Source organism: Frankia sp. CcI156 (assembly GCF_001983015.1).
GTDB lineage: Bacteria > Actinomycetota > Actinomycetes > Frankiales > Frankiaceae > Frankia > Frankia casuarinae.
The window spans coordinates 1-217,936 of the sequence record NZ_MOMD01000011.1 but is presented as its reverse complement, the minus strand read 5'-3'; the positions used below and the strand labels follow the sequence as shown (position 1 = coordinate 217,936).

Below are 217,936 nucleotides of genomic sequence, written 5' to 3'. Positions count from 1 at the left end.
GGGCGATCAAGAAACAGCTGGGCTCCAGCCCGCGGCGCGTGGCGCGGAGGCRTTTCTCCTGTTCTTCCACGCTGGCCAGGTCCCGCTCACCGGGGTACAGGATCGACCACTTGTCCAGCGTGTTGTCCTCGATGCACACCGCGCTCGCGCCGGCCTGGGAGATTGTCCGCGCCGCCAGGTCTACCTTGCGCGGGCCTCCGTACCCGGATTCCATGTCCACAACCACCGGATGACGCGTCGTCCTCGCCACGGTCCGTACCACACTGGCCATCTCGGAGGAATCTATTAGCCCGAGATCGGGAAGGCCCCCCAGCGCGGCGGACACACAGAAACTGCTCACCCAGACGAAGTCGGGGTTGTGCTTGTCGGCCAGCCGTGCGGACGGGCCGTCATACACGCCAACTCCGAGACGTACAGGAGTATCGGWCGAGAACCAGCTGGGTGTCACGTGATTACCTTCCCGGTTTGTGATGTCGAAGAGTTCGACTTTTAACCATTGGAGTGGTATGCGTAGCGCTCCATCGAGCCGCACAGATGAAATCTTCGTTGGGAGCTAGCGGCTGTCCGGTGACCATCACGGCGCCCGCGGCTGCGGGCCCGGCACCCTGCTCGTGACCGACGGTGACATACCGGAGGGTGGCGCCGTCGATCAGCGTTCGGGGCGGGGAAGGGATCGGACCCCTGGGGGTGCCAAAGATGATCTTTTCATTCGTCGACCCCAACGAACCGACCACCGACCGCGCTCCGGTCATCTTCTTGATCCTTTTTCTCCGGTCGGTGAGATCATGAAGATCCGAAGTGAGCTCCCGAGGCATATCGTCAACCATCATGTTTACGTACGCTACTCCCGGATTGGTGTCGATGCGCGTCGCGCGTCGCCTGGGGGCGTGTGACGTAAATCTCCCTAACTGGGTKCCAAGCCCTTTTATCGATCTTGATCTCAGCTAGCTTGCTGGGAATTTTGGGGCATTTGAAGCTTTTGCGTAGCAATCATGTACGGTTCGCAATCGTKATGTCATCCTTGGTTAGGTTGCATGGGCTCTGGTCCGTGAGGAGGCGGAGTCCCAGGATTCCCGATCCTTATGATCTTAACAATCGATCGGTTGAAGATTGTGCTGTCGCTGGACGAGCACTGTGTCCCGCTCCGTCCACGCTGGTACATGCGTGGCTCACCGCTCGCGACCGTGCGGTGTGCCGGGCAGTTCTCGCCTGCTCGTGGTTACGGGTCCACGTGTAGAGCCGGGCACGGGCCCGGCGGCCGACCGCACGCCCCAGCCGATGGCCGTCGTCACCTCGGTGTCCCGCGCGACGGACAGGGCGCGTACCCAACGCCCGGCTGGTGTCGCCRCCCTCACCGGCCACCTTCAGTCCTTCGGGGCACGCCCGGCCGGGTTGGTCCGGACCGTGAACCCGGATCGGGAGAGGATTGGCACGGGACCGAACGGGATGGCCCGGATGGAAACGGGATGGCCCAGATGGGGATGGTGTCGTGCACAGGTTCGAGGACCGCTGGGTGGTTTCCGCCAGTGATCTTGTCGACGTCGTCGAGTGTGGGCATCGCGTCGGGCTTGCGCACGCGCTCGCCGCCGGGCTGGTGACCGGGGAGACGTCGGAGAACGGGCCGCGCCGGATCGACCGGGTGCGCCTGACCCCCGCGGACACCACTGCCGTGCGGCACGGCGAGGCGCACGAACGACGCTGKCTGGAGCATCTGCGCCGGTGTTTTGGCGCGGACGGGGTCGTGGCGATCGAGCGGCCCGCCCCCACGCTCGCCGCCCTGGCCCAGGCCCACGAGCGGACCCGCCAGGCGTTGGCCGCCGGGGTTCCCGTCGTCTACCAGGGGGCGCTGTTCGACGGCGCGTTCCAGGGGCGCCCCGACTTCCTCATCGCGGCGCATCTCGACCCGGTCGCCGGCGCATCGACCGGGCCCGCGGTCGCGGGCCGTTACGAGCCCTACGACGCCAAGCTCGCCCGGCACGCCAGTCCGGGAGCCGTGCTGCAGCTCGCCGCCTACGCGGCGGCCTTACCGTCGGTGGGCGTACCCGTTCCGCGGTTCATGCATCTGCTGCATCCCGCGCAGCGGGCCACCGCTCCAGAGCCAGAGCCAGAGCCAGAGCCCGCGCTCGGGGTCGGGGTCGGGGTCGGGGTCGTGCGCACGTTCCGGGTCGACGATGTCGTGCCGATGGTCGGGCACGCGCGCAGCCGTCTCGCCGATCGGCTGGCGGCTGCCCCCGCGGTTCCCGAACCGTCCTGGGCCGAGCCCCGGTCGGCCTGCGCCACCTGCGCGTTCAGCGCGCACTGCGCGCGCGGCCGGGCGGAGGCCCGCGACCTGTCGCTGGTCGCCGGGCTGCGCGGCGACCAGCGACAGGTGCTGCGCGCGGCCGGCATCACCGCGGTGGAGGAGCTCGCCGCGGCCCGCGACGACCAGCGGCCCGCGACGATGTCCCCGGCGACGTTCGCGGGACTGCGTCTTCAGGCGGAACTGCAGGCCGGGCAGGATGCGACGCGTACCGCGGACGACCCGGTCGGGACGGTGACCGTCCGGATGACCGGCCCGGAGGGTCTCGCGGCCCTTCCGGTGCCCGATCCCGGTGACATCTACTTCGATATGGAGGGCGATCCGTACGCGCTGGACGCCGCCGGTCTGGAGTACCTGTTCGGCGCGGTCACCCTCGCGGACGGCGAGCTCTTCCGGGCGTTCTGGGCACACGATCGGGCGGGGGAGCGGCAGGCGTTCGAGCGTTTCGTCGACTGGGCGACGGAGCGGTTGCGCGCGCACCCCGGCGCGCACATCTACCATTACGCGCCCTACGAGCCGAACGCGTTGCGCCGGCTGGCCGCGCGACACGGCACGCGGGAACGGCAGGTAGACGATCTGCTCGCCGGGCACCGGCTGGTGGATCTCTACGCCGTGGTCCGGCGCAGCCTGCGGATCTCCCAGCCGTCCTACTCGATCAAATACCTCGAACCGCTGTTCCTGCCCGGTGCCCGACAGGCCGAGGTGAAGAACGCCACCGACAGCATCGTGGCGTACGAGAGCTTCCTGGCACACCGCGCCGCCGGGGAGCTCGCCGCGGCCGACCGCGTCCTCGCTCAGATCGCCGACTACAACCGGATCGACTGCGTGTCGACCCACCGACTGCACCGCTGGCTACTGGGCCTGCGGGGGGCCGACGGCGGCACGCCGCGGATCGACACCGCTGCCGCCGTTGACACCGCTGCCGCCGTTGACACCGCTGCCGACGCCGCCGACGACGCGCTCGTCGACGCCGCCGACGACGCGCTCGTCGACACCCTCGTCGCGGGCCTTCCCGACGATCCGGCCGACTGGACGGGAGACGAGCGGGCGCGCGCCCTGCTCGCCGCGGCCGTCGGATACCACCGGCGTGAGAACAAGCCCGCCTGGTGGTCGTACTTCGCGGCGCTGACCGCCGATCGCGCCACGCTGGAATCGGCCGACGACTGCGCGGTCCCGGTGAGCTGGACCGTTGTCGAGGACTGGGTCGAACCGGCCGGGCGACGGCGGCGGAGTCGTCGACTGCTGCAGGCCCGCGTCGATCCGGACCGTCCGCATCCCTTCGACCGCGGCGAGGCGGTGCGGCTGCTCTACCCGGGACCGCCCGGGGCCGAGGGCGCCACCACCGACGCGGTCGTCGAGCGAGCCGAGCCGCACACGCTGCTGCTGCGGGAGAGCGTCGCCCCCGACGGCGTGGCCCGCAGGCCGCCCCTCGCCGTGCTGCCCGGATCGCCGGTGCGTCCGGAACCCAAGCCGGCGGCGATCCGCGGCCTCGCCCGCCGGACCGCCGACGCCCTGCCGGACCTGCCCGCGGACCCCGCGTTGGACCTGCTGCGACGTCGCCCCCCGCGGCTGGTCGGCCGGGACGACCTGCCGGCGCCCGGCGAGCACGACGGAGACCAGATCGCCGCCGTGCTCGCCGCGGTGAGCATGCTCGACGGCTCCTACCTGGCCGTGCAGGGGCCGCCGGGGGCGGGCAAGACCTACCTCGCCGGCAGGCTCATCCGCCATCTCGTCGAGCAGGGGCGCACGGTCGGGGTCTGCTCGACCAGTCACAAGGCGATCGAGAACGCGATGCTCGCCGCGACCGGCCAGCCGCCGGCGGACCCGAAGCCCGCGGATACCCGGGCCGCGGACGCCCGGGCCGCGGACGCCCGGGCCGCGGACGCCGTGCCCGCCTGGCGCCCCGCGGTGCCCGCCGCGAAGAAACAGCGGTCCGGGGCGAGGCCGGCTTCGGCGGCTTCGGGCATGTTCCCGCCCTGGGATGGTCCGCGGGATCTGCGGGCACTCGCGGCGTGGCGCCGGGAGCACCCCGAGGGCCACCTGGTCGGGGACACCGCCTGGGCGTTCGCGAACCCGGTGCTGCGTGGTGACCCCTTCGACGTTCTGATCATCGACGAGGCGGGGCAGTTCGCGCTCGCRGACACCCTCGCGGTGGCTGGCGCGGCCCGCAACCTCGTGCTCCTCGGCGATCCGCAGCAACTGCCGCAGGTGGTGGCCGGCATCCATCCGGACGGCGCGGACGCATCGGCGCTGTCGCATCTGCTCGGCGACGCCGAGGTGATCCCGCCCGAGTTCGGCTACTTCCTCGACCGGACCCGCCGGCTGCACCCGGCCGTGTGCGCGCCGGTGTCGGCGCTGGCGTACCGGGGGCTGCTGCACGCGCATCCGGTGGCCGGGACGCGCGCCGTGGCGGGTGTGCCGGCCGGGCTGTACCTGCACGACGTCGAGCATCACGACAACGGCACCCGGTCGGACGAGGAGGTGGCCGTGATCCGTGACATCGTTCGCCACCTGCTCGGTCGTACCCTCGTCGACGGCGGGCCCCCGCGCCCGCTCCTCGGCAGTGACCTGCTCGTCGTCGCCCCCTACAACCGGCAGGTGCGGGCGGTCGAGCACGCGCTGGGCAAGGCGGGCCTGCCCGGGGTGCGGGTCGGGACGGTGGACCGTTTCCAGGGCCAGGAGGCAGCCGTCGTCATCACCTCGCTCACCACGTCCAGCTCGGCCCAGGCGCCGCGGGGGCTGGACTTCCTGCTCTCCCGCAACCGGCTCAACGTCGCGATCTCCMGGGCCCAGGTGGCGGCGGCGCTGGTCATGTCACCGGCGCTGCTCGACAGCTCTCCCCGTTCGGTCGCCGAACTTCAGCTCCTCGCCGGGTTAGCCCGGCTGCGTGTCATGGCCCGAACGGACCTGCTCGCCGTGCGCTCCCCGATACATTCCTGACACTTTCCTGGTACGTTGCCGGAACCTGGTGGGTGGTGGCGATGAAGCCACGGAGTCCACTACGCGCCCGCGGCCCCCGACTCTCATGCAGATATGTAAAGTCCGTTTCGTCGGTATTTGTTTGTGCTTATTGTAAAGCCGGTGCTAGGATTCGCGACGTCTGGGCAGGTTGGGGAAGGGGATGCTCATGACTCTTACACTGGCTATTCCTAGCCGTATGCAAACTGTTCTGCCTCGGGCGCTCGTGCGCCTGCGGGCCTCATCGGGTGCACACATTACTTTCGGGGGAATGGTCGCACTCCATTCCCGCACCCTGACCATCACCAACGTGGACGGGCCGGGGCCGGCCGGGCTGATCGGTGTCGAGATCCCGTCCGGGATGGGCATCGGTGGTCAGGTCGTCAAGCATTGCCGGCCGGTCGTCATCAACGATCGAGCTGCCGCGCGAAGAGCGCTGCGATCCACCGCCGCGGAGATCGACGACACCGGTCTCGGTGCGATCATGGCGGTGCCGGTGTGCGAGGACGGCGCGGTGGCCGCGGTACTGTACGCCGCTGTCGAACCGGATCTGTCATTCGATGAGTCGGCTATTCACGCGGCCATGGCGGTGGCCCGGTTGATGGAGCGCGAACTCGGTCTCGTCAGTGGGGGGCCGCGGTCGAGAGTGCCGTCGGTACCGGTCCAGGGGCGGGTACCGGTCCAGGGGCGGGTGCCGGTCGAGGGGCGGGTGCCGGTCGAGGGGCGGGTGCCCGTTCAGGGCGGGGTGCCGGTCGAGGGGCGGGTGCCCGTTCAGGGSGGGGTGCCGGTCCAGGGGCGGGTGCCGGTCCAGGGGCGGGTGCCCGTTCAGGGCGGGGTGCCGGTCGAGGGGCGGGTGCAGGTGCCGATCCAGGGCGGGGTGCCGGGGGCCGTCCCGTTTCCGCGGATGCCGGGTCTGCCCCGGGAGAGCCTGCGGCTGGCCTATCGGGAGCTTCAGGAGGTCACCGAGCATGTCGCCGATCCGTTTCTGCGTGGTCGCATCGGCGGGGTGTCCGAGCTGCTGCGCGGGCTGCTCGCCGAGGAAACGAAGACGGTCGGACGGCTGACGCTGACCCCGCGCGAGTTGGAGGTGCTTGCCCAGGTCTCGTTGGGATTGTCCAACGTCGAGACGGCCCGCCGGCTGACGGTCTCGCCCGAGACGGTGAAGGCGTACCTGCGCAGCATCATGCGCAAGCTCGGTGTCCGTAACCGGACGGCCGCGGTACACGCCGCGCGCCAGATGGGAATGCTGCCCTGATCTCAGGGGTCCGCACCGGACCCCTGCCGGGGGTGTGGCCGTGGCTGCCGGTCTGGCAGTCACGGCCATTCGACCCCGCCGTATATTCCCGGCGCCGGTGTACGAGGATCTCGACCGCGGGTCGATGTGGCCTGCCATCGGTGCCATAGCGGCGTTTTCACGTTGTGCGGGCAGGCGTGGCGGGGCCGCCCGGCCGGCGAGCCGAGGCTCAGGCTGGACCTGAGGCATTGCCCTACTACCTTTGGGATTGTTCCCGGCATTCCCGCCCACTCCTCCTACGCCGCGGCGGCAGCCTATCCTCGAAGATTCTTCCAGTTGCCCTGCTTTCGGCGGCCGAATATCGATCGTGGCCGGGTTCCCGCTACACTTCTGCCTCCGGGCGAGGGTAGTTCGGAACCGGGACCCCAGGCGGGTCTACTTTCGAGGCGGAAGCTCGGGACTTCCTCGCAGTGCTCCATGCGGTGCTCCATGCCCGGACGTGTGGTCGCTGGCGGCCACCGTCCGGCCGTTACGAGATCCATCGGCACGGGAGATCCTCGAAGGAGCGTCATGCCGTCGTTCGCTGATCCGGCGCAGCAGCGCGAATCCCGACCCGATCGGGTGACGTATGCCGCGTTGTCGCACGGACGGGACGAGGGGTCGCACGGACGGGACGAGGGGTCGCACGGACGGGACGAGGGGTCGCACGGACGGGACGAGGGCTGGGCCGACCGCGGCCCCGCGTCGGCGGGCTCCACCGGCGCACCACCCCGTTCGCTGTTCACGATGGTGGCTGACGCGGCCGTCGTGTACCGGGGAAGGGTACTCGCCGCCGCCTGCCTGCTGGTGGTCGTGCTGCTGCCGTGGAATGCCGGAATCTACGACCAGCTCGCCACCGGTGGTTTCTACGCACCGGGCGATCCGTCGACGCGGGCTGAGCGGCTGCTCGACGAGGAGTTCCCGGACGCGCCCCCCGACGTCGCCATCATGCTGACGTCGGCCCCGGGTATCGACGGGCCGATCGCCGCCCGCCTGGGCCGGGAGCTCACCGGGCGGATCGCCGCGGAGCCGGGGGTGACCTCGGTGCTGTCGTACTGGCCGGGCGGGCCCAACGAGGCGAGCCCGCTGCTGCGTGCGAAGGACGGCCGGTCGGCCCTGATCGTGTTCCGGCTCACCGGTTCCGAGGACCGCATCCAGCACCGCCTGAACGCCCTGCACGACCGGTACGCCCACGATGGTCCGGGGGTCCAGGTCCGGTTCGGCGGGGCGCCCGCGGTCATGCGTGATGTGACCGAGCGCAGCCGTGTCGACCTGGCGCACGGTGAGCAGATCTCCGCTCCGCTGGTGTTCCTCGTGCTGCTCTACGCCTTCGGCACGGTCCTGGCCGCCCTGCTTCCGGTCCTGGTCGGCGTGGTGTCGGTGGTGTCGAGTCTCGCGCTGCTGCGGCTGGCGGCCACGCTCACCGACGTGTCGGTCTTCTCGGTGAACCTGACGACTGCCCTCGGATTCGGTCTCGCAGTCGATTACAKCCTGTTCATCTTGCGACGTTTTCGGGACGAACGGGACCGCGGGCTGCTCCCGGCGGCGGCGCTGCGCCGGACGCTGGAGACCGCCGGGCGCACGGTGTTCTTCTCCGGGGTGACGGTGGCGCTGTCCCTGACGGCCGCGCTGGTCTTCCCGATCTATTACCTGCGTTCGTTCGCCTTCGCCGGCATCATCGTCGTCGTCGCATCGGAGGTGGCCGCACTGCTCGTGCTGCCCGCGGCGCTGATGGTGCTCGGTGACCGCATCGAGCGCGGCAACGTCCGGCTGGCGTTGTCGCGCCTGAGACGCTCGGGGTCACGCCCCTCGGGTCGCCGGCGGTCCGGTGGCCACCGCGTGGGGGCCTCGGCGGCTGGCCGCGGCTGGTCGGCGCTGGCGCGGCGGGTCATGCGCCACCCGGTGTTCTTCGGTGGGGTCGCGATCTTCGTGTTGGTGCTGTGTGCCGCCCCGCTGCGCCACCTCGACCTCGCGCTGGCCGACGACACGGTCCTGCCGGCGACCGCGGAGGCTCACGTCGTCAACGACGCGATGCGGGAGGACTTCGTCGTCTGCCTGTCCTGCCAGATTCCGATCGTGGTGCCCGGAGTGGACGCGCGGGACCCGGGGAGCGCCGAGAAGCTGACCGACTACGCGACCCGCCTGTCCGCGCTGCCGGGCGTTGCCCGCATCGACACCGTCACCGGCAGCTTCCTGCGGGGCGAGCGGGTCGGTGTGGTGCCGAAGACTGCGATGAGGTACGTCGGAACGCACCGCGGCGCCTGGCTGTCGGTGTGGCAGACCGACAGGTCTCCGCTGTCCGAGTCGGCGAAGGACCTGGTGCGGAGGCTGCGGGCGGCACCGGCGCCGTTCGGCGTCCTCATCGGCGGACTCGCGCCGCACTTCCTCGACACCTCGCATTCCATCAAGCGGAGTCTGCCGCCGGCCTTCGCCGTCGTGATGACGGCGACCTTCATCCTGCTGTTCCTGTTCACCGGCAGCGTGCTCCTTCCGCTGAAGGCGATGTTCCTCAACACGCTGAACCTCGCTGCCACCGTCGGGCTGCTGGCGTTCGTCTTTCAGGACGGACACCTGACCGGTCTGGTCGGCGACTTCCAGGTGTCGGGCACGCTGGAGATGACCAGCCCGGTCCTGATGTTCTTCATCGCGTTCGGGCTCAGCATGGACTACGAGATCTTCCTGCTCGCCCGCATCCGCGAGGAGTACCTGCGGACGGGAGACAACCGCGATTCCGTCGCCCGTGGGCTGKGGACGACCGGTCCACTGATCACGAGTGTGGCGCTCGCTCTCATCGTGGTCATGGTTGCGCTGTCCGCGTCGGACATCAGCATGATCAAATTGGTGGGTATCGGGCTGACCGTGTCGATCGTGCTCGAYGTGACCCTCGTTCGAGCGATMCTCGTCCCGGCGTTCATGGCCCTGGCGGGCGACTACAACTGGTGGGCTCCCGAGCCGCTGCGCCGTCTGCACGCGCGGTTCAGCCTGCGGGAGGGCGGCGACGAAGCGGCCTCGCACGCGGGGGACCCGGGGCCCGGGGGACCCCCCGACCCCGGGGGACACTCCGACCCCGGCAACCGCATGACGACGAAGATCATTTATCGGCGGGGGCGGGGAGAACCTACCCGAGGGGCCCGGCCGCCGGTCGGGCCGGCCCCGACCTGGCACTACTACCTGCGCCCGCGGCGGCGCGCGGACGGTGGGCCCTTACCGGCCATGATGGGTATCCGGGGTTTCGCACTCGACGACATCCGCGTCGAAAGCGCATAGGTAGTACGCATTAGGTAGTAAACGCCAATCTCGGCCTTGGCCGGTAGCCTCGGGAGCTGACGACTCCTACCCGCCGCCGCGGGCTTGCGCGGTCCGCCTGCGGTTGGCCTTCTTGATCGCATCGACGAGATCGTCCCTCGACATCGTCGAGCGGCCGGGGATGTCGAGCTCACGGGCGAGCGCGCGCAGGTGTGTCAGCGAGGCGTTCGCGTCCACGCCCTCGGCGGTCGGCCCGCTGTGCCGGGAGGCGGGCGTCGGCTTGGCGGCCTGATCGTCGGAGGGACCGGGCCGACTCTTCGGCCGCCAACGGTCCCCCACCTTCTCGTGGGTGTGCTTGAGCGCGGCAAAGGCCGCACGGTGGGCACGCGCACCCTCACCGTAGGTTTCCACCGCCGAGTCGTGGGTCTTCTTCCAGGTGCGGATGGCCTGATCGTCGGAGCGGGTGATGGTGGACGGAACGTCGTCCCGCATCTCGTCGGCCTGCGCCTTCTTGTCGGTCTTGTCGGTCCGCGGCTTCTTCCCGACCATGGCACTCCTCCTCCCGAACGGATGCTCAGGTCCTCCCGAGCGGATGCTTATGGACCTTCCCTCGATGCCGGGACGTATTCCCGTCCCCGTTGCCGCCGGGTAGCTCGTGGCCCGTGGTGGATCTCTTGGCGCCTTGATGCAAAGAGTGAGGCATCGGCTACCGTAGCGTGCCAATGTCTCGACCATGACGACCCGAAGGACGCCTCATGTCCCATGCCGCTGACCCGTTTCGTCGGCGTCGCCGTGAGCCCGGTCTGTCCCGGCGCGGAATTCTCGGTCTCGCCGGTGCCGGTCTGGGTGGAGGGGCGGAGGCGCTGCTCGCCGCCGCGCCGAGCAGCGCGTCCGCTGGCCCGGCCGGGCCAGCGGACGCGGGGGCCCGACCCGGTGCGGAAGCGCGGGCCCTCTCGGCGCCGGGGACGCGTGTCGTGCTCGTGCCCCGGACCCTGGCCGCCGTGACGAGGGGAGCGGGGCCCGCGACGTCGGATTTCGACATCGGTTACGTGGCGGTCCGATGGACACGTGACGGGAACGATCGCGCGGCGGATGGCAGGGCCGGTTCCGGGGGTGCCGGCACGGGGACCGCCGGGACCGCCGATGCCGGCGGTGCCGTTTCTCGGGGCGCCGAGATCCGGCTGCGCCAGCCGGGGGGTGGGTTCGACGCATGGCGGCCGCTGGCGGTCGGCTGTCCGGCKGAGCGGGACGATTCGCCGGCCGGGGGGAGGAGCGCCGCCGTGCTGGTCGCCGCGCACCGCGCGACCGGCTACGAACTGTGGTTGCCACCCGGCGCGACGTCCGTGACGTCCACCGCCCTGAACACGACGTCGGGGCCGTTGCAGCGGTTGACGGCCCCCATTGTGTCCGCCTATGCCGCCCTTTCCGCGATCTCGGCTTCCCGCGCCGCCCTTTCCGCGCCTTCGGCTTCCCGCGCCGCCTGGTCGCCGGGGCTCTTCGCCGCGCCCAGGTCGTCGCCGCCGCCCCGGGTCGCGACCGCGTCCGGGGTGTCGGCGGTCCCCGCCGCGCCGGTCGCCCCCGTCCGGCTGCCGGCGACGCTTGACCTGCGCTACCTGCCCCGGGCCGCGTGGGGCGCGGACGAGTCGCTACGGCTGTCCCCCTCGTCCGGCAGCGGTTGGAAACCGACGTACCACCCGGGCCAGGTGGTCACGGTTCATCACACGGTGACGCCCAACGACGATCCGAACCCCGCCGCCACCGTGCGGGCGATCTACCACTTCCACACGGTCGAGCGGGGATGGTCGGACATCGGGTACCACCTCCTCATCGACGAGGCGGGCACGCTCTACGAGGGCCGGTGGTCGGGAACGGACAGCGTTCCCGGCCACCGGGAGGACGGCTACGTGGTGACGGGCGCGCATGTGGCGGACTTCAACGCCGGCAACGTCGGCGTCGCGCTGCTCGGTGACCTGCGGACGCGCATCCCCACCGCCGCCGCCCGWCGCACGCTCGTCCTGGTGCTGCTCGCGTTGACCGGAGCGCATCATCTCGACCCGCTCGGCACCGTCCACTACGTCAATCCGGTGAGTGGCAGGCGTCGTACCGTCCCGGCCGTCAGCGGGCACCGCGACTGGATGGCCACCGAATGTCCGGGCGGCACGGCCTACACCGCCCTGGCAGGTGTGCGGACGGACGTCGCCCGGCAGCTGATGTGAGGCTCACCGGCTGGTGCCCCGCCGGGCGACGGGGTGGGCCGTGGACGGATTCAGGGGCGCCAGCCGGCATAGACCGCGAACCTGCCGTGCTTGACGACGCAGTCGACCGGCGCGAATCCGGCGTCGGCCAGCCAGTCGAGCTGGTCGGCGAGCGGCGCGCACCGATCGAAGGACATCCGCCGCAACGCGGCCTCCCACTCGGCGTCGTCCGAACCCGCCGCCCGGGCCTGCCGTTCGTGCATGTCCTCGTACTGCCGGGTCAGGGCGGCGGTTGGGCCGTTGACCTGCTCGAGGTTGACGAACAGCCCACCCGGCCGCAGGACGTCGCGCACCCGGCGGAACAGGTCGCGCTTGCCGGGGTCGTCGAGGTGGTGGATGGCCAGCGCCGAGACGACCGCGTTGAACGGGCCGGGAGGCAGGGCGGATGCGAGGTCCGCGACGGTGACGGCCTCGACCGGGCCGCCGGAYAGCCGCGCCTGGGCCTTGGCCAGCATCGGCGCGGCGCGGTCGAACAGGTGCAACCGGACGTCGGGGACGGCCGCGACGACCGCGGCGGCCAGCAGACCGGTGCCCGCGCCGAGGTCGAGCACCGCCGGTCGGGYGCCACCCTGGCGTGCCACCAGGTCGCCGACCGATCCGTACAGCAGGTCGAAGGAGGGGACGAGCCGGCGGCGCTCCCCGTCGTAGGTCCCGGGATCCCAGCTGGGTGTCTCATAATATGAGATAGGCATCTCATTCATTGAACAATCATACGATCGGGCCCGGCCGCGCAGCACCGCTTCCGGCGGGTCCGCACATCGTGCGTCACCCCGCAGGTCCGCCCCGTACTCCGCCCCTTGGGCCTCGTGGCGCCCTGTACGCCGGCGTTCGCTCCCGCTCGTCCCGCTGTCGGCGTCGMTCTCGCCGACGGTGTTGCCTTCGGTACCTGAAACTCACAGGTACCTGAAAGTATGATGTTGTTCGCGTCATGTCTCGGGAGGCGTCACGTTCGGGWGGAGGGACGCTCGGGAGGAGGGACGCATGAAACGGGTGGCCGCGGTGAGCACAGCGACGGCGGTCGCCCATGTCCTGCGGGAGGAGATTCTCAGCCGGCAGGACGGCGACCTGTACCTTGGCCAGGAGAACGAGCTGCTGGCCCGGCTCGGCGTCAGCCGGCCGTCGCTGCGTCAGGCGGTGCGGCTGTTGCAGGCCGAGGGGATCCTCACCGTCCGCCGGGGTCATCACGGCGGTCTGTACGGACAGCGGCCGGACGCGGCCGGGGTCGCCCACATGGCGTCGGTCTTCCTGCGCACCCGTCGGGCCTCGTTCGCCGACCTCAGCGCGACCCACGCCCTCATCACCACAGAGTGCGCCCGGCTCGCCGCGCTCAATCCGGATCCGGCCGAGCGGGGTCGGCTGCTGACCTTCGTTGACGCCGACGCCGGTGGGGACGCCCGCGACCACGCCCGGGCCCGGGCGCAGTGGGGCGTGCTGCTCGCCGAGATCGCCCGCAGCCCCACCCTTCAGCTCTTCGAGGACGTGCTCGGTTCGCTGTCGCGGTATCCGACCTCGCGGCCGTTCCTGCTCGACCCCGACAGCGTCGCCCTGGCCTGGGAGCAGTGTCGGTGGATCGCGGAGGCGGTGCGGGACGGCGATGCCGACACCGCCGCCATGCTGTGCCGCGAGCACGAGGACGCGATGGCCCGCTACCTCCGCGACCAGCCGGATGATCTCCTCGGCTGGTGAGCCGTCCGGCCGGGTCCATGCCGCCACCCTCGCGCATCGTCTGCCCGGCGATAGTGGCCGGCTGGCCGGGCGCGCGGGGTGGGGCCCCGTGCCTCAGACCGTGAACGTCCTGGTGATGGCCTGCTCGGTCTGCTGGAACGAGCCGTTGGAGTCGTGCACCGCCGTCTTGAGCGCCAGGATGTCCTCGGTCAGCTCGCCGGCCGCCGTCGACCACGTGGTCCGCAGCGGGGCGTACGCCTGCTGCTCCGTGCTGCGCCAGCTCAACGCCGCCGACCTGACGGCGGCGTTGGGGTGTCCGTAGGCGGATGAGCCGCGGGCCCCGGCGCCGCCGGGGTCCACGGGCCGCCTCGGTCCACGGGTCGGGTTCAGTCCAGCAGGCCGCTCTGCCGGGCGGCGTGCACGGCTGCCGTACGGTTACGGACCCCCATCTTGCGCATGATGCTGCGCATGTAGGTCTTCACGGTCTCGGCGCGGATCGTGAGGTGCTCCGCCGCCTCGACGTTGGAGCAGCCGGTGGCCACGAGGGTCAGCACCTCCATCTCCCGCAGGGTGAGGCGGAAGGGCGGCGGCTTCGGCGGGCCGGGCGTGACGACCGGTTCGTTGCGCAGCAGGGAGTAGATGTGCAGGATCTGCCGCCGGAGATGGGGGGCCGTCATCTGGGCGCTCAGCTCCAGTAGCTCGATCTGGGCCAAACGGACCCGCTCCCGCTGCGTGCGAGAGTCGGGCGGCTGTCCATCGGCGACGAATGGTCCCGGTGCGTGGTCAAAGCCGGCGGGGGTCATCGTCCGGTGCAGGCGCACCTRCATCGGGATCGAATCCGATGCCACTGGGCCCATTATGCTCCTCTCCCTATCCACGTCGATAACCCGGCTACCTCCGGCTGGGCGCCCCYGGCCAATCAGGCGCGTACCGGTGTATTCATGAAGGGGTGGTCGGTCCCGGGATCAGCCGTACACCACCTTTGTGCGATGCCTTCCATGATCCGATCGCGGGTGAAGTGGACACACCGCCACGTCGGCTCCGCTCCAGGCTGGCCGTCCGTCTTCGTCGGATGGCCGCTGCCGGCTACATCGAAAAGGTTATCTCCTTGCCCCGGCCGGTCGTCAATGGTGTCGCTCCCATGGGTGAGAACATACTGCTCCCCCCAGTCGGAAGGTTCGAGGGTAGTCTTGAATGCTACCCCGAAAGGGGCTCCTTCGGGTGCGTCATGTCACGTCGCCGCACCAAGGTCCCCCTCGGTTTGAGGGGGTGCGAAGGAGATTCCTGGAGGTCGGCGGAAACCCGCACGTCAGCGGGTTGATGGTGGGCAGCGGAAACGGCCTCGGGAGTTATCCGATGAGCCGGCTGGGTTAATAGATGGGACGGCGGCGGATGATGTGCGCGGATGCACGGGAATCTGCGCGGGTGGACGGTAGGAATAGGCCAGGCTGGCCATGGCGGCCGCGGTCACACCCGGTCGGAGCCACCCGGTCGGAACCACCCGGTCGGAGTTACCCGATCGGAGCCACATCCGGCTGGAGCCACCCGGTCGGAGCTACCCGACCCGACCCGACCCGAGCCCGCCGGCCCGCGTCGGCCCGCCGCCCCCTCGATCATGCGCGCAGCCGTGTACCGAGATCGCGAGGACGTCAAGGTCGAGGAGGTCCCCGAACCGGGGTGCCGGCCGGGGCACGTCAAACTTCGCGTCGCCCACAACGGGATCTGTGGCAGCGACCTGCACGAGCACTACGCCGGCCCCATCCTCTTCCACGCCGAGCCGCATCCGCTGACCGGCCTGTCGATCCCCCTCGTCCTGGGACACGAGCTAGGCGGCACCGTGGTCGACGTGGGCGATGGTGTCGGCTCGGTCGCCGTGGGCGACCGGGCGGCKCGCGGTGACGCTACCAGGCAGTCGGTGGTGATCGACGATGGTCTCGTGATGCGCTGAAACGCGGGTTTCCGCTCGAGCCGGCKGGTCAGGAGTGGATGACGGCCCGGCCGGTCATCGACTCGGGCAGGATCCGTACCCAGTGCGGATGCTCGATGCGGTCCGCCCAGGGCTTGAGTCCCGTCTGCTCAAGCCTGGCCAGCGTGCCCGGGTCGGTGACGGRCACGGCCTTCYCATTGATCARGACGCTCCAGCCGCTGCGGGACGCCGGATCGCGCCCGTCGACCTCGAAACCAACCGCGTCCTCCTCGATCGCGGCGGTCAGCTTCGAGCCCACGGCCGTCCGGAAGGCCACCGCCTCCCCGTCCATCACGTAGTTCACCGGCAGCACGAGGACCTCCCCATCCGCCCGGAACGCCACCCGGCCGAGCTGCTCGTTCCCGAGCAGCCACAGGCAGGTTGCGGGGGACAGCACCCCGCCACCGGCATGGTCGAAGGCGAACGCCACCCTGATGCTGGTCCCGCTGGTCTGGGTCGGTGTCTGCGTCGTGGGCATGGCCAGCTCGGTCCGATCGGTCGGTGAAGCCACGGTGACGAGCGCCGGCGCGCCCGCGTTCGGCGGGGTCATCGCGTCATCCCCCTCGTTCTGGGTAGTCGACGTACCTCCACTTCTGGACGGTAGTCGGACGGGGCGACCGCGGGCAGGGCCGGTCGTCGCGCCGGCGCGGGTCGTCCGACCGGGGGATGGCCTGCCGGTGGTCCGCACCGGTCCGCGGGGAAGGCGTTCGCCGGCCGGCCGGGACGGTGGTTACGCGGCCGGGCGGTGRTCACGCGGCCGGCTCGATGTCCGGTATCCGCGCGGCGCGGAACGTCACCTCACGCCGCAGCCGGAACCCGAGCGACTCGTAGAGCCGGATCGCGTTCGTGTTGGTCGCCGCGGCGTGCAGGAACGGTGTCTCCCCGCGGGCCCGGATGCCCGCGGCGACCGCGCGGACGAGCCGGGTCGCGAGGCCCTGGCCCCGGTGGTCCGCGTCCGTGCAGACGGCGCTRATCTCGGTCCAGCCGGGCGGGTGCAGCCGTTCCCCGGCCATCGCCACCAGCGTGCCGTCCCGCCGGATGCCGAGGTACGTGCCGAGCTCGATCGTGCGAGGCAGGAACGGCCCGGGTTTGGTGCGTTCGGCCAGCGCGAGCATCTCCGGCACGTCCGCGGTCCCCAGCCGCACGGCCTCCTCGTCCGGGAGCGCGTCGACCCCCTCGTCTACGAGCTGCGCGCCGTCGAAGATCGCATCCCCCCAGCCGGGCGGCGGGGAAGCGTCGATGCCGGTGAACGGCGCGATCGCGCCCGGGCCGAGCAGCGCCGCGACGTTGCGCCAGGTGCTCTCGTCGGGCACGTCCGGCAGGGCGACGAACGGTGACACGCCGACCGGGTAGCGCAGCACGTCACCGACCCGCTCGGCGAAATGCGCGTGCGGACCCAGGAGGGAGGAACGGACGGGGTTGTTCAGCACATGCTGGCCGGTCGCGTGCCGCCCGGGCTCCGGCCGGTCGGGTCCCGGCCGCCCGGGGGCGTGCCGCCCGGGGGCGTGCCGCCCGGGGGCGTGCCGCCCGGGGGCGTGCTGTCGGGGAACGGCAAGCTCGGTCACGCGGCGACCTTGATCACGATCTTGCCGCGGGCGTGGCCGTTCTCCACCGCGCGCAGCGCCGCCGGGGCCTGGTCCAGCGGGAAGGTCGCGGTCACGAGCGGGTCCAGCGCGTCGTCCACGACCAGCTGGGCGACCGCGTCGAGCACGCGGCTGTCCCGGGCCCGCTGGACCGTCGTCCCGCCGTACCGGTCGCTCGCCCCAGACAAGGCCGTGACGAGCTTCGACCGGTCCGCGAGGACCTCGACGACGTCGTCCAGCGTCTCGCCCCCGACGAGATCGTAGATTCCGTCGACCCCCCGGGACGCGGCGGCCCGCACCCGGTCCGCGACATCGGGGCCCGGCTCGACGTGCGCCACGCCGAGGGCCTCGACGAAGTCCTTCTTGCCGGCGCTCGCGGTGCCGACGACCGTCAGGCCCGCATGCCGGGCGATCTGCGCGGCGGCCACTCCCACGCCGCCACCCACACCGATGATCAGCAGGGTGGCGCCGGGCGGCAGGGCCAGCTGGTGCACGCCGTCGTAGGCGGTCGCCGCCGCGACCGGAAGCGTCGCCGCGGCCACGAAGGACACCGCGGCCGGCTTGCGCGCGCTCTCCCTGGCGGTCAGCACCGTGTACTCGGCGTAGCCACCGCCCGGCGCGCTGCCGAACACCTCGTCGCCGACGGCGAATCCGTTGACGTCCGGGCCCACCTGCGTCACCACGCCGGAGGCCTCCACTCCGAGCACGACCGGAAACACGGCCGGCGGGGCGGCCGGCAGCCGCAGGCCGCCCCGCAGCTTCCAGTCCACGGGGTTGACCCCGGCGGCGCGTACCGCGATCGTGAGCTGACCCGGCCCGGCCACCGGGATCGGGAGGTCAGCGAACGCCTCCACCTCCGGACCGCCGTGGTCGTTGTAGACGTAAGCCTTCGGCACCACAACCACCGTTCCCTTCGCCGTTTCCCTGGCCGTCCCGCCGCGGCTGTCCCACCGCGTCGAGACCTCCGCGATGTCCGCGATGTCCGCGGCAGGCGTCAACGCCGACCGCGATCACCTACAACACCGGGGCGGGCCGTCACCTTCCGGCGGTGGCCGGCACCGGGACGGCGGCGGCCACCGCCGAGGTCAGGCCGATAGTCGAATTCTGGTTCTGTTCGACGTCGAAGAAGGGCCGAAGAAGATCGAAGAAGGCTGGGGGAGGCCGGGGGAGGCCGGGAAAGGCCGGGGTGACCTGGGAGGCCGAGAAAGGCCTGGACAGGTGCGAACCCGGCCGACTCACGTCCGGCGCAGCCACTGCTCGGTGAGTAACTCGTAGGACCGCACCTGCTCGGCGGGGGTGACCTGGCGGGGCCGGTTCTGCGCTCACGGCMACGACCCCGCCGGTGGCTACCGGCACCGAGCCTGCCCTACAGCCGACCCGGTGACTCCCATAAGCCTGCTAACTCCCTCCAGGTAGGGCCAGCGGAGTTAGCCGGCGAGGAGCTGGCGGGCCATGACGATGCGCTGGATCTGGTTGGTACCTTCGTAGATCTGGGTGATCTTGGCGTCCCGCATGAGCCGTTCGGCGGGGAAGTCCTGGGTGTAGCCGTAGCCGCCGAGTAGCTGTACGGCGTCGGTGGTCACCTGCATGGCGGTGTCCGACGCCAGACACTTGGCGGCGGCGCCGAAGAACGTGAGGTCGGCGTCCCCCCGCTCGGACTTGGCGGCGGCGACATACACCATCTGGCGCGCGGCCTCCAGCGCCATGGCCATGTCGGCAAGCATGAACTGGATCCCCTGGAAGTCCGCGATGCGCTTGCCGAACTGCTTGCGCTCCTTGACGTAGTTCAGGGCGAGGTCGAGTGCGCCCTGGGCGATGCCGATGGCTTGTGCACCGATGGTCACCCGAGTGTGGTCGAGAGTACGCAGCGCCAGCCRGAGGCCGTGACCGAGCTCGCCGATGAGACGATCCTCGGGAATTCGGCAGTCGTCGAAGAGCAGCTCGCGGGTCGGAGAGCCCTTGATGCCCAGCTTCTTCTCCGGGCTGCCGACGGAGAAGCCCGGGTCGGAGCTCTCCACGATGAAAGCGCTGATGTTGGCGCCGCGTCGGCCGTCGGGGTCGGTGACGGCGAGCACGGTGTAGTACTCGGAGATCCCCGCGTTGGTGATCCAGGACTTCTGCCCGGAGAGCACCCAGTGGTCGCCGTCGCGGACGGCGCGGGTCTTCATCGCAGCGGTGTCGGAGCCGGCCTCACGTTCGGAGAGGCCGTAGGAGAAGGCGGCCTCGCCGCGGGCCAGCGGTGGGAGGTATCGCTGTTTCAGGTCGTCGGTGCCGCCGAGGATGAGCGGGAGGCTGCCGAGCTTGTTCACGGCGGGGATCAGCGAGGAGGACGCGCAGACGCGGGCGACCTCCTCGATGACGATGCAGGTGGCGAGCGCGTCGGCGCCGACGCCGTCGTATTCGACAGGGACGTGGGGCGCGTGGAAGTCGGAGGCCACCAGCGCGTCGTAGGCCTCCTGCGGGAACCGGCTGTGGGCGTCGACGTCGGCGGCGTACGGCGCGATCTTGTCGTAGGCCAGGGTGCGCACGGCGTCGCGCAACTCGAGGTGCTCGTCGCTGAGTCGGTACAGGTCGAAGTCGGTGGCGGTCATGGGTTCCTCGCTCACTAGGTCGCTTGCCAGGGCGCTCAGTAKGTGCAGAAGAGTTACTAAGGCGCTCAGTAGGTGTAGGGCGCTCAGTAGGTGTAGAAGCCGCGGCCGGTCTTGCGACCCAGCAGGCCGGCGTCGACCATGCGGGCCAGCAGCGGCGGCGGCGCATAGAGGGGTTCCTTGAACTCCTCGTACAGCGACTCGGYCACTGCCTTGGTGGTGTCCAGCCCGATCAGGTCAGCCAGCGCCAGCGGTCCTTGCGGGTKGGCGGCACCACGGACCAGTCCCTGGTCGATGTCCTCGGCCGTGGCGAACCCGGACTCCAGCATCCGGATCGCCGAGAGCACGAACGGGATCAGCAGGGCGTTGACCACGAAGCCCGCCCGGTCCTGGCAGTCGATGGSGTGCTTGCCCAGATCGTCCTGCACGAACGCCCGCGCCCGCTCGGTCGTCTCCGGGTCGGTCAGCAGGCTCGGYACCAGTTCGACCAGGGACAGCACCGGGACCGGGTTGAAGAAGTGGATACCCAGGACATGGGTGGGCCGTTCGGTGGCCACGGCGAGCTTCATGATCGGAATGGAGGAGGTGTTGGAGGCCAGCACCGCGTCCGGGTCCTTGACGACCTCGTCGAGTCGCTTGAACAGCGTGGACTTGGCGGTCTCGTCCTCGACGATCGCCTCCACCACGAGGCCGCGGTCGGCCAGGGCCTCGATGTCCTCGACGACCTGGATGCGTTCGAGTACTTCCGCGGCGCTGGCCACCTTGCCGCGGCTCTCCGCGCGGGACAGTGATGTCTCCAGGCGCTGCCGTCCCGCGGTCACGGCGGGCGTGGTCATCTCCACGACGACCACGTCCTTGCCGGCACGGGCGCAGACCTCGGCGATCCCGGCACCCATCAGGCCACAGCCGACGATACCGACCTTGTTGATGGCGTTCACCTGGCTCCTCCTCCACGGTGTTGGTACGCAGTATCATAGTTGTGGAACTACGTACCACCAAGTAATTTCGGTGCCGTGGAGCAGCAGCCGGCCCGCTTGGCCAAGGACAGGCTCGTCGCGGCGGCGTTCGAGCTCTTCGAGGAGCRTGGCTTCGAGGGCACGACGGTCGACGACATCGCGCAACGCGCGGGCGTCGGTCGGACGACGTTCTTCCGGATCTACCGGTCCAAGGAGGACGTGATCTTTCCCGAGCACGACGTGCTGCTCGGCCACATCGAAGCCCGGCTTGCGACCGCCGCTCCAGAGACCCGCGGGCTCGCTCTCGCGGAGGCCGCCCGCATAGTGCTGCAGCACTACCTCGCCGAGGGCGAGCTCGCCCGCGCCCGCTACCGCCTGACCAGCACCGTCCCTACACTGCGCGCCCGCGAGGTGGCCGGCATCCGGCAGTATCAGCGCCTGTTCGCCAGGTTCCTGCGCGACTGGATGGGCAACGCGCCCGACGGCGCCCTGCGTGCCGAGTTGGTGTCCGCGGCCATCGTCACCGCCCACAACCATGTGCTCCGACGCTGGCTCCGAGGCGAGACCACCTCCCCCGGCGAGGAGTTCAACCGTGCGATGGAGGTGGCGCTCGAGCATCTCGAAACRCCTGCTGAAGCCGGGACAGCCGTTGTCATATTCCGCACCTCCGCCGGCGTGGACGCCGTGGTCACCCGGCTGCGTCGGGCACTTGAAGAGGAACAGCGGCGCCCCTTGAGCTAGCGAGGGTGTCTGAAAGGGATGCCGGCGGACCTACTTCGCGGTACTGGTCACGGAAGGGGACGCCCCGGACCGCGCCGGGGAACGGTGGCGATCGACCGAAGGGCAGGATGGGCACACGGTCCGGGGCGGACACCGCCCGCCCGGCTGCTCTGCTCGTTGCCCCGCTCGGTCCGTTACCCTGCTACCCCATCCGAAGCTGGAGATCGTCTTGTCCCACCCCGAGGAAGCGGTGATTCTCATCGTCCCGGCGTCCCGGCGGCTACCATGATCGGACGCGAACCCTTCCGCGGCGCGGTCCTCGATGCGGTGCTGGAACGGATCACCTATGCCAACGAGGAGACCGGCTACACGGTCGCGCGGGTTGACACCGGGCGCGGCGGTGACCTGGTGACCGTCGTCGGGGCGTTGCTCGGCGCGCAGCCGGGGGAGTCGCTACGGATGCGGGGGCGATGGGGTTCGCACCCGCAGTACGGCCGCCAGTTCCAGGTCGAGGATTACACGACCGTGCTGCCGGCGACCGTCCAGGGCGTGCAGCGCTATCTCGGCTCGGGCCTTATCAAGGGCATCGGTCCGCGCCTGGCCGAACGCATCGTCGAGCATTTCGGGGTCGCGGCGCTGGACGTCATCGAAAAGGAGCCGGAACGACTCATCGAGGTGCCGAAGCTCGGCCCGAAGCGTACCAGGGSGATCGCCGAGGCGTGGGAGGAACAGAAGGCCATCAAGGAGGTGATGGTCTTTCTTCAGGGGGTGGGTGTGTCCACCTCGCTGGCGGTGCGGATCTACAAACAGTACGGGGACGCGTCGATCGGTGTGGTGCGCAATGAGCCCTACCGGCTGGCCACGGACGTCTGGGGCATCGGGTTCCGCACCGCGGACACCATCGCGAAGGCGGTGGGGATTCCGCATGACAGTCCGCAGCGGATCAAGGCTGGCCTGCTGTTCACGCTGTCCGAGGCCACCGACGGCGGTGGCCACTGCTTTCTGCCCGAGCCCCGGCTCATCAGCGACGCCGTGCAGATTCTCCAGGTCGACACCGGTGACGTCATCGAGTGCCTGGGGGAGCTGGTCGCCGAGGACGGGGTCGTCCGGGAGGAGGTTCCAAGCGAGGATCCGGCGACGCCGACGGCCGCGATCTACCTGGTGCCGTTCCACCGGGCCGAGATATCCGTTGCCGGCCAGTTGCGCCGCCTGCTGAATACCGGCGCGGACCGGTTGGCCGCCTTCGCCTCGGTGGACTGGGACCGGGCGTTGGGCTGGCTGCGGGAGCGGACCGGGGTCGAGCTCGCGCCGGCCCAGCGCGATGCGGTGCAGCTTGCCCTGACGTCCAGGGTCGCCGTGYTGACGGGCGGACCGGGCTGCGGCAAGAGTTTCACCGTCCGCTCCATCGTGACGCTCGCACTGGCCCGGCAGGCGAAGGTGATCCTCGCCGCGCCGACCGGCCGGGCCGCGAAGCGGCTGACCGAGCTGACCGGGCACGAGGCATCGACGGTGCACCGGCTGCTGGAGCTGCGGCCGGGCGGTGACGCCGCCTTCGACCGGGACCGCCCGCTCGACGCCGACCTGATCGTCGTTGACGAGGCGTCGATGGTCGACCTGCTACTGGCGAACAAGCTTGCCAAGGCGGTTCCGCCCGGCGCGCATCTGCTGCTGGTCGGCGACGTCGACCAGCTGCCGTCGGTCGGTGCCGGCCAGGTGCTACGCGACCTGCTCGCCGAGGGGACGCCGATCCCGCATGTCCGGCTCACCCAGGTCTYCCGAGCGGCGACCGAGTCCGGGGTGGTGACCAACGCGCACCGCATCAACCGTGGTGACTATCCGCTGGTCCGGGGACTGCCCGACTTCTTCTTGTTCGCCGCCGAGGAGGCGGAGGAGGYGGCGAAAATCACCGCGGAGGTGGTCGCCCGGCGGATTCCGGCGAAGTTCGGGCTTGATCCGCGCCGGGACGTGCAGGTACTGACCCCGATGCACCGCGGCCCGGCGGGGGCCGGCGCGCTGAACACCCTGCTGCAGGAGGCCCTGACGCCGTCCCGCCCGAACGTGGCCGAGCGGCGCTTTGGCAGCCGGACGTTCCGGGTCGGCGACAAGGTTACGCAGGTGCGCAACAACTACGACAAGGGCGCGAGCGGGGTCTTCAACGGCACTCTCGGCGTGGTCACCGCGCTGGATGTGGAGAACCAGACGCTCACCATCCGGACCGACGAGGACGAGGACATCGACTACGACTTCGGGGAGCTCGACGAGCTGACCCACGCCTACGCGGTGACGATCCACCGCTCCCAGGGCAGTGAGTACCCCGCGGTCGTCATCCCGCTCACCACCAGMGCCTGGATGATGCTGCAACGCAATCTGCTCTACACGGCCGTCACCCGGGCGAAGAAGCTGGTCGTGCTGGTGGGATCCCGCCGGGCGATCGGCCAGGCGGTGYGGGCCGCCGGTCACGGCCAGCGGCACACCGCGCTCGACCACCGGCTGCGTAGCGGGTGACTGGTGAACACCACCTACCATCGGCTCGTAACGGTAACGGCGACACGGTCAGCTCGACGCCGCCACGCCCAGGCTCACGCTGGTTGCCGCGGCTATGACCACTGCCTCCGCTTCCGCGATGACCTTCTTGACGATCGGGGCGACCGGCGTCAGGTCGGTCGCCGTCCGGATCCGCTCCTTCGCGTGCCCGCGGGACGCGCGCTCGGGTGCCACCACCTCGAGTAGACGGGCCGGGCCCGCGAGCGCGAGCAGKAGAAGTTCCTCGGCGAGCAGCATCGTCGTCTCCTCATTCGTCGGCGTTCGTGCCCCGGACCCTTACCTGGTCCGGGGACGGGGGCGCCCGGTCGGCCGGCTGGCAATCCCCGGTCGCGAAGCCGACGCCCACAACGGCGTATATCGGCCTCCGGCCGCTATGAACCATGTCACATCTACCGCTGACGTTAGATAGAGGCGCTACCTTCGTGCGGTGACGACTTCCGACACCGCCGCCGGCACCCTGTCGCTTGAGGCCGACGAGGTCCTGGCCCGGCCCGGTCCGGACAACTACAAGTGGATCGCGCTGTCGAACGCGACCATTGGCATCCTGATGGTGACGATCAACAGTTCGATTCTTCTCATCGCCCTTCCGGATATCTTCCGGGGAATCGAGATAGACCCGCTCGCACCGGAGAACACCTCGTACTTCCTCTGGATCCTGATGGGATTCCTGCTGGTCACCTCGGTGCTCGTGGTGAGTCTGGGGCGGGTCGGCGACATGTTCGGCCGGGTGCGGATGTACAACCTCGGCTTCGCGATCTTCACGCTGTTCTCGATCCTGCTCGCCGTCACCTGGATGCATGGCACGGCAGCCGCCTGGTGGATCATCATCATGCGGGTGCTGCAGGGCGTGGGCGGTGCCTTCCTCTTCGCCAACTCCAGCGCGATCATCACTGACGCCTTCCCGGAGGACGAACGCGGGCTCGCCCTGGGGGTCAACGGCGTCGCGGCGATCGTCGGATCATTTCTGGGGCTGTTGATCGGCGGTCTGCTGGCGCCGGTCGAATGGCATCTGGTCTTTCTTGTCTCGGTGCCGTTCGRCATCTTCGGGACGGTCTGGGCCTACCTGAAGCTGCKCGACAACGGGGCGCGCACCCAGGCCCGGATCGACTGGGCCGGCAACATCACGTTCGCGGTCGGCCTCATCGCGATCCTGACCGGCATCGTCTACGGGCTGCAGCCCTATGGCGGTCACACGATGGGCTGGACCAAGCCGTTCGTGCTGAGCTGCCTGTTCGGTGGTCTCGCGGTGCTGRTCGGCTTCGTCGTCATCGAGCTGCGCTCCGCCGACCCGATGTTCCGCCTGGACCTGTTCCGGAGCCGGACCTTCACCATGGGCAGCATCGCGGCTCTGCTCGGCGCGCTCGCCCGTGGTGGTCTGCAGTTCATGTTGATTATCTGGTTGCAGGGGATCTGGTTGCCGCTGCATGGCTACAGCTTCGAGAAGACCCCGCTGTGGGCCGGCATCTACCTRATTCCGGTGACCGTCGGATTCCTGGTGGCGGGGCCGCTGGCCGGCCGGTTCGCGGACCGCTACGGTGCGCGTCCGTTCGCCACCCTGGGACTGGTGATCACGGCGGTGGCGTTCCTGCTGTTCGACGCCATTCCCATCGACTTCGACTATCCGTGGTTCGCGCTGATCCTGTTGCTGATGGGCCTGTCCATGGGCCTGTTCGCGGGGCCGAACACCAGCAGCGTGATGAACACCCTGCCGCCCAACCAGCGCGGTGCCGGTGCCGGCATGCTCAACACGTTCCAGAACTCGGCCAGCGTGCTGTCCATCGGTGTTTTCTTCACCATCATCGCGCTCGGGCTGGCCGCCAGCCTTCCGGACGCCATGTACTCCGGGCTTGTCGGGCAGGGCGTCTCCCCGGCGAAGGCGCACGAGCTGGCGAACCTGCCGCCGATCGGCAGCCTGTTYGCCGCGTTCCTCGGGTACAACCCCACCGAGCGACTGCTCGGCCCGGACACCCTGTCGCAGCTCGACCCGGCGAAGGCCGACTTCCTCACCGGGCACACCTTCTTCCCGAACCTCATCTCCGGGCCGTTCGGTGACGGTCTGCGCCTCGCCTTCGCCTTCGCCGCCGTCGCCTGCCTGGTCGCCGCGGGCTTCTCCTGGCTGCGCGGGAAGCAGCGGCCGCACGTGCGCCGTCCGCTGCTCGAAGAGACGGCCGAGGGGCTGGCCGGCGCGGGCGACATCGCGGCGATGGAGGACGGTGCCGGGAGCGCTCTTTCGAGCAGCCCCCTGGCCGCCGAGCGATAGGCCGCGGGCTAGGCCGAGCGTGAGAAAGGCCCTGACGTCGATGATCAGAGCCGCCGATGGCGCCGTGCGGRCCGATGGCGCCGTGCGGGCCGATGGCGCCGTGCGGAACAATTGCCTGGTGCGGGACGGCGACGCGGCCAAGAGCCCGGTCAAGAGCGCGGCCAAGAGCGCGGTCAAGGATGCGGCTCGTGACCTGCGCGGGATCGGTCAGGCCGCGCAGGAACTGGGCGTCTCGGTGCGGGCCCTGCGGTATTACCAGGAGGTGGGGCTGCTCACCCCGTCCGGGCGCACCCTGGGCGGGAACCGGCTGTACGCGGATTCCGACCTCGCCCGGGTGCGGCGCATCCGCGAGCTGCAGACGCTGCTCGGCTTCAACCTGGACGAGATCCGCACGATCCTCGCCTACGAGGATCGTCTCGCCCAGGTCCGGCAGGAGTACCACGCGGCGTCCGACGACGCGGACCGCATCCGGCTGCTGACCGAGGGCACGTCGGCCTACCGGAGGCTCCGCGTCGAGATTGACGAGAAAATCAGCCGGCTGGTGGCCTTCCGTGACGAGATCGACGAACGGATCGAGCGGGCGGACCGGCTGRCCAAGGGGGTCGCCGACAGCTCTCAGTGATCATCCGATCGTCGGGTTGGGCCGGCGTGCCGGGTCGGTCCGGGAACCTCGACCGCCAGGAGCGCCACATCGTCGTTCAGCGTCGATCGCGTCCAGTCCCGGACCCGGTCGGCGAGATCGGTCAGCGCCTCGTCGAGTGACGTGTGGGCGAACGCGGCCTCGGCCGCGGGCAGCAGGGGGAAGAAGGCGCCGGTCGTGGGGGCGCGTGCCTCGGTGATGCCGTCGGTATAGAACAGCAGGCGATCCCCCGCCCGCAGCACGGTGTCCGTCACGTTGCTCCCGTCCGTGATCAGCCCGAGCGGTGGCAGCCTGGACGAGACAGTGAGCAGATCCGCCTGCCCGGCACGAACGAGAACGGGATCGGGATGTCCCGCGTTCGCCAGCGTCAGACGGCTGCCGTCGACCTGCCCGACGACCGCGGTGACGAAGTCGTCCAGGCAGCTGGCATCGGCGACCTCCGCGTCGAGGTTCGCCAGCAGATCGCGCAGRCCGCCCGTGCGTCGACTCATCAGCCGGAAGCAGCTGAGCACCCGGCTCGCGATCCGCACGGCGTCGAGCCCCTTGCCCCGTACGTCACCAATGAGCAGGCGGGTTCCCCACGGGCTGTCGACGACCTCGTACAGATCCCCACCGATCATGGCCTCCACGGTGGCACTCTCGTAGCGGACGGCGAACCGCAGCCCGCCGGACGACGACGGGACGGGACTGAGGATCGTCTGCTGCGCCACCTCGGCCACCCGAGTGACGTTCTGCAGCTTCGTCTCGCGTCGGATGTTGTATCGGCTGACCAGGACGGCCATCACTCCGCCGGCCGTGACCCCGACCAGCCGGACCACCTGGGCCGTCGGGCCACCGCCGCTCCGGCCGAACAGGTCATCGTGCAGACCCAGCAGGATGCCCGCCAGGACCGCCGCCACCCCGTAGCCTGCGGTCAGCCGGGGTCCGGCGAACGTGGCCGCGAGCATGGGGCTCAGAATCGCGAGTCCGATCACGTTCCATTTCTGGTTGCTCAGTTGCAGTCCGACCACCAGGGCGAGTATGAGCATCGGGGTGATCGGGGCGATCGGGGCGAACCAGCGCAGCACCCTCAGCACCTCAGTACCGSAGCACCCTCAGCACCCCGGGAGATCCGCCCGGGGATCTCGCCTTGGCCAGGCCGCATGGGTGTCTGTCTACCCGCGAGCGGTCCGGACCGAACCCGCCGGAGCCTGCTTCCAGGGGGCCTCACCAGCCAGCATGGACGCGCTGACCCGGCGGCGGRCCCGGCCCGCCGAGACCTCGATCGCGCGCCTCGCCGAGCAGCTCGCGGCGCTGTGAACCCGTTCAGCGGGGTGCCATCCGGATGGCACCGTCGAGGCGGATGGTCTCGCCGTTGAGCATGGGGTTCGCGATGATCTGGGTCGCGAGCAGGCCGTACTCGTCGGGGGAGCCCAGGCGCGAGGGGTGCGGGACCTGCTGGCCGAGAGAGACGCGAGCCGGCTCCGGCAGCGAGGCGAGCAGCGGGGTGTCGAACAGGCCGGGGGCGATGGTCACCACGCGGATCTTCAGACTGGCGAGGTCGCGGGCGATCGGCAGCGTCATGCCGACGATGCCGCCCTTGGACGCCGAGTAGGYGGCCTGCCCGATCTGGCCCTCGAACGCCGCCACGGACGCGGTGTTGATGATGACGCCACGCTCGCCGTCGATCTCCTCGGTCCTGCTGATCCGCTCGGCCGCGAGTCGGATGACGTTGAACGAGCCGATCAGGTTGACCTTGACGACCCGCTCGAAGATGGCCAGTGGGAACGGCCCTTCCTTGCTCAGCGTCTTGGCGGCGTTGCTGATGCCGGCGCAGTTGACGGCGATGCGCAGCGGGCCCAGCTCGGCAGCCACGTCCAGGGCTGCCGTCACGTCCTGCTCGGAGGTGACGTCGCCGGGGCTGAATCGCACCGAACTGCCGAACTTCTCCGCGACCGCCGCGCCGTTCGAGGAYGGGAGGTCGAGGAGGACCACGCTGGCACCAGCGTCGATGAGCCGGGTGGCGGTGGCAAGGCCGAGGCCGGAAGCCCCGCCGGTCACCACGGCGACTGAATCCGTGATCTGCACGTGAGTTCCTCTCCGGGAGGGACATCGGCCGGAGGCGCGGCCTTGGCTGTGCGGGGTGGAGCTGGGGGAACGAGCCGGCCGTCCCCCGACCGGCGACCAGGGGAGGCGGCCATCCGTGCACACCCCGGAAGACGTGCACACCCCGGAAGAGTAGTGCAAGCCGCGCGGGCGGACAGCGCTCCCGTGGGCCGCCAGCTCCGCGCTGCCCACCGGTTGGCGCGGATTGGGACCGGGCCGGTGGGACCAGGAGGATCAGTAGGTGCAGGTGGGCGGGCCCGGCGAGGGCGCTCCCGGCGGCGCCGGTCCGGCGGCGGGTCCGGCCGCCGCCGGTGCGGGCGCAGGCGCGGTCCCACCGGCCGTCACACTCGGCGTCACCACCGCGGTGAAGCCGGAGCCCAGGACGAGCTGGACACCGGTGATGCTCGCATCGGCGAGCAGGACCGAGCCGGGCACCGCCGCGGCGACGGTGTTCGCCTCGGCCTCCTGCCCGGGGGCGTAGAGCACCCGGGAGGTCTCGTGGGTGAGGACCGAGGCGTTGCCGGCGTTGCGGGCGTGGAAGCCCTTGGCAGTCAGCTGCTCGGTGACCTTGGAGGCGAGTCCGGCCCGCGACGAGCCGTTGTAGACGGCGACCCGGACCTGGGAGGGCGCGGCGGCGGCGCCGGGAGCGAGCGCCGGACCGGTCCCCCCGCTCCCGGCGTCGGTGGTAGAACTCGYGCCCTCGGCCTTGCCACCCATCGGCGCGACGATGCGCTGCAGGTCGTCCGGCCGGTAGAGCTGCACGGAGGCCGGGACTCCGTGCAGGCGGATGTTGCCGTTGTCGTCGATCGCCCCCTCGGCACGGGTCGGCGCGTGGACGGGCACGGTCTGCATCTGGAGGCCCCCGGTGGCCAGCCCGCGGACTCGGGTGCCGAGGCTGCGCAGGTCGGCGATGCTGGTGTGGTTGTCGAGGGTGAGCGCGCTCGCTGCCGCCGATACCAGCTTCTGGGCCTTGATCGGGTTCGTCAGGGTGTCGTCTGCCATGATCTTGTGGAACATCGAGCCGATGAACTGCTGCTGCCGGCGGATGCGGTCGAAGTCGCCGTCCGGCAGGCCGTGGCGTTGGCGAACGAAGGCCAGGGCCTGGTCGCCGCCGAGCTGGATCGTCCCGGGCCCACCGACGAATCCGCTCATCGGGTCGTTGGTGTTCGTGCTCATCCGCCACCGCCCGCGGTCGTCCTGGTAGCGGCTCGGTTTCGCGTCCGACGGCTTGATGCAGACCTGGACACCGCCGATGGCATCGGTGATCTCCTTGAAACCCTCCAGGTCCATCGAGATGTAGTGGTCGACCTGCAGGCCGGTCAGGCTCTGCACCGTCTGCACCAACAGCGACGGGCCGCCTACGGAGATCGCGGCGTTGAACTTGTCGTGCCAGGCCTTGTGACGTTTRCCGGCCCCGTCGGTGTACTCGGGGATCAGCACATACATGTCGCGGGGRAAGGAGACCATGGTGGTGGTCCCATCCTTCGTCAGGTGCGCGAGGATCGTCGTGTCGGAGCGCTGGCCCGGCGCGTCTCCGTACTTACCGTTGGTACCGGCGCGGCTGTCGGTCCCGACCAGCAGGTAGTTCGCGGTCCCCACCCCGCCGGAGTCGCCGCCCGAACCGAGGCCGAGGTCGACCCGGTTGACCTTGCCGTCGACATAGAAGTACGCGGCCCAGCCCCCCACCGTGGCCACGAACACGAGGCAGGACACGCAGGCCAGGAAGACCCGCAACCCGCGACGCCTAGCCGACCGTCCGCCGCGTGCCGACCCGGATCCCGACCGGCCGGACCCCGATCCCCGCGGGTCGAGCCGGGGTGGAAGCACCCGCGCGTGGTCGGCGGCGTCGTTCTGCGGGTGCGGTGCGGTCACTTCCCGCCTCTCCTCGAGCGGTCCGGCGAGCAGGGTCCGGCATGGCACGGAAAGTAACACGAATGGTTTCATGCTCCCTGATGAGGGGTTCAGCCGAGTTTGGCCATATCCGGGTGAGCGGCGGCGGCTTCACCGGCTTCACCGGCGGCGGACGACGATCACATAGTCCGGTCGGGTCCCGCCATCGCCGCCTGGATGTTTTCGGCGGCCGCGTCGAACAGGCGGTGTGCCAGCTCCGACAACGCGCGCGCGGCGGCCACCTCGTCCCCGATCTCGGGAACGTCGGACTCCCCGGGGTGCAGCCGGGCCTGCCCCGTCCCATGTAGATCGTCGCGGGCGCTGCCGTGCAGGGCCGCATCCGCCTGGGTACGGCCGTGCTGCTCCGTCAGGGAGATCTGCACGGTCCAGGTTCTCGTGGTGGTCATCTCGGCCTCCGTCCGACGAGTTCTCCTCGGATGAGTTCTTCCTGGTTGTCACGTGCCCGCGTGGTCCCCGGTGACACGGGGGGGTGACACGGGGGGGGGTGACACGGTGCCCGGCCCGGGCACCGGCCGGGCCGGGCACCCACAGGTGGCGTATGGCCCGTTCATCGGCGCGCTTAATGTTGGGCATCCTCCGCCTTCCGGTATTGCCGGGATTCACCGTCCCGGCAACGGGAAGGCGTGGGGCGCCGCGCCGGTTGGTCCAGGAGGAACCGGTCCCTGGGAGGGACTGGTCCGAACGCGAGAACGGGAGGCGAGTGGATGACGGCCGAGGCACGAGGGCGGATTCGGCTCGAACAGGGCCGCGGGCGGGTGCGGACGTATCTGGGCGGCCAGCTGGTCGCGGATCCGTCGGYCGGCGGGATCCGCGGACGGGTCAGCTAGTCGGCACCGACCAGCGCAGCTGGGTGCCGCCGTCGGGGCCCGGGCCGAGTTCGAAGGTCCCGCCGAGATCCCGCGCCCGGGCCCGCATGTTCGCCAGCCCGCTGCGGCGGGTGGTAGGGCCGATGCCGACCCCGTCGTCCACCACGTCGACGGTGACGGCGCCGCTCGCGGCGGTCACGGTCACCTCGACACTGCTCGCCTTGGCATGCCGGGCGGCGTTGGACAGCGCCTCGCGCACGACCGCGATCAGATGGTCGCCGACKGTAGAGCCGATCATCGTGTCCACCGGYCCGTCCAGCCGGACCCGCGGGGTGAAGCCGAACGCGCCGGTCATGTCGTCGATGACGCCCAGGATCTGCGCCCGCAGGCCGCTGCCCGTCGCCGGTGCCGCCCGGCCCCGCAGCTCGAAGATGGTGTGGCGGATCTCCCGTACCGTCTCGTCGAGATCCTCCACGTAGGTGTTCATCCGTTCCGCCCGGGTGGGCCGCTCCTCGCTGGCCGCGAGGCCCTGCAGGCCCATCGCCACCGCGAACAGGCGTTGCATCACGTGGTCGTGCAGGTCGCGGGCGATCCGGTCGCGGTCCTCCAGCAGGGACAGCCGGCCGCGTGCGGCCCGGGAGCGGGCGAGTTCCAGCGCGAGCGCGACGTGCGCGGCGAACGCGGCCGCCAGCTCCAGGTCCGCGTCTGTGAACAGGTCACCGCCCCGGCGCCGGGCGAGGATCAGCGCCCCGGACGTGACATGTGACGTGATCAGYGGAACGATCATCGTTGGCCCGATGTCGAGGTCGTGGACCTCGGATTCGGCCAGTTCACGGACGTCGGCGACGACCAGCGGCGCATGGTCGCATAMCGCGCGGCCGGCCAGCGAGCTCTCTATCGGTACCCGTCGGCCCCGCAGCAGGTCCGCGTCCTGCCCGGCGGCGACGTCGAAGGACAGCTCGGTCGCCGTCTCCGACCCGAGGGCCAGCGCCGTCGTGTCCGCGCGGGCGACGTYGCGGGCCCGCTGGACGATCAGCTCCAGCGGGTCGTCGCCGTCTGCGAGCAGATGCCGGGTGATGTCGGCGGATGCCTGCGACCACTGCTGGCGATGCTGGGCCTCCCCGAACAGCCGGGCGTTGTCGATCGCCACACCGGCGTTCGCGGCCAGCGCGAGCGCCAGCTCCTCGTCCTCCGCGGTGAACACCCGACCGCCGCGTTTCTCAGTGAGGTAGAGATTGCCGAAGACCTCGTTGCGGACCCGGATCGGCACCCCGAGGAAGGCCCGCATCGGTGGATGGCCCGGGGGGAAACCGACCGCCTGGAGGTGGTCGGCGATGTCGTCGAGGCGCACCGGCCGCGGTTCCGCGATGAGCAGGCCCAGCACGCCGTCTCCCCGGGGCAGCCGCCCTATCGTCTCGACGAGTCCCGGGTCCATCCCGACGTGCACGAACTGTTCGAGCCGACCGTCGCGGGAGATTACCCCGAGCGCGCCGTAGCGGGCGTCAACCAGCTCGCACGCGGACTCGACGATGCGCCGTAGCACCACGTCGAGACTGAGGTCGGCGGTGACCATCCGGTTGGCCCGCAGCAGGCCGTGCAGCCGGCTTTGAGTGGCCAGAACGTCCTGGGCCCKGTCCACCAGCTGGGCGAGAAGCTCGTCGAGCTCGAGCCGAGCGACCGCGGGAAAGATCAGCTCTCCCGGCGGTCCCGGAGACGGCGCGGTGCCGGCCAGATCGGAGGTCCCTTCGTCCGCGGAGGCGAGGTCCCGTTCGGACTCCATGTTCTCAAGACGATAACCGACCGGGCCTGGGCCGKCATGATCCGCGGGATGAGGCGATGACCATTCTTCGCTGGCCGCGCACCGGTACGCCACCATGCGGGTATGGATATCGTCAGCGAGGCGGAGTTCGGTCGCCGCATCGAGACCCATCTCGCCGCGGGTTCCGGTGTGGGCGGTGGAGCCGGTCCTCGTGGAGCCGGAGCCGGTACGGGGGTAGCCGGTCCTGGCCGATGGCGGTCGGCCACGCCGCGGGTCGTGGCGGCGGGGAACTTCGCCACCCCGCTCGTCGCGTTGCGTGTGATCGACGCGGTGGTGAGTGAATACCGCCTCTTTATGATCAACGCTCAGGGTGGCGTGCCGGAACGCGGCGGCGTGACGCCGGAGACCGCGTTCGTCGGCCCGGCGATGCGCAACGTGCCCGGCCTCGACTACCTGCCCAACCGGCTCAGCCTCGTGCCTCGCCTGCTCGCGACCACCCACCGGCCCGACGTCGTCGTGTTGCACGCCAGCGTGCCCGACGGGGGGAAGGTCTCGCTCGGCACCGAAGTCAACATCCTGCCGGCCGCGGTCGAGGCGGCCCGCGCGCACGGGGGACTGGTGGTCGCCCAGCTCAACCCGGCGATGCCCTACACCTTCGGCGACGGTGAACTGAGCATCGATGACGTCGACCTCGCCGTGGAGGTGGAGCAGCCGCTCGCCAGCCCCGCGGTCACGCCCGTCGACGACGTCCGCGGGCAGATCGGCGAGCGGGTCGCCGCGCTCGTCGAGGACGGGGCGACCCTGCAGCTCGGCATCGGCGGTGTCCCGAACGCCACGCTGTMGGCYCTCGTCGACCGGCGGGATCTGCGCGTGTGGACCGAGACCTTCTCCGATGGCATGCTCGCGCTCGAAGCCTCCGGCGCGCTGGCCGCCGGGACACCGCTGCGGACCTCGTTCCTGTTCGGGTCGGCCGAGCTCTACTCGTGGGCGCACCGCAATCCGCGGCTGCTGCTGGTGCGCACCGAAATCGTGAACGACCCGGGGGTCATCGCCCGGCAGCCGCGGATGACCTCGATCAACACCGCGCTGCAGGTGGATCTGTATGCGCAGGCGAACGCGTCCTGGATCCGCAACCGCATCTACTCCGGCTTCGGTGGGCAGTCCGACTTCGTCGTCGGCGCGCTGCACGCGGCCGACGGCAAGGCGATCATCGCCCTGCCGAGCCGGCATGCCCGGTCGGGGGATTCCTGTGTGCTGCCGCGGCTCACCAGCCCGGTCACCAGTTTCCAGCACAGCTACGTCGTGTCCGAGAACGGGACCGCGGCCGTGTGGGGGCGCGGCCAGCACGAACAGACCGCCCGACTCATCGACCACGTCGCCCACCCCGACGCCCGAGCCGGCCTGACGGAGGCGGCCGGGTCGCTGGGACTGCTCGCCGGCCGCGCATCGTCAACCGTCTGATCCGGGACCGTCTGATCCGATGATCGTCTGATTCGGTAAGCTGACCAGAAAGCCGAGGAACGCACGACAAGTCACCGGGTGGTCCGCCGCCAGGAGCGGCTTTGCGTCAAAAAGCGCGAGAGTKCCCCGGGCGTTAAAGACGCGAACACGGCATCCATGGCGGCCATGGCTGCCGCCGTCAAACAGCATGGCTGGAATAAGCCGCCCCCAACGGTCAGTTCTGTCGTTCCTGCGTCGAGAATCGGCCGAGCCCGGTCCCAAGACGCGACACGCAAGTTTTTCAATCGCCGGTGACGCCCAGGCCGACCGCTAGCCTCGCCATGACGGAAAGGAAAGGATAGGTCCACCGTCCGCGGGCAACGGGGTCGTTCATCTTCGGGAGAAAAATGTGGGACAGACACGCGACGGGACTATCTCGTTGGCTACGGGCGCGAATACTCTCACGTCGGCGCCTGACACCGACTCGACCGAATCTCCCGACATCGGCGACGCAGGACGGGTTCTGATCGTAGTTCAGAACCTGCCGATTCTGATCGACCATCGGACGTGGCAGGAATGCCAGGCGCTTCGCAACCAGGGCTACCAGGTTGCCGTAATATGCCCACGGGGCCCGGGGCAGCGGCGTCACCAGATCGTTGACGGTGTCAGCATCTGGACGTATCGTGGCGCACCCCGGACCCAGGGTGTGCTCAGTTACGTCTTCGAGTTCGGCTACTGCTGGGTGCGAACCGCTGTCCTGTCCGTCGCCGTGGCCCGCCGGCACGGATTCGACGTGATCCAGGCATGTAACCCGCCGGACACGTACTGGGCGCTCGCGCTGTTCTACAAGCCATTCGGCAAGAAGTTCGTCTTCGACCATCATGATCTCTGTCCGGAACTCTATCGCTCACGGTTCGGTAAGGACGGGGGGCTGTTGCTCCGCGCGTTGCTGCTGCTTGAACGGATGAATCAGCGGGTCGCTGACCACGTGATCGTGACCAACGAATCTTACCGGCGGCTGGCCCTGACCAGGGGGCGGCTGCCGTCGGAACGGGTGACCGTCGTCCGAAACGGACYGGACCCCGAACTGATGAAGCCCGCCGCGGAGCGGCCCGAATTGCGGCGCGGCCGGCAGCACCTTGCCTGTTATCTGGGAATAATGGGCCCGCAGGACGGTGTCGACCGACTCCTCGATGCCATACATCACTATGTCCACGTTCTCGGGCGCACCGACTGCGCCTTCGCCCTGCTGGGATTTGGTGACTGTCTGGACGATCTGCGGAAACAGTCGAGCCGGCTCGGTCTCGACGACTGGGTCGAGTTCACCGGGCGGGCCGACGACCAGATGATCCGGGACTACCTGTCCACCGCCACGGTCGGATTGTCGCCGGACCCGCGGAGCCCGCTGAACGAGGTGTCCACCATGTCCAAGACGCTCGAATACATGGCCTATGCGCTGCCGGTGGTGGCCTATGACCTGACCGAGACCCGGGTGAGCGCCGAGGACGCCGCCGTCTATGTACCCTCCGACACGGTGGCGGACTTCGCCCGGACCCTCGCCGAACTGCTGACGGACCCGGACCGACGCCGGACCCTTGGCGCCCGGGGTCGGGAGCGCATTGTGAACGAACTGTCCTGGCGGTATTCGGAGCCCCGCTACGTCGGGGTCCACGACCGGCTACGTGGTCGYCAGGCCGGCCACCCCAGTATCCCGGTCCCTCGTCAGGGCGGCTTGACCCGCGTGAGCGGCTCGGCAGCGCCGGTTCACGCGACCGGCTCCCGGGAACGAGCGGAACGATGAAGGTCGGTATTCTTGCCGGCGGTCTGGGCAGCCGGTTGGCGGAGGAGACGGTCATCAAACCCAAACCGATGATCGAGATCGGCAACCGGCCGATCATCTGGCACATCATGAAGTACTACGCTCACTTCCAGTTCACCGATTTTACGATCGCCCTGGGGTATAAAGGCGAATATATCAAACGCTGGCTGGTGGACTACGCGGCGCTGACCAGCGATCTCACGGTGTCGCTTCGGCAGAGCGCTGTGGAGCGGCACGGGGGTACCTCGGAGGATTGGCGGGTAAATCTGGTCGACACCGGTCAGAATACCGCCACCGGCGGTCGTATCAGGCGACTCGCGCCCTGGCTCGGTGACGCGGGGACGTTCATGTTRACCTGGGGGGACGGCGTAGCGGACATCGATCTCAACGCGTTGCGCGACTTCCACCGCTCGCATGGCAGGATCGCCACGCTGACCGCCGTGCGGCCACCCGCCCGGTTCGGTCACCTCGAGCTGGCCGGGGACCAGATTGTGGAGTTCTCGGAGAAACCACAGGCCGGTGAGGGCTGGATCAACGGTGYCTTCTTCGTCCTGGAACCGCAGGTCTTCGACTACATTGCCGGCGACGACACCCAGTTCGAGAAGGAGCCCCTTGAGAGGCTCGCCAAGGACGGTCAGCTCATGGCGTATCGGCATGGCGGCTTCTGGCAGTGCATGGACACGGTACGCGACCGCAAACTCCTGCAGTCACTGTGGGATGGTGGCTGTGCGCCCTGGAAGGTATGGGACTGAGCTCGATGCGTATTCTGGTCACCGGACACGACGGATATATAGGAACCCGTCTCATCCCGCTCTTCCGGGCTGCCGGACACGATGTGGTGGGTCTGGACAGCGGACTGTTCTCCGGGTGTACCCTCGGACCCGATCCGGACTTCGTGCCGGCGTTGAAACTTGATATTCGGGACGTCCGGCCGTCCCAGCTGGAGGGTTACGACGCGGTGGTCCATCTGGCGGGCATATCCAATGATCCGCTGGGTGATCTGAACCCAGCCKTGACCTATGACATCAACRCCCGGGGGACGTTGCTGGTTGGGCGTGCCGCCAAGGCCGCGGGCGTACCGCGTTTCGTCTTCTCGTCCTCGTGCAGCCTCTATGGTGCGCACGGAGACGCGCCCATCGACGAGTCGGCCGAGTTTCATCCGGTGACTCCCTACGGCGAGTCAAAAGTGATCGCCGAACGAGAGCTCGCCGAGCTTGCCGATGACGATTTCAGCSCGGTCTTCCTGCGTAACGCCACGGCGTACGGCGTCTCACCCCGACTGCGTGGTGATCTTGTGGTGAACAATCTCACCGGCTACGCGGTGACGACCGGCGAGGTTTACCTCAAGAGCGACGGGACGCCGTGGCGGCCGCTGGTACACATCGAGGACATCGCCCGGGCGATGCTCGCCGTGTGCGAGGCGCCCCGCGAGAAGATCCACCTCAAGGCCTACAATGTCGGCCGGTCGGCGGAGAACTATCGGATACGCGACGTGGCCGCGATCGTCGAGGAGGTCGTGCCGGGCGGCCGGGTGGTCTTCGCGGACACGGCCGGGCCGGACAAGCGGAACTACCGGGTGGACTGCGACCGTATCGCCGAGGAGATACCGGGATTCCGGCCGGTGTGGACCGTCCGCAAGGGGGTCGAGGAGCTCTACCTGGCCTACGTCGCCGCCGGGCTGACCAAGGAGGAGCTGATCGGCTCCCGCTTCCAGCGGATCCAGCGCATCCAGCAACTCATGGCGGACGGTCTGCTCGACGTCACCCTGCGGTCGGCCGCACCGATGCGGGTGCCATGAGCGTGCTCGGCCGCCGCTGCCGCGGCTCGACATACCTGCGGCGACGTACCCGCGGCGGGGCTGCCGGTTCATCCTTCCCGTTCCGACACCGAGGGTCGTTCCATGACTGACCAGTCCACCGCCTGCCCCGCCTGCGGCGGTTCCCGTCTCACCTCCGTCTATACAAAGGACGACGTCCCGTCGCACAGTTGTCTGCTGCTGGCCGACGAGGACGAGGCCCGGGCGTTCCCGAAGGGTGATCTGCGGATCGCCTTCTGCGAGCGCTGCGGCTTCATCATGAACACGGCCTTCGATCCGACCAAGAATCAGTACTCCGCCCGGTACGAGGAGACGCAGGCATTCTCCACCCGATTTCAGGAGTTCGCGCGGGACCTCGCCAAGCGCTGGACCRACAAGTACGATCTGTACGGGAAGACGGTCCTGGAGATCGGGTGCGGCAAGGGTGAGTTTCTCGTCCACCTGGTGGAGCAGGGTGCCGGCGCCGGCATCGGGATCGACCCGGGTGTCCGGCCCGAGCGCATCACCAGCCCGGTTGCCGGCCGGCTGACCTGGATCACGGACCTCTACTCCGAGCGGTATGCGCACCTGACCGCCGATGCCGTCGTGTGCCGGCACACCCTGGAGCACATCGCGCCGGTCGGCGACTTCATGCGGATGATCCGGGCCGCGCTCGGTGACCGGACCGATATCCCGGTCCTCTTTGAGCTGCCGGACGTCCTGCGGGTGCTGCAGGAGGCGGCGTTCTGGGATGTGTACTACGAGCACTGCTCCTATTTCAGCGCCGGTTCGCTGGCGAGGTTGTTCCGAGCTACCGGGTTCGAGGTGCTCGACGTCTCCCTCGACTATGACGATCAGTACCTGCTGATCGAGGCGCGGCCGTCCACCGTTCCGGCGGCCGGTGACCCGCTGCCGATCGAGGACGACCTGGCCACCCTGCGCGTCGGGGTACGGCACTTCCAGCGTGAGGTGGCCACGACGCTGAACCGGTGGAGCGAGATGCTGTGGCGCGGGCACCAGCGCGGCGAAAAGGCGGCGATCTGGGGTTCGGGCTCCAAAGGTGTGTCGTTTCTGGCGACCCTCGGCCCGGCCGCCGACCTGGTCCGCTACGCCGTCGACATCAACCCGCACAAACACGGCATGTTCATGGCGGGCARCGGCCACCGTATCGTCCCGTCCGAGTGGCTGCGGGAAGATAGGCCGGATCTTCTGATCATCATGAATCCGATCTATCGTGACGAGATCGCGGGGGAGTTGACCCGGCTGGGCGTCGACACCGAGCTGAGGGCCGTCTGAGTGAGCAATGTCTGTCTGGTGAGCAACGTCTGTCCGGTGACCAATGTCTGTCCGGCATGCCAGGGCACCGCGCTCGAAGACCTGGTACGTGTTGAGYGTTCGCCGGTGATGACCGGCGTGCTGTGGCCGTCGCGGGAAGCCGCCATGACCGCGCAGCGCCGTGCTCTGGAGCTGTCGCTGTGTGCCGAGTGCGGCACCGTGGTCAATGTCGCGTTCGAGGCCGGCCTCGTCGAGTACGGCGGCGAGTATGACAACTCGCTGCACTTCTCGCCCGCCTTCCGGGCGTACGCCGAGGCGTTGGCGGACCGTCTGATCGTCCGGCATAACCTGGTGGGGCGGGAGGTTGTCGAGATCGGGTCGGGCAAGGGGGACTTCCTGCGCCTGTTGTGTGCCCGGGGACTGTGTGCCGGAACCGGGTACGACCCGACCTACATCGGCCCCGAACGTGCCGACGACGCCGCGGTGACCTTTGTGGTCGACCTGTACGGTTCGCGCTATTCCCATCTCCCGGCGGATCTTGTCGTCTGCCGGCACGTCCTCGAGCACGTGTCCGATCCACTGGGCTTTCTGACCGATATCCGCAATGCGCTGGGCGGCCGGGACGCGTCGCTGTATCTCGAGGTGCCCAACGGCGGCTTCGTCCTCGGCGAGGCGGGGGTGTGGGACTTCATCTACCCGCACGTGTCGTACTTCTCGCCGGCTGGACTTCGGCGGGTGGTGAGCGCGGCCGGGTTCACCATCACCGACGCCGGAACATCCTACGGTGACCAGTTCCTCTGGATCGAGGCCAAGACGGCGCCGACGACCCGTCCGTCCGGTCGGATCGGACCGGCCGCCGGCGAGGACGTGGTGGCGACGGACCGCTTCGTGGTCCAGGCCAGAAAGTTCGGTGACGTCTACCGGGAGGTTGTCGGGCGCTGGTCCGCGCATCTCGCCGACCTGGCGAYGGACGCCGATTCCGCCTGGGACGCGCCGCGTGCGCTGGTCTGGGGCGCGGGGTCCAAGGGGGTGGCATTCCTCAACGTGTTGGACGTCGGTTCCGCCGTGCGGGGAGTCGTCGACCTCAACCCGCGGAAGAGGGGCCTGTTCGTGCCCGGCACCGGGCATCCGGTGTTGRCACCCGAGGACCTGTCGGTGGAGCGGGTGGGGCGCGTTTTTCTTCCGAATCCGCTGTATCTGGACGAGGTGCGCGGCCGGTTGGCGGAACTGGGTGTGCCCGCGGAGGTCGTGCCACTTAGCAGCTGACAATCTCGTCAGCAGAGGTTCGGCTCCGGTCGGACGGAGGGACGATGGAGAATGGCCATACCTATCGACAGCGGCACCCAGGACGAGGCCCGACCCAAGGGACCTGATCGCCAGGCGGGGCGTGGTGTCGTGGGGCGTGATGTTGTGGGGTGTGATGTTGTGGACCGTGGTGTTGTGGGGCCCGGTGTCCCGTCACCCCACCCGGACGCCCGGCCGCTCGTGACGGTGGGACTACCCGTCTTCAACGGGGAGAACTTCCTGGCTCGGGCGCTGGAGTCGATCGTCGTGCAGGACTACCCGAATCTTCAGATCGTCGTCGCCGACAACGGCAGCACCGACCGAACCGAGCAGATCTGCCGGGAATTCGTCCGCCGGGATCCGCGGATCGAGTACCACCGGAGTMCGGTGAACCGCGGCGCGGCCTGGAACTACAACCGGATCGTCCACCTCGCCGCGGGAACCTACTTCAAGTGGGCCGCCCATGACGACCTCTGCGCCCCCGCGTTCGTCAGCCGGTGCGTCGAGGCCCTGACTGCCGCGTCGTCCGCCGCCGTCCTGGCCTACCCCAAAACGGCGCTCATCGACCTGAACGATACGGTGACCGGTGGCTTCGAGGATGGGATGAACCTGTGTGAGCCGACGCCGCACGAGCGTCTGCGACACTTCCTGTCGACCCGTACGGAATACCATCCGGTATTCGGCGTCATACGGGCAGAAGCGCTCCTGAAGACGGATCTCATCGGAAAGTACGTCGGTTCAGACGTGGTTCTCCTGGCGCAGCTCGCCCTGGGCGGCCAGTTTGTCGAGGTGCCCGAACGCCTGTTTCTCAGGCGTTTCCACGAGAATACTTCTATGAATGCCAACCCAGATGCCGCGGAACGCGCTCTGTGGTTTGACCCGCACCGGCGGGCGCCGTCGCTGCCGATGGTGGAGAAGACCATCAGGATGGTTCACGTGATCCTGTCCCACGACCGGCTCGACCGGGCCGAGCGGGCTCGCTGCCTGGCGGTTCTGGGGCGGCAGTGGGCATTGCCCCATGCTCGGCACATGGGTGGCGAGGTACGCGCGGCATTCGGGACCCGAATCGGGACCCGAATCGGGACACGAATCGCCGCGAAGTTCCCCTCCCAGCGGTCCAGGTAGCGCGGCGACACGCGGGTCGGCCTGCATATCGGCGCGGCGCAGGGCGACTACATTGAATCGGTCCAGGCTGATGATGGGATCGGTTCAGGTGCATGAATCCTTGGAGCCCCGAATGACAGAACCTTCCGGTCATGGTGCGGACCAGGCCTCGCCGTCGGCGTCGTCGGCTTACCGGGGGAGTCCGACATGGACATCGTGACGGTCTCCAGAACGGCGTTCCGCCGATGGTATGTCATGCTTCCGATCCTGCTCGCCACGGCGGCCGCAATCGGGATCACGATGTCTGTCGCCAAGCCCGTCTACCAGACGAAGGCCATGGTCCTCGTGGTCGGCCCGTCGGTGGAGCAGAAGCTCGCCGCATCCTCCTCCGGTTCCGGGTTTATCCTGCAGCCCGTCAACCCGCTTTCCTACTTCGGCGATTCGCTCAAGTCGCTGGCTCTCACGGAGTCGAAGATCATGGACTCTCGCCAGGTACGGGAGGAGATCCGTTCGGCTGGATTCCATGGTGACTACGAGATCTCGGTGCAACCGGAGACGGTATTCCTCGACATAACGGCCACGGCCGCCGATCCCACCGAGGCCACTCGCACCCTGGATCAGGTGGTAYGTGTGATCACCGCGAAGTCGAACGGCCTGCAGTCTGCTGTGCCGCCGGACCAGCGTTACCGGATAGCGCCGCTGTCCGAGCCGCCGCTGATGAGCGTGCGGCCCGCCCGCAGCCTCAAGCTGCTTGGCACCGTCGCGTTCCTCGGCGTAGCGGCGGCGCTGGGGCTGGCGCTTGCCGTCGACGCCGAGGTCGGGCGCCGGGCCCGGTCACGGTCACGGGCGGAGCATTACGGTGCCGCCCGGGCAGGCGCCAGCCGCGGCCGGGGTCGGCGCGGACGGCACGCACTGCCCGAAGATTCCATGGCGGGCACTCGACGGGTCGCCTGGCGGTTCGAGGCGAATCGGTGAGAGGCGAACCGGTGATCAGCGGGCTGGTGGCCGGATGACCGCCGGCTCTCTCGTCGGCCGGGCGGCGCCGGGGGTCGGGCCGTTCGGTACCGGCCAGGCACCCGGCGTCGCCGGGCCGGTGCTCGCCGCGGTCGCGTTCGGATCCGCCACCGTAGCGGCGGCGATGGTGCTCGGGCCGGTCGGGCCGGCCGTGGTGCTGGCCGTCCCGGCCGTGGCGGTACCCCTGCTGGCGAGTCGGCGGGACGCGGTGACGCTGCTGACATCGATGGTCTTCGTTCTCTTTGCCGTGCCGGCGACCTACCGGCTCCCCCCGCTGGGGAAGCTGACCGTGCCCGTCGGCCTCTGCTGTCTTGCCGGCTGGCTGGTTCACCAGGCCGCACGACGTGCCCGCTTCGACCCGGTGTTCCAGCCGGTGCGGGCCGCGACGCTGGTACTCGTATGGGTTCTCACGCTCAGTTTCGCGATGATGTTCACCCGCGTGGTGGAGGCGACAGAGGTCAGCTCCGCTCATCGCAGTCTCGTGACGGTGGTGGCACAGGCCGGGGTGACGCTGTTGGCCGCCGATGCGATCCGGTGCCGGACCCGGCTGGACAGCCTGCTGCGCCGGGTGGTGCTGGGCGCCACCTTCATGGCCGCCATCGGCGGGATCGAGTTTCTGACCGGTCGTAACTACAGCGCCGTCCTGGTCCCCCCGGGACTGTCGCTCAGTCCGGACGTCGATCGCATTGACGTCCGGTCCGGCTTCGAGCGGGTCGCCGCGACGGCCGTGCATCCGATCGAGTTCGGGGTTGTCCTGGCCGTGGTGTTGCCGTTGGCCCTGCACTACGCCATTGCCGCCCGCGGGTGGGCGCGGGTCGGTGCCTGGGCCCAGGTCGCCGTCATCGGGGCCGTCCTGCCGATGAGCGTCTCGCGAAGCACCGCCGTGAGCCTCGCCGTGGCGATCCTGACCCTGACGGCGATCTGGCCGGTTCGCCGCCGCCTCAACGGCCTGCTGGCGCTGGCCGGGTCCGTCCTCGTCCTGCACACGGTKTTTCCCGGTCTGATCGAGGCGACCGTCTCGCTGTTCCTGCGGGCCGACGCGGACCCCAGCGTGACCGGCCGCACCGAGGACTATGCCCCGGTCTGGAAGTTGTTCACGCAAAGGCCGCTCCTCGGCCGTGGGCTGGGCACGTTCACCCCCCACCAGTACTTCTACCTTGACAATCAGCTACTCGGCTCGGTGCTGGAGACCGGAGTCGTCGGGACAACCGTGCTGCTGGTCTGGGTCGCCGTCGGTCTCTCGGTGGCCCGTGGGGCGCGGCGGTGGGCCCGGGAACAGCGTGACCGGGAGCTCGGCCAGGCGTTGACGGCCTCGATCCTCGCCGGGGTCGCCAGTTTCCTCACCTTCGACGCCCTGAGCTTCGCGTTGCTCGCCGGCCTGCTGTTCCTGCTCATCGGCTGCGCCGGAGCACTCTGGCGGATGACCGCCGCACCGGCGGTCCTGGCCCCCGGGGGGCAGCGGTGACCCAGCCGGCCGTGACCCAGCCGGCCGTGACCCGGTCGGCCGCCCCGTCGGGGGCGAGGGAGACCGTGGCGGAACCGTCGCCGCCCCGTCGGGCGCCGCGCGGTTCGATGGCCAGCGGCGCCCGGTGGATGTCGGTGAACCAGGTTGTCGTGCAGGTCACCCGCCTGCTGGTCCAGGTCGTCCTGGCGCACCTGCTCGAACCGCGGGCGTTCGGTCTCATGACGATGGCGCTGGTCATCGTGATGTTCCTCGAAATTCTGCGGGGTTTCGGGACCGGCATGGCGGTCGTCCAACGAGACAAGATCAGCGAGCGGCTGCTCAGCAGCGTCTTTTTCCTCAATATCGGGCTTGGTCTGGTCATCTCGGGCCTGCTGGCGTTGCTGGCGCCCGGCCTGGCCAGCCTGTACGGCGACTCGGCGCTGACGCCCGTGCTCCAGGTCCTGGGCCTCGGCCTGCTGCTCGCCAGCCTCGGTGACCTGCAACAGTGGCTGCTCCGCCGGGAGATGAAGTTCGGTGCCGTCGCCGCGGCGAACATCATCGGGACGGCGGCCAACGCGGCCTGCTCGATCGTGCTCGCTCTGCTGGGCTACCAGGTGTGGTCACTGGTCATCGGCTATCTGGTCGGATTCGGGGTCACCACCCTCGTCGCGTGGCTGCAGTCGCCGTGGCGTCCCAGGGCCTCGTTCAGCCCCGCCGAGGTCAGGTCCGTGCTGCGTTTCAGCGCCAACCTGAGCGGGTTCAGCGTCTTCAACTTCTTTCWGCTGCACGGCGACAAGGTGATTGTCGGGCATTTCCTCGGAGCCCAGCAGTTGGGCTACTATGGCCTGGCGCAGCGGGTGCTCATGTATCCGGTGAGCACTGTTTCCACGGCGTTTCAGGAAGTCATGTTCGCCGGTCTTTCCCGGCTCCAGAACGATCACTCCGCGATCCGCCGGGTCTATTTCCGGTCATGYGCGGTCGCCGCTCTGGTCTGTTTTCCGGTCATGGCTGGACTCACTGTCGTCGCGCGCGACGTCGTCCTGGTCGTGCTCGGCGCGCGCTGGGAACGGCTGGTGCCGCTCATCTGGCTGCTCGCCCCGATCGGCGGCATCCAGTCGGTGAGTTTCAGCGTCGGAGTCCTCTACAACGTGAAGGGAAGAACCGACCTGCTGCTGCGCTGGGGAATCTTCTCCGGCCTGCTGATGCTCGGCAGCTACTTCGCCGGCCTGCCGTGGGGAATCAACGGGGTCGCGGCGGCGTACGCCATCGTGATCGTCCTCCTGCTGCCGCCCGGCTTCGCGATTCCCTTCAGCCTGGTGGACGCGAAGCCGCGCGAGCTGGTCACCGCGGTCTGGCCGCACGTCGTGGCGACCGCGGGGACCGTCGCCGTGATGGCCGCCGTCCAGTGRCTCACCCACGGGTTCCGGCTCGCCCGCCCGGTGTGCCTGTTGGCGAGCGTGCTGGCTGGTGCCGCGACCTACGTCGTGATCACGTGGAGGCAACGTCCACCCGCGTTGGCGGACCTACTGCAGTGCGTCCGGCGCGCGAGCGCCGRCTCGGGGCAGCCTGCTTCGGCGTCGTCGCGCAGAGACGGCGCGCTGGGCCCGACGGCTCACGGGTGAACCCGATGGCTCAACGGTGAAGGAGTTCACTCTTATGAAAGACGCCCCCACGGCGGATCAGCGGGACGTGGTGCTGGCCCTGCCGATCGAGACGCTCCAGGACATGGCGATCAGGGCGTACATGCGTCCTCCCGATCGTCTCCTGCTAACCCTGCTGCGATCGCCCCGGGTCCGGCGCGTGGTGGTGGCCGAGCCGTTCCGGAGCCATCTCGGTACGGTGCTGCGGGGCGGCCGGAGCACCGTCCTGCCACCGTCCGGTGGCGTTGAGGGGCATCTGGTGTCGCCGCAGCGGTGGCGCCGCAAGGACCCGGTGACGCTGCCGTCGCTGCGGGCGGCCTATCGGCGGTATGACAGGAGGCTCGGCCGGGCCGCGGCCCGAGCCGGCTGTAAACGACCCGTCGTGATCACCATGTATCCGCCGCTGGCGGGCTTTGCCGACATGTCCTGGGCCGGCTCGGTCATGTACTACGCCCGGGACGACTGGGCGACCTACCCACCGCTACGGCGGTGGCATCCGGCCTTCCGGCATGCCTACGAGGAGATCCGGCGCCGGCGGCTGCCGGTCATCGCGGTGTCCAGGCCGCTGCTGGAACGCCTCCATCCCACCGGTGCCGGGCTGGTCGTGCACAACGGTGTCGATCCGGCCGAGTGGCTGCGCCCGCCGTCCCCGCCGGACTGGCTCCGGCGCCTCCCGCGGCCGTGGTGCGTGTATGCGGGCACCGTCGACACTCGCCTCGATCTGGACATGATTCGCCGCCTGGCGTCGGCCGGCACCGTGATTCTGGCCGGCCCCATCCCGGACGAGGCCTCCGTCCGGTCGCTGCGGTTGCTGCGGTCGGTGCGGTTGCCTGGGCATCTGCCCCGGYCGGCCGTGACCGGTCTGATCGCCGCGGCCGACGTGTGCCTGCTCACCCACCGGAGCACTCCGTTGACCGAGGCCATGGACCCCATCAAGATCTACGAATATCTGGCGGCCGGGCGTCCCGTCCTCGCCACGGACCTCGCCCCGGTTCGGGGCATCGGGCGGCGGGTCCGGCTGCTGCGCCCGGGGGACGATCCGGTGGCGGCGATGAACGAGGTCCTGATCTGGCCGGCCGTCACGGAGGCTGACCGGCTGGATTTCGTCGCGGACAACAGCTGGTCCGCTCGGCACGTCGCCTTCCTGGACTTCGTCCTTGGCCCGGCCGCGCCGGCCGAATCCCGTCTTCTGGCGGTGCAGGCGTAGACCGGCTGGCGGTCCTCGCTCGGGTCTGCGGACCCGCGAAAAGAGCCGGTATGGCGCGGCCTCCGGCTCAGTGGGATATCCCTGGAAGGATTCGATGGCTCGCGCTGAGTTGACCAATCGACGCCGGTATGTCCTGATTGGATCCGTGGCGATGCTTGCGGTGCTGGTGGCGGGCGGTGGGCTGCTGGTCGCCCTTCGCTCGAGAGGCGGGCCCGCGCGGACGGCGGGCGCACCGGCCCCCGCCACTGTCCCGGCCGGGGTTTCACCGGATGGCGCTGCCGCGACCCGYGGCCTACCAGGGGACGACCAGGCCGCGGCCCGAGGATGCGACCGCAAGCCGGACGCCTCGAACACCGGCCCCGCGCCCGGATCCYGGTTCCAGCCGATGCCCGCCGGGAAACTGGCCACTCCCGGACAGGTACTGGAGAACAAGGAGTTCTCCGGACTCATCGACATCTACGCCGACAACGTGACGATAAGAAACTCGATCGTCCACGATGGCATCCGCGTGCGCGGAAGCCACGTGCTGATCGATCACGTGGCGACAAGTGGGATTGCGATCAGCGGTGGCACCGGTCACGTCATCCAGTACAGCAATCTTTCCGGTGGCGACGACGGCTTCCACATCTCGTCCACGCTCGAACCGGTTTCCGGCGTCATCATCCGCCATAACTACGTCCACGACCGAAGGCCGCCGAAAGGGGCCCACACCGACGGCATCCAGGTCCGCGGCGTCCGGAAACTGAGTGTGGTGTGCAACAACATCGACCTCTCCCCGTACGACAAGACCCAGACAGCCGTCGTCTTTCTGGAGTGGGCGAACGGAGGCAACCGTGACGTGGTCGTCGACCACAATTGGTTGAACGCCGGCGGAACGACGCTCGTGGTCGCCGCCAAGAATCTCCGCGTGACGGACAACCGTTTCGGCCGCGGCTTCCGCTGGAATGTCTGCCGGCTGGGCAACGACGATGCCGGTAGGAGCACTTTCTTCAGTGCCGGGAATGTCTGGGCGGACAACGGCCGGCCGGTGGTCCTGTGTGGCCAGACCCGATGACCTGTGTGGCCGGACCCGATGTGTGGCCGGACCCGAAGTAAGGTCAGGGACACGACGTCGACGTTGACGGTGCCGGGCTGCCTCCGCGGCTGCTGCCGTCACGCTCCCACGTGCCGAGGTCCCCGCGACGCACCTTCCGGCGGGCGAGCACCTTCGCCACGGTGGAGACCGCGAGGTACGCCGGCGCCGCGCCGAGCAGGCGGGGCTCGGCGCGGACCACCCTGAGCCAGTCCACGGACCCGCCGACGATGCCACGACCATCCTTCGTGGAACCGCCCGCGGGCGCCAGCCCGAGGGCGCGCAGTTGGGCGTTGCCGGCGAAAACCCGGCTCTTTTGTCGAACGAGGTCGCGTGCGGTCCGGGCCGGATGTACGACGAAACAGGTGCCGTCGACCGTGGATCGCTCATCCGGTGCGAACCGGTGATAGAGGAAGAAGTCATCCGCGATTGCGTCCGGGAAACGATCGAAACAGGCCCGGCCCTGCTCGCTCACTCCGATGACCCCACCGATTCGGCCGTTGCGCACATAGGGCAGCCGCAGCCAGATGCGGTAGTAGTCGCGTACTACACGGCTCGTGCCGGCAAGACGGATTGTCAGGTGCGGTGATGCGGCCAGTGCCGGGCCGGTCCGCAGCACGTCGGCCACCTGTAGCAGGTCGGCGCCGGACACCTCCAGGTCGGCGTCCACATAGAATCGCGGGAAGGTGGTGACCTCGGCGTCGCCAAGGTTCAGCGCGGCCGCCTTGCCGGCCTTCGCGGTCTCCACGCAGCGGACACCTCGGTCGCGGACCCGACGGGCGGTCTCGTCGGAGCAGCCGTTGGCGACCACGACGATCTCCAGGTCCTCGGGGGCGGCGCCGTCGGCGAGCCGGTCAAGGCAGCGGCCGATCACGGCCGCCTCGTTATAGGCCGGAATGACGACGCTTGCGCGCGCATGCTTATAGTGCGCCGGGGTGGCGGGGGTTTTTCCGCTCACCCGGTCGGCGCGATCTGACTGTTGCATGACAAAATCCACGGTCTGATCACCCCAGGCCGGCGCCGGCCCGCGCGACGCAGTCGTATTCAGGTAGGCGGGCGGCACACACGGTAGACCATCGTGACCGGACCGGGCGCGTGCGTGGGGACCCGACGACACTTCCCGTGGTGACGCCCGGCGCTGGCGATGAGAACTCTCGTGAACTACCAGAACTTAGGTGGACTAATGGTCGAATGTAATCTTGCGCTTCACTACAGCGGCGGCCTTGACGCGAACAAGTGGCGCGAGCGTCACGGTCGCGGCGAGGTTCCGGACGCTCTTCCGTATGGGTTCGATCGGTTGGCGCGCTATTCAGTGAAAGTCTCTCCGGTTAGCTTGCGGGTATCCCGGGACGCGTTCTTCGTTCGTGGTCCGCGTATTTTCGGCGGCTATGAGTGGGTGGAGACCGCGGCCTCCCGCCGAACGGTCGGTGGCTCGGACGTCGTCTTGTGCTGGGACGAGCGGGTCGGGGTCCCGGCGGCGCTGATGGCGGGAACGCGAAACCATCCCCCCGTCGTGACCGGCGTGATCTGGCTGGCCGATGTCGCCGGTCGACGGCCCGGCTCGCTGAAGATCGCCCGTTGTGCCCTGCGAAGGTCCAGCCGGATATTTACGCTTTCCACCRCCCAGATTCCGCCGCTCCGAACGCAGCTGGGCATTCCTGAAGGACGTTTCTCGCACGTCCTGTTCGGGGTCGACTCCACATTTTTCCGGACCTCTGTCAACCCTCCGAAGAAAGGGCTCGTGGTGAGTGTCGGAAATGATCGGCACCGCGACTTCGAAACGTTGATCCGCGGCCTGTCCCAGGGGTGGAGCAGGCTGGCGGAGCTGAGGCTGGCGGAGCTGAGACTCGAGCTGGTGACAGCCCGAAACGTGGCCGTGCCACCGTGGCTCGGCCGGCGTCGGAACCGTCTTACTCTTCCCGAGGTGAGCGATCTGTACAGGGCCGCGTCGATGGTGGTCGTCTGCCTCCGGCCCAATCTTCACGTGAGCGGCGTAACCGTCGTGCTGGAGGCGATGGCCAGTGGTCGTCCCGTCGTGGTGACCGATACCCCCGGCATCCGGGACTACGTCGATCACGGCCGTACCGGGATTCTCGTTCCGCCCTACGACACCGATGCGCTCGCTGAAGCGGTCGTGCATCTGGTGCTCGACCCGGACCGGGCGGCCGCGCTCGGTGCGGCCGCCCGCCTGGACGTCGAGCATCGCCTGAACACGGAAGCTCAGGCCCGCCGGTTCGCGACTTTGTTGAGAGAGCTCTAGCCCAGCCCGGAAAACGGAGAATCCGTGGTCAGGAGAAATACCGACAGATGGGCGTTCGGGACCGGCCGGGGTCCTCGGGCACCGACGGTTTCCTCGGTCGTGGTCGGACACCGGCATGTTTGAATGACGGTGTGGTTTCCGCTGCGTCGTCACCGCCGGCCGGTGAGCGGGGGTCATCCGGTCCCCCGCCGGGGGCGGGCCGGGCTGCGCGCCACCGGCGGGGACGAGCGGGGCGACGCCGGCTCATCGTGATGCTGTTCGCGGTGTTCCTGGCAGGTTTCACCGCGCTTACCCTTCGGCTGTTCGTATTCCCCGCCGCCGACGTGCCCGTCCAGGCGGACGCCATCGTCATGTTGGCGGGTCCGGGGGACAGAACCGGCAAGGCGATCGAGTTGGCCCGTACCGGTTACGCTCCCGTCCTCGTGATGTCCACCCCAGGGACGCGGGGGTGCTCGGCCCACGAGGCACCGAAGGCGGAGGTGATCTGCTTTTCTCCGCACCCGGTGACTACGCGGGGCGAGGCGCGGGCAGCCGCTGAGCTCGCCGCCCGACATGGCTGGACCAGGATCCTCTTCGTCACCGGCCGCGCGCAGGACACCCGCGCCCGCATCCGCATCAGCCGCTGCTTCCACGGTGATCTGCGGGTCACTGTGGTCGGTCCGCGTCGCCTCCGGGAATGGCCTTATGCGATCGCCTACGAGTGGGGCGCCCTCGCCAAGGCGCTGATCTGGCAGCGAAGCTGCTGACCCCGAGGAGCAGACCAGGAGACCGGGTGGGAATACTGGCCCACGTTGCGAGGATCCGGAATACGCCAGAAACGCCCGCCGGCCTGYGGTCGGATAACCAACCGAACGACAACCCGTCGTCTAGGGTGAGGCAGGAACTGGCGGCCGGGGCCAGCCGGCACGATTCGCGTTACGGCCGATGGCCGGACCACCACTGCCGACACAGATTACCTGGGTCACAGATTACCTGGGTCTGGAGAGGGAAATGGGCGTCGACGTCTCGATCCTGATCGTCTCGTACAACACCGGCGCGATGACGGCGGCATGCCTGGAGTCCTGTGCGGCCACGTCCGACGGCCTCGCGACCGAGATGATCGTCCTGGATAACGCCTCCACGGACGACTCCGTCTCGATCATCCGTGATCGGTTTCCCAGCGTGAACCTGATCGAGCAGAGGACGAACCTCGGCTTCGGTCGGGCGGTCAACCTCGCGGCTTCCCAGGCGAAGGGGGAGTACCTGCTCCTCCTCAACCCCGACACGGTGGTGCTCCCCGGCGCGGTCGCGAACCTGCTGGACTTTGCGCGGGCCAACCCTAGGCACGGCATCTACGGCGGTCGCACCCTCGGTCCAGACCACACCGTCGACCCCAGGTCGTGCTGGGCTGTTCCGACCGTCTGGAGCCATGTGTGCTTCGGCCTCGGACTGTCCACCGCCTTCCGGCGTTCGGCCCTGTTCGATCCCKAATCGATGGGACCGTGGCCTCGCGACACGGTTCGGACCGTGGGGGTGGTGACGGGCTGCCTGCTGCTCATCCCACGCGCGCTGTTCGAGCAGCTCGGTGGCTTCGACTCCCGTTTCTTCATGTACGGCGAGGACGTCGACCTGTCGATCCGGGCCCGCCGGGCCGGYCTGGATCCCGTGATCACACCCGCCGCGGTCGTGGTTCACCATGGCGGTGCGTCCTCCGCCGGATGGGCGGACAAGCACGTGCTGGTGATGACGGGCAAGGTGACATTGGCGCGGACCCATTGGACCGGGTGGCGCCGGACGGTGTGTCTGGCGATGCTGGTCCTCGGGGTGGCGCTGCGGGCGGCCCTCGCCACGGTAATCGGCCGGCCGGCCGGCACCGGGAGCGGCGGCTGGCGCGTCGTATGGACCCGGCGGGCCGACTGGCGGGCCGGCTATCCGCCCCTTCCGCCAGCCTAGAATGCGCCGGACCGCCGCAGCACGGCGCTAACAGTCCGGGCGATGATGGCGAGGTCGAGCATGATCGACCAATTCTCTACGTAGTAGAGGTCGAGTCGCACCCCGTCCCGCCAGGGCAGTTCTGAACGCCCATTCACCTGCCACAGTCCGGTCAGGCCGGGCTTGACCTTGAATCGACGGTGGACGGAGTCGTGATATTGAGCGACCTCTGCCGGCAGCGGCGGCCGCGGCCCCACCAGCGACATCTCGCCGCGGAGGACGTTGACGAGTTGCGGCAGCTCGTCGATCGACAGGTGCCGTAGCGTTCGTCCGACCCGAGTGACGCGGGGGTCGTCGCGAATTTTGAAAAGTGGTCCGTCGGCCTCGTTGCGCTCCTCCAGCGCTGCCCGGCGCCGTTCGGCATCCACGTACATCGTCCGGAACTTGAGGATCTGGAACTCGCGGCCGTCCTTACCCACCCGGGTCTGGCGAAACCATGCCGGTCCGGTGCTGTCAACCTGGATGGTCAACGCGACGAGAAGCAGCAGCGGGGACAGGGTAACGAGGGCCACGGCGGCAAGGACCCGGTCGAAGATGTCTTTGGCCACCTTTCGCCAACCGGTATAGACCGGGCTCTCCACGTGTAGCAGGGGGAGACCGGCGATCGGCCGCAGGGATACCCGCGGCCCGGCGATTCCGGCCATGCTCGACGCGATGACAAGATCGACACCGGTCCCCTCGAGGTCCCAGGCGATCCGCTTGGCGGCTTCGATGTTGACCGCCACAGACGAGGCGACCACCACCGTGTCGGCCATGGCGCGGGCGACGGTGGACCGCAGCGCCGGCAGGGCGCCGAGGACGGGAAAGGGAGAATAATCGGCCGAGTAGTCGTCCTGCCGGGGTAGACATGCGCCGACGATCTCGAATCCGGCTGCGGGTTCATATCGGAGCTCGCTGACGAGTTCGGCCACCGTGCTACGGTCGCCGACGACGACGACCCGGTGGCGGGCACGGCCGGCCCGCCGAGCCGCCACCAGCCGTCGGCGGGCGAGCATCCGACCGGTAATCAGCAGCAGTAGCCCCAGCGGCAGGACCACCAGACAGAACCCGCGAGCGACTTCTGCGCGCAGGACGTAGGAGAGGATCGCCGTCGTGCCCCACAGTCGGAATGTCGCGACGCTGATCCGCCGGTATTCCTCGGTTCCGATGCCCAGATATTTCGTCTGATAGGTGTCGGCGGCGCCGAGCATGGCGATCCAGCCCAGTCCGATACCTATCGCGACGGAAAGATATGACGCCCCGTGGACGGTTGGGTTCGCATTCATGCCGAACCGGAGGAGATAGGAACAGGTAAGCGCGACCGTGATTGCCGTGGCATCGATGATGAAGATTCTGGCGGTCAGCCTGACCTTCCACTCCGGCGGCCCGGCTGCCGGCGGCTCTGGTTGCCGTTGTCGCGGAATAGCCGGGACGGTCGYGTCCCGGGGCGTGGCYRCCACCGACGAGAGCACCGCGGGGTCCTCGTCCCGCCCCCCGGTCGAGTCAGACACCTCGGGCCTTCGTCGTGCGGTGTCCCCGGCCTTGGCCATATTGGTTGTTCTCCGCTCCATCGGATGGCAGTGGGTGTTCATAGTTGCTGCTGGATTGGACCTGGAACGATCCTTCTTCCGTAGCCAGCGAAGGTGAGCCAGTCGGTGAGCAGCCCCAGCGACCCGCCGGTCGTGGCGAACGTACGCACCTCAGTGGTCGCGCGTCCAGAACCCCGTCTGGACACCTCGTCTGAACGTGTATCGCTGCCGCGACCGTGTCCCGGTGAACGCATCCGCTGGCCATGCCCCGACCGRCCGGGGAAACGGTTGAGCCGCCGGTTGCGTGCCATCCGCCGCCGGCGATGAGGAAATATCCCGACCCCCGTCGGCGACACGCCAGCATCCCGGGTTTCCAGAGCTATCAACATCCATTATCTAGAGTCACGGCGCGTGACGAGCGCGTGGTCGGAAGCTCGGCAGGACGAAATTCCACCGTGGTCCACCGACTATCCAGGTCTGTCCAGGGGGGCGTCCTTGTCTGGTTCGGGTGATTCGCCATCGGTAAGTGTGGTGATTCCGGCGCTCAACGAGGCGCGGAATCTGCGGGAAGTATTCGGCCGACTTCCGGTGGACGCCGAAATAATCCTGGTGGACGGGAACTCCACCGATGACACCGTCCGACTGGCCCGCGAGCTACGCCCCGACGTGGTCGTCGTCCGCCAGACCCGATACGGCAAGGGCAACGCCATGGCCTGCGGCTTTGCCGTGGCATCGGGGGACATCGTGGTCACGCTCGACGCCGACGGCTCGGCCGACCCGGCCGAGATACCCTCCTTCGTCGCGGCCCTCGTCCAGGGCGCCGACTTCGTCAAGGGAACCCGATTCGCCCACCGTGGCGGCAGCAACGACATTACCCTGCTGCGTACTCTTGGAAATCTCTTCTTCTGTCATCTGGTCAACCTGCTCTTCCACCGCCGGTTCACCGACCTGTGCTACGGCTACAACGCATTCCGGCGAGATTGTCTGCCGATGCTCGGGCTGATGCCGGGAGAAACCGACGGCATTCGGCGGCATGGCGACGGCTTCGAGATCGAAACCTTGATCACCCTCCGTGCGACCAAGGCCTGCCTGCGGGTCACCGAGGTCGGCAGCTTTGAGCACAAGCGCCTTCACGGCGCGAGCAACCTGAATGCGGGCCGGGATGGTATGCGCGTCCTGCGGACCATCCTCKTCGAATGGTCGGAAAACCTTACCGCCCGGTCACGAAACCGCGCCAGGTGGGACGGCATGCTGCTCAGCAGTCCCGGTCAACCGGTATCGACCATCGTCAGCCAGCGACGTCCGGGCGACCTTCCCCATGGCCGGCGCAGGACAACCGGCGCGACGGAATACGCGTGATGACCCCCCCGGCCGGCCCGCGGCTCTCGGTGGTCATCTGTGCCTATACCGAACGGCGCCGGCACGATCTGCAGCGCGCGGTGACCAGCATCGCCGAACAGACCAGGAAGGCCGACCAGCTGATCCTCGTCATCGACCACAATGACCGGTTGCGCCGGTGGGCCGAGGCTGCGTACCCCGGTGCCACCGTGATCCCCAACACCGGCCGCCGTGGCCTGTCCGGTGCCCGCAACTGCGGCGTCGGGGCCGCCACCGGCGACGTGGTCGCCTTCCTGGACGACGACGCCCACGCCGAGCCGGACTGGCTGGCCCAGTTGGCCGCCCACTACACCGACCCCCGGGTCGCCGGGGTCGGCGGTGCCGCCATGCCGGTGTGGCCGCACCGCCGACCCCGCTGGTTCCCCCCCGAGTTCGACTGGGTGGTCGGATGCAGCTACGTCGGGCTGCCGACCGACACGGCTGCGGTCCGTAACCCGATCGGAGCGGGGATGTCGTTCCGGCGGGCCGTGTTCGATCGCGTCGGCGGGTTCACCGAGGGGCTTGGGCGGGTCGGCACCACACCGCTGGGCTGCGAGGAAACCGAGTTCGGTATCCGCCTTCAGGCGATCCTCCCGGACGCTGTCGTCCGCTACGAGCCACGGGCACGGGTCTGGCACCAGGTAACCGGCGACCGGGCCTCCCTGCGGTACTTCCTGGCACGCTGCCATGCCGAAGGCCTGTCCAAGGCCGCGGTAGCCGACCGGGCCGGGGCGGACGCGGCGCTCGCCACCGAACGGCAGTACCTGAGGCGGACGCTGCCCCGAGCACTGGCTCGTGACCGCCACAGCCTGGGCACCTGGCCGCGAGCCGGGGCCGTGCTGGTCGGCACCGGGTCCACGGCCATCGGCTACGCACGCGGCCGGCTACGCCTCGCCGCCGGCCGGCGTGACACGCCACGTCAGCCGATCCCGTCGGAGGTAGCTGTGATCCCGATTCTGCTGTACCACTCGGTGACCGATTATCCGGTGGCGAGCTATCGACGTTGGACGGTCGATACCGCAACCTTTGTCCGCCATCTCACCCTCATTGCCGGTTCCGGCCGGGTACCGCTGACGGTGTCCGAGTATGTCGAACGGAGGCGGCACCAGACCCTGCCTCCGCGACCGGTCCTCATCACCTTCGACGACGGATTCGCCGACAACCTGGCCGCCGCTCGTGAGGTCGTCGCGCACGGGCTCACCGCGACCTGCTACGTCGTCACCGACTGGATCGGCCAGGTCGGCATGCTGCGCGGCGCCGACCTGCGGACCCTGGCCGGCCTCGGGGTCGAGATCGGTGGTCACAGCCACACCCATCCCCGGCTCGACGAGCTTCGCCCCGACGAGGCGCGCCGGGAGATCAGCGACTGCAACGCCCGGTTGACCGCTGCGATCGGCGCACCGGTGGGCTCCTTCGCCTACCCCCACGGCAATTACGACCATGCCGTTCGGCGGCTCGTCGGGCAGGCCGGCTTCACGTCCGCCTGCGGGGTGCGCAACATGATGTCGCACGGCGCCGACGACCCGTTCGCCCTTGCCCGACTGACCGTGACGGTCGACACCCCGGACCGGCAGATCAGGGCGTGGCTGGACGGGGCCGGCCGCGCGGCCCCCGCTCGGGAGTTGCTGCGTACGCGGGGCAGCCGGCTCTCCCGTCGAACGAGGGCTCGGCTCCTCGGCCCGCGTCTACCCTACCGACCAATCGTCACCGATCTGCCCGTACCAGCCGATCTGCCCGTACCAGCCGTCCCGGCGGCGTTCGGGGAGGTGCGGCCGTGACCACCACGCCGCCGGCCATGATGCTGCCGGGCGACGGTCCGATCGCGCTGCACGAGGTAGAACTGTCCGCGCCGCTTCCGGTGCTCACCGGTGACGGGCCGGCACAGGTGCTGGTCCGGCTGCACGGCCGTCCCCTGGGGGTGGTCGCTGCGACGCTGTCCCCGGCCGGCCTGCGCCCGGACCAGCTCGCCGGCCGGGTCATGGACAGACTCGGGCCGGACGTGGCCGCCCACCTGACCGCGGACGGGCTCGCGGTTCCCGAAACGGTCCCGATCGACGGAGTTGTGACGTCAGACGTCTGCCGGCCGGTGCTCCCCGCCGAGCTCGCCGGGACCGTCGTCGTGACAAGCTGCGTCGCCTCCCCCTCGCTGGCGGCCACGCTCGCGGGAATCCTGGCGCAGTCCGTGCCAGCGCAGGAAATCATCGTGGTCGACAACCGGCCGCGCACGAGCGGCATCCGCGAACAGCTCAGTCGGATGGCCGGCGAGGTGCGCTACGTCGCCGAGCCAGAGAGGGGGCTTTCCCGGGCCCGCAACGCCGGACTGGCCGCCGCGACCACACCGGTGGTCGTCTTCACCGACGACGACGTCGAGGTCGACCCGCGCTGGTTGGAGTTCCTCCTGTCCGGGTTCGCCGCCGGCTCGGGTGTCGTCGACGAGACGGTGGGGTGCGTCACCGGGCTGATCCGGCCACTGGAGCTCTCAACCCCGGCGCAGGTGTGGTTCGAGCAGTTCGGCGGCTTCGGCAAGGGCTTCGTCGGACGCCGGTTCGACCGCACCGAAAATCGATCAGGCGACCTGCTCTATCCCTATACCGCGGGCGTGTTCGGCAGCGGCGCGAACAGCGCTTTCCGGACTGATACGCTGCGTCAGCTTGGTGGTTTCGACGAATTTCTCGGCACGGGCACCGCGGCCCGCGGTGGCGAGGATCTCGACATCTTCCTGTCCGTGGTGCGCAGTGGCCACGTCCTGGTCTACGAGCCGGCCGCGCTGATCCGCCACCTGCACAAGCGGACCACTGTCGAACTGCGGCGCCAGATGTACGACTACGGGGCCGGCCTCGGGGCGATGGTCACCAAACGCATCGCGACTCAACCCGCCGAACGCCTCCAGATCGCCCGTCTCGTCCCCGGCGGCCTGCATCATCTTCTCCACCCACGCAGCAGCAAGAACGCCGGCAAATCCCGTGACTATCCCCGGTCCCTGACCTTGATCGAGTTGGTCGGTGTGGCCCGAGGGCCGGTCGRCTATGCCGCCAGCCGGGCCCTCGCCCGGCGCCGGCAGCGCGATCTTCCTCATGACCACGCACCGACTCCCGGTGCTCCCCCCGCCCCCTTTCCCAGGGCGCCCATCCCCGAACCGCGGATCTCCACCGTGACCACTGGAGCGCAACCATGAGCAGCGTGTACGCCCGCCGAACAACGCAGGCGGCGCTCGTGGCGGTAACCGTGATGCTCGCCTTTCTTGTGGTCTGCCGAACAGATTCTCCGGTACGGGTCCTGCTCGCCGTCCCCGCCGCCTTCCTCCTTCCCGGGGCCGCCGTGCTGGCCAGGCTCCCGGTCGACGGGACGGCGGCATGGATCGGGCTTGCCGTCGCCATCAGCCTTRCCGTCGACGTCCTGACCAGCATGCTCATGGTCTGGTCGGGATGGTGGCACCCAGCCGTGATGCAGTCCGTCGTGGGACTTGCCTGCTGCGCGGTCCTCATCCACAGCCTGCGCGCGGAGCTGCGCGCCCAGCCGCGCGCCCGGCCGCGCGCTGACGGGAAGGTGCGAGGGCGTTGACCGGCAGACCGCTGCTTCCGCCGGAGATACCGGATCCCCGGCTCGGCCAGAACGCGGCTTCCCAGCCCCACGCCGCGGCTGCCCGGGCCCGCCTGCGCTCGGTCCGTCAAAGACGGCCCGAGGACCCCGGAATCCGGCGGCCGGCGCGGTTGTCAGGCCCCTTCGCGACGGGCCTTCGCTGGCTGTTTCCGCTGGCGGTCGGCATCACCCTCTGGGGGCTGTCACTGCGGTGGATCCACGTCGAGAACCTCACCGACTACGGTCTCCCGCCGGCACTGCCCATCGCCTGGTACGTCGGCCTGGGCGTGCTCCTGCTCGGCGCTGTCGGCGCCGTCGGGCGGGCCCGCTTCCAGCCGTTCATCGCGGCGGCCTACCTGCTTGCCTGCATTCTCGTGCTCTACGGCACCCTTCCGCTCATCCTGGACGTTCCGCACTACCCCTGGGTGTACAAGCACATCGGCGTGGTCCGCTATATCGAGCAGCATGGCGGCGTCGACATCGACATCGATATCTACCACCGATGGCCCGGCTTCTTCGCCGGTACCGCGGTCTTCGGCTCGCTTGCCGGCCGACCCAACCCGATCGCCTTCGCCGCCTGGACCGAGGTCTTCTTMACCGGCATCGACGCCCTTCTCGTCTGGGCGGCCACCAGGACGCTGCTTCGCGAGCCACGGATCGCTGCGGGCGCGGCACTGGTCTTCGTCGTGACGAACTGGGTCGGGCAGGACTATTTCGCCCCCCAGGCCCTCAGCCGGACGCTGGCCCTCGCCCTGTACCTGGTGCTCCTGCGGCAACTCCRCACCGGCGCGCCGAGGGCCATCCTGCGGCGGACCGTGCGGTCCGCCGGAGTCCACAGCAGAAGGCCGCCGCTGCGCTTCGCCGCCCCGCCAGGCCCAACCTGGCCGCTGCCGGTGGCGGTCGGCGTCGTGCTGCTCCTGGACGGGGCGGTGGTGGTCAGCCACCAGTTGACCCCGTACCTGCTCCTCCTCGGAGTCGGTGCGCTGACCGCGGCCGGGCTTGTGCGGCCGCGGTGGGTGGTGGTCGCCATGGCCGGTCTGACGATCGCCTATCTGATCCCGCACTTCGCCTATGTTCAGGATCATTTCGGGGTCTTCAGCAGTCCCGACCCGTTCGCGAACGCCCGGTCAGAGGAGCCGCCGCTTCCTTCGTCGGGGAAGCTGGCCAAAACCACCGGACTGATCCTGACCGGCACGGTCTGGGCGCTGGCCGGAGTCGGCGGGCTGCGCCGGCTGCACCGCGGTGACGGCCGGGTGCTCCCGCTCATCCTGCTGAGCATCGCACCGGGCGTCATCCTGTTCGGGCAGAGCTACGGCGGTGAAAGCATCCTGCGGGCGATTCTGTTCTCCCTGCCCTGGTGCGCGCCGTTGGTGTGCTGCGCCGTCGCGCCGATGACCGGGCGGTGGCGACGGCGGCACGTCCTGGCGGGCTGCGGCGGGATTCTCCTCCTCGCCACGCTCTTCATGCCCGCCTTCTTCGGGAAGACGGAACTGAATCTCATGAACGCCGACGAGGTCCAGGCCGGTGATTATCTGTACGCGCACGCCCGGCCCGGGTCGGTGGCCGTGCTGACCGGGGCCACCTTCCCGAGCCGCTACGGGGCTCGATATCCCGAGGTGGACGATGTCCTGATCACCGACACCTTCGGCGAGYGCGCAATCAGGCCATCGACGGTGAATGCCGTGGCCGACTTCATCGGAACGTACCCGGGACGGGGTTACCTCGTTTTCTCGACGGCACAGGAGGTGTATGACCGTGTATACCGGACGGCGACCGCCGGTGCGCTGCGGGCGGTGGAGACGGCCGTCCGCTCCTCGCCGCGGTTCCGCCTCTGGTACGCGACCCGGAACACCCGTATCTACGAACTCGCCGGATAGCACCTGGACCCTGCCGCGGCCCCGTTCGCCGCGGACTCTGCCGCTATCGGCGAACGGGGCCGCCGGCCAGAGCGGTGCCCAGAGCGGTGCGCTGTACCGCAACGGCATGGCGTTGGCGATGAGCGGCGGCCTCTCGTCGTTGGTGGGCAGCCTCTACTGGGTGCTGGCCGCCCGGCAGGCCGACCGGCCGTCGGTCGGCGAGGCCACCGCCCTCATTTCGGCCCTCACCGGTCTGTCCTACCTGTGCCAGCTGGGCCTGGGGGGCGCATTGACCGCCTTCCTGCCGCAGGCGGGGGGCCAGGCGCGCCGCCTGGTCGTCGGCGCCTACGCCGGCGCGGCCGGCCTCAGCCTGCTGGTCGGTTTGAGTTTTGCCTTGCTGGCCGCCCRGATGAGCCCGGCTCTCGCAGTTCTCCAGTCACCCCGGATCGCCCTCTTCTTCGCCATCTCGGTGGCGATCTGGTCGCTGTTCGCACTGCAGGACAACGTCTTCACTGGCCTGCGGAAGGCGGTCGTCGTACCGATCGAGAACACCGCTTACAGCGTCGTCAAGCTCATTCTGCTCGTCACCTTCGGTGGCGGGGTGAGCGGACTGGCATTGTTCACCTCCTGGGTGATGCCCGCGGCGGTAGCCGTCATACCGGCGTCGGTCATGCTGCTGGTGTGGCTGCGACCCGCCGGACGTGCGCCAAGCCCACCCGGGCTGGCCGCGGACTTCCGAAAATACCTGGCCGGCGACTCGCTGGCGGAGCTGGTGTCCCAGCTCAGCACGACGCTCCTGCCGATGATTGTCATCGCCCGGATCGGGGCGACGGAAGGGGCCGCGTTCGGAATCAGTTGGTTGATCATATGCACGGTCGACGAAATCCCCTGGAGCCTCGGGACCTCGCTCACGGTCGAAGGCGCGCAGCCCGGCGCCGACTCTCGCCGCCTCCAACGGGCGATGCTGCGCCGCATTCTCCCGATTGTTATCGGAATCGTCCTCGMCCTCATCGTCGCCGCGCCGCTTGTACTGGCTCTCTTCGGCCCCTCCTACCGGGCCGACGCGACCACTGTGCTTCGACTGCTGCTGTTGGGCTCGGTCGCCCGCACAGTCGTCATCCTGGAGCTGTGCACGGCCCGCGCGCAGCGGAGGGCCGGGTGGCTCGTGTGTATCGAGGCGCTGCTGGCGGTGCTGGTGCTGCCCAGTCTCTGGCTGCTGGGTGGGAGCCTGGGACTGGCGGGGGTCGGCCTGGCCTGGTTCGGATCACAGACCGCGACCGCGTGTGTGGTGCTCGCCGCGGGTCGAACCGGCGATGACCAGGTCGACTCGCCACCCTACCGCGGCTTCTCCGCCCGCCCACAGGTCAGCACCGGAAAGCGCGCGTCCTGAACATCGAGATCCTTGCGACTGACGTCGCCGACTGCCAGACCCAACAACGCCGAGACACCGGCCAGGACGTTTCCGAAACCCTCCACCGTGGCCTCGATCCCGACTCGGGCGAGTTCGGCGCGAAGACCCGGCGGCGTCCAGCGCCACTTGTCGTCGGCCCCGTCGTCCACGTCAATACGTCCCAGTGCCGGAACCGAGATCAACAGGACGCCGTTCGGTCGAAGCGACCGCCACAGATTCTCCAGACAGCAGCCCGGAGAGGTGTACTGAAGGACCTGAGTGAGAATCACACAGTCGAACTCGGCGGCGGGCAGACTGTCCGCGACATCGAGGTCGACATGAAGATCGGCATGATGGTTCGTCTTATCCCGGTCGATGATCGTAATCCGACCCGGAGTTCCGAACCGCGAGCTGTATTCCGCGTTTTTGACCTCCAGTACATGCCCCCGGATATCGTTGGCATGCCGACTGATCCACTGTTCGATATAGTGCCGGTCGACCGGCAGCCCGCGGTCCCATCCGTAACGGTCGCTGAACGGTCTGACCCGTTTCATGTTCCCCCACGACACCCGGAGCCCAGGCGCGTTCCGCAGCGTCCAGTACGCCATCTGCCGCACCACTTGCGGCRATCGCCGGTAGTAGCCGAGAGCCCACTCCGGCGGGAATCTCTCCCGCTCGACCGCCGGGTTCCCCGCCCTGGGCCTGTCACGTTGCATCACGTCACGCGTCACAGCCTTTCCGGTCGTCGTCACCGCCAGGCGGCCGTTTGCCGCTCCCGGGCGTAGAGCAACGGTCCGGCGGCGTAGYCGGCGAACTCCCGCAGCAGGGCACCCTTCGGGGCCTGGACCCGCCCGTCGAGCCGCTGGCTCGTCGCATGGCCGATGCGGGCCATCCCACGCAGGCCTCGTGGGATGCGACGTACCACCTCACCCCGGGTCGACCGCTGGAGAAGCAGCTTGGCCAGGAAGGCCGTGAAACCGGAGCCGTAGCCGAACATCTGAGCGAGCAGCGCCGCGTCGTCGGCGCGGTGGTGATGCCAGACGAAGGCGGCTGGTTCGTACGCGATCGCTCGRCCCGCCCGCAACATGCGCACGAAGAGATCGAGGTCCTCGCCGCCCCGGCTCCTGGTGCCCGCTCCCAACGCCTCGTCGAAGCCACCCAGGTCCCGCAGGAACGCGACGTCGAACCCGACATTCGCGCCGGTGCCGACGAAACCTATATAGGGGTACAGCGGACCGTGCCGCTCGTTGTCGGCGAGGTCGAAAAGCACCGGCTCGCAGCGGGTGGACCAGTACGACGCCCGGGCGTCGAAGTAGACTTCGGCCGCGCTCACGATGCTCGCCGTGCAGACGAGTCCCGTGACGCACGCAACGTCCGGCCGGCGCCGGAAACCCCGAACCAGCCCGTCGATCCAGCCGGGGTCAACCGAGACGTCGTCGTCGGTATAGGCGACGTACACCCCCCGCGCCAGCGCGAGCCCGCGGTTGCGGGCGCGGGAGAGACCCGGGCGTGGTTCGGGGACATAGCGGAATCGTTCGTCGGTGGCCGAAAACGAGTCGACGACCCGCTTCGTGGCGTCGCTCGACGGGGCATTGTCCACGATGAGGAACTCGACGGCCGGATAGGTGACCTCCGTGAGTCGACGCAGGCAGTTGGCCAGGATCTCACTGCGGTCTCTGGTGGCGACGACGACGGAGACGAGATCCGTGGAATCGAGATCGGTGGATTGAACCTTGTTCGGGCAGGCCTCGGTGGCCGCGGCAGGCCTGGTGCGGGCGTCGAGGCGCTCGAGCGGGCGGAGACCCTCGCCGACCAGGTGATCGTTGATGCGCCCGCCGAACTCCGACCAGACCCTGCCGAGCAGCTCATCGACGTCGATGCCGGTGGCCGTCCTGGCGGCCGCCGCGTAGCCGAGCGGCTCACCGTGCAGCAGGGCGAGGACCCGCGCACGTCGCTGACGGTCGCGTGGCGGCACGACCGAGCGCACGACGCCCCCGGCCGACACCTCGAGCTCACAGCACCAGATACCCTCGTCGGCCGCGGCTGGGCCGGCCGGGGACTCCCGATTCCCGTGCAGGTTCATCCGACGCTCCTCGCCTCGTGATCTTCGGCCTCGTGATCTTTGGTGTGTCCGCGGATCGTCCGTTGGACCGGGAGAACTCGACGCAATGCCCCACCCAGTTCCCGCTCGATGTCGGGACGGATGTCGGGACGTCGGTAAACCTGCGATCTGCGCACCGTCTCGACGAGCGCATCAACGCGGGTATGGCGCTCCACCTCGATCCTGGGCAGGGCATAGCGGTCCTGAGCCGTGGGGAAGGCGCGCCGAGTTTGCAGCGCGAACGCCGCGTCGTATCCCGCCTTCTTCACCATCATGCGCACGCGCGCGTCATGTTCCCCGTAGGGATAGGCGAACAGGCGTGGCACGGGCAGCCCGATGGCCGCGAGGTCGCCGCGCGCCGCGGAAAGATCGTCCCACAGGCCGGCCCCACTCATCCTCGTCAACTGCCCGTGAGTGCGGGAGTGCGCCGCCACTTCCCAGCCTTCCTGGTGAAGGGCACGCAGCCGGCTCGCGTCGAGGAGCGRCAGCCTGGCGGCGCCGTTCACCGCATCCCACCTGTTCCAACCGCCGATCTCTTTCGTGACCACGAAAACCGTCGCGGGAATACCAAGTTCCCGAAGGACGGGCACGGCGTGTTCGAACAGACTCGAATAGGCGTCGTCGAAGGTGAGGACCAGCGACTGATGCCGGGCGGGCCGGCCGTCGAGATGATGCAGGAGTTCATCGACCCCGACGAAGGTGAAGCCGGCGCCCAGCAGGGCTGTCAGCTGGGCCCGGAACTGTGGCGGGGGAACCGCATACCTACTCAGCAGGGGATCCGACACGTCCTCTATCGCATGATAGGCAAGGATCCGCAGGCCAACGTCCGGTGCGTGCAGGAGACCGCCGCGCTGGTGGGTTCCCCGCCAGTAGGAGCAGTCGCGTAGTCCCAGGAACATCCATCTGGTGGGCCGGTCCACCTTCCCGGCGCTGACTCTTCCGAGCACGAGACCCGCCGGGACGCGGGACGCCCAGGGCGGTGCCGCCGCCGCGGCCCTGGTGAGGCTTCCTCTGATCGTCTTCCCGCCATGCTGGGCAAAGAGCAGGTCACCGAGACCCGGATGTTTTCGGGAAAGCGCGGCATCGGCCTGCCCGGCCTGCGTCCACTGCCTCAGGTGCGCCTCGGGCGAAACGACGTAACGCTGGTAGGAGACGGCGTCGGCGGCGAATCGAACCCGCGCACCGCTCTGCAGCAGCCGGTAGAGGAAGTCGGTGTCCTCACCGCCGAAGCTGCCGCCGGCGGTAAAACCCGTGTCGAAACCGCCGAGCCTGGCGAAGGTCGACGCCCGCATCGACACCTGCCCGGAGAGCAGGTCCGCGACGGTCAGCCGCCCGTCCGACCGCAGCAGCCTCCGGCGGCGTGCCCGGGCCCACCGGTCGACTCCGTAGGTGAGCACCGTAGGAGGCGAGGCGGGGTGCATCGGGATGTGGCCGACCACGGCGTCGGCGCCGGCGGCGAGAAGCCGCTCATGCTCGACGAGGAGCCGCCGGTCCGCCGCCATGTCGTCGTCGAGAAAGAGGATGAACTCGCCGAGCGCGCCCGCGGCGCCACGGTTTCTCGCTGCGGCCGCGCCCGCGTTCTCCTGCCACAGGATTCGCTTGGAGAACGGCAGAGAGACAGCCTGGAGAGCCTTCTCAGTGCCATCCGTGGAACCGTCGACGACGACGATCAATTCGCAGGGCCACGGCATATCGAGATACCTGAGTTCCGCAATACTCTGCAATACCACGTCTCGGCGGTTGTATGTCGGCATCACAATGCTGAACCGGACCGAACGCCCATTACGGGCGGGCTGCCCCGCCGAATGGTCCGGGATGTCCACGCTCGGTTTCTCACGGTAGCTCATCGCGAATTCCACCGAGCCAACCCGGATGACGCTCGCCCCATGGGCCTGACTCTAGTTCGAGCCGGTCGGTGCGGCGGGACGCGACCCGCGGTCGTGTCGTCCAGGCAGATCAACCTCACGATCGCGTTCCACGAGCGCGGATAACGCTACGCGGCACGCAGCGGCAGAGCCCGGTCCCGGTCACCGGCAACGTACCCGGTCGCTTCCTTCGTTTTCTTCACACCGTTGATGCGAAGTAATCCCATGGCGGGTAGTACCAGGGTTAGTAATCCCAGGGCAAGGTTCCTGGGGATGGTCATGGTGTGTGGGCGATTGCGAACTCCCTCGACCGAGGCGTCGCCTGACCGGGGCGCCGCTACTGGGCACCCAGTAGCGGCGCCGCTACCGCGCATCCGGCCGGCGGGGCTGGTCGCGCAGGCGTTCCAGCGCCCGCCGGTCGCGCTTCGTCGGCCGCCCGGCGCCCCGATCGCGCACGGCCACCACCGGCGGCACCTCGCGCGCGACCGGCGGGCTGCGGTCGACGAAGGACTCCGCGGCAACGGGCGCGCCGACCCGCCTGTGCGGGATCCGGGTGACGACGACGACCCGCTCGTGCCCGGGCTGGCGCACCCGGATCTCGTCGCCGGCCCGCACCGGATGGGCCGGCTTGACCCGCTCGCCGTTGAGGCGGACATGGCCGGCGCGGCAGGCGGCGGTCGCCTGCGATCGCGTCTTGACCAGGCGCACGCACCAGATCCAGGTGTCGATCCGGGCGGTTCCCGCCGGCGACGTCATAGGCGTGGGCGACGTCATAAGTCTGACTGTACGAATCGACCGGCCGACCTGTCGTCGTTCGGGGACGGTCAGGCGGTGACGATCGACCTGCGTGGCGGTAGCAGGGCGCTCGTGACCGCCGCGACCGTGCCGGCGCCGGGACCGGCGTCGGTGAGAGCCGCGACGGAGTCAATGGGGTGGGAAGGCCGTGACGGGCCCGGTGATCGACAGCCGCACGCGGGTGCCGGGTTCGGGAAGCTGGCGCCCCGGCACCCGCGCCGTCACGGTGCGGCCGGACCGGTCGAGCCGGAGCTGGACGGTGGCGTCGTGGCCGAAGTACCGCACCTCGGTGACCCGGCCGACCACCACGTTCCGCTCCTTGTTCCGCTCCTTGTTCCGCTCTTCGTTCCGCTCTTCGTTCTCGTTTCGGTCCTGGCTCTCGTGCTGGTTCTGGTTCTCGTTCTGGTTCTCGTTCTGGTTCTTGTCGCCGTCCGCCGCGGCGAGGAGCCTGATCTGTTCCGGCCGGACGAGCAGGCGCGCCTCGCCCTGGGGAGACCCGGGCCGGACGGCGAGTTCGCCAAGGTCGCAGGAGGCGGTGAGCCCGGTGACGACGGCGGGCATGAACACGGCGGCGCCGACGAAGGCCGCGACGGTCGGGTTGCCGGGTGAGGCGTAGACGCCCTGGGGCGTGCCGGTCTGGGCGATGCGACCGGCGGCYATGACGGCGACCTGGTCGGCCAGTGACAGCGCCTCGTTCTGGTCGTGCGTGACGAGCAGCGCAGTGGTCCGGTTGGCACGCAGCGCTTCGACGACGGCGCGGGCGGTGTTCAGGCGGAGCCCCGCGTCCAGGGAGGAGAACGGCTCGTCGAGCAGCACCAGGGACGGCCGCGGGGCCAGGGCCCGCGCCAGCGCCACGCGCTGCTGCTGGCCGCCGGAGAGCTGATGAGGGAACCGGCGGGCCAGGCTCGCGTCCAGCCCGACGAGGTCGAGCAGCTCGGCGGCCCGCCCGGCGGATCGGCGTTCGGCGCGGGGCAGGCCGAACCCGATGTTGGCCGCGACGTCCACGTGCGGGAACAGGGCACCTTCCTGCGGGACGTACCCGACCCGCCGCCGCTGGGCGGGAACGCTGCGACCGGGGCCGAACACCCGTTCGGCGCCGAAGTCGATCGTCCCGCCGTCCGGGTCGCCGAATCCCGCCACCAGCCGTAGCAGGGTGGTCTTGCCGCAGCCCGACGGCCCGAGCACGGCCGTCACACTGCCGTCGGGCACTCGCAGATCGATCCCGGCGAGGGCTGTCGTGGCGCCGAACCGTTTGGTGACCTGGCTGACACTCAGCGCTGTCACGTGCTTCTCCTAGCAGAACGGGTGAGCAGGAAGGTCGCCGGGGTCGACAGCAGCACCATCAACCCCGCGTAGGGGGCGGCCGCGCCGTAATCGACGTCGCGGACGTTGCTCCAGAACTCGGTCGCCAGGGTGTCGGTGCCGGTGGGTGACAGCARCAGGGTCGCGGTGAGTTCGGTGACCACAGCGAGGAACACCAGGATGGCGCCGGCGCCGACGCCGGGGGCGATCAGCGGCAGGGTGACCCGCAGCCAGGCCCGCGTCGGGCGCAGGCCCAGGGCGTGTGCGACGTCGTCCAGGACGGGTGGCGCCTGCGCGATCGCGCCCCGTACCGCCACCGTGGCCCGCGGCAGGAACATGATCGCGTAGGCGGCGATCAGGAGGGTGGTGGTCTGGTACACGGCCGGCAGGATGTGCAGCGATACCGTGACGAGAGCGAGCGCCACCACGATGCCCGGCAGCGCGTTGGCCGTGTAGGTGCTGCGTTCAAGCAGCGTCCCGATCCGGCCCGGGTGGCGTACCGCGAGCCACGCCACCGGAAGCGCCAACAGGACGGTGCACAGCGCGCCGGCGAGGCCGAGTCCGGCCGCGGTCGCGGCGGCGGTGGCCAGTTCGACGGCGGGGAAGGCGGCGGAGGCACCCACCAGCAGCCAGCGGACGAGGCTCACCAGCGGCACGCCGAGCGCCAGGCCCACGACCGCGCCGAGCCCGCCGACGGCGGGGGCGGTGAGCCGGCCGAGCCGGGCGGGTTGCGCGGTGCGGCTGGCTCCGGGCCCGAGCCGGGCGTAGCGGTGCCGACCGCGCAGGCTCAGCTCGGTGCCGACCAGGACCGCGCAGTACAGCACCAGGACGCCGGCGAGCATGTTCGCCGCCGGGCCGTTGAACGACGAGCGGTACTGGTCGTAGATGGCCGTGGTGAAGGTGGGGAACCGCAGCATCTGCAGGGCGCCGAACTCGGCGAGCAGGTGCAGGCCGACCAGCAGCGACCCGCCGAGGACGGCCGGGCGCAACTGCGGGAGCACGACCCTGGTGAACGTCCGCCACGGGCCGAGCCCGAGTGACCTGGCGGATTCCTCCAGCGCCGGGTCCAGCCCCCGCAGGGTCGCGCCGACGGGGAGGTAGACCAGCGGGTAGTAGGCGAGTGTCACGATCAGCAGGGCGCCCGGGTATCCCTCGACGTCCGCGGTCAGCGAAACCCAACCGTAGCTGACGACAAACGCGGGCAGTGCCAGCGGAGCGGCGAGCAGCACGTGCCAGACCCGTCGTCCCGGCAGGGCCGTCCGTTCCACCAGCCAGGCGGCGGCCGTGCCCAGGACGGCGCTGGCCGCCATCCCGCCGGTCACGAGCTTGGTGGTGTTGACCAGCAGCTCGCCGACCCTGGGCCGGATCAGCAGCCGCCAGGCCTCCGACCAGCCCACACTGACCGTGTATCCGACGACGAAGAACAGTGGGACGGCCGCGAGCAGCGCGACGAGCACGCAGGCCAGCAGCAGCGGGCGCGGGTACGCCGGGCCGGTGCGTACCCACCATCCCGCCGTCGTGGGCTGGCCGTTCAGAGCAGGCCCGCCCGCTGCATCAGTTCGACGACCTTTGGTCCGTTCAGGGTCGAGATGTCGATGTCGGGCGGATCGAGGGTCGACAGCGGCTTCAGCGCAGGGTTCGTGGGGACCGCGTCGGACACGGCGTACTCCAGGGCACCGCTGTCGACCAGCGCCTTCTGCCCGGCGTCGCTGGTGAGGAAGGCGACCAGCCGCTGCGCCTCGGCCTGCTGGTCGCTGGCCGCGAGGACGCCGGCGCCGGAGACGCTGACGAACGCGCCCGGGTCCCGGTGGCCGAAGAAGTGCAGGTCGACGTTCCTGCTGTCCTTGCCCGACTCCGCCTGGTCCTGGTACCAGTAGTAATGGTAGATCACAGCGGCGGGGACCTCGCCCGCGTTCACGGCGCGCAGCGCGGCGATGTTGTTGTCGTAGATCTTCGCATTGCGTTTCAGCCCGGCGAGCCACTCGGCGGTGGCCCCCTCGCCCTTCACCGCGAGTACGGCGCTGACGATGGCCTGGAAGTCCGCTCCGGCCGCCGCGACACCGACCTTCCCCTTCCACGCCGGTCCCGCCAGGTCCATGATCGACGTGGGCAGCTCGTTCTTGGCGACCTGCCCACGGTTGTAGATGAACACCGTCGACCGGGCCGCGAAACCGACCCAGTTGCCGGTGCTCGGGACGTACTGGTCAGGCACCTGGCCCAAGGTGGCCCGGTCCAGTTTGCTGAAGCGGCCGGCGCGGTCGACCAGCGTCATGGCCGGCGAGTTCTCGGTGACGAAGACGTCCGCCGGCGAGCTGTCGCCTTCCTGGACGATCTGGTTCGCCAGCTCGGGGTCGCCGCCGCGACGCAACTCGACCTTGATGCCGGTCTGCTTGGTGAACGCGTCCACCATCACCCGCATCAGGTCCTGGTGCTGCGCGTTGTAGAGCGTGATCGTCTTCCCGTCGTCCCCCGAGCCGCACGCTGACAGGCCGGCCAGGCAGGTGGCCGTCACCAGCACGACCAAGGTTCTTCCTAACGAACCCATCGGGCTCCTCCAGCTGAACACTCCACCTGAACCCTCCACCTGGACAGACACGTCCGACCGACCTCGAACCCCTAATCGGTGTAGAAGTTAACTCATGCTTACCTTAGCGCCGTAGAATGTGACGAGTGGCACAAGTCGGGAGCGCTGGCGGGCGAACCGCGGAGCGGACGCCTGGCGCCGAGTGGGATCGGCACGCCCGCCGTGAGCCGGCTGAGAAGGCCCATGGCATGGAACGAGACCTTCCACGCGGCGACGCCGACGGTGAGCGAGGCCAGCAGCGCCAGGACCGGATGGTCGTCCTGCAGAAGGGGGAACACCTGCCAGTGGGTCAGGTAGATGTAGAGCGAGCTGCCGGCCAGCGGGCCCGCCAGCCGGCGCAGCGGGCGTGGGCAGCGGACGCTCGTGGTCCAGGCCAGCAGGAGCACGCCGCCGAGCACCACGTGCTCCCGGCGTGCGTCAGCGAAGAACCCGGGGATGGTGAGCGCCGCCGCCGCGGTGAGGGCCAGCCGCTGCCGTACCGTGGTCGCGGCGGCGGTGGCCCATCCCAGCGCGAACAGCCAGAGCACCGCCACCGACGTCTGGGTGTGGCGTGGTCCCGGCGGTAGGGCCACGACGTCGAAGCGGGTGAGCAGACCGGCGGCGAGGACACCGGCGGCGACGGCCCACGGGCGGCGCCGCTGCCAGCGGTCGAACGCCGGCACGCCGAGCAGGGCCGCGAGGACCAGCAGGATCTGGACCAGGGCTTCGACGAACCAGAACTCCCAGGGTGGGCCCGCGCGGTCCGGCCCGAACACGCTGTTGAGCAGCACGATGTTGGCGGGTTCGTGTTCGTCCATGACGAGCACGAGTACGGTGATGAAGACGATGCTCGGCATCGCGAGGTACGCGATGCTGCGGAGCAGCCCGCGGACCCGGTCGCGCCGCGGCGCCGCGGTCAGGTGGAAACGGGCGAAGTTGTAGCCGGCGACGGCGATGAGGAGATGGGCGCCCCCGAGGATGCCGCCGACGGCGTCGAAGGTGTTGGCGTGCGTCCCGACGATCAGCACGATCGCAACCGCCCGGAGCAGCACGCTGGTCTCGATCGAGCTGCCAGAGCCGCCAGCCCGGCGCTTCGGTCGCGTGGCCGGCTTCAGGTCCCGCACGGCCATGGTGTGCCAGCCGGCGGGCAGGTGTCCGAGGGCGTCCTCCAGCCGCAGTGACAGTTCCACGTAGGACAGCGAGTCGCCGCCCAGGCTCACGAAGGTGCTGTCGTCGGTGACATCGTCGCGGTGGAGCAGCTCGGCGAACAGCCGGCGTACGTCGGCTGTTCCGTCCGACGGTCCGTCCCGTCCGGTGGGCGCGGTCGTGCGCGCCGGTCGCGCGTCGCGGGCGATCTCCTGCAGCGCGACCAGATCCGGTTTGCCGGTGGCCAGGCGGGGCAGGGCGGCCAGGCGGTGGACGCGGACGGCGTTCTCCGGCAGCCGGCAGGCCCGCGCGACCAGCCGGCGGACCGAAGGCGTGTCCCGGTCACCCTCGATCATCACGTCAACGGCGTCGTCGCCGGTCACGCAGCAGGCGCTGAGCCCCTGGCCGGCGAGGGTGTCTTCCACGTGTTGCAGGTCGATCCGGATCCCGAAGACCTTGGCGAATCTGGTCTGCCGTCCCACGATCTCGTACAGGCCGTCATCGGTGCGGCGCGCGACGTCCCCGGTGCGCAGCTCGTCGAGCGTCGGACCGAGCGCGAGGTCCGAGGCCGTCCGCGCGTAACCCATCATGACGTTGGGCCCGGAATAGACGAGCTGCCCCAGATCCCCGGTGCTGTCGGTGCTCCCGGTGCGGTCGGCCAGCGGCTCGAGCCGGAACGACCCGCCCGGGACCGGGACTCCGATGGTGTGGGGGTGGGTCGGCGCGAGGTGCGGCGGCAGGCAGGACATCCGCGCCGTGGCCTCGGTCTGGCCGTACATCACGACGAAGTCCCAGCCGTTGYGTCGTCCGAGCTCGGCGTAGCGGGCCACCCGGTCCGGCGCCAGTCGACCGCCGGCCTGCGTGATGTAGCGCAKATGCGGCAGCGACATCGCGTCGAAACCGATCCTGTCGAGCAGGTCGAACGTGTAGGGGACRCCAGCCAGCGAGGTTCCCTGCCCGTCCCGGAAGAGGTTCCAGAAGCAGGCGTCCACGACGGACAGGGACGTCAGGATCAGACCGGCCCCGCACAGGAGGTGACTGTGCACGACCGACAGCCCGTAGCAGTAGTACAGGGGCAGGGTCGTCGCGGCGCGGTCGCCGGGGCGAAGGCCGAGGCACTCGACGATCGACTCGGCATTGGCCTGCAGGTTCGTGTACGACAGCCGGACCAGTTTCGGTGAGCCCGTCGAGCCCGACGYGCTCAGCAGCAGCGCGAGGTCCGGATGAAGGTCGTGCTTCGAGCCCTCCCGCCGCTGCTCGACGCGGGTCCGCGTGCCGGCCGGGCGGATCACCACGTCGGGGTCATAGGACGTGATCAGGGCGTCGGTCGACGCGGCGTTGTCACCCGGCACCAGCAGGACCGCGTGCCCGGCGGACAGCGCCGCCAGGTACAGGACGAGGACGTCGATCGTGTTGACCGCCGCGAGGAGCACCAGCCGCCGCCCGGCGCCGAGCCGACCGGCGGCGGCGTCGACGCGTGCCGCCAGTTCGCGGTAGGACAGCCGGCCCTCAGCCGTGACAACGGCCGTGCGGTCACCGTGCCGTTCAAGGTGGCGGGCGAGGAACACAGTCGAGCTTGCGAGGGACGGGCCTGCCTTGGTCACCCAGCCAATGTACAAGTAAGGAAAGCCTACCCTAAGTCATACCTCTCACTGCGCCTACGTCATCGACCTGTGACGTTCGGTGCCGCAGCCGCCCATGGATGATCTTGCTGTGTGGCGGTGGCAGTGGCGGCGGCAGCGGTGGTGATGGTGGCCCCCMGCCCCAGGGCGGCACCCACCTGCTGGGAGGAGTTGAGTAACGCCRCGGGCGATATGGCGTCGTCGTCGGTTCGGAATGATGTCCAGCGGATAAGCGTGGTTCGCCGGGTGGCGGGCATCAGCTTGTTGACCTGTGATGTCGAGCGCCAGCTGACGGCAAGGTCCTTGTATCGGTGACCGACGAGGGGAGAATAGGATCGTGAGCGACATAACTGCCTCAGATCGTCGTACACATGAAAGATCCACAAATGTGCCCTGGTTTGGTTTTCTCGCCGTTGGAGCAGCTTTTGCCCTGTTCGCGCTGGCCATTCCGCAGTTCGATCTGACCACGGTATGGTCGATCGCCGTGCTTCTCGGGATCGTCCTGCTCCTCGGTGCGGTGAGTGAGTTGCTGGCGGCGGCGGCGACGGCCCGGGACTGGCGCTGGTCCCATGCGCTGCTCGCGGTGCTGTTCGTGGCCGGCGGGGTGGTGGCGCTGGTCTGGCCGGATCCCACGGTCAAGGCAGTGGGCCGGATCGCGGCCTGGTTCTTTTTGATCAAGGGTCTCTACGACGTCGTCAACTCGTTCGTCGCCCGACGGACTGAGCAGCAGGCCGCGGCCGGGCAGTACGCCACCGCGGCGGAGGGCCGCCCCACCCCGGCCCAGTGGTGGATGCCGCTGATCGTCGGTGCGTTGGAGATCGGGGCGGCGTTCTGGGTGGTGGGTTCCCAGCGGGTCTCGTTGCCGCTGCTGGCCCTGTGGGTGGGCCTCACGGCCCTGGCGATCGGGCTGACCAAGATTGCCATGGGGTTCCGGCTGCGGGGCGTTTCCCGACCGCCCGCCTCGCTGGAGGGCCTGGCGATTCCCGGCTTCGGCGCCGGCGCGGTGGAAGGCAGGCGGCTGGAGGAGGGGCGCGTCCAACGACCCGTGTCCGGGAACCGTTGACGATCCCGGGTGGTCCCCGGATCCCGGCCCCGGTTTCTTCCCGGCCCATCGGCTTCCGCCACCGCGGTCGGTCTGACCCTGACGCCCCACCGCCCCGACTCGCGTCAGGGCGGTGGGGCGTCAGGGTTGTGCCCCGCGGGAGGCCCCTCGCCGCCTCGGCGCGCGTCGGCATAGCCTCGGCGGCGTGATCCGTGAGTCGCTGCCCGTCCCGTCGTGGGTGATCCGCTTGCATGCGCGTGCGCTCGCGCGGTTGACCGGCGCGCCCGAGGCGCGGCGCAGCGTCCGGTTCTTCGCCGACCAGGGCCGGGTCGTCGCGGTCCTCGTCGGGCTGTCCGTTCTCGGTTCGGCCGCCGTCGCCGTCGGGCCGTTCGTCCTGCGCCATCTCATCGACACGTCGTTGCCCACCGGCCAGGTGCGTGACCTCGTCGTCCCCGTTCTGCTGCTGTGCGCGGTGCTGGTGTTCGAGTCGAGCGTGCTTTCGGTGCGCATGGCGCTCATCGCTCGGCTCGGCGGCGTTGTCTCCGTGCGGATCCGTCAGACGGTGAACGCTCACCTGCAGCGCCTGCCCTTCGCCTTCTTTCCCCGCAGCCAGCAGGGGGAGGTGATGACGGTGATGTCCACCGACGTCCTGAACGCCCAGAACGCGATTTCCGCCACCGTGCAGGCGGTGGTCTGCCGGATCGCGGACATCGTCGTCGGCTCGATCGTCGTCTTCGTGCTGGACTGGCGTCTGAGCCTGGCGGTGATGGTCTTCGCGCCGGCCACGCTGCTGATCGTCCGCTCGGGCCGGCGGCGGCTCGCCGCGCTGTCCATCCGCCAGCGGGAGCTCGACGGTCTGCTCATGGTCCAGGTCGCCGACACCTCGTCGGTCTCCGGGGCGCTGCACGTGCGGCTGTTCGACCGGGTCGACTACGAGCAGACCCGCTTCGACGCGGCGGGCGCCGAGCTGCTCGCCGCCGCCGAGGATCAGGCCCGGCTGATGTCGCGGGTCCGGTTCCTGGTCAACCTCGGGATTATCGCGACGATGACGGCGGTGCTGGCGCTGGGGGCCTGGCTGGTCTCCAGCGGTCGCATCACGCTCGGGACGGTCGCAGCCCTGGGCGGCGCGTTGCTGGTGGCCTTCGGACCACTGTCGTCCGCTGTCAACCTGCGTGCGGAGCTCGCGGGTGCGGGCGCGTCCTTCCGGCGGATCTTCTCCCTGCTTGACGTCCCGCAGGACGAGGTACGCCTGAGGTTCGAAGGGGCCCGGGCCCCCGCGCTGACCGTCCCCCGCGCACCGCGGTCCGGGACGGAACCGGTGCCGGCCGCCGCTCGCTGGGGAGTCGATGCCGGCCGGGGACTCGATCTGACGTTCGACGACGTATGGTTCTCTTACGATCTTGCCACGGCCGAGGACCGGCCGGACGGCGACTGGCCGGACGACGACCCGACGTGGAACCTGCGCGGGGTGACCCTGAAAGTCGCCGCGGGGACGACGACGGCGATCGTCGGGGCCAGCGGGGCCGGCAAGACGACCATCACCTATCTGGCCAGCGGCATGCACCGGCCGCGGCGCGGCGGCATCCGTCTCGGCGGGGTTCCCCTCGACGACATCCCGCCGGATAGTCTGCACACGATGATCGGCGTCGTCCCTCAGGACCCGCATCTGTTCCATGACACGATCGCGGCGAACCTTCGTTACGGCCGGTTGGACGCAACCGACGACGAGCTGCGTGCCGCCCTGGCGGCCGCCAGCCTCTCCGCCCTGCTCGACCGGCTGCCCGAGGGCCTGGCGACCCGGGTCGGCGCCCGGGGCTACCGGTTGTCCGGTGGTGAGCGGCAGCGGTTGGCCATCGCCCGGGTCCTGCTGCAGTCACCACGGGTGCTGGTGCTGGACGAGGCGACCTCGGCGCTGGACACCGTCTCCGAGGCCGCCGTGCGCACCGCCCTGGACCGGCTCGCGGTGGGGCGGACGTGCCTGGTGATCGCGCACCGGCTGTCCACGGTGATTGACGCCGACCGCATCTACGTGATGGACCACGGCCAGATCGTCGAGGACGGCACGCACAGCGAGCTGCTCGCCGACGGCGGCGCCTACGCCCGCCTCTACCGGCCCACCGTCGTCTGATCGGGTGGGGGCTGTCGGTGGTGGTGCCGTCGCGAGCTGGCCGGCGGGAGGCCGTTACCCGCGTCGGCARCCTTCCCGGTGCGCCCGGACCGCCCGTAGCACGCCCCGGGCGAGCAGGAACAGCACGAACAGCATCCCGCCGGCCGGCAGCGCGACCAGCAGCGCGGAGACGACCTCCGCGAATGCGGTGACCAGCTTCCCGTCACGGGTCGCCCGGCCCGCCAGCCCGAGATAGTCCCACATGGCCCGGGTCGTCCGGGTAAGCACGAACGGAACCGAGACCATGAGCACGACCAGGTTCACCAGGATCAGCGGCGCCGCGAGCAGCGCCCAGGCGGTCACCACGATCCGGGCCGGCCGGGTCAGCCCGTCCGGTCGGCTTCGGATGTCCGGCGGGGTCAGCCCGTCCGGTCGKCTCCGTCCTGCTGATCGGGCAGGCCGCCCGCGCGGGACGCGGTTGCGCCGCCGTGGCAGCGTCGCGCGTAGCGCCGGCCCCATCCGGTTGAACAGGTCCGGTACCCCGGCCAGGTCGCTGACGATGTAGTAGCCGTCGAGCCGGACGAAGGGCGCAAGCTGGCGCATGGCATCCAGGTGGACAAGGACGACGGCGGTCACCAGCACACCGGCGTGGGTGAGCGCGAGAGCCCCGGCGAGCAGCAGAACGAACAGTCCGTTGAAATAGATGCCGCCGAGGTCGGTGCGCAGCCGGCCGAGCCGGCTCAGCCGGTAGGAGTCGGTGACGTCGGTGAAGAAGGCCGGCCACACCAGGTACATGCCGAAACCGATGACTCCCGGGCGGGCACCGCCGTAGTGGCAGGCCGCGGCGTGCCCGCATTCGTGGAACAGTGCGCCGGCGAGGGCCAGGCCGACCACCACCAGGATCAGCGCCGGGGTCGCGAGCACCTCCGCCGCGCTGTCTCGGACGCTGTGCCGGCCGAACGTCCACACGTCGGTGACCACCAGCAGGGCCAGCAGCAGGGCCACGGCCGCTGGCCGGAACAGCATCGCGAACACCCGGCTGACCCGGTGCACGGCCGGCGCGGGTAGCAGGGTGTGCCGGGCTGCGAGTGTGAACAGCGCCTTCGCCCGTGGTGCCGGGGTGACGCCGTTCTCGCTGGCGATCAGGCCGAGTGGCATGAGCCGATCCGCTACGAGGTACGCGACGTCGGCGCCACTCATCCGGCGGGCGCAGACCACCGTGACCCGGTCGGCAATCGCGGCGACGTCGCGGGCGCCGTCCGCCGCTTCGAGGATGTGCGCGAGCAGTTCGGTGAGTGCGACGACCTGACCGTCGGCGCGGCGGGCCAGGAAGACGGGTCGGGCCAGGCCCGACCCGGTGAACTCGCCGAGTAGCGCCAGGCCGTCGGCCCGGCTCGGTCTGGCGGGTACCTCGGTCGGCCCGGGAACGCCCGTCGGATCGGTGACGCCGGTGACGCCGGTGATATCGGTGACGCCGGTGATATCGGTGAGGTCGGGCGTCCGGTCCGGTTTGGAAGGCACCGGCGGCATCGTTGTCGGCCGGGTGGACGACCGGGTGGACTCGGTCATCTGCGTCCCATCCTCATTGTCATGAACTGGCGGGAAGCCGGCCGCCGGTCCGTCGACCGGCGGCCGGCCGGGTGACCACCCCGGAGGAATCCGGCGGTGTATCTGTCGGTCGTAGCGGTAAAGCGGTAAAGCGGTAAAGCGGTCGGTGTTATTTCTGTATGATGATGTTGATGCTCGGTACCAGTGTGATGAGAATGGGCAGGAATCCACCGGCGACCTGCGGCTCCGCATGAGCGTCGATCTGTGCCATTTTCGACCAGGGGGAGCCGACCGGAAAGAAGGTTGGGTCAAACTCCTTCCGACCGATCTCGACCGCGGYGAGAGTCGTCCGTTCGGGTAGTAGTTCCGCCCATTCCAAGAACAGTTCTCCATTCAGCTCGCCGGCGCAGTTGCCCGTGATATCGTTCATCCTTGTTTCCCACCGATCTGAGTTGCCTCGGATATTCGGGCGGTGGGAACGCTAGCCACCGCTCAACCTGGTGGCCAGCACCTGCACAAGGTGTGTCACGGTCGTGCCAGCGTCGGTCGAAACTTCGGCTGGCCTTCTCGGATCGGCCTGACCGAGGCGAGGGCATGCCTTCCGGCCGGCCGAAGGATAGTCGGCCGGCCGGTGGCCGCGGGTGCACGGTGCCCTTGGCGACCTCGGGAGAACGTGGTCGGGTGCGGTTACCCGGCCGGGGAGACCGGCGTGAGGAGCAGAATCGTTCCGGAGTTCACCACTGCTCGATGCGGTTCCAGCTGTTGGCGATGGTCTTGACGAACGCTCCGTCGCTGTAGGCGGTCTGCGGCTCCGGATGATTATCGATTTGGGCATTGTTGCTGCCCGGCGAGCCGACCGGGTAGAAGGTGKGGTCGAACTCGGTGCGGTTTATCTCGATCGCCGCCAGGGTCATGCGCTCGGGCAGCAGCTCCGCGTGTTCTTGCGCCAGCTCGACRACGTCTGTCTCCCTGCGGTCCCTCATCTTCTGGCTCCCCTGTGTGTCGCTCGGTACCCGTCATGACGCAGGATGTGGGCACCGGCCGGTGGCGAGGAATCGGCCGGCGCGGGGCGGGGTCAGAACTCACCGGAGGGCGCGGATTCCGCGGCATCCGGTGGTACTACCGAACTGTAGGAGCCGCGGTTACCCTCCGCAACACGGATCTTGTCCTCGGTCGATCTGACCGGTCCAGGCCCACTCGKCGGGTGGTCGGATCATCATCCGCGCCCGGGCGCGAGCCTGGCGTGGGGAAGGCCGATTCTCTACGGATGATTCACCATGGCATTTTTCCCGATGGCGATAGATGGGAAATCAAAAATGGTAGACAATATTGAACTATGGTGAATTTTGTCAAAAAATATAAAATAATACTGACGTGTCGAACAATGCCGATCCACTTGTTGATGGATGTTCTCTTCCTTGGGGCTATCTTCGGCGGTGGATATCCGGATGCGGTCCGTTCAAACGACAGCAATTTTTCGCGTGGATGGTAGCGTCGTCGGTGTCCGAGGTCCCGCGTGAACGACGAAGGGTGGACAGGCGATGGCCGCGGCACCGATAGTTCCGCTGCATATACGGCGAGCGCAGTTCGATCCGATCGAGGAACTCGTCCGGATCCGGGACACCGACGGCGTCTGCCGCGTTGTCACCGTGTTCGGGATACCCGCGTATCTGGTCAGCCGGTACGAGGACGTCCGCGAGATACTCGCGGATCCGGGCAGGTTCAGCAACGTCAATCAGTGGGTCGTAGGTCCTGGCGGTCCCGTCCTGAGTGATGAGGAAATCGCCGAACTGCGGGCGGGGCAGATGCTCGCGTTCGATCCGCCAGATCACACCCGGCTGCGCCGGATGCTCACCCCGGAGTTCACCGTGCGCCGGATGCGCGGGTTGGAGCCGCGGATCCGGGACATCGTCGACGCGGCGCTCGACGAGGTGGAACGGGCCGGCCGGCCTGCCGATCTGGTCGCGACCTTCGCGCTTCCGGTGCCGTCGCTGGTGATCTGCGAGTTGCTGGGGGTGCCGTATTCCGACCGCGCGGAGTTCCAGCAGCGCACCCGCCGGCAGATCGACGCCTCGTTGCCGATCGAGCAGCGGCTGGCCCTGCAGCGCGAGGCCCGTGCGTACATGGCCGGGCTGGTCACGCGGGCGCAGGCGGCCCCGGGCGAGGACCTGCTGGGCATGCTGGTGCGCGAGCACGGCGACGAACTGAGCACCGCCGAGCTGGTCGGCATCGCCTCGCTGCTGCTGGTCGCCGGGCACGAGACGACGTCGAACATGCTTGCTCTCGGCACCCTGGCGCTGCTGCGCCATCCCGACCAGCTCGCCATGGTCCGCGACGATCCGGCCCAGGTCGAGCCCGCCGTCGAGGAACTGCTGCGGTGGCTGTCCATCGTGCCCTCCGGTGTGCCCCGCACGACGACGACCGAGGTGGAGATCGCCGGTCACCGCATCCCGGCGGGCGAACAACTGCTCCTGGCGCTACCCGCGGCCAACCGAGACCCGGCTCTCGTCGGGGATCCGGACCGGCTCGACATCACCCGTGGCGCTCCCGGCCACGTCGCTTTCGGCCACGGCGTGCACCACTGCCTGGGAGCGCCGCTGGCCCGGATGGAGATGCGCATCGCGTTCCCCGCGCTGCTGCGACGCTTCCCCGATCTCGCGCTGGCCGTGCCCTACGAACAGGTCGCGTTCCGTGCCCATCATGTCGTACACGGGCTGCACGCACTCCCGGTCACCTGGTGAGACCCGGTCCCTGGTGGAAGAGGGCGGAACAGGAGGGTGTCGCATGAAGATTGTCGCTGATCGCGCCGTCTGTGTCGGCGCTGGGATGTGCGTGATGACCGCGCCGGAGGTCTTCGATCAGGGTGACGACGGCCTCGTCGTCACCCTGATCGAAGAGGTCGCCGCCGGTCGGCTGGACGCTGTGCGCCGATCGGTCGCGCTGTGTCCGTCGAAGGCGCTGCGCGTGCTGGACGACTGACGAACGGGTCGGCCGCCCGGCGGGCGTCACGCGGTGCAGTTGCTGGTGAAGCCATCCGTGGGCGGCGTGGATCCCGGGGGYGTGGACATGGCACCTCCGATGCGTCGCGACCGGGGTCATCGGGCGCACGTCCGGATGGCGGGCGAGATCCGGTCTCCGCTGATCATAATAGGTTGATGAGCTGACGGATCGCGGCGCATCAAGACCCTGATGCGTGGTTCCGTGCCGCTCCGGGGTGCCGTGTTCCGGGGTGCCGTGTTCCGGACCGCCGTGTTCCGGACCGCCGTGTTCCAGGGGTACCGTGCTTCCGGTTTTGGGGGCTTTCCCGACCGAGAATTTCCGTAGGCCCGCTCGGCCGAAGGTGGTCCATGAGCCAACGGGCGCGTCCGCACGTCCACCGAGACGGCGGCGTATATCTTGGGGTCGCGTCATATCAGTCCCGCGTCCGGAGTAACGTCTCCTTAGCGGTGCCACGCTGATATGCCGGCTGAACCCGACAAAACCCTCGGAGGAGACAGACTGTGTCGGATTCGCAAGGTCTTGTGTTCGCGTCAGCGGAGTGGCTGCCCAACGGAACCGAACATTGGGCCAACTTCAAGGTGACCATCTCCAACTACTCCACCGAGGACGTGGTGGATCCGGAGATATCCTGTACGTTCGCCGCGCCCCGGCTCATCCGGAATGTTTACGGACTGGTGTTCAACCCAGTTGATCGGCCGACTGACGTCGTCACTGGCCGCCTGGTGTCCGAACGGAAGATCATCCAGGCGAGGGGATCGCAGGAGTTCACCCTCGCGATGCAGAACGGTGGTACGGGCGCCGGCTCGGATCCCGCCCTGCTGCCGAACGGCTTCACGGTCAACGGGGAGAACGCCAACCCACCCGAGGACACCGATCCGCCCACGGTGCCGGAGAAGCTGCGCATCACCGGCTGGGCGCCGCACAGCCTGCACCTGACCTGGGATCCGTCCACGGACAACATCGCGGTGGCGGGCTACGAGGTGTTCTACCGGACTCCGGGTGGAGAACCCCGTGTCCTGGCGACCACCGCCGCCGAGGCCACGGTGTCGGGGCTGAACTCGTTGACGGAGTACATTCTGCGGGTCCGCGCGTTCGACGTCAGCGGCAACCGGTCGGAGCTGTCCGAGGAGGTAGCCGCGTCGACTACCGCCCCCCTCCCGGACCCCGGTACCTGGGATGCGCCGCGAGCGCCCTTCGTCGACTACACCGCATGGCCGAACCCGAAGCTCGCCGAATACGGCTCCCTGTCCGGAATCGACAGTTTCTTCGTCGGCTTCCTGGTGGCGCAGCCGGGCGGCGACAAGAAGGTGTACTGGGGCGGCTATCCGAGCTACGGGGAGGCCGCGACAGGCGATTTTGGCAAGGAGGACTTCGCCGCGTTCACCGCGCAGGGCGGGAAGGTCATCCTCTCCTTCGGGGGTGCTTCCAACGTCCCTCTGGAGGATGTGGAGACYGACGTTTCCAAGATTGTGGCGACGTATCGGGCGATCCTCGCGAACTACGGGGTCAGCYATGTCGACTTCGACTTCGAGGGAGCGTTCATCCAGAACCGGGCGGGGTTGGAGCGGCACGTCGCCGCCATCTCCCAGGTGCTCCCGGCCTACCCCGGCCTGAAGATCTCCTACACGCTTCCCGTCGACGGCGCTCCCGGCAGCCTGGTGGGTTTCAACCCCGACGGGGTGCGTCTGCTGCATCTGCTCGCCGACGCGGGCGTCCAGCCATCGCTGATCAACGGCATGCTGATGGAGTTCGGCCAGACGGCCCCCTCGGACGCCTATGAGTGCTGCGTGATCGCGCTTAACGGCATGTTCACGCACATCGCCGGGGCCTGGCGCGACTGGGACGAGCAGAAGGTCTGGCGGCGGATCGGCGCCTGCCCGATGTTCGGCCGCCACATCAACGGCCGGATCTTCACGCTGGACCACATGCGCCGGCTCGTGGAGTTCGCCCGTACCCACAACATCGGCGCCGTCTCCGGTTGGGACGCCACCCGGGACTACAACCAGGGCCGCCTGCCCGAATGCGCCGACTTCAACGGGAACGACCTGGCGAAGTGCACCTACGTCGAGCAGAACCCGTTCGACTTCTGCAAGATCATCGCCACCTACCGACCCGAGTCCGTTCCCGCCGCCGCGCTGCGGCGGTAGGTCCGCGCCCGCGGCCCGGCGGCGCACGTAGCCGCCGGGCCGCGGTCCGGCTTTCCTGGCGGCATTCCGCCAGGCGGACCGGCGGATCCGTCAGGCGACGGAGGACATCCCCGGTTCCCAGATCTCGAACCCGGCCGCCAGGTAGCGGTTCCTGGCCGCGGCTCGCATGATCTTGCCGCTGCTGGTCTTCTGTAGCCGGCCCGGCAGGGCCAGCACGAGGTCGTTCACCGAGAGGTCGTGTTCCCGCGTCACCGCCGCCCGGATCGACGCAGCGACGTCCCTCGCGTCGGCGGTGAGGCGCTGCTCGTCCCTGATCTCCTGCACGACGACCAGCTTCTCGCTGTCGGCACCGGGAACCGAGAACGCGGCGCACCCGCCGGGGCGCAACGCGGGGTGGGCCGACTGGACGGTGAGCTCGATGTCGTGGGGATAGTAGTTCCGGCCCCGAATGATCACCAGGTCCTTCAGCCTGCCCACGACGTAGACCTCGCCGTCGACCAGCAGGCCGAGATCGCCGGTGCGCAGGTAAGCCCGGCCGGTCTCGCCGTCGAACTCGGCGTGGAACACCTCGGCCGTCGCCTCCGGGCGGCGCCAGTATCCCTGCGCCACCTGGTCGCCGGAGACCCAGATCTCGCCCACCTCGTCCGCGGGGCACGGGCGTCCCGTTTCGGGGTCCACTATCCGGAGCTCCTCCTCCGGGAGGACGAGCCCGGATCCGACGAGACTCCGGCCGCGTCCGCCCGATGCCGGCACATAGCGCCGGTGACCGAGCGCCTCGACGTCCGCCTCGAGGGCGCGGGGACCGCGGCCCTTCCGGCTGCCGGTCACGAGCAGGGTCGCCTCGGCCAGGCCGTAGCACGGGTAGAACGCCTTCTCGTCGAACCCGTGGGGCGCGAAGATCGCCGAGAACCGGCGCAGGGTCTCGTGACGGATGGGCTCGGCCCCGTTGAACGCGACCTTCCAACAGCTGAGGTCGAGGTCCGGCACATCCCCCCGGGCGGCCCGTGCGACGCAGACATCGAAGGCGAAGTTGGGCCCGCCGCTGGTGTGGGCCCGGTACCGGGAGATGGCCGACAGCCAGCGCAGGGGCCACCGGATGAACGTCATCGGCGCCATGAGGATGCTGGTCGCCCCGAGGTAGAGCGGCTGCAGGATGTTGCCGATCAGCCCCTGGTCATGGAAGAACGGTGCCCAGCCGACGAACGTCGAGTCCTGATCGTGGTCGAACGCGCGCCGGATCATCTCCTGGTTCGCGGCGAGGTTCCGGTGGGAGACCATGACCCCCTTCGGATCGGACGTGGAACCGGAGGTGTACTGAAGGAAGGCGACGGAATCCGGCGGACAGGGCCGGGGGCGGAAGCTCGTGCCCGCCTGGTCCGTCTCGTTCGTCTCGTCYGCCACCTGGTCGACCGGCAGCCAGGGGAGGGGGCCACGGATCGATTCCACGACGGGCCTGATGTGCTCGACCATCGCGCCGACGGTGAGCACGGCCGAAGGCTCGCAGTCCTTGATGATGCTCCGGGTCGCGTCCTGGATCAGGTTCCTGCGCGGGGGGTTGACGGGGACCGCGATCACCTGCGCGTAGAGGCAGCCGAAGTAGGCGACGATGAAATCCAGACCCGGCGGGAAGAGCAGCAGCGCCCGGTCGCCGGGCCGGCAGCGCCGGATCAGCTCCCCGGCCACGGCGAGCGCCCGCGCGTGCAGGTCGCCGTACGTCAGTACCGCCTTTTCCGCCTCGTGTTCATCCACGAACACGTAGGCCCRCCTGGCCGGCTGGCGGGCGGCGCGGTTCTGTAGGACTTCCGGCAGCAATGTCGCGTGCGGCACCCTTTTTCCTTCCCTCGACTTTCCCTCCCGCCCCGGGAGCGGCTCGACGGAGCTCATTCCAACGCCGCGGCGATGCGCGCCGCGATGGCCACCCGGTGGCGTTGATGGAAGAAGTGATCGCCCGGGAAGGTGTGGACCGCKAAGGCCGCGTCCGTCTCGTCCCGCCAGGCTYCGATCTCGGCCAGGTCGACAACCGGGTCCGCGGTTCCGTAGAAGGCCGTGATCGGGCAGCGCAGCCTGGGTTCGGAGCGGTACGCGTACTCCTCGCTGAGCGTCAGATCGACTCTGGTGAGCCGTAGCGTGTAGCGCAGGAAGGCCGCACTCCGATGTGAGCCCCCCGTGTCACCCATCGTCTTCAGCGCGGCAACGAGCGCGTCGTCCGGCAGGTGATGGATCGGTGCCCTGCTGGCGGGCCGGTGTGGCGCCCGGCGGCCKGAGACGAACAGATGCACCGGTGGGATACCCGCCGCACTCAGCGCGCGGGCCAGCTCGAAGGCGACCAGTGCTCCCATGCTGTGGCCATACAACGCCACGGGCGGGTCGATCAGCCGGGTCACCTGTGGTAGCAACGCGTCGACGGCATCGTGCACCAGGCGCAGCGCGGGCTCGGCCACCACGTCCTCACGACCGGGCAGCTGGACCCGCACCGCCGCGACGGTCGACGGGAACARCCCAAGCCATCTGGCGAAGGAACTGGCTCCGGCACCGGCGTGCGGGAGGCAGATGAGCCGCACGGCGGCATCCGTCGGTTCGTACCGCAGCCACGTCCGGCCCGTCAGCCCGGTGCCCGTCAGCCCGGTGCCCGTCAGCCCGGTGCCCGATACCCCGGTGCCCGATACCCCGGTGCCCGATACCCCGGTGCCCGTCACCCGACACCCCGCACCGAGACCGGAAGCTGCTTCAGCCCGCGGACGATGAAGCTGTGATCCTGCCAGTCGGGTTGCGTGACCAGGAGTTCCAGGCGTTCGGCTCGCCGGTACAACCGATCAAGGGCGACCTGGGCCTGCAACTGCGCCAGAATCCCGCCCAGGCACCCGTGCATCCCGTGGCCGAAGGCGAGATGCCCTCGTGCGTCGCGGGTGATGTCGAACTCGTCCGGCCGGCTGAACACCGCGGGGTCGCGGTTCGCGGCGCCGAGGCACAGCAGAACCTGATCGCCTGCCCGGATCCGGCTTCCGTCGATCTCGACCTCGCGCGTCGCGACGCGCTTGGTCAGCTGCAGGGGACTGTCGTAGCGCAGAGCCTCGTCGACGGCGCCGCCCAGCAGCTCCGGCCGACGGCGCAGGCGCGCGTCCTGATCCGGGTGCTGGAGCAACGCGAGGAGACCGTTGCCGATGAGGGATTTCGTGGTCTCGTTGCCGGCCACGAAGCACATGATGCAGACGAAGACGACTTCCTCATCGCTGAGCCGGTCGCCCCCGGCCGTCCGCGCGGCGAGCAGCCGGCTGATCAGATCGTCACCCGGCCGGGACCGGCGTTCGGTGACCACGTCGTCCAGGGCCTGCGCGAATGTCTCGACGACGTCGGATACCCGGGTGAAGTCCTCGGTCTTCATCAGCCCCGGCTCGAGCAGGAAGCGGATGTCATGCGTCCAAGGCCCGACGCGCTCGCGCAGGCTGTCCGGAAGGGCCATCCAGTCGCACATGACCGTGAGCGGTAGGGGCCCCGCGAGATCGGCGACGACGTCCATGCCGCCGTCGTCCCAGGCTCGCCGCACCAGCCGCTCCGCGACCTCGTGGACGCGGGGGCGCAGCTCGGCGACCGCCTGCGCCGTGAATACCCGGTTCACCAGGCCACGMAGCCGGGCGTGGTCGGGGTTGTCGGTGAAGACGAGCGACTTGGTCGCCAGCCGCCCGATCCGCGCCACGTCGTCCCGCGACAGCCGCGACGCCTGCCGGCTGACCAGCTGGGGGATGAGCCCGGCGCTGAACGTCCGGTCGTGCAGGACACCGCGCACGTCGGCGTGCCGCGTGAGCACCCACATGCCCAGCGTCCGGTGGACGGGCTGCGCGCCTCGAAGCCGCGCATAGAGCGGGTACGGACTGYGCCGGAACTCGGCGCCGAAGGGGTTGAAGCGGATCGGTGCCCGGGTGGCTTCGGCGGTCGCGGTGTCGGCGGTCGCGGTGTCGGCGGTCGCGGTGCTGGGTGTCGGGGACGTCATCCCGCCCGTGCTCATCCCGCCCGCACCCCGCGGCCCTCGAAGTATCCGCTCCCGAAGGGCTGAAGGACGAGCCTGAGCAGGCAGATCTTTCCCATCCGGAACCCCAGGGCGGACAGCTTCAGGTAACGCTCGTACCGGGCGACCACCTCCGGTCCGACGACACCCACGGCCTCCTCGCGGTGTCGGCGCAGTCGGCGGGCCCACTCCTCGCATGTCCAGGCGTAGTCGAGCCGACCGTTGTGCACCGACTGGATCTCGAAGACACCCTCCGCCGCGGCGGTGATCTCCGTGAGCGTCGGCAGATCCGCCGCCGGAAATATCTCCTGCTGAATGAAGGCGCTCGCGTTCTCGCGGGACATGTTCGCGTAGGCGATCGTCTGCAGCGACAACACGCCGTCCCGCTTCAGCCAGCCGTGGCAGCGGGTGAAGAACTCCCGGTACAGGCGGATCTTCTCGGCGGACGAGTCGTCGGGTCCGGCGAAGTGCTCGAAGGCACCGATGGAGATGATCCCGTCGAACCGGGTGCCGGGTTCGTAGTGCGCCCAGTTCTCCGTGCGCACCTCGACACCGGGATAGCCGCGGGACCGGACGAAGGCCGCCTGCTCCGCACTGAGGGTGAGACCGACGGAGCGTCGCACCCCGTGCGTTTCCGCCAGTCGCCCCAGGATCGAGCCCCACCCGCAGCCGATGTCCAGAACGCTTTCGGCGCGGTCGGCGCGAATCGCGTCCAGGTGGAACCGCAGCTTCCTTTCCTGGGCTGTTTCCAGGGTGTCGTCCGCGCCTTCCCGCAGCGCGCAGGAGTAGGTCAGCGAGCGGTCCAGCCAGAGCCGGTAGAAATCATTTCCGACGTCGTAGTGGTGGCGGATGGCCGCCGCCGCTCCGACCGTCCGATCGTGTCCGACCGAGGTGGCCATGACGACTATGCCACGTGCCGCGGGAGCTGCGTGTGCAGGTACGTGGCGACCGCGTTGAGGTTCGGGTTCTCGAACAACGCCTCGGGCGGTAGGTCGACGCCGTAGCGTTCCTCAACCTCGATCAGCAGGGAGACGGCGAGGGCGGAATCGATTCCCAGTCGATCGAAGTCCGCGTCCGGATCGACCTCCTCCGCGGGTATCTCGAGGAGACCCGCGACATACTCCTGGCACCAGGTGACAATCTCTTCCCTGCTTGGCTCCACCGTGCTCGCTCCTTATACCGCGGTACTCGGAGCGGATCTTCTGGCGGCGATGCGCTTCGCCGCCATCCGCTCTTCGGACGGAAGTTTGACATCCCAGGCGAGGCCACTGACCGCGAGCAGCCTGATGAGCCAGTAACCCGGATCGAGGCGGTACCACCGCAGCCCGAAGGAGGGCGAATCGGGGAACGCGTGGTGATTGTTGTGCCACGATTCGCCCAGGCTCAGCAGGGCGAAGATCCCGCCGTTCCTGCTGTTCTCCCGGGACTCGTAGGGGCGGGTGCCGAACATGTGCAGGAAGGAGTTGATCCCCCAGATGACGTGTTCGAGGACGAACATCCGTACGAGACCACCCCAGAGGAAGCCGCTCACCGCCCCGGTCCAGCTTTGGTAGACGAGGCCACCGACGAGCGCCGGGAGCAGAAGCCCGAGCGTCACCCAGTAGTAGTAGAGGCGGGCCACCCGGACCAGCGCGCGGTTCTTGATCAGATCCGGCGCGTAGTGGACGACGTTGGGATATTCGTGGCGGCGCATCCACAGGAAGTGCGAGTGGGCCAGGCCGCGGAGCCGGCCCTTCAGACCGTTGCCGGCGAGATTCGGCGAGTGCGGGTCTCCGTCGCGATCGCTGCACTCGTGGTGCCGCCGGTGCAGAGCGACCCAGGACACCACGCCGCCCTGGCCGGCCATCGAGCCGAGTACCGCGAGCGCGGCCGCCGCGGCCGGCGCCGCCTTGAACGCGCGGTGCGTGAAGAGCCGGTGATAGCCGACGGTGATGCCCAGACCGGTCAGGAGCCACATCGAGAAGAGTAGGGCGAGTTCGGTGGCCCCGATCGGATGTACCGCGAGAAACGCGATGGCGGCGGCGGTGCCGGCAATCGGGAGGACGTCGAACAGCAGGAAGTGCCGGCGCTGCAGGCGATGCAGGTAGGAATTGCTGATCGTCTTCCGGCGGGGAGTGGATCCATCGGCTCCGTACCCGTTTTCAGAGTACCCGGTTTCAGGAATGTGCGTTGCAGGCTGGAAGCCAGCCATTCTCGACCGCCTCCTCCGGAGGGCTGCGGATGGGTCGTCGGCCCGAACTTTTCCGATCGTAACAGCCGTCGTGGCCGGTTCCGGAACATGCGCCGGAGTAATCGATCGTGAGATTGTGTTTCGTTATCGTCCGCTGCTGAGCCGCACCCGCCGGCTCTCCGGCCCACGGATAGTGCGGGTGCCGCGGTAGTGCGGATGCCGCGGTAGTGCGGATGCCGCGGTAGTGCGGATGCCGCGGTAGTGCGGGTGCCGCGGTAGTGCGGGGTGTCGCCCAGCACCGTCATAGGGCGACACCGCATGGTCAGGGCGACAGCCGGATGGGGAGTGTCTCCAGGCCACGCACGGCCAGATGCGGGCGATAGGAGGGAGGGTCGCTGGCCGGCGTGAGGCTACCGGCCCGGCGCACGAGTGCCTGCAGGGCGATCTCCGCCTCCAGTCGGGCGAGCGGCGCGCCGAGACAGTAGTGGATCCCCAACCCGAAGCCGAGATGACGGGGGGCGGGTGTCGGCCCGGCGTACCGGCGGATGTCGAACCGGTCCGGCTCCGCGAAGGTCCGCGGATCCCGCCCGGCGGCGGCCAGCATGATGACGCCGACCTCGCCCGCGGCGAAGGAGTGCCCGGCGACCTCGGTGCCACGCAGCGCGAGACGCCCGACGAACTGGACGGGCGGGTCGTGGCGCAGCGTCTCGTCAACGAGTGCGGGCGCCAGGTCGGGGTCGGCCCGCAGCGCGGTGAGCTGGTCGGTGTCACGCAGCAGGGCGAGCACCGCGTTGCCGATCAGGTTGATCGTGGTCTCGTACCCGGCGACCAGCAGCAGAGCGCACAGCTCCAGCAGTTCGGCCTCGGTCAGGCTGTCACCCTGCTCCCGCACCGCCACGAGAAGACCGAGCAGGTCGTCGGTCGGCCGAGCCCGTCTGGCCGCGATCAGATCCGTGAAGTAGGCGTCGAACTCGACGGTGGCCTTCCCTCGCAGGGCCAGCTCGTCGGGTGTGAGCAGATAGTCCGGATCGAGGCCGCGGGTGAGGGCGGTTCCCCAGGCCCGGAACGTCTCCTCGTCCCGCACGGGCACACCCAGCAGATCGCAGATGATTCTCAGGGGAAGGGGACGGGCGAACGCGTCGATCAGATCCACCTCGCCAGCCGCGAGCGCGGCGTCGAGCAGCGACTCGACCAGGACGGTGATCTGTGGCCGCAGCCCGGAGATGACCCGGGGAGTGAACGCCTTGCTGACCAGCCCGCGCAGCCGGGTGTGATCGGGCGGGTTCACGCCGAGGAGCGACCGCAGCCCGCCGTCGAAGCTGTTGGCGGAACGCCAGGCGTTGGTTCCCCCCTCACCCCGGCCCCAGGCGGCGTCCTGCAGAACGTGCATGCAGTCCTGGTAGCGGGTGAGCAGCGTGACCTGCTGGGCGCCCAGCGGCAGACGGTAGAACGGATCCGCCTCCCGTAGGGCGTGGTAGCTGGGGTAGGGATCATGGCGTCGGGCCGGATCGAACGCGCCGAAGGCCGGCGGCGTGCCGACCGCGGCCGCACCGGACGGGGAATCGGCATCCATTGTCAGCTCCTCGCTTCCGGTKGTCGGTGACCCCGCAGCCGCGCCGCCGCCGCTGCGTGCGACCGTGAAGGACGTTTGCAGGGCGAACCGGACTCCCGATGAAGGGAACGCGAACGGACGACGAGAAGAACGGGAAGGACGGGAAGGACGAGGAGACCGAGAAGGCCGACCGGCCTCTCCCTCATTGAGGGAGAGGCCCGCCGGCGGCGGTGACGACCACCCCGACCGCGGCGGCGATGAGCAGGGTGAGAACGACGCMGCGGCGCAGGGGCAGCAGGAGGATCATGGCGCCGCCGAGGGTGGCATACTGCCAGGGCCGGTCGAGCGCGCCGGCTAGCGGGATGGCGGAGCCGAGGATGGCGCCGGCCGCGGCGGGGGCGGCGCCATCGAGGAAGGCGCGGATTCGCGGTTCGGCCCGCAGCCGGGCGAAGTGGGGACCGCCGAGCAGGATGAACGCGAACGACGGACCGAAGGCGACGGCTGCGGCCAGTAGCCCGCCGCCAATCCCGGCTGCCGCGTACCCGACGGCGGCGACGGTCTGCACGACGGGGCCGGGGGTGATCTGTCCGAGCGCGACCGCGTTGAGGAACTGGTCGGCGGTCATCCAGTGATAGTGGTCGACCGCGTCGGTCTGCATCAGCGGGATGATGACGAAGCCGCCGCCGTAGGACAGGGCACCAACCTTGAAGGCAACCCAGATCAGCGCGAGCAGCCCGCCGGTGCCGGTTGCCGCGGCGGCGAGCAAGGGCATGGGTGGCGCGGCAGCGCCCGGCTGGCGGCCGGGCCGATGGTGGCGGCGGGCGGCCAGCTCGAACGCGCCGCAGCCGAGCAGGACGAGCACCAGCCACGGGCCGACAGCGGCGGCAGCCGTCGCCCCGGTGGCCAGGTAGCACGGCCAGCGCAGGCGGCTGACCGTGCGGGCCCGCCGCCAGCTTGCCGGCAGCAACGCGACGCCGGTCTGGACGGCGACGGCCGCGACCGCGGAACCCGCCCCGGCGCCGGCGGCGCGCACCCACCGCGGCGGCGAGCCGGCGAGGAAGATCGCCGCCAGCGCGAGAATCAGGATCAGACCTGGCACGATGAACGCGATCCCGCCAACGAGCGCACCCGGCCGGCCCCGGAGCCGCCAAGCGCAGTAGATCGCCAGCTGGGTGGACGCCGGTCCGGGCAGCAGGTTACAGACCGCTACGGCGTCTTCGAATTCGGTGGCGGTCAGCCACCGCCGTCGCTCCACGCAGAGCTGGCGCAGCAGCGCGATGTGCGTCGGCGGGCCGCCGAAGCCGAGGCAGCCGATCCGGCCCCATTCCCGTAACACGGCGAGCAGGCTCGGGTGAGCGGGGGTGGCCGCGGACGGCGCATCGAGCTCCACGGTTGACATCCTCTCCTCCCCCGAGGGAGGGGATTCCCGGGCCTCGCGGCACCCGGCCGGGTGGTCAGGGTCGGCGCCGATCCACGAACCCTCCCTCCCCTGAAGCACTCGACTGAAGCACTCGACCGGCTGGCCGCGAGATGGTGGCCGCGAGGGTGTGTCGCGGCCACCATCTCTGCGAGCCAGGCAGCTCGGTCAGATCTTTCAGATTTTAGCGAGGAGGTTCCGCATACTCGTGATCTCGGCGTTCTGGGTGTTCTGAATATTCTCGGCGAGCTGCTGCGCCGGGGTATAGCGTCCGTCGCGGATTTCCGTCTTCGCCATGGTGACGGCTCCCTGGTGATGTGCGATCATCATGGTGAGGAACATCTTGTCGAAGGCGGGTCCGGTCGCGTTCCCCAGCGCGGTCATGTCCGCGCTGGACATCATTCCTTCCATGGTGTCGCCCGGCATCATGGTTTCTGATCCGTGGCCGTTCATGCCGTGGCCGTTCATGCCGTGGCCGTTCATGCCGTGGCCGCCCATGCCGGGGCCGCCCATGCCGGGGCCCGATCCGCCGCCGCCGGCGGGGGGAGCGGTGGGCTGCTTCCAGGCCGTGAGCCAGCCGACCATCGTGGTGATCTCCGGAGTCTGCGCGGCGCGGATCTGCGGCGCGAGGGTCTTCACCTCCGGGTTCTGGGCGTGGGTGCCGGCCAGGTCGGCCATCTCGATGGCCTGCCGGTGATGGGGGATCATGTTCTGGGCGAAGATGACGTCGGCGGCGTTGTAGTCGGTGCTGCCGGTGGCACTGGTGGCACTGGTGGCACCGGTGYTGCTTCCCCCGCTGCCGCACGCGGTAAGAACGGCTGCGGCCAGAAGCGCCGGGATGAGCAGGATGAGTCGTCTCATGCTGGTTCCTCGTCTGCCAGGTGTCGGTAGATCCTTGTGCGGGTTCGCCGTGCGGAAGTCCGTGGGGACGCGCAGGCGAAAGCCGACCGGTCTACAGGCGGAGCACGCAGAGGCAGACGAGTGAGGGTGCGTGGGACGGTGGCGGTCCGCCGGGGGGCGATCGTCCAGGCCGGGATGACGCCACACGTAGCCGGCTCCGGGCGGTGAAGGTCGAGCGGACGGCGCGGGTGAGCAGCAAGGCGATGAACAGGACGCCGGCCAGGCGAAGGAACGCCAGGCACAGCTGACCGGCATGCCCGTCGTGGCCTGCGTCTGTGGCCGGCATCGTGACCCTGGTCCGCGGGTCGAGACCGGCCAGGTGGACGGGCGCGGAGCGCGGATTCATCCCACCGTCGGGCATCGTCGCGTCGGGCATCGTCATTGATTCGCTCCGGGCCGCGGGGAGCCCGTGCGTGCCGGAGTCGGTATGGCCGGCGTGCGCGGACAGGCCGCCGTGCATGAGCAGAATGCCGAGGAGCACGGGCACGAGAAGCGGGAGCAGATGCAGCCTGCCCGGGGTGCTCTTTTCTCTTCCTCGGYGCCGGACCCTCACCGTTGCATGATGCTCCACGCGCAGGCGCTCGGTAAAACCCGCGCCCGGGCCGGCTCGTCTCTCGCACGGTCGAAAGAGCGGCTTACCGGACCCTGCCGACGTAGTAGCTGCYGCTGTAGATKGGCTGTAGGTTGACATTTCGTCGAGTTTGTGGCGCGGCCCACATATAGCCGTTGCCTGCGTAGATGCCCAGGTGGGTGATGTTGCCGGGAGTCCCGAAGAAGATGAGGTCGMCGGGCTTCTTCCCGGACCTGGGGATGCGCACCGTGGCCTGGAACTGCTGCTGGCCGGCCCCTGGTCCGCACCCGAGTTGCACATGCCGCACGGCTCGGACGCCGTACACCGACCACCGCACCGCCGGACCCTTGTTGACGATGTCGACCCGATCCAGCCCCAGAGAAACTGCGACAGCACGGCTCGCCGTGGTCTCCTCCCCGGCGTCGTCGAGCCAGCAAGGAGCTATGATCATGGTGTTGCGCGGCAGGGACCTTCGGATCCAGCAGGCTTGAGAGGAGACGCGATGATTCAGGATCGCGGTCCTTCCCTTCGTCCCCGATGCCGACGACCCGTACGGCATCGGGGACGGCTCGTCGACGCCCTGCTGTCCGGCAGCTACCTCGCCCYCACCCATGCCACTGTCGACTTCGACCCGACCCTGCTGGCGGCGACCGAGACCTATCGGCAACGCGGCATCCCACGCAGCCACGCAGCCGCGCCGAGGTGGAACGTTTCCTGGCTGGCCTGGAACTCGTCGAGCCGGGCGTGCAGGTCGTGCATCGCTGGCGGCCGGACGACACCACGCCGAAAGACGTCACCGACGCCCAGGTCAACAACTACGGCGCCGTAGGCCGCAAACCGTAACGTCCCTCCGATCGGCCCCGATGCTGGCGGTACCCACCTCCAGAGAAGCTGTGTCTCCCCAGATCACCTCTGGGGAGACACAACGAGGAAACCCTGGCGAACTTCGGCGCTTCGCCGCTGGGGCGGATCACTACCAGCGTGGGCGCACCGGTCCACCCGTGAAGAACCGGAGCAGGTCGCCGAGGATCCACTCAAGATCCAAATTGGGTTCCGGCTCGACTGGCGGTCCGGCCAGTCGAGCACCGGGGTGAACGGTGCGGTCGGTCACTGGATACCTCGATCAGACGGCGACCGACCTGAACGGGGCGCTCCTCCCCAGGCCGGTGATACGCGCGCGGAACGGGGCAGGCAGATGGATCACATCAGGCCTACTACTCGGCCGTAGGCGCCCACCGGGTCGTCCTGGCTGGGTGGGTCCGGGTGGCGGTGCTCGGGGAGGGCGGACAGCTCCGGCCGGTAGACGACCAGCCTGCCCGCGCGTTCCCGCTTGGCCGCGTACATGGCCAGGTCGKCCTGGTGCAGCAGGCTGTCGGGACTGGCCGGCCGGGTGGTGGAGCCGTCGAGCGTGACTAGGCCGAAGCTGGCCCGCGGGGTGTAGATCTGCCCGGCCAGCAGGCACGGCTCCTGGACTGCCATCGCGAGCCGCTCACMCACCTTCCGGGCGTCGACGCCGCCGCTGCCGAGAATGATGGCGAACTCGTCCCCGCCGAGCCGGGCGACGGTGTCCACCGCGCGGGTGTCCGCCCGCAGTCGCTCCGCGCTGATTTTGAGGAGTTCGTCCCCGGCGGCATGGCCGAGCGTGTCGTTCACCAGCTTGAACCCGTCGAGATCCAAAAACAGGACGGACACCGTCCCGGAGTCGCCGGCGTGGCAGGCGTCGGGGTTGTCGGGGTTGTCGGGGTCGTGGGTGAGGGCTCGTTGCAGCCGCCGAGTGAACAGCGCCCGGTTCGCCAGGCCGGTCAACGGGTCGTGGAACGCCTGATGGTGAAGCTGCCGTGCGCGCTGGCGTACCTCGGCCAACAGTCGGTTACTCTCCGCCAGGGTGACCATCTGCCRGACCAGCGCCACCAGCAGCAGTCCGACCATGCCGTACGCCTCGAACCGGTCGAGCTGCGCACCGGTCGACAGTTTGCCCAGGATCAGCAGGCCGGCCGCACCGAGCACGGCGTAAGGCAGCACGGCGTGCGCCCACACCGCCCGGGGGCCGCCCGGGGTGAGGCTGTCGGTCGTGAGGCTGTCGGTCGTGAGGCTGTCGGTCGTGAGGCTGTCGGGTGTGGGGTTGTCCGGGTGCGTGCGCGCCGGTAGCAGAGCGGCAAGGAAGATCATCATAAAGGCGAGGGTGAATCCGATCATGGCCCAGGGGGGAAGGTGGTGGCTGTCCGGCGCGGTGCTGTAGACGGAGATGTTGCTGGTGAGTCCGTCGATCAGCAGGCCCGTGCTGAGCAGTACCGACGCCGCCGGGGAACGCGGCCGGCGGAAGCAGGTGATCAGCARCACCGCCGTGGCRAGGATCAGGCTGGCGACCGGGTGGAGCAGGGCGRCCAAGAGCTGGATGGGGTCGGGCGGGCCGGCCGGGACGAGCGCGGCGAGAGTCGTCCCCCACGCCAGCAGGATGATCGAGCCGACGATCAGCACACAGTCCAGCAGGGTGATCGTATGCCAGCGGTATCCGCTGTGTCGCGCGGTCCTGGTGTTCTCGCCCTGGCCTTCCACCGGTGCGGTGGGTAGGGACAGCAGCCCGGCCAGGGCCACCCCGTAGAGAACGAGGAAGATGGCATAGCTCGGGGACATGCGGCCAGTCAGGAAGCCGCCGGCGAGGAACGTCGCCGCCGTCGCGAGGTTGGCGACCAGCACGCCGCCAGCGGCGAGGCGGGCGAACCGCCGGCGGCGCTCCGTCCCGCGAACCTGCCGGGCGGTCCGGAAGCAGGCGGCCGCAGTGGCCAGTTGGGCAGCGGCGTCGAGGAAAATCGACGCGATTCGGGGGGTCTCCGGATTTACGACCAGTTTTCCCCAGGTCTTGCCGGATTCGGCTGGCCGCTGCGGGGCAAGTTCCCGAGTCCTCGTCTGGAAGAACTCGACGGCGGGCGTCCTCGCCAGCGTGTACCACCTATCGTGGGTGATCGGGTATACGGGGGTCATTATTTCTCCTTGGCGGGGTGTCAACCCGGATCGCCGTATTGCGTGCACAGCCAGCGACGATCATGACGGTTGGCGGTCGACGAAACACCGCGCCTGATCGTGCAGTGCTGTCACCGTCTTGACCTGCGTGACAGGTTCACCGTCCGTCGCATACAGGTCGGTGAGCGTGTCAGCGTTGTCGACGTTGACAAGGGTTCCCATCGGCTTTCCGCTGCCTTGTTGTATGAAGTGAGTCACAGCCTTGCAGTCGGTGGGGGGTGGTGCACCACCCCTCCGGGTAGTCAATAGCTGGAAATCGGGTGGTCAGTGTCCTGAGCGAAGCCACTCTTCCCGGAGATCCTGGTTTAGATCTTCTTTTTTTATGCGGAGCGTGGCGAGAAGCATGGGCGGTGGTCGAATCCGAGCTCCCGCCACCGTCGAAAGACCGGYGGGCACCACCTCAAGGGCACGAACGTCCACGTCCGCCGACGGTGCTCCCGTTGCTGACGGTGTTGGTGCGGCTCGCCTGCGTGCAGGACCGGGATGGCGGCCGGCCGCCGCTGGCTGGCCGCCCCTGGCTACCCACCCGGCGATCGCCGGACGGGAAAACCACGGGTTCACCCGTGAATGGACATGAACCTAAAGTTTTGATATCGCGCCTGGACTGGGCGGTTCGGGTGCGTGGAGCCGGCGTTGCGGCGGTGGGGACGTTCCCATTTCCGTAGCCGGGTGTGGGTGGGAAAGGCGACGGGATCTGCCGGGCCGGGCCCGTTTCCAGCGGCCGCCTTCTCCAGGGTCGGGCCTTCTCCAGGGTTGCTGTGGATGGTGCCTGCCCGTGCCGTTAGGGTGCTCGTCAGTGGCATCCGAGTGGCATCCGAGTGGCGAGCGGATGTCCGAGTGGCAAGGGGATGGAGGAGCGGTGACGGAAACACGGGACCCGGCGTGGGTAGCGACGACGGGGGACCGGGAGCCGGTGAACCTGCGGATGGATCTTCCTCATACGGCCCGGATGTATGACTACTACCTGGGTGGGAAGGACAACTTCCCGGCCGACCGGGAGGCCGCCGAGCAGGTCATCGCCGCGTTCCCCAACGCCCGCGTCACGGCCCGGGAGAACCGGGCGTTCATGACGCGGGCGACCCGGTYTCTGGCCGGGGAGGTCGGGATCCGCCAGTTCCTGGATATCGGTACCGGCATCCCCACCAGCCCGAACCTGCACGAGATCGCCCAGGGCCTCGCCCCCGACACCCGGGTGGTTTACGTCGACAATGACCGTTGCAAGTCGGGTTGTGCACACGCCTGAGTCACGGGTGCACRTCGGCGCGCGACGCCGCGCCGCTATCCAGCACGCCGCACGGCCTTCGCTAGCCAGGGCCATGGCCAGGGTGGGGCGGCTGGTGGCGCTGCCCGCCGTGTGGGGCGCCGTACTGGACACGGTGCCGAGGCCCCGGATCTCGTCCGTGTCGAGGAAGGCCATCGGGTCTCAGCGGTGCAGGGGCCGTTACGATACGGCGTAGTTCGGGCCGGATATGTCGTTCTGCACCCTGTGACACGACATGCACAGGGCTCACGCGCGTACCCGTGGTGGGGTGCCACGGGCAGAAGGGGGTCAACAGTCAGTGACTGACAGCGATCGCGTCCCGGGTTGGTCCTTCTCATCGGCCGCAGCCAGCAATAAGATCACCGAGTCTGGCAGTACCCCGGTTGATCTGAAGACCGATATTCCGCACTCAGCCCGCCTCTACGACTACTACCTCGGAGGCAAGGACAACTTCCCCGTGGATCGGGAGGCCGCAGAGAAGGTGATCGCGGCAGCGCCGGAAGCGCCGCTGATGGCCCGGGAAAACCGTGGCTTCATGYATCGTGCCGTCGGTCACCTCACCTCAGAAGGCGGGATCCGTCAGTTCCTCGACATCGGGACAGGTATCCCGACGAGCCCCAATCTGCACGAGGTGGCCCAAGGAACCGCCCCTGACGCGCGGGTCGTCTATACCGACAACGATCCGATCGTGCTCGTTCACGCCCGCGCTCTGCTGGCTGGCACGCCGCAGGGCCGTATCGCCTACCTTGACGCCGATGTTCGGGATCCTGTCGGCATTCTGGYCTCATCCGAGGTTCGGGACTGCCTGGACCTCACTCAGCCGGTCGCGCTGTGCCTGGTCTCGATCCTGCACTTCATCGCGGATGACGACGATCCGTATGGCATCGTGCGCACGCTGGTCGACGCTCTTGCACCCGGCAGTTACCTGGTTCTTTCGCACGCCACGACCGACACCCAGGCACGGGGAGTGTCCGACGTCGTGTCGACCTACGGTCGCTCGTCATCGTCGCTGACGGTCCGCAGCAACAGTCAGATCATGGCCTTCTTCGACGGGCTGGACATGCTYGAGCCCGGCCTGACCCTGGTCCCGGCGTGGCGACCCACCGGCGACCTCCCCAAGGGCCACGAACTGGTATGGATTGCGGGCGGTGTAGGCCGTCTGCCCTGACCAGCCCACCGCGCGGACCAGCCGCCTACCCAGGCTGGCTCGCTGGCCGGTGTACCGGTGGAATGTCAGGCTAGTTGGAGAGGGCGGCGATGCTGGATCTGAGGGAACAGTCCATACCGGACGTACTCGAAAAATGCAGGAAGGCACTGGATGTAGAGTTCAACGACGATATTCCGGCGTTCGGATGGGGTGGGAAATCCGTCGGCTTTGAAACAAGCCGGGGTACGTGGGTGAAGATTCTTTYCCGAGCGGCCGGTTCGATAAACGAGCGGACGTGGACCGGAGAGGAATGCTCCTCCGTCCTGTCGGGGGTGTCGAAACCGAAGCTTCTCCGCTCCATTCGGTGGTCGGATGATGATCGGGGAGTCGTCTGGCGTGCAGATGAGACGACGCTCGTCTCGTTCTCGATTGTCAGCTCCACGCCMGAGATTCGGAACGATTCACCTGGACTCTCTGATGCATGGTGGTCAGACCTACGTGAATCGTTGGCTGCCTTGGCAAGACACAGGACGACCCGTGTCGGTGTACGTCAGGATCTCATCAACCGCCGTATACGTGAATTCGCAGGAGACGCGATCGACTCTTCCGTGGATGAGTGGACGACCGCGCACGCCGATGTGCATTGGGCAAATCTGACGGCGCCCACGTTGGTGCTCCTCGATTGGGAGGGATGGGGACTTGGGCCGCGCGGTCTGGACGCGGCAACTTTGTGGGTGTTCTCGCTCCTCGCGCCGCCCGTGGCTGAGAAAGTGAGCCACRAATTCTCCGAGGATCTTTCATCCCGGTCCGGGAAGATCGCACAGCTTTTCATGTGCGTGGAGTTGCTGAAAATGGTGCGCGACTTTGGTGACCACCCGGACATGGAGAAGCCATTGGCTCGCGAGGCTGACCGGTTGACGATAGAACTCTCGGGCCCCATGCGATGATCCACCGCCCGGTTCCATTACTAGGCATCGAGTGGTCGAYGATTACGCAGGAGAACCCTATACCGTTCGATATTCTCCTGATCAACGTCAAGTCGGGCTGCCTCCACGAGTTGCCTCAGGTGACTTAGGCGGTTGAGGCTAACCGCGACTCGGGCGGCCGGCGGCAATTCGTAGGCGAGACGGAAAGCCACCTGCGGTACGGCAAGGACAAATGGCGGGCGGGCACTCAGAAGCGATGCGAGGTTTAGACTTTCCCAGAAAGACTGCCGGGTGTCGCCACCAAAAGGGCTCATCCCCCACCGGTTCCTCACGTCTACGCGAAGCAGCCCAGCGAAGGAATCAGCAGCCTCCCAGACAGCCGGACTCGCAAGCACGCCACTTCGGTGCATCAGATGGGCGGGGCGGGGCGCGTGGTCCGGCAGGTAGCCTCCAAGCGCGTCGACCAGCGGTCGAGCATCCCATGTCGAGATGCCCCATTCCGCGCACAGGCCAGATTGCACAGCGTCGTTGAGTGTCCGGGCAGCTTCCAGGAAGAGATCCTGGCCGCGGCCGGCTCCAGCCTCTCTCACGCTCCTTTCCGGGTTGTGTAGAAAGACGACGTCGGGAACCCGCCCCAAAGCGTCCACGCTTTTTTCCATCGCGCGCCTAATCCGTGCAGGCTCCAAGGAATGCTCAGAATGCCCGGTCGAGGAAGGGAAAAATCCAACCTTCGTCGAGAGGTGGAACTCGGGGAGGAGATCGGGGATCATGGCGGACAGCCGCGCGTGCGACGAGAAATCGGCGTAGTTGAAGGCCGTGTCGATGTCCCGCACACCCTGCTCCAGGGCTGCTTCTAGGATGTCCCGCTGGTGACGAGTCCTGTATAGCCCGAGGACAATTCTTCGGTCAGCGCGATGCATATTCCCTCCCGAACGAGAATCCGCGCGAGAGGTCGGATATTGATCCCTGTCTCAGCACTCGCCTTATCCAGATCCACGGGACATCCTGCCAGCAGGAGGGCGAGTGYCGGCGCCGCCTTCTCCCGAACGGTAATCTTCCTGCCACCCGCGTAGACCACAAGGTTAGAACCTTCCCGTTCGACGTGAGGCGCGAACTCGGAAACGCAGACGACGACGTCCGGCTCCTGCGATGAAGGGAGCAGCGGAGCGTGCCGCGCGGAAGGCTGCGACCGCTCACGCGCGGCAAGGAAAGCTGCCGGCGGATAAGAACGGAACAGATCAACCGCAGCGGCTTCGAGACGCGCCTGTTCCTCTTCTCGCTCATCACTGGAACCGAAACGACTCAGATCTCGCCGGAAGATCTCCAGGTCGCGTGCGCGGTCGGCAACCCAGGCTAGCCAGTCTACTCCCGTACGTTTGACGAACCCGAAGGTGAGGTGAAGGCTCAACGGATCGCTGTGGTCGGTGCGAGTCGCCTGGTGCCAGTAGCCACGCGGGATATGCATCACATCCCCTGCCTTTAGGACGCCCTGCCATACCGATTTCTCGCTTGCGGCAGAATTCGGTTCGGCATCGCGGTACATAGGAACCGGCCGCGAGTAGCTACGGACGTCCCAGGTCTTTTCGCCCACAAGTTGGACAACGATGACGTCGTGGTCATCCCAATGGCTCGGAAAACCCGAAGTCGATCGGGTCGTCAGATACGCGTTGACCTGCACCAGTTCATGCGACCACCATTGAAGTGCGCGAGTGGCAACCTCCAGCGTGGGATCAAATGTGTCCAGAGCATCGAGCACAAGAGTCACGCCCGTATCAAACAGGCTTTCCATCGCCCGAGGATCCGCCACGCGAATATTCTGCCGTCGCCTGTTAGCCTGAGAACGAAGGTAGTCGCTGGGATGGAGTTCTCCTCCGTCCTTGAAAAGGYGAAGCTGAGGTGGTTCCAGACTTCGTCGCATGACGATGTCCAATAGTCGCGAAGGGGTCATCAGCCGTTGACACAATGACGTGTCTGCCAGATGACCCCGCGCGAACTTCCGTCCAAGAGGTGAGACGTCCTGCCAATTGAACGCACCCTCAATTCCCTGGACCAGACGATGCTCCATCGCTAGCGACTCGCTCCTCGCTRCTCAAAGGTATCGAGGGTGGCCATGGTGCCGCGTTCCTAGCTATCCCTAGCTGTTTTCCTCGGGAAAGTTCAGCCCGTCTCCCGATCCTCCGTCGCTACGACCGGTGCTTCCGCCGTCGGAGTGCTCGGCGTCGTAACGGTCCTGCACGTGCGCCAGGTTTTCAACGGCTACAACCAGGTCRTCGTCAGGGTTCATCTAGCTTCCTCGCTCTCAATCAGGCGCCACTTGGGCTTCCGCCCGGACGTCACATGGTAGGAGCCCCCTAAAGGGCATCGCAACCGCTTTGACGAAAGAGATGCAGCTGTGTAACTGAAGCAAGCAGCCCGGGACCGGACGGCGAGCCGAGGCAGACGAAAGGCGTTGACATCTGTATGCGCAGGTARACCGGCCAACGGGGCCGCCAAAGGAAGCAGTAGGCGCCCACACCTCGACCCGGGTGGGAGTGCTCAGGAGGGGTCAGCGCAAGCGGGCGTCGCTGGGCGGGAAATACCCGCACTTGCGACGCCCGCACGGTCCCGGTGGCAACGGGGCTCAGCGTCAGGAGTCGAACTCACCATCGTTGATGCCCGCGACAAACGCCGCCCACTCGGCGGGAGTGAAGCGCAGGACCGGCCCGCCTTGTTGCTTCGAGTCGCGGACGGCCCGGCCGCCGTCGGGTAGGGTGGCTACCTCGACGCAGTTGCCGCCGGTGCCTCCGGAATAGCTACTCTTGCGCCAATTCAGTGCGTCGTTACCGGATTCGGTCATCGCTCCATGTCCTCACGTGCGGCTTTGATAGTTGATAGGGAGCCGTTGGTCGGGGCGAGGGCGGAGCTTCGGAGTTGGTTCATCCATGTCTCGTAGCGCCGAACCTCCGCCTGCTTCTCCAGGTAGAGGCTTCCCGTGGGCGCCTCGATGTAGACCATTTCGGGTGCTCCTCCGGTGTCCGGGAAGCCCAGGATGGTGAAGCTTGAGATCATGCCGGCATGGGCGCCTGCGGTGAAGGGCACGATCTGGATCGTCACGCCGGGTTGGTCGGATGCCTCGATGAGCCGGTCAAGCTGCCTGGCCATGATCGCGGGGCTTCCGACGTGGCGGCGAATCACTGCCTCGTCAAGGATCGCCCAGAGCTGGACGGGCTGATCACTGGTGAGGATCTTCTGCCGGTTCATCCGTRGTTCCACGGCTCGGTCGACTTCGTGCGCAGGTAGTTCCGGCGATGCCGCGCGGATGACGGCCCGTGCATAGTCCTCGGTCTGGAGCAGGCCGGGCACAAGCAGGCTCTCGAAGGTCGTGATCGTGGAAGCTTCGGCTTCCAGGCCGATGTAGACCTGAAACCAGCGCGGGACAAGATCGCCGTAGGAGTGCCACCAAGCGGGCTTGCGACTCTCCTTCGCCAGCGCCAGCAACGCCTGTCGCTGGTCGGCGTCGGTGACGCCATAGAGGTCAAGCAGATCCGCGACGTTGCGCGTGATGAACCGGAACTGACCGGTCTCCATCCGGCTGATCGTCGGCCCGCTGCGGTGGATGTGCTCCCCGGCCTGGTCGACGGTCAGCTCCTTCGCGTCCCGTAGGCGGCGCAGCTCCGCGCCCAGCCGTCGCCGGCGCACCGTAGGGCCTGGCGTGCTCGCCATGCTTCTCCCCTCTTTCTGGTAGCAGTCTGCCAGCCCATCGCTCGGCGCTGCCTACCCAGATCGAACGCAGGGCACGTACGTACTTGCGTATGTTGGCTCAGTGGGTGCATCCTGCCACTACCGCGCTGTCGACCGTGACAGCGGGCGTCGCGCGGGACGGGAGGCACAGCGAGGGACTCCCGCCCGCGACCAAGGGAAGAGGGGCCATGGACGAACGCCGCTTCGTGGTGTGGCAGGCACCGCGCCCTCAGCCGGGCACCGGTCGCAACTCAGGGTTTCAGCATGACAACGGCTGACCCGTCGCCGGTGGTCCGGGTGGCCGTGGCGTACTTCCCCCCGACAGCCGCCGCTATTCCGGCCGTGCGTGCGAGCACGGTTCGCACGCTCGCAGCGTGGTTCCTCGATCCAGCGGCCGTCAGTGGTGCGGAATGCGTCGTGTGCGAGTTGGCGTCGAATGCTGTGAAGGCGAGCCGCCCGGAAGACGTGGTGGCCATTCGACTTACTGCCACGGGCAGGAATGTACTTGTGGAAGTGTGGGACGGTAGCGATATCACACCGCGGATCACAAGCCCCGACCCTTTCAGCGAGGGCGGGCGTGGCCTGTTGATGGTCGACGCGCTGTCGCGACGATGGTCGTGGTATCGGGTCAAAACGGGCGGAAAAGTGGTATGGGCCGAGATTCCCGGCGTAATGCGGGCCGCGTCGCAGACGACACGCGCCACCGCGCCGATGCCGACCCGGCAACCGCAGATAGGGCCGGAGCCTACAGCGCCGGTCGTCTATCGCACGGACCCGGAGACCTTGCAGCGGGTCGCGGACGCGATACGCGCGCTGGACCCGTGGCATCGACCCCCGACCGGCCGACGTTCACCCGAGAGCACAGCGCGCATCGCATAACACGCCAGGACGGAAAGGGGGGGACATGCGACGGCCGAGCGCACGTGCGGAACGAAACGGGTTACGGCTCCGCATGCTGGACGAAGGTATGACCCACGCKGATATCGCGGACGAGTTCATCCGCCGCTATCGGTATCGTCCCCGCGCGGCATTCCGGCACGCCTACGGGTGGACACTGGAACGGGCCGCCGACCATATCAACGGCGACGCGGCCCGTCTCGATCTCGACCCGGACGGCAGAGCTCCCATGACCGCGCCCCGCCTGTCGGAACTGGAGCAATGGCCGGAACCGACCGCACGGCGACGGCTCACCCCGCAGACCCTCGCGCTGCTCGCGACCGCGTACGGAACCGACGTGCACAGCTTGCTCGACGGTCACGATCACGCCCGCATCCGGTCCGCCGACCGGCTGGTGATCAACGCGATGATGTGCATCGGCCAGCCGTCCGCCTGCCTGTGCGACCGACGTCGACAACCAGCGGCGGCGCGGCCCCGGGTGCCCAGGCCACGGCCGGACACACGGRCATCGTCGGGAGTCCTGCTGTGAGGGCATACCCCCTGCCCGTCCGGTAGCCCGACCGGTCCGCGTTGCGGTCTCCCATTTGAGCCGCTACCCGGCCGGGGCTCGCTGGCGCAGGCCGCACGCCCGCTGGCACGACCCGAGGACAGCCCGACTTGTACCCCCGCAGGTCGTTGGTGCGGGGCGTCCGGCGCGGCTGCCGCGAGTGGYCGACCGGACGAGCACGTCTCGCCCGTCTCGCCACGGGCGGTGACCGCTGCGCTGTGCAGGGGTGTGCACAGCGGTGTGCAAGGGCTGTGCACAGCGGTGTGCACGAGGGTGTGCACGCATGGCCCTACGCGCGTGGGCGCGCGCCTGCGCGCGTAGGGCCATGCTGGTGCCCGCTGGGCATGCATTGCACAAGAAAGGTCACGTTCCGTGATGGCTAGCGTCATCGGGGATCGCTGGCGATGCGAGGTCGGTCGTCACGTGATGACCGGCGGGTCCGGGGCCTGGCCGTGCGTGGTGGCTGTGGTGGGAATGGTCGCGGTTGTGGCGGTGTGGGGTCGGCTGTGCGTGCGAGGGGCGAGTTTCGGGGGCGGGTGGCGGTGGGCTGCTACCCGCGTCGGACGGCTGTTTGTGCAGCGTGGCAGGGGTGTCGGGTACGGCGGGTCGGGTGGGCGTCGCCGCTACCCGTAGCGGCGACGGCGCGACCGGGGCGGGGGTGCCAGCGGAGTGCTGGGCGGTGCCAGCGGGGCGCTGGGCATGGTGCTCGGGCGGGGTGGGGCCGTGGCTGGCTGGCCAGTTGGGAGGCCCTGGGGTGGTTGGCGCGGACATGCGGCCGGCGGCGGCGTCCAGGATGGCCGTAGAGCGCCCGAACTGCCCAGCGGTAGCCCGGTTTCTGGGAATGGGCGTGCGGCTGTGTCTGGCGTGTCGGGGCGGGGTCGGCGGGCGGTTCGCTGGCAGGGCGGCGCGAGGTGTGCTGGTTAGGCTGGGGCCGTGGCCGGGCGTGGCCCGGTGGTGTCCCCCCGACGACGTGGGTTGAGGTTCTGGGCGTGTCCGGTCGCGGTTGCCGAGAAACGTGCCGAACCACCGTGGTGGAGATGTCCGAGTGAGGTTTTCACACCCCCCGATTCTGTGATCTCCGTCACCTTTGCTGATCGCTGGCGTGTTCTTTTGCGGTGTTTGCCGGAAATGTGAGTCCGCCCATCGGGCCCCCCACCCGCCTACCCACCGGACCCCCCAACGGGCCACCCGTAAAGACGGGTAGGTGTGACGTCCGGTGCTGGCGCAGGTCAGGGGCTGTTTCGCACCCACCCAAGCACTCCAGGACTGAACTCCTGATTCAGCATTCTGTCATAGTCCGGGGTGTGGGGGGCGGCCGTTCGCGTGGTCCGGTCAGGCATGGCGCGATGATTCTGCGGGTATGACAGATGTGATGTGTTCTGTGGTTCCGCGCGTCGCGAGGAGTGCCGTGCCCTGTGCGTCGTCTGCCCGCCCGCTGGTCCTCGGTTTCTCGTGTGGTTCGTCGGCGCGCCTGTGCGGCGCGGTCCGGGACCGCAGCGCGGGCCAGCGGTGCGGCCCACGGCGGCCAGACAGGCCCGTAGCACGGTCGCTGTTCGGGAGTGCTGGGCAAACGGCACGGGCCGCGCCACAGGGCGTCTGAGGCGGGCCGGGCGCCGCTGACGTCGCGGTGTGACGCCCCCCGGGTGGTGCTGTCCGCCCGTGCCGGGGTTCCGTGACGGCCGTGGACGCGATCCGGGTTGAGTCCGGGTCTGCTGCCGGTCGGGTCCGGGTCTGCGGCGCGTCAAGTCCCGATCCGGGTTGAGTCCGGGTCTGCTGCCCGGGAAATCCCCGGAATGACCCAGCCTGATAGCTGCCCCGCGCTGCCGCATCGGGAATGGTGGTGATACCCACCCCGACGATACGAGAAAAGACGCCGGAGTACCGCACGTGGCAGTGGTATTCCGGCGTACGACCCCCCGCGAGGAGGCGTCTATTGCCTGTTCTCCTGGACGCTGGCGACGAGTCCGCCCCGTCGTCACCCCCCTTGCGGGACAGCGTGAGGAACAGCCCGGTCGGTCTGACCGGGCACAGCCGGTGCGTCCGCGTGCCCCGCGCCCCTGTCCCCCGGGTGCGGGTCGGACGCGTCCACCGTCGTCCGCCGGTGCGCTGTCCACGAGCGCGCGCACGGCGGCCAGCACAGCCCCCGCCCTGGGGCGGAACGGTAGCGGCAGCGCCGCTACCAGGTAGCGGCACGGCTACCCCGCCCCGGGCCCGCGCACCCCCGCTGGCCTGCGCTGTTCCGGCCGGGTAGCGGTAGCGGCTCCCGCCCCGCGCCCCCCGCAACCCGCCGAAACCGGCCGTCGACGCCCCCGGCCCGCCGCTACCGCTACCGGGAACCCGTGCAGGGACAGGAGGACCCGACACGTCCGTTCCGGCCGCACCCGACGACCCCGCCCCATCCCCGTGGCCACCTCGCACCACCCCCGCCCCCGCACCACCCGCACCGGCCGCCCGCGACGACCCCGCCCCGTCGCCACCCCCGCCCGGCCCGACCCCGCACCCCCACAGCGACCGTGACCCTCTCCCGCCCGGTGAGACCGTCGTCACTGTCTCGGCGCAGGATTTCAGGCTTCCTGACGTGCTCAAACACCTGGAAGCAGGAAGGATCGTGCTCGTCATTCCCACCCGCCGGTAAGCCACCCGGCGGCGCGCGGAACGGCTGGACCCCCGTTCCGCGCGCCGCGTTACCCGCGGAAGCAAAACCCGTTACCAAGGTCCACAATGCCATTCGCGCCGCTCGCGTCCGCGAACTCCGTGCCGATCTTGATGCCCCACGTTCCGTCATGATCGGACAGTTCGATGCCCCACGAGTCCTTCACGGCGCGGACCATGCCCCGCTTCTCATCGGTGTCACCGGCCGCCCACGTGTCGGCCACCGTCCGCCCGGTCTCCGCGTAGTCGTACACATCGGGGATAACCTCGAATTGTTCGATGGCCACCCGCAGCGCCTTACGCGTTGCGACCAACTCATCAAGCTTGTCATCGTCTTCCGTGACGGACAGACGGCTTTGGATCCTGGCGAGTTCCGCCCGCATCTCGTCGAGCTCGTGAGCGTTTCCCGCGACACGCTGAAAAGCAAGGATCGGTGTCGTGTCATGGGAGAACATGGACTCGATGACCTCGATGATCGGCAGAGCATCGCAGCCCGTGAAAAGTCCGCACGCCTTACGCTGCTTGGCGTGACCACCACAACGGAGCTTCGGAGTGCGCGGGTTGCCGGCCGGAGTGAGACCAGCGTTAACATGAACCCTCCCGCCGCATGACGGGCAGTCCAGAACCCCACTCATCCAGTTGACGGGCCGCGCCACGGGTCGGCCCCCCTTGTTTCCCCTGCCGTCCGTCAGATTAGCGGCAAGCACGTTGTTCGCACGCCACCACAGCGCCGAGTCGACCACGGGCGTAACCTCATGCGCCCACGTCTCGGTAACGCCCCCATACGTGTACCGGCACTCTTCAACCCCGGTGTGATTCGCGGTAAATCGCACAAGGTTCTTGACCGACGCCGGATACAGGTCGTAGACGCGGCCGATCGATTGCAGGGATTCACGGTTGGCGACACGCTCGTAAATGTCCCTGACCGACTTCGGGTCGACGCAATACGCCTGCTTCGCGTAACGCTCCCCGTTAGCTGCCCAGAACGTCGGCAGCGGGCCGTGATGCGCACCATTCCCCATAATCATCGAGATACCGCGATAGGTCGTCTGCTTAACCGTCTTGGACTTCTCGGCATTCGCGTGCTGGGCGACAAGAGTCACGATGCGGCCGGCGAAATCCGTCCTACCGAACTGAGGTTCAGCAATCGAGATGATGTCACCACCCGCAGACCGGATACCGAGCAGGATCTCCGCTTGCGCGTCCAGATCATCGCGACGGTCAAGCCGTGAGGATTCGGTCACCATAAGAATCGTGTAGTCCCGACGCGCGATGTCGGCAATCACCTCGCGCAACGCCGGTTCCTGCGCGCCGTGGCTCGCGCTGTAACCGTGAAGCTTGACCCACTTCACGATCGTGATCCCACGCTGCGCGGACTCCTCAGTGATGATCTTGATCTGTGAGCTCTCGTCCTGGCTACCCGTGGACACCCTGACGAATCCGGCCCCAAGCTCGCCCACTGTCCAACCTCCACTGTCGGCGCTGGTCACGACCCCCTGCACCGTGCACACTACCCGACAACCTACGACCCGATCGTGCTCACCCACGCCCGCGCGTTGCTGACCAGCACCCCGCAGGGGCGCACCGCCTACCTCGACGCCGACCTGCGCGACCCTGACGGGATCCGCGCTGCCCCGCAGCTGCACAGCACTCTTGACCTCACTCGGCCGATCGCCCTGTCCGTCGTCGCGATCTTCCATTTCATCCCCGACGCGGATGATCCCTACGKGATCGTGCGTCGGCTCCTCGACGCGTTGCCGTCGGGGAGCTATCTTGTCCTCACCCACGGCACCGGAGATTATGATCCGGACGCGGAACGGGCGGCGGAAGCCTACCGGCAGAAGGGGATGTCGGTGCAGCCCCGCAGCCGATCCGAAGTCGAACGTTTCTTCGACGGGTTGGAGCTGGTCGACCCCGGGGTTCAGGTCGTTCACCGCTGGCGGGCCGACGKCAGCGCCGTCGAGGAGCTGACCGACGCGCGGGTCAGCATCTACGGCGGCGTTGCCCGCAAGCCGTAGCACACCATCCGGGCCAGGGCAGGTCTGAACCCGTCAGGCCGCGCAACATCCAGACATCCAGACGTGCCTACCCATAACAAGATCTACAAGATGCCTGAATGCTTACGCGCAACGCCCGGGCGGGCCGAGGGCTGTACGCCGGTGACCGCGAACCGCTCGACCACTACCRCTCGCCGTTGATCCATGGCTCCGGTCAGACCGGAAACTCGGTCCTCGCCGGCTCTGTGGCCACGTGCGACAGGTGTTCGCCCCACCGGCGCGCGCGGTCRATCTCCCCTGGTGCGAGTGCGTTGTCCTTCGTCACGAAGAAGCTCTCCGGCGGGCAAACCTGTCGCGCTCCGTGCCGGCGCAGCAGCCGGTGAATGCGCTTTGACGCCCGGCCAGTCAAGATCGAGGGCCCGTGTGCGCGCGTATCGAACGCTGCCGCATACCCCTCGATCACGCCGCAGCGGGCGAACCATTCCCGCAGTCCGGGGCCTTCTGCGCCGGGCTCGAGCGCCACACCGCTCGGTGGCTTCCGAGCGATCTCGCCGGCCGACGTACGGCTGGCCGGACGGCTCATGCCGTGCACATGCGTGGGACCGCCCACGACGACGACGTCGGCACCGCTGATCACCTCAGGATTTGCGTCACGCACCGGGATGACGACTACCTCATGGAGCGGGCCGATGCCATCCGCAATCGCCTGGCCAATCTGCCTCGTGTTCCCGAACATCGACTCGTACACAACAACAACCCGCATGGCGAAATGCCTCCTCGGATTCACTTACGGCGATGACCCGCAAACRCCGCCGCCTCGGGATCCGACGTTGCCGCTGCCTCGGGAGCCGACGTTGCCGCCGCGTCGCGGGAGGCAGCATCCGCATAGTTCCCTTCGTCTCCTCTTCGCCGTGACCGGCCAAGATCCGGCCCGGGCCTCCACGCCTTGTGCTCCTCAGTGGTCCCCAGCGGGGGCAGCATCCACCGGTGCGAAGGTCCCGGCCAAGCAGAGCACTGATGCCCGGTGGCCTCGCCCAACCGGTCATAGCGCGGCGGTGGGACTGAGCAGGATCGCGGACATCCTTCACGGTCCGCGTCGATGCCCATACAGTGAGCGCCTGATCAAACGTGTGCCCGGCTGGAGCGATTCCGCCTACGGCTACGCAGATCGTCCTGTTCCGCGCGCACCCACCACGCCGTCACGGCCGTCCGCCCGTGCCCGAGGAGTGAGAGGAGCAGAAGGCACGCCGCAGCGACCGGTTAACTGTCCCGGTCCCTGATCAGTCGTTGCCGCCTGTCGTGCGGCGGGTGCTGAGCAGGCGCTCTTCCAGCCAGGCCCATCCTTCGGGGCGACGGTGCCAGCGGTGCCAGTCCCACAGCACCCCGTGCACCCGCGGGCCCTGTTTGATGACCGCCAGCACCGCGACGCGGGTGCCTTCGGAGACAACCATCTCGGGGAACTCGCGAACCGCGCCGTCGGCGGTCCGGAACGATATGCCGCCGCTGCCGAACGGACCGGCGACCATGTCAGCCAGCTCCCCGACCGCTCCTTCGACGCGCGGGATCTCGACGGTCGCCGCCCCTCGATGGGGAACGTCACCGATCGCGACTAGTTCCCCCGTGTCGTGGAACCATTCCAGGTGCGCGACCCTCGACGCGAGGGCAGCAGCGACCGGGTCGGGCACCTGCCAGTTACCGAAATTGGTGATGAAACTGGTCGGGCGCCGCTCGTCGGCAGCGAGGAAGTCGTTGATCCCCCAGATCTCGACGTCCGCGCCTGCGACGGGCAGATGGGAAAGTGGTCCCCCGCCGGTATTCGCGGTCACCCTGCCTCCTCACGGCGCCGTTGCTCGATCCTCAGTTTGCCAGTTGCCAAAGCACGTTCCGCGCCGCCCCCTGCCGCGATGCGTTCCGGCCGGGTCGCGAGTCTGTTCTGGCGACCGTCGTAGGACGTCGTAGGACGCCGCCCGGCACGAGACACCACGGAGGAGACCATGACGACCACACCGGACGGCCCGGCCACAGCGCTGCCTGGCCGCCCGCCCGTCGTTGACCTGACTGCCTGGCAGACCGCCCGTGACGAGCTTCTGGTCCGCGAGAAGGCCCACACCCGCGAGGGCGACGCCCTCGCCGCGGCCCGCCGCCGGCTGCCGATGGTGGAGCTCGACGGGACGGTCGAGGTCGTCGGGCCCGACGGCCCGGTCCCGTTCCTGGACTTGTTCCAGGGCCGCGACGAGCTAGTGGTCTACAAGCACATGTGGTATGACGGCGCGCCGCACCAGGGGCAGTGCGAGGGCTGCACCACTACGGCCTGGCACCTGAAGGACGCCGTCTACCTCAACGCCCGCGGCGTCTCGTTCGCCATCCTGACCACGGGCCGTTGGGACGAGGTGGCCTCCTACGTTGAGTTCATGGGCTACACCCAGCCCTGGTACTCGGTGCGCGACGTGGACGGGCCGGTCGGCGGCAGCATGGGTTACATCACCTGCTTCCTGCGCGACGGCGACCGCGTGTTCCTCACCTACTCCACGACGGGCCGTGGCAACGAGCCGGTCAACGGGTCCCTCGGCCTGCTCGACATGACGCCCTACGGCCGCGGCGAGGCATGGGAGGACAACCCCGAGGCCTGGCCCGAGGGGCGCAGCTCGTGCTGGTTCTGGCGCTCGGACGCGGACGGGAACGCCACCTGGGGCCCGACCAGCCGCCCCGTGCCGCAGTGGACCCGCCCCGGCGCGACCCCCGTGGAGACCCTCGGTCGGCACGGCCACCACCACTGACGCGCCTTCGTCGACGGTGTCGGCAGGAAGCGCCCGTTGAGCGTTTCTATGCTGGCGTGCGTCTTAACGAGGATGAACAGGAGAAAATCCGCGCGGGKCTGCGGACGGAGCTTGACACTCGTCGGCGGGTGCGGCGAGCTGTACCAGCTGTCCGGACCGCAGGTGCAGCGCATGAGTAACCAGGCTTTCTTCACGAAGCTCTTGGCAGAGGTCGAAGAGGACGAGGCGGTCGTAACCGGCGTACGCCTCCGCGAGCCCTACGCCACGCTGACAGGAGAGGCGTTTCGGCGGGCGGTGGCCGGGGGTGGTGGCCGCGCCGGGCATGAGCCGGGCTGGGACAGTGACAAGCCCGGTCTGGCCGCGGACACAAGCCTCGGCCACGATCTGGACCCTGTTGGGGATCTTGGTCGTGGCCAAGGCTTGACCGTGACCAAGGTTCGAAAACGATCTATCTGGTACCCCGGGTGGGATTCGAACCCACACTGTCGGTGGTTTGAGCACCGTCTCTCTGCCGTTGGAGTACCGGGGCCGGCGGGTGGAGCGTGTTGGATCAGACGGAACAGGGGCGAGTTGGCGCAAGTGGAACGGGCGGAGGAACCGGGCGGGACGAGGGCGAGGAGATCGCCGTCGAACCTGGCCGGAACCGCTCCTTGAAGACTCTATCCGGGTAGGGTGCGTTTCGACCTCCCGCCCTCCGTGTCCGGGGCGGGACGGCCCCCCGATCGTCCGTCCTGCCACACTAGGGACGCACCTCCGAGACCAGGAGTCCGACTCGATGAGCCACCCCTCCTCGAACCCGCGCCGGGTTCTGATCGCCGAGGACGAAGCGCTGATCCGGCTCGACCTCAGGGAGATGCTCCAGGAGGAGGGCTATGAGGTGGTCGGGGAGGCGGGCGACGGCGAGATGGCCGTCAACCTCGCCGGCAAGCTCCGCCCCGACCTGTGCATCCTCGATGTGAAGATGCCGAGGATGGACGGCATCGAGGCCGGTGCGAAGATCGCCAAGGACCGTATCGCTCCCGTCGTCATCCTCACCGCCTTCAGMCAGCGGGAGCTGGTGGAACGTGCCCGTGAGGCCGGCGCCATGGCCTACGTGGTCAAGCCGTTCCAGAAGAAGGACCTGCTGCCCACGATCGAGATGGCGATGAGCCGCTTCACCGAGATCGTGAGCCTTGAGGCCGAGGTGGAGGACCTGCAGGGGCGCCTGGAGGCCAGGAAGATCATCGAGCGGGCCAAGGGCGTGCTGCAGACCGAGCACGGCATGACCGAGCCGGATGCCTTCCGCTGGATCCAGCGCACCTCGATGAACCAGCGCCGGACGATGCGGGCGGTCGCCGAGGCCGTGCTGTCGGGTGAGGCGTTGCCGGGCTCGTGACCTCCGTGTCCGTGACCTTCGCGTCCGTGACCTTCGTGTCCGTGATCCCGGAGGCCGGGTGAGCGATTCGTCGCGGACGTCTCTCGCGTCGATGACCGGTTCGATCGGGCGGTGGACCCGGGCCAGATCGCGCACCGGTCGCGGACGCGTGGCGCTTGCGGCTCTCGCCGTCCTGGTCCTCGCGGTGCCCTCGGTCCTGGGGCTCACGCTGGCCGCCAGCCTCGGCGCAGGCGATGACGCCGGTGGCGGCGCTGGCGCCAGAGCCGCCACCGGCGTCACCCGGGTCGCCACCCTCGGTGTGATGGCGCCGCTGTCCGGGGATCTCTCCACGGACGGGGTGAGCGCGCGCAACGCCGTCGCGCTCGCGGTCGACGAGGCCAACAAGTCCGGGGCCGTCCCGGGCTGGCGCATCGAGCTGTCCGCCCACGACGACCTGTCCCGTCCGGACGGGGGAGCGCAGGCCGTGGACGCCTTCGTGGCGAACAATCATGTCATCGGCGTGGTCGGGCCGCTGAGCTCACTCGTAGCGAAGGTGTCCCTGCCCACGCTGAGCGCCGCTGGCATCCCCGTCGTCTCCCCGTCGAACGCGGACCCGACGCTGACCGACTCCGGTTCCCGGCCGCGCACCCGGCCCTTCCCGTCCTACTTCCGCCTGGCCGGAACGGACGAGCGCCAGGCCCGGGTCGCAGCCGAGTACGCGGTCAGGACGCTCGGCCGCAGGCGTATCGTCGTCGTTGACGGCGAACCGAGATACGGCACGACCCTGGGCGCCCGCTTCGCGGCGCGCGCCGCCGCTCTCGGCGCGTCGGTGACATCGGTGTACCAGGTCCGGGGGGACGAAGCGGACGGATCCGAGATCGCCGACACCGCGCGGGCGATCGAGGAGGACGCCCCCGATCTGGTCTACGTCTCGACGGGTGCGGCCTTCGCCGGGAAACTGCGGGCCCGGCTCGCCGACGCGGGGACGTCGATCCAGGTAGTGGGTTCGGACGCGTTGCTCCAGCCCCGCTACACCGACGAGGCGAGGTCGGCAGCCGACGGCGATCTGATCATCGGTCCGCTGGTCCCGCCGACCCGGCTGCCGTCCTCGGGTGCCTTCGTCGCGGACTACTCCGACCGTTTCGGGGGACCGGCGGATGACGAGGGCAGTACCCGTCCCGGGGCCTCGGGCGGCGTGGAATCGCCTGGCGCGAGTGGGCGGTCGAGTGGGACTCTGGGCCCGCGGGGCCAGGAGGACCCTGCGGACCTGCGGAGCCAGGAGGATCCAGCGGAGACCGCCTCGCCCGGCCGGGGCGCCACCACCACCCCGAGGGTGGTCCACGGCACCTCGGCACCGGTATCGGCACCGGGGCCGGGCCTGGAGGAGGGGCCCCACGGGCCCCCGGCCGCCGGTACCCGCGGTACGTCCGGGGTGAACGACCCCGCCGCGGAGCTGGAGCTGCGGCGGGCCGAGGCCATCCCCGCGGTCGCGGCCTATGCGTACGACGCCGCCAGGGCGATCATCCGCGCAGCGGCCACGGTGCTGCCGGGCCGGACGACCGTGGACGCGGCCACCAGACACGACCTCGTGACGGCGATCGGAAGCGGCTCGTTCGCGGGGATCACCGGCTCCGTCGCCTTCGACCGCTGGGGGGACACCCGATCGCCCACGGTCGTGCTCTACACGGTACTCGGCGGCAGATTCGTCCCGTTGAAGACGGAGAACTGACCGACCGGCGGTGACGTGTCGGCGGCTGCCGTAATGGCTGCGGCGGCTGCGRCAACCGACATCCTCCGACCGGGCCGTTGCGGGTTCTGCCGGGTCGTTCGCTTCTCCGATCGGGTCGTTTGCTTTCGGACTCACCGGCGAAACCCCCTTCAAGTTACGACACGCTCACGTTGCGCTTCCCTTCCACTCCTCCGAAGGTTACGTTTTCGTCACTATCCGCTGTCGATCGGTTGCCGATGATGCGGTGGCGGACCGGGTCCTGACGCCGAGGGTGTCGGTAGCGGCAGCGATGTGCTGTGGGAGGGCGTGTCATGACGGGTCCTGGACGGCGAGGGGGCGTGCCCCGACCGAGCGTGACGCGGTGGGGGGCCCTCGGATCCGTGGGTGTGCTGACAGCCGCGGCCGTCCTTGCCGGCTGCGGCGGTGGTTCGTCCGGTGACGACGGGAAAAAGGAATACGCCATCGGTTTTCAGGGGCCGCTCTCCGGCGACAACCAGCAGCTCGGCATCAACGCCTACGACGGGGTGCTGACCGCTGTCGAGCTAGCGAACCGGCGCAAGGATCTGCCGTTCAGGCTGCGCCTGGTCGCCTCGGACGATCAGGGTATGGCCGAGCAGGGGCCCACCGCCGCGCAGAAACTGATCGACAATCCGGAGGTCATCGGCGTCGTCGGCCCCGTCTTCTCCGGACCGACGAAGTCGAGTGAGCCGCTCTACAGCGGGGCCGGGCTGCTGTCGGTCAGCCCGTCGGCCACCAATCCGGCGCTCACCGATCTCGGGTTCACCAGCTTCTACCGGGTCATCGCACCGGACACCGTGCAGGGATCCGCCGCCGCGGAATACCTTGCCAAGGTCGTGAAGGCGGACAAGGTCTACTCTCTCGACGACCGGAGCGAATACGGCACCGGCTTGTCCGGAGCGCTCGAGAAGGCCCTGACCGGCCGTGGCATCCGCGTGATCCACGACGGCATCAATCCGACGAAGGACTACACGTCCCAGGCCACGAAGATCCTCGCCGAGAATCCGGACGCCGTGTACTATTCTGGCTACTATGCGGAACTCGCGTTGCTGACCAGGGCGCTGCGCAGCAAGGGGTACACCGGGAAGGTCGTCAGCGGCGACGGCGCGAACGACGACCAACTCATCCACCAGGCCGGTGCCGGCAACGCCGAGGGAACGCTGCTGACCTGCCCCTGCGGTGACCCGAACAGCGATCCCGCGGCGGCGGGGTTCGTCGCCGACTACAAGACGATCAACGCCGACGCGCGGCCTGGAACCTATTCCGGCGAGGCTTATGACGCCACGAACGCCGTCATCGAGGTGCTGCGCCGGCTCGGTAGCGGCGCGACGCGGGAGGCCGTGCTCGCCCGGTTCGGCTCGGTCGACATTCCTGGCGTCACCAAGCGCATCAGATTCCGGAAGAATGGTGAGGTCGAGGGCTCGACGGTCTACGTGTACGAGGTCCGGGCCGGGAAACGGGCCGTGCTCGGCCCGGTCAGCTCCCTCGTCAGACCGTAACCGGCGGACCTGCCCGGCCGGCGGAGCGACGTGGTCGACGCATCGGTCCGCCCGCTCGCGGCGAAACTGTCCGACCCACGGCCTAAACTCGCCGCGTGTCCGTCACCACTTCGTCCCCCACCTCGTCTCCGTCCGGGAGCCGCTCGGCAGCGTCCGCCACTGGGGCCACTGGGGCCACTGGGGCCACTGCGGCCACTGCGGCCGGYCCGGCCGTGTCCTCGCCGAGTCCCGCGCCATCGAGCCCCGCGAAGTCGACCCCGGCAACGCCCCGGTTGTTGCTGCTTGATGGGCACTCGCTGGCCTACCGTGCCTTCTACGCGCTGCCGGTGGAGAACTTCTCCACCACCACGGGCCAGCCGACGAACGCGGTGTACGGATTCACCTCCATGCTCATCAACGTCCTGCGCGACGAGCGGCCGACCCATGTCGCCGTGGCGTGGGACCTGCCGACCCCGACCTTCCGGCACACCCAGTACGCCGAGTACAAGGCCGGTCGGGGCGAGACCCCGGCCGACTTCGTCGGCCAGGTCAGCCTCATCCACCAGGTGTGCGACGCCCTCGCGGTRCCGGGGGTCAGCGCGCCGGGATACGAGGCCGACGACGTGATCGCCACGCTCGCGACCCTGGGCGCGGCCGAGGGGATGGACGTGCTGGTCGTCACGGGTGACCGTGACGCGCTGCAGCTGGTCGACGAGCGGGTGACGGTGCTGATGACCCGCAAGGGCATCAGTGACATGGTCCGCTTCACCCCCGACGAGGTGCAGGCGAAGTACGGCCTGTCCCCAGTGCAGTACCCGGACTTCGCGGCCCTGCGCGGGGATCCCTCCGACAACCTGCCGTCGGTGCCGGGGGTGGGGGAGAAGACCGCCACCAAGTGGATCCAGCAGTTCGGCTCGCTGGCCGAACTGGTCGACCATGCCGACGAGATCGGCGGGAAGACCGGGGCGTCGCTGCGCGCCCACCTGTCCGAGGTCATCCGCAACCGTTCCCTGACGGAGCTGTCCCGTGACGTGCCGCTCGACGTCGTCCCCGCCGGCCTGCGGATGCGGCCCTGGGACCGGGAGGCCGTCCACCAGCTGTTCGACACGCTGCAATTCCGGGTGCTGCGGGAGCGGCTCTACGCGGCCCTCGCGATCGCGCCGCCTCCCGCCGACGAGGGGTTCGAGATCGAGCTGACCGTGCTCGGGCCGGGCGAGGTGGCCCGGTGGCTCGCCGAGCACGCCCACAGGGTCGGCCGTACCGGCCTGCACGCCCGGGGCACCTGGGGGCGCGGCACCGGTGTGCTCGCCGGTCTCGCGCTGGCCGCGGCCGGCGGTGCCGCGGCCTGGATCGACCCGACGCTGCTCACCCCCGCGGACGTGGCGGCGCTGGGCGCCTGGCTCGCCGATCCGAACCAGCCGAAGGCCGCCCACGACGTGAAGGGGCCGATGCTGGCCCTGACCGAGCTTGACCTGCCGCTCGCCGGCGTCACCAGCGACACCGCGCTCGCGGCCTATCTGGCTCTGCCCGGCCAGCGGTCCTTCGACCTGGCCGATCTCGTCGCCCGGTACCTGCATCGCGACCTGTCCGCCGACCCCGTCCCGGGCGGCCAGCAGCTGACCCTCGACGGCTCCGGCGAGGCCGACCAGGCGCACGCGGACGCCGTGCGGGCCCGGGCCTGCCTCGAGCTCGCCGACGCCCTCGACGCGGACCTCGAACGCCGCTCCGCCGCCACCCTGCTGCGGGACATCGAACTCCCGCTGGTCACGGTCCTGGCCGGCATGGAGCGGGCCGGCATCGCCGTGGACTCCGAGCACCTGACCGAGCTGCAGAAGCACTACGGCGGCGAGGTCAGCGCGGTCGCCGCGCAGGCCCACGAGATCGTCGGCCGGCCGTTCAACCTGGGCTCCCCCAAGCAGCTGCAGCAGATCCTCTTCGACGAGCTGGGCCTGCCCAAGACCAAGAAGATCAAGACCGGTTACACCACGGACGCCGACGCCCTCGCCTGGCTGGYGGTCCAGTCCGACCATCCGCTCCTGCCGGTGCTGCTGCGGCACCGCGACGTGGCCCGCCTCAAGACGGTCGTCGACTMGCTGATCCCCATGATCGACGATATTGGGCGCATCCACACCACGTTCAACCAGACGATCGCCGCGACCGGCCGGCTTTCCTCCGCGGACCCGAACCTGCAGAACAYCCCGATCCGGACGGCCGAGGGGCGCCAGATCCGCCGGGCCTTCGTCGTCGGCGCGGGCTACGAGACGCTGCTGACGGCGGACTACTCGCAGATCGAGATGCGGATCATGGCTCATCTTTCGGGTGACGAGGGCCTCATCGAGGCGTTCGGCTCCGGCGAGGACCTGCACACCTTCGTGGCCGCCGAGGCGTTCGGCCTGCCGGTCTCCGAGGTCGACCCGGAGCTGCGCCGGCGGATCAAGGCGATGTCGTACGGCCTGGCCTACGGGTTGTCCGCGTTCGGCCTCGCCGGGCAGCTCGGCATCGCGCCGGACGAGGCCCGGGAGCACATGGACGCCTACTTCKCCCGGTTCGGCGGGGTCCGCGACTTCCTGCGTGGGGTCGTGGAACGGGCCCGCAAGGACGGCTACACCGAGACGATCCTCGGCCGCCGTCGCTACCTGCCCGATCTGACCAGCGACAACTCCCAGCGGCGGCAGATGGCCGAGCGGATGGCGTTGAACGCGCCGATCCAGGGTTCCGCCGCGGACATCATCAAGATTGCGATGTTGGGGGTCGACCGGGCGCTGTGTGCCGGGGGGTACGCCTCCCGGCTGCTGCTCCAGGTGCACGACGAACTCGTCCTCGAGATCGCGCCCGGCGAGCACGATGCGGTCGAGCGGCTGGTCCGGGCCGAGATGACCTCCGCGTACACCATGTCGGTGCCGCTCGACGTGAGCGTCGGCGCCGGCTGCACCTGGGACGACGCGGCGCACTGAGTGTTCCTGTTACTGAGTGTTCCTGTTACCGAGCGTTCCTGTACCCGGATGTCATTTTTGTGCCGAATTACTCCGCTGGCTTCCCGGATTTTCCGTCGTCTCCGGTATCAGTCGAGGAATTGTACCGAACCGTGAAATTGCATCGGTGTCGGGAAGCTGCTGGCTATGATGTCGGTCACGCCGGATCGACGGCTATGTTGGAAGGAAGCCTGACCCGGCCCTGTCGCCGTCGTGCACCGTGATCTCTCGGATGCGGGGTCGTTGCGACACCCGGAGCGACGTCCCGTTCGGTGCGGTTCGTCCCTGTTCGGTCCGCCTGATCCGCTCGGTCCGTTCGGTCGGGCTCATCGCGGGTCAGTGCGGGAGGAAGCGGTTTTTGATCAGCGGGCGTACGTTCGCCGGCCGTCGGCGTTTTCTCGTGGTCACCCCTGCGATCGCGGCGGTGCTYTTCCTGCTCGCCGGGTGCATTCCGGGCTCCCCGGGTTATCTGCGCTGGGGAAACTGGCTGGGTCTGGTGGTCGCGGTCGGTAACGCCGTCGTCGGGCTGGTGGCCAACCCGAGAGGGCGCTGGATTCCGCCCRTCGCCGTCGCCTCGCTCGCCGCCGCGCTCGCCTTCGCGCTGGCGAGCGCGGCGCCCGGCCGGAACGCGGACACATACCTGACCTGGTTCCCGGTGCTGTGCGCCTATGCCGCCCTGGTCCCCGTCGGCTGGGCCGTCGCCGGCACCGCGGCCGTCTGCGCTGCCGTCGTCGCCGGCGTCACCGCCCACGGCGGACTGGCCGAGGCCGCCGCGCCCATGTTCTCCACCATCGCCGCCGTCATGCTCGTGGGCGCGGTGGCGAAGGCCCTGTTCCGTGAGGGCCTGCTGCAGAACCGTTCCGATCCCCTCACCCGCCTGGCCAACCGGGGCGGGACGATGGAAATCGGGCAGTCCGCCGTTGCGAAGATCAATGCCGCGGGGAACGAGGCTGTCCTCGTCCTGGTGGACCTCAACCGGTTTCACGAGGTCAACGATGCGCTCGGTCACCTCGGCGGCGACCAGCTGCTGAGGATGATCGCTGAGACGTTGCCGACCCTGACCCCGAGGCCGGTGTTCGTCGGTCGGGCCGGCGGGGACGAGTTCGCGCTGGTGTTCCGCGGGCCCGAGATCATCCCGGCGCCGCCCGCTTCATCCGTCTCATCTGCCTCGCCCCCCTCATCCACCTCATCTGCTTCACCTGTCTCGCTCGGCCCGTCGGGCGCGCCGGCCGTCCGCGGCCCCCTGCCCGCGGCCATAGCCGCCGGGCGGCGGCGCACCMTGGGCCGGCGGGTCCTCCGCCAGATCCAGGGGCCCTTTCAGGTCTGCGGGGTCGACGTCGAGGTGGACGCCTCGGTGGGCATCGCGGTGGCCCCCCGCGACGGCGCGACCATGGCCACCCTGATGAGCTGCGCCGATGCGGCCCTGCTGCGGGCCAAGCGGGTCGGGGAGAGCGTGGGCCTGTGGGATGCCGGCATCGCCGGGGTGCGGCCCGAGGAGATCGCGTTGAACGCCCAGTTGCGCGCCGCGATCGGCCGCGACGAGCTCGTCCTGTACTACCAGCCGGTCCAGTCAGCTCGGACCGGTGGGATCGTCGGTGCCGAGGCGTTGCTGCGGTGGCGACATCCGAGCCGTGGGCTGCTCCCCCCCGGCGAGTTCCTGCCGATCGCCGAGCGGTCCCCCCTGATCGCGGACCTGACCCGGTGGGTTCTCGACGAGGCACTGCGGCAGTGTGCCGCCTGGGACGCGGGGGGCCTGCACCTGCCGGTGTCGGTCAATCTCTCCCCCCGGATGCTGGTGATCGACGATCTTCCCCGGGTGGTCTCGGACTCGATCGCCGCGCACCGGCTGGCCCCCGACGTCCTCACCCTGGAGATCACCGAGAGCGCCCTGGTCACCCAGCCCGCGCGTGCGGCGACGATGCTGGGTCAGTTGCGCTCCCACGGCGTGGCGCTCTCCCTCGACGACTTCGGCACCGGGTATAGCTCGATGGAGATCCTCAAGACGTTGCCGTTTGACGAGGTCAAGATCGACCGGGGGTTCGTCACGGACGTCCGGGGGAGYCTGCCCGACGCCGCGATCGTGCGTTCCGTGCTCGATCTGGGACATCGCCTGGGGCTGCGGGTCGTCGGTGAGGGCATCGAGGACGAACGGACCCTGACGATGATGGTCGACTTCRGCTGCGATCTGCTGCAGGGAGAGGCGATCTCGCCTCCGCTGCCGGCGGAGCGCGTCCGCGAGCTGCTGCGGACCCGGGCCGCGAAGGCGGGCAAGGTGGTCCCGGGCGGTGACGTTCGATGTCGCCGGGCGTGATGGTCCGAATTACCCGGCTGCGCTGACCTGCCCGGCTGCGCTGACCTGCCCGGCTGCGCTGACCTGCCCGGATACGCGGACGACGATGCCGACGGCCTGCCACGCCTCGGAGACGGCCTTCCGCGCGTCCGCACCGAACAGCAGGCCGGCCTGGTGCACGGTCACCGAGGCGAATGCACGGAACGTCGTGTTCGGCCGGATCTGCGGTGCGCGCAGGGTCTCGTACCAGATGCGGCCGGCCTTCTCCCAGGCGTATCCGCCGAGAGCCGTCGCGGCGAGGTAGAACGCCTTGTTCGGGATGCCCGAGTTGATGTGGACGCCGCCGTTGTCGGCGGTCATCCGGACGTAGCGGTCCATGTGGTCCGGCTGGATGTCGTCGCCGAGTACCGGATCGTCGTAGGYGGTCCCGGGGGCCTTCATCGACCGCAGCGCGACGCCTTGGACGGCGTCTGTGAGCAGCTCGTCGCCGATCAGCCAGTCGGCCTGCTCGGCGGTCTGGCCGCGGACGTACTGCTTCACCAGGGAACCGAAGACGTCGCTGATCGACTCATTGAGCGCGCCGGACTGGTTCACATACATCAGCGCCGCCTCGTCCTCGGTGACGCCATGGGTCAGTTCATGACCGATGATGTCGAGCGACGCCGTGAAACGCTTGAACAGCTCGCCGTCGCCGTCGCCGAACACCATCTGGCGGCCGTTCCAGAAGGCGTTCTCGTAGTGGTCGCCGTAGTGCACGGTGGCGAGCAGAGCCATCCCCTCGTCATCGATGGAGCTCCGGCCTAGGACGTCGGAGTAGAACGCGAACGTCGAGCCCAGGCCGTCGTAGGCCTCGTTGACCGCCGCGTCGTCGATCGCGGCGCCACCCTCCTCGCGAACCATCGCACCCGGCAGGATCTCGGTGCCGCCCGCGTCGCTGACGGTACGCCGCGGGCCGGTCTCGGGCGCCGGGCGCGGTGGGACGGCACCGCGCCGCGTCGAGCGCATCAGGGCGTTGTGCACCYGGATGGTGCGATGAGAGGTGTCCTGGAGCAGGGTGGACAGGGCCCGGGAACGCTGCTCCTCGGTGCCGTTGCGGACAATGCGTTCGAGGATGTGGGGTGGGACCGCGCAGGGCAGGGCGTGGCGGGGGCAGGGCATCGTCGACTCCGTAGCGTGAGATGATCGCCGGTGGATTCCCGCGGGCGTCGACGGCCGCGGATGACCCCGGAGTCACCGACCTTGCTACCTGCGACACAGGATGTCCAGAGAGTGCCGGTCCACCGCCTTCTTCTGGCTAGCCGGAAACGTTCCGTTACCACCCTATCCGCGATGCCGGCCGGGCGACCAGCCGGACGATGGGCCGGGCGGGGAACCGGATGCAGTGCGGAGCCGACCCCGACGGCGCAGGAGCGTCCGCGCCCCCAGCTGGATGATCGCCAACGTGAGGCTGCCGAGGATCAGGAAGGTCATGTTCTCGTCGAGCCAGGTGACGACGCCGTGCATCCATGGCGTCACGGCACGCGCCGCCGTCAGGTAGAGGGCCGAGGACAGCAGGGAGCCGGGAACCAGGAAGCGCAGGAACCGGCGCAGCGGGACGTCGCCGGCGCCGAGCGCCGCGTCCACCGCCGCGTTGGTGTTCAGCAGGCAGAACCACAGCAGCGGGCGCTGGGTGCCGCGGCGGGACAGCGCCGCCACGACGCGGCCGGTGCTGATGCGCCGTAGGAGCACCGAGCGGATGTTGTTGCGGGCCAGACCGAAGTAGCCGACGTCGATCAGCCCGCGGAAAAACGCGGCGATCAGCAGGGCGGGAACGAACGGCACCGTGCCGCCGACCAGCAGCAGGATCGCCCACGTGGGTCGCAGCGCAACGAGCAGCAACGGTGCCGAACCGGCGAGCGCCGGTGCCAGCGCGAGGCCGAGGGCACCGAGACCGAGCAGCGTGCCGGTGAGCAGGGCCGGCCAGAGCCGGTGCGCGACCGGGGCAACCTCCATCCGCACAGTCTGCCAAGTACGCGAGCTGCCAAGTACGCGAGCTGCCAAGTACGCGAGCTGCCAAGTACGCGAGCTGCCAAGTACGCGAGGGCGCAGCCGGGCGGACCGGCTGGGTGGCTGGCTCCGGGAGCTGGCAGACTCGGCGATGTGTTCACAGTAGGTCTGACGGGTGGCATTGGTTCGGGCAAGAGCGCGGTGTCAGCGTGCCTCGCGGCCCGGGGCGCCTTGCTGATCGACGCCGACCAGGTCGCCCGGGACGTGGTGGCGCCCGGCACCCCGGGGCTCGCCGCGGTCCTGGCGGAGTTCGGCACCGAACTGGCGAACGCGGACGGCGGCCTGGACCGCGAGGCGCTCGGCCGGATCGTGTTCGCCGATCCCGCCGCCCGCGGCCGGCTCGAAGCGATCGTCCATCCGCTGATCCGCGAGGAGACGGCGCGGCGCATGGGGGAGGTGTCACCGAGCGGAATCGCCGTGCACGACATCCCGCTGCTCGTCGAGGTGCACGCCGAGGGCACCTACGACGTGGTGCTGGTCGTCGAGGCGCCGCGGGAGCTGCGGCTGCACCGCCTCGAGGGCCGCGGCCTGCCCCGCGACCAGGCGCTGGCGCGGATGGCGAACCAGGCCACGGACTCCCAGCGCCGGGCCGCTGCCGACATCGTGGTGGACAACGGCGGGAGCCTGGACGACCTCGACGCCCGCATCGAGGAGGTCTGGCAGGATCTGCTGGCCCGCCGCGACGCCAAGGCCACCGCCAAGGCCACCGCCAAGGCCGAGACCGTCGCCAGCGGCACGGATACTGCCGCCAGCGGCACGGACACCGCCGCCCCAGCCGGCTGATCGTGGCAGGCCGGCGCTCACGGCATCACTGCACGCCGGCGGCGCCCATGCCACGCAGCTCCTTCTTCAGCTCGGCGATCTCGTCGCGCAGCCGGGCGGCCAGCTCGAACTGCAGCTCCTTCGCCGCCTCGTGCATCTGGTCGTCGAGCTGGCGGATAAGCTGCGCGAGTTCGTGGGAGGGCAGGCCGGCGAGTTCGGCGGCGTACCGGCCGACGGCGCCCTCCCTGCCGGCGCGCGACTTCATCCCCGGAACCGGGGCCTTGCCGCGGGACTGCGATCGGCCGCCGCCGCCAATCAGCTCGCCGTCGGCCGACTGGCGAACCATGTCGTCGAGGATGTCGACGACCTTCTTGCGCAGGGGCTGGGGATCCAGCCCGCGCTCGGTGTTGTAGGCGATCTGCTTCTCGCGCCGCCGGTTCGTCTCGTCGATGGCGCGGCGCATCGACGGGGTGATCGCATCCGCGTACATGTGGACCTGCCCGGACACGTTACGGGCGGCCCGGCCGATCGTCTGGATCAGTGACTTGTCCGAGCGCAGGAAGCCCTCCTTGTCGGCGTCGAGGATGCTCACCAGCGACACCTCTGGCAGGTCGAGACCCTCGCGGAGCAGGTTGATCCCGACGAGCACGTCGAACTCGCCGCGGCGCAGCTCGGTGAGCAGCTCCACCCGGCGCAGGGTGTCCACCTCGCTGTGCAGGTACCGCACCCGGATGCCGAGTTCGAGCAGGTAGTCGGTGAGATCCTCGGCCATCTTCTTGGTCAGCGTGGTGACCAGGACCCGTTCGTCCCGCTCGGCGCGCAGCCGGATCTCGTGGACGAGATCGTCGATCTGCCCCTTCGTCGGCTTGAGCACGACCTCGGGGTCGAGCAGGCCGGTAGGCCGGATGATCTGCTCGACGACGCCGACGGACCGGCCCAGCTCGTAGGGGCCCGGGGTCGCCGACAGGTAGACCGTCTGGCCGATGCGCTCGAGGAACTCCTCCCACCGCAGCGGGCGGTTGTCCATGGCACTGGGCAGCCGGAACCCGTGCTCGACGAGGTTGCGCTTGCGGGACATGTCGCCCTCGTACATCCCGCCGATCTGCGGGACGGTGTTGTGCGACTCGTCGATCACCAACAGGAAGTCGTCGGGGAAGTAGTCGAGCAGGGTGTGCGGCGGGCTCCCGGCCTCGCGGCCGTCGATGTGCCGGGAGTAGTTCTCGATGCCCGAGCAGAACCCGACCTGGCGCATCATCTCGATGTCGTAGGTGGTGCGCATCCGCAGCCGCTGTGCCTCCAGCAGCCTGCCCTGCCGCTCCATGGTGGCCAGCCGCTCGGCGAGCTCCGCCTCGATGCCGGCGATCGCCCGCTCCATCCGCTCCGGCCCGGCGACGTAGTGCGTGGCCGGGAAGACGTAGATCTCCTCCGCCTCGCTGACGACCTCCCCGGTCAGTGGATGCAGGTAGGTGAGCCGCTCGATCTCGTCGCCGAACATCTCGACTCGGACGGCGAGCTCCTCGTAGACCGGGAAGATCTCCACCGTGTCCCCCCGGACCCGAAACGTCCCGCGGGTGAAGGCGAGGTCGTTGCGGGTGTACTGCACGTCAACGAAGCGGCGCAGCAGCAGGTCCCGCTCGATCTCGTCGCCGACCCTCAGCCGCACCATCCGGTCGATGTACTCCTGCGGTGTGCCGAGGCCGTAGATACAGCTGACGCTCGCGACCACGACRACGTCCCGACGGGTGAGCAGGTTCATCGTCGCCGAGTGCCGTAGCCGCTCCACCTCCTCGTTGATCGAGGAGTCCTTCTCGATGTAGGTGTCCGTCTGCGCGATGTACGCCTCGGGCTGGTAGTAGTCGTAGTACGAGACGAAGTACTCGACGGCGTTGTGCGGCAGCAGCTCCCGGAACTCGTTGGCGAGCTGCGCGGCGAGCGTCTTGTTCGGGGCCATCACCAACGTCGGCCGCTGCAGGCGCTCGACCAGCCACGCGGTGGTCGCGGACTTTCCGGTGCCGGTGGCGCCGAGGAGGACGACGTCGGACTCGCCGGCCCCGAYCCGCCGGGCCAGCTCGTCGATGGCGGCAGGCTGGTCGCCCGACGGGGAGAAGTCGGACACGACCTGAAACRGCGCCCGCGTCCGCTCGATGTCGATGGTGGGCCGTTCGAACGTTGTGCTCACGGCTTCTAGCACACCACAGGCCTCCGACAGTTTCCGAATCTCGATGTTGCCGAACTTCGATGTTGCCGAACCTCGGCAACGAAATCGTCGGCAAAGTCGCGGACTCCCTGCGGTGTCTGCCGGGACGTTGACGGGCAGGCTATGCGTTGAGCATGTATGACACCCGGTCGTGACCGCGGCCCGGTGAAGGCGAAAGGAGCTCTGAGCGGACATGACCACCCACGACGCCACCCGACGGGGACATCTCCCGCCGATCACGGTGCGTCCGGGACTGGCTGTCTCGGTGGCGATCGTCACTGTCCTCCTCTCCGCGATCACGCTGCCGGCCACCGTGCCCGGCCGGCCCGGATTCGCCTACCTGTCCGGCGGTCTGATCGGGGCGGGCTTGCTCGTGGGCGTCCTGCTGGCCGCCGATCTGATGCGGGCCCGGTCGGCCCGTCGGTCGGGGGTGACCGTTCTCGGCATCACCCTCGGCGCCTTCGGAAGCCGRCTGGTCCTGGCCGGTGCGCCCGACCGCTCCGCGGGCGTGGCGGTCGCCCCTCACCCGACAACCCCTCACCCGGCCGCCCACCAGCCGGCACTCCACGGTATCGATCTCGCGCCGCCGCCCGTGGCGGCCCTCGATCCCACGCCGGGGACGGGCACCCAGGTCGGCACCCAGGTCGAGGCGCGGATCGCGCGGGCCGGCCTGCTCGTCACCGCTGCCGCCGGGGCCCTGCTTGTCGTGCTCGGTGCCCTGGCACCCGCCGGCACCTGGGAACTGGCCGGCGAGGTGGCCCTGTGGGTGGGTACCTTCGCGCTGCTGGTGACCCTCGTTGACGTCCTTCCCTCCCCGCGCAGCTCCGGCGGCCGGCTGATCGCAGCCCGGGTGGAGCGCCGCACTGGCAGTCGTGCGCGCGCCGAGCAGGCCGCGGCCCGCGCCGGCGTGATCACTGGCTGGTCACTGATCGCCGTCGGGTTGGTCGGGTCGTTCCTGGTCGGGTTCGTCGCGCTGTGGGCTGTCCTGCTGGGTTGGTTGGCGCTGGGCACCTCCCGGTTCGCCCAGGCGCAGCAGCGGACCTACGTCGCGCTGGAGGGTCTGACCGTCCGGGACGTGATGAGCCCGCCGCCGCCGCCGTTGTCCGCCTGGACGACCGTCGCAAGCGCGCTGGACGAGGTTGTACTGCCGTCGCGGAGGGCGGTGTTCGGAGTCGAGGACTTCGACGGATCCCTCGCCGGGGTGGCGCTGTTGCGTGACCTCGCCGCCGTGCCGATGGACGATCGAGGTCTCGCCCGGATCAACCGGGTCATGATTCCGCTGGAGATGGTTGCCACCGCCCGTCCGGACGAGCAGCTGACGGACGTCACCGGCCGGCTTCTGGAGCGGCCGGCCGCGGGCTGYGTCGCCGTCATTGGCGCCGCCCCGGATGACGGTCGCCTTCGCCTGATCGGAACGGTGGGCCCGGTGGAGCTGAAGCAGGCGGTGGAGACCGCCCCGCTGCGCGGGCGCGCCACCACGGTCCGCCCCGCCCATCCCGGCGGCTTCTGGCGCTGACCGCCCGCCGTGGCGGGCACCCGACTCCGCTGGAGATCATCTGTGTACGTGCCCCCCTGGGCTTGGGCCGCCTTCGTCGGCGTCCTGCTCACACTCCTGACCATCGACCTGCTGGCACATCGTCGGGCTCACGTCATCGGCTTTCGCGAGGCCGCGTGGTGGAGCGTTCTGTGGGTCTCGCTGGGCATCGGATTCGCCGGTGTCATCTGGGCCTGGCAGGGCCCGGGGCCCGCCGGCGAGTACGCCGCCGCGTGGCTGCTGGAAAAGAGCCTGTCCGTCGACAACCTCTTCGTCTTCGCGCTGATCTTCTCTTATTTCAAGGTGCCTCGCGCCTACCAGCACCGCGTCCTGTTCTACGGTGTGCTGGGAGCGCTTGTGCTCCGTTTCCTGTTCATTGCGGCCGGCATCGCGCTGCTCGAACGGTTCAGCTTTGTCATCTACGTCTTCGGGGCTTTTCTGCTCTACACGGCGGTCACGATGCTCCGGGGCGACGGCGTCGAGATGGATCCGGGCCGAAGCAGGGCGGTCGCGCTGCTTCGCAAGGTCATTCCGGTCACCGACGACTATCAGGGGCAGCGTTTCGTGTTTCGGCGTGCCGGGAAGCTGGTCGCCACGCCGCTACTGGCCGTCCTCGTCGTGATCGAGACCGCCGACGTCCTGTTCGCGTTCGACTCGGTGCCCGCCGCGCTCGGTGTGACCGACAAGGTGTTCCTGGTCTACACGAGCAACGCCCTGGCCATCCTGGGGCTGCGGTCGTTGTTCTTCCTGCTCTCCGGTCTGATGGAACGTTTCCACCACCTGGCGACGGGGCTCGCGTTCATCCTGGCCTTCATCGGCGTGAAGATGTTGCTCACCGACGTGTGGCACCCGCCGATCGCGCTGTCGCTCGGTGTCATTGTGGTGACATTGATCGTGGCCATCGTCTGGTCGCTGCGCACCACCCCGCCGGCCCCGCGGTCCGTGGCCGAGCCGGAGGGGGTAACCAAGCCGGAGGGGGTAGCCGAGCCGGGGGGCGTGGCCGAAGGCTCCCAGGAGGTGCCCCGATGACCGGTGGGCGGGTGGCGAACCGGGCCCGGTTCGCCACTTGCCCGGAAACATATCGAGGAATGGTGTCGCGACGCGCCGGGAACGAGGATGCCTGACAGTCCTGGCTCAGCGGTTATGCTGGCTCCGGCGGGTACTGCGGTACATTCGGTGCACATCCAGCCGCCGGAACGTATCTCTCTGACGTGGGCGAGGAGACGCGCGGGCGGGAATACTCGACGTTCCGGGACCGATCGTGTGTACTCGTTCGGTGTGAGTCGTGGTCCTTTCTTGCCGATTCTTCCCGAAATTTCGCAGCTCGTTGCGGGCGTACTAGCCGAAGGCGGATGATGCACAGGCTGTTGGCGGTCGTCGTTTCTCACGGGGGATCGACGTCTCTGTACCGGTTGCTGACCACACTGGATGCCATGGCGGAATGTCGGGTGTTTCTGGTAGAAAATGATGGGAAATCCCGACATGATGCGTTGCCGGACGGTGTGCGCGTGGTCCAGGGGCACGGGAACGTCGGATACGGCACCGCGGTGAACCTCGCTGTCCGCCGTGCCCTGGAGGACGGGCTGCGGCCGGAGTGGATCCTGGTGGTCAACAGTGACGTGACGGTCCCTGCCGACACCGCGACGATGATCCCGAAGCTGCTCGCCTGGGCCCCGTCGTCCGCCGACGTGGTCGGCTTCCCGATCCGCGGCACGGCGGGCGAGCGGGGACGGGCGAGTGCCGTCCTGCCGCGCCCGCGGACGAACGCCTACACGGCGGTACGGGGCGAGATCGCCGCGGTGGAGAGGTGGCCGGAACTGCGCTATCCGGTCGGCGCCTTCTTCGCCGTCCGCTCGGAGATTTTCCTACGGCTGGGCGGATTCGACCCGTCGTACTGGATGTACTACGAGGAGACGGATCTGTTCGCCCGGTTGCACGCCGCGGGTGGGCGCATCGTCTGGGCGGACGACGCCTGGCCGGTCGTTCATGTGGGCGGGGAGACCGTCGGGCGGTCCGGGCTGCTGTACGCCGAACTCGGCCGGTCGGCAGCCACCTATGCCCGGCGGCACCGTCACGACGTGGGCCGGTCGTGGACCGCGGTGCACGCGGCCCAGTTGACCGTCCTCGCCGCGCGCAAATTGGCCGTGGGCCGGTCGCACGACGCGTTGCGCGCGGTCCGGATCCTCTCCGGGCTGGTGAGCGGGCTGGCCCGGCCAGGCTGGGAGCCCGCGGTCAGCTCACGGTGGCACGCCGTCCCGGCCGAGACGCGGCTGCGTCTCGGCCATCTCCGCCCGGTCCCGCGGACGCCGCGGCAGCGGCAGGACGATCTGATCGATGATCTCGCCGACGGCTCCCCCGGCTCCTCTGGCCAGCGGACGTAGCGCCAGCATCACCTCGTGCCGGAGGGGGTCTCGGGGGAGTGAGCGTATCCGGTGGCGTGAGTGCGCGAGCTCGCCGCAGCCGGCCTCACCCCCACCGTCACCAGCCGCGGGCGCGCCATTCCGCCAGGTGCGGGCGTTCGGCGCCGAGGGTGGTGTCGTGTCCGTGGCCGGGGTAGATCCAGGTGGTGTCCGGCAGTGGGCCGAAGATCTTGCGTTCGAGATCGTCCATCAGCGTCGTGAAGGCCTGTTCGTCACCGAACGTGTTTCCAGGGCCGCCAGGGAACAGGCAGTCTCCGGTGAAGAGGTGGGGAGCGGCGGGATCGGCGTCGTAGAGCAGGGCGATGGATCCKGGTGTGTGCCCGACCAGGTGGATCACCCGAAGGGCCGCCGTCCCGACGGCGATCTCGTCCCCCTCGCGCACCTGCCGCGCGGTGGGCACCGGAATGGCCGGGGCGTCGTCCGGATGGGCGACCGTGCTGGCCCCGGTGGTGGTGACCACATCTGCGAGGGCCTGCACATGATCATCGTGCCGATGGCTGGTGACCACCGTTGCCAGCCCCGCGTCCCCGACAAGCCGCAGCAGCGTGTCGGCCTCGTTCGCCGCGTCGACGAGCAGCTGCTCCCCGGTGACCGGGCAGTGCAACAGGTAGGCGTTGTTGTTCATCGGGCCGACGGCGACCTTGGTGATCGTCAGGCCTGGCAGGGTCCGCACGTCGGCCGGACCGCCGACCGTGACTTTCCCGGTGTACTCGGTGTAGCCGGTGCGGCTGGTGTCGCCGCCGTTGGCGTCGCTCATGACGATCCTCTCCGGAGTGGATGGCGCGGATGGGACGGGAACAGGGGATAGCTGCCGGTCGTTACGGTCCGTCGGGTGGCACCGGGAGATCTGACGCCTCTGACGCCTCTGAGGTCTCTGCCGGATGCGACGGATTCGTCCGGCTGATGGTTAGGTGGCCGCCCCCGGAAAAGTGTCGGTCCTCATCCGTAGCATGGCCACACTCGCCCAGGTCCGGTCTTACTGAAGATCATGAGGGTTTGTCGATGGCCGATCGTCTTGTCGTGCGTGGCGCGCGTGAACACAATCTCCGTGACGTCGACCTCGACCTGCCCCGCGACGGGCTGATCGTCTTCACCGGTATGTCCGGGTCCGGCAAGTCCAGCCTCGCCTTCGACACAATCTTCGCCGAGGGGCAGYGGCGCTACGTGGAGTCGCTGTCGGCCTATGCGCGGCAGTTCCTCGGGCAGATGGACAAGCCCGACGTCGACTTCATCGAGGGGCTGTCTCCGGCCGTCTCCATCGATCAGAAGTCGACCTCGCGCAACCCGCGGTCCACCGTCGGCACGATCACCGAGGTCTACGACTACCTGCGGCTGCTCTTCGCCCGCGCCGGCCGTCCGCACTGCCCGAAGTGCGGGCGGCTGATCTCCCGGCAGACCCCGCAGCAGATCGTCGACCGGCTGCTGGAGTTGCCCGAAGGCACCCGCTTCCAGGTGCTGGCCCCGGTGGTGCGTGGCCGCAAGGGCGAGTACGTCGACCTGTTCGCCGAGCTGCAGAGCTCCGGGTTCGCACGGGCCCGCGTCGACGGCACGGTGGTGCCGCTCACCGATCCGCCGAAGCTGGAGAAGCAGCGCAAGCATACGATCGAGGTCGTCGTCGATCGGCTCGCGATCAAGTCGTCAGCGAAGCGGCGGCTCACCGACTCGGTGGAGACGGCCCTGAAGCTGGGCGGCGGGCTCGTCCTGGTTGACTTCGTCGACCGCGACGCCGACGATCCCGAGCGCGAGCGGATGTACTCCGAGCATCTGGCCTGCCTCTACGACGACCTCTCCTTTGAGGAGCTGGAGCCGCGGTCGTTCTCGTTCAACTCGCCGTACGGCGCCTGCCCCGAGTGCACCGGGATCGGGACCCGCAAGGAGGTCGACCCGGAGCTCGTCGTGCCCGACCCCACCCTGTCGCTGGCGCAGGGCGCGGTGGCCCCCTGGTCGGGCGGCCACAACAAGGAGTACTTCGAACGGTTGCTCACGGCCCTCGCCGAGGACCTCAGCTTCAGGATGGACACCCCGTGGGAGGGGCTGCCCGAGCGGGCCCGCAAGGCCGTGCTGTACGGCAGCGGCGACACCGAGATCCACGTCGGCTACACCAACCGCTACGGCCGCAAGCGTTCCTACCACACCTCCTTCGAGGGCGTGATCGGTTTCCTGGGCCGCCGGCACCGCGAGGCCGAGTCGGACAGCAGCCGGGAGCGGTACGAGGGCTACATGCGCGACATCCCCTGCCCGGCCTGYCGCGGCGCGCGGCTAAAGCCGGAGTCACTCGCGGTGACGCTGGGTGGCCGGTCGATCGCCGAGGTTTCGGGTCTGGCGATCGGCGAGTGCGCCGTGTTCCTGCGCGGGCTCGACCTCACCGAACGGGAGCGGACCATTGCCGGTCGGGTGCTCAAGGAGGTCGACGCGCGGCTGACATTCCTGCTGGACGTGGGGCTGGACTACCTCTCCCTCGACCGGGCCGCCGGCACCCTGGCGGGCGGCGAGGCACAGCGCATCCGGCTGGCCACCCAGATCGGTTCCGGGCTCGTCGGGGTGCTGTACGTGCTCGACGAGCCGTCGATCGGCCTGCACCAGCGGGACAACCGCCGGCTCATCCAGACCCTGCTGCGGCTGCGCGACCTGGGTAACACGCTCATCGTCGTCGAGCACGACGAGGACACGATTCGCGCCTCCGACTGGGTGGTCGACATCGGCCCCGGCGCCGGCGAGCACGGCGGTCGGGTCGTCGTCTCCGGGCCGGTCGAGAAGCTGCTCGCCAGCGAGGAGTCGATGACCGGCGCCTACCTGTCCGGGCGGCGGCGGATCCCGGTGCCCGACATCCGCCGGGTGCCGGCCAAGGGCCGGGCACTGACCGTGCACGGGGCCCGGCAGCACAACCTGCGCGACGTCACCGTGTCGTTCCCGCTGGGCTGTTTCGTGGCCGTCACCGGGGTGTCGGGCTCGGGGAAGTCCACCCTCGTCAACGACATCCTCGCCGCCGTCCTGGCGAACAAGCTCAACGGCGCCCGGCAGGTGCCGGGCCGGCACCGCACTGTCAGCGGGCTCGACAATCTCGACAAGGCGGTCCGGGTCGACCAGTCCCCGATCGGACGCACGCCGCGGYCCAACCCCGCCACCTACACCGGCGTGTTCGACCACATCCGCCGGCTGTTCGCCGAGACGACCGAGGCGAAGGTCCGTGGCTATCTGCCGGGCCGGTTCTCGTTCAACGTCAAGGGCGGGCGGTGCGAGGCGTGTTCCGGTGACGGCACCCTCAAGATTGAGATGAACTTCCTGCCAGACGTGTACGTGCCGTGCGAGGTCTGCCACGGCGACCGGTACAACCGGGAGACGCTGGAGGTGCACTACAAGGGCAGGAACATCGCCGAGGTGCTCGACATGCCGATTGAGGAGGCGGCGGAGTTCTTCGCCGCGGTGCCGGCCATCGCCCGCCACCTGCGGACGCTGAACGACGTCGGCCTGGGGTACGTCCGGCTCGGCCAGTCGGCGCCGACCCTCTCCGGCGGCGAGGCGCAGCGGGTCAAGCTCGCCTCGGAGCTGCAGCGGCGCTCCACCGGCCGGACGGTCTACGTGCTCGACGAGCCGACGACCGGTCTGCACTTCGAGGACATCCGCAAGCTGCTCGGCGTGCTCGGCCGGCTGGTCGACGCCGGGAACACGGTCATCGTGATCGAGCACAACCTCGATGTCATCAAGACGGCGGACTGGATCATTGACCTGGGTCCGGAGGGGGGCACGGGAGGCGGCCGTGTCGTCGCGCAGGGGTCGCCCGAGGCCGTGGCTGCGGTCGAGGAGAGCCACACCGCGGTCTTCCTCCGGGAGATCCTCAGTGACCGGGTCGCCGAGGTGGGACCGCTCCCGCCCTCTCAGGTCCGCAGCAGGTCCGCGAGGACGGCGTCCAGCTCCTGTTCGGTGTGCTCCTGACCGGTCGGGACAAGCCGCTCGGTGCGGTCCAGGAAGCTGCGCAGCGACGACGCCGCGACCACTACCACGGACTGGCGGTCGCCGTGCACCAGGTCGAGCCGCACGCCGCGCCGATCCGCGTCGGGACCGATCCGGACGTCCCCGTCGCCCACCGCCGTCTCCAGGCCGGCGCGCAGGGTGTCGCGTGGTGCGACCCAGCTGCCCTGCGGCAGCGCGGGATGCTCCGGCCTGGACACCAGCGTCATGGACACGGCCAACGGGTCGCGGGCGCCCCAGCAGATCTGGAACACGGTGATCCGCCCACGGCTGGACGCGTCGTCCACGACGAACTCCGCCGTGACGTCCTTACCAAGCACGCGCTGGCTCCCTCGGTTCGCTTGCCCGATGTCTCGAGGGTCGCAGCCCTCCGCCCCGGACGCCAACGGGGGCCCCCGAAACAGCGGAAGGTGTGTAATCGGTCACGATGCTGCCGGGTGGCCGTCGCCGCTCGTCACCCTACCGCCACCACCGGAGGGAACCCGCCGCCAAGCCCGCGCGCTATGCGTGATGAAATGGTTACGTGCAGGTGCTGCTTGCTCGGGATGAAGGTCGCCGTAGGCTCGGTTCATGGCTGATCCGGCGTCCTACCGGCCCGCGCCGGGCTCGATCCCCGAGACACCCGGTGTCTATCGTTTCCGTGACGAGCACGGTCGCGTGCTCTATGTCGKCAAGGCCAAGAACCTGCGGGCCCGGCTGGCCAACTACTTCGCCGAGTTGCACACCCTCCATCCGCGTACGCAGCACATGGTCTCCTCGGCGAGCTCGGTCGACTGGACCGTCGTCTCGACCGAGGTCGAGGCCCTCCAGCTCGAGTACACGTGGATCAAGCAGTTCGACCCGCGCTTCAACGTCCGCTACCGCGACGACAAGAGCTACCCGAGTCTCGCCGTGACCCTCCACGAGGAGTTCCCGCGCCTGCAGGTCATGCGGGGACCCAAGCGCAAGGGCGTCCGGTACTTCGGCCCGTACGCGCATGCCTGGGCCATCCGGGAGACCCTCGATCTGCTCCTGCGGGTCTTCCCCGCCCGCACATGCTCGGGCGGGGTCTTCAAACGGGCCGCGCAGGTCGGACGGCCGTGCCTGCTCGGGTACATCGACCGGTGCTCGGCACCCTGCGTGGGACGGGTCGACGCGGCCACCCATCGGGAGATAGTCGAGGACTTCTGCGACTTCATGTCCGGGCAGACGGGCCGTTACCTGCGTCGGCTCGAACGGGAGATGCAGCAGGCGGCGCAGGCCCAGGAGTACGAACGCGCCGCGCGGCTGCGCGACGACATCGGCGCCCTGCGCCGTGCGGTTGAGAAGCAGGCCGTGGTCCTGCCCGACGGCACCGACGCCGACGTCATCGCCTTCGCCGAGGACGAGCTGGAGGCCGCCGTCGCGGTGTTCTACGTGCGTGGCGGGCGGGTACGCGGCCAGCGGGGCTGGGTCGTCGACAAGCTCGACGAGGTCACGACCGCGGACCTCGTCGAGCAGTTCCTCACCCAGGAGTACCTCGACGGCACGGGAGCGGCCTCGACCGGGACCGCCGGTTCGACGGTGCCCACGACCACCGCGGGATCCCAGGGGGAAGGCATCCCCCGCGAGATCCTGGTGCCCGCCCTGCCGCCCGATGTCGAGGCGGTCACCGAACTGCTCGGCGCGGCCCGGGGTAGCCGCGTCGAGGTCCGCGTGCCCCGCCGTGGGGACAAGCGCACCCTGCTCGAAACGGTGGAGCGCAACGCCAAGCAGGCGTTCGCGCTGCACCGGACGAAGCGGGCCAGTGACCTCACCGCCCGCAGCCGTGCCCTCGCCGAGCTTCAGGAGGCCCTGGAGCTGCCCGACGCGCCGCTGCGCATCGAGTGCTTCGACGTCTCGAACACCCAGGGCACGAACGTCGTGGCGAGCATGGTCGTGTTCGAGGACGGCCTGCCGCGCAAGTCCGAGTACCGCAGGTTCGCGATCCGCGGCATCGCCGGCCGGGAGGGTGCCGGCCGGGAGGGTGCCGGGGACGACGTGGCGAGCATGTACGAAACCATCCACCGGAGGTTCTCGCGCTACCTCGCCGAGCGGTCCCGCATCGCCGACATCGCCGACATCGCCGAGCTTGGCGACATCGCCGGCGCGCCGGGTGCCGCGCAGCCGATCGATCCGGGGACCGGGCGGCCGCGCCGGTTCGCCTACCCGCCGAACCTCGTCGTGGTGGACGGCGGGGCGCCCCAGGTGGCTGCGGCGGCCCGGGCGCTCGACGAGCTCGGCATCGACGCCGGCCCCGGCGGGGTGGCGCTGTGCSGGCTGGCGAAGCGGCTGGAGGAGGTCTGGCTGCCGGACACCGCGGACCCGGTCATCCTCCCGCGGACGTCCGAGGCGCTCTACCTGCTGCAACGGGTGCGCGACGAGGCGCACCGCTTCGCCATCGCCTACCACCGGCAGAAGCGGTCCACGGCCATGGTGGCCTCCGCCCTCGACGAGGTCCCCGGCCTKGGTGACACCCGGCGCAAGGCCCTGCTGCGCCACTTCGGTTCGGTGGCGAAGATACGGGCGGCGAGTGCCGAGCAGATCGCGCAGGTGTCCGGCATCGGCCCGCGGACGGCGGCGGCGATCGTCACCGCGCTGGCCCGGTCGGCGCCGGGCCGCGCCGACGCGCCCGCCCCCGTCGTCGACCCGCGCACCGGAGAGATTCTCGACACGGAGACCGTCTCATGACCACCCCGACCCTGGATCTGGCGATCATCACCGGGCTGTCCGGCGCCGGGCGCAGCACCGCGGCGAAGTGTCTGGAGGACCTGGGCTGGTTCGTCGTCGACAACCTTCCTCCGGAGCTGCTGTCCACCATGGCTGAGCTGGGCCGTCGTTCCGGTGGGGCAATCAGCCGCATCGCCGTCGTGGTGGACGTGCGGGGCCGGCCGTTTTTCTCTGACCTGCGCGCCGCGATCGCGGCGCTCGACGCGCGGGGCATGCATCCCCGGATGCTGTTCCTCGAGGCCAGCGACGACGCGCTGATCCGCCGGTTCGAGCACGTCCGCCGGCCGCATCCGCTGCAGCGCGACGAGCGGGTGGTCGACGGCATCGGCCGGGAACGGATTCTGCTCGCCGAGCTGCGCGGCGAGGCCGACCTGGTCCTCGACACCACCGACCTGAACGTCCACGAGTTGCGGTCGAAGATCGACGCCGCGTTCGGGCAGCCGAACGCCAACCGGCTCAACGCCACGGTGGTGTCGTTCGGGTACAAGTACGGACTTCCGCTGGATGCGGATCTCGTCGCCGACTGCCGGTTCCTGCCCAACCCGCACTGGGTGGAGGCGCTGCGCCCGTTCACCGGCCGCGATCCGCAGGTGCGCGACTATGTGCTGGCCCAGCCGGGAGCGCAGGACTTCCTCGACCAGTACTCGGCGCTGCTCCGCCTGGTCGGCGAGGGTTACGCCCGTGAGGGCAAGCGGTATCTCACGCTGGCCGTCGGGTGCACCGGCGGCAAGCACCGTAGCGTCGCGATCGCCGAGCAGCTCGGCATCCGGCTCGCCGCGGGCGGCGTGGGAGTCCGGGTGGTGCACCGTGACCTGGGACGGGAGTGAACCATCCGTGAACCTCAAGGGCGTAGCCGCGCGCTCCGACGGTCCGGACCGGGCACCGGCGGTCGTCGCCTTCGGCGGCGGCCACGGGCTCGCCGCCTCGCTCGCCGCGCTCCGGCAGATCACCTCGGCGCTTACCGCCGTGGTGACCGTCGGTGACGACGGTGGATCCTCCGGGCGGCTGCGCGCGGAGCTCGGCGCGCTCCCCATGGGCGATCTGCGAATGGCCCTGGCCGCGCTGGCCGGACCGGACGGATGGTCGACCACCTGGGCGGACGTGTTCCAGCACCGGTTCGGCGGCGACGGGCCGCTCGCCGGGCACGCGGTCGGCAACCTCGTGCTGACCGCGCTCGCCGAGCGCACCGGATCACCGGTGGCCGCGCTCGACTTGGCCGCCACCCTCCTCGGCGTGCGGGGGCGGGTGCTGCCGCTGTCGACCAGGGGCATCGATATCGTCGCCGACGTCGTGGGGCTGGATCCGGCGGCGCCCACCGCCGAGGTCGAGGTGCGCGGGCAGGCCGCGGTGGCCACGACCGGTGGACGGGTCGCGGGTGTCCGGCTGTCGCCGGCGGCACCGCCGGCCTGTCCGGAGGCGGTGACCGCGGCGGGCGCGGCCGACTGGATCATCCTTGGACCGGGATCGCACTACACGAGCATGCTGCCGCATCTGCTGGTTCCTGAGATGAACCGGGCGATCGCGACGTCCCGGGCGAACCGGGTGATGGTGTTGAACCTGACCGCCCAGCCGGGGGAGACCGAGGGATACACCCCCCAGGCCCATCTCCACTCCCTCGGCCGGCACGTTCCCGGCCTGCGGCTGGACGTGGTGATCGCCGATCCGACCGCCGTGCCCGACCCCGATCTGCTCGCCCGGGCGGCGGCGGACGTCGGTGCCCGGCTCCATCTGGCGCCGGTGCGGATCCCCGGCGCGCCCGTGCACGATCCGGTCCGGCTCGCCGCGGCCTTCCGTGCGGTGTTCGCGGGACTCCCGGAGGCGACCTGCCCGACGCCCGCGTCCCGGCGGCCGGTCACGCAGTACTCATCGTCCGGCGGACCGGTCCGCCGGACCCCATCCGGTGAAGCCAAGGAGTGATCGGTGTGGCGGCGATGACGGCCACCGTCAAGGACGAACTGAGCCGGCTGCGGGTCGCGAAGCCCTGTTGCCGGCGGGCCGAGATGGCGGCCCTGCTGCGCTTCGGTGGGGGGCTGCACATCGTCGGTGGTCGTATCGTGGTCGAGGCGGAACTCGATACTGGCGCGACCGCCCGCCGGTTGCGTCGTGAGGTCGCCGAGGTCTTCGGCTTCCCCTCGACGGTGGCCGTGCTGGCCGCCGGTGGGCTGCGCCGCTCGGTGCGCTACATCGTGCGCGTCGAGCGAGACGGCGAGCAGCTCGCGCGGTCCACCGGCCTGCTCGACCAGCGTGGCCGTCCGGTGCGCGGGCTGCCGCCGCAGGTGGTCACGGGCTCCGCCTGTGACGCCGCGGCGGCCTGGCGGGGCGCGTTCCTCGCCCACGGTTCGCTGACCGAGCCGGGTCGGTCCTGCTCGCTGGAGGTGACCTCGCCTGGTCCAGAGGCCGCGCTCGCCCTGGTCGGCGCGGCGCGTCGGCTGGGGGTCCAGGCCAAAAGCCGGGACGTGCGCGGCGTCGATCGCGTCGTCATCCGCGACGGCGACGCGATCGGCGCGCTGCTGACCAGGATCGGTGCGCACGACAGCCTGCTCGCCTGGGAGGAACGGCGGATGCGYCGGGAGGTCCGGGCGACCGCCAACCGGCTGGCGAACTTCGACGACGCCAACCTGCGCCGCTCCGCCCGGGCCGCGGTGGCCGCCGGCGCCCGGGTGCAGGCCGCGATGCGCATCCTCGGCGACGACGCCCCGGAGCACCTGCTGGCGGCCGGCCGGTTGCGCATCGAGCACGCGCAGGCCTCCCTGGAGGAGCTGGGCGCGCTCGCGGACCCGCCGCTGACCAAGGATGCGGTCGCCGGCCGGATCCGCCGGCTGCTGGCGCTCGCCGACAAGAGGGCCAACGCGCTCGGTATCCCCAACACCGAGGCGAGCGTCTCCCCGGATCTCCTTGAGAACGCCTGAGCAACAGCGGCCCAGGTCAGGCCCAGACATTTCATACCTGCAAGTCATACCCGCAAGTGGACTACTGGCCCAGTAGCACCATCGGGATCGGATGGCTCTTCGGGGCTCTTCGGGGTGGGACCCGCCCTGTGGGGCGCCCGCCTGGGCGGTTCGGCCGGCGTCAGCGCGGGTCCACGGGATCTGCCGGCCCCCGGCCCTKCGCGGAGGCGCACCGGCGGTGCGGCAGCGCAGCCATGTGATGGGATGTAGTTTCCGGGTGGGGCGTGCCCGCACCGTGTGAGGAGACCAACATCGCACGGTTCGGATTCCCGCCGATGATGTGCAAACTCGTTAGGCTCCTGCCTCGACAGCGCCACACGAACGACAGCGCCACACGAACGAGAACGTCACAACCGAACGACGACGTCGCGATGGAACGACGGCGTGACTATCGAAACGACGAGACAAGACGGTAGGGAGTCCTGGACGTGGCTACGCGGGTGGGTGTCAACGGCTTCGGGCGAATCGGTCGTAACTTCTGGCGGGCGCTCGCGGCGAGCAACCGGAACGATCTCGAGATCGTCGCGGTCAACGACCTGACCGACAACAAGACTCTCGCGCATCTGCTCAAGTACGACACCACGCTGGGTACGCTTTCCGCTGCGGTCGGTGTCGTTGACGAGGGTATCCGCGTCGGTGATACCGTGATCAAGGTGCTGGCCGAGCGCGACCCGGCGGCGCTGCCCTGGGCCGATCTGGGCGTGGACGTCGTCATCGAGTCCACCGGCCGCTTCGCCAAGGCGGCGGATGCGGGCAAGCACCTGCAGGCGGGTGCCAAGAAGGTCATCATCTCGGCGCCGGCCAAGGACGAGGACATCACTGTGGTGATAGGCGTGAACGACGACGCCTACGACCCGGCCAGGCACCACATCCTGTCCAACGCATCCTGCACGACGAACTGCGTCGCGCCGATGGCGAAGGTGCTCGACGAGGMCTTCGGTATCAGCCAGGGGCTGATGACCACCATCCACGCCTACACCAACGACCAGGTCATCCTGGACTTCCCGCACTCGGACCTGCGGCGGGCGCGGGCTGCGGCGCAGAACATCATCCCGACCACCACGGGTGCGGCGAAGGCCACCGCGCTGGTCCTGCCCCACCTCAAGGGCAAGCTCGACGGACTGGCGATGCGGGTGCCGGTCCTCGACGGCTCGGTCACCGACCTGGTGGCCACCCTGGACAAGAAGGCCAGCAAGGAAGAGGTCAACGCGGCGTTCAAAGCGGCGGCGGAGGGCCCGCTGAAGGGCTACCTTGTCTACACCGAGGACCCGATCGTCTCCTCTGACATCGTCAACACCCCGGCGTCCTGCACGTTTGACTCGCTGCTGACGATGTCCGCCGGCAATCAGGTGAAGGTCGTCGGCTGGTACGACAACGAGTGGGGCTACTCCAACCGGCTGGTCGACCTGACCGCGCTGGTCGCCGCGCGTCTCTAGGCCCGCGCGCCGCTGGTCGCCGCGCGCCGCTGGGCCCGCGCGCCGCCGGCAGGCGAAACCCGTCGGGCGGCGCCGGTCCTCCCCGGCCGTTCCTCCCGACCGGGCCGGAGAGGATCCTCTCCGGCTCTTCCTCGACAATTTCTCTCCCCAATGGAGTAACGAAGCGTGAGGACGATCGACGACCTGCAGGTCGCCGGGCACCGAGTGCTGGTCCGCAGTGACCTGAACGTGCCGCTGGATCGTTCCGGTGACACCCCGCGCATCACCGACGACGGCCGGGTCCGCGCCAGCGTCCCGACCATCTCCGCGCTGCTGGACCGGGGCGCCCGGGTGGTCGTGAGCTCGCACCTGGGCCGGCCGAAGGGCGAACCGGACCCGAAGTACTCCTTGGAGCCGGTGGCGGGTCGGCTCGCCGAGCTGCTGGGCCGGCCGGTGGCGTTCGCCGGCGACGGCAGCGGTGACATCGCCGGTGCGCATGCCCGCGAGGTGGTCGCCGGACTCGGGGACGGCGAGGTGGCCCTGCTGGAGAACCTGCGCTTCGCCGCCGGGGAGACCAGCAAGGACGCGGCGATCCGCGCGGCTTTCGCCGACGAGCTGTCGGCGCTCGCCGAGTTCTACGTCGGGGACGCCTTCGGCGCGGTCCACCGGGCCCATGCCAGCGTCGCCGACGTCCCGAAGCGGCTGCCGCACGCCGCGGGTCGGCTCGTGCGTACCGAGCTGGAAGTGCTCCGCCGGCTCAGCAGCGACCCGGCGCGTCCCTACAGTGTCGTGCTCGGCGGGTCCAAGGTGTCCGACAAGCTCGGCGTGATCCGCGCGCTGCTGCCCAAGGTCGACGCGTTGCTCGTCGGCGGGGGGATGTGCTTCACCTTCCTGGCGGCGCTCGGTCACGGGGTCGGCGGGTCGCTGCTGGAGACCGAGATGATCGAAACGTGCAAGGAGCTGCTCGCCGAGGGCGGGGAGCGGATCGTGCTGCCGACCGACGTCGTCGTCGCGGACAGGTTCGCCGCCGACGCGGACACCGCCGTCGTCGCGGCTGACGCCATCCCCGCCGGCTGGCTCGGGCTCGACATCGGCCCGGCGTCGACGGAGCTGTTCGCCGCGCGGCTGGCCGGAGCGGCCACGGTCTTCTGGAACGGGCCGATGGGCGTGTTCGAGCTCGCGCCGTTCGCTGCGGGCACCCGGGGGGTGGCCGAGGCGGTCGCCGCCGGCAAGGGGTTCTCCGTCGTGGGTGGCGGCGACTCCGCCGCGGCGGTCCGCACGCTCGGCATCCCGGAGGATGCCTTCAGTCACATCTCGACCGGCGGCGGCGCGAGCCTGGAATACCTGGAGGGCAAGACGCTGCCCGGGCTCGCGGCCCTCGATGTCTGATTTCCGCGGGACGTCCGGCCTCCGCGGGACGTCCGGCGTCCGCGGGACCTCCGGGGCCGGGGCCGGCTGATGGCCCTGCTGGGCCGGGGAAGATCTGAGCGAGGTTCCGACAGGGGATCCGGGAAGAACAGGGGATCCGGGAAGGACGAGGACGGCGTGGGCAAGGACAGGTCGGTGAAGGGCGCTGCCGGTTCAAAGGGCGCCGCCGGCGTCAAGGGCACCGGCCGACGGACGCTGGTAGCCGGCAACTGGAAGATGAACCTCAATCACCTCGAGGCGATCGCGCTGGTGCAGAAGATCGCCTTCGATCTCAAGCCCGCCGAGCTGGAGACCGTCGAGGTCGTCGTTCTCCCGCCGTTCACCGATCTGCGCAGCGTGCAGACCCTGGTGGACGGGGACAAGCTCGCCATCGCCTACGGCGGGCAGGACCTCTCCCCCTACGCGTCGGGTGCGCACACCGGTGACATCAGCGGGGCGATGCTGGCCAAGCTCGGCTGCGACTACGTCGTCGTCGGGCACTCCGAGCGCCGGGCCGACCACCACGAGGACGACGCGCTGGTGGCGGCCAAGGCGAAGGCGGCCTTCTCCGTGGGGCTCACCCCTATCCTGTGCGTGGGGGAGCCCGAGGAGATCCGGGCCGCCGGCACCCAGGTCGAGCACGTGCTGCGTCAGCTCGAGCGGTCGCTGGCTGGCATCACCGCCGAGCAGGCCGCGACGATCGTCATCGCCTACGAGCCGGTGTGGGCGATCGGCACTGGCCGCACCGCCTCCGCGCAGGACGCCCAGGACATGTGCGCGGCGGTCCGCGGCCAGCTGGCCAGTCAGTACGGCGATGAGATCGCCGCGGGGATCCGTGTCCTCTACGGCGGCTCGGTGAAGGCAGCGAACGCCGGCGAGCTGTTCACCATGCCGGACGTGGACGGCGGGCTGGTCGGCGGGGCGAGCCTGGTCGCCGAGGAGTTCGTCGGCATCGTGCGCAGCGGGCCGCCGGCCTGACGGCGGACGCGTCCGTACACTCGCCTACCGCGCACTCGCCCTGCCGCCGGCCGTCCCGGTGCCGGACCACCGGACCAGGCGAAGCACTGTCGGTGAGAGCGGATACTGTTGCGTGGCGACGTGTCCGGCCCGCCCGATCCCCTCAAGGCGTGCCGGTTCCACCCACGTTGCTGGAAGGCCGAGGAGGTGTGTAGGACGGTGGAACCGCCCTTGTCGGAGGTTCGGCCTGGGCACCGAGCGGCCTGCCACTTCCCCGAGGAGCGGGAGCTGGTCTAGATGACGATCGGTCTGTCGATCGCCCTGATTGTCGCGAGTATTCTGATGATCATGCTTGTGCTGTTGCACCGAGCCAAGGGAGGCGGGCTGTCCACCCTGTTCGGCGGCGGCGTGTCCTCGTCGCTGGGTGGGTCCTCGGTCGTGGAGAAGAACCTCGACCGGTTGACCATCGCTGTTGGGATCATCTGGTTCACCTGCATCGTCGGTCTCGGTCTGCTGCTGAAGAATTGAACGCCCAGTTCGGCCCGCGCCCTGGTCCCGGCCGCGGGAGTGGTCGCGGCCGTGGAGGCCGGCTGCCTCGCCTCGTGTCCGTGCTCGCCACGATCCTGCTCGCCACGGTCCTGGCTGCCACGGTGACCGCCTGCAGCGGTGGCTCGGGGGACGGATCGCGTGAGCTCGCTGCCAGTCCCACCCCGGCGACGACCACCACGCCCCCTCCGTCCGGCAAGCCGGGCGGCACGCTGCGGATCGTCACCCAGTGGATGCCCAGTGGCGATCCGGGCTGGGCCGACCAGCCCGGCGAGCGGGCGGTCAGCCGGCTCGTGACCCGCCAGCTGTACAGCTATCCCTCCGACGAGGACACGACGAAGTCGACCATCCCGCGGCCGGACCTCGCCGTCGGCGCGCCGGTCGTCACCGAGAACGGGCTGGTCTACACGGTGCGGCTGCGTCCCGCGGCGCGCTGGGACACCCCCAACCAGCGCCGGATCACTGCCAACGACGTCGCCCGCGGCATCAAGCGACTGTGCACGCCCCCGAACCCGTCACCGCTGCGCGGCTACTTCACGGCGACCATCGTCGGATTCCGGGAGTTCTGTGCCCAGCTGGCGGCGACCCCGGTCGCCGACGCCGCGGCCTTCGTCGAGAGCAGCACCGTGGAGGGCATCGAGATCGTCGGCGACGACACGCTCGCGTTCCACCTACTGGCCCCGGTGAACGACTTCGTGGACGTGCTGGCGCTGCCGGCGGCCTCCCCGGTGCCGCTGGAGGCCCTGGCCTACCCGCCGGACTCGCTGGAGTACCTGCACAACCTGGTCTCGGCCGGGCCGTACCGGTTCACGGTCGCCCCCGGCGAGGGGTACCGGCTGTCGCGCAGCCCATCGTGGAGCGCGTCCTCGGACGGGATCCGCCGCGCCCTGCCCGACCATATAACGATCTTCGACGGCCTGAGTCCGGAGGCCATGCAGCAGGAGCTGGAGAGCGGCGACGCGGACATGTCGCTCGACGGGAAGATACCCGACAGCCGGGCCGTGGAGCTCGCCAGGGCGAACGACCCCCGTCTCGTGGTCGACGGGGTCGGGGTCACCCTGGCGCTCACCGTCGGGTTCAATGGGCCCTCCGCGGCCGCGCTGCGTGAGCTGTCGGTCCGCCGGGCGCTGCCCTACTGCATCGACCGGGTGAGCCTCGCGGCGGCGCTCGGCGGCCCCGAGTTCGCCGCTGCCGCCACCGGGTTGCTGCAGGAGACGATGACCGGCTACACCGACGCGGATCCCTTCCCGAGCCCGGCGGGACTCGGCGACGCGGCCCGTTGCCGGGAGGCGCTGAGCCATACCCCCGGYGGACCCGTCACGGCGCTGTCCCTGCTCACCACGGACAGCGCCACCGACGTGGCGGCCGCCGAAGCACTGCGGACCGCCTTCGCCCGTTCCGGTATCCGCCTCGACATCCGGATCCGGACCGGCGAGCGCTACCGTGCGGCAGCCGTCCACCCCACCGGGCAGTTCTGGGACCTGGCGCTCACTACTATCGCCCCGGACTGGTACGGCGACGCGGGCCGCACCGTCTTCCAGCCGTTGCTGGACGAGACGTGGGCCGGCCCCAGGCCGGCCGACGGCGGCTACCGGGATCCGGGCGCCCTGCATCTGCTCGCCACGGCGCTGCGGGCCACCAGCGAGGCGACCGCCGCGAGCAATTGGGCCGACCTGGAGCACACGCTGGTCGAGCAGGTCGCGGTGATCCCGCTGGCCGTCGTGCACACCCCGCAGTTCCACAGCACGAACGTCACCGCGTTCACGATCGTGCCGTCGATCGGCACCGCCGATCCGACCGCGGTCTCGCTGGGGTCCGGATGACAGCCGACCTGAACACGCTCCTCCCACCGGGGGTAACGCCAGGGGTAACCAGGCGGGGGTGGCCGGTGCATCCATGGGTGGCTCTCGCGGCCTACACTCCCTCCAGGACGTACCCGGAGGAACATCTGGGGAAAAGCGCCGGGAACGTCAGGTTTACGAAACCGGGTACGAGGTTTCGCGGCACTCGAGGCAGCGAAATCGGCAGGCACGGTTTCCGTGCTACCACCCATGGGACGAGACGAAGGAGCACGCGGGCCGTGGCAGGTGGCAACGCCATCCGGGGGAGCCGGGTCGGGGCAGGACCGATGGGAGAGGCGGAACGGGGCGAGACCGCGCCCCGGCAACGTATCTCCTTCTGGTGCGCTAACGCGCACGAGACGAGACCGTCGTTCGCTGCGGACGCGGCGATCCCCGACACGTGGGATTGTCCGAGCTGTGGTTTTCCGGCGGGACGGGATCGGGACAACACCCCGGCCCCGCCGCGCACCGAGCCGTACAAGACCCATCTCGCCTACGTGCGGGAACGACGGAACGAAAAGGACGGCGAGGCGATCCTCGCCGAGGCGCTCGCCAAGCTTCGGGGCGCATCCTAGCCCGGCCCCGGCCCCGGCCCCGGCCCCGGCCCCGGCCCCGGCCCCGGCTCCGGCCCCGGCCGACGGTCGCCGCCGGCGGCGACCGTCGGCGCACGCGCGCCCCGCCCCCGCTCCCGCAGCCGTTGCGCCGTCGCCGAGGATGCCCCTGTGACTGTGGATGGTGTCGGCATCGGCCCGCTCGTCGCCGGGCGGTACCGGCTCGTCGAACGGATTGGCTCCGGTGGGATGGGCACCGTGTGGCGGGCCCACGACGACGTGCTCCGGGTCGAGGTGGCGATCAAGGAGATCCGGGTCTCCGCCGACCTCGACGACGACGAGCGTGCCGCCGGAGTGGAGACGGCGATGCGCGAGGCCCGCAACGCCGCCCGGCTGCGGGGGAACCCACACGTGGTCACCGTCCATGACGCCGTGGAACACGACGGCCTGCCGTGGATCGTGATGGAGCTGGTCCGGGCCGGCACACTCGCCACGACGGTCAACCGGGACGGTCCCCTGCCGCCCGAGCGTGCCATCCAGGTCGGGCTCGCGGTCCTCGACGCCCTGGTCGCGGGTCAGCGGATGGGCGTGCTGCACCGGGACGTCAAACCATCGAACATCCTGCTGGCCGACGACGGCCGGGTGCTGCTGACCGACTTCGGCATCGCCACCCACGCCGCCGACCCGACCCTCACCGGCGGCATCGGCAGCGGCGGGACGCCCGCTTACATGGCGCCCGAACGCCTCCTCGGCGGCCCCGCGACCCTGGCCGGCGACCTGTTCGCCCTCGGCGCCACCCTCTACTTTGCCGTCGAGGGGGTCTCACCGTTCCAGCGCGACACGCTGCCCACCACTATCGGCGCCGTGCTGCACGCCGATCCGCCACCCTTCCTCCGGGGCGGCAGGCTGTCGGCAGCGATCGCCGGGCTGCTGGCCAAGAACCCGGCGAGCCGGCTGCGCGCGGAGGGAGCGCAGGCGTTGCTGACCTGGGCCGCGTCCCACCCAGCCGATTCCGCCCCGGCATCCCTGGTATCTCCGGCATCTCCGGCATCCCTGGCCGCGTCGTTGCCGCCGTCCTCGGCATCCCCGGCCGCGTCGTTGCCGCGGTCCCCGGCGCCGGACGCGGTGATCCGGCGCCGGACCGGGTCGCGACCCGTGCCGTTCCCGCCGGCCTGGCCAGGGACGGCGCGGCCCCCCGGCGCGGTCGGGTGGGTCCGGTCGTGGCGGGCACCCCGGCTGATGGCCGGGGCGATGATCCTCCTGGTGCTGCTCGCCGCCGTGGCCGCCGGGGCGTACCAGCTGTTCGGCGCGGACGACGGCGGCGACGGCGACCGGCGTCGTGCCTCGCCGCCGACGGTCGCCACGCGGGATCCGGCGGGGGTCGGGTCGCAACCGGGCGCCGAGGCTGGCGAGGCGCTGCCCCCGGGCATGATCGGCAGTTGGAGCGGATCGGTGACGCAGGCGTTCGTGCACTTCAACGCCGAGCTGGTGCTGCGGGGCGGCCGGATCGGCGAGGTGATCGGCACGAGTGCCTACCCGGAGAGTGGATGCGCCGGCGAGCTCGTGCTGCGGGGGGTGTCCGGCGCCTCGGTCCGGCTCGAGGAACGTCTCACCCGGGTCGGGGCGTTGTGCTTCGCCGCCACCTGGCTGGACCTCGTGCTCCACGGCGACGGCACGCTCGACTGCTCGTATCCGGCGACCGAGATCAGTTCGGCGGGGCAGGCGACCATGCGCCGCTCGGCGCCCCCCATGTCCCCATCGTCCCCCGCGCCTCCGGGCTGACCGGGACTGCCGGCTGACCGGACTGCCGGGTGAGCGGGTGAGCGCGCTGGGCGGTCCACCCCCGGCGGGTGAGGCGGCGAGACGGGGGGAACGGCCCGGCGCGGGTATGAACGGACCGGGTCAGAAACCGGGTCCGGGCCGGAACCGGGGCCCAGGACGCCGGGACGGCCGTGGCCCGTCCAGGCCACCGCCCGACCACGGCGTGGACAGGTGGACAGGAGGTACTCCGTGGATCCCGATTTTCCGCTACTCAGTGTCTTCCTCTATATGCTGTGGTTTTTTGCTTTCATCCTGTGGCTGTGGCTGCTGTTTGCGGTGATCATGGATGTGTTCCGCAGCCAGGATCTGTCCGGATGGGCGAAGGCCGCCTGGACGGTCGCGATCGTGGTGCTGCCCTGGCTCGGCGTGATCGCCTACCTGATCGTGCGGGGTGGCAGCATGCACGAGCGCAGCCGCGCCGCGGCGCAGCGCGACGAACAGGCCTGGCGCGCCTACCTCCAGGAGGCCGCCGGGACAACGAGCGACGCCGACGAACTCGGCAAGCTCGCGCACCTGCGCGACCGGGGGATCATCAGCGAGGCCGAGTTCGAGYGGGGCAAGACCAAGATCCTGACCTGATCCGCCGGTGCCGTCCCGTGGGCCCGGCCCACGGGACAGGTCTACGGGACAGGTCGTCCACGGACCGTGTCACTGCCAGCCGGGCAGCCGGGAGGCGGCGGCCCGGTCGGCGAGCCACAGGCTGCGGTCGCGGCCGACGGCTCCCGTCGCCGGGATCGTGATCGGTCCCGCTCCGGAGAACGACGCCGCGACCGCATCGGCCTTCTCCTCCCCGGCGACGATCACCCAGACCTCGTGGGCGGACTGAATGGCCGGCAGGGTCAGCGTGACGCGTTCCGGCGGTGGTTTGGGGCAGTCATGCACGGCCACCACCGGTTCGGTCGCKACGACCGCGGGGGAGTCCGGGAACAGCGAGGCGACATGGCCCTCCGGGCCGAGCCCGAGGAGCACCACGTCGAAGCTCGGCACCGCCGATCCGGCGACGGCACGGGTGGCCAGCAGCGCGGTGTACTCCGCCGCGGCGGACTCCGGATCGGTATAGCCGGAGGCCGAGGCCCGTCCCTCGACGTCACCGCCCGCGGTCGGGGCCGCCAGATGGCCCATCGGGAAGATCCGTTTGGGATCCACCGGGATGTGATCGAGCAGCGCCTCCCGCGCCTGCCGCTCGTTGCGGTCGGGCGAGCCGGCCGCGACGAACCGCTCGTCGCCCCACCAGATGTCGACCTTGCCCCAGTCMACCGCGTCGAGAGCCGGGTTCGATCGCACCGCCCGCAGCAGGGCGATGCCGATGCCACCGCCGGTCAGGACGAGTGAGGCCTCMCCGCGGGCCGTCTGGGCGTCCACCAGCCGGGTGATCAGCCGGGCCGCGGCCGCCCTGGCCAGTACCCCGGCGTCACGATGGAGGACGAGCTCCGGCTCGGCCGTCATGCGCCACCCACCGTCCGTTCGTTGTTCGGGGCACTCGTCATCGGGGCGGTGCCCGGGGCCGCGGTGCTGGACGTCACGGTGCCCGACGTCACGGCGCCCGACGTCGCGGCGCCGGCGGCCAACGCGTCCGTGGTGCCCACGGTCTGGTCCATCGGGTCCCGCCAGATGTGCTCTCGGTGCGGCGAGCGTCTGGTCAGGTTCGGCAGGCCGCTCCAGGTACCCAGGGCCTCGGCGTAGACGGCGTCCTCGTCAAGCCGGCGCAGCTCCTCGGCGAGCAGGTCCCCGACGCCCCGGTCGGCCAGAGGCAGTACCCGGTCCGGGTACCCGGTGCGGGAGATCATCGCCGAGCGGGAGTCGGTSCGGGAGACGGCCAGCCGGTCCCCGTCGAGGGCGACGGCGACCGCGGTGATACCGGGCCGGCCGCCCGTCTCGTCGACCGTCACCGGGACGGCGAGCCTGTTCTGGAGCCAGCCGGCGAACAGCTGGGCGCTCGGATCGGCCCGGCCGGCGGTGATGACGGCCGAGTCCGGCCGCTCGCTGACCACCGCGTCGAAGGCGGCGGCGAGCAGGGTGCGCCAGGGCGACAGCCTGGTCCAGGACAGGTCCGTGTCGCCGGGGGCGAAGTCCGCGGCCCGCTGGAACAGGGCCGACAGCGGATCCGGGCTGGCGGTGACGTCGGTGACCCGCCGGTCGGCGAACACGCCGAGCGGGTCGTAGGCGATCCGGGCCGGCGGCTCGTCGTGCCACCAGGTGACCACCGGGGCGTCCGGTGCGAGCAGGGGAAGCACGACCGATTCCGCGTGCAGCGCCAACCGGCCGGACATCCGCATCACGACCGCTTCGCCCGGGCCGAGCCGACCGCCGATCGAGACCTCGGCGTCGAGCCGGGGATGCGGCACGTCGACCTGCCGGCGGACGACGATCAGTAGCCGGCACGGATGGGCCGAGGCCGCCAGCGTCGCCGCGCCCTCGGCGGCGCTGACGTGCTTTTCGTCGACGACGACGACGAGGGTCAGCGCCAGGCCGAAGGCCAGGGCTCCGGCCGCCCGTCGTTCGGCGGCGAGGGCCTTGACCACCTCAGAACCGGTGGTGTCCCACAATGTGGTCACGAGGGGCTCCTAATCCATGGTCATGGCCGCCGCCACCGGCGACCGTCGTGGGCGAGCATCTCGTCGGCGGCAGCCGGACCCCAGGTGCCGGCCCGGTAGCGGTGCGGGGTGGTGCCCGCCCAGTGCCGCTCCAGCGGATCGACGATCCGCCAGGACTCCTCGACCTCCGCGTTGTTCGGGAACAGCGTCGCGTCGCCGAGCAGCACGTCGAGGATCAGCCGTTCGTAGGCCTCCGGCAGCGCCTCGGTGAACGCCTCACCGAACAGGAAGTCCATCGCGACGTCCCGGACCTCCATCGCCGAGCCGGGGACCTTGGAGCCGAACTTGAGCGTGACCCCCTCGTCGGGCTGCACCCGGATGACCAGCTGGTTGTTGCCGAGCTCGGTGGTGGCGGTCTCGTCGAATGGCAGGTGCGGCGCCTTCTTGAAGAAGATGGCGACCTCGGTGACCCGCCGTGRCAGCCGCTTGCCGGTCCGCAGGTAGAACGGCACCCCGGCCCACCGGCGCGTCTCGATGCCGAGGCGCACCGCCGAGAAGGTCTCCGTCCGCGACTGCGCAGGGATGTCCTGTTCGTCGAGGTAGCCCGGGACCCGCTCCCCGGCGAGCCAGCCCTGCTCGTACTGCCCCCTTACCGCGTAGCGAGTGAGGTCCATGGGCAGCGACACCGCGCGGAGCACCTTCAGCTTCTCGGTGCGGATGGTCTCCGCGCCGAAGCTGACCGGCTCCTCCATCGCGGTCAGGGCGAGCAGCTGCAACAGGTGGTTCTGGAGCACGTCCCGAGCGGCGCCCGTCTCGTCGTAGAAGCCGGCCCGGGTGCCGATCCCGACGTCCTCGGCCATGGTGATCTGCACCGAATCGACGAACTGGGAGTTCCAGATCGGTTCGAACAGCGTGTTGGCGAAGCGCAGCGCGAAGAGGTTCTGGACCGTCTCCTTGCCCAGGTAGTGGTCGATGCGGAACACCCCGGACGGGGTGAAGACGTCGTCGACGAGCGCGTTGAGCTGCCGGGCCGACTCCAGGTCGTGACCGAACGGTTTCTCGACGACGACCCGGCGCCAGCCGCCCGAACCCGCGGCCGAGGAGAGCCCGGTGCGCTGCATCTGCTTGAGCACGACCGGGAAGGCCGACGGCGGGATCGACRGGTAGAACGCCGCGTTGCCACGGATACCGTGGGAGTGCTCCAGGCTCTCCAGCGTGCGGGCGAGCCGGTCGAACGCGGCGTCGTCGTCGAAGGACCCTGGCAGGAACCGCACGGAGCCCGCCAGCCGGTCCCAGACCTCTGCACGGAAGGGGGTGCGGGCGCCCTTCTCGGCGGCCTGCCGGGCGAACTCGGCGAAGTCCTCGTCGGGCCAGTCCCGGCGGGCGAACCCGAGCAGGACGAAACCCGGCGGCAGCAGGCCGCGGTGGGCCAGGTCGTAGACGGCGGGGATCAGCTTCTTGCGGGCCAGGTCGCCGGTAGCGCCGAACACCACCAGGGCGCTCGCGTCCGGCAGGCGCGGCAGTCTGCGGTCACGTGGGTCCCGCAGCGGGTTGGTACTCACCGTGGGCGCCACCCGTTCCCCCTTCGTTCTGCTTGTGGTCTCTCCGAGGTTGTTTCACCGGGGACCGTCGGGTGTCCATGAACGACGCTGAGACGATCATCACGGCCGTGGCGACGGCCGTGGCGACCGCCACGGCCACGGCCGGCGCCAGGCCTTACGCGGACGAACCGGCTGATCCCAGGTGCGCCGCGATGGTGTCCAACAGCTGGGTCCACGAGTCCTCGAACTTCTGTACGCCCTGGCTCTCCAGGGTCTCGATCACGTCGTCGAGATCGATTCCGACGGCTGTGAGCTGGGCGAACACCTCGTGGGCCTCCTCGTAGCGGGGGCGGATCGTCTCACCCGTCACCGACCCGTGGTCGGCGAACGCCTCCAGGGTCGCCTCCGGCATCGTGTTGACGGTTCCGGGCGCGATCAGCTCGGTGACGTAGATCGTGTCCGGCAGGGACGGGTCCTTGGTGGACGTCGACGCCCACAACGGGCGTTGGGGCTTCGCGCCCGCCGCGGCCAGGGCCGCCCAGCGGGGGGTGGCGAACGCCTTCTCGTACCGCTCGAAGGCCAGCCGGGCGTTGGCGACGGCGGCCCGGCCGCGTAGCGCCTTCGCCTCCGAGGTGCCGATCTTCTCCAGCCGCTGGTCGACCTCGGTGTCCACCCGGCTGACGAAGAACGACGCGACCGAGGCCAGGTCGGTGATGTCGCGCCCCGCGGCCAGGGCCTTCTCCAGACCGGTCATGAACGCGTCGATCACGGCGTCGTACCGGTCGAGTCCGAAGATCAGCGTCACGTTCACGCTGATGCCCTGGGCAAGCGTCTCGGTGATTGCCGAGAGGCCGGCCCGGGTGGCGGGAATCTTGATGAACAGGTTGGGTCGGTCGACCAGCCACCACAGGGCACGCGCCTCGGCGAGCGTGCGCTCGGCCTCGTGGGCGAGCCGGGGATCGACCTCCAGGGACACCCGGCCGTCGACGCCGCCGCTGGCGTCGTAGACGCCGCGCAGCACGTCGCAGGCGTCGCGCACGTCGGCGGCCGTGATGGCCCGGACGGCCTCGCCGACGTCCACGCCGCGGATCGCCAGGTCGTGCAGCTGCTCGTCGTACAGGTCGCTCGAACTGATCGCCTTCTGGAAGATGGTCGGGTTGCTCGTCACGCCGACAACGCCGCGGTTCTCGACCAGGTGGGCGAGGTTGCCGGTGCGTAGGCGGTCCCGGCTGATGTCGTCCAGCCAGACCGCCACTCCGGCGGCTGAGAGCTCGGACAGGGGATTGCTCATCGGGCTGACTTCCTCTCCGCGGGCGGTGGCGTCCTCACCATGTCTCCAAGGCCTCCAAGCTGTTCTCGCGCTTCATGGCCGTTCTCGCGCTTCGGATGGGCGCACCCCCTTCAGGGCACTACCCTCTGGGGCCGGCTCCATCCCAGTCTGTTTCCAGTCTGATYCCAGTCTGCGGATCCCCGTGACAGTCGGGTGGCGGTTGGGAGAACAAYGCGCACGACGAGTGGAATCCCGGTCCCTGCGGTTCATGCCTGATGCCCGATGCCCGCCGTCCATGCGCCATGCCCACCGTCGCTGTCCGATGCCCCACGCCAGTACATGTCGGTCGCCGCCGCCCGGGGGGCCGCGTGGCGCGGTTGTGAGAGAGGACGCAGGACGGCGGCGGGGGTCCGGGCGCGGTCGACGCGCGTACGCAGCGCCGCGGCGGCTAGACTCCGACACGTCGTAGAACACCGTCCGCTCCGACTTTCGGGGCACCGTCCCGCGTGGGTCGCCCGTCGATCCCGCCGATCGCGAGGTCGCTCTGTCTACCGAGGCCGTCCTTCGTCACCGGCATGTCCCCGCCCGCGGACCGGGGCGGGCGGGCGCCTCCAAGCCAACGACCGCACCGGCGCCGGCGCTCGAGCCGCCCGGTGTCCCCGCACCGGCGCCGGGGGTCGGCGGCCCGCCAGCCCCCGCAGCCGGCCCGCCAGCCCCCGCAGCCGGCCCGCCAGCCCCCGCAGCCGATCCGCCCGCCGACGGGCTCCCGGGCGCCGGGCACGCGACTCGCGGGGGCTGGGCGGCCGTGTCGGCGAAGGCCCGCGGCTATGTCGCCCTAATGAAGCTGCGCGTGGTCGAACTGCTGCTCATCACCACCGTCCCGGTCATGATGCTCGCCGAACGGGGCGTGCCGTCGCTCTGGCTGATCGCCGTGACCCTGGTGGCGGGAACCCTCGCCGCCGGCAGCGCGAACACGATCAACTGTTACGTCGATCGTGACATCGATCAGATGATGGGCCGCACGAAGCGCCGTCCGCTCGTGCGGGCGACCGTCACGCCCACGGAGGCGCTGACCTTCGGCATCGTGATCGGGATCGTCTCGACGCTGCTCTTCGGTTTCCTGGTCAACTGGCCCTCCGCGCTGCTGGCGGACGGGGCGATCGCCTTCTACGTCTTCGTCTACACCCTCGGGCTGAAGCGCCGCACCCCGTCGAACATCGTCATCGGGGGCGCGGCCGGCTGCTTCCCCGTCCTGATCGGATGGTCGGCGGTCACGGGGACCGTCGGCTGGGCCGCGGTGCTGCTGTTCGCCGTCGTCTTCTTCTGGACCCCGCCGCACTTCTGGGCGTTGGCGATGAAGTTCCGCGACGACTACGCCGCGGCGGGCGTCCCCATGCTGCCGGTCGTCGCCTCCGTCCAGGTCGTCACCCGGCGGATGCTGGGCTACGCCTACGCGATGGTCGCCGCCTCGCTCGCGGTCGCTCCCGTCGCCTCCACCGGCCCGGTCTACCTCGTCGCCGCCGTCGCGGTGGGAGCCTGGTTCCTGGTCGAGTCGCACCGGGTCGCCCGCCGGGCCCGGCACGGCGAGGACCCGAGGCCGATGCGCCTGTTCCACATGTCGATCACGTATCTGACCCTGCTGTTCGTGGCGATCGCCGTCACCGCTCTCGTCTGATCTCGCCCGACCCCACCGACCCCGCCCCGTCCTGATCCCGGTGTCACCGGGCGGGACGGGGCGTTGTTTTGCCGGCGGGCCGCCCGCGAAGGGTCTGGGACGGGCCCACCCGTCCTGGCCAGTTGACACCAGTGCGGCGCGTCTACCGGACGGGCACACCCAGACCCGGCGGACCACCGCGGCTGGTCGTGGCCACCACCGACCCGGCGACCCTGCCATCGACCAGTACCTGGTATCTGGCCACCACCCTGCCCCACCCCGACCTGCCCACCGCGGCGGCATCGGCGTTCCCACCCGCCGCCCACAGCGAGATCGACCGCCTGTACGGGCCGCACGGCTGGGTCGAACAAGACTACAAACAGATCACACACGAACTCGGCTGGGCCGACGTCCAGGTCCGCTCCGCCACCGCGATCGCCCGCCACCCGGCCCTGGTGAACTGCGCGTTCAGCCTGTGCTGGCACGACACCCCCGAACACCCACCACCCCACCCGGCGGCAGCCCGCGTCCGGTCCCGACCCGCACACTGCCGTCCTGGCCGGCCAGCCTCCGCCGGGTCCGCGCCCGCCTGATCCCGTTCCGTCTCCCGCGGCAGCGGAGGCGATCGCGTTATTCGGTTCTGGCGACGATCACGTGATGGCCTGGTTTCCGAGTTGTCTGATCAACACGCGCTTACGCAGGAGATCGAAGTTCGCCCGTCCATACATCTGCCTCTTCACCATCTTTAGGAATCGTAATGAAATAACAAATGCATGTTCGGGAGCATCTTAGCAGGTCACAGGGCCGCGAGAGGCTCAAGTTGCACAGGTTATTTCATTCCGCCTACTTACAGTTACGTGGAATCACGGCGCCCTCGACGGGCCCGGAACTGTGCGGCAGGGTGAGCCCGGCGACGACGGCGTCGTAGTCGTTGCGGAGGTGGCGGGCGAACGACGCCAGCGCTGGCAGGTAGGGCCGCGAAGGCGGGCATGGCCACCGGCATCGGCGAGACCTTTCAGCAGGTTGGTGTCGCCATCGGGATCGCCRGCTTCGGCGCGCTGTTTCAGCAGCTGGTGCTGTCGAAGTACGCTGGACCTTCGGCCGTGGGACGGGAAGTTGCCGTCGGCAACATCACCCGGGCTGGCGACGCCGGTCGGGCCGCGTTCGTGCATAGCTTCACCAGCGTCATGGTCGTCTGCGCCATTGTGTGCGCGGTCGGCGCCCTGGTTGCCTTCTTCTTCATCCGGCAGCGGGACCTGCATGAATCGGCGCAGGTGTTGTAGCGGTCGACCCGGTCCCCGGGTCGCTCCACCCCGGGGACCGGTCTGGTTCACGAGACCGCTGCGGTCAGCGCGGCCAGTGACTTGAGCACACCGGCCCGGATCTGGTCATCGGTGACCACGCCCTGGTCGTTGATGGTCGATCTGTGGACGGGGATGTGCATGCAGGCTTCCTCGACGATCATGGCGCCGGTGTAACGCAGCACCTTGCGCAGGGAATCGTGCGCGTCCGCGGCCTTTGTCGTGGACGGCGATACGTTGATCCATGCCGTGGGTTTGTCCCCGATCTCGATCCCACCGACGGTCCAGTCGAGCAGGTTCTTAAAGGAACCCGGCAGTGCGCCCGCGTACTCCGGCGTGCAGATCAGGATCGCAGCGGCCGATGCAATGCGGGCCCGCAGGTCCACTACCGACACAGGCAAAGGATCTTGGTCGTCGTCAGGGTTAAAGTGCGGCAGCTTGGCCATACCGTCGTAGTCGTCCGCAACGAATCCCGGCGGGGTCAATGCTCGCGTGGTGCGTAGCAGCGCCGAGTTGGACGACCCGGCGCGGAGGCTTCCGCATAGCAGAAGAATTTTTTGGGTGGCATCCACACGGCCGATTCTAGCCGCCGACTTTCACCTGGTCCTTCGTTGGGTGTGCCAGAAATGGAAAATTACTCCTGAGTTGGGAAGGTCAGGCTTGTCCAAGCCTCCATCCATCATAATCGAGCTCCAAATCATCGGTCATCCGGCGAGACCCCCGCAACGGCGCTGTTGCATTGTGAGGAGTCGGGGCAGGGCCTCGACAAGATCACATAAGGCTGTGATCGGTTACACTCGGTAGTGGCGCTGGCGCCCGGTCTGGGGGACGGTCTCCAGACCATGCCCAACCCTCCACACTTGTCCGTCGCGTTTCCGTCGCGACGTCGGCCCCTCGGCGGAGGCCGTGCCGCGGCGGGTCGTCGGACGTCGAGCCGGCCGCCGGGACTGTTTACCGTCTCAGGAACGGGGCGTGGCCGCCGTGGCCAGGGTGTCGGTGGTCCCAGGGTGTCGGTGGTCCCAGGGTGTCGGTGGTCCCAGGGTGTCGGTGGTCCCAGGGTGTCGGTGGTCCCAGGGTGTCGGTGGTCTAGGAGCCGATGCCGGCGCCGGTGGGGGCGGTGGTCCCGACCGGCCCGGCGGGCGCGGGGACCTCGGCGCCGGCCGCCGCGAGCGTGGGCGCCGCGTCCGGTGCCGGCCGGGGGTGCCGGGAGCTCAGGGCGAGCCAGAGCCGCAGCGCGGCGACCCACATCACGGTCGCCCCGGTCATGTGCAGGGCGACGAGGAGGGCGGGAACGCCGAGGAAGTACTGAGTGAATCCGATCGCGGCCTGCGCGAGGACGGTCCCGACCAGGGCGAGGGAGGTCCGCCTGGCCTCGTCGGGGGCCTCGGCGACCCGCACCGCGAACGCCATGGCCGCGACGAGCCCGACCAGCAGCATCGCGCCGTCGGCGTGCAGTTGGGAGACGTTGACGAGGTCGAACCCGAAGCGGGCCGGATGGTCGCTGTCACCGCTGTGCGGCCCGGCGCCGGTCACGACCGTGCCGAGGACGAGCACCCCCGCCGAGACGACCACCAGCAGGCGCGCCAGCCACCGCAGCGCGGGACCGACCCCCGGGGTCGGCGCACCCGCGTCCTGGCGGGCCCGGTGGTCCAGCAGGACCGCGTTCCACAGCAGGACCATGGAGAGCAGGAAATGGGCGGCGACGGTCGCCGGGTGCAGCTTCGTCAGGACGGTGATCCCGCCGAGCACGGCCTGCCCGAGGAAACCCACCCAGAGGCCGAAGGACAGCAGTCGAAGATCGCGCCGCCGTCCGCCCCGCAGGCGGAGCGCGACCAGCGGGGTGATCAGCGTCACGAGGCCGACCACCAGGCCGACGACCCGGTTGCCGAACTCGATCGCTCCGTGCAGGGCGTATTCCGAGTGCGGCACGAACGAGCCGTCCCCGCACTGCGGCCAGGTCGGGCAGCCGAGGCCGGAGCCGGTCAGGCGGACCACGCCGCCACTCACCACGATCAGTGACAGCAAGACCACGTTGAGCGTGGTGAGGAGCCGGAAGGCGCGAAGGCTGATCAGCGGCAAACTCCGACGCTCTGTAGAAGCTGGCACGACTGCCATGGTAACGCCCTGTCCGGCACGGGCCGCTCGGATCCTTCTCCGTTGGTCGGATGGTGCCTGCCGGCCGGATGGTGCCTGCCGGCCGGATGGTGCCTGCCGGCCGGATGGTGCCCGGTGACCGGACGGTCGCGGTGTCGGCTCTACTCCCAGTCGGCTCTACTCCCAACTGAAGGTGCGGGCGGCGAGCGCCAGACTCGCCACCGCCCAGGCCACGAGCACGATCAGGGGGCGTGCCCCCGGACCGTCGCCCTCTGCCAGGACGGCCCGCAGCCCGTCCGACAGCGCCGCGGTCGGCAGCGCCTCGGCGACCGCCCGCAGCCAGCCGGGAAGCTTCGACAGCGGGAACACCACCCCGCCGATCAGCAGCAGCACCAGGTAGACGCCGTTGGCGGCGGCGAGCGTCGCCTCGGCCCGCAGGGCTCCGGCCATCAGCAGGCCGAGCCCCGAGAACGCGGCTGTGCCCAGGACGAGTAGCGCCAGCACCGCCGGAACCCCGACCGGCCCGCCGGTCGGGTCCCAGCCCAGCGCGAATCCGACCGCCACCAGGAGCACCAGCTGGATGACCTCGACGGCGAGCACCGCCAACGTCTTGCCGGCGAGCAGGACCACGCGCGGCAGCGGGGTCGCCCCGAGGCGTTTGAGTACGCCGTAGGAGCGTTCGAAGCCCGTCGCGATCGCCTGCCCGGTGAAGGCGGTCGACATCACGGCCAGCGCGAGCACCCCGGGGACGAGGAAGTCCACCGGCCGCTCGGTGGAGCTCGGCAGCACGTCGACGGCGGTGAAGAAGGCCAGCAGACCGACCGGGATGATCAGGGTGAGCAGGACGGACTCGCCGCGCCGCAGGGTGAGTACCAGCTCGAGCCTGGTCTGTGCCGCCAGCATCCGGGCCCGCGACGCGGGCGCCGGAGCCGGGCGCAGATCGAGCAGCGGGACGCCGGTCATGAGCGCAGCTCCGATCCGGTCAGTTCCACGAAGACGTCCTCCAGCGTGCGTTGTTCGACCCGGAGATCCTCTGCCAGGATGCCGTTACCCGCGCACCAGGCGGTCACCGCGGCGAGCAGTTGCGGGTCGACCGTGCCCTGCAACAGGTAGTGCCCAGCCGGGCCCTCCTGCACGGTGGTGCCRTCGGGCAGCGCGAGCAGCAGCCGGCCGAGATCCAGCCCGGCGGGGGCCCGGAAGCGCAGCTGCCCCTCGGCGCCGCCCCGGGTGAGCTCCGCGGGGGAGCCGACCGCCACCACCCTGCCGTGGTCGACGATGATCACCTGATCGGCGAGYCGTTCGGCCTCGTCCATGGCGTGGGTGGTCAGCACGACGGTGACCCCGGCCGTGCGCAGCTCCTCGACGAGTTCCCAGGTGTCCCGCCGGCCCTGGACGTCCAACCCGGCCGTCGGCTCGTCGAGGAAGACCAGCTCCGGGCGGCCGACCACGGCCATCGCCAGCGACAGCCGCTGCTGCTGGCCGCCGGAGAGCCGGCGGAACGGGGTACCGGCGGACCCGGCCAGCCCGAGCCGGTCCAACAGCGCCGCGGGATCCAGCGGGTGGCGGTAGTGCGAGGCGACGAGGCGCAGCATCTCGCCGGCGCGGGCGCCGGGATACATCCCCCCGGACTGCAGCATCACCCCGACCCGGGGGCGCAGGGCAACGGCGTCCGCCCAGGGGTCGAGTCCGAGGACCCGCACCTCGCCCGCGTCGGCACGGCGGAATCCCTCGCAGATCTCCACGGTGGTTGTCTTGCCGGCGCCGTTCGGCCCGAGCAGCGCCGTGACCGTGCCGGTCGGGACGGTAAGTGACAGTTCGTCCACGGCGCGTATCCGACCATCGGGTGTCGTCGACGGTCGAGCGGCGTCGCCGGAAGGGACCGGCGGCGCCGGGGGCGCCTGGCGCACGGGGGGCGTAGGGGACGGCGTAGGGGACGTGGAGAACGCCGCGGGACCGCGCCCGGCCCGACCGGTGCGGGTCCGCCGCCCGGACCCGTGAGGACGACGACCGGAACGCGGGGAAGCGGACCGCGAGGAATACGTCTTCACGAGGTCCGTGACACTGACTGCCAGGATCTCGGCCACCTTGCGATCCTACGGACATCGCGGGTCGGGCGGAGGGCCGGTCCGCCCCGGCACGAGGCCTTCGGCTGGGTGGAACGGGCACCACCGGGCGGCCGTGCCCTAGTCCCGTTGCCAGTCCCGTTGCTAGCCCCGTTGCTGCGGCGGGCGGACGGGCAGCGCCCGGCGGCGCCCGCCGACCGCCACCGGCTCGCCTGGCTCCACCAGCGCTCCCCAGGCGCCCAGCCGCTCGTACAGCATCGCCGGCGTGGTGCTGTAGAGCCGGGACAACGACTGCAGGTCGGAGCGACGCAGCCGCAGGACGTCGCGTGAACTGTCCGACCGCAGGACCTGCACGATGGCGATCCAGCGCCGCAGCGGTCCGGTGCGGGTCGGGGGCAGCTTGCGCAGCCGGCGCAGGTCGATGACCAGCGGCGGCAGATGGTCGGTCTCGCGGCGATCGGCGGCCGGCGGTACCAGCAGCGTCGCGGGAACGTCGTACAGCTCGGCGAGCTCGACCAGTCGATGCACGCGCAGGGTCCGAGAGCCTCGCTCGTAGGCGCCCAGGGTCCCGGCAGTCCACCGGCCATGCGTGCGCTCCTGGACGTCCAGCAGCGACAAGCCACGCCGGTTGCGCGCCGCGCGAAGCCGGCGGCCGAGCTCCAGGGCGTAGTCCGCCTCGGTMACGGTCTCCGTCCGGGTCAAGGTCGACAGGAGACGCCAACCGCCCCCTGTGACAGATTGTCAGGCCTCGGTTCGTCTGGCAGCCGGTTCGACCAAGAAGCCGCGAGGGAACGTGGCCCTGGCGTGGTCCCGCGGTCGCGGGGCGCAATCCGGGAATCGCGACAGTGTTTTTCCGGCCGCGCCAGCCCCGTCAGCCCGGTCGGCCGGTCAGTCCCGGTCGGCCCGGTCGGCACCGTCGGCCCGGTCAGTCCCAGTCGGCGTCGTCGGCGTCCTTGGCCCAGTCCCGGGCCCGGTCCACGGCGCGCAGCCATCGCCGGTAGGACCGGTCCCGCTCGGCCCGGGACAGCCTCGGCCGGTACCGCTCGGCGCTGCGCCGATGCCCGGCGAGCTCCTCGCGGTCGGCGAAGAACCCGGTCGCGAGCCCCGCGAGGTAGGCCGAACCGAGCGCGGTCGTCTCGATGTTGTCCGGGACGTCGAGCTCGACGCCGAGCAGGTCGGCCTGGAACTGCATGAGCCAGTGGTTGCGGGCGGCCCCGCCGTCGGCCCGCAGCTCGCGCACCGGGAAGCCCGCGGCACCCATCGCCTCGACGACGTCCCGGGTGCGGTAGGCGATGCCCTCGAGCACCGCGCGGACGACGTGCGCCCGGGTGGTCCCCCGGGTGATCCCGAGCAGTGCGCCGCGGGCGCGGGGATCCCAGTGAGGGGCGCCGAGGCCGGCGAGCGCCGGGACGAAGTAGACGCCGTCGTTGCCGGTCAGGGAGGCGGCCAGGTCGGCGGTCTCGGTGGCATCCCGGATGATCCCCAGGGAGTCCCGTAGCCAGTCGACGGCGGCACCGGTGGACAGGACCGCTCCCTCCAGCGCGTACCGCACCGGTTCGCCGTCGAGCTGGAACGCCGCGGTCCGCAGCAGCGTCGACTGYGGCGCCGGCAGGGCCGAGCCGGTGTTCACCAGCACGAAGGAACCGGTGCCATAGGTGTTCTTGGCCTGGCCGGGTTCGAAGCAGCCCTGGGCGAACAGAGCGGCCTGCTGGTCGCCGATCACGGCCGCCACCGGGATCCGCACGCCGAGGAAGGCGTCCGGATCGGTCTCGGCGTAGACCCGCGAGCTCGGCGCGACAGCGGGCAGCACCTCGGCGGGAACGCCCAGCAGATCGAGCATCTCCGGGGACCAGGTCGCGGCGGCGAGGTCGAGCAGCAGGGTGCGGGAGGCGTTCGTGACGTCGGTGACGTGCGCGGCCCCGGCGGTCAGCTTCCAGACCAGCCAGGAATCGACGGTGCCGAAGGCGATCTCCCCCCGGCCGGCGCGCCGGCGCAGCCCGGGGTCGTCGTCCAGGATCCAGCCGATCTTGGTACCGGAGAAGTAGGGGTCGAGTACCAGCCCGGTGCGTTCCCCCACCGCACCCGCGTGCCCCTCGGCGGTGAGGCGTTCGCAGACCGCGGCCGTCCGCCGGTCCTGCCACCCGATGGCCGGGTGGACCGGGGCGGAGGTCCGCCGGTCCCACAGCACGGTGGTCTCGCGCTGGTTGGTGATGCCGAGGGCGGCGAGCTCCCCGGCCCGGCGACCGCAGCCGGCCAGGGCCGCGGCGACGGTGTCGACGACGCTGCGCCAGAGCTCGTCCGGATCCTGCTCGACCCAGCCCGGCCGGGGGAACCCGGGCCGGATCCCGGTGTAGCCGCGGCCGACGACCACCCCGTCCCGGTCGAGCAGGCAGACCGTGGTCCCGGTGGTCCCCTGGTCGACCGCCGCCACCAGGGATCCGCGTGCCGGCACGCTCATCTCGTTCCTCCCGCCCACGGGTCCGCTGACGCATGGTAAGGACGCATGGTAAGGAGGCATGGTAGGGGAGCGATGCACGGTAAGGAGAGGGACGCGGGGGAGGAAAGATAGACAAGGGGTAGGTAAGGCGGACCCGGCGTGCCGGGAACGGCGGCTCAGCCGAGGTTGGACAGGTCGACGACGTCGCCGGGCGGGGTGCCGGTCGCGGGCGTCCCGTAATCGTCGAAAGTGAWCTCGTTGGTGGAGCGGCCGGCGACGACCACCTTCAACGGATAGCCGGGCCCGGTGTTGGCCGCCCAGAAGGCTGTTCCGTCGGGGCCCGCGGCCCGGACGGCCTGGGTGCCGGCCAGCTTCTCGGTCCGCACYGGGCCGGACAGCCCGACGACGTAGCTGGTCAGCGACGCGGCGAGCCGGTCGAGGGTAAAGTAGCTGTATTTCGCGGCGTCGGCGGGGGCTAGGCGGACCCAGCGGTCGGCGAGGAGGTTCCCGGCCGCGGCGTCACCGGTCCCCTCGTAGTAGGCGCGGCCGCGGCGGACGTAGGTGTCGTCTTTGATCTTGAAGATCTGGGTCCGTTGACCGTACTCGTCAATGGTGCCGCGGGTGACCGTGCCGGACATCACCAGGTCGTAACCGGCGGGGGCGTCCGAGCGCGGGTCGGCCTCGGTGCCGACGACGTGGACGCCGGTCGCGGTGCGCAACGCCTGCAGGGTGCGCGTGCCGACCTCGCCGGCAGGCAGCTTCTCCAGCCCGTTGCTCTTCTCCCCGCCGCCACTGCAGGCCGCCGAGGTCGCGAGCAGGAAAGTCAGTCCGAGGGAGAGCAGCGCCCGCCGGACCCCGCCGCGCCACAGYTGTGATCGCATCCGCCCGTCGCCTCCCGCCTGAGATCGTCTCCGGGTCGGTGGCGGCCGGGCGCGACCGCGCGTCGCGACCGTCGGCCCGCTGGTGTGCCGACCTGGTGTGCCCACCCGGGGTGCGCGCCCGGGTGGGCGCGCAGGTATGGCAGTGGGCGCAAGTCTGGCATTCCGCCGCCTGCGGTCGTCGGTCGGGTACGGCCCGTGGGTATCCGTTGTGTGCTCACGTCCGGCGGATGTGATCTGCGTCATGGCTGTGGCGAAGATCGCCCCATTGGGCTGTAGTTCCGGCGACCCCGGTTCGACTGCGCCCAGGAAATAAGGCACACTGGCGTTGTGAAATACGACCACGACGGGACGAGCGGGACGGCGGACGGCCGTACCCGCGACCGGGTCGTGCGTCTGCTCCTGGAGGGCGGCTCGGCCACGGCAGCCGAGCTGTCCCGTCAGCTCGGGGTCTCCCCGGCGGCTATCCGCAGGCATCTCGATGCCATGGTCGCGGATGGCATCATCACGCCCACGGAGAGCCGGTCCCGGGGGCCGCGTGGCCGGGGACGCCCGGCCCGGCGTTACGCGCTCACCGAAGCCGGCCATCAGGCCGGTCCCAACGCCTACTCCGATCTCGCGGCCGGTGCGCTGCACTTCCTGGCCGAGGTGGGTGGCGCGAGCGCGGTCACCCAGTTCGCCGATACCCGCGCCGTCGACCTGGAGCGGCGGGTGCGCGAGGCGGTCGTGGCGGCGGAGCCGGCGGATCGCCCGGCGGCGCTCGCCGAGGCGATGACCGCCGCCGGGTACACCGCCAGCGTCTCCGAGCTGCCCACCGGTCTGCAGATCTKCCAGCATCACTGCCCGGTCCAGTTCGTCGCGGAGCGCTTCCCGGCGTTGTGCGACGCCGAGACCGCGGTGCTGGCCCGCGTGCTCGACACCCACGTGCAGCGCCTGGCGACGATCGCGCACGGCGACGGCGTCTGCACGACCCACATCCCCGCGGGTCACCCGCCCGCGGGTCACCCGCCCGCGGGTCACACTGCCGTGAGCCACACCGCCGCGGATCATCCGCCCGCGGGCACGGCGCCCRGCATGGCTTCGCGTGCCCGGTCYGATCGGAACGGGTCCGATCAGAGCGGGTCCGGGAAGGACGGCTCCGCTCGGGTKCTGCCCGATTCCGCCGTGGCCGGATCCGGCCCGGCCCGGCCCGCGTCCCTGGCCTGTCCACCATCCTCGTCTTCGGAGGGTTTCGCCCTATGACCACCTCTGCCGAGACCGCCCTGGAAGGCCTTGGTTCCTATCGGTTCGGATGGGCTGACACCGACGCCTACGCCGCCGACGTGGAGCGCGGCCTGTCCGAGGCGGTTGTCCGCGGCATCTCGGCCAAGAAGTCCGAGCCGTCGTGGATGACCGACCTGCGCCTCAAGGGGCTGCGGCTGTTCGAGCGCAAGCCCATGCCGACCTGGGGTGCCGACCTGTCGGGCATCGACTTCGACAACATCAAGTACTTCGTCCGCTCCACCGAGAAGCAGGCCGAGGAGTGGGAGGACCTACCCGAGGACATCCGGGCGACCTACGACCGGCTCGGCATTCCCGAGGCGGAGAAGCAGCGCCTCATTGCCGGGGTCGCCGCCCAGTACGAGTCCGAGGTCGTCTACCACAAGATCCGGGAGGACCTCGAGGAGCAGGGTGTCCTCTTCCTGGACACCGACTCCGGGCTGCGTGAGCATCCGGAGCTGTTCCAGGAGTACTTCGGCTCGGTGATCCCGGTCGGGGACAACAAGTTCGCCGCGCTGAACACGGCGGTGTGGTCGGGCGGATCCTTCATCTACGTGCCGCCGGGCGTGCAGGTCGAGATCCCGCTGCAGGCCTACTTCCGGATCAACACCGAGAACATGGGCCAGTTCGAGCGGACGCTGATCATCGTCGACGAGGGCGCCTACGTGCACTACGTCGAGGGCTGCACGGCGCCGGTCTACTCGTCGGACTCGCTGCACTCGGCGGTCGTCGAAATCGTCGTGAAGAAGAACGCGCGCTGCCGGTACACGACCATCCAGAACTGGTCGAACAACGTCTACAACCTGGTCACCAAGCGTGCCGCCTGCCACGAGGGCGGCACCATGGAGTGGATCGACGGCAACATCGGTTCCAAGGTGACGATGAAGTACCCGGCCGTGTGGCTGCTCGGCGAGCACGCCAAGGGCGAGGTGCTCTCCATCGCCTTCGCCGGTGCCGGTCAGCACCAGGACGCGGGCGCGAAGATGGTGCACGCCGCGCCCCGCACCTCCTCGACGATCGTCTCCAAGTCGGTGGCCCGCGGCGGCGGGCGGACGTCCTACCGCGGGCTCGTCCAGATCAACGAGGGCTCGTCGGCCTCCCGCTCGACGGTCAAGTGCGACGCGTTGCTCGTCGACACGGTGAGCCGCTCGGACACCTACCCCTACGTTGACGTGCGCGAGGACGACGCCTCCATCGGGCACGAGGCGAGCGTCTCCAAGGTCGGCGAGGACCAGCTGTTCTACCTGATGAGCCGGGGTCTGTCCGAGGAGGAGGCGATGGCGATGGTCGTGCGCGGCTTCRTCGAGCCGATCGCCCGGGAGCTGCCCATGGAGTACGCCCTCGAGCTCAACCGCCTCATCGAGCTGCAGATGGAAGGTGCGGTCGGCTGATGGTCGTCATCGACGCCACCGGTCGGCCCCCGGCCGCCTCCGGTGCCGTACCCCGTCCCGTACGGTCCCGTAACCCGCTCGACCACGCCGTGYCCACCGGACGCGAGGAGGCGTGGCGGTTCACMCCGCTGCGCCGGCTGCGCGGACTGCCGACCGGCCCCGAGGCCGACGGCAAGGTCTCCGTGTCGGTCACCGCGCCCGCGGGGGTCGAGGTGGAGCAGCTCGCCGCCGCCGACGCCCGGATCGGTCGGGTGCTGACCCCGGCCGACCGGGTGGCCGCCTTCGCCCTGACCCGGTCGGCGGGCGCGCTCGCCGTCACCGTCCCGGCCGAGGCCGCGCTCACCGAGCCGGTGGTCGTGCACCTGCACGGTGAGAGCCCCAGGTCCCCGGCCGGGTTCGTCGCGACGAGCGGCGACGGCGGGCGGCGCGGCTCCCCGGGCGGGGTGGCCTACGGTCACGTCCTCGTCGAAGTGGGCCCGTTTGCGTCCGCCACCGTGGTGCTCGACCACACCGGCAGCGCCACCTACGCCGGCAACGTCGAGGTGTACGTGGGGCACGGCGCCTCGCTCACCTTCATCACCCTGCAGGACTGGGACGACGACGCCGTGCACCTCGGCGCGCACGCCTACTCGCTGGGGCGCGACGCTCGGCTGCGCTCGTTCACCATCACCCTCGGCGGTGATCTGGTGCGGCTCAACCCGACCGTGGACTACCGCGGGCCCGGCGGCGACGCCGAGCTCTACGGCGTGTTCTTCACCGATGCCGGCCAGCACCAGGAGCACCKGCTGCTCGTCACGCACGAGCCGCGTTCCTGCCGCAGCCGGGTCACCTACAAGGGCGCGCTGCGCGGGGACRCCGCCCACGCGGTGTGGATCRGCGACGTCCTCATCGGCGCCGGCGCCGTGGGCACGGACACCTACGAGCTCAACCGCAATCTCGTGCTCACCGACGGCGCGCGGGCCGACTCGGTCCCGAACCTGGAGATCCTCACCGGTGAGGTCACCGGTGCCGGTCACGCCAGTGCCACCGGCCGGTTCGATGACGAGGCGCTGTTCTACCTGCAGTCGCGGGGGATCTCGCCCGAGGAGGCCCGCCGGCTCGTGGTGCACGGTTTCTTCGCCGAGATCATCGACCGGATCGACGTGCCGGAGCTGCGGGAACGCATCATGATCAAGATTGCCGGCGAGCTGTCGGCCGACCTCCCGGACGAGGCTGCGGAGCCGTCGTCGGCGGAGTTGTCGGTGGAGGTGGGCGGATGACGACCGCGACCGGCGGTTCTGCCGCGGGCGGCTCCTCGGTCGCCCCGCGGWGGCACCGGGTGTGTGCCGCCGCGGACCTCGCCGAGGGCACCGCGATCGGCACCGAGATCGAGGGCGTGCCGGTGTGCGTGGTGCGGTCGGGCGGGGCGGTCTACGCCGTGCGTGACGAGTGCTCGCACGCCGACGTGATGCTCTCCCAGGGCGAGGCCGAGGACGGCAAGATCGAGTGCTGGCTGCACGGGTCCCAGTTCGACCTGGCCAGCGGCGTCCCGCTGAGCCTGCCGGCGATTGAGCCGGTGCCCACGTACGCAGTGACCATCGACGGCGACGACGTGCTCGTCGACGTCACACATTCGAACCCGGAACGAGGGTGACGGCAGCGGTGTCCACACTGGAGATCCGCAATCTGCATGTCTCGGTGGAGACGGACGGCGAGGGCACGCGCGAGATCCTGCGCGGGGTGGAYCTGACCGTCCGCAAGGGCGAGACGCACGCGATTATGGGGCCGAACGGGTCGGGTAAGTCGACGCTGTCCTATTCGATCGCGGGCCATCCCAAGTACACGGTCACCGAGGGCAGCATCACGCTCGACGGCGAGGACGTCCTCGCGATGAGCGTCGACGCCCGGGCCCGGGCCGGGATCTTCCTGGCGATGCAGTACCCGGTGGAGATCCCCGGGGTCTCGGTGTCGAACTTCCTGCGCTCCTCGGTCACGGCCGTGCGCGGCGAGGCGCCGAAGCTGCGGACCTGGGTCAAGGAGGTCAAGACCTCCATGGCCGCGCTCGAGATGGACCCGGCGTTCGCCGAGCGCAACGTCAACGAGGGCTTCTCCGGCGGCGAGAAGAAGCGTCACGAGATCCTGCAGATGGCGTTGCTCAAGCCGAAGATCGCCGTGCTGGACGAGACCGACTCCGGCCTCGACGTCGACGCGCTGCGCATCGTCTCCGCAGGTATCGAGTCGGTGCGGGCCAAGGGGGAGACGGGCATCCTGCTCATCACCCACTACACCCGCATCCTGCGCTACATCCGTCCCGAGTTCGTCCACGTCATGGCGGCGGGGCGGATCGTCGACGAGGGCGGCCCGGAACTGGCCGCCGTGCTGGAGGAGTCCGGCTACGACCGCTACGTCAAGGGTGGCGGCGCGGCCACGCCGGCCGGCGTGGGAGCGGTGTCATGACGCTGACCGACGCGGCCGTGCGCCCGGGGTCCGGACCCCGGCTCGTCGGCGGGTTCGACGTCGAGCAGGTCCGCCGGGACTTCCCCGTCCTGGCCCGCACGGTGCACGGCGACCGGCCGCTGGTCTACCTCGACAGCGCCGCCACCTCGCAGAAGCCGCTGGCGGTGCTCGACGCCGAGCGGACCTACTACGAGCTGCACAACGCCAACGTGCACCGCGGCATCCACGTGCTGGCCGAGGAGGCCACCGGGCTGTACGAGGCCTCCCGGGACAAGGTCGCCGCCTTCATCGGGGCGGGCGACCGCCGGGAGGTGGTGTTCACCAAGAACTCCTCGGAGGCGCTGAACCTCGTCGCCTACGCGATGAGCAACGCCGGGGCCGCCGGCGCCGAGGCGGAGCGGTTCCGGGTCGGCCCGGGTGACGAGATCGTCGTCACCGAGATGGAGCATCACTCCAATCTCGTGCCGTGGCAGATGCTGGCCCGGCGCACCGGGGCGACGCTGCGCTGGATCGGGCTGACCGACGACGGCCGGCTCGACCTGAGCAACCTCGATTCGATCATCACCGAGCGGGCGAAGGTCGTCGCCTTCGTCCACCAGTCGAACATTCTCGGCACGATCAACCCGGTCGCGCAGGTGGTGGCGCGGGCCCGCGAGGTCGGCGCGCTGACCGTGCTCGACGGCTCCCAGTCGGTACCGCACAACCCGGTCGACGTCACCGAGCTCGGGGTGGACTTCCTGGCCTTCACCGGGCACAAGATGTGCGCGCCCACCGGGGTCGGGGTGCTCTGGGGACGCTACGAGCTGCTTGGGGTCATGCCGCCCTTCCTCGGCGGCGGCGAGATGATCGAGCTTGTCACCATGGAGGGCTCGACCTACGCGGCGCCGCCGCACCGGTTCGAGGCCGGCACCCCGATGATTGCCCAGGTGGTCGGGCTCGGCGCGGCCGTCGACTACCTGACCGCGCTCGGCATGCCGGCCGTCGCCGAGCACGAGCACGCGGTGACGGCCTACGCGCTGGACGCCTTCGCCGAGGTGCCGGGGTTGCGGATCATCGGTCCGCCGGCGGCGGACGCCCGCGGCGGGGCGATCTCCTTTGTGCTGCACGAGGACGACGGCCGGCCGATCCATCCCCACGACGTCGGACAGATCCTCGACGAGCGCGGCATTGCCGTGCGGGTCGGGCACCACTGCGCCCGGCCGGTCTGCCTGCGGTTCGGGGTACCTGCGACGACCCGCGCGTCGTTCCACCTCTACACGACGACCGGCGAGGTCGACGCCCTGGTGGAAGGACTGCACGGGGTCCGGAGGTTCTTTCTGAGGTGAAACTCGACTCCATGTACCAGGAGATCATCCTGGACCACTACCGCAACCCGCTCCACCGGGGGCTGCGGGATCCCTTCGACGCCGAAGTGCACCACGTCAACCCGACCTGCGGCGACGAGGTGACCCTGCGGGTGAAGGTCTCGGACGGGGTCGTCGAGGACGTCTCCTACGAGAGCGAGGGCTGTTCGATCAGTCAGGCGTCGGCGAGCGTCATGAGCGACCTCGTGATCGGCAAGTCGGTCGACGCGGCGCTGAAGCTCGAACGCGAGTTCCTGGCGCTGATGCAGTCGCGGGGCACCATCGAGGGTGACGAGGACGTGCTGGAGGACGCCGTGGCGTTCGCCGGCGTCTCCAAGTACCCCGCCCGGGTGAAATGTGCCCTGCTGTCCTGGATGGCGTGGAAGGACGCGACCGCTAAGGCGATGGATCCGAGTGTCGCCGTCGCCGGCGCATCCACCTCTGTCGCGTACCCCCGCGTCGCCCCCCTCGACGTACCCGAGCAGGAGAAGCCATGAGCGAGACGGTGACCGAGACGCGCTCGGCCGCGACGGGAGAAACCGCCGAGGCGGCGGATCAGCCCGCCGGGGTCCCGAAGCCGGTGCTGGACCCGGACCCGACGGGACCGGACGCCCCGCCGGAGCTCGCCAGCTTCGAGGACATCGAGGAGGCGATGCGCGACGTCGTCGACCCGGAACTCGGCATCAACGTCGTCGACCTCGGCCTCGTCTACGGCATCCACGTCGCCGACGACAACACCGTCACCCTCGACATGACGCTGACCTCGGCGGCCTGCCCGCTCACCGACGTCATCGAGGACCAGACCCGCTCCGCCCTGGTCGACGGCCCGGACGGGCTGGCCGCGGACGTGACCATCAACTGGGTCTGGATGCCGCCGTGGGGGCCGGACAAGATCACCGACGACGGTCGCGAGCAGCTGCGCGCGCTCGGCTTCAACGTCTGACGTCCCCCCGGCCCACTGGATGAACAACCGGTGGGGTTCGCGCAACGTACGGCTGGCTACCCAGCAACCACCGCTCACTCCGCCCGTATCCGCCCGCCAGGCTTGTAGGGTCGGAACCAGGCGATCGGCGTCGTCATCGGCCCATTTCGGCGGGCTTCCCGCCTCGTGGCGTGGTGTCCGGCCCCGCCGGTCGTTCGGAGATCGAGCCGGAAGACGGGAGCCTGTCTGTGCCGAGCCCGCGGGTCCTCGGTCTGGTGCTGGCCGGGGGTGCCGGACGGCGGCTGGCGCCGCTGACCGCGGACCGGGCGAAGCCCGCCGTCCCCTTTGGCGGGCTGTACCGCCTGATCGACTTCGTGCTGTCCAACCTGGTGAACGCGGGCTACCTGCGCATCGCGGTCCTGACCCAGTACAAGAGCCACAGTCTCGACCGGCACATCACGACGACATGGCGGATGAGCAACCTGCTCGGCAACTACGTCACGCCGGTGCCGGCGCAGCAGCGGCTGGGGCCGCGATGGTTCGCCGGCAGCGCCGACGCCATCCACCAGTCGCTGAACCTCGTCTACGACGACGCCCCGGACATCGTCGTGGTCTTCGGCGCGGACCATGTGTACCGGATGGACCCGCGGCAGATGGTCGCCCAGCATCTCGACAGCGGAGCCGGCGTCACCGTCGCCGGGCTGCGGGTGCCGAGATCCGAGGGCAGGGCGTTCGGGGTCATCCAGACGGCGCCCGACGGCCGCACGATCGAGGCGTTCCTGGAGAAGCCCGCCGATCCGCCGGGTCTGCCGGGTAGCCCCGAGGAGACGTTCGCCTCGATGGGTAACTACGTCTTCTCGACGGACGTGCTGATCGACGCCCTGCGCAAGGACGCCGCGGACGAGGACAGCGTCCACGACATGGGCGGGAACATCATCCCGATGCTCGTGGCCCAGCGGGCGGCGGCGGTGTACGACTTCGCCGGCAACGTCGTCCCGGGCACGACGGTGCGTGACCGCGGCTACTGGCGCGACGTCGGCACCGTCGACTCGTACTTCGAGGCGCAGATGGATCTGTGTGCGCTCGACCCGGTGTTCAACCTCTACAACCGGGAGTGGCCGATCCTCACCAGCATCCCMTCGCTGCCACCGGCGAAGTTCGTGCACGACGGCCTGCAGCGCACCGGCACGGCCGTGAACAGCATCGTCAGCAATGGAGTCATCATCTCCGGGGGCACGGTGCGCTCGTCGGTGCTGTCCCCGGGAGTGCGGGTGAGCTCCTGGGCCGAGGTCGACCACACGGTGCTCATGGACAACGTGCTCGTCGGCCGGGGGGCCGTCGTCCGCGACGCCATCCTGGACAAGAACGTGCACGTGCCGGCGGGCGCCCAGGTCGGGGTGGACAAGGACCGGGACCGCGCCCGCGGCTACACCGTGAGCGAGCAGGGCATCACCGTCGTCGGCAAGGGCGTCACGATCGCCGACTGAACCGGCCGCCATCCGCCCCATCCGCCCGCACCCGCCCCGCTCCTCGCCTCCACCGCCCGCACCCGTCCCGTTTGCACCCGTCCCGTCACGGCACCGTTGGGAGAGACCGCACATGCGCGTCGCCATGCTCACCCGGGAGTACCCCCCGGACGTCTACGGCGGGGCGGGTGTGCACGTCGAGTACCTGAGCCGGGAGCTCGCCCGGCTTGTCGACCTCACCGTCCACCGCGAGGGGCCGGCGCCGGGCGGCGGGTCGGCGGGCGGCGGGCCCGCGGGTGCGGCGCCGTCGACCGGCGCCGTCGACCGACCGGTGGTCGAGAGGGCGGGTGCCCCGGGGGTCGCCGCGGTCGCGGCGCACCGGGGCTGGGCTGCGCTCGCCGACGCGAACGACGCGCTGCGGACCGTGTCGATGGACCTGTCCATGGCCGCCGCGGCGGTCGGCGCGGACGTGATCCACTCGCACACCTGGTACGCGAATCTCGGTGGCCATCTCGCCGCGCTGCTCGGCGGCGTCCCGCACGTGATGACCTCGCACTCGCTGGAGCCCCGGCGTCCCTGGAAGGCCGAGCAGCTGGGCGGGGGCTACCGGGTGTCGTCCTGGTGCGAGCGGGTCGCGATCGAGTCGGCGGCCGCCGTGGTCGCGGTCAGCGCGGGCATGCGCGTGGAYATCCTCGATGCCTACCCGGCGGTCGATCCGGCCCGTGTGYACGTCATCCGCAATGGCATCGACACCGACGAGTACCGTCCGGACACCGCGACCGACGTGCTGGAACGTCACGGGGTGGATCCGGCCCGGCCGACGGTGATCTTCGTGGGGCGGATTACCCGGCAGAAGGGGCTGCCGGTGCTGCTGCGGGCGGCTGCGGCGATCGACCCCCGGGCGCAGCTCGTGCTCTGTGCCGGGGCCCCGGACACCCCTGCGCTGCTCACGGAGATCACCGACCTGGTCGAGGGCCTGCGCGCAGGCCGCGACGGCGTGGTCTGGCTGCCCGGGATGCTGACGAAGCCGGAGGTGATCCAGCTGCTCAGCCATGCCACCGTGTTCGTCTGCCCGTCGGTCTACGAGCCGCTCGGCATCGTCAACCTGGAGGCGATGGCGTGCGGCACCGCGGTCGTCGCCTCCCGGGTCGGTGGCATTCCCGAGGTCGTCGACGACGGCGTCACCGGTCTGCTGGTGCCGCCCGGCGACCCCGGCGCGCTGGCCGGGGCCGTCAACGAGGTGCTCGCGGACCCGGTCCGGGCGGCCGCGATGGGCCATGCGGGCCGGGACCGGGCCGTCACCGAGTTCGGCTGGGCGGCGATCGCCGAGCGCACCGCGCGGCTGTACGCATCGCTGACCGGCGGCTGACGCCTCAGCTCGGCTGGAGCCGTCAGCTCGTCCAGGCCGTTTCGGAGACCGGGGAGCGACCGAGCAGCGGACGCCACCAGGCTTCGTTCTCCTTGTACCAGGCGATGGTCGACCGCATGCCCTCGGCGAAGTCGATCAACGGCGTCCAGCCCAGCTCGGTCCGCAGCTTGGTGGAGTCCAGCAGGTAGCGGCGGTCGTGCGAGGGGCGGTCGGGCACGATCGTCTTCAACGACGCGGGCAGACCGAGCTCGGCGAGCACCGTGTCGGCGATCGTCTCGATGTCCGCCTCGACGCCGGATCCGACGTGGTAGGTCTCGCCGAGCCGCCCACGGTCCAGAACCGCGTCGATCGCCCGGCAGTGGTCCATCACGTGCAGCCACTCGCGCCGGTTCGTGGTGGAGGCGTACATCGGGAGCGACTCGCCCTGCAGCGCCCGGGTTACGAACAGGGGGATGACCTTCTCCGGGAACTGGTAGGGACCGTAGTTGTTCGAGCAGTTGGTGATCGTCACGGGGAGGTTGTAGGTGAAGCCGTAGGCGCGTACGGCGTGGTCCCCGCCGGCCTTCGCCGCGTTGTAGGGCGTGCGGGGGAGGTAGGGGGAGTCCTCGGTGAAGGCACCGGGGTCGTTGAGGTCCATGTCGCCGTAGACCTCGCAGGTGGAGATCTGGTGGAAGYGGGCCACCCCGACCGTGCGTGCCGCCTCGAGCAGGGTCTGGGTACCCATCACGTTCGTCGCGAAGAACTCGCCGGGGCGGATGATCGCCAGGCTGTTGTGCGACTCGGCGGCGAAGTTCACCACCACGTCCACGGAGTGCTCCCGCAGCACCGACTCGACGAGCTCCTGGTCACGGATGTCGCCGTGGACGAACGTGACGCGGTCCGCGACGTCGGCGAGGTTCTCCCGGCAGCCGGCGTAGGTCAGGGCGTCGAGCGCCACGACCGCGTCCTCCGGATGCCGCGTCCGCCAGTAGCGGACGAAGTTCGATCCGATGAACCCGGYGGCTCCGGTCACGAGGAGCGTCGACATGGTGTGYCTTTCGATCGGTGCGCCTGCGCGGCGACGCATGCGGCTGGGCGGTGGACGGACGTCGCCCATGTTCTCGTGGCGGGCGGGCAGCGGCYTGGCCGGCGCGCGGCCACCCGGACGACGGCGGGTGACCGTGGGCGCACGGGGCACCTTACGCTCTGGCGCGTGGCGGACCTGTTCGAGGGCTATCCGGCGGCCACGGCGCCCGATGGCTTCCGTACTCTTGAGGTCATGAGCATCGTCGTATCGTGATCGTCGCGCGCCCGACCGTGCCGTCCCTGGTGGGCACGGTGCGCGGTCTACCCCGTGCCCGACCTACCCCGTGCCCGACCTCGGTCGTCCCGGTTCGCCGTGCTCTGGTGGGGTCCCCGCCGTTGYCCGTGTCAACCCGACGTCGCCGGTGTAACGCTCTGACGCTCGCCCGGCGTTGTCTGGAAGCCCGAAAGAGGCCCTACCTCGATGATCATTGTGTCCGAGCTCGAACTGCGTGCCGGAGCCCGCACTCTGATCGAGCCCGTATCCTTCCGGGTGCAGCCGAACGACCGGATCGGTCTCGTCGGGCGCAACGGGGCCGGCAAGACAACGTTGCTGAAGGTGCTTGCCCGGGAGGGGCTGCCGTTCGCCGGCACCGTCGACATCCGGGGTGAGATGGGTTACCTCCCCCAGGACCCGCGTACCGGCGATCTGGCCGACACCKCCCGTGATCGGGTGCTGTCGGCGCGCGGTCTCGACGTTCTCCTGCGCGAGATGGAGAAGCTGCAGCTGGAGATGGCCGAGCTGGTCGACGCCACGGCGCGGGACGCGGCGATCCGCCGCTACGGCAGCCTGGAGGAGCGATTCGGGACGCTCGGCGGTTATGCCGCCGAGGCGGAGGCTGCCCGGATCTGCTCGTCGCTGGGCCTGGCCGATCGGGTGCTCGCCCAGCCCATCGGCACCCTGTCCGGTGGGCAGCGGCGGCGGGTCGAACTCGCCCGCATCCTGTTCGCCGGGTCCGGCAACGCCGACGCGACCCTGCTGCTCGACGAGCCGACGAACCACCTCGACGCCGACTCGATCGGGTGGCTGCGGGACTTCCTGCGCGCCMACACGGGCGGCCTGATCGTGGTGAGCCACGACGTCGACCTGCTCGACAAGTGCGTGAACAAGGTCTTCCACCTCGACGCCAACCGGGCCACCCTCGACGTCTACAACGTGAACTGGAAGACCTACCTCAACCAGCGCGAGCTGGACGAGCGCCGCCGTCGCCGGGAACGCGCCAATGCCGAGAAGAAGATCGACTCGCTGAAGGCGCAGGCCGACAAGATGCGCGCCAAGGCGACCAAGGCGCGGGCCGCCCATCAGATGGACCGGCGGGCCGAGCGGCTCGCGGCCGGGCTCGCCGAGGCGCGCGTCGCGGACCGGGTGGCCAAGCTGCGCTTCCCGGACCCGGCTCCGTGCGGCCGCACGCCGCTGACCGCCACCGGACTGTCGAAGTCCTACGGCTCGCTGGAGGTGTTCACCGGTGTGGACCTCGCGATCGACCGCGGCTCGCGGGTCGTGGTCCTCGGGCTGAACGGTGCCGGCAAGACCACGCTGCTGCGCATCCTGGCGGGCCAGGAGGCACCCGACGTCGGCCAGGTGCATCCCGGTCACGGTCTACGTCTCGGGTACTACGCGCAGGAACACGAGACGCTGGACACCAGCCGCTCGGTGCTGGACAACATGCGGGYCGCCGCGCCGGGGACGTCGGACGTGGAGCTGCGTCGCATCCTGGGCGCGTTCCTGTTCAGCGGAGACAGCGTGGAGCAGCGCGCCGAGACCCTGTCCGGCGGCGAGAAGACCCGCCTCGCGCTCGCCGGACTGGTCTGCAGCTCCGCCAACGTCCTMCTGCTCGATGAGCCGACGAACAACCTCGACCCCGCCTCGCGCGACGAGGTGCTTGCCGCGCTCGCCACGTACCGGGGCTCGGTCGTCCTAGTCACCCACGACCCGGGGGCCGTCGAGGCACTCGACCCGCAGAAGGTCCTGATGCTGCCGGACGGGGTCGAGGACAACTGGTCACCCGATCTGGCCGAGCTCATCACCCTGGCCTGAGCAGGGACCCTGCGCCGGGAACCGAACGGAGAACCTTTGTGAGTACGCAGGGCGGCACCAAGGCGGTAATGGCGGCACTGGCCGCCAATCTGGGTATCGCGCTGGCGAAGTTCGTCGCGTTCCTGGTCACTCAGTCGTCGTCGATGTTGGCCGAGTCCATCCACTCGGTGGCCGACTCCGGCAACCAGGGCCTGCTCCTGCTCGGCCAGAAACGTTCCGTCCAGCCGCCGGACGAGGAGCATCCCTTCGGGTACGGGCGGGCGCGTTACATCGCCGGCTTCCTGGTCGGGATCGTGTTGTTCAGCCTCGGCGGGCTGTTCTCGGTGTATGAGGGCGTCGAGAAGCTGCGCCATCCGCATGAGCTGGAGAGCGGGCTGGTCGCGGTCGTCGTCCTGCTGATCGCGGTGCTGCTGGAGTCCTACTCCTTCGCGACCGCCATGCGCGAGTCGAAGAAGACGAAGGGCGACCGGTCCTGGTGGCGGTTTATTCGGGAGGCGCGGGCCCCGGAACTGCCCATCGTCCTGCTGGAGGACCTGGCAGCCGAGCTGGGGCTGATCTTCGCGTTGCTCGGGGTCGGACTGACGCTGGCACTAGACGACCCGATCTGGGACGGCGCGGGAACGCTGGCCATCGGCGTGCTCCTGCTGATCGTGGCCGTCATCGTGGCGACCGAGGCGTACGGCATGCTGGTGGGCGAGGCCGCAGCCCCGGCAATGGTCGCCACCATCCGCCGCACGCTCGCCGCCGCCCCGGGCGTCGCCACGGTCATCCACCTGCGCACGCTGCACCTCGGGCCGGACGAGCTGCTCGTCGCCGCCAAGATCGGTATCGGGGCGGAACTGGCGATGCCCGAGGTGGCCGCCACCATCAACGGCGCGGAGGCGGCGCTGCGGGCCGCGGTGGCGGTTCCGCTGCGCATCTTCCTCGAGCCCGACATCCTCCGCGACGAGCCGGGTCGACGACGGGATCCGTCAGCCGGTGCCGCCGGCGAGGCAGAGCCGCAGCGCGAGCGCGCTCAGGGCGCCGAGGGACATCAGTACCACCGGCAGGTTTCCCGCCCGTAGCTTGTCCCCAGGCAGTTCCGGTCGGGGACGGGGCGCCACCGCGGCCACCAGCAACCAGGGGAAAACCGGCAGCCAGGACTCTTCGACGTCGCCCTCGGCCAGTCCGAGGACCGTCGCGAACAGCATCGTCGCGCCGGCCCCCACCAGCAGCGGCCAGCCCGGGGTCAGCCGCAGGCGGCGCGCCGCCCGGACGAGAACCGGCCCGCCGACGAGGACGACCACGGTCAGATCCACGGCGATCCAGGCCAGCGTGCCGGCGAGCCCCGGCCGTGGCGCGCTCGCCAGGGCCAGCCCGTCGGGCCAGGAGAAACCCCACGCGTAGAAGAGCCACAGCGGCAGGAGCGCGCCCAGGCCGGTCATGACGTTGAGGATCGGGCGACGGCGGACGAAGTAGGCCGCCGCGACCGCCACGCCAAGCCAGACCGAGGCGTAGCCGAACAGCCCCGCGAGGCCGAGCAGCAGCCCGCTTGCCAGCGCCCACCACATCGAGCGCCGACCCGGTTCGCATCCGACCACCCCCACCGCGACGGCCAGGGTGGCCAGGGTAGCCGTGACGGCGTCCGGGGACGCCGCCATCCATCCGTTCCACGGGGCCAGGACGAGGACGGGGACCAGGCGCCGGGCGGCCGTCTCATGGCACAACGAGCGCACCGCGATCGAGACGGCGGGGACGACCAGCGTGCCCAGGGCGGTGAACAGCATCCCGATCGCGACCGCGCCGTGCATCCCCACCCTGGTGAGCACCCAGACGGTCAGGACGGGGCCCGGAGGATGGGTCGGCAGGACGGCCGTAGTCCCCGCGGCGGCGTGCGTGGTGGTCGCGGTGTAGGAGGCGAGGAAGCCGAGCGGATCGTCACCGACGGCTTTTGCCGCCGCCAGGAGATCCGCCGGGATGCGAAGATCCGCCGTGATCTCCCCGGGTGCGACCAGCGCGAGCGTGYCGCTCCACGCCAGCGATCCGACGTAGCCCAGGACGAGCAGGACGGTCCAGGGCAGCCTGTTCGTCGGGCCGGTCGCCATGGCCGGGGTGTTCGGGGTGTTCGGGGTGTTCGGGATGGCCGGGGTGTTCGGGGTGTTCGGGGTGGCCGCCGGGGGGATGGTCGAGGCCCACCAGGCGGTGAGGGCAATCACGACCACGGCGATCGCGAGCGGGACCAGGACGAGGGAATCGAGACGGGGAGCCCATCCGCCGCGCAGCGGCGGGTCACCGATGCCCAGATCAAGGTCGCCGGTGGAGACGAGGAACATGCCGATGAGACCGCAGGCCACCAGGATGAGCCACAGCGCCGCCTCGCTGGCCTCGGTATGCCCGGCGGACCCAGCCCAGGGCCGGGACAGGCCGCCACGCGGTCCGGGCGACCGGCTGGAGGCGGCGACAGCGGTCGGGTCGGAGGCGCCGTCCGTCGCGCTCACCGGTCCGTACCGAGGCAGGCCGCGTAGCTGGGCACCTTCGGTGCCGACCCGGAGATCATTACGTCACCGACCACCACTGCRCGGTAACGAGTCCGGTTCGCTCCCAGCGCCGCAGTTGCTCCCGAGCCGGATGCCGGAGGTGCCGGCGGGGGTGCGACGAGCCGTMCGCGGTCTCGCCGGATCGGGCCTTGGCACGGGAGCGGGCCCGGCCCCGACGAGGTGGACAACCGGTGTCGGATGTGAGGAATCAGTCGAATCGATCGGCCGCGTTCGCGGTCCGTCGGCTCGCTCTGTACAGTGATCGACTGATGGTCGTACCTGCAGCGTTGCATCGAGAGAAGATCTTGATCGCGAAGATGACGATGTTCGTGGCGACGCGCCGATGCTGTTGTCGGGCCGCGTACCGGGGATTGGGGACACTGGTCTCGGTAGCACTGTCGGCCATGCGCGCCTGCTGTGYCAGCGGGTGGGTGCGACCCGTGCCATCGCTGGTGACCGCCGGCATGGAGGAAGGAACGCGAGGGCACGGTCATRCACCGGCGTCGCGTGTGATGGATCACATCTGCTTCGAGTGGCGCGTTTACTCAAGCTGAGTGAAGATCGGTTCGCAGATCATCRAACACGGAGGGGGCCACGTTGGCCGAGCTCAGGAAAGGAACCCGGATCACCGGCGCCGAGCGGGACAAGCTTGCCGCCGAACTTCGGAAGAAGTACGAAGGTGGGCAGAGCATCCGCCTGCTCGCCGAGTCCTCTGGTCGTTCGTACGGGTTCGTCCACCGGATCCTCTCGGAGTCCGGTACGACCCTGCGCGGCCGGGGTGGTGCGACCCGGGGCACCAAGAAGAAAAGCGCCTGAATCATGGCGGTCCCCGCCGCCGCTGTAGCGGCGGCGGCGGCCGGGCTGCGCGTGCGGGTCGCCGGGCCTCTCGTCACGATCGGGATGACGGACCTCGGTGATACCGGCGGGGCCGGTTCGTTCCCGGCTCTCGCGTCGGCGCTGGTCGGCGAACTGCGTCGGTTGACCGGTGAGGTCCGGGTCCTGGTTGTCCGGATAGGTCATTGCCCCCCGCCTGCCGCTGACCTCACCGACCCCGCACCCCGGGTGGGCGAGGGAGGACCTGCGTCCGCCGAGGGGCGGCTGTCCCCGGCCGCGGGCTATCGCGCGTGGCGCGACGCGATGGGGCGGGTCTCCGACCGGTCCGACCTGATCAGTGTGGCCGTCGTGGACACGACGGTCGGCGACCTCGGTCTCGCGGTGACGGTCGCCTGTGACCTGCGGGTCCTCGCCGCGGATGCGCGCTTCCGGCTGACCTGGGCGCGTGACGGCTTCCTGCCCGCGGCCGGTGCCATGGGTCGGCTGGTCGAGCTCCTCGGATACGCGAATGCCCTGGACCTCTGCCTGACCGGCCGCGAGCTCGCCGCCGACGAAGCGGCCAGGATCGGGCTGGCCCAGCGGGTCCTGCCGCGTGAGCTGCTGGACGAGCAGGTCGGCGTGCTGGTCGCGGCGCTCCTCGCGGTTCCCCGCGACATCGCGGCCGAGGTGAAGGCGCTGATGCGCGGCGCGCGGCGTTCCCGTCCCGCCACCCGCTCCGGCCGTCTCAACGAGCGGGCCGAGGACGAGGCCTGGGAACGCGTCGTCATCGCCCGCTCCGCTGCCGGTGACGACMCCGCGGCGGGGTGAGCGGCAGCCAGCACACCCGACGAGCCGCATCCGCTGCGGGAATGCCCGTCCGCAATTCCTGCTTACCTCGTTACACACTAAACACCGCCGCCAGGGAGGGCTGATGCGACCGGGAACGGACGGTTGGTCCACGATGCGTACCTTCCAACAGGACCGTTCGGTCACCCGGACCTCGCTGCGGCCTGGCACCCTGCGCAGGATCGTCGCCTTCGCCCGCCCCCATCGGCGGCAGCTCGCCTACTTTCTCGCGCTCATCGTGCTCAGCTCGGCTGTCGGTGCGGTTGTTCCGATGATCTTCAAGACGATCATCGACGACGGCATCGTGCGCCACCGGGTGGGGTTCGTGCAGGCGCTCGCCGCGGTCGTCGCGGGCCTGGCGTTCCTGGACGCCGGTCTGTCGCTCGCGCAGCGCTGGTTCTCGGCCCGGATCGGCGAGGGTCTGATCTACGAGATGCGCAGCCAGGTGTTCCGGCACGTGCAGTGCCAGCCGCTCGCCTTCTTCACCCGGACCCAGACCGGGGCGCTCATCAGCCGGTTGAACAACGACGTGCTCGGCGCGCAGTCGGCGTTCACCAACACGCTGTCGTCGGTGCTGTCGAATATCCTGTCCGCCGGATTCGTGCTCGCCGCGATGCTGGTGCTGTCCTGGCGGATCACGCTCGTGTCGCTCGTGTTGCTGCCGGTATTTATTATTCCGGCCCGCTTGTTGGCGCCCCGCCTGGCCAGGCTGACCCGGGAGAGCTACGGGTTGAACGCCGAGATGAACACGACGATGACGGAACGATTCAACGTGTCCGGAGCGATGCTCGCGCAACTGTATGGTTCGGCGGAACGGGAGGACGAGAACTTCCGTGTTCGGGCCGGGCGGGTGCGTGACATCGGGGTGACCCAGGCCATGTACGGCCGCATATTCTTCGTCTCGCTCACCCTGGTCGCCTCGCTCGCGACCGCGATCGTCTACGGGATAGGCGGTCGGTTCGCTGCCCAGGGCAGCTTGGAGGTCGGTACCCTGGTCGCGCTCACGGCCTACCTCGGGCGGCTCTACGGGCCGCTCACTCAGCTCTCCAACGTGCACGTCGACGTCATGACGGCGCTGGTGTCCTTCGAGCGGGTCTTCGAGGTGCTCGATTTGGAGCCGGCGATCGCCGACCGGCCGGGCGCTGTCGATCTGCCGGCAGGCGCGGCGACCATCGAGTTCGATCATGTCGGTTTCCGTTATCCGGCCGCCGACGAGGTCTCCCTGGCGTCGCTGGAGTCGGTCGCCGTACTCGACCCGCGGGTGCCCACGCCGGTGCTGCACGATGTCACCTTCCGGGTCGAGCCGGGGCAGGTGATCGCGTTGGTCGGCCCGTCCGGAGCGGGCAAGACGACGATCAGCCARCTCGTTCCGCGCATGTACGACGTGCGGTCGGGGTCGGTACGCATCGGCGGGCACGACGTCCGCGATCTCACCCTTCGGTCCCTGCGGTCCGCCGTCGGTGTGGTCACCCAGGACGCGCATCTGTTCCACGACACCATCCGCGCGAACCTGGCCTTCGCCCGGGCGGACGCCTCGGACGAGCAGATGTGGACCGCTCTGGACGCGGCGCGGATCGGGCCGCTCGTGCGCTCCCTGCCGGACGGCCTGGACACGGTCGTCGGTGACCGGGGCTACCGCCTGTCCGGCGGGGAGAAGCAGCGGCTGGCCATCGCCCGGCTGCTGCTGCGCGAACCGGGCATCGTCGTGCTGGACGAGGCCACCGCGCACCTCGACAGCGAGTCCGAGGCCGGCGTGCAGCAGGCGCTGACCGCCGCGCTGGTGGGACGGACATCCCTGGTCATCGCGCACCGGCTGTCCAYGGTGCGCGACGCCGACCGCATTCTGGTGGTCGACGACGGGCGGATCGTGCAGAGCGGGACCCATGAGGAGCTGCTGGCCCGCGGCGGGCTCTATGCCGAGTTGTACCGGACCCAGTTCGCCCCGGTCACGCCCGTCGGTGCTGATGCGGGGTGGGCCGAAGGGGCCAGTGCCCCACCGGTCGGGGTCTGACTCCTGGGCCACATCCGGGCGCGCCACGTTCGGGCGGCCGGCGTCGCGCCGACCCGACAGGTGGGCGGCGACCGGCCGTGGTCCGCGGCCGGTCGCCGCCCACGGCCGCCCGTCGTGGCGACACTAAGATCCGGGCTCGGCCGAACGAAGCGCTGCGGCCGTGGGGGAGCTCTCGCCGGCCGCGCTGCCGGCGTGCACCTCCGAGGCGACGACGCTGGTCTCGGCGGGAGCCATGACGTCGGCGACGGCGATGTCGATGTCGCCGGACGGCTGGCGGTGGATGGCGGGATTTTGTTTCATATCGGCTCCGGGGGGACTCGATCGTGCCCTACCGACTTCCGCATCCGAGGAAGCGGATCCCAGGAACGTCCGGCGCCCTTGCCGTCTTTCCCGTATCACGCGCGTCAACCGACAGGGGTGTGGCGCGGACGATATGAACGGTACGCCGCCGTGCGACCACGTGCAGCATATAACGGATACGCCTGATCTGACTACTTCTCGGGCCGCCGCGCGCGCCTCCCGGTGGCCCCCGTGTGCAATGACCGACGATCAGTACTTAGGCTCTGGGTGTGCCCCGTAGAGCCAAGATTGTTTGTACCCTCGGCCCCGCGACCAGCTCGCCAGAGAAGGTCCGGGCCCTCGTCGACGCGGGAATGGACATTGCCCGACTAAACTTCTCCCACGGAACACACGAACAGCATGCCGTCACTTACGCGCGGGTGCGCGAGGCCGCGGAGGCGGCCGGCCGCAGCGTCGGCACGCTCGCCGACCTCCAGGGACCGAAAATCCGGCTGGGGAACTTCGCCGACGGCGGGGTCACCCTGCTGCCCGGTCAGCGGTTCACCGTCACGATCCGCGATGTTCCCGGCGATCAGCATCAGGTCGGCACGACCTACCCGGGCCTGCCGGGCGACGTCGCGGCCGGGGATCGCGTCCTGGTCGACGACGGCCGCCTGGTCCTGCAGATCGACGGGGTGACTGACACCGACGTCCACACCACGGTCGTTGTCGGCGGGCCGGTGAGCGACCACAAGGGGATGAACATTCCCAACGCCGCGCTCACCGTCCCGGCGCTCACCGAGAAGGACGCCGCTGACCTGCGGTTCGCTCTCAACCTCGGGGTGGACATGGTCGCACTGTCCTTCGTCCGGAGCGCCGTGGACGCCGCGGCGGTGCATGCGATCATGGATGAGGTGGGGATCCGGGTTCCGGTCCACGCCAAGATCGAGAAGCCGCAGGYGGTCGCCGAACTCGACGAGATCATCGAGGCGTTCGACGGTCTGATGATCGCCCGTGGCGATCTCGGGGTCGAGYTGCCGCTCGAGGACGTGCCGCTCGTGCAGAAGCGCGCCGTCRGCCAGGCCCGGGAGCGGGCCAAGCCGGTGATCGTCGCGACCCAGGTGCTCGAGTCCATGGTCAGCGCGCCGCGGCCGACCCGTGCCGAGGCCAGTGACTGCGCCAACGCCGTCCTGGACGGCGCTGACGCGATCATGCTGTCGGCGGAGACGAGCGTCGGTGCCTACCCCATCGAGGCCACGGCCACCATGGCGCGCATCATCGAGACCGCCGAGGCCGACCTCGGCCGGATACCGCCCCTGCGGACCGAACCGCGCACGCTCGGTGGGGCACTCGCCCAGGCCGCCGCGTCGGTAGGAGCCGCGGTCGGCGCCCGTTACCTCGTGGCCCACACCCTCAGTGGTGACACGGCCCGGCGACTCGCCCGGTACCGTACCGAGGTCCCGGTGCTGGCCTTCACGCCGATTCCGGCTGTCCGCAACCAGATGGCGCTCTTCTGGGGCGTGGAAACCTTCCTCGTGCCGTTCGCGGACAGCACGGACGAGATGGTCCGCCAGGTCGACAGCGCCCTCTTCCATATTGGCCGATGCAAGCCGGGTGAACTGRTGGTCGTCGTCGCCGGGACGCCGCCGGGCGTGGCCGGCATGACCAACATGATGCGGGTCCATCGCATCGGGGAGGCCATCTGACCCCACCGTCTGAACCGACCCCACCGTCTGGTGTCAGCGTCGCATCCCTGATCTTTGATCCCTGACCGAGAACTGGCATACCTCGAGCACCCCGAGCCGCGCCGACGCCGAGTCCGCCGGTCACCGGCGGCCCGCCGGCGCGGCCCCCCGTTGTGCCGTTGCCGTTCTGGCACATGTCAGGCGTGGACCGATGACTGTCATGATGAGGCCCAGCTGGGCCTAGGCGGACAAGCTGGGGGCGTGGTACGGCCCGGGGCCCGGCCGCCTCCGGTCCGTACCGGTCCGTACCGGGTCGGCCGGCGGCCTGTTGCACACGGTGTATGTCAGGAAGTGGTGGGATGGCCGAGCAGGGAAGTGGGACGGACGGTCAGGCGTCCGACGCCCGGTCGACGAACGGCGACGCCGCGGCCAATCCCGAAACCGGAGTACCCCGGACCGGGCAGAGCGGTGGGACCACGGAGAAGACCGCACCGCGCCCGGGGGCCGGGAGGAACGCGGCCGCCACGTCCGCCCGTGCGCCGAATCCGACCTCCTCCCAGAGCGGACGAGCAGCGAGCGCGAGTTCGGCCGATGCGGATCCGGCCGGCCGGAGCGGTGCGGAGCGGGCCGGAAGCCCGCAGGGCACGACAAAGACAGAGAATCCCGGAAAGCCGGGAAACTTCGGAAAGCCGGGAAACCCCGGGAGCGCGGGGAGCGCGGTTGCCGCCCCGCGGCAGGGTACCGGCCGTATCCCGCCGACGTCGGTTCCACCCTTGGGAGGAGCTTCACCGGCGCGGTCCGTGGGCGGCGGGCAGCGGTCGGTGCCGCCGGCTCCCGCCCGGCCAGCCGCGGCGGACACCCCGGAATCATCGAAGCGGTCGACGCCACCGAAGACCGACACACCCGGCCAGCCTGCTTCCGGCCAGGGGCGCGGCGCCGTCCGACGGCCCCCGGCTTCGTGGCCCGGGCCGCCCGTCTCACCCCCGCCCACCCCGGCGGCGGCGCCACCGGCCGCGAGCCGTTCGGGTAGTCCCGCGGCACCGCCTCCCCCGAGTCGCGCGGGGAATCCGGTCAGTTCGGCCGGAAGCGCGCGTTCGACGCCCGGCCGTACGAGTGCCTCCCCACCGCCGGTCCCCGCGCCGCTGCCGGCACCGGCGCCGACCCGGGCTCGCCCGCCGGCGCCGTCCGAGCTGTCCGCCAGCCCGTCCCATCCCGCCGGACAGTCCCCGATCCGGGAACGGATCAGCCCGTCGTCGCCCGACGGTCCACTCCCACGTCGCGGGGACGAGGGCGGCCGCGGATCTCGTCCCGACCGGCCGGTACCGCGATCCGGGGCGTCCGGTTCGCCGACGCCGACGCCGACGCCGACGCCGACGCCGACGCCGACGCCGACGCCGACGCCGACGCCGACGCCGACACCGACACCGACACCGACACCGACACCGACACCGACACCGACACCAACGCCGACGCCGACGCCGACACCGACGCCATCCCGACCCGCGTGGTTCGAGCGCGACGTCTCGAGGACCTCCGCCGGTTCCGGTGCCAGGGTGCCACCCGTTCCCGGCGTTGAGGAGGGTCCTCGGCCGCGAGGAGTACCGGCGCCCGTTCCCGTCCGGGATCATCGAGAACCTGGAAGGGATCCCCTGGAGGCCGCGGCCGGGCGTCGGATGGCCGCCCGTACCGACGGGGATGATCATGTGCTCGATCATGATCGTGGTCGTCCACGGGCGTCGCGTTCCACCGACCCGCCGACCATGCAGGTGCGCCGACAGCTCAGGCCCGATCTCGAACCGGATCCGATGCCCTCCGGCACGAGGGACGAGGCGTGGCCCCTACCGGTCTCCGGCGCGGGGCCGGGCGGCGAGCCGGTGACCGATGCCTATCCCTACCCCGACCCGGCCTTTGACCGCCGGCTGCACGCGTATCCCGGGCGGAACCGGGGCGCGGGTGACGACCATGACCTGGAGGGTCAGGAACGGCGTGCGGACCCGGGGCCGCGGCCGGTTGTCCCGCGTCCGCAGGCCTTGCCCGAGGCGCATCGTCCGTCGACGCCGTCCGAACAACCGACGCCGTCCGAACAACCGACGCCGTCCGAACAACCGACGCCGTCCGAACAACCGACGCCGTCCGCTTTCCCGCCGGCCACCGCGCCCCGGCCGGTCGCCGCGCTGATGGTGGTGCTGGCGGCCGTCGGCGCCGGCATCGGTTCCGTCCTGCCGTGGAGCGAGATGTCCAGCGGCGACGAGACACGTACGTTCAGCGGTCTTGTGGTCGGAGACGGGCGCATCGTCGGTGTCCTGGCGGTCACACTCGGTGCCATCGGGGTGGGACGGTTGGTGCGTCGGCCGCTTGCCGGTGCGATCGATGTCGCCCTCGCCCGAATCATCGCAGTTCTGATCGTGATCATCACCGCTCTGGACCGGGTCTACGGGCCGCCGACCMTCGCATCGTTCCGCGCGATTTCCGCGGATGCAATCTCGATCCGTCCACAGGCAGGGATCACGGTGTGCCTCGGCGCCGGCCTCCTCGCCCTGATCGGGGCGATGCTGCTCCAGCCGAGGACGAAGCCCCCTCGAAGATGACCTGTCCGCATCGATCCGGTCTCGGCGGTCGTGCTTCGAAGTCCTTCCGCTGACCCCTTGACGGGGGACAACGGATTCGGTGGATGTGGGTCATGACCGAATCGTCATTGTCCGCGAGGATATTCCTGGTCAAGGAGACACGGGGGAGGCAAGGGGACACAGGGAGGACAGGCCGCCGGGCCAGGGGATGTCCGCCGAGGTGTTCCGTTCCTTGATCGGGCGCGCGCTCTCCCGCTGTGCGGGGGGTGGCGCGAGGGCGCGCGCCGGGTCCACCTCCTCGTGATCACTCTGGTGGCGCGGTCAGGCCGTTCCCTCGGCACCGGGGTTGAGATGACCGTCTTCCACCGCGAGTTTGTAGAGGTCGACCTTGGTGCTCGCGTCCCGCCCGGCCTTGCGGTACTTCGACCGGACCCGATCGATGTACTGCTTCGCCGTTTCCGGGGAGACGTTCATCTTGTGGGCAACCGTCTTCATGGGCATTCCGGTCGCATAGAGACGCAGTGCTTCTACCTCTTTGGGCGACAGATCCGGTTTGTCCGTAGCGTCATCGGTGAGCAGCAGGAATGCCAGCTGCGGCGAGATCCACCCCGTTCCCGCGGCGGCGGCGCGGATCGCGGTGGCCAGATCCTCGATGTCGTCGGTCTTCGGGACGAAGCCCGACGCGCCGGCGCGCATCGCGTCGCGAACCGTCGCGGGAGCCGCCGCGGCGCTGAAAACCACGACCGCGCGGTCCACCGCGAGCAGCCGCTGGATGTTATGGGGCGGCGCGGTGCCATCGCCGAGATCGAGATCGAGCAGGATCACCTGGGCGCCGCGCCCCGGACCGGCCAGCAGGGCTTCGATGGAGTGGGCGGTGCCGATCAGCCTGAAGTCCTCGACGTCGTGAAGGAGGTCCGCGAGGCCGCGAAGCACGATCGGGTGATCGTCCACTGCCGCCACGGTGATGGCGCCAGGTACTGCGGGTACTGTGGTTCCGTTCGCTACGCTCATGCTGGTCCAGTCGTTCTCCCGGACTTGCCGGCCACGAGGCGACAGACCTCGTCAGGCCGTACGGGCGTTGGTGCCCGCTGGCGGAGCGTGGGGGCGCCACCGATCGCTGGGTGCGTCGGGGACACCGCATCCAGCGACGCCAACCATTTCAGCAGATCCCCACCGGGTAGCTGGTGGAGCATGGGGAGGGCCCAGCGTGGCGAGCGTCACGAGGGACACGTCCATCAGAAGACGATCGTAGATCGTCGGCCGTCCACGCCCGAGCGCGGCTCGGACGTGCTAGCGGCTCGTGGCGAGTTCGTCGGCGTCGGCGCGGGCAATGGGTGCTACGCCAGCGGCGCGCCTGGAGCCAGGCCGACCGTGCTGTCGCACGACCCCGGCAGCGGGCGCCGACGACGGCTAGCTCGTCCAGTCCTCCCAGCTCAGGCCGGTGACCCGGCTGAACTCCGAGGTGTTCGCCGTAACGACTGTCAGCCCGCGCCGCAGTGCCTGCCCGGCGATCAACAGATCGTAGGCGCCAATCGGCGTCCCGGCCTTCTCCAGGACGGCGCGCACCTCGCCGGCAGCACGGGCATCCTCGTCATCGAAGTCAAGCAGGTCCAGGTCACCGGAGAGCAGTATCCGCAGGCGCTCGGTGTTCTCCGGCACCTGAGCGCTCTTCGCCACGCCGTACCACAGCTCGAACAAGACGACCGACGAGAGCGCGAGATAATCCTCTGACGCTTCGGCCTCCCGGTACCGTTCCCGCACGCCGACGGGCTTGTTYCGCAGCAGTGCGACCACAGTGCTGGTGTCCAGGAGGCAGTTCACCCGAAGAAGTCCTCCCCGGCGGGCGTCGGCGGCTGGTTCCTGCCGTCCTCGAACAGCGGCACGTCCACGAAACGGTCCAGCTCGGCGAACCAGGCGTCGACATCGGACGCGATCGGCTCTAGCAGCACGCCGTCTCCCATGTGCCGGACGCGCACCCGGTCACCGGGCAGCCGGAACTCCTTCGGGAGCCGCACTGCCTGGCTTCTGCCGTGCATGAAGAGCCTCGCGATCGCCGTGTCCGCCACAACGCCTCCCGCGCATGATAGCTATCGATAGTATATACCAGGTGTCCGCGGCCGACTCGGTCAGATGGCGGTAGCGCGGGCACGCTGTGGCATGAGGCGGCGGTGCTGGCGGCACGTACGAGGGCGGCGACAGCCGAAGACGCGCTGGCTGGTCGGCCTGCGGGCAGGTGGCCGCCGGGGCGTCAACGATCGTAGGCGATGCGTTCGAGCCCCATGGCCAGCCTTTCGAACTCCGCCGGATCGGTATAGACGTGCGCGCTCGCGCGGAGGACCGGCCCGGTGAGATCCCGGGAGCGCTCCACGGGGATGGCACTGGTGAGCACCCGGTCCTCTCGGTAGAGCCGGTCCCGGACGGCCACCGGATCGGTGCCGGGGGGCGGTTGCATGGTGATGATGCCGCACGGTGAATCTGGGTCCTCGCGCACCCGCCAGCCGCCGGCCCCGTCGAKAAGGCGTCTTCCCTGACCGGCCAGCCGCGCGATGCGGGCGAAGACAAGTGACGGGCCGGAATCCGTCAATTCCGTGACGGCCTGCCCCAGGCCGATGCGGGACACGGTCGCCGCCTCTCCCGAGCCGGGCCAGTCCGGGGAGAGGAACCGGACGGTCGTTGCGGTCGAAGCGTGCGCTGTGCAGGCTCGGCACGGCGATATCAAGAAGATCGACGCTGCCTTTCCGGACGGCGAGAAATCCTGCTCCTCGTGGCCCGCAGAGCCATTTTCTCGACGTTCCGATATAGGCGCTGGCCGCGGTCTGRCGCACCTCGACCTGGCCGAGGGACTGCGCCACGTCGAGTACCAGGGGGACGCCTTCGGCCGCGCAGCGCGCACCGATCGCGGCTGCCGGCTGAACGATGCCCCGTTGGCTTGGCACCTGCGGAAACACCACGAGGTCGAGGTCGGCGAGACCGATGCGCCCGGGTGCGTCGGCGCAGGCTACTCCGGCCCGGTCGAGCGTCTCGACGTCGATGACCCCGGTCTCGTCGACGGGAAGATCGACCAGCGAGACCGCGGTGCGCAGCGCCCGGGCGGCGAGTACGAGCATGTTGGACCCGTACTCGCTTGGTACCACGCCGATCCTCGCCCCGGCGGGGAGCCGCCAGGCCATCAGCAAGCTGGCGAAAGCCGCGCTCGCCGAATGGTGGAAGCTCAGGTCATCAGCGTCGAGTCCCGGGCCCATCAGGCTGACGAGCCTGGCCCGCGTGGCGTGGAGCCCGCTGCCTGCCTCCACCTCGGCGGCGTACGCGCCGAGTGCGCTCTCGCGCTCCAGGTACGCGGCCTCGGCCGCGATCGTGGCCCGACTGGGGCGGGCCGCGCCGGCCGAGTCGAGATGAACCACCGACGACGGTGACCGGGCCGCACGCCAGCGGTGGAAGAGCCGGAGCTGCTCGGGATCTTCGTTCGGCCCGGGATCGTCGCTGTCGGTGAACCGGCGCTGGCGGGGCTGATGGATCGACGGTGTGTCCACGGGAACAGGGTGACACCTCGACGACGCGTGCGGCACCGTGCCGACGGTATGGACGTCGTGGTTGCGACGGTGTTTCCGTCGGTCGTGGGTTCGAGTCCCACCCGCTCCACCATGTTTGGCATTGTACGAACCGCTCCCTTCGGGGGCGTTGTGGCTGGTAGGGCGGCTGCGGCGGTCTCGCTCGGCTCGGGTCTGGGGACTTTGAAGACCGGTTGGAGCCGTCCGGGGCCGAGGATCTTGACTTCGTGGATGAGGGCTTCGACGAGGGCTTTGCGCTGAAGGTCGGTGCCGACCTCGATGATCGTATCGATGTGGCCTGCGATCTTGCTGAGGGTGGCGCGTGGGGGCATGACGGGTTCGTCGTCGATCTGGGCGGTGAGTTCGGTCTGTCGGCGGCGGAGCTGCTTCTGCTTGGTGCGCAGCGTGGCGAGTCGGGTGGCGAGGGTTTCTTCGTCGAGGGTGCCGCGCTCGAACGCGGATAGGTAGCGGTCGATGGCCTGGTCGGTTTGGGTGAGGTCGGCCTGGACGGTGGCGAGTTCGCCGGTGCGGTCGGCGTGGGCGTCGTGGTGGCGCTGGCGGGCGTGGTGGACGGCGTCGGAGATGAGCTGCTGGTGGTCGCGGTAGAAGGCGGCGAGTGYGGTGAGGACGGCTTGGTCGAGGGCGTCGGCGTCGAGGCGGGGGGCGTCGCAGCGGTCGCGGCTGTAGCGCAGGCGGGTGAAGCAGGTGTAGTAGCGGTAGGTGCGGTTGCGTCCCCCGGCGTTGGAGCCGAGCATCGCTTTGGCGCATTGCGGGCAGCGCATGCGGCCGGTGAGGTAGTAGTCGGAGTCGCTGGCGGCTCGGTGGGTGTGTCCGTCGCTGCGGATGGTGAGGATCTTCTCGGCCTCAGCGAACTGGGCCGCCTCGATGATCGGCTTGTGGGTGTCGGTGACGGTGATCTCGCGGAAGGTCAGCTCGCCGAGGTAGATGCGGTTGTCCAGGACGCGGAGGACCTGGTGTCCGGACCAGGGTCCGCCGGTGGTGGTGCGGTGGCCGCGCTCGTTGAGGGTCTTGGCGATGGCGCGGGTGCCGACCCGTTCCTTGACGTAGAGGTTGAAGATCAGGCGGACGACGGGCGCTTCCTTCTCGTCGACGAGCAGTTTCCAGTTGGCGCGGTCGACCTGGTAGCCGAAGGGCCGGTTGCCGCCCATCCATAGGCCCTTGGCGGCTTTGCGTTCCATGCCGGCGATGACCCGGTCGATGATCGTGTCGCGCTCGAACTGTGCGAACATCGCGAGCATCTGGAGCAGCATGCGGCCCATCGGGGTCGCGGTGTCGAACGGCTCGGTGRCCGAGCGGAACACGACGCCRGCCTGGTYAAGTTCTTCGAGCAGGGTGACGGTGTCGCGCAGGTTGCGGGAGAGTCGGTCGACCCGGTAGACGAGCAGGACGTCGATCAGTCCGTGGCGGGCCGCGGACAGGGCGCGTTGCAGGTCGTCGCGTTCGGTGGTGGCGCCGGAGGCGTCGTCGGAGAACCGGAGGGCGATGGCCCAGCCGGGTTGGGAGTCGATGTAGGAACGGAGTCGTTCTTCCTGGGCTTCGATGGAGTAAGGCTGGTGCTCGTCGTCGGTGGAGCGCCGCAGGTAGATCCCGACCCGGACGGTGTCGAGCGGGTCGACGGCGGGCTGGGGGGTGCGGTTCGCGCTCTTGCGACGCGAGGTCGCACGGGCCATGGCGCGTGTCCCTTTCTCTCGGAACTGGTCGTGTGCGGCGGCCGGGCTTTAGGCGTGGCGCCAGTGGCGCTGGAAAGCGCGACGCCACATCGACGGGAGGGAAAATCGGGCGCGGGCCGGCTCACTGCTGTCGTCGTCGAGCAGGAGGTAGGCCGGGTGATGGGCCGCGAGGTAGGCCAGGGTCTGGGCGTACTGGTCGGTGAGGGACTGCTGGCCGCCGTCGGTGGCGATCCGGCTGTAGAAAACGACCGGCGGGACGGCGGGTTCGGTGATCGCCGCCGTCTTTGTGATGGCTCGTCGGGCTGAAAATGGGCAGGGCATACCGAGGGTTCCTTTCTAGATGATGGGCGGGCGGCCCATCTGATGGGGACGGGCCGCCCGCCCGGTAGAAAGGTGCGGGGTCGTCAGGCCGCCTTTTTCGGCGCGGTGTTCGGCGCGCCCTTCCTTTCCCACTGTAGGACAAGTTCAGCCAGAACGGACACGGCGGTGTCGTATTCTTCGGGGGTCATCCAGACGGTTTCGATGTGCTCGATGGTGATGTCCCTGACCGCGTCCTGACGTCCGGTCGACACAGCCGATGTGTCGTCGCCGCGATCGGCGGGTGCGGTGTCGTCCCGATCCTGGGGCCGCCGGCGGGTCACCGCGACGTCTCCGGCCCGACGGAAACATTTCTCATCCAGGTGCGGTTTCGGTCGTGAAACGGCCGCGGTGGAGTCATGTGATCGGCCCCTGCCCGCCGTTGGTGTTTCCCGGGTCGGTCGGCGGGTCGACGAATTCCCACGGTGGTAGCTGCGCGCTGAAAATCCCTGCGCCGGGGGGCGCGAGGAGCTGTGCGTGGTGGAACGTGCGCCCGTCGATGATCGGCTGGTGGGCGCCGAGGCAGATGACCCACTCATCGGGCGGGACGGGCCGGCCGGCGCGGGTGCGACCCCAGACGGTGGCGCCGGTGTAGACGGGGTTGGCCAGGACGCGGGCGACCGCGGCCGGGGCCCAGGGCCGAGGCAGGCCGCTGGTGGGGTCGACGGGGAGGAGGGTGGGGTCGGGGATGCCGTGCAGCCGGGTCGTGATCGCCCGTGGCGTGAGCCGGTCGTCGATCCGCCAGTGGTAGATCGCCGAGACGACGGACGCGGGCCCGAAATCGACGACGAGCCGGACCCGGCGGCGCCCGCCGCCGGGGGCCGGAACGTGCAACGGCAGGTAGCCGTAGGGAATCGGTCCGAGGTGGTAGCCGCCGCGGACGAGGGCGATCTGCGCCAGGCGGGCGCGTTCGGTGGTCTGAGCGTGGTGGGCGGCGAGCAGCCGCGCCGCGCGCGCCGCACGGCGGTGGACCAGCCGCGACCACCAGCCAGGCGGGCGGGCCGGCTCGGTGGGGGCGGGTGGCAGCACGGGGATGGGCGACAGGTCAGACATGGGGGCTCCAGCCACAGAAGGGCGAGCAGAAGGGAAGCGGGAAGACCGGCCGCGGTGCGCCGGCCGGCGCAGGGCGGGTCTTAGGCGGCGCGGTTCGCCGCGGCGGCGGGCGGGTCGGCGGCGGGCGCCGGGCTGGACGGCGGCAGCTCCGGTGGGCGCGGGGGCCGCGCCGGCTGCCCGCGGGACCGGAAGAGGAGCACGTCGTGGTGGGCAGGCCAGGCACGGCCGGTCGCGGGCGCGGCGTCGAGCGCACGGGTGTAGGGGACGGCGGTGAGCGCGACCGCGCGTTGCACGGGCTGCCAGCCTGCCTTGCGGCCGGCGGCGACGATCCGGCTGGCCAGATCGAGGCCATCGGCGACGTGGTAGGCGGCCACGACCACGAGGCGGCCCGCGGGCCGGGCCAGGTCCCGGTAGCCGGCGAGGCGGGTCGCCAGCCGGTCGCCCCTCAGACCATGCGGGCCGGCCGAGTCGGCGGGCGGTCCGAGGGCGGTCAGAAGCAGGTCGACCGGTCCGAGTCCGGTCCAGGACCACCCGTCGGGCAAGCGGTCCAGAATCGTCCCGTCACCGGGCGCGCCCCGCGCCTTGGCCGCGGTCAGGGCGTGGCGAGCGGTCTGCCAGGCGCGCCGGTCCGCTGCGATGCCGACGGCGTGCCGTCGAGCCAGAACCGCCTCGACGAGAACGGCCCCGTCGGCGCAGTCCGGGTCGCAGACGGTGTCGCCGGGCCAGCTGTAGAGGGCGATGGCATGGGCAGCGACCGCCGCGGGAACCGCCATGTCCGCCGCGGCGCCGCCACGCGGGCCGTCGCCGGCACCGTCCTGGCCGGCGAGGGCGAGCAGGCCCGTCGGCCAGACCGTCGCCGCCCGTCCCCGGCGCCAGCGTTCGGCGTCGCTCCTCACTGGCGCTCCTGTGGGCCAGCGGGCAGTACCGGGGCGAACAGCAGCAAGTCGGAGTGCACTCTGCGGGCCACCGTCGCGCGTGGCAGGGGGGTGGGCGGCTGGTCGAGCTCGTCGAGGGGAACTTCCAGCAGCACGAACCGGTCGAGCAGCGCGAGCCCGTGGCGGCCGGTCGCGGCGGTCAGCTCGGCGGTGGGTTCGATCAGCCAGCCGGCGATGCTGTCGCTGCGGCTGATCACAGCCAGCAGGCCGCCGGAGGTGACCAGACGGGCCCACGGAACACCGTGGAGCCAGCCGGTCCGCGTCGGCTCGACGACCGTGACGACCAGCGAGCGACGGTCGTCGTCCGGACCTTCGCCGGAGGTGGCGGGTCCGGGTCCGGACCCGGACGTCCACGGGCCCGGGGTGGCGGGCGCGGGGCGGACCTGGACGTGCCGGCCGAGTCGGGCCACGGCCCCACCAGCATCGGCGAGCCGGTCCGCCTGCGTCTCGCGGCGGCCTGCGGCGAACCCGTCCGGGGCCGGCGGGGTCAGCAGCAGGACCGGGTCGCCGGGCCGGGTGTGGGTGGCGACGAGCTGTTCGACGGCGCTCTGAAGCCAGCCGGCCGGCGGCCGGGCGGGGCTGTCCGGCGGGCACGGCCAGACGGTCGCCAGCTGCCCGGCGGGGACGACAGCGCCCCTGTCGCGGTCAGGGTCTGATACGGGCATCGAGAGGGTTCCTTTCACGGCGGTGCKTTTTCGCGGCCGTAAAAGGAGACCGTCTGCTGGGCATGCCTCGGACACCAGCCCGGCGACTTTTTTCAAGATTTTTCCCGCTGGGCATTGCCTAGTCCGACCGGACTATTGATCGCTGGCAGCTCGCTGGGCATTGCCCGAACAGGCCACCCGAAACTTTTTTCAAGATTTTTCCCGCTGGCATCATTGCCGACCCGTCGCGGTCCCCGCTGGGATGCCCAGCGATCTTCGCTGGATGTCACAGCGTCGCAGCTCACAGCCCTGCTGTGCAGGCTCGTGCCGCCGCTGGCGTCGGCTCGACTCCGAGGCTGGCGAGAGTGCCGAATAAAGATCGCTGGGATTCTGCTGGGCGCCAGCGATCTTTTCTGTGCATTCACTGGGAGATCGTTCTGGCTTTTTGCTGGGCACGGCGTGGCGTCCTTAGAGCTGTCCGAGTTTCCGTGACAGCAAAGGACGACGGTAATGCCCGACGGAATGTCTTCCTTTCCCGCCCGGCCGGCTGGCCGCGGCGTATCCGCGTTGCCTCTGGCGACCTTGCGGGACTGCTTCGGCCTGCTGGTGGCCGGGCCGGCGCCGTTGGCGCTGGACGGGTCGGTGGTGCCAGGTCTGCCAACCCGGCTKGTGGCGTTGGACGAGCTGCGGAACCTGCTGCTGGCCGGCTCCTGCCCGCAGGCCGTCCGCGACGCCGCGTGGGCGGTGGTGATCCGCCGCTCCCGCCGCTACGGCGGTGCGTGGACGGTCGGCGCCGCCGGGATGGCGCTGCCCGCACTGCACGCGATCTGCGCCCGGCTCGGCGGCTACAGCGACCTCGACCCGGCGGACGTGCAGGCGGAGGTGCTCACCGGGTTCCTCGAAGCGGTGGCCACGGTCCGCCTGGACCTGCCACGAATCGCGGTGCGGCTGCGCTGGGCCGCCTACCGGGCCGGGCTGGCGCTGACGGTCCAGCAGCGGGAAGCCCCTCGTCCCGACCCGGACCTGTTCCAGACCGTCGCCGCGGCCGAAGCCGCGCGGTCCGATCCGAGCCAGGCCGGTCCCGAGCAGGTCTTGGCAAACGCGGTCGCCGCCGGCGTCCTGACCACCACCGAAGCCGATCTGATCGCCGCGACCCGCCTGGATGACCTCCCGCTCAGCGCCTGGRCCGCCCGCCACGCGACGGCACCCCGCCACGCCTCCCGGCTGCGCGAGCGGGCCGAACGACGCCTCGTCGGCCACCTCACCGACCCGGCCGGTACCAGCCAGGCCCCGCAGGCGGCCAGCGAGCCCCCGCCCCGGCCACATCCACCGGCCGGTGTCCTCAGCTTCCTCCCGCCGGCCGGCACGCCGGCACTCGCGGTTGCGGGGGTGCCGGCATGAGCCCKACCCCACCACCCCAGCTCCGCGCCCCACGTCCGAGCCGGCGGGTCGGATGGTGCCGCACAGTCCTGCTCGTCGCCGTCGTGGGCGTGTTCGTCCTGGCCGGAGGCGCGGCGGCGTTCGCCGCGACGGTCCCTCCGGGAGCGCCCACGGCACCGGACCTGAACACGGTCCTGAACAACATCCGCAACTGGATCATGGGGATTCTGGCGCTGCTGGCGACGGTGTTCCTCTCGATCGGCGGCGTGCGCTACCTGATCTCCAACGGCGAGCCGAGCGAGGTCGGCAAGGCCAAGGACTCCTTCCGTAACGCCGGCTGGGGTTATGGGCTGGCCGCGCTCGCGCCGGTCGTCGTCGAGATCCTCAAGCAGATCGTCGGGGGCTAGGCCGTGACCGCCGCCTCGCACCGCCGCACCCTCCCACCCGGCACGCCGGGCTCGTCGTCCGTCCCGACGCGCCGCCGGCTGGGCTTCCCTCGGCGCCGCCACCGCCGGCGGGGCCGAGGGCTGCTGCTGGCCGGGACGGCGGCGTTCGCGCTCCTGCTGGCGGTCGTGGTTCCCGCGGTGGCCTCCGCCGCCACCGCACCACCCGTCCCTTCGACTGCGCCGTCCGCTGGCGCGCCCGGCTCCACCGGCCCCACCCCGGACCCGCAGCCTGGGCCGTCCCCGGTTCCTCCGGGCCAGGAGCCGCCGGCCACGCCAGCTCCCTCGGGCGGAGGTGCCACGCCCGCGCCCGACACTCCGAGCACCCCACCCGACGGCAGCGGCGGCAATGGCAGCGGCGGCACCGGCGAGCCGTGCCCGGCCGACAACCCGGACTGCACGACCACGCCGGAGGTCCCGGCGCCACCGGTGCCGCACACGACGCCCCCGGCGCCGGACACCGGCGGCGACGGCGGCGGGATCGTCGGCTGGATCACCAACGCGATCAACAACGCCATTACCGCGTTTTTCCGCACGCTGGTGACCGCCGCGCTCAACCCGCTGCTGGATCTGCTGGGCCGCACGTTGCTGACCACGCCGGAACCGTCCCAGCTTCCCGCGATCGGTGAAATGTGGTCGACGTCGTGGGCGATCAGTGCCACCGCCTACGGCGCCCTGATCATGTTCGGTGGGATCACCGTCATGTCGTTGGGGACGGTCCAGTCCCGCATCTCGATCAAGGAGATCGCCCCGCGTATCCCGGTGGGTTTCCTCGCGTCCGGGCTGTCGCAGTTCCTGGCCACGAAAGCCATCCAGGGCGCGAACGTGCTGCCCGGCGCGATCCTCGGTCAGGGGCTGAATCCCGACACCGCCGCCGGGCAGCTGAGGAACATMGTCCTCGGGTCGATCGCGCCGACTCCGGGCGGCCTCGGCCGCAGCGTCTTCGTCATCTTTCTCGGCCTGTTTCTCGCCGGCTCCATTGTCGCGCTGCTGTGCACCTACATCGCCCGGATCACCATCGAGGTGGCGCTCATCGGCGCGGCGCCGATAGCGCTGGCCGGGCACGGCCACCCGCTGACCGAGAAGATGGCGTTCTGGTGGTGGCGGGCGTTCTTCGGCTGCCTGGGTATCCAGATCGTCCAGTCGTTCGTTCTCATCGCCTCGTTCAAGGTGTTCTTTACCCCGGGCGGGTTCACCGTGTTCGGCCCGACCCCGGACGGCGTTGTGAACCTGCTGGCCTCGATCACCCTGATCTATTTTCTGTTCCGGATTCCGTTCTGGATGATGCCAAGGATCGGGCACGGCGGCGGGCACGGCATTATCGGCCGGGTCGTGCGCGCCTACATCATCGGCCGGGCGCTGGGCCTGCTCGGGGCCCGGTTCGGACGGGGCGCGGGCCGACGGGCTGGGCGAGGCCGCGGCGGGCGCGGCCGGGGCGGGCGCGGCAGGCCGGGCAGGGGCCGGCCTGGCGGCGGGCCGGGCGGTGGGCCGGCCGACCCGTACGACCACATCGAGGCCGACCCCGACGGGCAGCTGCTCATCCCGCTGACCAGGGTGCCCCGCGTCCGCCGCCCGGGACCGGCGCGCGGGGTACCTCGCCCACCGCGGCAGCCGAATCCGGCCGGACGGTCCCGGCCGCGGCACCGCCAGCTGTCCATCCCGTTCGGCCAGGCCGTCGCCCCCGGCGGGCGTTACCTGCCCCGCGACGGCGGGGCGTGGGTGGACCGCGACGGCCAGCTGCTGCTGCCGTTCGAGGTCGACCAGCCGCACCCACCCAAGGCCCCACAACCCGTGCGGCGTCCGGCCTCGGCGCGGGCCGGCGCGGGCCGGTCTGGTCCCGGCCGGCCGACCCAGCCTCGTCCGGCGCCGAGGGGCCGGCAGCTGGAGCTGCCGTTCGACCCCTACCAGGGCATCCGCCCGGACCGCACCGGCCAGTACGCCCTCCCGCTGGAGGGCCTGCCCCGCACCCCACGCCCCGCCCGGCCGTCCCCACCTGCACCACCGCCGTCGCCATCCCGCCCGACCTCGCCGGCGCGGCCGGTCCCGCCCCTCTACCGGCAGCTGATGTTGCCGAACATGCCCCGCCGCCCCCGCCCACCCCGACCGGAAGGTGATCAGCCGCGATGACGCATCCCGTACGAATTCCCGCCGATGTTGATCGCGAAGATCGGATCATGGCGGGCCTGACCGCCCGGCAGGTGTTGATCCTCGCGCTKACCGCGATCGTGCTCTACCTCGCCTGGGCCGCGACCCGTGCCCTGCTGCCGTTGCCGGTGTTCGCGCTGCTCGCCGTCCCGGTCGCCGCGGGCGCCGGCGTCCTCGTCCTGGGCCAGCGCGACGGGCTGTCCCTCGACCGGATGCTCGTCGCCGCGATCCGCCAACGCACCAGCCCACGACACCGCATCAACGCCCCCGAAGGAGTGATTCCGCCGCCGTCCTGGCTGGCCGCCCGCGCCACGAGCAGCTCCGGTGACCGACGGCCGGCCGCGGGCGGGCAGAGCGCGGCGCCGCTGCGGCTACCGGCCCGCACCGTCACCACCAACGCCGGGGTCGGCGTGATCGACCTCGGGCCGGACGGGCTTGCGGTCGTCGCGGTCGCGAGCACGGTGAACTTCGCGCTGCGCACGCCGGGCGAGCAGGACGGGCTGGTCGCCGTGTTCGCCCGCTACCTGCACTCCCTGACCGCGCCGGTGCAGATCCTCGTGCGGGCCATGCCCGCCGACCTGACCGACCAGATCCGTCAACTCGACGACGCCGCCGACCAGCTGCCCCACCCCGCGCTCGCGCACGCCGCCCGCGAACACGCCACCTACCTGGCCCAGCTCGCCGACGAGATGCAGCTGCTGACCCGCCAGGTCCTGCTGGTCCTGCGAGAGCCGCTCGTGGCGGCCGGCCCGGTCGACGGGCTCGGGGGCGCATCCCCGCTGGCCGCACTGTCCGGCCGACGGGCGGCGGCCCGCGACGCCCGCCGCGCCGGAGCGGCCATCCGACGGGCCGCGCACACCCGGCTCGCCCGCCGGCTCGCCGAGGCGACCGACCTGCTGGCACCGGCCGGGATCGTGGTCACGCCGCTGGACGCGGGCACGGCGACCAGCGTGCTGGCCGCTGCCTGCAACCCGGCCGGCCTGGTGCCGCCGGCCGCGCTCGCGGCCCCCGACGACGTCATCACCGCCGATGTCCCCGAGCCCGTCGACAGCTACTCGGCCTACCAGCCCGACACCGACGACGGCTTCCTGGACGACGCCGGGTTCGACGACCCGGACGCGGCGGTCGGAGCCGGCTATGGCGACCGGTTCGACGACGCCGATGGGGACGGCCCGCTCAACGACCCCGACTTCTGGGACCCGCCCGCCCTGCGCCCGCCGGCCGGGCGTTCCGACGGCGGCTCCCGACGGCCAGCACGACACACGGCGCGCAGGGGACACGCCCGATGAGCAGACGAGCCCGACGCCGGACCTCCGCGCAGGCCCCCAGCCCGTCGACCCGGACAGTGGACGCTGCCGCGGCGGCGTTCGTCCCGGACGCACTCACGATCGCGCCCCGCCACCTGGACGTCGGCGGGGATTACGTGGCCACGATGGCGATCACCGGCTATCCGCGTGAGGTCCATGCCGGCTGGCTCGCCCCGCTGGTGACCTACCCGGGCCGGGTCGACGTCGCCGTGCACGTCGAGCCGATTGACCCGGTCACCGCGGCGAACCGGCTGCGCCGGCAGCTGTCGAAGCTGGAGTCCGGCCGGCAGCTCGGCGACGAGAAGGGCCGGCTGGTCGACCCGCAGGTCGAGGCGGCGACCGAGGACGCCTACGACCTGTCCGCCCGCGTAGCCCGCGGCGAAGGCAAGCTGTTCAGGCTGGGTCTGTATTTCACCGTCCATGCGGCCAGCGAAGCCGAGTTGGCCGACGAGGTCGCCGCCGTGCGGGCGCTGGCGGCCAGCCTGCTGCTGGACGCCAAGCCAGTCAGCTACCGCTCGCTCCAGGGCTGGGTCAGCACCCTGCCCCTCGGCTTGGACCAGGTGCGGATGCGCCGCACCTTCGACACCGCAGCCCTGTCCGCGGCGTTCCCGTTCACGTCGCCCGATCTGCCGCCCGCCGACCCGACCTCTCTGGCTCCGACCGGGGTGCTCTACGGGCTCAACGTCGCGAGCAACGGGCTGGTCCACTGGGACCGGTTCGGCGACGTCGACAACCACAACGCCGTCATCCTCGGCCGCAGCGGCGCCGGCAAGTCCTACCTGGTCAAGCTCGAACTCCTGCGCAGTCTCTACCGGGGCATCGAGGTCCACGTCGTCGACCCGGAAGACGAATACGCCCGGCTCGCCGCCGCGGTCGGCGCCAGCTACCTGCACCTCGGCGCCGACGAGGTGCGGATCAACCCGTTCGACCTGCCGATCCAGACCACCCCCGACGGGCGGCGCACCGCACCGCGCGACGCGCTGGTGCGGCGCAGCCTGTTCCTGCACACCGTTATCGCCGTCCTGGTCGGCCAGCTGAGTGCGGCCGAACGGGCAGCCCTCGACGTCGCGATCACCGCCACCTACCAGGCCGCCGGGATCAGCTCCGACCCGCGCAGCTGGAACCGGCCGGCACCGCTGCTGGCCGACCTCGCCACCACCCTGGCCAGCTCCAACGACCCGGCCGCGGTCGCGCTCGGCGCCCGGCTGCACCCGTTCACCGCCGGGGCGTTCTCCGGCCTGTTCAACGGGCCGACGACCCGCCGCGGCGACGGCCACCTTGTCGTCTACTCGCTGCGCGACCTTGCGGACGAGTTGAAGCCGATCGGGACGCTACTCGTCCTCGACGCCGTGTGGCGGCGAGTCTCCAACCCCGCCGACCGCCGTCCCCGCTTGGTCGTAGTCGACGAGGCATGGCTGCTCATGCGCCAGCCCGCTGGCGCGGACTTCCTGTTCCGCATGGCCAAGTCGTCCCGCAAGCACTGGGCCGGGCTCACCGTGGCCACCCAGGACACCGCCGACGTGCTCGCCACCGACCTCGGCAAAGCGATCGTCACCAACGCCGCCACCCAGATCCTGCTCCGCCAGGCACCGCAGGCCATCGACGAGATCACCGCCATCTTCGACCTGTCCCAGGGCGAACGGCAGTTCCTGCTGTCCGCCGACCGCGGACAAGGACTCCTCGCGGCGGGGGCACAACGAGTCGCTTTCCAAGCCCTGGCCTCGCAGGTCGAGCACCGCCTGGTCACGACCAACCCAGCCGAACTCGCCGCCGACCCCGACAACGCGGCCGACGACGGCTTCCTCGATCTCGCCGTGCCGGACGACCCGACCGATGACAACGGCCAGATCTACCTCGATGCCGCCTGACCAGCACCGCCATCCCGCAGGGAGATCGTAACCATGGATCTGCTCGCCGCGGCGACCACCACGCCGTCGTCGCCGCTCACGATCTATCTGACGGACCCGTGGGGCTTCCTCCACCAGATCTTCGGCCAGCTACGGGGATGGGTGGCGGTGTGGGGCCCCATCGCCGGCCCGCTGCTCACCCTCACCGCCGCCGGCCTGGTTACCTTGCGCCGGCGGCTGCGCCGCCGGTACCAGCAGCAGCTCGCCGCAGGCGCCCGCCTCGTGACCGTGCTGGCCCCGCCCACCGTCGACCCGGCGGGCGCGGGCGCGCTGTGGGCGAACCTGCTCGGCCTGCTCCGGCCCGGCTGGCGGCGCCTGATCGGCCAGCCGCACCTCGTGTGGGAGTACCAGTTCACCGCCGACGGGGTGCGCATCCAGATGTGGGTGCCCGGCGTCGTGCCCGACGGCTTCGTCGAACGCGCGGTCGAGGCGGCCTGGCCCGGAGCGCATACCCACACCACGCCCGCCCGCGCACCATTGCCCGTCGTGGCCCGGCCAGGCCGGCGGCTACTCGCCGCCGGCGGCGAACTGCGCCTCGCCCGCCCCGAAGCACTCCCGATCCGGGTCGACCACGACGCCGACCCGATCCGCGCCCTGCTCGGCGCGCCCGGCAGCCTCGCCCGCAACCAACGGGCGGCGGTCCAGATCCTGGCCCGGCCGGTCACCGGCCGCCGCGTCGCCCGGTCCCGCCGGGCCGCCCGCCGGCTGCGCGCCGGCGGCTCCGCGCACCTGATCGGCGGGCTGCTGGACCTGCTCACCCCCCGCACTGGCCGCACCCGGCAGCGCCGCCGGACGGCTACCACCCCGGTGAAGGTCGACCCGCAGACGTCGCTGGCCCTGTCCGCGGAAGACCGCGCCATCGTCACGAAACAGCGCGGGGCCCAGTACGAGGTCCGTGTCCGCTACGCCATCGCCGCGATCCTCGACGATCACACCGACGACACCACCGCCGCCCAGGTCGCTAGCCAGCTGCGCGGACGGGCGCACGCGATCGCGAGCGCCTACGCGGCCTACGGCGACCACAACTACTRCCGCCGCGTGCGGCTGCGCCGTCCCCTGCCCGTCCTCGCTACCCGGCAGTTCGGCCGTGGCGACCTGCTCTCGGTCGCCGAGCTCGGCGCGCTGGCGCACCTGCCGGTCGACGAGGCGACCCCGGGCCTGCAACGCGCCGGAGCGAAGGCGGTCGCCCCGCCGCCTGGCGTCGCCGGGCCCGGCCCGAATGTGCGCCCGCTCGGGCGGACCGATGCCGGGCGTGCGCGTCCGGTCGGTCTGCGGGTCCCGGACGCCCGGCATCACCTGCACGTCCTCGGCGCGACCGGCGCCGGCAAGTCCGAACTGCTCGCCCGCATGACGCTCGACGACGTCGCCGCCCGTCGAGGGGTGGTCAACGTCGACCCGAAGGGCGACCAGATCATCGACATCCTCGCCCGCTACCCGACCGACGCCCTCGACCGCCTCGTCCTGTTCGACGCCGAATCGAACAGCCGGCCACCCTGCCTCAACCCGCTCGACCAGCCCGACCGGGGCCGGGCCGTCGACAACCTCGTCTCGATCTTCTCCCGGGTCTACGCCGACAGTTGGGGGCCGCGCACCGAGGACATCTTCCGCGCCGGCCTGCTCACCCTCGCCGCACAACCCGGCGTCCCGGTGCTCACGGATCTACCGAAACTCCTCACCGACACCGCCTACCGGCACCGGGCATTGGGCGAGATCAACGACGACATCCTCGCCGGCTTCTGGACCTGGTACGAATCCATCTCCGACGCCGCACGCGGCCACGCCGTCGCCCCACYGATGAACAAACTGCGCGGCTTTCTGCTGCGGCCGTTCGTGCGGGCCGCGATCGCCGCCGGACCCTCGACCGTCGACATGGACACCGTGCTGAACGACGGCGGGGTGTGCCTGGTCCGCATCGCCCAGGACGCCCTCGGCGTCGAAACCGCTGCCCTGATGGGCTCGATCGTCGTCTCCGCCGTCTGGCAGGCCACCACCCGCCGCGCCCGCCTCCCCCAAGGGAAAAGGCCCGACGCCAGCCTGTACTTGGACGAGGCGCACCATTTCCTCACGCTTCCGTACGCGTTGGAGGACATGCTCGCCGCCGCCCGCGGCTACCGGCTGTCCCTCACGTTGGCGCACCAGAACCTCACCCAGCTGCCTCGGCACCTGGAAGAAAGCATCGGCGCCAACGCCCGCTCCAAGATCTATTTTACGGTCAGCCCGGCGGACGCGAAGCGGCTCGCCCGGCACACCGAGCCCCGGCTCGCCGAACACGACCTCGCCAACCTCGGCGTGTTCCATGCCGCCGCCCGCCTGGTCGTCGGCGGCGAAGAAGCCCCCGCCTTCACGGTCGTGACCGAAAAGCTGCCGCCGCCGGTTCCCGGCCGCGCCGCCCAGATCCGCCGAGACCTGCGCCGCCGCGCCGCCACCCCCGCCGCACCTTCCCCTGCCGGTCCGGGTCCGCGCCCGACCGCCGACCCGCGCCGCGTCGCCTGACGGCGCCCCGCCGCCTCGAAGGAGCGTCCCCGATGGCCAAGCCCTTGCCGCAACGCGCCCTACGCCTCCCGCAGCGTCCCGCCGCCCGCGTCGTCGCCGACGCCAACCATCTCGCGAACCTCACCCCTCACMTCAGCCCCCGCGACCGCTGGATCACCCGGCTCCTTTACRAACACCGGGTCCTGACCACTCATCAGCTCGTCCACGCCGCCTGGACCAACCGTCGCACCGCCAACGAGCGGCTCCTCCAGCTCTACCGCTGGCGTGTCATCGACCGCTTCCAACCCCTGAGCCCCCTCGGCGAGGGCATGCCCCCGGCGCACTATGTCTGCGACGTTGCCGGCGCCGCGATCCTCGCCGCCGAAGACGGCATCGACCTGGCCGCGACCGGTTACCGGCACGACCGGGCACTCGGCGTCGCCTACTGGCCCCAGCTCGCCCACCGCGTCGCGGTCAACGGCTTCTTCACCCACCTCATCRCCCACGCCCGACAGCCCAACCCGCCCGGCACGCTCACCGCCTGGTGGTCCGAGGCTCGCACCCGGGCCGCGTTCGGCGACATCGTCCGTCCCGACGCCTACGGACGGTGGACCAGCCGCGGCAGCGACCTGGAATGGTTCCTCGAACTCGACTGGGCCACCGAGCCGTACGCCCGCCTCGCCGCGAAGATCGACAAATATGGGCGGCTCGCCTCCGCGACCGGCATCACCACCCCGGTCCTGTTCTGGTTCCCCACCATCGGCCGGGAGACCCGCGCCCGCCGCGCGCTGGCCGACGCCGTTGCCGGGCTCGACCAGCCGCACACCGTCCCGGTCGCGACCACCGCGGCCACCCTCGCCCCGCCCGACGACCAGCTCGACCCGGCCCTCGCCCGCTGGCTGCCGCTCGGCGCCAGCCGCCCCGGCCGGCTCACCCTCGATCAGCTGCCCCGGGCCTGGCCCCGTCTGCCGGCACCCGCGCCGGTGTCGGACCGGCCGGATGCCATCTCCGCCGGGTCGGGCCTGCGCCCGCCTGCTCCGATGCCGCCCGCCAAGTACCGGGGGTGAGCGGCCACGACCAAGTACCTCGCCGGCGCGGTCGCCGCCGTCGTCCTGCTCATCGTCATGATGGGGGCCGCCGCCGCTGGGGTGGCCGAACGCGTCCTGTGCCTGCCCGTCGTCGGCTGGTTCCTCGGCTGCTCCAGCGGCGGCAGCCCCAGCCAGACCGCGCTCGACGACATCCCGCCCGACTACCTGAACCTCTACATGCAGGCCGCCGCGAGCTGCCCCGGCCTGTCCTGGACGACCCTGGCGGCCATCGGGAAAGAAGAATCTGATCATGGTCGCAGTCGGCTGCCGGGCGTGGTCAGCGGCGTCAACGAAGCCGGCGCCGGCGGGCCGATGCAGTTCCTCRCCACCACGTTCGCCGACGTCGTCGCCCACCACCAGCTACCGGCCGGCGGCGCGAACCCGCCGTCTCTCTACAACCCCCAGGACGCCGTCTACGCCGCCGCGGCCTACCTCTGCGACAACCACGTCGCCACCGACCTGACCGGCGCGATCTTCGCCTACAACCACTCGGACGCCTACGTCGCGCAGGTCGTCACCCAGGCCACCCAGTACAGCTCGACCAGCGGCTTCGGAGCCGACACCGCGCCGTCCGACGCCGGCTACGCCGCCGTCCTCTACGCCCAGGGCCAGATCGGCATCCCCTACCTCTGGGGTGGAGACGGCCCGGCCGAGGGCGGCTTCGACTGCTCCGGCCTGACCCGCGCCGCCTACCTGGCCGCCGGGATCGACCTGCCCCGCACCGCTCAGACCCAGTATGAGGCCGGCCCCGTGGTCCCGCCGGGAGAACCGCTCCAGATCGGCGACCTCGTCTACTACGGCACCGCCACCAACATCCACCACGTCGCGATCTACATCGGAAACGGCCAGATGATCACCGCTCCAGGGCGGGGCAAAGTAGTGAAAATAGCCCCATACAGGTGGCAGGGGGACGACTATTTCGGGGCAACCAGGCCGGGCACGTAGGGTGCGATTTATTCGCACGGGGTGCAACGTCGGGCTGGAGCATTCCAGCGCGCTCGCCCAGCGCTGTCCGGGCGAGCACGATAGCCTATTTCTCGGATTCATTTTCCTCGCGGGCTCGTCACCGAGCTGCTGCCCAACCCGGAGCCCGCTCGCGGCGTCAGCAGGGCGATCCGGCCGTCCGGGTCGTGGCGCTGCCGTATCCCTGGGCATCGCCTGGCCGTGCCGCACGCGACCGGGCACGTCGGTCCCGTGACGTCACCGGGACAGGAGGATGCAAGGAGTGCGAAATGGGCAAGTCGACGCCGATGGACCGCGAGGCAGCTGACCGGATCAGCGAGGCAGCGTTGCAGGACCCGTGCTCCGACACCGCGCAGAGTGGCTTCGACGTGCGGGCGCAGGAGGCGGCCGACCGCAACGAACAGGACGACGAGTAGGCCCGAAAGGGCTGCGCGTGGCGGCCGAACTGCTCAGCGATGAGCAGCCGCCAGCGGTTGCCCTGATGGCCGTGGCTCACCGACGGGCATTCCGCCGGTGGGCCACGGCAACGGGATCACGGGTAGTAGACGGGTGAGCCTGCGGCCGGGCCCGACCCTTGCCCAAGGATCTCCGTCGGGGGAAGCGCCATGGAGGTTGTCCGTGTCTGCGCGCCCCTCCCGCCGTGCATGGCGGGGGCACGGCAGCGGACGCGCTGCCGGCTGGATCACGGTGCCCAGGTTCAGACGGTGTCGGAGAGGTCCGGGGTGGCGCTCGTCGGGTCGAGCACCTTCCACTGCTGGAGCCTGTCGAGCAGCTGGCTGCGGTCGAGGGTGTAGAGGGTCGCGAGGGTGCGCAGGTCCCCTTCGCGGATCGAGAGGACCCGGCCGGCGTAGTCGCCGCGTTCTCGCTGGATCTCGGCGACCCAGCGGCGCAGCGGGCTGGCGTCGTCGTCGGGCACGCCGGCCAGGGCGGGCAGGTTGAGCACGACGCGCGCCGCCCGCGGCGGGAGGGGGTCAGGCCGTCCGCCGGGCAGCAGCTCGTGGGCGGGGACGCCGTAGAAGTCGGCGAGCGCCGCGAGCCCCTCCACGCTGATCATCCGGTCGCCGCGCTCGTAGGAGCCGACCGCCGCGGTCTTCCATCGGCCACGGGACAGGGTCTCCACCTGCTGGAGAGAACGGCCCTGCTGGGTGCGGATGGTGCGCAGTCGGGCGCCTACCTCGCGGGCGTAGGCGCGGTTCTCACTCGTCGTGGGCATGGTTTCCCTCCTGCGGATGGGTGGGGATGGAGCGACGGCGCCGGAAGGGCCGGGGGGACCCCGAGTCCGTGTGCCAAGGCCGGATTGCGGCGCTCGGGCTGCGGCCAAGAACCGGCGGCAGGTTCGAGGCAGGCTGCGTGYGTCCGAGCACCGCACGTGCCTGTGATCAGTCCGCCGGTCGGGCCGTGCGGCGCCGACCGCGCGGGGGACGGCTGCCGGCTACGCGCGAGGYCAGACGGGTGCGGCGGCGCGGAGTCCCGGCGTCCCAGCGGACGGTCCTCGCGGAGGGCGCAAGTGATGGTTCGAGGTAGCCGCGCGAGCGGACCGGCGCGGAATGCAGTCCTACGGCCAGCTGGCCACGTCGCGGGTGGTATGGGTGCCCACCGTGTCCAGGCTGCCCACGATGCTCGCGCACGTGGACGCGCTCTCGTCGAAGGGGAGATCGTCGTAGGGGTATCGGGGTGCGGCGGTCGGGTCAATGCCATGGTCGGCGGCGCGGGTGGCGCGGGCGACGGTGAAAACGCTGCCGTCGGGATAGTGGTGCTGGTAGGCGTCACAGTCGATCGGCCGGATGGCGGTGGCGCGCAGTCCGGTGAACGTCGCGTGGTAGCCACACAGCCAGCGGGTAGCGGCGTGACGGCTGCCAGCGCGGCGTAGAACACGGACGCCGTCGAGGACAAGCCATCCTGCGTGGGGCCAGCCATGCACGACGCGGTGTTCGATAATCCAGCGGCGCGCCTGATGGCGGGTACGGAACCGCCGGGGGACGTGGTTCTCGGTGTCGTCGAGGTCAGCGAGGAAGCCGTCGTCCCGGGTGCGGATCGTGCCGGCGGGCCGCCAGCGACCTGTCGGGGTGGCGAGGAGAACCCGCCACACCTCGCGGTCGGCCGAGCCCCGACGCCGGCTGTCTCGGCGCAGGCGCGCGGTCGCAAGCGCGACGGCGTGGGCATGGCACCAGGCGTCGAAGTGGGCCTGTGGGACAGTGCCCGCGGCGCCGATCGTGCGCCCGGCGGGGTCGGTGGCGGTGACCAGGCCGGGACCTGTCGATACGGCGGTCAGGCCGTAGCCCGGCGGGGCCCGGTCGAGCGGGTGCAGGGCCGCCACGCTTGCACAGCGCTCACACACGGCTGCGGCGGGGCCAGTCCGGTCCGGGGACAGCGTCCGCTCGCCGAACCTGCGAACGCAGAGGGTTACCTCCGCATCGGGGAGCGTGCAATGGACGAGCCGGGTACGCGAAGAGACTCGAAGCGTCGTGTACCCATCTGGTAGCGGAAAGTCGTCAGATGCTGGCATGGAGATCTCCGAGAGTTAGCGCAGGTGGCGGACGCCGGCCCCCGCGATGCGTCGCCGTGCGAGCGCGACCCGGTGCCCGGCGCACAACGAGGACCGGGAGGCGGTGTCGCCGACATCGGCGCCCACCCTGCGGGCGGTCGGCGGCATGCGGACCGGGAAGATGGGCAGCGGCTCAGAGACAGCGGCAGAGGACGCCCGCTCGCACACGCTGGGACGTGGGCTCCCAGCGCGCCTGGCTGGCGGGCGGGGCACAGCCGCTCGCCGGCTCGCGTCGTCCGGGAGCGCGCTGGCCGCTCAGCGAACGCGCGGAGGGCGAGCCGGCCGAGGCCGGCGGCCCGGGAACGCCCGGTGGGCGGCCCCGGGACAAGGCCAGGCGGGCGCTGGCCTACTCAGCTGGCCTACTCGTCGTCGGTGAGAAGGCGGAGCAGACGGACGCCGGGGAAGCCGTCGGTGGACAGGGCCCGCAGGTGAAACGTGGTGGGCTCGTCGAAGACGGGCTGGCCGCCTGGCCGGCGGGTGTAGGGGGCCCAGCCGTAGTCGACGCCGTCGTCGGCGTCGTAGGCCGTCCAGACCACGCTCTCCTGCTCGCCGTCACGCAGGGGCCGGACGGAGAACGCGTGGGCTTCGAGGCTGCCAGGGACCGTCTCGATGATCTGCGGGACGGCGAAGGTGAACCGGCGGGCGTGCAGGGTGCGGGCGAGCTCGGCCGCACGGGTCTCGAAGCCGGTCCGAGCGGTCTCACTCTGGACGTAGTCATAGTCGGACAGGATCTGGCGGCGGTCCCCGTCGAGGATGACGATCGCCGGATAGTCGGTCATCCGGATGGACTGCTGGACGCGGTCCACGACGTCGGTCACCAGGCTCCAGGTGGCGTCGTTCATCGCGGCCTCCAGCAGGGTCCGGGGAATTTCCGTTCCAGATTCCTTGGCGGTGGAACGGCGGTTGAGGTGTAGCCGGCGCGCGGGCTTGTCCACCGTATGCGGCCATGCACGTCCCGTGCCGCCGGCCGCTGGCTATGGTCCTGGGTTTGTGGTGCAGGTCCTGGCGGACGCGGACAATCTCGCGGCCCGGTGGATGACGGTGACGATGCGGATCGTCGGCGGCTACGGGTGCGCGGTGACGGCCGCGGGCGCGGCCGGGAGGTTGGCGGCGGTGCGCTGGCCGGCGCAGTGCCGGCTGGTGGCTGCCGAGGGCTGGCAGCGCGCGGACCTCGCGCTCGCGGGTGCCTACCGCAGCGACGAGGCGCCGTTGCTGCTGGTAACAGGCGACGGCGACTTCGCGTACCTCGCGAGCCGGCATCCCGGCCCGGTCGCGGTCGCCGGGGTGCTCGTCGCCCGCGCGCTACGGGACACCGCGACCGTGATCGACCTGGCCCGGGACGGCGCCGCCCCGCTGGTGCGCTGGTTGAACCACGTCAGCCCGCGCTGAACCGGCCACGTGCCTGGCGGGGCAGGTCAGGGGCGGGCGCGTCGCCGTTGCAGGTTCTCGTCGAGCAGTTCCCGCAGCAGGACCAGGCCGGGCCCGCCCCCGGGGTTCAGCGGGATCGAGAAGATGTAGTCCGAGCCGTCGAACGCGTCGAACACGGGTGTGCCGTCGCGCTTGCGCCGGAAGGGCACCATTCCAGACTCGTGGCCCTCCTCCTCGTCCCAGAGCACCCAGAGGATGACGTGCATCTCGCCGTCGTCCTCCAGCACCGGCCCGCCGGTGTAGGGGGACCGCAGCCGGACCTCATCGTCGCCGTCGATCACGACGGGCCTGCTGATCTGCGGGACCGCCAGGATGAGCCGTTCGAGGTCGATGCGGTTCGCCTCGGCGGCGACCTGCCGCTCGAACGCTTCCGCGCGAGCGGGGTCACGCAGGTAGGCCGAGTTACTCAGCGTGCGCGAGGGCTCTCCTTCCAGGACCGCGATCGCGGGCTGGTCTCCTTTCGCCAGGGCGTCCTGGACCTGCTTGACGGTCATATCGACAAGAACATGGGACTCGAAGTTCATCAGCGGTGTCCTCTATGGGGCGCGGGGTCGCAGCGGCGGGCCGGTCCGGGACGGCCGCGCAGGACGTACGGGACGGCCGTCCCCACCTAGTCTGATCGCGCCACGACGTGGGCACCACGCAGCATGCAGCGCGTGYCCTCTGCGACCCCGCCACCCTGCTGCCGCGGGGTTGCGGTGACCGTCCCTGCCGGCCAACTCGACGACGAGGTGCCCCTCGGTCGGGTCTCGGCTCGGCGCCGGAACGCCTCACTGGGGAGAGGTAGGGGCTACCGCTGGCGAGGCAGTCGCGCGCGTCGTGCACGGCGGAAGCCTCTGCTGTGCCGCAGGAACGGCGGTCGGCGTCGCCGGTTGACGGAGGGCGTAGCGTCGTTCAGGACGAGGTCCGCAGGGTTGATACGTCCGACGATCTCCCGGCTGGGCCAGTGGATCAACAAGCCGCAGTCCACACAGCAATAGCGCCCACGCCACCGGGCCGCGCCCGGGGCGACTTCCCGGCGCCGACGGACCGGGACGAACCCGCTGGACGCCGGGGTGTTCCCGCATCGGCACAGCCAATCGTCATCCCCGCCGTCGCACGCGATGTATTCACGCATGCCAGTCCTCTTTTCTCGCGAAGGTGGGTTGGGAAAGGAGCAGGTTCGGACCGGCAGGCGAAGAAACGGTTCTCCTACCGGCGAGAAGTACCGGCGGCTGAGGCGATGCCMGCAGCCAGCCCGGCGGGCCTGCGACGGAGTCCGGGCACCGGGCGCGGTTCAGCGGTCCCAGGGGTCGCGGCGCAGGTGGTCGCGGCGGGTGGCCCTGGCCTGGATGACGACGTCGGTCCAGGTGGCTCCGGCGGCCTCGGCCTGCTCGGCGGTGGTGAGGACCGCGCTGGCGCGTGGGGACAGCGTCCAGCCGAGGTGGCCGAACAGGGCGAGAGCGCTGCTGTCCCCGAGGGCGGAGGCGTGGACGGCGTCGAGGCGCAGGCAGGCGGCCAGGTGGCCGAGCAGCCCGGTCGGGTAGCCGCGGTGGAACAGCGGGACCGCCCGGATCGGGCTGGTCATCTCGGTGGCGTGGCGGGCGGCGATGTGGGAGAGCACGGCCATTACGGCCACGTCGCCGATGCGGGTGTCTTCCGGTTCGTCGTCCACGTCGGTGCGCTGGATCGTGGTGTCGACGGCGTGGCCCCAGGTCCAGCCCTGCATGGTGAGCTGCTCAGCCTCGTTGGCGAGGGCGGCGGCTTTGGCGGTCAGCGGGTAGCCAAGCGCGCCGAGGAGGCTGGCGGCGGGTTCGAGGTTGAGCAGGCTGGCCGGGTCGAGGTGGCCGTCCAGTCCGAACAGGACGTGGGCGAGCAGTCGGCGCGGCCAGCCGTCCCGGTCGAAGTACGGGTGGTAGGACAGTCCGGAGAAGCGGAGGGTGACGGTGTCCTCGCCGTTGACGGTCAGGACGTGGCGGAGCCGGCCGAGGAGTTCGGCGAAGCCGATCAGATGCGGAGTCGACGGCATGGTGGGGCGCTCCTAAGGAGGGCGCAGCACGGCGGACAGGCGGACGTGCGCGAGCGTGGGGGCCGGGGCGCGGGCGGTCGCGCGGGCCCTCGGGGACCAGGGCTGCAACGCGGGTCGGCCCGCCGGGCGAGGTGCGCGGCGGGCCGAGAGGCGTTGCACCGGCCGTCGCGGGCCGGTCGTGTGGGGCGGGCCGTCAGGTGCRGCAGGTCGGAGGCGGCGTACTCGGTTCGGTGCAGGATTCACCGATGCCGACAACGACATGCAGCCGATTCCGGGGAACGGGGTGGCCGTTCACCCTCCCGGTTCGCCTGAGGGATGGCGGGAGGGCCGATGATGAGCAGCCCGATGGGTACGCCGTGGACGGTGGCACGCCCGCGGCGGGCTGCGGGCTGTGGTCACCAGGTTGACGGGCCGATGACCATCTCGTCGAGGCGAAGCCTCCGGATCTCGTGGGGGCCGACGAAACGGCGATGACGGCCGGGGCCGATGTCGACGCAGATTCCGTCGCGGTAAGCCTCGTCCTCGGTGCGCACGCCGAGGACCGCCCAGACCGGGAACGGCCACGTCTCAGGTTCGTGTTGGGGGTCTCCCGCGGTCAGGGCGACCACATCCCCGGGCTTGTAGGCGCGATGGCTGTGTCGCCTCGCCGCCGTCGGGCAGTACAGCCGGCCGCAGGACGGCGTGGCGGGCGGGCGGGCCGCGCGCCGATATTCACCGACCTCTTCCCAAACGGTCGGGTGATGGGCCAGAAGGAGCCGTCGCAAATCATCTTCGATCATGTGTGGGGCCTTCAGGCCGGAGACGTTCTCCATCCGGCCCGCGAGCACCGTGACCGCGGGAAGCATCTCGTCGTGGACCCGCCACAGCACCGTCGACGGATCACTCGGGCAACGCCCGAAGGTCGCATAGTGAATACCCATCAGGGCCCTCTCTTTCCAGGAAACCAAARCAGAATGGCTGGCAAGGCGATGAGCGGTACGGTTATCCGGTGAGGGCGGCGCCACGGGCGCCTCCTTTGCGGAACGGTCCTCAGCCAGCCGGTTTCCGTYTTCACCGACGCGGCCTGTCCATGCGGGATGCTGGGCGCCGTCCAGCACGCGCCGGAGAGCGGGCGACTAGCTGCATGCGCCTTCTCGGCGCCCCACCACGCTGTCCTGCACGACCCGTCGGGCCGAGCGACGGGGCACTACTCAAGCGGCGKGAGAGAGGCAACTCGACTTTCGCGGTTTTCTTGATCTCCAATTTTATGGTTGACGTCGCGTGAGACGTGTTCTGTGCGTGTTTGGTGTGCTGGTTCGTGGTGGGGTGTTTGAGCTGGTTTGCGGTCTCGGGTCGATGTCTGTTTTGTCTGGTTCCCGGGCTGTGGGGCCGGGATGGGGGCTGGTCAGGCCGCGAGGGCGCTGTCGGTGGTGGCCCAGGCGAGGCGGAGGGTGTGGATTTCCGCGTCGGTCGGGTTCGCGGGCCGTGTGGGCTGATATTGGGTGGTGATCAGGACGCGGCGGAGCTTGACGGCGAGGTCGGCGGTGCAGGGGCGGGTCTTGGTGGTGTACCAGGGGGTGCGGGCGCGGTGGTCGGCRGCGTCGCCGTGGTGGTGGCCGGTGGTGAGGTACCAGGCGAAGGCGARGGTCTGGCAGGTCAGGCCGAACGGGACGGTGCGTTCGACGGCGGCGGTGAGTCGGTTGCGGGCCTGGCCGACCCCGAAGATCTGCTTCGCGTCCGCGATCGCRACMTCGATCGACCAGCGGGCCRCATAGCGGGCGACGAGCTSGGCGGGCCTGGTCAGGGTGTCGGTCGTGACGAGCGCGAGGTCGTAGGTCCCGGGCCGGTCGGTGTCGCGGACGAGGACGACGGTGACGGGGCGGGGGCCGAACACTCCGTACCACAGGCAGCGGATGACCGCCGTGTGCACGGTCCCGGCG

General features: G+C 70.0%; 179 protein-coding genes, 1 tRNA gene and 6 pseudogenes. 98 read left to right on the top strand and 88 right to left on the bottom strand.

Features of this window, described 5'->3' with window-relative positions; translation table 11 throughout:
- Positions 1-397: isocitrate lyase/phosphoenolpyruvate mutase family protein (locus CcI156_RS05390; RefSeq protein ID WP_175637539.1), on the bottom strand; the 397-nt coding region annotated here is incomplete at its 3' end.
- A 1,092-nt stretch (positions 398-1,489) separates the two neighbouring features.
- On the opposite strand from CcI156_RS05390, the gene CcI156_RS05385 reads away from it, so the two are divergent.
- The 3 genes from CcI156_RS05385 (at position 1,490) to CcI156_RS05375 (ending at position 9,797) form a co-directional block, all read left to right on the top strand.
- Complete coding sequence (locus CcI156_RS05385) at positions 1,490-5,239, top strand: TM0106 family RecB-like putative nuclease (RefSeq protein WP_076804534.1); 3,750 nt, start codon at positions 1,490-1,492, stop codon at positions 5,237-5,239.
- Between the two features lie 181 nt (positions 5,240-5,420).
- The gene (locus CcI156_RS05380) at positions 5,421-6,512 is read left to right on the top strand and encodes a LuxR C-terminal-related transcriptional regulator (protein ID WP_076804532.1); all 1,092 of its coding nucleotides are present in this window, start codon (positions 5,421-5,423) and stop codon (positions 6,510-6,512) included.
- A 549-nt stretch (positions 6,513-7,061) separates the two neighbouring features.
- Positions 7,062-9,797 (top strand): MMPL family transporter, encoded by a 2,736-nt coding sequence (locus CcI156_RS05375; protein ID WP_254847279.1) that lies wholly within the window; start codon positions 7,062-7,064, stop codon positions 9,795-9,797.
- Positions 9,798-9,863: 66 nt separating this feature from the next.
- On the opposite strand, the gene CcI156_RS05370 is transcribed toward CcI156_RS05375, so the two are convergent.
- Complete coding sequence (locus CcI156_RS05370; RefSeq protein ID WP_011435977.1) at positions 9,864-10,325, bottom strand: ChaB family protein; 462 nt, start codon at positions 10,323-10,325, stop codon at positions 9,864-9,866.
- 206 nt (positions 10,326-10,531) lie between these two features.
- Between CcI156_RS05370 and CcI156_RS05365 the strand changes: the two genes are divergently transcribed.
- The gene (locus CcI156_RS05365; RefSeq protein WP_011435978.1) at positions 10,532-11,992 is read left to right on the top strand and encodes an N-acetylmuramoyl-L-alanine amidase; all 1,461 of its coding nucleotides are present in this window, start codon (positions 10,532-10,534) and stop codon (positions 11,990-11,992) included.
- 50 nt (positions 11,993-12,042) lie between these two features.
- On the opposite strand, the gene CcI156_RS05360 is transcribed toward CcI156_RS05365, so the two are convergent.
- Positions 12,043-12,732, bottom strand: a complete 690-nt coding sequence (locus tag CcI156_RS05360; protein WP_076804530.1) for a trans-aconitate 2-methyltransferase — start codon at positions 12,730-12,732, stop codon at positions 12,043-12,045.
- Between the two features lie 280 nt (positions 12,733-13,012).
- On the opposite strand from CcI156_RS05360, the gene CcI156_RS05355 reads away from it, so the two are divergent.
- Positions 13,013-13,717: a FadR/GntR family transcriptional regulator gene (locus CcI156_RS05355; protein ID WP_011435980.1), complete on the top strand. Its 705-nt coding sequence runs from the start codon at positions 13,013-13,015 to the stop codon at positions 13,715-13,717.
- Positions 13,718-13,810: 93 nt separating this feature from the next.
- On the opposite strand, the gene CcI156_RS05350 is transcribed toward CcI156_RS05355, so the two are convergent.
- Both CcI156_RS05350 and CcI156_RS05345 read right to left on the bottom strand, forming a co-directional pair.
- Positions 13,811-14,056 carry a hypothetical protein gene (locus tag CcI156_RS05350; protein WP_011435981.1) on the bottom strand — a complete coding sequence of 82 codons (246 nt, stop codon included), beginning with the start codon at positions 14,054-14,056 and terminating at the stop codon, positions 13,811-13,813.
- Positions 14,057-14,082: 26 nt separating this feature from the next.
- The gene (locus tag CcI156_RS05345; protein ID WP_254665400.1) at positions 14,083-14,409 is read right to left on the bottom strand and encodes a response regulator transcription factor; all 327 of its coding nucleotides are present in this window, start codon (positions 14,407-14,409) and stop codon (positions 14,083-14,085) included.
- 914 nt (positions 14,410-15,323) lie between these two features.
- Between CcI156_RS05345 and CcI156_RS05340 the strand changes: the two genes are divergently transcribed.
- Positions 15,324-15,644 carry an alcohol dehydrogenase catalytic domain-containing protein gene (locus CcI156_RS05340; RefSeq protein ID WP_035730374.1) on the top strand — a complete coding sequence of 107 codons (321 nt, stop codon included), beginning with the start codon at positions 15,324-15,326 and terminating at the stop codon, positions 15,642-15,644.
- Between the two features lie 28 nt (positions 15,645-15,672).
- Here CcI156_RS05340 and CcI156_RS05335 read toward each other — a convergent pair whose 3' ends face one another.
- The 5 genes from CcI156_RS05335 to CcI156_RS05310 all read right to left on the bottom strand — a co-directional run bounded on the left by CcI156_RS05335 (position 15,673) and on the right by CcI156_RS05310 (position 20,762).
- On the bottom strand, positions 15,673-16,212 hold the full coding sequence (locus CcI156_RS05335) for a pyridoxamine 5'-phosphate oxidase family protein (protein WP_076804526.1): 540 nt from the start codon (positions 16,210-16,212) through the stop codon (positions 15,673-15,675).
- Positions 16,213-16,411: 199 nt separating this feature from the next.
- Positions 16,412-17,227 carry a GNAT family N-acetyltransferase gene (locus CcI156_RS05330; RefSeq protein WP_023840925.1) on the bottom strand — a complete coding sequence of 272 codons (816 nt, stop codon included), beginning with the start codon at positions 17,225-17,227 and terminating at the stop codon, positions 16,412-16,414.
- Positions 17,224-18,141: an NADP-dependent oxidoreductase gene (locus CcI156_RS05325; RefSeq protein ID WP_035730472.1), complete on the bottom strand. Its 918-nt coding sequence runs from the start codon at positions 18,139-18,141 to the stop codon at positions 17,224-17,226. The genes CcI156_RS05330 and CcI156_RS05325 overlap by 4 nt, the downstream gene beginning before the upstream one ends.
- A gap of 531 nt (positions 18,142-18,672) precedes the next feature.
- Complete coding sequence (locus tag CcI156_RS05315; RefSeq protein WP_076804524.1) at positions 18,673-19,836, bottom strand: acyl-CoA dehydrogenase family protein; 1,164 nt, start codon at positions 19,834-19,836, stop codon at positions 18,673-18,675.
- A gap of 83 nt (positions 19,837-19,919) precedes the next feature.
- On the bottom strand, positions 19,920-20,762 hold the full coding sequence (locus tag CcI156_RS05310) for a 3-hydroxybutyryl-CoA dehydrogenase (RefSeq protein ID WP_076804560.1): 843 nt from the start codon (positions 20,760-20,762) through the stop codon (positions 19,920-19,922).
- Between the two features lie 84 nt (positions 20,763-20,846).
- On the opposite strand from CcI156_RS05310, the gene CcI156_RS05305 reads away from it, so the two are divergent.
- Together CcI156_RS05305 and CcI156_RS05300 are read left to right on the top strand one after the other, a co-directional pair.
- Positions 20,847-21,530 (top strand): TetR/AcrR family transcriptional regulator, encoded by a 684-nt coding sequence (locus CcI156_RS05305; RefSeq protein ID WP_076804523.1) that lies wholly within the window; start codon positions 20,847-20,849, stop codon positions 21,528-21,530.
- Between the two features lie 264 nt (positions 21,531-21,794).
- Positions 21,795-24,014 (top strand): ATP-dependent RecD-like DNA helicase, encoded by a 2,220-nt coding sequence (locus CcI156_RS05300; RefSeq protein WP_076804521.1) that lies wholly within the window; start codon positions 21,795-21,797, stop codon positions 24,012-24,014.
- A 48-nt stretch (positions 24,015-24,062) separates the two neighbouring features.
- On the opposite strand, the gene CcI156_RS05295 is transcribed toward CcI156_RS05300, so the two are convergent.
- On the bottom strand, positions 24,063-24,290 hold the full coding sequence (locus tag CcI156_RS05295) for a hypothetical protein (protein WP_011435992.1): 228 nt from the start codon (positions 24,288-24,290) through the stop codon (positions 24,063-24,065).
- A 190-nt stretch (positions 24,291-24,480) separates the two neighbouring features.
- Here CcI156_RS05295 and CcI156_RS05290 point away from each other — a divergent pair, with 190 nt between their 5' ends.
- Positions 24,481-26,313 (top strand): MFS transporter, encoded by a 1,833-nt coding sequence (locus tag CcI156_RS05290; RefSeq protein ID WP_076804519.1) that lies wholly within the window; start codon positions 24,481-24,483, stop codon positions 26,311-26,313.
- Positions 26,314-26,377: 64 nt separating this feature from the next.
- The gene (locus CcI156_RS05285) at positions 26,378-26,935 is read left to right on the top strand and encodes a MerR family transcriptional regulator (RefSeq protein WP_254847278.1); all 558 of its coding nucleotides are present in this window, start codon (positions 26,378-26,380) and stop codon (positions 26,933-26,935) included.
- Here the strand turns inward: CcI156_RS05285 and CcI156_RS05280 are convergent.
- The gene (locus CcI156_RS05280; protein WP_232234921.1) at positions 26,929-28,029 is read right to left on the bottom strand and encodes a PP2C family protein-serine/threonine phosphatase; all 1,101 of its coding nucleotides are present in this window, start codon (positions 28,027-28,029) and stop codon (positions 26,929-26,931) included. The genes CcI156_RS05285 and CcI156_RS05280 overlap by 7 nt on opposite strands.
- A 70-nt stretch (positions 28,030-28,099) precedes the next feature.
- On the opposite strand from CcI156_RS05280, the gene CcI156_RS25460 reads away from it, so the two are divergent.
- Complete coding sequence (locus tag CcI156_RS25460) at positions 28,100-28,252, top strand: hypothetical protein (protein WP_175637538.1); 153 nt, start codon at positions 28,100-28,102, stop codon at positions 28,250-28,252.
- 6 nt (positions 28,253-28,258) lie between these two features.
- On the opposite strand, the gene CcI156_RS05275 is transcribed toward CcI156_RS25460, so the two are convergent.
- The 4 genes from CcI156_RS05275 to CcI156_RS05260 all read right to left on the bottom strand — a co-directional run bounded on the left by CcI156_RS05275 (position 28,259) and on the right by CcI156_RS05260 (position 33,535).
- On the bottom strand, positions 28,259-29,020 hold the full coding sequence (locus CcI156_RS05275) for a 3-hydroxyacyl-CoA dehydrogenase (protein ID WP_076804515.1): 762 nt from the start codon (positions 29,018-29,020) through the stop codon (positions 28,259-28,261).
- Between the two features lie 252 nt (positions 29,021-29,272).
- Positions 29,273-30,910 carry an LCP family protein gene (locus CcI156_RS05270; RefSeq protein ID WP_076804559.1) on the bottom strand — a complete coding sequence of 546 codons (1,638 nt, stop codon included), beginning with the start codon at positions 30,908-30,910 and terminating at the stop codon, positions 29,273-29,275.
- Positions 30,911-31,068: 158 nt separating this feature from the next.
- On the bottom strand, positions 31,069-31,335 hold the full coding sequence (locus tag CcI156_RS05265) for a DUF1876 domain-containing protein (RefSeq protein WP_011435998.1): 267 nt from the start codon (positions 31,333-31,335) through the stop codon (positions 31,069-31,071).
- A gap of 433 nt (positions 31,336-31,768) precedes the next feature.
- Entirely contained in the window at positions 31,769-33,535 is a 1,767-nt protein-coding gene (locus CcI156_RS05260; RefSeq protein WP_076804557.1) for a GAF domain-containing protein, read from the bottom strand.
- A 102-nt stretch (positions 33,536-33,637) separates the two neighbouring features.
- Between CcI156_RS05260 and CcI156_RS05255 the strand changes: the two genes are divergently transcribed.
- The 12 genes from CcI156_RS05255 (at position 33,638) to CcI156_RS05200 (ending at position 48,590) form a co-directional block, all read left to right on the top strand.
- The gene (locus CcI156_RS05255; RefSeq protein ID WP_076804514.1) at positions 33,638-34,975 is read left to right on the top strand and encodes an acetyl-CoA hydrolase/transferase family protein; all 1,338 of its coding nucleotides are present in this window, start codon (positions 33,638-33,640) and stop codon (positions 34,973-34,975) included.
- Positions 34,976-35,456: 481 nt separating this feature from the next.
- Positions 35,457-36,755, top strand: a complete 1,299-nt coding sequence (locus CcI156_RS05250; RefSeq protein ID WP_371681760.1) for a glycosyltransferase family 4 protein — start codon at positions 35,457-35,459, stop codon at positions 36,753-36,755.
- Complete coding sequence (gene rfbF, locus CcI156_RS05245) at positions 36,752-37,525, top strand: glucose-1-phosphate cytidylyltransferase (RefSeq protein WP_076804510.1); 774 nt, start codon at positions 36,752-36,754, stop codon at positions 37,523-37,525. The genes CcI156_RS05250 and rfbF overlap by 4 nt, the downstream gene beginning before the upstream one ends.
- A gap of 5 nt (positions 37,526-37,530) precedes the next feature.
- Positions 37,531-38,571 (top strand): NAD(P)-dependent oxidoreductase, encoded by a 1,041-nt coding sequence (locus CcI156_RS05240; RefSeq protein ID WP_076804555.1) that lies wholly within the window; start codon positions 37,531-37,533, stop codon positions 38,569-38,571.
- Between the two features lie 102 nt (positions 38,572-38,673).
- Complete coding sequence (locus CcI156_RS05235) at positions 38,674-39,864, top strand: class I SAM-dependent methyltransferase (protein ID WP_076804509.1); 1,191 nt, start codon at positions 38,674-38,676, stop codon at positions 39,862-39,864.
- On the top strand, positions 39,865-41,109 hold the full coding sequence (locus CcI156_RS05230) for a class I SAM-dependent methyltransferase (protein WP_076804507.1): 1,245 nt from the start codon (positions 39,865-39,867) through the stop codon (positions 41,107-41,109). It begins immediately after the preceding gene.
- 174 nt (positions 41,110-41,283) lie between these two features.
- Complete coding sequence (locus CcI156_RS05225; protein WP_254847277.1) at positions 41,284-42,252, top strand: glycosyltransferase family A protein; 969 nt, start codon at positions 41,284-41,286, stop codon at positions 42,250-42,252.
- A 186-nt stretch (positions 42,253-42,438) separates the two neighbouring features.
- A complete protein-coding gene (locus CcI156_RS05220; protein ID WP_076804502.1) occupies positions 42,439-43,206 on the top strand; it encodes a Wzz/FepE/Etk N-terminal domain-containing protein in 768 nt (255 codons plus the stop codon).
- A gap of 34 nt (positions 43,207-43,240) precedes the next feature.
- Positions 43,241-44,710 carry an O-antigen ligase gene (locus CcI156_RS05215; protein ID WP_011436008.1) on the top strand — a complete coding sequence of 490 codons (1,470 nt, stop codon included), beginning with the start codon at positions 43,241-43,243 and terminating at the stop codon, positions 44,708-44,710.
- A 107-nt stretch (positions 44,711-44,817) separates the two neighbouring features.
- Entirely contained in the window at positions 44,818-46,311 is a 1,494-nt protein-coding gene (locus tag CcI156_RS05210; protein ID WP_076804553.1) for a lipopolysaccharide biosynthesis protein, read from the top strand.
- 34 nt (positions 46,312-46,345) lie between these two features.
- Entirely contained in the window at positions 46,346-47,536 is a 1,191-nt protein-coding gene (locus tag CcI156_RS05205) for a glycosyltransferase (RefSeq protein WP_076804501.1), read from the top strand.
- A gap of 385 nt (positions 47,537-47,921) precedes the next feature.
- Positions 47,922-48,590, top strand: coding sequence for a right-handed parallel beta-helix repeat-containing protein (locus CcI156_RS05200; RefSeq protein WP_254847276.1), 669 nt, complete (start codon positions 47,922-47,924; stop codon positions 48,588-48,590).
- Between the two features lie 43 nt (positions 48,591-48,633).
- On the opposite strand, the gene CcI156_RS05195 is transcribed toward CcI156_RS05200, so the two are convergent.
- Positions 48,634-49,593: a glycosyltransferase family 2 protein gene (locus CcI156_RS05195; RefSeq protein WP_023840916.1), complete on the bottom strand. Its 960-nt coding sequence runs from the start codon at positions 49,591-49,593 to the stop codon at positions 48,634-48,636.
- A 756-nt stretch (positions 49,594-50,349) separates the two neighbouring features.
- On the opposite strand from CcI156_RS05195, the gene CcI156_RS26590 reads away from it, so the two are divergent.
- The 3 genes from CcI156_RS26590 to CcI156_RS05180 all read left to right on the top strand — a co-directional run bounded on the left by CcI156_RS26590 (position 50,350) and on the right by CcI156_RS05180 (position 52,800).
- Positions 50,350-50,868, top strand: coding sequence for a glycosyltransferase (locus CcI156_RS26590; RefSeq protein WP_206745251.1), 519 nt, complete (start codon positions 50,350-50,352; stop codon positions 50,866-50,868).
- 263 nt (positions 50,869-51,131) lie between these two features.
- Positions 51,132-51,614: a YdcF family protein gene (locus CcI156_RS05185; protein ID WP_131728911.1), complete on the top strand. Its 483-nt coding sequence runs from the start codon at positions 51,132-51,134 to the stop codon at positions 51,612-51,614.
- A 244-nt stretch (positions 51,615-51,858) separates the two neighbouring features.
- Positions 51,859-52,800: a glycosyltransferase family 2 protein gene (locus CcI156_RS05180; protein ID WP_076804492.1), complete on the top strand. Its 942-nt coding sequence runs from the start codon at positions 51,859-51,861 to the stop codon at positions 52,798-52,800.
- Here the strand turns inward: CcI156_RS05180 and CcI156_RS05175 are convergent.
- Positions 52,797-54,329, bottom strand: coding sequence for a sugar transferase (locus CcI156_RS05175; RefSeq protein WP_254847275.1), 1,533 nt, complete (start codon positions 54,327-54,329; stop codon positions 52,797-52,799). The two genes, CcI156_RS05180 and CcI156_RS05175, sit on opposite strands and share 4 nt — an antisense overlap.
- A 513-nt stretch (positions 54,330-54,842) precedes the next feature.
- Here CcI156_RS05175 and CcI156_RS05170 point away from each other — a divergent pair.
- From CcI156_RS05170 to CcI156_RS05145, 6 genes are all read left to right on the top strand, one after another.
- On the top strand, positions 54,843-55,706 hold the full coding sequence (locus tag CcI156_RS05170; protein WP_076804550.1) for a glycosyltransferase family 2 protein: 864 nt from the start codon (positions 54,843-54,845) through the stop codon (positions 55,704-55,706).
- Positions 55,706-57,502, top strand: coding sequence for a glycosyltransferase (locus CcI156_RS05165; protein WP_011436019.1), 1,797 nt, complete (start codon positions 55,706-55,708; stop codon positions 57,500-57,502). The genes CcI156_RS05170 and CcI156_RS05165 overlap by 1 nt, the downstream gene beginning before the upstream one ends.
- A complete protein-coding gene (locus CcI156_RS05160) occupies positions 57,499-58,899 on the top strand; it encodes a glycosyltransferase family 2 protein (RefSeq protein ID WP_076804488.1) in 1,401 nt (466 codons plus the stop codon). The genes CcI156_RS05165 and CcI156_RS05160 overlap by 4 nt, the downstream gene beginning before the upstream one ends.
- Positions 58,896-59,285 carry a hypothetical protein gene (locus CcI156_RS05155; RefSeq protein ID WP_076804486.1) on the top strand — a complete coding sequence of 130 codons (390 nt, stop codon included), beginning with the start codon at positions 58,896-58,898 and terminating at the stop codon, positions 59,283-59,285. Before CcI156_RS05160 ends, CcI156_RS05155 begins: the two co-directional genes overlap by 4 nt.
- The gene (locus CcI156_RS05150) at positions 59,282-61,180 is read left to right on the top strand and encodes a hypothetical protein (RefSeq protein ID WP_076804484.1); all 1,899 of its coding nucleotides are present in this window, start codon (positions 59,282-59,284) and stop codon (positions 61,178-61,180) included. Before CcI156_RS05155 ends, CcI156_RS05150 begins: the two co-directional genes overlap by 4 nt.
- A gap of 118 nt (positions 61,181-61,298) precedes the next feature.
- A complete protein-coding gene (locus CcI156_RS05145) occupies positions 61,299-62,549 on the top strand; it encodes a lipopolysaccharide biosynthesis protein (RefSeq protein ID WP_139341416.1) in 1,251 nt (416 codons plus the stop codon).
- Here the strand turns inward: CcI156_RS05145 and CcI156_RS05140 are convergent.
- The 8 genes from CcI156_RS05140 to CcI156_RS05105 form a co-directional block, all read right to left on the bottom strand.
- Complete coding sequence (locus CcI156_RS05140; protein ID WP_139341415.1) at positions 62,495-63,265, bottom strand: bifunctional 2-polyprenyl-6-hydroxyphenol methylase/3-demethylubiquinol 3-O-methyltransferase UbiG; 771 nt, start codon at positions 63,263-63,265, stop codon at positions 62,495-62,497. The two genes, CcI156_RS05145 and CcI156_RS05140, sit on opposite strands and share 55 nt — an antisense overlap.
- A 32-nt stretch (positions 63,266-63,297) precedes the next feature.
- Entirely contained in the window at positions 63,298-64,632 is a 1,335-nt protein-coding gene (locus tag CcI156_RS05135) for a glycosyltransferase family 2 protein (RefSeq protein ID WP_076804480.1), read from the bottom strand.
- Positions 64,629-66,404, bottom strand: a complete 1,776-nt coding sequence (locus CcI156_RS05130; RefSeq protein ID WP_254847280.1) for a polysaccharide deacetylase family protein — start codon at positions 66,402-66,404, stop codon at positions 64,629-64,631. The genes CcI156_RS05135 and CcI156_RS05130 overlap by 4 nt, the downstream gene beginning before the upstream one ends.
- 474 nt (positions 66,405-66,878) lie before the next feature.
- Positions 66,879-67,289, bottom strand: a complete 411-nt coding sequence (locus CcI156_RS05125) for an RNA-binding S4 domain-containing protein (protein WP_011436028.1) — start codon at positions 67,287-67,289, stop codon at positions 66,879-66,881.
- A 150-nt stretch (positions 67,290-67,439) separates the two neighbouring features.
- Positions 67,440-68,594, bottom strand: coding sequence for an ABC transporter ATP-binding protein (locus CcI156_RS05120; protein ID WP_076804477.1), 1,155 nt, complete (start codon positions 68,592-68,594; stop codon positions 67,440-67,442).
- Complete coding sequence (locus CcI156_RS05115) at positions 68,591-70,147, bottom strand: iron ABC transporter permease (protein WP_011436030.1); 1,557 nt, start codon at positions 70,145-70,147, stop codon at positions 68,591-68,593. The genes CcI156_RS05120 and CcI156_RS05115 overlap by 4 nt, the downstream gene beginning before the upstream one ends.
- On the bottom strand, positions 70,144-71,157 hold the full coding sequence (locus CcI156_RS05110; protein WP_023840907.1) for an iron ABC transporter substrate-binding protein: 1,014 nt from the start codon (positions 71,155-71,157) through the stop codon (positions 70,144-70,146). The genes CcI156_RS05115 and CcI156_RS05110 overlap by 4 nt, the downstream gene beginning before the upstream one ends.
- Positions 71,158-71,255: 98 nt before the next feature.
- Complete coding sequence (locus CcI156_RS05105) at positions 71,256-73,925, bottom strand: AMP-binding protein (protein WP_139341413.1); 2,670 nt, start codon at positions 73,923-73,925, stop codon at positions 71,256-71,258.
- Between the two features lie 406 nt (positions 73,926-74,331).
- Between CcI156_RS05105 and CcI156_RS05095 the strand changes: the two genes are divergently transcribed.
- Together CcI156_RS05095 and CcI156_RS05090 are read left to right on the top strand one after the other, a co-directional pair.
- Positions 74,332-75,006 carry a DUF308 domain-containing protein gene (locus CcI156_RS05095; protein WP_235186898.1) on the top strand — a complete coding sequence of 225 codons (675 nt, stop codon included), beginning with the start codon at positions 74,332-74,334 and terminating at the stop codon, positions 75,004-75,006.
- A 184-nt stretch (positions 75,007-75,190) separates the two neighbouring features.
- The gene (locus CcI156_RS05090; RefSeq protein WP_023840905.1) at positions 75,191-77,113 is read left to right on the top strand and encodes an ABC transporter ATP-binding protein; all 1,923 of its coding nucleotides are present in this window, start codon (positions 75,191-75,193) and stop codon (positions 77,111-77,113) included.
- 54 nt (positions 77,114-77,167) lie between these two features.
- On the opposite strand, the gene CcI156_RS05085 is transcribed toward CcI156_RS05090, so the two are convergent.
- From CcI156_RS05085 to CcI156_RS05075, 3 genes are all read right to left on the bottom strand, one after another.
- The gene (locus tag CcI156_RS05085) at positions 77,168-78,661 is read right to left on the bottom strand and encodes a hypothetical protein (RefSeq protein ID WP_076804474.1); all 1,494 of its coding nucleotides are present in this window, start codon (positions 78,659-78,661) and stop codon (positions 77,168-77,170) included.
- 148 nt (positions 78,662-78,809) lie between these two features.
- Positions 78,810-79,070: a hypothetical protein gene (locus CcI156_RS05080; RefSeq protein WP_076804472.1), complete on the bottom strand. Its 261-nt coding sequence runs from the start codon at positions 79,068-79,070 to the stop codon at positions 78,810-78,812.
- A gap of 304 nt (positions 79,071-79,374) precedes the next feature.
- Positions 79,375-79,623, bottom strand: coding sequence for a hypothetical protein (locus CcI156_RS05075; RefSeq protein ID WP_076804470.1), 249 nt, complete (start codon positions 79,621-79,623; stop codon positions 79,375-79,377).
- Between the two features lie 558 nt (positions 79,624-80,181).
- Between CcI156_RS05075 and CcI156_RS05070 the strand changes: the two genes are divergently transcribed.
- The 3 genes from CcI156_RS05070 (at position 80,182) to CcI156_RS05060 (ending at position 83,787) form a co-directional block, all read left to right on the top strand.
- Positions 80,182-81,381 carry a cytochrome P450 gene (locus CcI156_RS05070; protein WP_011436038.1) on the top strand — a complete coding sequence of 400 codons (1,200 nt, stop codon included), beginning with the start codon at positions 80,182-80,184 and terminating at the stop codon, positions 81,379-81,381.
- A 43-nt stretch (positions 81,382-81,424) separates the two neighbouring features.
- On the top strand, positions 81,425-81,619 hold the full coding sequence (locus tag CcI156_RS05065; protein WP_023840904.1) for a ferredoxin: 195 nt from the start codon (positions 81,425-81,427) through the stop codon (positions 81,617-81,619).
- 521 nt (positions 81,620-82,140) lie between these two features.
- Positions 82,141-83,787, top strand: coding sequence for a fibronectin type III domain-containing protein (locus CcI156_RS05060; RefSeq protein WP_139341412.1), 1,647 nt, complete (start codon positions 82,141-82,143; stop codon positions 83,785-83,787).
- Positions 83,788-83,877: 90 nt separating this feature from the next.
- Here CcI156_RS05060 and CcI156_RS05055 read toward each other — a convergent pair whose 3' ends face one another.
- The 11 genes from CcI156_RS05055 to CcI156_RS27575 all read right to left on the bottom strand — a co-directional run bounded on the left by CcI156_RS05055 (position 83,878) and on the right by CcI156_RS27575 (position 94,851).
- The gene (locus CcI156_RS05055) at positions 83,878-85,614 is read right to left on the bottom strand and encodes a fatty acyl-AMP ligase (protein WP_076804466.1); all 1,737 of its coding nucleotides are present in this window, start codon (positions 85,612-85,614) and stop codon (positions 83,878-83,880) included.
- Between the two features lie 53 nt (positions 85,615-85,667).
- Complete coding sequence (locus tag CcI156_RS05050; RefSeq protein WP_083718305.1) at positions 85,668-86,483, bottom strand: thioesterase II family protein; 816 nt, start codon at positions 86,481-86,483, stop codon at positions 85,668-85,670.
- Positions 86,480-87,775, bottom strand: a complete 1,296-nt coding sequence (locus CcI156_RS05040; protein WP_076804463.1) for a cytochrome P450 — start codon at positions 87,773-87,775, stop codon at positions 86,480-86,482. Before CcI156_RS05040 ends, CcI156_RS05050 begins: the two co-directional genes overlap by 4 nt.
- A gap of 11 nt (positions 87,776-87,786) precedes the next feature.
- Complete coding sequence (locus CcI156_RS05035; RefSeq protein ID WP_011436044.1) at positions 87,787-88,689, bottom strand: class I SAM-dependent methyltransferase; 903 nt, start codon at positions 88,687-88,689, stop codon at positions 87,787-87,789.
- Positions 88,690-88,694: 5 nt separating this feature from the next.
- Positions 88,695-88,952, bottom strand: a complete 258-nt coding sequence (locus CcI156_RS05030) for an acyl carrier protein (protein ID WP_011436045.1) — start codon at positions 88,950-88,952, stop codon at positions 88,695-88,697.
- A 12-nt stretch (positions 88,953-88,964) separates the two neighbouring features.
- On the bottom strand, positions 88,965-89,981 hold the full coding sequence (locus CcI156_RS05025; RefSeq protein WP_011436046.1) for a fatty acid desaturase: 1,017 nt from the start codon (positions 89,979-89,981) through the stop codon (positions 88,965-88,967).
- A gap of 301 nt (positions 89,982-90,282) precedes the next feature.
- Entirely contained in the window at positions 90,283-91,533 is a 1,251-nt protein-coding gene (locus tag CcI156_RS05020; protein WP_011436047.1) for a cytochrome P450, read from the bottom strand.
- 181 nt (positions 91,534-91,714) lie between these two features.
- Positions 91,715-92,911 carry a chromate efflux transporter gene (gene chrA / locus CcI156_RS05015; protein WP_076804547.1) on the bottom strand — a complete coding sequence of 399 codons (1,197 nt, stop codon included), beginning with the start codon at positions 92,909-92,911 and terminating at the stop codon, positions 91,715-91,717.
- Positions 92,912-93,106: 195 nt separating this feature from the next.
- Positions 93,107-93,790 (bottom strand): DUF305 domain-containing protein, encoded by a 684-nt coding sequence (locus CcI156_RS05010; RefSeq protein WP_076804461.1) that lies wholly within the window; start codon positions 93,788-93,790, stop codon positions 93,107-93,109.
- Positions 93,791-93,881: 91 nt separating this feature from the next.
- The gene (locus tag CcI156_RS05005; protein WP_076804459.1) at positions 93,882-94,382 is read right to left on the bottom strand and encodes a hypothetical protein; all 501 of its coding nucleotides are present in this window, start codon (positions 94,380-94,382) and stop codon (positions 93,882-93,884) included.
- A gap of 82 nt (positions 94,383-94,464) precedes the next feature.
- Positions 94,465-94,851 (bottom strand): NlpC/P60 family protein, encoded by a 387-nt coding sequence (locus CcI156_RS27575; RefSeq protein WP_371681758.1) that lies wholly within the window; start codon positions 94,849-94,851, stop codon positions 94,465-94,467.
- A gap of 61 nt (positions 94,852-94,912) precedes the next feature.
- Here CcI156_RS27575 and CcI156_RS04995 point away from each other — a divergent pair.
- Positions 94,913-95,243 (top strand): annotated as a pseudogene (locus CcI156_RS04995) (SAM-dependent methyltransferase); the annotation flags it as partial.
- A gap of 357 nt (positions 95,244-95,600) precedes the next feature.
- Here CcI156_RS04995 and CcI156_RS04990 read toward each other — a convergent pair.
- Both CcI156_RS04990 and CcI156_RS25455 read right to left on the bottom strand, forming a co-directional pair.
- Positions 95,601-97,382, bottom strand: coding sequence for a GGDEF domain-containing protein (locus tag CcI156_RS04990; RefSeq protein ID WP_076804455.1), 1,782 nt, complete (start codon positions 97,380-97,382; stop codon positions 95,601-95,603).
- A 60-nt stretch (positions 97,383-97,442) separates the two neighbouring features.
- Positions 97,443-97,583: a hypothetical protein gene (locus CcI156_RS25455; RefSeq protein ID WP_023840896.1), complete on the bottom strand. Its 141-nt coding sequence runs from the start codon at positions 97,581-97,583 to the stop codon at positions 97,443-97,445.
- Between the two features lie 697 nt (positions 97,584-98,280).
- On the opposite strand from CcI156_RS25455, the pseudogene CcI156_RS04985 reads away from it, so the two are divergent.
- The 3 genes and pseudogenes from CcI156_RS04985 to CcI156_RS24515 form a co-directional block, all read left to right on the top strand.
- A pseudogene (locus CcI156_RS04985) lies at positions 98,281-98,634 on the top strand (SAM-dependent methyltransferase); the annotation flags it as partial.
- A gap of 316 nt (positions 98,635-98,950) precedes the next feature.
- Positions 98,951-99,850 carry an SAM-dependent methyltransferase gene (locus tag CcI156_RS04980; protein WP_254847274.1) on the top strand — a complete coding sequence of 300 codons (900 nt, stop codon included), beginning with the start codon at positions 98,951-98,953 and terminating at the stop codon, positions 99,848-99,850.
- Positions 99,851-99,939: 89 nt separating this feature from the next.
- A complete protein-coding gene (locus CcI156_RS24515) occupies positions 99,940-100,776 on the top strand; it encodes a hypothetical protein (protein ID WP_076804542.1) in 837 nt (278 codons plus the stop codon).
- Positions 100,777-100,796: 20 nt separating this feature from the next.
- Here CcI156_RS24515 and CcI156_RS04970 read toward each other — a convergent pair whose 3' ends face one another.
- The 4 genes from CcI156_RS04970 to CcI156_RS04955 all read right to left on the bottom strand — a co-directional run bounded on the left by CcI156_RS04970 (position 100,797) and on the right by CcI156_RS04955 (position 104,457).
- Positions 100,797-101,588, bottom strand: a complete 792-nt coding sequence (locus tag CcI156_RS04970) for an aldo/keto reductase (protein WP_175637536.1) — start codon at positions 101,586-101,588, stop codon at positions 100,797-100,799.
- A gap of 20 nt (positions 101,589-101,608) precedes the next feature.
- The gene (locus CcI156_RS04965; protein ID WP_076804540.1) at positions 101,609-102,820 is read right to left on the bottom strand and encodes a JmjC domain-containing protein; all 1,212 of its coding nucleotides are present in this window, start codon (positions 102,818-102,820) and stop codon (positions 101,609-101,611) included.
- Between the two features lie 561 nt (positions 102,821-103,381).
- Positions 103,382-103,591 (bottom strand): DUF397 domain-containing protein, encoded by a 210-nt coding sequence (locus CcI156_RS04960; protein ID WP_023840889.1) that lies wholly within the window; start codon positions 103,589-103,591, stop codon positions 103,382-103,384.
- Positions 103,588-104,457 (bottom strand): helix-turn-helix transcriptional regulator, encoded by an 870-nt coding sequence (locus tag CcI156_RS04955; protein ID WP_076804451.1) that lies wholly within the window; start codon positions 104,455-104,457, stop codon positions 103,588-103,590. Before CcI156_RS04955 ends, CcI156_RS04960 begins: the two co-directional genes overlap by 4 nt.
- Before the next feature lie 282 nt (positions 104,458-104,739).
- On the opposite strand from CcI156_RS04955, the gene CcI156_RS04950 reads away from it, so the two are divergent.
- Both CcI156_RS04950 and CcI156_RS04945 read left to right on the top strand, forming a co-directional pair.
- A complete protein-coding gene (locus CcI156_RS04950; protein WP_023840887.1) occupies positions 104,740-105,354 on the top strand; it encodes an ATP-binding protein in 615 nt (204 codons plus the stop codon).
- A gap of 88 nt (positions 105,355-105,442) precedes the next feature.
- Positions 105,443-105,901, top strand: a complete 459-nt coding sequence (locus tag CcI156_RS04945; protein ID WP_254847272.1) for a helix-turn-helix domain-containing protein — start codon at positions 105,443-105,445, stop codon at positions 105,899-105,901.
- A 2,702-nt stretch (positions 105,902-108,603) separates the two neighbouring features.
- Here CcI156_RS04945 and CcI156_RS04940 read toward each other — a convergent pair.
- Entirely contained in the window at positions 108,604-110,031 is a 1,428-nt protein-coding gene (locus CcI156_RS04940; protein WP_023841703.1) for a recombinase family protein, read from the bottom strand.
- A 66-nt stretch (positions 110,032-110,097) separates the two neighbouring features.
- Between CcI156_RS04940 and CcI156_RS04935 the strand changes: the two are divergent.
- Positions 110,098-110,589 (top strand): annotated as a pseudogene (locus CcI156_RS04935) (SAM-dependent methyltransferase); the annotation flags it as partial.
- Positions 110,590-110,782: 193 nt separating this feature from the next.
- Here CcI156_RS04935 and CcI156_RS04930 read toward each other — a convergent pair.
- Both CcI156_RS04930 and CcI156_RS04925 read right to left on the bottom strand, forming a co-directional pair.
- On the bottom strand, positions 110,783-111,331 hold the full coding sequence (locus CcI156_RS04930; RefSeq protein WP_011436054.1) for a flavodoxin family protein: 549 nt from the start codon (positions 111,329-111,331) through the stop codon (positions 110,783-110,785).
- 517 nt (positions 111,332-111,848) lie between these two features.
- Entirely contained in the window at positions 111,849-112,394 is a 546-nt protein-coding gene (locus tag CcI156_RS04925) for a hypothetical protein (protein ID WP_011436055.1), read from the bottom strand.
- Between the two features lie 168 nt (positions 112,395-112,562).
- Here CcI156_RS04925 and CcI156_RS04920 point away from each other — a divergent pair, with 168 nt between their 5' ends.
- Entirely contained in the window at positions 112,563-113,345 is a 783-nt protein-coding gene (locus CcI156_RS04920) for a DUF899 domain-containing protein (protein ID WP_011436056.1), read from the top strand.
- 453 nt (positions 113,346-113,798) lie between these two features.
- On the opposite strand, the gene CcI156_RS04915 is transcribed toward CcI156_RS04920, so the two are convergent.
- Positions 113,799-113,874, bottom strand: a tRNA-Leu gene (locus CcI156_RS04915).
- A gap of 246 nt (positions 113,875-114,120) precedes the next feature.
- Between CcI156_RS04915 and CcI156_RS04910 the strand changes: the two genes are divergently transcribed.
- The 5 genes from CcI156_RS04910 (at position 114,121) to CcI156_RS04890 (ending at position 123,207) form a co-directional block, all read left to right on the top strand.
- Positions 114,121-114,720: an ANTAR domain-containing response regulator gene (locus CcI156_RS04910; protein ID WP_076804448.1), complete on the top strand. Its 600-nt coding sequence runs from the start codon at positions 114,121-114,123 to the stop codon at positions 114,718-114,720.
- Positions 114,721-114,811: 91 nt separating this feature from the next.
- Positions 114,812-116,428 carry a branched-chain amino acid ABC transporter substrate-binding protein gene (locus tag CcI156_RS04905; RefSeq protein ID WP_035909012.1) on the top strand — a complete coding sequence of 539 codons (1,617 nt, stop codon included), beginning with the start codon at positions 114,812-114,814 and terminating at the stop codon, positions 116,426-116,428.
- 311 nt (positions 116,429-116,739) lie between these two features.
- Entirely contained in the window at positions 116,740-117,945 is a 1,206-nt protein-coding gene (locus tag CcI156_RS04900; RefSeq protein WP_011436059.1) for a branched-chain amino acid ABC transporter substrate-binding protein, read from the top strand.
- Positions 117,946-118,157: 212 nt separating this feature from the next.
- Positions 118,158-120,878: a DNA polymerase I gene (polA, locus tag CcI156_RS04895; RefSeq protein WP_076804446.1), complete on the top strand. Its 2,721-nt coding sequence runs from the start codon at positions 118,158-118,160 to the stop codon at positions 120,876-120,878.
- A 250-nt stretch (positions 120,879-121,128) separates the two neighbouring features.
- Positions 121,129-123,207: a bifunctional diguanylate cyclase/phosphodiesterase gene (locus CcI156_RS04890; protein WP_076804444.1), complete on the top strand. Its 2,079-nt coding sequence runs from the start codon at positions 121,129-121,131 to the stop codon at positions 123,205-123,207.
- A gap of 9 nt (positions 123,208-123,216) precedes the next feature.
- Here CcI156_RS04890 and CcI156_RS04885 read toward each other — a convergent pair whose 3' ends face one another.
- A complete protein-coding gene (locus CcI156_RS04885; protein ID WP_076804443.1) occupies positions 123,217-124,344 on the bottom strand; it encodes a M4 family metallopeptidase in 1,128 nt (375 codons plus the stop codon).
- Positions 124,345-124,506: 162 nt separating this feature from the next.
- Positions 124,507-125,178, bottom strand: a complete 672-nt coding sequence (locus CcI156_RS04880) for a hypothetical protein (RefSeq protein WP_011436063.1) — start codon at positions 125,176-125,178, stop codon at positions 124,507-124,509.
- Between the two features lie 147 nt (positions 125,179-125,325).
- Between CcI156_RS04880 and coaE the strand changes: the two genes are divergently transcribed.
- The gene (gene coaE / locus CcI156_RS04875) at positions 125,326-126,015 is read left to right on the top strand and encodes a dephospho-CoA kinase (RefSeq protein WP_011436064.1); all 690 of its coding nucleotides are present in this window, start codon (positions 125,326-125,328) and stop codon (positions 126,013-126,015) included.
- A 25-nt stretch (positions 126,016-126,040) separates the two neighbouring features.
- Here coaE and uvrB read toward each other — a convergent pair whose 3' ends face one another.
- Complete coding sequence (gene uvrB, locus CcI156_RS04870) at positions 126,041-128,173, bottom strand: excinuclease ABC subunit UvrB (RefSeq protein WP_076804538.1); 2,133 nt, start codon at positions 128,171-128,173, stop codon at positions 126,041-126,043.
- Positions 128,174-128,384: 211 nt separating this feature from the next.
- Here uvrB and CcI156_RS04865 point away from each other — a divergent pair, with 211 nt between their 5' ends.
- From CcI156_RS04865 to CcI156_RS04855, 3 genes are all read left to right on the top strand, one after another.
- Positions 128,385-129,707, top strand: coding sequence for an alanine and leucine rich protein (locus CcI156_RS04865; RefSeq protein ID WP_011436066.1), 1,323 nt, complete (start codon positions 128,385-128,387; stop codon positions 129,705-129,707).
- 42 nt (positions 129,708-129,749) lie between these two features.
- Complete coding sequence (locus CcI156_RS04860; RefSeq protein ID WP_011436067.1) at positions 129,750-130,754, top strand: TerC family protein; 1,005 nt, start codon at positions 129,750-129,752, stop codon at positions 130,752-130,754.
- Positions 130,755-131,080: 326 nt separating this feature from the next.
- The gene (locus CcI156_RS04855) at positions 131,081-132,106 is read left to right on the top strand and encodes a glycosyltransferase family 2 protein (RefSeq protein WP_023841696.1); all 1,026 of its coding nucleotides are present in this window, start codon (positions 131,081-131,083) and stop codon (positions 132,104-132,106) included.
- Between the two features lie 97 nt (positions 132,107-132,203).
- Here CcI156_RS04855 and CcI156_RS04850 read toward each other — a convergent pair whose 3' ends face one another.
- Positions 132,204-132,902: an MBL fold metallo-hydrolase gene (locus CcI156_RS04850; RefSeq protein ID WP_011436069.1), complete on the bottom strand. Its 699-nt coding sequence runs from the start codon at positions 132,900-132,902 to the stop codon at positions 132,204-132,206.
- 245 nt (positions 132,903-133,147) lie between these two features.
- On the opposite strand from CcI156_RS04850, the gene uvrA reads away from it, so the two are divergent.
- The gene (gene uvrA, locus CcI156_RS04845) at positions 133,148-136,078 is read left to right on the top strand and encodes an excinuclease ABC subunit UvrA (RefSeq protein ID WP_076804442.1); all 2,931 of its coding nucleotides are present in this window, start codon (positions 133,148-133,150) and stop codon (positions 136,076-136,078) included.
- Here uvrA and CcI156_RS04840 read toward each other — a convergent pair.
- A complete protein-coding gene (locus CcI156_RS04840; RefSeq protein WP_011436071.1) occupies positions 136,021-136,434 on the bottom strand; it encodes an SsgA family sporulation/cell division regulator in 414 nt (137 codons plus the stop codon). The two genes, uvrA and CcI156_RS04840, sit on opposite strands and share 58 nt — an antisense overlap.
- A gap of 250 nt (positions 136,435-136,684) precedes the next feature.
- Here CcI156_RS04840 and uvrC point away from each other — a divergent pair, with 250 nt between their 5' ends.
- The 13 genes and pseudogenes from uvrC to CcI156_RS04775 all read left to right on the top strand — a co-directional run bounded on the left by uvrC (position 136,685) and on the right by CcI156_RS04775 (position 150,906).
- Positions 136,685-138,802, top strand: a complete 2,118-nt coding sequence (uvrC, locus tag CcI156_RS04835; protein ID WP_076804441.1) for an excinuclease ABC subunit UvrC — start codon at positions 136,685-136,687, stop codon at positions 138,800-138,802.
- Positions 138,799-139,668 carry an RNase adapter RapZ gene (rapZ, locus tag CcI156_RS04830; protein WP_011436073.1) on the top strand — a complete coding sequence of 290 codons (870 nt, stop codon included), beginning with the start codon at positions 138,799-138,801 and terminating at the stop codon, positions 139,666-139,668. Before uvrC ends, rapZ begins: the two co-directional genes overlap by 4 nt.
- Positions 139,669-139,675: 7 nt before the next feature.
- Positions 139,676-140,758 carry a uridine diphosphate-N-acetylglucosamine-binding protein YvcK gene (yvcK, locus tag CcI156_RS04825; protein ID WP_011436074.1) on the top strand — a complete coding sequence of 361 codons (1,083 nt, stop codon included), beginning with the start codon at positions 139,676-139,678 and terminating at the stop codon, positions 140,756-140,758.
- 14 nt (positions 140,759-140,772) lie between these two features.
- The gene (gene whiA / locus CcI156_RS04820; protein WP_076804536.1) at positions 140,773-141,750 is read left to right on the top strand and encodes a DNA-binding protein WhiA; all 978 of its coding nucleotides are present in this window, start codon (positions 140,773-140,775) and stop codon (positions 141,748-141,750) included.
- A 467-nt stretch (positions 141,751-142,217) separates the two neighbouring features.
- Positions 142,218-143,225, top strand: coding sequence for a type I glyceraldehyde-3-phosphate dehydrogenase (gene gap / locus CcI156_RS04815; protein WP_076804440.1), 1,008 nt, complete (start codon positions 142,218-142,220; stop codon positions 143,223-143,225).
- A 165-nt stretch (positions 143,226-143,390) separates the two neighbouring features.
- The gene (gene pgk, locus CcI156_RS04810; protein ID WP_023841694.1) at positions 143,391-144,593 is read left to right on the top strand and encodes a phosphoglycerate kinase; all 1,203 of its coding nucleotides are present in this window, start codon (positions 143,391-143,393) and stop codon (positions 144,591-144,593) included.
- Between the two features lie 69 nt (positions 144,594-144,662).
- Positions 144,663-145,589, top strand: a complete 927-nt coding sequence (gene tpiA, locus CcI156_RS04805) for a triose-phosphate isomerase (protein WP_011436078.1) — start codon at positions 144,663-144,665, stop codon at positions 145,587-145,589.
- A gap of 37 nt (positions 145,590-145,626) precedes the next feature.
- A pseudogene (locus tag CcI156_RS04800) lies at positions 145,627-145,865 on the top strand (oligopeptide/dipeptide ABC transporter ATP-binding protein); the annotation flags it as partial.
- Complete coding sequence (gene secG / locus CcI156_RS04795; protein WP_011436079.1) at positions 145,866-146,096, top strand: preprotein translocase subunit SecG; 231 nt, start codon at positions 145,866-145,868, stop codon at positions 146,094-146,096.
- Between the two features lie 74 nt (positions 146,097-146,170).
- Positions 146,171-147,937, top strand: coding sequence for an ABC transporter substrate-binding protein (locus CcI156_RS04790; RefSeq protein WP_011436080.1), 1,767 nt, complete (start codon positions 146,171-146,173; stop codon positions 147,935-147,937).
- A gap of 257 nt (positions 147,938-148,194) precedes the next feature.
- Positions 148,195-148,530, top strand: coding sequence for an RNA polymerase-binding protein RbpA (locus tag CcI156_RS04785; RefSeq protein ID WP_011436081.1), 336 nt, complete (start codon positions 148,195-148,197; stop codon positions 148,528-148,530).
- Positions 148,531-148,677: 147 nt separating this feature from the next.
- Positions 148,678-150,288: a serine/threonine-protein kinase gene (locus CcI156_RS04780; protein ID WP_035941789.1), complete on the top strand. Its 1,611-nt coding sequence runs from the start codon at positions 148,678-148,680 to the stop codon at positions 150,286-150,288.
- A gap of 228 nt (positions 150,289-150,516) precedes the next feature.
- On the top strand, positions 150,517-150,906 hold the full coding sequence (locus CcI156_RS04775; protein WP_076804438.1) for an SHOCT domain-containing protein: 390 nt from the start codon (positions 150,517-150,519) through the stop codon (positions 150,904-150,906).
- A gap of 69 nt (positions 150,907-150,975) precedes the next feature.
- Here the strand turns inward: CcI156_RS04775 and pgl are convergent, their stop codons facing one another.
- From pgl to tal, 4 genes are all read right to left on the bottom strand, one after another.
- On the bottom strand, positions 150,976-151,773 hold the full coding sequence (gene pgl / locus CcI156_RS04770; RefSeq protein ID WP_011436084.1) for a 6-phosphogluconolactonase: 798 nt from the start codon (positions 151,771-151,773) through the stop codon (positions 150,976-150,978).
- On the bottom strand, positions 151,770-152,882 hold the full coding sequence (locus CcI156_RS04765) for a glucose-6-phosphate dehydrogenase assembly protein OpcA (protein WP_011436085.1): 1,113 nt from the start codon (positions 152,880-152,882) through the stop codon (positions 151,770-151,772). Before CcI156_RS04765 ends, pgl begins: the two co-directional genes overlap by 4 nt.
- A 20-nt stretch (positions 152,883-152,902) precedes the next feature.
- On the bottom strand, positions 152,903-154,435 hold the full coding sequence (zwf, locus tag CcI156_RS04760) for a glucose-6-phosphate dehydrogenase (RefSeq protein ID WP_076804436.1): 1,533 nt from the start codon (positions 154,433-154,435) through the stop codon (positions 152,903-152,905).
- A 142-nt stretch (positions 154,436-154,577) separates the two neighbouring features.
- Complete coding sequence (gene tal / locus CcI156_RS04755; protein ID WP_011436087.1) at positions 154,578-155,693, bottom strand: transaldolase; 1,116 nt, start codon at positions 155,691-155,693, stop codon at positions 154,578-154,580.
- A 784-nt stretch (positions 155,694-156,477) separates the two neighbouring features.
- Here tal and CcI156_RS04750 point away from each other — a divergent pair.
- The 3 genes from CcI156_RS04750 to CcI156_RS04740 all read left to right on the top strand — a co-directional run bounded on the left by CcI156_RS04750 (position 156,478) and on the right by CcI156_RS04740 (position 158,609).
- Positions 156,478-157,347 carry a heme o synthase gene (locus tag CcI156_RS04750; RefSeq protein WP_023841562.1) on the top strand — a complete coding sequence of 290 codons (870 nt, stop codon included), beginning with the start codon at positions 156,478-156,480 and terminating at the stop codon, positions 157,345-157,347.
- Positions 157,348-157,535: 188 nt separating this feature from the next.
- Complete coding sequence (locus CcI156_RS04745) at positions 157,536-157,919, top strand: hypothetical protein (protein ID WP_035941788.1); 384 nt, start codon at positions 157,536-157,538, stop codon at positions 157,917-157,919.
- A 396-nt stretch (positions 157,920-158,315) separates the two neighbouring features.
- On the top strand, positions 158,316-158,609 hold the full coding sequence (locus CcI156_RS04740) for a hypothetical protein (protein WP_076804433.1): 294 nt from the start codon (positions 158,316-158,318) through the stop codon (positions 158,607-158,609).
- Between the two features lie 47 nt (positions 158,610-158,656).
- Here CcI156_RS04740 and CcI156_RS04735 read toward each other — a convergent pair whose 3' ends face one another.
- The 7 genes from CcI156_RS04735 to CcI156_RS04705 all read right to left on the bottom strand — a co-directional run bounded on the left by CcI156_RS04735 (position 158,657) and on the right by CcI156_RS04705 (position 166,102).
- Complete coding sequence (locus CcI156_RS04735) at positions 158,657-159,199, bottom strand: NADPH-dependent FMN reductase (protein ID WP_011436091.1); 543 nt, start codon at positions 159,197-159,199, stop codon at positions 158,657-158,659.
- A 514-nt stretch (positions 159,200-159,713) separates the two neighbouring features.
- On the bottom strand, positions 159,714-160,742 hold the full coding sequence (locus CcI156_RS04730; protein ID WP_011436092.1) for a heme A synthase: 1,029 nt from the start codon (positions 160,740-160,742) through the stop codon (positions 159,714-159,716).
- A gap of 156 nt (positions 160,743-160,898) precedes the next feature.
- Positions 160,899-161,684 (bottom strand): ABC transporter permease, encoded by a 786-nt coding sequence (locus CcI156_RS04725; protein WP_023841560.1) that lies wholly within the window; start codon positions 161,682-161,684, stop codon positions 160,899-160,901.
- Positions 161,681-162,805, bottom strand: a complete 1,125-nt coding sequence (locus CcI156_RS04720) for an ABC transporter ATP-binding protein (protein ID WP_035730264.1) — start codon at positions 162,803-162,805, stop codon at positions 161,681-161,683. The genes CcI156_RS04725 and CcI156_RS04720 overlap by 4 nt, the downstream gene beginning before the upstream one ends.
- Before the next feature lie 123 nt (positions 162,806-162,928).
- Positions 162,929-163,486, bottom strand: coding sequence for a transcriptional regulator (locus CcI156_RS04715; protein ID WP_011436095.1), 558 nt, complete (start codon positions 163,484-163,486; stop codon positions 162,929-162,931).
- A 223-nt stretch (positions 163,487-163,709) separates the two neighbouring features.
- Positions 163,710-165,242: a glycerol kinase GlpK gene (gene glpK, locus CcI156_RS04710; protein WP_023841557.1), complete on the bottom strand. Its 1,533-nt coding sequence runs from the start codon at positions 165,240-165,242 to the stop codon at positions 163,710-163,712.
- Between the two features lie 155 nt (positions 165,243-165,397).
- Complete coding sequence (locus tag CcI156_RS04705) at positions 165,398-166,102, bottom strand: hypothetical protein (RefSeq protein ID WP_076804431.1); 705 nt, start codon at positions 166,100-166,102, stop codon at positions 165,398-165,400.
- 327 nt (positions 166,103-166,429) lie between these two features.
- Here CcI156_RS04705 and CcI156_RS04700 point away from each other — a divergent pair, with 327 nt between their 5' ends.
- The 10 genes from CcI156_RS04700 to glgA all read left to right on the top strand — a co-directional run bounded on the left by CcI156_RS04700 (position 166,430) and on the right by glgA (position 176,286).
- On the top strand, positions 166,430-167,341 hold the full coding sequence (locus CcI156_RS04700; protein WP_076804429.1) for a metalloregulator ArsR/SmtB family transcription factor: 912 nt from the start codon (positions 166,430-166,432) through the stop codon (positions 167,339-167,341).
- The gene (sufB, locus tag CcI156_RS04695; protein WP_076804427.1) at positions 167,338-168,750 is read left to right on the top strand and encodes a Fe-S cluster assembly protein SufB; all 1,413 of its coding nucleotides are present in this window, start codon (positions 167,338-167,340) and stop codon (positions 168,748-168,750) included. Before CcI156_RS04700 ends, sufB begins: the two co-directional genes overlap by 4 nt.
- Positions 168,750-170,009 carry a Fe-S cluster assembly protein SufD gene (gene sufD / locus CcI156_RS04690; RefSeq protein WP_076804425.1) on the top strand — a complete coding sequence of 420 codons (1,260 nt, stop codon included), beginning with the start codon at positions 168,750-168,752 and terminating at the stop codon, positions 170,007-170,009. The genes sufB and sufD overlap by 1 nt, the downstream gene beginning before the upstream one ends.
- Positions 170,006-170,383, top strand: coding sequence for a non-heme iron oxygenase ferredoxin subunit (locus tag CcI156_RS04685; RefSeq protein WP_076804423.1), 378 nt, complete (start codon positions 170,006-170,008; stop codon positions 170,381-170,383). The genes sufD and CcI156_RS04685 overlap by 4 nt, the downstream gene beginning before the upstream one ends.
- A gap of 8 nt (positions 170,384-170,391) precedes the next feature.
- Positions 170,392-171,186, top strand: a complete 795-nt coding sequence (gene sufC, locus CcI156_RS04680; RefSeq protein WP_011436102.1) for a Fe-S cluster assembly ATPase SufC — start codon at positions 170,392-170,394, stop codon at positions 171,184-171,186.
- Positions 171,183-172,511: a cysteine desulfurase gene (locus tag CcI156_RS04675; RefSeq protein WP_011436103.1), complete on the top strand. Its 1,329-nt coding sequence runs from the start codon at positions 171,183-171,185 to the stop codon at positions 172,509-172,511. The genes sufC and CcI156_RS04675 overlap by 4 nt, the downstream gene beginning before the upstream one ends.
- The gene (sufU, locus tag CcI156_RS04670; protein WP_011436104.1) at positions 172,508-173,026 is read left to right on the top strand and encodes a Fe-S cluster assembly sulfur transfer protein SufU; all 519 of its coding nucleotides are present in this window, start codon (positions 172,508-172,510) and stop codon (positions 173,024-173,026) included. The genes CcI156_RS04675 and sufU overlap by 4 nt, the downstream gene beginning before the upstream one ends.
- Positions 173,023-173,472: a metal-sulfur cluster assembly factor gene (locus CcI156_RS04665; protein WP_011436105.1), complete on the top strand. Its 450-nt coding sequence runs from the start codon at positions 173,023-173,025 to the stop codon at positions 173,470-173,472. Before sufU ends, CcI156_RS04665 begins: the two co-directional genes overlap by 4 nt.
- Before the next feature lie 227 nt (positions 173,473-173,699).
- Positions 173,700-174,938, top strand: a complete 1,239-nt coding sequence (gene glgC, locus CcI156_RS04660; protein ID WP_011436106.1) for a glucose-1-phosphate adenylyltransferase — start codon at positions 173,700-173,702, stop codon at positions 174,936-174,938.
- A gap of 112 nt (positions 174,939-175,050) precedes the next feature.
- Positions 175,051-176,286 (top strand): glycogen synthase, encoded by a 1,236-nt coding sequence (gene glgA / locus CcI156_RS04655; RefSeq protein WP_076804421.1) that lies wholly within the window; start codon positions 175,051-175,053, stop codon positions 176,284-176,286.
- 22 nt (positions 176,287-176,308) lie between these two features.
- Here glgA and rfbB read toward each other — a convergent pair whose 3' ends face one another.
- Positions 176,309-177,313, bottom strand: a complete 1,005-nt coding sequence (gene rfbB / locus CcI156_RS04650; protein ID WP_076804419.1) for a dTDP-glucose 4,6-dehydratase — start codon at positions 177,311-177,313, stop codon at positions 176,309-176,311.
- A gap of 459 nt (positions 177,314-177,772) precedes the next feature.
- On the opposite strand from rfbB, the gene CcI156_RS04640 reads away from it, so the two are divergent.
- Positions 177,773-179,386, top strand: coding sequence for an ABC-F family ATP-binding cassette domain-containing protein (locus CcI156_RS04640; RefSeq protein ID WP_076804415.1), 1,614 nt, complete (start codon positions 177,773-177,775; stop codon positions 179,384-179,386).
- Positions 179,387-179,424: 38 nt separating this feature from the next.
- Positions 179,425-180,450: a cation diffusion facilitator family transporter gene (locus CcI156_RS04635; protein ID WP_023841552.1), complete on the top strand. Its 1,026-nt coding sequence runs from the start codon at positions 179,425-179,427 to the stop codon at positions 180,448-180,450.
- Here CcI156_RS04635 and CcI156_RS24505 read toward each other — a convergent pair.
- Positions 180,358-181,863, bottom strand: coding sequence for a hypothetical protein (locus tag CcI156_RS24505; protein ID WP_076804413.1), 1,506 nt, complete (start codon positions 181,861-181,863; stop codon positions 180,358-180,360). The genes CcI156_RS04635 and CcI156_RS24505 overlap by 93 nt on opposite strands.
- Before the next feature lie 636 nt (positions 181,864-182,499).
- On the opposite strand from CcI156_RS24505, the gene CcI156_RS04620 reads away from it, so the two are divergent.
- The 3 genes from CcI156_RS04620 to CcI156_RS04610 all read left to right on the top strand — a co-directional run bounded on the left by CcI156_RS04620 (position 182,500) and on the right by CcI156_RS04610 (position 185,572).
- On the top strand, positions 182,500-182,718 hold the full coding sequence (locus tag CcI156_RS04620) for a helix-turn-helix domain-containing protein (RefSeq protein ID WP_009399485.1): 219 nt from the start codon (positions 182,500-182,502) through the stop codon (positions 182,716-182,718).
- Positions 182,719-182,721: 3 nt separating this feature from the next.
- Complete coding sequence (locus CcI156_RS04615) at positions 182,722-183,543, top strand: enoyl-CoA hydratase/isomerase family protein (protein ID WP_076804409.1); 822 nt, start codon at positions 182,722-182,724, stop codon at positions 183,541-183,543.
- A 103-nt stretch (positions 183,544-183,646) separates the two neighbouring features.
- Positions 183,647-185,572 (top strand): ABC transporter ATP-binding protein, encoded by a 1,926-nt coding sequence (locus CcI156_RS04610; protein WP_076804407.1) that lies wholly within the window; start codon positions 183,647-183,649, stop codon positions 185,570-185,572.
- 123 nt (positions 185,573-185,695) lie between these two features.
- On the opposite strand, the gene CcI156_RS25450 is transcribed toward CcI156_RS04610, so the two are convergent.
- Positions 185,696-185,872 (bottom strand): hypothetical protein, encoded by a 177-nt coding sequence (locus CcI156_RS25450; RefSeq protein WP_023841550.1) that lies wholly within the window; start codon positions 185,870-185,872, stop codon positions 185,696-185,698.
- A gap of 269 nt (positions 185,873-186,141) precedes the next feature.
- Between CcI156_RS25450 and pyk the strand changes: the two genes are divergently transcribed.
- Positions 186,142-187,557, top strand: a complete 1,416-nt coding sequence (gene pyk / locus CcI156_RS04605; RefSeq protein ID WP_076804405.1) for a pyruvate kinase — start codon at positions 186,142-186,144, stop codon at positions 187,555-187,557.
- 1,221 nt (positions 187,558-188,778) lie between these two features.
- Here pyk and CcI156_RS25440 read toward each other — a convergent pair.
- Positions 188,779-189,030 carry a hypothetical protein gene (locus CcI156_RS25440; RefSeq protein WP_070982109.1) on the bottom strand — a complete coding sequence of 84 codons (252 nt, stop codon included), beginning with the start codon at positions 189,028-189,030 and terminating at the stop codon, positions 188,779-188,781.
- Between the two features lie 179 nt (positions 189,031-189,209).
- Here CcI156_RS25440 and CcI156_RS25435 point away from each other — a divergent pair, with 179 nt between their 5' ends.
- Complete coding sequence (locus CcI156_RS25435) at positions 189,210-190,124, top strand: hypothetical protein (RefSeq protein WP_076804403.1); 915 nt, start codon at positions 189,210-189,212, stop codon at positions 190,122-190,124.
- A gap of 300 nt (positions 190,125-190,424) precedes the next feature.
- Here CcI156_RS25435 and CcI156_RS04585 read toward each other — a convergent pair whose 3' ends face one another.
- The 11 genes and pseudogenes from CcI156_RS04585 to CcI156_RS04540 all read right to left on the bottom strand — a co-directional run bounded on the left by CcI156_RS04585 (position 190,425) and on the right by CcI156_RS04540 (position 198,352).
- A complete protein-coding gene (locus tag CcI156_RS04585) occupies positions 190,425-191,114 on the bottom strand; it encodes a response regulator transcription factor (protein WP_011436118.1) in 690 nt (229 codons plus the stop codon).
- Between the two features lie 399 nt (positions 191,115-191,513).
- Complete coding sequence (locus CcI156_RS04580) at positions 191,514-191,924, bottom strand: type II toxin-antitoxin system VapC family toxin (protein ID WP_011436119.1); 411 nt, start codon at positions 191,922-191,924, stop codon at positions 191,514-191,516.
- Positions 191,921-192,139, bottom strand: a complete 219-nt coding sequence (locus CcI156_RS04575) for an antitoxin (protein WP_035730384.1) — start codon at positions 192,137-192,139, stop codon at positions 191,921-191,923. Before CcI156_RS04575 ends, CcI156_RS04580 begins: the two co-directional genes overlap by 4 nt.
- A gap of 212 nt (positions 192,140-192,351) precedes the next feature.
- The gene (locus CcI156_RS26585; RefSeq protein WP_254847283.1) at positions 192,352-192,723 is read right to left on the bottom strand and encodes a hypothetical protein; all 372 of its coding nucleotides are present in this window, start codon (positions 192,721-192,723) and stop codon (positions 192,352-192,354) included.
- 175 nt (positions 192,724-192,898) lie between these two features.
- A pseudogene (locus CcI156_RS26580) lies at positions 192,899-193,456 on the bottom strand (aminotransferase class V-fold PLP-dependent enzyme); the annotation flags it as partial.
- The gene (locus CcI156_RS04565) at positions 193,345-195,342 is read right to left on the bottom strand and encodes a recombinase family protein (protein ID WP_076804401.1); all 1,998 of its coding nucleotides are present in this window, start codon (positions 195,340-195,342) and stop codon (positions 193,345-193,347) included. The gene CcI156_RS04565 and the pseudogene CcI156_RS26580, both read right to left, overlap by 112 nt.
- 48 nt (positions 195,343-195,390) lie before the next feature.
- The gene (locus CcI156_RS04560; RefSeq protein ID WP_011436123.1) at positions 195,391-195,663 is read right to left on the bottom strand and encodes a hypothetical protein; all 273 of its coding nucleotides are present in this window, start codon (positions 195,661-195,663) and stop codon (positions 195,391-195,393) included.
- Positions 195,664-195,746: 83 nt separating this feature from the next.
- Entirely contained in the window at positions 195,747-195,914 is a 168-nt protein-coding gene (locus CcI156_RS25430) for a hypothetical protein (protein WP_157493277.1), read from the bottom strand.
- A gap of 142 nt (positions 195,915-196,056) precedes the next feature.
- A complete protein-coding gene (locus CcI156_RS04550) occupies positions 196,057-196,752 on the bottom strand; it encodes a recombinase family protein (protein WP_011436124.1) in 696 nt (231 codons plus the stop codon).
- 80 nt (positions 196,753-196,832) lie between these two features.
- Positions 196,833-197,648, bottom strand: coding sequence for a hypothetical protein (locus tag CcI156_RS04545; RefSeq protein WP_011436125.1), 816 nt, complete (start codon positions 197,646-197,648; stop codon positions 196,833-196,835).
- Entirely contained in the window at positions 197,645-198,352 is a 708-nt protein-coding gene (locus CcI156_RS04540) for a hypothetical protein (protein ID WP_011436126.1), read from the bottom strand. The genes CcI156_RS04545 and CcI156_RS04540 overlap by 4 nt, the downstream gene beginning before the upstream one ends.
- Positions 198,353-198,898: 546 nt before the next feature.
- On the opposite strand from CcI156_RS04540, the gene CcI156_RS04535 reads away from it, so the two are divergent.
- The 9 genes from CcI156_RS04535 (at position 198,899) to CcI156_RS25425 (ending at position 210,452) form a co-directional block, all read left to right on the top strand.
- Positions 198,899-199,732: a hypothetical protein gene (locus tag CcI156_RS04535; protein WP_254847270.1), complete on the top strand. Its 834-nt coding sequence runs from the start codon at positions 198,899-198,901 to the stop codon at positions 199,730-199,732.
- Positions 199,729-200,118, top strand: coding sequence for a pilin (locus tag CcI156_RS04530; RefSeq protein ID WP_011436128.1), 390 nt, complete (start codon positions 199,729-199,731; stop codon positions 200,116-200,118). Before CcI156_RS04535 ends, CcI156_RS04530 begins: the two co-directional genes overlap by 4 nt.
- A 3-nt stretch (positions 200,119-200,121) precedes the next feature.
- Positions 200,122-202,281 (top strand): hypothetical protein, encoded by a 2,160-nt coding sequence (locus CcI156_RS04525; RefSeq protein ID WP_011436129.1) that lies wholly within the window; start codon positions 200,122-200,124, stop codon positions 202,279-202,281.
- Positions 202,278-203,588 carry a PrgI family protein gene (locus CcI156_RS04520; RefSeq protein ID WP_011436130.1) on the top strand — a complete coding sequence of 437 codons (1,311 nt, stop codon included), beginning with the start codon at positions 202,278-202,280 and terminating at the stop codon, positions 203,586-203,588. Before CcI156_RS04525 ends, CcI156_RS04520 begins: the two co-directional genes overlap by 4 nt.
- Positions 203,585-205,474 (top strand): VirB4 family type IV secretion system protein, encoded by a 1,890-nt coding sequence (locus tag CcI156_RS04515; RefSeq protein ID WP_011436131.1) that lies wholly within the window; start codon positions 203,585-203,587, stop codon positions 205,472-205,474. Before CcI156_RS04520 ends, CcI156_RS04515 begins: the two co-directional genes overlap by 4 nt.
- Positions 205,475-205,507: 33 nt before the next feature.
- A complete protein-coding gene (locus CcI156_RS04510) occupies positions 205,508-208,006 on the top strand; it encodes a TraM recognition domain-containing protein (protein ID WP_076804398.1) in 2,499 nt (832 codons plus the stop codon).
- Between the two features lie 32 nt (positions 208,007-208,038).
- Positions 208,039-209,052 (top strand): replication-relaxation family protein, encoded by a 1,014-nt coding sequence (locus tag CcI156_RS04505; protein ID WP_076804396.1) that lies wholly within the window; start codon positions 208,039-208,041, stop codon positions 209,050-209,052.
- A 57-nt stretch (positions 209,053-209,109) separates the two neighbouring features.
- Positions 209,110-210,018: a bifunctional lysozyme/C40 family peptidase gene (locus CcI156_RS04500; RefSeq protein WP_076804394.1), complete on the top strand. Its 909-nt coding sequence runs from the start codon at positions 209,110-209,112 to the stop codon at positions 210,016-210,018.
- A gap of 287 nt (positions 210,019-210,305) precedes the next feature.
- Entirely contained in the window at positions 210,306-210,452 is a 147-nt protein-coding gene (locus tag CcI156_RS25425; RefSeq protein ID WP_023842054.1) for a hypothetical protein, read from the top strand.
- Between the two features lie 281 nt (positions 210,453-210,733).
- On the opposite strand, the gene CcI156_RS04495 is transcribed toward CcI156_RS25425, so the two are convergent.
- The 3 genes from CcI156_RS04495 to CcI156_RS04485 all read right to left on the bottom strand — a co-directional run bounded on the left by CcI156_RS04495 (position 210,734) and on the right by CcI156_RS04485 (position 213,516).
- Entirely contained in the window at positions 210,734-211,249 is a 516-nt protein-coding gene (locus tag CcI156_RS04495; RefSeq protein WP_011436135.1) for a transcriptional regulator, read from the bottom strand.
- 342 nt (positions 211,250-211,591) lie between these two features.
- Positions 211,592-212,353, bottom strand: coding sequence for a hypothetical protein (locus tag CcI156_RS04490; RefSeq protein WP_235609363.1), 762 nt, complete (start codon positions 212,351-212,353; stop codon positions 211,592-211,594).
- 587 nt (positions 212,354-212,940) lie between these two features.
- Positions 212,941-213,516 carry a hypothetical protein gene (locus CcI156_RS04485; RefSeq protein ID WP_236701529.1) on the bottom strand — a complete coding sequence of 192 codons (576 nt, stop codon included), beginning with the start codon at positions 213,514-213,516 and terminating at the stop codon, positions 212,941-212,943.
- 55 nt (positions 213,517-213,571) lie between these two features.
- Here CcI156_RS04485 and CcI156_RS04480 point away from each other — a divergent pair, with 55 nt between their 5' ends.
- A complete protein-coding gene (locus CcI156_RS04480; protein ID WP_035730229.1) occupies positions 213,572-213,970 on the top strand; it encodes a hypothetical protein in 399 nt (132 codons plus the stop codon).
- Between the two features lie 26 nt (positions 213,971-213,996).
- Here CcI156_RS04480 and CcI156_RS04475 read toward each other — a convergent pair whose 3' ends face one another.
- The 4 genes and pseudogenes from CcI156_RS04475 to CcI156_RS04455 all read right to left on the bottom strand — a co-directional run.
- The gene (locus CcI156_RS04475) at positions 213,997-214,533 is read right to left on the bottom strand and encodes a hypothetical protein (protein ID WP_011436139.1); all 537 of its coding nucleotides are present in this window, start codon (positions 214,531-214,533) and stop codon (positions 213,997-213,999) included.
- A 752-nt stretch (positions 214,534-215,285) separates the two neighbouring features.
- Positions 215,286-216,017: a hypothetical protein gene (locus CcI156_RS04465; RefSeq protein WP_011436140.1), complete on the bottom strand. Its 732-nt coding sequence runs from the start codon at positions 216,015-216,017 to the stop codon at positions 215,286-215,288.
- Positions 216,018-216,412: 395 nt separating this feature from the next.
- Positions 216,413-216,937 (bottom strand): hypothetical protein, encoded by a 525-nt coding sequence (locus CcI156_RS24495; protein WP_023842056.1) that lies wholly within the window; start codon positions 216,935-216,937, stop codon positions 216,413-216,415.
- A 464-nt stretch (positions 216,938-217,401) separates the two neighbouring features.
- Positions 217,402-217,936: pseudogene (locus tag CcI156_RS04455) on the bottom strand (transposase); the annotation flags it as partial.

Bases quoted from the DNA above. Each gene is read 5' to 3' on its own strand.
- CcI156_RS04920 (WP_011436056.1), top strand. From the start codon at position 112,563: ATGACGACCACACCGGACGGCCCGGCCACAGCGCTGCCTGGCCGCCCG.
- CcI156_RS05065 (WP_023840904.1), top strand. From the start codon at position 81,425: ATGAAGATTGTCGCTGATCGCGCCGTCTGTGTCGGCGCTGGGATGTGC.
- CcI156_RS04465 (WP_011436140.1), bottom strand. From the start codon at position 216,017: ATGCCGTCGACTCCGCATCTGATCGGCTTCGCCGAACTCCTCGGCCGG.
- CcI156_RS04475 (WP_011436139.1), bottom strand. From the start codon at position 214,533: ATGAACTTCGAGTCCCATGTTCTTGTCGATATGACCGTCAAGCAGGTC.
- CcI156_RS05110 (WP_023840907.1), bottom strand. From the start codon at position 71,157: ATGGGTTCGTTAGGAAGAACCTTGGTCGTGCTGGTGACGGCCACCTGC.
- CcI156_RS04725 (WP_023841560.1), bottom strand. From the start codon at position 161,684: ATGACCGGCGTCCCGCTGCTCGATCTGCGCCCGGCTCCGGCGCCCGCG.
- secG (WP_011436079.1), top strand. From the start codon at position 145,866: ATGACGATCGGTCTGTCGATCGCCCTGATTGTCGCGAGTATTCTGATG.
- CcI156_RS05265 (WP_011435998.1), bottom strand. From the start codon at position 31,335: ATGACCACCACGAGAACCTGGACCGTGCAGATCTCCCTGACGGAGCAG.
- CcI156_RS25425 (WP_023842054.1), top strand. From the start codon at position 210,306: ATGGGCAAGTCGACGCCGATGGACCGCGAGGCAGCTGACCGGATCAGC.
- CcI156_RS04575 (WP_035730384.1), bottom strand. From the start codon at position 192,139: ATGCACGGCAGAAGCCAGGCAGTGCGGCTCCCGAAGGAGTTCCGGCTG.
- rapZ (WP_011436073.1), top strand. From the start codon at position 138,799: ATGACCACCCCGACCCTGGATCTGGCGATCATCACCGGGCTGTCCGGC.
- tal (WP_011436087.1), bottom strand. From the start codon at position 155,693: ATGAGCAATCCCCTGTCCGAGCTCTCAGCCGCCGGAGTGGCGGTCTGG.
- CcI156_RS04905 (WP_035909012.1), top strand. From the start codon at position 114,812: ATGACCGGTTCGATCGGGCGGTGGACCCGGGCCAGATCGCGCACCGGT.
- CcI156_RS25450 (WP_023841550.1), bottom strand. From the start codon at position 185,872: ATGAAACAAAATCCCGCCATCCACCGCCAGCCGTCCGGCGACATCGAC.
- CcI156_RS05355 (WP_011435980.1), top strand. From the start codon at position 13,013: ATGAAACGGGTGGCCGCGGTGAGCACAGCGACGGCGGTCGCCCATGTC.
- CcI156_RS04540 (WP_011436126.1), bottom strand. From the start codon at position 198,352: ATGCCCGTATCAGACCCTGACCGCGACAGGGGCGCTGTCGTCCCCGCC.
- CcI156_RS04585 (WP_011436118.1), bottom strand. From the start codon at position 191,114: ATGAGCGTAGCGAACGGAACCACAGTACCCGCAGTACCTGGCGCCATC.
- CcI156_RS04515 (WP_011436131.1), top strand. From the start codon at position 203,585: ATGAGCAGACGAGCCCGACGCCGGACCTCCGCGCAGGCCCCCAGCCCG.
- CcI156_RS04960 (WP_023840889.1), bottom strand. From the start codon at position 103,591: ATGACCGAATCCGGTAACGACGCACTGAATTGGCGCAAGAGTAGCTAT.
- CcI156_RS04880 (WP_011436063.1), bottom strand. From the start codon at position 125,178: ATGGAGGTTGCCCCGGTCGCGCACCGGCTCTGGCCGGCCCTGCTCACC.
- CcI156_RS05070 (WP_011436038.1), top strand. From the start codon at position 80,182: ATGGCCGCGGCACCGATAGTTCCGCTGCATATACGGCGAGCGCAGTTC.
- CcI156_RS05165 (WP_011436019.1), top strand. From the start codon at position 55,706: ATGACCCCCCCGGCCGGCCCGCGGCTCTCGGTGGTCATCTGTGCCTAT.
- CcI156_RS04950 (WP_023840887.1), top strand. From the start codon at position 104,740: ATGACAACGGCTGACCCGTCGCCGGTGGTCCGGGTGGCCGTGGCGTAC.
- CcI156_RS05200 (WP_254847276.1), top strand. From the start codon at position 47,922: ATGCCCGCCGGGAAACTGGCCACTCCCGGACAGGTACTGGAGAACAAG.
- tpiA (WP_011436078.1), top strand. From the start codon at position 144,663: ATGGCCCTGCTGGGCCGGGGAAGATCTGAGCGAGGTTCCGACAGGGGA.
- CcI156_RS04550 (WP_011436124.1), bottom strand. From the start codon at position 196,752: ATGTCTGACCTGTCGCCCATCCCCGTGCTGCCACCCGCCCCCACCGAG.
- CcI156_RS05020 (WP_011436047.1), bottom strand. From the start codon at position 91,533: ATGGATGCCGATTCCCCGTCCGGTGCGGCCGCGGTCGGCACGCCGCCG.
- CcI156_RS05125 (WP_011436028.1), bottom strand. From the start codon at position 67,289: ATGACGTCGCCCACGCCTATGACGTCGCCGGCGGGAACCGCCCGGATC.
- CcI156_RS04900 (WP_011436059.1), top strand. From the start codon at position 116,740: ATGACGGGTCCTGGACGGCGAGGGGGCGTGCCCCGACCGAGCGTGACG.
- CcI156_RS04730 (WP_011436092.1), bottom strand. From the start codon at position 160,742: ATGGCAGTCGTGCCAGCTTCTACAGAGCGTCGGAGTTTGCCGCTGATC.
- CcI156_RS05195 (WP_023840916.1), bottom strand. From the start codon at position 49,593: ATGCAACAGTCAGATCGCGCCGACCGGGTGAGCGGAAAAACCCCCGCC.
- CcI156_RS04855 (WP_023841696.1), top strand. From the start codon at position 131,081: ATGCACAGGCTGTTGGCGGTCGTCGTTTCTCACGGGGGATCGACGTCT.
- CcI156_RS04560 (WP_011436123.1), bottom strand. From the start codon at position 195,663: ATGCCCTGCCCATTTTCAGCCCGACGAGCCATCACAAAGACGGCGGCG.
- CcI156_RS04495 (WP_011436135.1), bottom strand. From the start codon at position 211,249: ATGCCCACGACGAGTGAGAACCGCGCCTACGCCCGCGAGGTAGGCGCC.
- CcI156_RS05370 (WP_011435977.1), bottom strand. From the start codon at position 10,325: ATGGTCGGGAAGAAGCCGCGGACCGACAAGACCGACAAGAAGGCGCAG.
- CcI156_RS24495 (WP_023842056.1), bottom strand. From the start codon at position 216,937: ATGGGTATTCACTATGCGACCTTCGGGCGTTGCCCGAGTGATCCGTCG.
- CcI156_RS05025 (WP_011436046.1), bottom strand. From the start codon at position 89,981: ATGGCTGGCTTCCAGCCTGCAACGCACATTCCTGAAACCGGGTACTCT.
- CcI156_RS04665 (WP_011436105.1), top strand. From the start codon at position 173,023: ATGAGCGAGACGGTGACCGAGACGCGCTCGGCCGCGACGGGAGAAACC.
- CcI156_RS04675 (WP_011436103.1), top strand. From the start codon at position 171,183: ATGACGCTGACCGACGCGGCCGTGCGCCCGGGGTCCGGACCCCGGCTC.
- CcI156_RS25455 (WP_023840896.1), bottom strand. From the start codon at position 97,583: ATGGGAACCCTTGTCAACGTCGACAACGCTGACACGCTCACCGACCTG.
- CcI156_RS25440 (WP_070982109.1), bottom strand. From the start codon at position 189,030: ATGGCGTCGGTGTCGGCGTCGGCGTCGGCGTTGGTGTCGGTGTCGGTG.
- CcI156_RS05035 (WP_011436044.1), bottom strand. From the start codon at position 88,689: ATGGCCACCTCGGTCGGACACGATCGGACGGTCGGAGCGGCGGCGGCC.